Genomic DNA, 230,686 nt, shown 5'->3' with positions numbered 1-230,686 from the left:
TGTCCCACTGCCACACGTCGCCGTTGGGCTTGCGCAGCAGGTAGCCGCCCGCGACGCCCTCGGCGAACAGCGGGGACCGCTGCGCCACGTAGGGGTTGATCCACACCGAGACGCGCAGCCCTCGGGACTTGAGCCTGTTCAGCATCCCGACCGGGTCGGGGAACACGCGCGGATCCCACTCGAAGTCGCACCAGTGGAACTCGCGCATCCAGAAGCAGTCGAAGTGGAACACGCTCAGCGGCAGGTCGCGCTCGATCATCCCGTCGACGAACCCGGTCACCGTGGGCTCGTCGTAGGAGGTGGTGAAGGAGGTCGACAGCCACAGGCCGAACGACCACGCGGGCGGCAGGGCGGGGCGGCCGGTCAGCGCGGTGTACTTGCGCAGGACCTCCTTGGGCGTCGGGCCGTGGACGACGAAGTACTCCAGCGACTGGCCCTCGACGCTGAACTGCACCTTCGACACCGCCTCCGAACCGACCTCGAACGAGACCCGGCCGGGGTCGTTGACGAACACGCCGTAGCCCGCGTTGGTCAGGTAGAACGGGACGTTCTTGTACGCCTGCTCGCTGCTGGTGCCGCCGTCGGCGTTCCAGATGTCGACCACCTGGCCGTTCTTGACCAGCGGCCCGAACCGCTCGCCCAGCCCGTAGACCACCTCGCCGACGCCCAGGGCGAGCTGCTCGCGCACGTAGTGCCTGCCGTCGAGGGTCATGAACCCCATGCCCTTGGCACCGCTGGCGGTCAGCACCCGCCCGCCCGCGGTGAACTCCACCCGCCACTGGTCGCCGCGGTGCACGCGCGCCGACAGCGCGCCGGAGGTGAGCACGGCGGCCTTGTCCGCCAAGGTGATCTCGGGCTCGTGGGCGTCGTCGACGGTGAGCCCGAAGCCGGGCCCCTTGGCCACCTGCCCAGCGAAGTGGGTGATCCGCACCCGGATCACGTCCGGCATCGGCGCGGACAGCGACAGTGCGACCACCGGCCCCTTGAGCAGGTCGCCGCGGTGCCGGACGTGGTGGGTGGGCGCGTGCACCACCACCGCCCCGTCCTCCACCGAGACGTCGTGCACCTCGACCGGGTGGGCGGCGTGGACGCCGGGCCGCAGCAACCAGTACCCGTCGCTGAACTTCATTTGACCGCCCCTGCCGTGATGCCGCGGGTCAGCGCGCGCTGGAAGATCAGGAAGAAGGCGATGGCGGGGATGACCCCGAGCAACGCCGAGGCGCTGGTCATGGTGGCGTCCATCATCCGCTGGCCCTGCAGCACGCCCAGCGCGACCGGCACCGTCTGGTTGTCGTTGGAGATCAGCAGCACCAGCGGGAGGAAGAACTCGTTCCAGGTCCAGATGAAGAAGAACACGAACAGAACGCCCAGCGTCGGCCTGCTGACGGGCACCACCACCCGCACCAGGGTCTGCCACTTGTTGGCGCCGTCGACGCGGGCGGCCTCCAGCAGTTCGCGCGGGAAGCCGCCGAGGGTGGAGGTCAGCAGGTAGGTGCCGAACGCCGCCTGGATGACCGTGAAGATGACGACCACGGCCGTCTTGGTGTCGTACAGGCCGACCTCGTTGGTCAGGAAGTACAGCGGGTAGACCAACGCCTCCTGCGGCAAGGTGTTGGCGATCAGGAAGACCACCAGTATCCACAGCCTGCCGCGCACGCGTCCGATGCCCAGCGCGTAGGCGTTGAGCACCGAGACGACTACGGCGAGCACCGCCACCGAGCCGCTGATCACGAAGCTGTTGAACAGCTTCTCCCCGAAGTCGACCCGTTCCCAGAAGTCGACGATGCCCGTCACCGATACGCCGTCGGGCAGGCTGAGCGGCCCATCGGTGGCGTACTCCGCCGGCGTCTTCACCGCGTTGAGCGCCACCACGCCGAACGGCACCAGCATCAGCGCGGCCAGCGCCGCGAACGACCACAGCACCGCGTGCCGCCTCATCAGCGCTCACCCCGGTTCTGCACCCGCAGGAACACCGCGGTGAGCACCAGGATCAGCACGGTGAGCACGGTGGCGATCGCCGCGCCGTAGCCGACCCTGGTCTTCTCGAAGAAGTTCTGGAACGAGTAGTACGACGGCACGGTGGTCGCGCCGCCCGGTCCGCCCCTGGTCAGCACGTAGATCGGGGCGAACACCTTGAGCGCGGCGATGGTGCAGGTGAGCAGGACGACGAAGACCTCCGGCCGGATCTGCGGGAGGGTGACGTGCCAGAACCGGCCCCACCACGACGCGCCGTCGAGCTCGGCGGCCTCGTGCAGGGAGGGGTCGACCCGCTGCATCCCGGACATGAAGATCACCACCGGGTAGCCGACCTGGATCCACAGCATGACGCCCATGACGGTCCACAGCGCCAGGTCGGGGTCGCCGAGCCAGTTGTGCGCCAACGACCGCAGCCCGACCGCGCGCAGGACCTCGTTGAGCGCCCCGTCCTGCGGCGCCAGGATCCAGGTCCACACGATGCCCGCGACCGCGATGGGCAGCACCTGCGGCAGGTAGAAGCACGCGCGCAGCACGCTGGCCCGCCGCGGGCCGAACCGCTTGCCCACGTAGTCGAACAGCCCGGCGGCGATGACCAGGCCGATCGCGGTCGGCAGCACGGCCATCGCCACCACCAGGCCGACGTTGTGCCGGAAGGAGGCCCAGAAGGTGCCGTCCTCGACCAGCCGCCGGTAGTTGTCCAGGCCGATCCACTCCGGTTCGCCCACGCCGGACCACTCGGTGAAGCTGATGCCGACGTTCATCAGGAACGGCACCAGCACCACGGCGGTCAGCAGCAGCGCCCCCGGCAGCAGGAACCACAGGTACGACCCGCGGCCGCGGATCGCGGTGGGGACGCTCATCCGCCGATGCTCTCCAGGTTCTCCCGGTAGGGACCGGCCAGTTCGTCGAGCACCTCGTGCGGCCCGGCGCTGCCGGTGATCAGCTTCTGCACCGCCGAGACGTGCACGTCGTAGTAGCCGGGCGCGGGCCAGTCGGGGTAGTAGGCCAGCCGGTCGCCCTCGCTGAGCGCCTTGAAGGTGTCGGTGACCTCCTGCATCGCGGGATCGCTCGCGGGCGTGCCGCCGGGTGCCACGGGCACGCCGCCCGCCTCGCGCAACTTGTCCTGGATCGGCTGCGACATGGTGATGGCGATGAAGTCGTAGGCCAGCTCCTTGTTCTTGGCCCCCTTGGGCACCACCCAGATGTTGCCGCTGGAGCCCGAGGTCATCCCCGGCCACGGGAAGGTGCCCCACTGGAAGTCCTTGACGTTGGCCCGCACCCGGCCGTACCACCAGCTGCCGCTGATCATGATGGGGTGCTCGCCCTGCATGAAGGCCAGGCCCATGTCCTCGGCCTTGAGCCCGGCGGAGTCCTTGCTCAGGTAGCCCTTGCCGACCCAGTCGGCGAACGTCTCCGCGCCGAAGGTCCACGCCTCGTCGTGGAAGTCCACCTCACCGGTGTAGCGCTGGTAGCGGTCCACCCAGTCGCGGTCGGCCTTGGTCAGCGCCAGCTGGTACAGGATCTGGTGCGCCGGGTACTCCTGGCCCGCCGTGGCCAGCGGGGTGATGCCGGCCGCGACGAACTCGTCCATCGCGGCGGTCAGCTCGTCCAGCGTGGTGGGCACCTGGATGCCCCGCTGGGCGAACATGTCCTTGTTGTAGTAGACCATCACGTACTCGGCGTAGTTCGGGACGCCGTACCACTTGCCGGAGCCCATCACGCCGCGCCCGTCGTAGCGGGCGGTGGTGTCGATGCCGGGACCGAGCTGCTTGTCCCAGCCGCGCTCGGCCACCTCATCGCCGAGGTCGGTCAGCAGGCCCTGCTTGGCCAGCAGGCCTGCGGTGGCGTTGCCCTTGTTGTACTCGAGGATGTCGGGCGCGTCGCTGGAGTTGAGCACCATGGGCGCGGTCTTCTGGATCTGCTCGAAGCCCTTCTCCTCGAACCGCACCTTCACGCCGGGGTGGGTGGCCTCGAACTGCTTGATCGCCTCGGTCCAGGCCACGCCCATGGCGCTGTCCGGCCCCTCGAAGTGCCACAGCTTCAAGGTGTTGCCGTCGGCCGCGTCGTCCGAGCCGCCGCAGCCTGCCGCGGCCAGCGCGACGGCCACCGCGGCCGCCAGGAGTCGCTTGGGCGTCACTGTTCCTCCACGGTGAAGGTGTCGATCCGGGCCCTGCCCTCGAAGACCAGGTGGACGTCCTGGCGTCCGGCCGCCCCGCGCAGCGGCGCGGACACCGTGGTCCAGGCGTACTGGTCCCCCGTCGTCGGCACGTCGACCACGCCGACCCGCCTGCCGTCGGGACCGCCGAGGCGGATCTGCACGCGGGTCGGCTCGTCGGGGTTGGCCACCCGCAGCGAGATCGACCGCGCGCCCCGGCCCAGGTCGGCGTCGCGGAAGGCGATCCACTGGCCCGGTGCGGTGGCGGCGACCGCCGTGCCGCGCTCCCTGGTGGTGTCGACCAGCGTCACGCCGGAGTAGTCGTCGAAGTTCTGCGCCGGGGTGGACCTGCCGAGGTCGCGCGGCGGAATCCGCTCACCGCGCACGGCGAGTTCGCGGGTCAGCGGGCCGACGACCAGCTCGTGGGAGGCGGTCTCGACCACCGGCTTGTCCCGCGTCACGTCCCAGAACGCCAGGTCCGCCGCGCGCAGGGTGAACCGGACCGTCCTGGTCTCCCCCGGCCCGAGGCGCACCTTCTCGAACGCGCGCAGTTGCTTGACGGGCTGCCGCACCCGCGACCGCTCCTGGCGCGAGTACAGCTGCACCACCTCCACGCCCGCCCGGCCGCCGGTGTTGGTCACGTCCACCTCCACCCGGACCTCGCCGTCCGCGCCCACGGCGTGCCGGTCCAGGCGCAGCCGGGAGTAGCGGAACGAGGTGTAGCTCAGGCCGTGCCCGAACGGGTACAGCGGATCGCCCCGGAAGTACTGGTAGGTGTGCCCGGACTCGGCGATGTCGAACTGGAGCATGTCGGGCAGGTCGGCGTCGGAGCGGTACCAGGTCTGGGTGAGCCTGCCGCCGGGGTCGCGGTCGCCGAACAGCACGTCGGCCAACGCGCGCCCGGTTTCCTGCCCCGCGTGCGAGGTCCACAGGATCGCGGGCAGGTCGGCGGTGTCCCAGTCCCCCGAATAAGGGTAACCGCTTTCCAGGATCACGACCGTGCGCGGGTTCGCCGCGCGCACCGCGTCGATGACCGCGCGCTGGCCCGCGGGCAGCGCCGTGGTCTCCCGGTCGTCGTCCTCACGACCGTTGATGAACGGCATGCTGCCCGCCACGACCACGGCGACATCGGCCTCCTTGGCCGCCGCCACGGCGCTGTCCACGCCTGCGCGGACGACCTCGCGGACGAACTTCGACGCGGCCTGCGGCGTCGCGGCCCCGAGGGACAGCCCACCGTCCGCGCCCACCACGACGTACTTGTCCGGGCCGAACCACGGTTCGTCGACGTCGTTTCCCGCGTACTCCAGCACGTAGGCCCCGTCCGGCTGGGCGACCAGCTCGAACTGCTGCTGGACGAACCAGCCGTGGGGCTGGGCGGCGTCGTTGACCAGGTTCCGGTTCTGGTCCAGCGACACCGTCCGGCCGTTGGCCGCGGTCCTGAGCGTGACGGTGCCCTCGCCCCAGTCGAACACGTCCAGCCCGGTCCGCTCCCCCGGCGCCGGGGCGTCGGCGGTGAGCACGGCCCCGGTGTCCGATGTCGACGCGGCGACGTAGTTCCCGCTGGCCAACTCCTTCAGCGCGATGCGGTCCACGCCCTCGCTGGAGCTCACCGCGGCCCGTTCGGCGATGCCCTGCTTCGGCGTGACGCGGTAGGGCATCGTGCCGGAGTACCAGTCCTCGTAGAGGGTGTCGGCCAGTTGTCCGATGACCGCCACCTTCTTGGTGCTCTCGGCCGAGAGCGGGAGCGCGTTCCCGTCGTTGCGCAGCAGCACCACCTGCTCGGCCGCGGCCCTCCGGGCCAGCGCCCGGTGCTCCGGCGCGTTGATGACCTCCGGGGTGATCCCCGCGTACGGGTTGCGGCCGGGCGGGTCGAACTCGCCGAGCCGGAACCTCAGCGACAGCACGTGTCGCACCGCTTCGTCCACTTCGGACTGGTCCAGCAGCCCTCGCGCGAGGGCGGTGTTGAGCGCGGCGACCGTGGGAGCGGAGTCGGGGCCGTTCTCGGTGAAGCTGTCCAGCCCCGCCTCGACGGCCGCCGCGTTCGCCTCGGCCTGGGTGGCGAAGTACCGCTGCGCGCCGACGAGGTTGGCCGCGCCCGAGGCGTCGCCGACGATCAGCAGGTCCTGGTCGGTCCACCCGCGCACCACCTCGTCGAGGTCGGGGTTGACGTGCGCGGGGCGGCCGTTGACCAGGTTGTACGACGCCATCACGCCGGTGGCGGCGTTGGCGGCTATGGCGTGCTTGAACGCGGCCTCGTCGTAGTCGTGCAGGATGCGCGGCGGGACCACCGAGGAGACCGTGGCCCGGTCGCGCTCCACGTTGTAGGCCAGGTAGTGCTTCAGGGTCGGCGCGGCCTGCAGGTAGGTGGGGTGGTCGCCCCGGATGCCGTGCCCGTACGCGGTGGAGATCCGCCCGGTCAGCAGCGGGTCCTCGGAGTAGCCCTCCTCGTTGCGACCCCAGCGCGGGTCGCGCAGCGGGTTGACCACCGGAGCCCACAGGTTCAGCCCGTTGGCCGCGGGGTCGCGGGCGTGGAACCCGCGCGCCTCCCTGCCGGTGACCGCGCCGACGCGCTCGACCAGGTCGGGGTCCCAGGTGGTGGCCAGCCCGACGGCCTGCGGGAAGACCGTCGCCTCGCCCAGCCATGCCACGCCGTGCAGCGCCTCGGTGCCGGTTCTGAAGGCGCCGAGGCCCAGCCTCGGTATCGCGGGCTGGTACTGGTGGAGCAGGGAGATCTTCTCGTCCGGGGTGAGCCTGCCCGCCAGGTCGTCGATCCTGACCGCCAGGGGCAGGTCGGGATCGCGGAACGGCTCCCGCTGCGCGTGCGCCGGGGTCGGCGACAGCGCGAGCACCGCCACGAGGAGCAACACGGGCACACGACGGCCTTTAGGCACGGCAGTTCCCCTCCGCACACCGATGAACGGAATCGAACTCGCAGTCGAAGCGCTTCGACTCCGACCATAGGGGCAGAAGGTGACCGGCACAACCAACGGCTCCACCGAACGCGAGCGGGCCCCCTGGACCGGAGTCCAGGGGGCCCGCGCGGGTGTTCCCGGTCAGCAGTGGCGGTAGAAGTACCCCGGCTCGCCGACCGGCACCAGGTCGCGGTCCCGGATCAGCGTGGCGGCCGGGCGGTCGGCGGTGCGGCAGACCTGCTCGACGCCACCGGGCAGGTCGTCGGTGTACTCCACGTCGAAGACCCGCTGGCCGTAGACCGACGTGTAGGCCGAGCACTCGTCCCAGCGGACGCACTCCTCGGCCACGGCGAAGTCGAAGCCCGCCTGGTCGCGGCCCCGCGTCCCCAGTTCGGTGGTGTTCTTCTGGCCCGCCAGCAGGTCGTGGCGGTGCGCGATGGCGACCAGTTCGGTCGCCATCGCCAGGTTGTTCTCCAGGCTGAGCCTGCCGTTGGAGCGCGTGTAGGAGTCGAGGTTGTCGAACTCCACCGCGTCGAAGCCGGATTCGGCGCACACCCGCACCGTCTCGCCGATGATGGCGGCGATGCGGGCGCGCTTGTCCGCCTTGGAGGTGTCCAGGATCAGCTCGTCCGGCCAGCCGGGGTCGACCACGGGCCTGCCGCGCCCGTCGGTCAGCACCAGGTCGCGCCGCTGCTGCAACCACAGCTCCCGGTCCTGCGGCTGGGTCTGGAAACCGTTGACGTAGCAGACGTTGTACAGGCCGGGCTCGGGCTCGGCGGTGCTGTCGCGGACCACCAGGCCCACCCCGTTCGGCGGGTCGTAGGCGCCGCCGAGCTGGTAGTCGACCTTGACCCCCACGGGGAAGGCGGTCGCCGCGGCAGCGGCGGGCACTCCCGCTCCCGCGACCACCGCACCGAGCAGGACGACTCCGAGAACCGCTGGTTTCATCGCACCCCTCACATCGGATCGGTGAAGATCATCGTAGCGGCGCGCGATCTTCGCCCCGGTGCACCACTCGTAGCCCAGCAGCAGCCCGAAAAACGGGGGGCGGGCACCCCCTGGTGCAGCACGGAACCGTGACCACTGACCGCGTATCCCAGGTGCACCACGCGCCACACCGAGCAGGGACGCGGCAGCGCGGGCCAGCGTCCCCCCGGTCAGCAGCACCTCGTCGTCGGGATGGGCGTGGAAGGCCAGGACGGTTGCCATCGCACCATCCTGGCCCGCCACCGACCGGGCATCGGGCCCGGTCGGCGCTCACCCCTGCGCGCCGATCACCTCCACCGGGCGCGACCGCAGGGCGACCCTGGTCGGGATGCCGATCGCGAGCAGCCCCAGCACCGCCGTCACGCCCACGATCGCCAGGTAGACCAGCGGTGGCGCGGAGGGCATCGGCGAACCGGTGAGGCCCAGGCTGATCCCGACCAGGGTGGGCACCGCCGCGCCCGTGCCGACCACCACCGCGATGCCGATCACCAGCAGCGCCTCGATCCGCGTCATCCGCAGCACCTGCCGCCTGCCGGTGCCGACCAGGCGCAGCAGGGCGAACTCCCGCGACCGCTCGACCGTCGCCATCACCAGCGTGTTCACCACCGAGATGGCCAAGTACCCCAGGACCACCAGCAGGGCGAGCAGGTTGATCCAGGACTGGGCGTCGCGCTGGGTCTGCCCGGCGGCGCTGAGCGCGGCGCGGTCGAGCACCGACACGCCGGGGAACCGGTCGGCCAGCGCGCCGAGCTCCGCCGTGCCGTCCGTGCGCACCAGGACCGACTGGTCGAGCCGGGTGGTGGTGTGCGCGGCGAGCACGTCGCGGGACAGCGTCACGTCGCCGAACCCGAGGCCGCGGCCGTAGAGCGCGACGACCCTCGGCCGCAGCTGCGCGCCGTCGCCAAGGCGCAGGTCGATCCTCTCCCCGAGGCCGACGCCGATCGTCTCGGCGGCGAGCACGCTCAACGCGACCGCGTCGCCGTCCAGCTCGGCCAGGTCGCCCTGGCTGACGCGCAGGTCCAGCGTGCGGTCCAGGCCGTCGACGGCCAGCCCCTGCGCGGCGTAGGGGGAGATCTGCGGTTCCCCGGCCATCAGGTGGCGCACCAGCACCTGGCTGCGCACCACGGGCGTCGCGGCCCGCACGCCGGGGGTCGCCCGGACCGCGTCCACGACCGCCGGGGCCAGCCCCGCCTCACCGGAGACCACGACGTCGGCCACCACCCCGGCGTCGGCCTGCTCGGCCGCGGCGGCGCTCACCGTGGTCTGGGTGAAGATCTGCACCGAGGCCACGGCGACCGCCAGCACCAGCGGTGTCACCACGGTGGCCAGCCGCCGCGCGCTCGCGGTCACGCTCGCCACCGCGAGGTGCCCGCCCACCGGGGCCACCGCCCGCAGCGGCCGACCGGCCAGCCGCGCCGCCGCGACCACCAGCCGGGGACCGGACAGCGCCGCGGCGAGCACCAGCAGCAGCGCCGAGGCCGCCGCGCCCGCCACCGCCTGCTCGCCGGGCAGGAACAGCGGCACCGCGGCGGAGCCCAGGCCCAGCGCCGCGCACGTCCACCCCAGCGCCACCCGCACGCGCCCCAGCCGCGCCGGTTCCACGGCCGCCTCGCGCAGCGCCTCCACCGGCGCGGTCCGCGCGGCGCGGCGGGCCGCGACCCACCCGGCGATCCGCGCCGTGGCCACCACCAGCAGCACCGCCGCCATGGCGGGCAGCGGACCGATCGCCAGGCCGAAGTCGGCGGGCAGCAGTCCGGAGGCGGCGAACGCCGACCGCAGCAGGTGCGCCACGCCGTAGCCGGGCGCGACCCCCAGCAGCGCGGCGACCCCGGCCACGGCCAGCACCTCCGCGCCGACCAGGCGGTGGATCTGGCGGGGTGTCGCGGCCACCGCCCGCAGCAGCGCCAGTTCGCGCTTGCGCTGCTGGATCGACAGCCCCAGCGTGCCCGCCACCACCAGCACGGAGATCATCAGCGTGGTGCCCGCGAACGACAGCGAGACCAGCACCAGCTCCGACCGCGCCCGGCCCACGTCGAGGAACTCCGCGTCGCCGCGGTCGTCACCGGTGTGGGTGGCCACGTCGAGGTCGGGCAGCGCGGCCCTGATCCGCCCGGCCAGCTCGTCGGGGTCGACCCCCGGCCGGGCCAGCACGCCGATCACGTCCACCTGATCAGGCCGCCCGGCCAGCGCGCGGGCCCGCTCGTCGGTGAGGAACAGGGCGGGCTGCCGCCCGGTCCGCACGCCCTCGGGCGCGGCGGCGACACCGGTCACCGCGTACCGCTCCGGCACCCCGCCGACGGCCACCGGCAGCTCGTCGCCGACCCCCACGCCCAGCCGGTCGGCCAGGCCCGCGTCGAGCACCAGCTCCCGCGGCCCCTTCGGCTCGGCGCCCTCCCGCACCGCCAGCGGGGTCAGCGCGGCCGAGCTCCAGCCGTGCGCCCGCACCCCCTCCGCACCCGGCACCACCACCGGCACGGCCGTCTCGCCGATCGCGCGGTCCACGCCGGGCACCGCCGCCACGCGGCCCACCGCGTCGGCGGGCAGCGGGACCCGCTCGACCAGCGGCACCTCGATGCCCGCTTCGTCCGGCACGGCCTGCCTGCCGCCGACGACCACCGCCGCCCCCGCGTACCGCTGCGGGGCCACCCCGGCGCGCAGGCCGGACTCGAACAGCACGCCCAGCGCGGTGATCAGCGCCGAGGCGCACAGCACCGCGACGAACACCCCCGCGAAGCCACCCCAGCGGTGGCGGATCGAGGCCAGCGCCAGCAGCCGCACGCTCACCACTCCCCCAGCTGCGTCATCCGCTCGGCCACGGCTTCCGGCGACGGCCGGTCCAGCGCGCCCGCCAGCCGCCCGTCGGTCAGGAACACCACGCGGTCGGCGTAGGAGGCGGCGACCGGGTCGTGGGTCACCATCAGCACGGTCTGCCCGGTGCTGTCCACGACGTCGCGCAGCAGCTCCAGCACCTGCCTGCCGGTGCGGCTGTCCAGCGCGCCGGTCGGCTCGTCGGCCAGCACCGCGTCCGGCCGGGTGATCAGGGCGCGGGCGATGGCCACGCGCTGCTGCTGCCCGCCGGAGAGCTGGCTGGGCAGGTGGTGCAGGCGGTCGGCCAGCCCGACGCGCCGCACCACGTGCCCCAGCCACTCCCGGTCCGGCGCGCCCGCGCCCAGCAGCAGGGGCAGCACGATGTTCTGCTCCACGGTCAGCGACGGGACCAGGTTGTAGGCCTGGAAGACGAAGCCGACCCGCTCCCGCCGCACCTCGGTCAGCCGCTTCTCGTCCAGGGCGGCCAGGTCGGTCCCGCCCAGCAGCACCGATCCGGAGGTGGGCCGGTCCAGACCCGCGGCGCAGTGCAGGAAGGTGCTCTTGCCGGAGCCGGAGGGCCCCATCACCGCGGTGAAGGTGCCGCGCGGCAGGTCGATGGACACCGCGTCCAGGGCGGTCACCGCGCGGTCGCCCGAGCCGTGCACCTTGGACACCGCGGACAGCCTGATGGCGGGTTCTGCGCCGGTGACGCGCACCGGCTCGGTCGTCTCGATCACGCAAGTGACGCTATTGGCGTCGGTGCGGCCGAACGATCCCCCAGCCTGCCCGGTTCGGAGTACAGCCCGCTATACCTCCGGTCCGCGCGGAGCCACCGGTCAGACGACGGCGCCCTCGGTCGGGAACGGCAGGGCCGCCAGTTCGCCCCGGTAGCGGCGCAGCGGCTTGAAGGCGTTCCACGCCAGCGCGCCGGTCAGCCTGCCGCCCACCCGGTAGAGGGCCACGAACGCCGACCCCTCGGGGCTGCCGTCCACGACCTCAACCTCGGCGTCCGCGCCGAGCAGGCCGTACGCCTGGATCTTGACGTCGTACTGGTCGGTCCAGAAGTACGGCAGCGGGCTGAACGGCGTGGTGTCCCCGTGCAGCAGGTTGACCGCCGCCGCCTGGCCCTGCTCCCCGGCGTTGCCCCGGTGCTCCACCCGCATCCGCCTGCCGAACCGGGGGTTGGGCCAGCTGGCCACGTCACCCGCGGCGTAGACGCCGGGCGCGGCGCGGCAGAACCGGTCGCAGACCACCCCGTCGGCCAGGTCCAACCCGGAGGAGCGCAGCCAGTCCACGGCCGGGCGCGACCCGATCGCCACCAGCACGCACTCGGCCTCCAGCACCGTGCCGTCGGTCAGCGCCACCCCGCTCACCCGGCCGTCGGAGGCCACGAACCCGGACACGCCCACGCCCGTGCGCAGCTCGACACCCCGGTCGCGGTGCAGCTGGGCGACCCGCCCCGCCACGGTCTCGCCGAGCTGCGCCACCAGCGGCAGCGGCAGCAGGTCCACCACGGTGACCCGGTGGCCCAGCCCGGCTGCCGTGGCGGCCACCTCCGTGCCCAGGAACCCGGCGCCGACCACCACCAGGTGGCGCGCGGTCGCCAGGCTCTCGCGCAGCCCCGCCACGTCCTGCGCGCCGCGCAGCACGTGCACCCCGGCCAGGTCGTGGCCGAAGGGCAGCCGCAGGGGTGTGACGCCGGTCGCCACGACCAGGCCGTCGTAGGGCAGCGGGTCCGCGTCCTCCAGCAGCAGCCTGCGCCCGTCCGGGTCCAGCCCGGTCGCCCGGTCGCGGACCACCGCCACGTCCAGCGCCTCGAAGTCCGCGTCGGCGCGCAGCCGGGCCCGCTCCAGCGGCCACTGCCCCGACAGCACCTGCTTGGACAGCGGCGGCCGGTCCACCGGCGGCCCCGGCTCGCCCGCGACCAGCGCCAGCCGCCCGGTGAAGCCCTCGCGCCGCAGCGCTTCCACCGCGCTGATCCCGGCGGCGCCGCCGCCGACCACGACGATGTTGTCCGACACCCGGCAACCTCCCAGCGCGCGATCCCTGACGATCTTCATATCAGCACCCATGATCCCGTTCACAGGACCGTCGGGGCAGGACCGCGCCCACGCGTGTGGTGAGCGACACGGTCTGCGCCAATGGGGGCAGCACGCTGAGCCGTTCGCCGAAGCCACCGGGTCTGGAATCATGGCCGCCGAGGAACAGGAGGCCCATGGCGATCACCCGAGGGTTCACCCGGCGGGGCGGCGGCGAACGCGACCCGAGGCTGCCACCCGGCCAGCACGACGCGGGCGACGACTGGCCGGTGCTGCACGCCGAGGCCACGCCGTCCATCGACACCGACCGGTGGACCTTCACCATCGACGGCCTCGTCGACACGCCCACGACGTGGACCTGGGACGAGATCCGCGCGCTGCCCCCGGACCACTACGAGGGCGACATCCACTGCGTCACCACCTGGTCGAAGTTCGGCATGAGGTTCGACGGGGTCTCGGTGGACACGCTGCTGGAGGCGGCGGGCCCGCAGGACGACGCGGCGTTCGTGCTCGCCCGGTCGCACACCGGCTACACCACCAACCTGCCGATCGAGGACATCACCGACGGCCGGGCGTGGGTGGTGTGGGACGTCGACGGCGCGCCGCTGACCGACGTCCACGGTGGACCCGCGCGGCTGCTCGTGCCGCACCTGTACTTCTGGAAGAGCGCCAAGTGGGTCTCCGGGCTGACCCTGCTGGCCGAGGACGAGCAGGGGTTCTGGGAGCGCAACGGCTACCACGACCGGGGCGACCCCTGGCTCGAGCAGCGCTACCAGGGCGACTGATGGTCGCGCCCGCGCGCACGGGGCCGTGGCAGCAGGCCACCGTGCTGGAGGTGCGGTCGGAGACGCCGACCGCGAAGACGTTCCGGCTCGGGCTGTCCCGGCCCGCGCCGCACCTGCCCGGCCAGCACTACGTGCTGCGGCTGACCGCGCCCGACGGCTACCGCGCGCAGCGCTCCTACTCGGTCGCCAGCGCTCCCGGTCGGGCGGAGATCGACCTCACCGTCGAACTGCTGCCCGGCGGGGAGGTCTCGGAGTTCCTGCACGAGGTCGTGGAGCCGGGCGACGAGCTGGAGGTGCGCGGCCCGCTGGGCGGCTACTTCGCCTGGGACGGCGAGCGGCCCGCGCTGGGCGTGGCGGGTGGCTCCGGGGTCGTTCCGCTGATGTCCATGCTGCGCCACGCGCGGGAGATCGGCAGGCCCGAGCTGGTCCGCCTGGTGGTGTCGGTGCGCTCCCCCGCCGCGCTGTACTACCGCGACGAGCTGCCGGGGCCGCAGACCACGCTGGCCTACACGCGGACCGCCCCGCCGGGCTCCCCCCGGCCCGCCGGGCGGCTCACCGCGGACGACCTGGCGCCCGCAGTGGAGGACCGGGACGTGTTCGTCTGCGGGACGCCTGCGTTCTGCGACACCGCCACCGGACACCTGCTGGGCCTGGGAGTGCCCGCCGGGCGGATCAGGGTGGAGCGGTTCGGCCCGTCCGGCTGAGGCGCCCGGCGGACCGATTCCGCTTTGACACCCCTGACACAGTGGACCTCATGGATCATGAGGACGACGCCGCCGTCGCGCTGCGCCGCATGGCCGGGCTGGCCACGCCGATGGCGCTGCGGGTCGCGGCGACCCTGGGCCTGCCGGACCGCCTGCTCGGCGACGGCGCCTCCGTCGAGCAGCTCGCGGCCGAGCTCGACGCCGCCCCGATCGCGCTCGACCTCCTGCTGGCCCACCTGGCGACCCTCGGCGTCGTCGAGCGCACCCCCACCGGCTACCGGACCAGCGCGTACGGCGAGCACCTCCGCCTGGACGCGGGCAACGGCCTGACCGACCTGCTGCGCCTGGACACCGCAGGCGGCCGGGCGGAGCTGGCCTTCGTCGAGCTCGCCCACAGCGTCAGCACCGGTCGCGCGGCCTACCCGCGCCGCTACGGGCAGGACTTCTGGGCCGACCTGGCCGAGCACCCCCACCTGCGCGAGTCGTTTGACCGGCAGATGACGCACCGGTTCCGGGAGCAGCTGCCGCGGATCGTCGCCGGTGTCGACTGGTCCCGGTTCTCCAGCGTCGTCGACGTGGGGGGCGGCCAGGGCAGCCTGCTGGCCGCGATCCTGACCGCCCACCCCGGTGTGCGCGGCCACCTGGTCGACCTCGAGCCGACCGCCGCCGACGCCCGCCGCACCTTCACCGCGCAGGGGCTGGACGACCGGGCGCGGGTGACGGCGGGCAGCTTCTTCGACCCGCTCCCGGCGGGTGCGGACGCCTACCTGCTGTTCGACATCCTCCACGACTGGGACGACGAGCACGCCCACCGCATCATGAGCCGCTGCGCCGAGGCCGCGCACCCGGCGGGGCGCGTCCTGGTGGTCGAGGCGGTCGCGGGGCTGCGCGCCGACAGCGAGAGCGACCTGGCCATGCTGGTGATCTTCGGCGGTCGCGAGCGCGGGCTCGACGAGTTCCGGGCGCTCGGCTCGGCGCACGGCCTGCTCCTGGACGGCGTGACCGAGCTGACCGACCAGCGCTGCCTGCTGGAATTCCGGCTCTCCGCCGACGGATGACCTCCCGCCTGCCGCGAACCGAGCGTCCGGACACCGCGAACCGAGCGTCCGGGACGCCGGGCGGGCCGGCCGCCGTCAGGAGGGCAGCTTCTTGGCGGCCGCCGCCGCCAGGATCTTCGCCTCGAGGCAGTACTCCTCGCCCGACCGGTCGCCCTGCACTGTCAGCACCAGCACGTCGAGGTAAGCCCGCTTCGCCGGACTCGCGGGCAGGTGGGGGACGTGGATGGTGCAGCTCTTGCTCGAATCGGTGTCCAGCCAGACGTACACCACGCGACCGTCCTCCAGCCGGGTCAGCTCCCCCTTGGGCACCTCGTCCGCCGAGTGCTGGTCGTAGCGCAGGTTGATGCCGAGCCCACCGGTCGTGCTGCGCCACTTGCACGCCCAGTTGCCGAACACGTTCAGCGCCGAGCCGCCGTTCACCCCGGCCACCGCGGTGAGCACTTCGTCATCGAGCAGCGCGCAGGCGTCGACGCGGGCGAGCGAGTCTTCGGGGAACGGGGTGGCGCGCCGGGGAATCTGACCGCCGCGCAGCACCTCCAGCACGGTGGCCGCCGCGGCGTCGGCCAGGGGGCAGAGGTCCAGCGGCGGGTTGTCCAGCTTCGCGCTGACCCGGACGGCGTACCTCTCGTCGGCCACCACCGTGCGGTCGCACTCGTTGCTCCGCAGGGGTTCCTCGACCACCTCCAGGGGTTGTCCCTGCACGGTGCGGGACGCGCGGGTGATCAGCTGGATCTCGATGTCCACCGGCTCCTTCGCACCGACGTGGACCAGGGCGTCGCAGCGGTTGAAGTTGCCGTAATCGGTCACCACCCGCACGGTGCCGAACCGGCTCAGCTCCTCCTCGTCGATCAGCGCGCACGGGTCGGCGGTGCGCTCGTCGCCGATGAGCCCACCGGCGGACGCCTGCTGCTGCGCGGCGGGCACCTGGTGCTGCCTGATGACCACCGCGGTGCTGATCGCCACGACCAGCACGAACGCCGCGGCGATCCGCGCCAAGAGGCGGCGCCGCGGTGCCCTGGCGGGACGTTCCACCGCGGGCGGCTCCCAGTCGCCGACGATCTCCTTCAGGCGCGACCGGACCTCGTCGGCGGTCGGCCTCCCGGCGGGGCGCGCCCGCAGCATCTCCGCCAGCAGCGGGGCCAGCGGGCCCGCGCGTCGCGCGGGCGGGACCTCGCCTCGCCGGACGCGCTCCAGCACCTCGTGCGGCTCACCGCCGCCGAACGGCGGCGTGCCCTCGACCGCGGCGTACAGGGTGGCGCCGAGCGAGAAGACGTCCGAGGCCCGACTGGCCGGGTAGCCGTTCGCGACCTCGGGCGAGGCGTAGGCGGGGGTGCCGCTGACCCTGCCGTCGTCGGTGCGGGTCACCTCCCGCCAGATGGAGATGCCGAAGTCGGTGAGTTTGGCCAGGTCGTCGTCGGTGACCAGGATGTTGCCCGGCTTCACGTCCCGGTGCACGATGTCGCGAGCGTGCACCGCGGCCAGCGCGCCCGCGATCTGCACGCCGATCCGCGCCACCCGCTCCACCGGCAGCGGCCCGTCCTGCGCCAGCACCACGTCCAGGCTCCGCGCGGGCAGGTACTCCATCACCAGCCAGCAGCCGTCGGCGTCGACGGTGTCGAAGACCGCGACCGCGTTGGGGTGGTGCACCTGCGCGGCGGTCTGGGCCTCGCGGTGGAACCGCGCCCGGTCGGCTTGGTCGGCCGCCGCGTGCGGGCGCTTGAGCGCCACCCTCCGCTTCAGCTTCCGGTCGAACGCGGTCCACACCACGCCGCCGGACCCGGAGCCGCGGGCGTCCTCCAGCTCGTAGCGGCCGTCAACGACATCGCCCGTACGCACGGAAAGCAGCGTATGGACTACGCTCGGTGGCGTCACGGCGTTCTCCGGAATTCAGCACAACGGGTCAAGGGCAGCCAGGTCCGTGGGCACGAGGGTGGTGGACAGCACCAGCTCACGCAGCAGGTTGTCGTTGAGCGCGTTGCCGACGGGTTCGCCGACCTCCTCGCGGAGCAGACCGGGCACGCCGCCTGCCGACAACCGGGCGCGCACGTCGGCGATCATGTGCTCGACCCGCTTGACGCTCCAGGTGGCATCCGGTTGCAGCTCCGCCAGCACCTGCGCGGTCTGCTGGCGGGACACCGGCTGGGGGTTGGCCTCGTGCATCAGGTAGCGCTGCCCCAGCACGATGAGCATCAGTCGCTCGTCGGGGGTGAGCCGCCACCGCGTCGGCGGTTGGGTCACCCAGTCGTGCTGGGCGCGCGGCGCCGCGTCCCGGTCGTCGGCGACGTAGAGCTCCAGCAGGTGCTCGCGGTCGCGGGAGCCGCGCACGAACAGCGGCGTGTAGCCCCTGGGCAGCGGCACGGCGTCCTCACCGCGGAACAGCCACCGGGTCCTGGGCAGCCGGATCGGCAGCTGCCCGGTGTTGGTGACCCACCAGTGGCCGCCGCGGCGGGTGAGCAGGCCGTGCTGGCGGCTGACCCTCGGGTCGGTCTCGCCGACGCACAGGTCGACGTTCGGGCGGTTGCGCCCGAACCGGACCGTGCGCCCCTCGACCGGGTCGACGTGGAGACGGCCGGTCAGCGCACTGGCGACGATGGCTCCGGGCGCGGTGCGGGGCACGCCGCGAGCCAGGCTCTCGTGGTTCATCGGTCTCCTTCGGCTCGTCGACAGTGTGACGGCGTCGTCGGGGACCCGTCCCGGAAACGCTGCGGCACCGTCGCACGCGGCGAGTCCGATCAACCGGAAGAGGGACGATGAGACGCATCCTCAGCACCACCCTGGCAGGCGCGCTCGTGCTCGGATCAGCGGGCGCGGCCGACGCGGCGGCGCCGACCGCGGGCAGTCCACTGGCCGTCGTGGGCGTCAGCGCGAGCGACCACGACGGCAACGTCCCCGCCAACACCCTCGACGGTGAGCTGAGCACCCGGTGGTCCGCCGAGGGCGACGGCGTCTGGATCAGCTACGACCTCGGCTCGTCCCAGGTGGTCGGGTCGGTGTCGATCGCCTGGCACAAGGGCGACACCAGGCGGCACACCTTCGAGGTCGAGCTCTCCGCCGACGGGACGTCCTGGCGGGCGGCCGTGGCGCGCCGCAGCAGCAGCGGCACCACCACCCGGCCGGAAACCCACGACTTCGCCGACAGCTCGGCGCGCTACCTGCGCATCGTCGGCCACGGCAACACCTCCAACGACTGGACCAGCATCACCGAGGTGTCCGTCAACGGGGCCGACGGGGGCGGCGGCGGTGGCGGCGGGGACTGCCGGTACCCCGCCGACGTGCTGGACCTGACCAACTGGTACATCGGGCTGCCCATCGGCGAGGAGGAGGACCCGACCAACGTCGAGCAGCCCGAGCTGGCCACCTTCTCGATCGACCCGTGGTTCCGCACCACCCCGGAGTGCGACGGGGTGCGCTTCCGCGCCGCGGTCAACGGCGTCACCACCAGCGGCTCCAGCAACCCGCGCTCGGAGCTGCGCGAGATGAACGGGTCGAGCAAGGCGGCCTGGTCGTCCACCTCGGGCACGCACACGATGGTGATCGAGCAGGCCATCACCGCGCTGCCGCAGGACAAGCCGCACGTGGTGGCCGGGCAGATCCACGGCGGCAGCGACGACCTGGCGGTCTTCCGCCTGGAGGGCACCAAGCTCTACGTCACCAACGACGACGACACGCACCACAAGCTCGTGATCGACGACTACGTGCTCGGCACGAAGTTCCAGGCGAAGTTCGTGGTCAGCGACAAGAAGATCAAGGCCTACTACAACGGCGTCCTGCAGACCACGATCTCCAGGAGCTTCAGCGGCGCCTACTTCAAAGCGGGCGCCTACACCCAGGCCAACTGCTCCAACTCCTCGCCCTGCGACGAGGGCAACTACGGGGAGGTGGAGATCTACGACTTGAAGGTGACCCACAACTAGCCACCCGCGAGCACTACCCGAGGCCCGCCGCGAGGCCGGTGACCACCGCCATTCCCACGGCGATCCCAGATTCTCCCCATCCGACTGCGCCAGGCTCGCCGGACCGACGGCGGAAAGGGTGTGCGCATGATCAAGGGTGATCCGGTGAAGCTGCTGCTCGTAGCGGTGATCGGCGCGGGGGTCCTGGTGAGCGGGCAGGCGCGGGCAGACACGCGGACCGACGTGCTGTGCCAGAACAACACCGGCGACGACGAGCGGATCAACGCCGCCGTCGCCGCCAGCGCCCCCGGCGACGAGCTGGTGCTCAACGGGACGTGCCTGATCAACGGCACGGTCCGGCTGGTGGGCGAGCGCACCTACCGGGGGCTCTCGCGCACCGGCACGGTCATCCGGCAGGCCCCCGGCGCGAACCTGGACGCGATGCTGGCCAGCGACTCCTACCTCGACGACGTGCCGTGGACCGGGGCGCCGGTGACCATCCGGTCGCTGACGCTGGACGCCGACCGCGACAACAACCCCGCCGCGCACGACGCCCTCGTGCTGCGGTCGTGGCAGACGGTCGTGGAGGACGTGGTGGTGCGCGGGGCCACCCGGCACGGCATCCGGGTGACCAACCTGTCCGCCAACCGGGTCGCGCTGACCAACACCCAGGTCAACGGCCGCATCGTGGGCAGCCACGTCGCGGGTTCCGGGCAGCGCGGGGTGTTCGCGGAGGACGTGGCCGGGGCGGAGGGCACCGGCAACTCGGTCACCGACTGGCAGCTGCTGGACAACTGGATCGAGGACTCCGGCACCGAGGGCATCGGGCTGGACAACGCGGCGGGGTGGCTGGTGCGCGGCAACCACGTCTACGGCGTCGGCCGGGTCGCGCTGTGGGCGGAGCGGCTCTACGGCTCGTCGATCAGCGACAACTACCTGGAGGACTTCGGCGAGGCGGGCATCCGGGTCTCGGTGCAGGGCGAGGCGGCGTCCACGATCGGCGGCAACCGGGTGTTCGACTTCGGGGGCGGCACGGGCACCTTCCTCCAGGCCCGGACCAACTACGGCACGGGCAACCTCGTGGTGACCGGCAACACCGTGCGCGGCAACGGCTCCGGCGTCGGCCTGGACTACCAGCGGGGTCCGGGCACCGCGCTGGTGGTGGCCTCGACCGGCAACCTGGTCACCGGGGTGACCACGGCACGCCAGGTGGGCGCGGGCGTCACGGTGAGCACCGGGGTCTGAAGCACGCGGCGGTGCACCGCGCGCAGCGCCTCGCCGGGGTCGGCGCCCAGCTCCTCGGCGAGGCGGCGGCGCACCCGCTGGTAGACCGCCAACGCCTCGGCCGTGCGGCCGAGGCCGTGCAGGGCCAGCATGAGCTGGCCCGCCAAACGCTCGTCCAGCGGGTGGGCGGCGGTGCGCGCGGTCAGCACGGCCAGCACCTCCTGGTGCCTGCCCAGGCGCAGGGCGGCGTCCGTGCGGTCGGCCTCGGCGACGGACCGCTGCTGCTCCAGCGCCATCCGCACGGTGCTCAGCCACGGCGTGTCCAGGCCGGTGAACGCCTCCCCGCGCCACAGCGCGAGCGCCTCGTCGTACAGCGCGACGCGGCGCGCGTCGTCCTCGGCCCGGCGGGCCCGCGCCACCAAGCGCTCGAACCGGTGCAGGTCCACCGCGTCCGGGTCCACCACCATCCGGTAGCACCCCGGCACCCGCGCCAAGGCCACGTCAGGCACGTCGGACAGCACCTGCCGCAGCCGGTACAGGTAGCCGTACAGCGCGGCGCGCGGCTGCCGGGGCGGGGCGTCGCCCCACACCCTGGTCACCAGCTGGTCGTAGCTCACCGGCCGGTTCGCCTCGACCGCCAGCGCGACCAGCACGCACCGCTGGCGGGCGTGCCCCAACTCCACGGCGACGCCGTCCCCGAGCGCCTCCACCGCCCCCAGCAGCCGAACTTCGAACGCCATTCGCTCCCCCTCCGCCGAACCGTGCCACTGGTATAGCCCGGCTCGGGCGCTCACCGCCGTTCGGAGTTGTTCGAGCATGTTCGCGCTGGTCGCAGGCGTGTCGAACAGGTATGTCGAAGCGGTGCCGCCGGTCGGTGCATGCTGTCCTGGTGAAGGAGCGACACGCCGAACCGCCGCTGCCCGAGGAAGTCACCAGCGCCGCCGACTACGTCGCCGCCCTCAAGCGGTTACGCGTCTGGTCCGGGTTGACCTACCGCCAGGTGGAGGCCAAGGCCAGGGCGCGCGGGGAGGTGCTGCCCGCCAGCACGACCGCGACCATGCTCGGCAGGCGGACCCTGCCCAGGGAGCAGCTGGTGGTGGCCTTCACCAGGGCGTGCGGACTGGGCGAGGAGGACGTCGAGCGGTGGGTGGCCGCGCGCAGGCGGCTGGCGATGGACCCGGCCGAACCGGAGGACCCCCGGCCCGAGCCCGAGCCCGACGACCGGCCGACCGGTCGTCGGTGGCTGCGCTGGTGGCCGGTCGCCGCGGCGGTCTCGGCCGCGGCGGTCGGCGCGGTCGCCGCCTCGGCGGTGCTCACCGGGTCGGAACTGCCCGAGGACGGCTGGTACCGGCTGCGACCGGCGCACGTCGCCGACCGCGACCTGTGCCTGGGCGAGGGCCGCGAGCGCAACCAGCGGACCGACCGGCCGCTGGCGGTGCAGCGGCCGTGCCAAGGGCTCGTCCCGGACACCTACCTGGAGAGCTTGGGCTCCGGGGTGTACCTGATCAAGTGGCGCAGCGACCAGGAGGGCTGGGGCTGCCTGTCGGTGGACGACGCCTCGCTGGAGGACGAGACGCTGATCGCGCCGCGCACCTGCACCGGCGCGGCGCACGAGCGCTTCCTGCTGGAGCCGGTGGACACCCCGGTGCCGGGCGGATTCGTGCTGCGCCCGGTGCACAGCGGCAAGTGCGTCGGGGTGCTGGGCGGCCCTGCCGACGTGGACGCGGGCGCGGAGGCGACGCAGAGCTCCTGCTCGGGCAAGGCCGACCAGGAGTTCCTGCTGGAGCGCGTGGACCGGTAGCAGGCGCTGACCGGGCACGATCGGTCCGGCGGGCTTAGCGTGGGCGCAGGGATGAGCACCACGGAGGCTGTCATGATCGGATTCATCGTCGCGGGGCTGGTCATCGGCGCGCTGGCGCGGCTGATCAAACCGGGCAAGCAGCGGCTGGGCATCCTGTCCACCCTGCTGCTGGGGCTGGTCGGCTCGGTGATCGGGGGCACCATCGCCAACCTGCTCGGCACCGGGAACATCTTCGAGCTCAACGTGCTGGGGTTCGTCATCGCGGTGATCGCCTCGGTGCTGCTGATCGGCGTGGCCGAGGGGTTGGCGCAGAGCAGGCACCGCAGCGCCCGGTAGCCCGGTCCCGCCCGGCGGTGCCTCGGTCGGGGGTACTCACCACCCGACGGCGCGGGGGACCATGCTGCGATGGCGGGGGACAAACCGGACGTGCTGAAAGTGGACGGCACCACCGCGGTCGTGCTGCGCGAGGCGTACCACAAGATCGTGGCGTTACCGCCGGGCAACCACTACGCGCTGTACGACTACGTGCGCGCGGTCGCGGCCAAGATCGTCCCGTTCGACACCTTCTGGATCGGGTTCCTGCACGGCGCCAACCGGGTGCGCTACCCGTACGGCTACGAGGGCGGCAAGTACGACGACCCGGCGTCGCACACCTACGGGCCGAACGGGCAGACCGCGTGGCTGCTCAAGCACCGGGTGACCTACCGCTACGCCTACGACAACGGCGCGGCGCTGAACGCCGGGGTGATGACGGGCGACGTCACCCGGCGCTCCGAGGACGCGATCACCGTGCCGCTGTTCCGGTCGGACAAGGACGGCGGGCGGCGGCTGTTCGGCATGCTGGCGCTGCAGAGCTACCAACCCCGCGCGTTCGACGACAACGCCGTGCGCGCCGTCGAGTGGCTGTCGGACCTGCTGGCCCGCGTGCTCAACCGGGACCACGAGGACCGCGACGCGCTGCGGCGGCTGCCCGCGGGTGACGGCCGGGCCTACCCGATCACCTCCGACCTGCTACCCCGGACCGCCGCCGGTCGCGTGGCGGCACGACGACCTGCGGGCCGTGGCCGAGGACACGGTCAGCCAGGCGGTGCTGGACTTCCGCGACCGGGCGCTGGTCGGCGGTGGCTGGCGGCCCGACGGCGGGCCTGCCTGAAGACCTACTTCGTCGGGCGGTGCGTGCTGGCCTTCCCCAACGCCTACCGCAAGTGGCGGGTCGAGCAGTGGCACCGGCAGCACCTGGCCGCCGCGGAGTCGCCCGCGCTGGGCATCGTGGGGCTGTCCTCGTGCGAGCAGGACCCGGCGGACCTCGCGCTGCGGCGGCTGAGCCTGTGGCAGGGCTTCGACGACATCCCCGACGAGCGGACGAAGAAGGCGATCCTGCTGCAGGAGGCGGGCTACCGGGTGGAGGAGATCGCCAGGGCGCTGCGCGAGCCCACCGGCAACGTCATCCGCGGCGTGCTGGCTCGGCAGCGCAGGCGCGGCGGGCACGCGGGCGACCACCGCTGACCGGGTGCCCGGACGCTCGGCTCAGGGTGTCCGGGCGCTCGGTTCAGGGTGTCGGGGCGCGGGACTCGCGCTCGGGTGAGCGCGGGGTGTCCGCCGCGTCGTCGAGGAACCCGCCGGACTGGTGCTGCCACAACCTGGCGTAGCCGCCCTGGGCGCGCAGCAGCTCGTCGTGGGTGCCCTGCTCGACGATCCGGCCCTGGTCGAGCACCACCAGCCGGTCCATCCGCACCACCGTGCTCAGCCGGTGCGCCACCACGACCGCGGTGCGGTCCCGCATCAGCCGCCACAGCGCTTCCTGCACCAGGACCTCGCTCTCCGAGTCCAGCGCGCTGGTCGCCTCGTCCAGCAGCAGGACGGGCGCGTCGCGCAGGATGGCGCGGGCCAGCGCGACCCGCTGCCGCTGGCCGCCGGAGAGCTTGACGCCGCGCTCGCCCACCAACGTGTCGAAACCGCGGGGCAGCGCGTCGGCGAACTCGGTGACGTGCGCGGCCAGCGCCGCGCGGCGGATCTCGGCGTCGGTGGCGCCCGGCTTGGCGAAGGCGATGTTGTCGCGCAGCGTGCGGTGGAACATGGCCGGGTCCTGCGGCACGTAGGCGATCAGGCTGCGCAGGTCGGCCTGGCGCAGCCGGGAGATGTCCTGGCCGCCGATGAGGATGCGCCCGCCGTCGACGTCCATCAGCCGCAGCAGCAACCGGGTCAGCGTGCTCTTGCCGCCGCCGGAGCGGCCCACCAGGCCGACCCTGGCGCCGCTGGGGATGCTCAGGTCCAGACCGCTGAACAGGGCGGGCCCGCCGGGGTGGGCGAAGTCGACCCGCTCGAAGCGGATGTCGGCCCCGCGCGGGCTCAGCGGTTTCGGGACGGGCGGGTCGAGCACCGTCGGCGGGGTGAGCAGCAGCTCGGTGAACTGGGCGGCCTCGGTCAGCGCGCTCTCCAGCCTGCGGTAGATCTGGTTGAACTCGAACATGACCCTGGTGGCGTTGGAGTAGTAGGCGAAGGCCACCACGACCGCTTCCACGCCCAGCCGCCCGCCGCTCAGGCTGACCGCCAGCAGCAGGCCCAGGGCGTTGGCCAGCACGGACATCGGCGCGACCAGGCTGTCGATGCGCAGGTTGGCGTAGTCCCAGGACCGGATGGCCAGGCTGCGCTGCTCGGCCACGCGGGCCCGGTGCTCGGCGGCCTCGCGCTCCTCGGCGGCGAAGGCGCGCACCGTCTCCATGTTCGCCAGGGTGTCCGCGACGTGGCCGGACACCCTGGCGATGGCCGCCTCGCGCGCGTCGACCAGCGCTTGGCGGCGGCGCACCAGCGGCGCGACGCCCAGCCCGGTGACCGCGATCAGGCCGACCAGCACGGCGACCAGCAGCGGGTCGTAGCGCCAGAGCACCACCGAGGCGAACACCAGCGGCACGACGTTGGCCACGACCGAGAACGCCAGGGTGTCGACGAACTGCTCGAACCGCGCGGCGAAGCTGAGCACGCGCTTGGTCAGCGAGCCCGCGAAGTTGTCGTGGAAGAACGCCGCGTCCTTGGCCAGCAGCTCGTCCATGCCGACCACCGCCAGGTTCTCGATGCTGCGGCCGTCGGTGCGGTTGAGGCAGTGCACCCCGATCCGCCACAGGAGTTCGGACAGCAGCAGCAGTCCCGCGAAGCCCAGCACGTAGGGCAGCACCGCGGTCAGGTCGGTGTCGCCGCCCTCCGCCAGGTGGCCCGCGAGCGCGGCCACCACGAGCGGGGCGAGGTAGAACGCGCAGGTGTTGCCCAGGGCGGGCATGAGCAGGGCGGGCACCGCAAACTTGCGGTGGCGCAGCAGTTCTCGGGCGTAGTGGCGCAGTACCAGCAGCACCGCGGTCCTGCGGCTGGGCGAACTCCGGTCGGCGTTCTCGGTGTCACCACCCGGTCCGGGCGCGGCCATGGGGCCCCTTTCGGGAAACGGTGGGGACCCCATGCTGCCGCAGCACCCGCGCCACCGGCGATCGAATATGCGGGGCTCCCCCCGATGGTGAACCGCCTGCGTCGGCCGATCGGAGGACGACCATCCACACAGGACGGTCCGGTGACGCGTGGCGGATCAGCGCGACAGCACCCCCGGCAGCAAGCCGCGCAGCACCGCCCGCGGCAGCGGCTTCAGGTGGGTGATCGCGAACGACTGCTCGACCAGCTCGCCACCCGTCCGCGCCGCGTCCCGCGCCGCGGCGCGGGGGAAGCGGATGCGCTCGCACCCCTCGGCGGCGGCCAGCTCGGCGGCCAGCCCGCGCAGCCCGGCCTCCTCGACCACCCGCTCGTCCAGCGCGACCTGGACGGCGGTGGCGCCGGAGCCCGCGAACAGGCACAGCAGGTACGCCACCAGGCGGTCGTCCCGGAAGCAGGCGATCAACTTCCTGCGCAACCCGTCCACGGGCCGCAGCACGCGCAGGAATTCCTCGTCCAGCACGTCCACGACCCCGGCCGCCGCCCGGTGCAGGTCCGCGACCTGGGGCAGGAGCCGTTGGAAGTCGTCGAGCACCTCCACCCGCGTCCCCGGCGGCGCGGGCAGGCGGGGCGGGCGGAAGCGGCCGAGGCGGAGTTCGAGGTCGGGCGGGGCGGGCGCGAAGAAGAACCGCGAGCGCAGCAGCGACCGCCGCAGCGGCGCGAGGTCCGGTTCGGCGAAGTCCTTGAACACCACCACGTCGAACTCCCGCAGGCGCGCGTGCGCCAGCACCTCGCGGACCAGCCGGTCGGCCACCGGCTCGAGCAGCGGTCCGGCGGAGAGCACCCGGCCCCGGCCCAGCGGGTTGCCGCACAGCAGCACCGACATGGGCGGCAGCACCCGGTCCACCCGGCCAGGCAACCCGCCATCCCCCGCCCCGAGCACGGACGGTAATCGCAGTCCGCGGAAGCCGCTCATCGGCAGCACCGCGATGACGTCGCCCTGACGCCGGACCGCCGCGTAACCGTGGTGGTCCGGCCGGTTGCGCGCCCGCTCCGCGGCGGCGAAGACCGGCCAGGCCCACAGCGGGTCGTCCGGCGGCAGCAGTTGCCCCCACCGGTCCTGGAGCAGTTCCGCCCCGGACAGCACCCCGGCGGTGTAGCGCTTCGCCGCCACCGGGCGCTCGTCCGCGACGATCGCGCCCCGCAGCACCGCGGGCCGCTCAGCGGCCCCCCACCGAGCGGCCCGCGGTCGCCGCGAGGCGATTCGGCCGTCGAACCAGGACGGCCGGAGCAGGATCGGTTGCGGGTCCATCCATCCCCCTCGGCGTCAGTCGCCCCGACGCCGACGACACCGCCGGCTCCCCCCGGTGGGAACGATCCCGACGACCAGTAGACCCGCGGCGGGCCCGGTGGACCACGCGGAACCACCTGCGGAACGAGACCTGCCTGTTCTTCGGGTGGCGCGCGGGCGGCACCCGAACCGGGCGGCCGGTCCGCACCCACACCGGTCACGTAGCGGGCCGGATCCGCAGTCCACGCGACCGAGGTGACTGAGCCGCACGGGTGTTTGCTCTCACCCGACCGGGGTACGCATACGACCACCCGCACCGTCGAGAGGCTTCCCTTGGATCCCGGTCCCGCACTCTACGCAGGGGCGGGTTTCGTCACGCTGGCAGCGGCGGTGCTACCTCGCCTGCTGGCCAGGGCCCCGATCTCGATGCCGATGGTGTTCCTCGGCGCGGGGGCGCTGGCCTTCGGCCTGGTCGAGCCGCTGCCCGACGTGGACCCGCTCGCGCACGGCTCGGCGGTGCTGCACCTGACCGAGCTGTGCGTGATCATCTCGCTGATGGGCGCGGGACTGGCGCTCAACCGGCCGGTCGGCCGACGGCGCTGGGCGACCACGTGGCGGCTGCTGGGCATCACCATGCCGCTGTCGGTGCTGGCCGTCGGCGTGCTGGGCTGGGCCGTGCTCGGGCTGGGCGCGGCGGGCGCGGTGCTGCTGGCCGCGGTGCTGGCGCCCACCGACCCGGTGCTGGCCAGCGAGGTGCAGGTGGCCGAGCCCGCCGAGCACCCGGAGTCCGACGAGGACGAGGCGCGGTTCGCGCTGACCTCCGAGGCCGGGCTCAACGACGGGCTGGCCTTCCCGTTCACCCACGCCGCGGTGGCCATCGCCGCGCTGGGCGCCGCGCCCGCCCTGTGGCTGCCGCGCTGGCTGGCGGTGGACGTGCTGTGGCGGCTGGGCGCGGGCGTGGGTGTCGGCGTGCTGGTGGGGTGGCTGCTGGGCAAGCTGTTCTTCTCCGCGCCCTCGGAGAAGCTCCGGCTGGCCGAGCACGCGGAGGGGTTCGTGGCGCTGGCGGCAACCTTCCTGGCCTACGGGGTCACCGAACTGGTCGAGGGCTACGGGTTCGTCGCGGTGTTCGTCTGCGCGTGCGCCATCCGCGCCGCCGAGCGCCGTCACGACTACCACCACGTGCTGCACCAGTACGTGGAGCAGGTCGAGCGGATGCTGACCGTGCTGCTGGTGTTCCTGCTCGGCGGCGCGGCGGCCACCGGCCTGCTCTCGGGCACGCACTGGCGCGAGGTGCTGGTCGCCGCCGCGGTCCTGCTGGTGGTGCGGCCCGCGGCCGGTCTGCTGGGCCTGCGCGGCGGCCGGACCGGCCCGCGCGAGCGGGTCGTCATCGCGTTCTTCGGCGTGCGCGGCATCGGCTCGCTGTTCTACGTGTCCTACGCCTTGCACGCGGGCCACTTCGCCGAGGCGGAGGCGCTGTGGCGGGTCGTGGGCCTGGTGGTGATCGGGTCGATCGTCCTGCACGGCGTGTCGGCCTCACCCGCCATGCTGCTGCTGGACCGGGTGCGCGCCCGCGCGGCGCGCGAGCGCGGCGATTCCGGCGCGGCCCCGCACACCCCGGTCTGACCCGTCCCCGGCTCCGGCCACCGCGGCTCACCGGCGCGGCGGGCCGGTGCTCTCGCGCACGATCAGCTCGGTGGCGAGGTCTATCCGCTCGTTGACCGGCCGCTCGCCCCTGGCCAGGGTGAAGACCATCTGGGCCGCGGTGGCCGCCATCTCGCGCAGCGGCTGGCGCACGGTGGTCAGCGGCGGGCCGATCCACTCGGTGACCGACAGGTCGTCGTAGCCCACCACCGACAGGTCGTCCGGGACGGCCAGTCCCAGCTCGCGCGCCGCGCGCATGACGCCCAGCGCCTGGAAGTCCGACCCGGCGAAGATCGCGGTGGGCCGGTCGGGGCGGTCGAGCAGGGACAGCCCGTGCGAGTACCCGCCGTTGACGTAGAAGTCGCCGTACCGCACGAAGTCCGGCTCGACCGGCACGCCCGCGTCCTCCAGCGCGCTGCGGAAGCCGTCCACCCTGGCGCGGCTGCACAGCACGTCGGTGGGGCCGGAGACGACCGCGATCCGGCGGTGTCCCAGTGCCAGCAGGTGCCGGGTGGCGGCCAGGCCGCCCGCCCAGTTGGCCGAGCCGACGGTCGGCACTCCCGGCGGTGGCTCCCCCGCGGTGTCCACGACGACGAACGGGGTGCTGCGCGTGGTCAGCTGGTGGCGCTCGCCCGCGTCCAACTCGGCGAGCACGAGGATGACTCCCAGCGGACGGCGGGCCAGCAGGTCCTCGAACCACTCGCGGCGGGGGCGGTGGCCGTCGCGCAACTCGGAGAGCACCACGGCGGCGCGCTCGGCGGCGGCGGCCTGCTCGACGCCGCGGATGATCTCGGTCGCCCACGCCGAGTGCAGTTCGTGGAAGACGACCTCGACCAGCGCGGGTCGGGACGACCGGCGCGCCCGCCGCCGCTGGTAGCGGTGCTGCTCGATGACGTTCTCCACCCGCGCGCGGGTGTCGGGGGCCACGTCGGGCCTGCCGTTGAGCACCTTGGACACGGTCGGCACCGACACACCCGCCTCGGCGGCGATGGACGCGATGGACGAGGTCCCCCTGCTCGCGCCCGGTTCGAGCGATGTGCTCATGCTGACCCCTGTCCGCGCGTCCACCGCTTCTAAACTATCGGTCTTCGAGCCTATGACTTTCGATGACCAGTGACCACCAGTCACCGGGACACGTCGAAGGCCGCGGTTCGCCACGCAGTCATATCCCTCGCTGTTCACGTGCGTGAACAGCGAGCACTTCGAGCCTCCGATCGCCCCACCTCCGCCCCTAAGGCGGCCGTTGATGGACTCCGATGAGGCGATCACAGCCCCTTGGCACACCCTGCTGTCGAGTTCTGTTCCGATAGTTTCGAGGGTCGAGAGGACCCAGTGGACGTGGTCGGGGTAGCGTGACCGCACCGGGCAGCGCACTCGACCACGACCGTCCCGGTAGGACTGATCGGTGTCGGGATCTCGTCGCACCGTTCGCCGCACCAGCGGCGGGCGCGCGGCGGAGGAATCAGCGAGGTGGCGGCGTGGCGCTGTTCAGCCTGTCCGAGGCGCGCGAGGAGCTGGCTCGGCTGCGGCCGGTGCTGGCGGAGATCGTGGCCGTGCGGGCCGACGCCGCCGAACTGGCCGCGGCGCTGGGCTCCGGGACGCCCAGCCCGCTGGGCGGGCTGCCCGAGCTGAAGGCGGCGCAGGCCAGGCTGGACGACCTGATGACGGCGGTGCAGGCCACCGGCGCCGAGTTGAAGGGCTTCGCCCCGCTGCTGGTGGACTTCCCCTCGGAGCTGGACGGCGCGGACGTGCTGCTGTGCTGGCTGGAGGGCGACGCCGAGCTGAGCTGGTACCACCGCGCGGACGTGGGCTTCGCCGGACGCCGTCCGCTGCCGCGCTAGACCCGCCGGGAGCGCGGGCGCGCCGCGACCAGTCCGCTGTCCGATCGGGTCACCCGGCGGCACTTCGAGGCAGGATTCCTGTCGACATCGACAGTCCCCGTCCCGTTTCGCCGCGCCCTGGAAAAGTCGTCAGTGTTGGTCCTCCCCCGACTGAGGAAGCACGGATGACACGCAAACGACACCGGGCGCTCGTCCTGTTCAGCGCCTTGGCACTGCTGCCCGCCGCCGTCCCGGCCACGGCGACGCCGGACGAGAGCTCGGTCCTGTACGAGGTGCACGCCCCGCTCGGCAGCGAGCAGGCCCTGTTCGAGCAGGGCTTCGACGTGATGGAGCACCGCGACGGCGACAGCCTGTTCGTGCTGGGCGACGCCGGCACCCGGACCGCGCTCGAACGGGCGGGCTTCAAGGCCACCGTGGACCAGGTGCTGCCCGAGCCGCCGCAGGCCGCCCAAGCCGCCGCGGACACCTTCTACGGTGGCTACCACACCGTCAACGCCCACTACCAGCACCTGGACCAGGTCGCCCGCGAGCACCCGGACCTGGCGACCGTGGTCGACTACGGCGACTCGTGGCTGAAGACCCAGAACCGGGGCGGTCACGACCTGCGCGCCATCTGCATCACCGCCAAGCGGCCCGGTGACTGCGCGCTGTCCCCCGACGCGCCCAAGCCCCGCTTCTTCGTCATGGGCCAACTGCACGCCCGCGAGCTGACCACCGGCGAGACCGCCTGGCGCTGGATCGACCACCTCGTCCAGGGGCACGGCACCGACCCCGAGGTCACCGCGCTGCTCGAGAGCACCGAGTTCTGGGTGGTCCCCGTCGCCAACCCCGACGGCGTCGACTACGTCGAGGTGGGCGGTGACGCGCCGCACTCCCACCGCAAGAACGGCAGGGACGAGGGTTCCCGGTGCGAAGCCAGGTCCGACAGCCACTACGGGGTCGACCTCAACCGCAACACCAGTTCGAACTGGGAATCGGCCCAGAACATCTCGTACTACGAGTGCAGGCAGACCTACCGGGGCACCGCCCCGGACTCGGAGCCGGAGACCAGGGCGCTGCAGGGGCTGTGGCGGTCGCTGTACCCCGACCGCCGCGCACCGGAGCGGACCCAGGCCGCGCCCACCGACACCGCGGGCATGGTGCTGTCGCTGCACAGCTACGGCAACCTCGTGCTGTTCCCGTGGACCGGCGGGGTGATCGAGCAGCGGGCGGGCAACGACGCGGCGCTGCGGCAGCACGCCCAGGAGCTGGCCGAGATGGCCGGTGCGGACTGGCAGTACGGGCAGTCCGGCCAGGTGCTCTACTCCGCCTCGGGCACCACCGACGACTGGGTCTACGACGACCTCGGCGTGGCCTCCTACGTGTGGGAGATGGGCGGACAGCCCGACCAGGAGTGCGGCGGCTTCTTCCCCGCCTACTCCTGCCAGGAGACCTTCTTCTGGCCCAAGGCGCTGCCCATGCTGCTGCACTCGGCGCACAAGGCCGCCGCGCCCTACGCGCCGGTCCCCGAGCCGTCCACCGAGTGCGTCACGCGGGTCGACACCGACACCCCCCTGCCCGGCGGCACCGTGGTCACCCTGCCCGTCGAGGTCTCCGGCTGCGAGGACAACGCCCGGTCGACCTCGCGCGTCGACGTGACCCTCAAGAACCTGTCGATCTCCTACCTGCGCATGGACCTGATCGCGCCGGACGGCACGACCTACCGCCTGGAGACCCAGCGGCAGAGCACCGGGACCGACGACAGCGCCTCCTACACCGTCGACCTGTCCCGCGAGACCCGCGAAGGCACGTGGCAGCTGCGCGTGAACAGCCTCATCTGGCTGGCCAAGGGCGACGTGGACAGCTGGAGCCTGACGCTGTAGCCGGGAGCCGCCCGGCGCACGAGCACCCGCGCCGGGCAGTCCTCCCCAGGGCCCCGATGGGCGATCCCCCGGCCCATCGGGGCCCGCCGAGGCGAGTGGTCAGGCGCCGCGGACGATCGTGCAGGGCAGCGGCGCGATCGTGCTGGTCGGGCGCGGGCTCGGCAGGGTGAGCCGGGCCGTGACGCGGTTGTTGGCCTCGTCGGTCTCGGCGAACTCGTCGTCGGGGTCGACGACGATGGTGATCACGTGGAAGCGGCCGAAGTCGCCTGCCCGGAGCGTGAACTGGGCGGCGGTGTACCCCGATCCGCCCCAGCCGGACCTGAACTCGGTGAACAGGCCCGTGTCGCTGGTTCCCCGCACCTCGACCAGGCGCGGCGGAACGGTTCCGCTGGTCCTGATCCGGAACAGGACGTTGAGCAGGTCACCGCCGCCGAGGGCGCCGTTGGGAACGTACTGGCAGCCGCCACCCGCCGGGTCGGCGTCGTAGTCGCCGGGGGCGGCCACAGCCGCCGGTGCGGCGCAGACCGACACCAGCGCCACCAGGGGCAGGACTTCGAGGATTTTCCGGAACATCGCGATCCACACCTTTCGCCATCGTGGTCAGAACGGAACGCGACACCGTTCTAACCCGCGCTCGCGACCGCGGACCCGAATTTGAACAACCGGGGGCGTTCGGGATTGTTCAGCGCACTGTTCAGCACGTGGTTCAGCACGCGGTTCAGCGCAGGGTGGCCGCGAGGAGCGCCACGTTCCCGCCGCCGATGTCCTCGACCAGGACCAGCTCCACCGCGAGCCGCTGACCGTCGCGACCTGCCCGGTAGCGGAAGGAGCAGGTCGCGAAGCGGCCCGTGTTGAAGGTGCCGAACGTGTTCAGCGTGTCGTCCTCCACCGCGTCGGCGCTGCCGTCGCTCAGCGATCCGGCGCACTTCGCCTTCCCCTGGTAAACGGCGAGGTAGACGGTCAGCTCGCGCTCCGCGCGATCGGCCGGTGCGGTCAGCCGGAAACCGTTCCCGCGCATTCCCGCGTACTCCAGCGATTTCACGTCCGACGCGATTGGGGTGGGTTCGCCGTCACGCCAGGAGAAATCCGTCGCGGCGTCCCGGTGGCGCAACCGGAACGGCGCGGTGTTGCCGATGGGCGTGTAGTCGCCGATGTGGTTCGCCCCGCGTTTCCGGTTGACGCAGTGCAGGTTGTAGTGGCACTCCCGGTCGACGTAGTCACCGACGTACTCCTCGGTGCGGCCCTCGTCGGAGTCGAGGTGGCCCCAGTGCACCCAGTCGAGGACGCCCAGGGCGGTCAGGTCGACGTGCGCGGGCACCGTGTCGCGGTGCAGTCGCAAGGCGCCGTCCCCGCCGGTGCCCACGCTGGTGCCGACGAGGAACGCCGCCACCAGCGCGACGGCGGCGGCGACCGCCGTGACGACCGCCCTCCGCCGCCCGGCCCGCGGCTCGGCGCTGGCCGCTGCCTCGGCGCGCTCGGTGACTTCCGCGGCCAGCGCGGGCGGCAACCACCCGGAGGGGGCGTCGTCGCCGCGGCAGTGCCCGATGACCTGTGCGGGCGGTGGACGCCGGGCCGGGTCCTTGTCCAGGCACGCCTCGACGACCTCGCGCAGCCGCGACGGCAGGCCCTCCAGCGCGGGCGGCTCGTGGACCAGGCGGTAGAGCACCGACTCGGCGGGGCCGTCGCCGAACGGCGGGCGGCCGGTGGCGGCGTAGGCCAGCACGCCGCCGAGGGCGAACACGTCCGCCTCGGGGCCCGCGGGCAGACCGCGGACCTGCTCGGGCGCGATGAATCCCGGAGTGCCGACGCCCGTACCGGTGCGGGTCAGCTGGGTGCGGTCGAGCGCGCGGGCGATGCCGAAGTCGATGATCCGCGGTCCCCCTTCGGCCAGCAGCACGTTGGCGGGTTTGAGGTCGCGGTGCACCAGGCCCGCGGCGAAGATCGCTTCGAGGGCTTCGGCCATCCCGGCCGCCAGCGGCAGGAGGCTGTCCACGGGCAGCGGGCCGTGCTCCGCCACGGCCGCGCGGAGCGTGGGACCGGGGATGTAGGCGGTGGCCAGCCACGGCCGCGTCGCGTCGGGGTCGGCGTCCACCAGCGCGGCCACGTACAGCCCGTGCACCCGCCGCGCCGCTTCCACCTCGCGAGCGAACCGGCGGCGGAACAGCGGGTCGTCGGCCAGCTCGGGGTGGATGACCTTGACCGCGACGGGACGCCCGGCCGGTGTGCGGCCGAGGTAGACCCGGCCCGCCGCGCCCGCGCCCAGCCTGCCCTCCAGCCGGAAGGGACCGACCTTCGCCGGGTCGCCCTCGGCCAGCGGGTCGCTGCGGCGCACTCCCGCCAGCCGCGACTTCACCCGCAGCCAGCGCTGCTCCCACTCCCGCTCGTCGCCGCCGCACGCCCGCACGTAGGCCAGCGTGGTCGCCAGACCGGGCAGCTTCTTGCCGCCCGCCGCCTCGGACAGCGCTCCCGCGGACACGAACGCCTTCCGGGCCAGGTCCCGGTACGACGGTTCCCCCGCGCGGTAGCGCAGTTCCCGCAACCCGTGCGCGAACGCCTGAAGCGGCCCCGCGTCCGGATCGAGCCTGCTCTCCCGCCTCGCCATCCGCACACTGTCCACCGCACCCCTGGCGCGGGCCCGGCAACGAGGACCGCACCACTCGAATGGTTCACCCGGCAGCCGCAGGCGTGCGGTGCTCCTGAAGGGCGGGGTGCCGCAGGAGGGCCACCGCGATTCGGTATTATTATACCGATCAAGTGGAGGAGAAGTCGTGATCGAGTTGAAGTCACCCGCGGAGATCGAGCGGATGCACGTCACCGGGCAGTTCGTCGCCCACGTCCTGTCCGAGCTCAGCGATCTCGCGGACGTCGGGGTGAACCTGCTCGACCTGGAGCACCACGCCCGCCGCATGATCCGGGAGCGCGGGGCCGAGTCCTGCTACTGGGACTACGCCCCCGAGTTCGGCAACGGGCCGTTCCGCAACGTCATCTGCCTGTCGGTCAACGACGCGGTGCTGCACGGACTGCCCCACGACTACGTGCTGCGCGACGGCGACCTGCTCAGCATGGACATCGCGGTGGCCATCGACGGCTGGGTGGCGGACTCGGCGGTGAGCATCGTCGTGGGCACCCCGGCCGAGGAGGACCTGCACCTGATCCGGACCACCGAGGACGCGCTGCGGGCGGCCGTCGAGGCGGCCCAGCCGGGCAACCGGCTGGGTGACATCTCCGCGGCGATCGGGGCGGTCGCGCACGAGCGCGGCTACCGGGTCAACACCGAGTTCGGCGGGCACGGGCTGGGCCGGACCATGCACGAGCCGCCGCACGTGCCCAACAAGGGGCCCGCCGGACGCGGCCTGACGCTGCGGCCGGGACTGACCCTGGCCATCGAGCCCTGGCTGGCCCGCTCCACCGACCGGATCGTCTTCGACCCGGACGGCTGGACCATCCGGTCCGCCGACGGCTCGCGCACGGCACACTCCGAGCACACGGTGGCGATCACCGAGGACGGCCCCCTGGTGCTCACCCGCCGCTGACCCGCGCCCAGGCGCGAACCGAGCGTTCGGGTCGCCGGGTGGTGGTCAGCGGCCCCCTGCGGGGCTGCGGGTAGTACTTGCCGACGGGCATGGGGCAAGGGGAGGGGGGTCAGGCGCTGCGCGCATCGCGCTCGCGGCCGCGGAAGGCGGCGCGGTAGGCGCCCGGACTGGTGCCGACGACCCGCTTGAACCGGTCGCGGAAAGCGGTGGGCGAGCCGAAGCCCACCCGGCTCGCGATCCGGTCCACCGGCTGGCTGGTGGCCTCCAGCAGGTGCTGCGCCCGGCGGATGCGGGTGCGCAGCAGCCACTGCAGCGGCGTGGTGCCGGTCTGCTCGCGGAAGCGGCGGTTGAGGGTGCGGGTGCTCATGCCCGCGCGCGCGGCGATGTCCTCCAGCACGAGGTCCTCCGCGCAGTTGTCCTCCATCCAGCGCAGCACCGGCTCCAGCGCCGAGCCGCGCGGCGTGGGCGGCTGGTCGTGGACGACGAACTGCGCCTGCCCGCCCTCCCGCTCCAGGGGCATGACCGACAGGCGCGCGGCGTCCGCGGCGACCGCGGAGCCGTGGTCGCCGCGGATCAGGTGCAGGCACAGGTCCAGCCCCGCCGCGGCGCCCGCCGAGGTGAGGAACTGGCCGTTGTCGACGTAGAGCACGTCCGGGTCCACCTCCACCGCGGGGTAGCGCTGGGCGAACGCGGCCGCGGCCAGCCAGTGGGTGGTGGCGCGCAGGCCGTCGAGCAGGCCGGTGGCGGCCAGGACGAACGCGCCCGAGCAGATCGAGGCGATGCGGGTGCCTCGCGCCGCGGCCTGGCGCAGCGCGTCGACGACCTCGTCCGGAACCGGGGCGGTGACGTCGGAGCAGCCGGGCAGGATGATCGTGTCCGCGTCGGCCAGCGCCTCCAGACCCCACCGCGCCTGCAGCACGAACTGGCCCGCGTCGACGGTGCGGGTGGCGGCGCAGACCCGCAGGCGGTAGGCGGGGCGGCCGTCGGGCAACCTGGCGCGCGTGAACACCTCGATGGGGGTGGACAGGTCGAAGGGGATGACCCCGTCCAGGGCCAGGACCGCCACGGTGTGCATGGCTACACGGTAGGGGTGCGCCTGATTCCGGCCAAGGGCAGTGAGCGGGTTCTGGCTTTCTGCCACCCTGGTGGGGGCACTGGCGAGAATCAAGCGAAACATGGCAGTTCTGCCAATACCTGTGGGGTCTCGACGTGGCTAGCCTCCCGGTCCGTGACGAAGTTCCTGCTCTCGGTGCACGTGCTGGCCGCCATCCTCGCCATCGGACCGGTCGCGGTGGCGGCCAGCATGTTCCCCGCCCACGCCCGCCGCGTCCTGGCCTCCGACGGGTCGCGCGACCTGACCTCACTGCGCGTGCTGCACCGCATCTGCCGGGTCTACGCCGTGCTCGGCATCGTCGTCCCGGTGTTCGGGTTCGCCACCGCCAGCAGCCTGGGCGTGCTGGGCGACGCCTGGCTGATCGTGTCGATCGGGCTGACCGCCATCGCCGCGGGCGTGCTGGCGCTGCTGGTGCTGCCGCGCCAGGAAGCGGTGCTGGCCGACCTCGACGCCGCGGACGCCGAGCCCGACCCGCGGACACCCGCGCGGCTGGCCATGCACACCGGGGTGTTCAACCTGCTGTGGGCCGTGGTGACCGTGCTGATGATCGTCCGCCCCGGCTCCACGACGGGGGTGTGACGGTGAAGTCGCTGCGGATCGCGGCGGCCGTGGAACTGGCGTCCCTGGTCGTCCTGCTGGCCAACCTCGCCACGGTGCACTGGCCACCGCTGTCCTCCCTGATCGGACCGACGCACGGGTGCGCGTACCTGTTCGTCGTCCTCGCCACCCTGCGCCACAGCGGCGCGACGACGCCGATCAAGCTCACCGCGCTGGCCCCCGGCATCGGCGGGCTGCTAGTCCTGCGCCAACTCACCCGGCGGCAACTGTCCACAGCGGACTGACCCCGGTGTCACAGCGGGCGCAACGACAACCGCGGCCACTCACGCGTGTCGCGCAGGAGCCTGCGGTCGTGCGTGGTGAGCACGACCGCCGCCGCGGTGCCCGCCAGCGCCTCGGTCAGCTCGTCCACCAGTGCGGCGGACAGGTGGTTGGTCGGCTCGTCGAGCAGCAGCAGGTGCGGTCGGGCGGCGAGCACCAGCGCCAGGTCCAGCCGCCGCTGCGCGCCGACCGACAGCTCGGCGACCGGCCGCTCCACGTCGTGCCGGTCGAGCAGCCCCAGCTCGGGCAGCGTCACCGCCTCCGCCTCCGGGAGATCCCCGGAGGCCACCAGCCGGGCGATCGCGGTGTCGTAGACCTCGCGCGCGACCCGCAGGGACGGCGGCGGGGACTCCTGCCGCAACCACCCGACGCGCGCCCCGCGCGCCACCGCGACCTCCCCCGCGCTCGGCGCGACCTCCCCGGCCACGACGGCCAGCAGCGTGGACTTGCCCGCCCCGTTGGGGCCGGCGACCACCAGCCTGCCAGCGGTCCCCAGCACCACCCCGCACGGCCGCAGTCGGCCGGTCACGGCCACCCCGTCGGCCCGCAGGAGCCAGTCGCCCGCGTGCGCGGGCAGCACCGGCGGCGTGAACCGCAGCGGTGGCTCCGGCACCGACACCTCGTGCGCGTCGAGCTGGTCCTGGCGGCGGTGCACCGCCCGGACCAGCGCGGGCGCGCGGGTGGCGCGGGTGTGCTTGCCGTGCCCCTTGCCCGGCCGCCACGAGTCCTGGAGGCGGTCGCGCGCCGCGGCCAAGTCGTCGGCCAGGCGTTGGCGTTCGGCGACCTGCTCCAGGTGCAGCGCTTCCCAGCGGGCGCGTTCGGCCCGACGCGCGGCGAGGTGGCCCGCGTAGCCGCCGCCGTGCAGGCGGGGACGGCCGTCGTGCGTGGGATCGAGGTCGAGCACGGTCGTGGCCACGTCGGCCAGCAGCGCGCGGTCGTGGCTGACCAGCACCACCACGCCGGGGTGGCGCAGCAGGCGTTCGGTGAGGTGGTCCAGTCCACCCGAGTCCAGGTGGTTGGTCGGCTCGTCCAGCAGGAGCAGGTCGTGCCCCGCGCCGAGCAGGCACGCCAGCCGCACCCGGTGGCGCTGCCCGACCGACAGCGACCCCAGCGGGCGGGACCGGTCGGCCACCGCGCCCAGCGCGGCCAGGGACACCTCGACCCGCCGGTCGGCGTCCCAGGCGTCCAGGCGCTCCGCCACCGCCAGCGCCTCGGCGTAGGCGCTCTCGGCGCCGGGTCCGCCCCCGGCCAGCGCTTCGGCGGCGATGTCGAGTTCGCGCAGCGCCGCGCGCACCGCGGTGAGTTCGAGGTCGACCAGGTGGCCGACGGTGTGCTCGTCGCCCAGCGGCAACCGCTGGTCGGCGAAGCCGAGGCCGCCCACCCGGCGGACCCGCCCCCGGTCGGCGGGCAGGTGGCCCGCGAGGACCCGGAGCAGGGTGGTCTTGCCGCGGCCGTTCTCGCCGACGACGGCGAGCCGGTCCCCCGCGGACGCGGTGAGGTCGACCCCGGCGAGCACGGGGCGCCCGCCGAAGGAGAGGTGGACGTCGCTCGCGCTCAAGTGGGCAGCGCGCGCGGGAGCGATCGGGGAAAGGGACATGGGAAGTCCTCGGGACGTGATGAGCGGGGACGGCGAACCCGGCGCACGGCGGAGCGGCGCCGAAGGGGTTGTCGTCCTCAGAGGTAGAACAGCTGCTGCATCACGCGCCCAGGCTAACCGGCGGGGCGGGCGGACGCGATCGATTAACCGCCGCGACACCGCCGTCGGTCCTTCGAGGTCCCACCCCTCGCGGCGACCCCGCGGACAGCCCCGGCACCGCGCCGAGGTGGCGCATCGCCGCCACGGCTGTCGCGTCGGGCACCGGGATCACCAGGTCCACCACCGAGGCGTCGAACGCGGGCTCCCCCCTCGGCCTGCCGATCCCCTCGATCCGCGGCGGTCCGGCTCGGCACCACTGCGGTGAAGGACAGCCCCAGCAGCCGCGCGAAGTGCGCCTCGGCGACGGCCATGTTGCCGCTGGCCGCGTCGACCAGCGGGATGCCCTCGCCGATCAGGCCTCGCGACAGGGCGTCGAGGAGCGGCGCAGCGGGGTGGCCGCCTCGGCTGCCCGGTCCGCCTCCAGCAGTGCGATCACCTCGCGGACCCACAGGTCCACGTCTCCCGGTCCGGTCGCGATGATCGCGCCCATGGCAGCGCTCGGCTCAGGACCGGGCGAAGCGCTCCCAGGCCGATTGCCGGGTCGTGCCCAGCGCCTCACCGATCCGGGTCCACGTCACGCCGCGCCCGCGCAGCTCGGCGACCCGCTCGCGCAGCCCGTTCTCGACCCGCTCGGCGGTGGCGGCGATGCGCGGCAGGTGGTCCAGCAGCTCGTCGTCGGTCATGCCCGCCCACTCCGGCACGGTCGCCGCGTCGCCCGAGCCCAGGTCCTCGGCCAGCGCCTGGTCGCACAGCGCCACGCAACCGTCGCAGATGTACACGCCCGGTCCGGCGATGATCCGCCGCACCTCCGCGGCCCGCTTGCCGCAGAAGGAGCACCCCAGCGGGGACACCGCGTTCGCCATCGCACCCACCCCCAGCTTGTCAGGGTTTTCCTGACACATCGGGAACGGTACCGGGTGCGGCATCACCCGACAAGCACTTGCCGAAGCTTGTACCGTGGACTTGGTACAAGCTTCGGGAGGTGGCTGTGCGCCCGGACAACCTGCTGCTCCCCGGCTTCGCGCTGGGTCTGTTCGGCCTGGCCTTGCTGGTCGCGCTGTGGCCGGGCCCGCGTCAGGGGACACGCCTGCTGCGTCGGTGGGGTGTTGCCCGACCGGACGAGCCGGATGTCGCCGAAGCCGTGCGGTACCTGCGCCGACGACGCTTCTGGTACCCGTGGCTGTTCATGTTCCTGCCCCCGGTCGCCGACGCCGCCCGGCTCACCGAGAGCAGCTCCACCGGGACGTGGACGATCGTGGTCACCGTCCTGCTGGGCAGCCTCCTGGCGGAAGTGCTGGCACAGCGCCCGAGCGGGCGGGGGCGGCGCACCGCGGTGCTGGCCGAGCGGCGCGTGACCGACTTCGCGCCCCGGTGGGCAGTGGCGCTGTACTGGTTGGCCGCGGCGGGCGGCGTGGCGCAGCTGGCCTGGACGGGACAGTGGGTGCGGTTGGCGACGCTGGCCGGGGTCGTCCTCGTCACGTGGTCGACGGTGCTGCTGGCGGTGCGCAGACCCCCCTCTGGCAGCGCCGAGGTGGACAACGCGCTGCGCACCCGCAGCGCACGCGTGTCCACCGGGTTGGGCATCGCGGCGTCGGCTGTGCTGGCCGCACCGAACACCGGGTGGATCACGTGGCTGGCGGGCGCGATCGCCTGCGTCTGGATCGCCAATCCCGGCCCCACCACGAGGGCCGTCTCCGCGTGACACCGCCGAGGATCACCGTCGACCCGGACAGCGGGCTGGCGCCGTGGCGGCAGGTGCACGACCAGATCACCCGCGCGATCACCGCGGGCGCCCTGTCCCCCGGCACCCGGCTGCCACCCATCCGCCAACTGGCCCGTGACCTCGGGCTCGCCCCCGGCACCGTCGCGCGGGTGTACCGGCTGCTGGAGTCCGAGGGGCGGGTGACCACGGCGGGGACCAGGGGCACGGTCGTCTCCGACGCGGTGGTCCCGGCGGACCGCGGCGTCCTGCTGCGGGAGGCGGCCGACCGGTTCGCCCGCGCGGCCCGTGACCTGGGGGCGAGCGACGAGGAGGCGTTGGCCGCGGTGCGCGCCGCTTGGCCGACCTGCTGATCAGCCCAGCTTCCGCAGCAGCTCCAGGAAGATCCCCAGCTCGCCCGGTGTCAGCGGGACCTCGCCATGGCGGGCCGCCAGCGTGGCCAGCAACGTGCGCGCCTGTTCGCCCAGCGGGTCACCCGCGGCGGGCTCCTGGGTGGTGACCGCGGCGAACACCGCGTCGCGCGTGCGATCCGACAGCCCCTCGTTGCCCGGCGCCCCCGGATCGGAGATCAACAGCGAGGTCGTGCCGACGGCGGCGGCGTGGATGGTCCGCGCGGCCTGCTCCGGCAGCACGCGCAGGCGCCCCTGCTCCGCCAGTCGCGCCAGGATCGCCTGCAGGATCTCGTCGCCCTCCTTGGCCGCGGGGTGCCGCGTGGTGCGGCCGGCGCCGAACATCAGACCGTAGAACGCCGGGTGGGCGAGGCCGAACTCCACGTGGTTCTGCCAGCCGCGCCGCAGGTCCTCCATCGGGTCCTCGGACGGCCCGTGGCTGCGCTTGTTCGCCAGGTAGCGGTCGAACCCCTCGGTCGCCACCGCCTCGAACAGCCCCTTCTTGTCACCGAAGTGGTGGTAGACGGTCGGCGCGGTGACCTCCGCGGCCTGGCACACGTCGCGGATGGAGACCACCTCGGCCCCCAGGCGTTCCAACAGCTCGGCGGTGACGTCGAGGATCAGCTGCCGCGTCGACCTGCGGTTCGTGGAGCTCATGTAACAAGGCTATAAGACGGACCTTGCACTCACTACAGTGACGTTATATACATGAATCGTTAAGCCAGCGGGTCTAACAACGTTACAGTCGAATCGGAGCGACCGGTGACTGACGATCCCCACCCCACCCGGCGGGCCCACAAGCGCCGGACCGTGCTCAAGGGCAGCGCCGTGGCGGCAGGAGCCGCGGCGGTGCCACCACTGGCCGCGACCGCCTCGGCCGAGGCCGCGATTGCCTCCACTGTGGACATCACGCTGTCGGTCAACGGCCGGGACCACGACATCTCCCTGGAGCCGCGGGTCACCCTGCTCGACGCCCTGCGCGACCGGCTCGGGCTGACCGGCGCCAAGAAGGGCTGCGACCGCGGCGAGTGCGGCGCGTGCACGGTGCTGGTCGACGGTGAGCGCATCAAGTCCTGCACGACCCTCGCGGTGATGCGGCAGGGCAGCCGGATCACCACCGTGGAAGGCTTGGCCGACGGCGACCGGCTGCACCCGGTCCAGCAAGCCTTCATCCGCCACGACGCCTTCCAGTGCGGCGGCTGCACCTCCGGGCAGATCATGTCCGCGGTGGCCTGCATCCAGGAGGGGCACGCGGGTTCCGAAGCCGAGATCCGCGACTGGATGAGCGGCAACCTGTGCCGCTGCGCCTGCTACCAGAACATCGTCGCCGCGGTCGGCGACGCGGCGCGGGAGATGCGCCGATGAGGGCCTTCGGCTACACCGTCGCGAAGGACCCCGCCGACGCGGTCCGGCTGGTCACCACCACGCCGGGAGCCACCTTCATCGCGGGCGGGACCGACCTGCTCAACCTGATGAAGGACGGCGCCCAGGCGCACGACCACCTGGTGGACCTCAACCGGCTGGACATGGCCGAGGTGCGGGCGCAGGGCGCGGGCGTGCGCATCGGCGCGCTGGCCAGGATGCGGCACGTCGCCGAGCACCGCCGGGTCCGCGAGGGCTTCCCCGTGCTGGCGCAGGCGCTGCTGGCCTCGGCGTCGCCGCAGCTGCGCAACATGGCCGCGATCGGCGGGAACCTGCTGCAGCGCACCCGGTGCGGCTACTTCCGCGACAGCGGTTCGGCGTGCAACAAGCGGGAGCCCGGCAGCGGGTGCCCGGCGCTGGAGGGCTACAGCCGGGGCCACGCCATCCTCGGCGGCAGCGACCACTGCATCGCCACCCACCCCTCCGACCTCGCCGTGGCGCTGCTGGCCCTGGACGCCTCCGTGCACGTGCTCGGCCCGGACGGCGCGCGGCGCATCCCGATCGCCGACTTCCACCTGCTGCCGGGCAGCACCCCGGAGCGGGAGAACGCGCTGCGCCGGGGCGAGCTGATCACGCACGTCGAGGTGCCGGACAGCCACGCCGCCGCGCACTCGCGCTACCTGAAGCTGCGCGACCGGGCCACCTTCGAGTTCGCGGTGGTGTCCGTGGCGGCGGCGCTGGAGCTGCGCGGCGGCGTGGTGCGCGACGTGCGGTTGGCCTTCGGCGGCGTCGCCACCAAGCCGTGGCGCTCCGCCGAGGCCGAAGCGGCCCTGCGCGGCAAACCGCTGACCGCCGCCAACGTGGCCGAGGCGGGTCGGGCGCTGGTGCGCGGAGCCGCTCCCCGGCCCGACAACGCGTTCAAGGTGGAACTGGTCCAGCGCGCCATGGCCGGCGTGCTCGCCGAGCTGGGAGGCCCGCGATGAGCGAACTGGTCGGACGCGCCGTGGACCGGGTCGACGGCCGCGCCAAGGTCACCGGCGGGGCGCGCTACGCCGCGGACAACCCCGTCCCCGGCGCGCTGCAGGGGTTCCTGGTCGGCAGCACCATCGCCCGTGGGGAGATCACCGGGATCGACACGAGCGCGGCGCGGGCGCACCCCGGCGTGGTCGCCGTCTACACCCACCGCGACATGCCGCGGCTGACGGCGCCGCCGTTCCCCTACCTCAAGGGCTTCATCCCCCTGCAGGACACCAGGATCCACCACAGCGGGCAGCCGGTGGCCCTGGTGCTGGCCGAGACGGTGGAGCAGGCGCACGAGGCCGCCGCCCTGGTCGAGGTCAGCTACCGCGCCGAACAGCCGAAGGCGGTGATCGAAGATGCGCTCGACGAGGTCTACCTGCCCGCGCCGTTCCGCGACCGGCCCAACGAGATCGTGCGCGGCGCGGGCGAAGCCGCGCTGGCCGGGGCGGAGGTGCGCTTCGAGGCCGACTACTCCAGCCCCACCCACCACCACAACCCGATCGAACCACATGCCACCACGGCTGTCTGGGAGGGCGACCGGCTGACGCTGCACGAGACCGCCCAGGGCGTCAACCTCACCAGGGGCACGGTGGCCGCCGCCCTGGGGCTGCCGCCGCAGAACGTGCGGGTGATCTCCCCGTACCTGGGCGGCGGCTTCGGCGCGAAGGGCCCGCTGTGGCCGCACACCATCCTCACCGCGGCGGCCGCCCGGCTGGTGGGCAGGCCGGTGAAGCTGGTGCTCAGCCGGGCGCAGATGTTCACCTCCAACGGCCACCGCGCGCAGTTCCGCCAGAACCTGCGGCTGGGCGCGACCAGGCGCGGCGTGCTGACCGCGATCGTGGACACCAGCACCGCGCAGCTGTCCCGCACCGACGAGGCGATCTTCAACAGGAGCGACTCCGTCCACCTCCTCTACGCCTGCCCCAACGTCCACATCAGACATCGGGGTGTGCGGTTGGACGTGGCCACCTCCAGCTACATGCGCTCCCCCGAGACGACGGCGCACTTCGGCCTGGAGACCGCGCTGGACGAGCTGAGCTACGAACTCGGCCTGGACCCGCTGGAGCTGCGGCTGCGCAACTACACCGAGGTCAACCCGGAGACCGGGCAGCGCTACACCGGCAAGCACCTCGACGCCTGCTACCGGATGGCCGCGGAGGCGTTCGGCTGGGCACGCCGCAACCCCAGGCCGGGCAGCACCAAGGACGGCGAGGAGTACGTCGGCTGGGGCATGGCCACCGAGACCCACTCGCACGGCGCCATGCCCGCCACCGCGGCGGTGAGCGTCGACGCGGAGGGGCGGGTGCTGCTGCGCATCGCCACCCAGGACATCGGCACCGGCACCTACACCGTGATCAGCCAGGTCGCCGCGGACGCGCTCGGGATGCCGCTGGACCGCATCACCGCGCGGATCGGCGACACCGCGCTGCCCGAGGCGGGCCTTTCGGCGGCCTCGGCGACGGTCGCCAGCGTCACCGGCCCGGTGCACCGCGCGGCCACCGCGGTCCGCGACGCCGTGGTGGCCAAGGCCGTGGCGGACCGCCGCTCACCGCTGTTCGGCCTGTCCCCGGAGCGGGTCGTCACCGAGCACGGCCACCTGTTCGCCGCGGACGACCGCCGCCGCCGGGACAGCTACCGGGACGTGGTCGCGCGCGGCGGGCAACCCGTCGAGGCCACCGGCAGCGTGCCGAACACACCGGGCCACAGCTTCGGCGCGGTGTTCCTGGAGGTCCGCGTGCACGCCCGGTACGGCTCGGTGCGCGTGACCAGGGTGGTGACCGCGCACGACCTGGGCCGGGTGCTCAACCGCCGCACCGCGCGGGGGCAGGTGATCGGCGGGGTGAACTGGGGCATCGGGTACGCGCTGATGGAGCACACGGTGCTGGACCGCCGGACGGCGCGGGTGGTCAACCCCTCCCTGTCGTCCTACCTGGTGCCGGTGTGCGCGGACGCGCCGAGCGTGGAGACGCTGTTCGTGGACCGGCCGGACCCCGGCAGCACGGCGCTGGGGGCCAAGGGGTTCGGCGAGACCCCGATCACCGGTGTCCCGGCCGCCATCGGCAACGCCGTCTTCCACGCCACCGGCCGCCGCGTCCGCGATCTGCCCATCACCCAGGACAAGCTGCTCTGACGCCGCGGTTGTGCGCTTGACGACCGCCCCTGCGGGATCACCCGCGGGGGCGGCGCGGCGCGTGGTCGAGGAGGGTCTCGGCGGCCGCGCGGGCGTGGCGGCCGTAGTCGGGGTCGTTGAGGACCATCGCGCGGCTCACGGCGCCGTCGGCGAGGGTGACCGGGTCGCGCGTGGCTTCAGGGCTGGAGCTCGGCGACAGCGGCCAGGGTGGCGGCCAGGCGGGCGCGGTCGGCGGAGGTGAGCGGGATCGCGCGCAGCTCGGCGAGCACGGCCGTCGCGCGGGCCGGGTCCTCCAGGGTGAGGGCCAGTTCGGCGCGGTAGGCCAGTGCCTCCACCCGCTCCACCGCGCTCGCGTCGGCGACCCGCCGCAGGGCTCCGTCGAGGATCTTGGCGGCCTGCGCCGGGTCACCGCGGCTGTCGGCCAGCACGACGGCGTTCTCCAGCGCCTCGGCCAGCTTCCCGATCGCGGGAGGGGTGCCGGTCCCCGCCACCGGGAAGATCCGTATCCAGTTCCCGCCGGGGTCGACCACGCTGAAGCCGGACAGGCCGCCCACGTTCTTGCGTGGTCGCGGGCGGGTCATCCTCGGGATGCCCGACAGCGGAACGCGACCGTAGGCCGCGCGCAGCCCTTCGGCGAAAGCGCGGTGCAGCGCCGCGGTGTCGGGCACCTGCACGACGCAACTGCCGTAGGACTGCGCCGGGTCGAAGCCGGGCATCCCGAAGAAGTGCAGCTCCACGTCCTCGCGACGCATCGCGAGGTACGGGTTGGGCTTGGTCTGCCGGTAGGTGCGGGTGAACCCCAGCGCCGAGTAGAACTCCAGCACCTCGTCGATCGAGGCGCAGGGCAGCAGCGGGATGACGGCCATCAGCGCTCCAGCAGGTCGGCGAGGTCGCGCAGGGTGCCGCACGCCGCGCGCAGGTCGTCCAGCGGGACGCGGTCGGCGGTCTCGTTGGCCCACGCCGCTTGCGCGCGCTCGACCCGCCGCAGCGCGGAACGGCCGCGCGGGGTCAGCGCCAGCAGCCGGGCGCGGCGGTCGGCGGGGTTGTCCCGGAACTCCGCCATGCCCTCGCGGACCAGGCCCACCGCCGTCTGCCGCACGGCCTGCCGGGTCAGCCCCATGGTCCGGGCCACCGCGGCCACCGTGCACGGCCCGTGGTCGACCACGCCGAGCACCTGCCAGCGCGCGCTGGTCAGGCCGGCGGGCGCGGCCAGCCGGTCCCCCGCGGCCAACAGCAGACCGTTGACCCGGAAGACCTCGACCAGCAGCTCGGTGAACTCCGCTCCACGAGCGGTCAGCGCGACCACGTGGCGCATACTGCCCGCTTTGACAGGTACTTGTCAAAGCGGGCCGACTCCGATCAGCCGCGTCCGGGGCGGGGCAGCGCGGCCAGCGCGGCCGCCACGCCCGCCCGGTCGTAGGGCGCGTCGTGCAGCGCGCCGGACAGGTGCGCCTCGTAGGCCGACAGGTCGAAGTGGCCGAAGCCGGACAGCCCGAACAGGATCGTCTCCGCGCGACCTTCCTCCTTGCAGCGCAACGCCTCCCGGATGGCGGCCTCGACGGCGTGGGCGGACTCCGGGGCGGGCACCAGGCCCTCGGCGCGGGCGAACGCCACGCCCGCGGCGAAGCAGGCGGACTGCTCCAGCGCGACCGCCTCCACCAGCCCCGCCTCCACCGCGGCGCTGACCAGCGGTGCCATCCCGTGGTAGCGCAGGCCGCCCGCGTGCAGCGGTGGCGGCACGTAGGAGTGCCCCAGGGTGTGCATCCGCAGCAGCGGGGTCAGCCCGGCGGCGTCGCCGAAGTCCAGCGCCAGCCTGCCCCTGCTCAGGGTCGGGCACGCCGCGGGCTCGGCCGCGACCACGCGCACCCTCGGCCCGCCCGCGAACCCGGCGCCCAGGAACGGGAAAGCCAGCCCGCCCAGGTTGCTGCCGCCGCCCGCGCACCCGACCACCACGTCCGGGTAGTCGTCGGCCAGCGCCATCTGCGCGATGGCCTCCTGCCCGATCACCGTCTGGTGCAGCAGCACGTGGTTGAGCACGCTGCCCGGCGCGTAGTTGGTCAGCGGGTCGGCCATCGCCAGCTCCACCGCCTCGGAGACCGCGATGCCCAGGCTGCCCGCGCAGTCGGGGTCTTCGGCCAGCACCCGCCTGCCCGCCTCGGTCTCCTCGCTGGGGCTGGCCACGCACCGCCCGCCGTAGGTCTGCATCAGCAGCCTGCGGTGGGGCTTCTGGTGGTAGCTGACCTTGACCATGTAGACCTGCACCTGCAGGTCGAACAGCGCGCCCGCGAACGACAGCGACGAGCCCCACTGGCCCGCGCCGGTCTCGGTGGCCAGCCGCCGCGCCCCCGCCTCCTTGTTGTAGTGAGCCTGCGCGACGGCGGTGTTCGGCTTGTGGCTGCCGACCGGACTGACGCCCTCGTACTTGTAGTAGAGGCGGGCCGGGGTGTCCAGGGAGCGCTCCAGCCCGCGCGCCCGGAACAGCGGCGAGGGCCGCCACAGCGCGTACAGCCGCCGCACCGGTTCGGGGATCTCCACCTCGCGCTCACCGGTCAGCTCCTGCTCGGCCAGCGCGCGGGGCATGATCGGCACCAGGTCCTCGACGGTCACCGGCCGCCCGGTGCCGGGGTGCAGGTGCGACGGCGCGTCCGCCAGGTCGGCGCGCAGGTTGTACCAGGTGGTGGGGATGTCGTCCTCGGCGAGCAGGTACTTGGTGCGCTCGGTCATTCAGCCCTCCGGTGGTGGGTCGGACGCGCTACGCAGCGTCACAAGCGGTGCCCCGTTCCGGCTAGCCCGGTGAACGCACGGGTGGGCGGGCGTTGTCCGGAATGCGAAAGCGGTGCTGCCCGGTAGCTTGTGATCCACGCGCCACAGGTGGGGGGTGCCATGACCAGCACGCGGGCCGTGTCGGACTTCGAGACCACCGATCCCGAGGCCGGGCACGCCTTCCTCACCACCGCGTACGGGACGGGGATGCGCATCCGCTGGCGCAGCCGCGCGGGCTGGCGGTTGCGCCACCAGCGCGTGGACGCCGGGGCGTTCCGCCTGGAGTCGACGTCCCAGTCGACGCACCTGGTCCTCACCGTGGACCCGCAGCGCGCCCACGTCGTCTGCCGGAGCACCACCTCGCGGCTGGTCCGCCGCTGCGGCGCGGACGAGGGCAGGCACGGACCAGGGGAGGTGTTCCTGGCCAACCGCGCCGGGTCGCCGCACACCGCGCGGTGGCTGCCCGGCGGCCTGGAGGTGTGCGTGCTGGACCCGGACCTGCTGGCCGGGGTGGCCGCCACCGCTCCGGCACGCCACCCGGCGCCCCTGCGCTTCACGCGCTTCGAACCGGTCACCCCGGCCGGTGCGCGGTTGTGGTCCTCCGCCCGGCGCTACGTGGCCGGGCTGCTGGCCGACCCGGCCACGGCGGTCCAACCCCTGCTCGTGGCCAACGCCGCCCACCTGCTGGCCACGGTCACCCTGGCCGTCTTCCCCAACACCGCGCTCACCGACCCCACGGCCCAGGAGCGGCGGGACGCCACTCCCACTGCGTTGCGCCGCGCGGTGGCGTTCATCGAGGACAACGCCGCGCGGGACATCGACGTGGCCGCCATCGCCGCGGCGGCCAACGTCGGCATCCGGGCGGTGCAGCTGGCGTTCCGCAGGCACCTGGGCACCACGCCGACGGCCTACCTGAGGCGCGTGCGGCTCGACCTGGCGCACCGCGAGCTGCTGAGCACCGATCCGCGCGACGGCACGGTGTCCGCCATCGCCGCGCGGTGGGGGTTCGCCAGCCACAGCCGGTTCACCGCGCACTACCGCGCGGCGTACGGGGTGCCGCCCAGCCGCACCCTGGCCCTCAGGTGAGCCGACGCGCCCCGCTCAGCCCAGCTTGCCGCCGAGCAGGGCGCCGGTCAGCGACCGCCGCTCGTCGGTCATCGACCGCGTCAGCTCGAGCAGCTCGTCACCCACCACCGGCGTCCCGTCGCCACCCGCGCGCACCGCCTCCAGCACGGCCCGGCGCAGCAGCTCCTTGATGAACGACGCCGTCACGCCCTCGGTCGCCTCCACCACCGGGGCCAGGTCGGCGCGCAGGTCGACGCCGCGGCCGTAGAGCCGCAGCAGCCGCAGCCTGCCGTCGGCATCCGGGCGCGGCACCTCCACCGCCAGGTCCACCCGGCCCGGTCGGTCGGCCAACGCGCCCTCCAGCTCGTCGGCCCGGTTGGTGGTGAGCACGAAGGTCACGTCCGCGTCGGCGCCCACCCCGTCCATCGCGTCGAGCAGGGCGAACAGCAGGGGGTTGCCGCCGTGGGACCGCGCGCGGTCCATGGCTACCAGGTCGACGTCCTCGACCACCAGCATCGACGGCTGCAACCGCCGGGCCAGCGCCACGGCCTGGTTGATCAGCCGCATGGCGGGGCCGGTCAGCAGGATCACCGCGCACCCCGGCAGCCTGCTCATCAGGTACCGCACGGTGTGCGTCTTGCCGGTTCCGGGCGGACCGTGCAGCAGCAGGCCCCGCTTGAGGTGCTGCCCTGCCGCCCGCAGCCGCTCCGCGTGCTCGGCGACGCCCACCACGTGGTGCTCGATCGACTCCAGCACGCCCTCCGGCAGCACCACGTCGTCCGGCCCCAGCACGGGGCGCGGCAGGAAGGTGAGCAGCTCGTTGCCCCGGTGCTCGCTCACCCCGAAGGCCAGCACCTGGCCGCGGAACGCGTCGTGCAGGCGCATCAGCCGCTCGATCTCGGTGCCGACCGCGCGAGCGGTGGCCCGGTCCGCGGCGATGACCTCCAGCCTGCACGCGGGCGCCCCGTACTCGTTGTAGCCCTGCACACCGACCAGCACCGGTGTGCCGTCCGGCGCGCGGGTGGGCGCCATCCCGAGCTGGACCACCTCGACGCTCTCGTCCGGTCCGACCGCCGCGGTGGCGTAGTCGGCCGCGCCCAGGCCGTGCGTCCGCTGGTAGCGGGCGGCGACGATCATGCCCACCAGGTCCTCGCGACCGCGCTGCTGGCCGCTGAGCCCGAACCACTCCGCCTCGGGCGTGTGGGCGGCGAGGTAGGCGTTCACCCCGCGTTGCAGGTTGACGTGCTCCCAGACCTCGAACTTGCTGACCACCGACAGCACCTCGGTGATATCGCAGCCCAGGTGCCCGCACACCTTGGCGACCAGCGGCGCGGCGACGCCGTCCTGGTCGACGATGGCAGCGGCCTGTTCCACCAACCCGCGCAGGCTCGCGGCCAGCGCCCTGGCATCCGCCGCGGTGAGTCCCGCGGCGCCTTCCCCCGATTCAGTCATCCGGCCCATCCTCGCGCACCCTGCGGCACGCCGTCCGCAATACGGCGAAGGACGCCGGGAGCGGTGAGCCCAGCGCTACGAGGAACGCCTCGGCCGACCCGCGCCCACGCACTCCGGGCGCACCGCGCGGCCGTGCGCGCGTCGCCGCGCCTCGCTCACCTGGTCGGTCCGCTCCTCCTCCGCGACCAGCTGCTGGGCGAAGACCCGCAGCAGGTCGTGCATCGCGTAGCGGTCGCCTTCGGCGGCTTCCAGCAGGCAGGCGTCCACCAGCTCCTCCAGCGCGTCCGCCGCCGACCCGGTGTCCACGCCCGCCAGCGCGGCGGCCAGCTCGACGTCCACGTTCCGGGTGGGCGCGAGGCCGAGCCCGCGGAACACCAGCGCGGCGTCGGGGTCGAGCCGCCGGTAGGAGGACGCGAACTGCTCGGCCAACCGCAGATCGCCCGCGGTCAGCGCGGTCAGCCTGCGGCGGGGGTCGCGCAGCCGGTCCGCCAGGTGCGCGATCGACCAGCGCGGCCTGCTGACCAGGCGGTTGCCCGCGATGCGCACGGCCAGCGGCAGGTGGCCGCACAGCCGCACCACCTCGACGGCCGCCTCGGGTTCGGCGGCAACCCGCTCGCCGCCCGCGATCGACCGCAGCAGCTCCAGCGCGGCATCCTCGGGCAGTGCGCCCAACCCGATCCGGGTGACCCGCTCCAGCCCGGCCAGCGTCCGCCTGCTGGTGAGCAGCACCAGGCGACCGGCCCCGGCCGCCAGCACCGGGCGGACCTGCGCCTCGTCGGCCACGTCGTCCAGCACCAGCAGCAGCCGCCTGCCGCGCAACGCCGAGCGGACCAGGTCGACCCGGTCCTCCGGGTGCGCGGGCAGCTCCGCGCCCAGCACCCGCAGCACCCGGTCCAGCACCTCGTTCGGCGAGGTCGGGCGCTCGGTGGAGCCTGCCATGTCGACCAGCAGCCCGCCGTCGGGGAACCGGGTCTGGACCAGGTGCCCGGCCTGGACCGCGGTGCTGGTCTTGCCCGCGCCGGGCGGACCGTGCAGCACGGCCGTGTCGGCGGCGGTGCGGCCCAGCCCGGTCAGCACCGCCAGCTCCGCCTCGCGGCCCGCGAAGTCGGCGGTCGGCATCGGCAGGGACGGGGCCACGCCCCCCGCTCGCGGCCTGCTCCTGGCCGCCACCCGGCCCTCCCTGGTCGCGCGCAGGAACTCCGCGCGCTCGTCGCCGCGCAGGCCCAGCGCGCTGGCCAGCGCCTCCCCCGTGCGCCGCTGCGGCCAGCGCGCCCGACCGCCCTCCACGTCGCTGATCGCCCGGACGCTGACCCCGGACAGCTCGCTGAGCTGCTCCTGGGTCAGCCCGGCCCGCCTGCGGTAGGTGCTCAGCAGCGACCCCAGAGCGGGTCCGGGGGTGTCGGCGCGCGCCACGTCCATCCACACCAAGGCGTTCTCCCTCGCCATCCGGTACGAGTGGCCCGCGCGAACCCCCAGCGCCGCGCGGTCGGGCCCGACGCTAGGCAACCGAAGTGCGTGATTTGTGAACGACGCCTTCACCGCAGGTGGGCCAGCTTGGCCCGCAACCCCTCCACGCGCGGCAGCTCCAGCTCCTCGAACGTCACCAGCGCCGCCCGCCACCGCTCGGCGGCCCGTTCGGGCCTGCCCGCCGCCGCCTCGGCGTCGCCCAGCCGCTCCCCCGTGTCGGCCGCGGCGTAGCGCACGCCCAGCCGCAGGTACGCCTGGAGGGCCAGCTCGTAGCTGTGCACCGCCTCCTCCACCCGGCCCAGGTGGAACAGCGCGTGCCCGATGCTGTCGCGCAGATCGGCCAGACCGTACTCGTCACCGGTCCCCGTCATCAGCGCCAAGCCCTCCTGGCAGTGCTCCAACGCCTCGTCGTAGCGGCCGAGCAGGCTCAGGCACCAGCCCACGGCGTTGAGCGCGCGGGCGGTGCGCACCACGTCGGACCCCGAGCGCTGCGCCGCCAGCGTCTTGCGGGCGTGGGCCAGGGCGTGGTCGTAGTCGCCGGTGGACTCGTAGAGCCAGCTGGTGAACCGGTGCACGTCGGCCAGCAGCCGCTGCTCGGCGACCCCGTCGAGCACGGTCAGCGCCAGCTCGCCGTGCTCGCACGCCACCTCGACCCGACCCAGGTCGGCCTCGGCCCTGGCCAGACCGACCAGCCCGTGGCCCTCGCCGAGCCGGTCGCCCGCGCGGCGGGCCGCCTCGATGGCCACCTCGCTGGCCACCACCAGGTCGTGCCAGTGCCCGGCCCGGTCCAGGTGGTGCGCCAGCGCCCAGCCCAGCCGCCACGCGATGCCGTCCTCGCCCCGCTCGAACGCCAGCGCCTGGGCGGCCAGCAGCACCACCCGCTCGGCGGCCAGCCAGCCCACCGCGCGGTCGGCGTCGGCGAAGGCGGTCGGCCGCGCGGTCGGCGGGGGCGGGTCCAGCGGGATGGGCACCCGGTCCGGGGACATCGCCATGGCCGCCGCGACGGCGGTGTGCAGGTAGTGCCCGAGCACGCCGGTGATCGCGGCGTCGCGCTCGCCGGGGGTGTCGTGGGTGTGGGTCAGCTCGGTGGCGTAGACGCGCAGCAAGTCGTGCAGGGCGTAGCGGCCGGGGGTGTGCTCGTCGAGCAGGTGGACGCCGGTCAGCTCGGTCAGCAGCCGCCGGGCGCGGGCCGGGGACGCACCCAGCAGCGCGGCGGCCGCGGCGACGCCGATGTCAGCGCCGGGGGCCAGCGGCAGCAGCCGGAACAGCCGGGCCGCGTCGGTGCTGAGCGCGTCGTAGGACCAGGAGAACACCGCGCGCACGTCCAGCGTGACGTCCCCCGCCGACAGCGCGTCCAAGCCCTCGCGGGCGTCGGCCAGGTCCTCCGCCAGCGCGGCGAGGGCGAAGGTGGGCCGGGTGGCGGCGCGGGCGGCGACCACCGCCAGCGCCAGCGGCAGCCGGGCGCACGCCGCGATGATCGTGTCCACCGCGGCCTCCTCGGCCTCGACCCGCCGCGCACCCAGCCGCCGGGCCAGCAGCTGCCGGGCCGAGGCGGGGTCGAGCACGTCCAGCCGGACCGGACGGGCGTTGTGCGTGGCCACCAGACCCGCCAGGTCGTCGCGGCTGGTCACCACGGCCAGGCAGCCCGCGCCGGGCAGCAGCGGCCGCACCTGTTCGGCGTCGCGCGCGTTGTCCAGCAGCACCAGCACCCGGCGACCGTCGAGCAGGCTGCGCAGCAGCGCCGAGCGCCCCTGCTCGCCCTCGGGCACGTCCCCCGGCCGCACGCCCAGGGCGTGCAGGAACTCGCGCAGCTGCACGGCGGGCTTCACCGCGGGCTCGCCGGGGTGGTAGCCCCGCAGGTTGGCGTAGAGCAGGCCGTCGGGGAAGCGGTCCGCGACCCGGTGCGCCAAGCGCACCGCGAAGGTGGTCTTGCCGACGCCCGCCATCCCGGTGACGGCGATCAGCCGCTCGCCGTCGGCGATGGCCCGTTCCACCGCCTCCGACTGCTCCCGCCTGCCCACGAAGGCGTCGAGCGGGCGGGGCAGCTGGGCGGGCCGCACCGAGAGCGGGGCCGGTCCCAGCACGCTCCGGTGCGCCGCCCGCAGCACCTCCCCCGGATCGAGCCCCAGTTCCTCGGCCAGCCGGGCGCGCAGCGCCTCGTAGACCTCGATCGCCTCGGCCTGCGCCCCGGAGGCGGCCAGCGCCAGCATCAGGTCCGCGTGCAACGCCTCGTCCAGCGGGTGCTCGCGCGCGGCCGACCGCAGCGCGGGCAGCACGACCTGCGCCTCGCCGAGGTCCGCTGCCAGCGCGGCGGCCCGCCGCGCCGCGACCACCCGCTCGTGCTCGACGGCCACGAACTGCGGGCCCGAGCGGACTTCCCCGGTGATCCCCGCGGCCACCGGCCCCTGCCACAGCTCCAGCGCCTCGACCAGCAGCGCGAGCGCTTCGCGCGGCTCCCGCCCGCCCGCTCGGCGCACCAGTTCGCGAAACCGCAGCAGGTCCAGGCTGTCCGCGTCGACCACGGGCTGGTAGCCGCCCGCCACCGGCAGCAGCCAACGCCCCGTGGCGCGGCGCGGCAGGTCCGGCTCGATCAGCCTGCGCAGCGCGCCGACGTAGCGGTGCACCACGTTGGCCGCGCTGGTGGGCGGGTCGACCGGCCACAGCGCGTCGACGAGGTGGGACAGCGGCACCGGCCTGCCCCCGCCCGTCAGCAGGAGGGCGAGCACCGCCTGCTGCTGCGGCGGTCCCAGGGCCAGCTCCGCCCCGTCCGCCCAGCCCCGCAAGGGTCCGAGGACCGACCAGCGAACACCTCTCCGGATCAGGGCATCTCCCCATCAGCGCGTGCTCGGCCCGGCACGGCGGCGGGCTTGGCGTCTTGCTGCGGCAGGACTCGCACTCTACTGATACAGCGCGTCGCCGGTGAGGACCACGGGCGCGGAAGGGGAACGTGATCGGTTCCGCCCGGTCGGCCCCCCGGCGCGCGGCCGACGCGGTCAGTCCAACGGGTACTCCATCGACACGCCCGGCAGCACGACGCCGTCGGGCAGGGGCACACCGGTGCGGCGCACCTCGCGGAAGCCGAAGGCCCGGTAGAGCGGCTCGCCGGGCAGGGTCGCCATCAGCACCAGTGCGCGGAACCCCTCGGCCTTGGCCGCCCGCGCGCACGAGGACAGGGTCGCGCGTCCCAGGCCGAGGCGTGCCCAGTCGCCGCGCACGAACATCGCCCGCACGCGCGCGGGCTCGGTGGCGGGGTCGAGCAGGCGGTCGTCGGTCGGCTGGGCGCCGGAACCGGTGTAGAGCTTGTCCCGCCTGCTCCAGCCGCCGCACGCGACGATCTGCCCGTCGGCCTCGTGGACGAAGTACGTGCCGTCGTCGATGAGCACCACGTCGGGCACGGTCAGGTGCACCGCCGCGCTGGCCGTCTCCCGCTCGCCGTGGAAGGCCGGGAACAGCTCGAGCACCGACCTGCGCATCAGCGCCTCGATCTGCGGCACGTCGGATCGCAGCGCCTTGCGCTGCACGGCTGGCACGCTCACCGGGTCCTCCCCCACGTCCCGACGATCATCCCACTGATCCGGACCGCCGCCAGTGCTCGTCCGCCAGTGCTTGTCCGCCACCGCGGACCCGCCCTACCTTGCCGGTGTGGACCTCTTCTCGCGCTCATGGGCGGCGTTGCGGGCAGCGGTGGCCGACCTGCCCGACGAGCACTTCGCGCGACCGTCCGGCTGCGCGGGCTGGCTCGTCCGGGACCTGGTGTGCCACCTGGTCATCGACGCGCAGGACGTCCTGATCACCCTGGTGACCCCCGCCGAGGGGGAACCGACCAGGGACGCGATCACCTACTGGCAGGTCACCGCGACGCCGCCGAGCGGCGACGACCCGCTCGACGCGCTGGTCGTCCGGCTGGCCGCCGCCTACGAGCAGCCGTGGCTGCTGAAGTTCCACCTCGACGACGTCGGCTCCGCCGCAGGCCGGGCCGCCGGGCTGGCCGATCCCGAGGCCCGCGTCAGCACGCGCGGACAGGTCATCACCGCGGGTGACTACCTGTCCGCGTACGTCCTGGAGTGGACGCTGCACCACCTCGACCTCGTCGCGCACCTGCCCGACGCGGCGCGACCGCCCGCCGACGGCCTCGCCCGCTCGCGCGGGATGCTGGAGCGGATCGCCGCGGCCGCGTTCCCCCGGTCGTTCTCCGACGAGGACGCGCTGCTGATCGGCACCGGTCGCAAGGCCCCGACCCCCGCGCAGCGGGCCGGGCTGGGCGAGCTGGCCGCGAAGCTCCCGCTGGTCCTGGGCTGATCGCGGGCCCGCGCCGGGCTTCAGTGGCTGCCGCTGAGCTCCCCGCTCAGCGCGCCGTGGAGCTCGGCGCTGCGCCGGTTGAGGCCGGTGATCCGGACGGTCTTGCCGCGTGCGGCGTACTTGCCGGTGATCGCGTCCAGTGCCGCGACCGAGGACGCGTCCCAGATGTGCGCCGCGCCGAGGTCGACGATGACCTCTGCGGGGTCGTTGGCGTAGTCGAACCGGTGCACGATGTCGTTGCTGGAGGCGAAGAACAGCTCCCCCTTGACGACGTAGACGACCCTGGTGCCGTCCGGGTCGAGCACGGCTTCCACGGTGGCCGTGCCCGCGACGCGGCGGGCGAAGATGACCACGGCGGTCAGACTGCCGAGCACGACGCCGATGGCGAGGTTGTCGGTGGCCACGACCGCCGCCACGGTCACCACCATCACCGCGATCTCCCCGGCGGGCATCCGCTTGAGCGTCGACGGTGCCACGGAGTGCCAGTCGAAGGTGCCCACCGAGACCAGCACCATGACCGCGACCAGCGCGGCCATCGGGATGTCCGAGACCAGCGGGCCGAAGACCACGCACAGCACCATCAGGAACGCGCCCGCCAGGAACGTCGACAGGCGCGTGCGCGCCCCGTTCTTCACGTTGATCATCGTCTGGCCGATCATGGCGCAGCCGCCCATGCCGCCGAACAGGCCGGTCACCACGTTGGCCACGCCCTGGCCGATGGACTCCCGCGTCTTGTTGGAGCGGGTGTCGGTGAGGTCGTCGACCAGCTTCGCGGTCATGAGCGACTCCATCAGCCCCACCAGCGCCAGCGCCACCGCGTACGGCGCGATGGTCTTGAGCGTGTCGAGCGTGAACGGCACGTCGGGCAGCCCCGGCGTGGGCAGCGCCGACGGCAGCTCGCCCCGGTCGCCGACCGTGGGCACGGCGATGCCCGCCCCGATGGTCAGCGCGGTCAGCGCGACGATGGACACCAGCGGCGCGGGCACCGCCTTCGTCAGGCGCGGGAACAGCACCATCAGCGTCAACGCCCCCGCGACCAGCGGGTAGACCGGCCACGGCACGTCCACCAGCTCGGGCACCTGGGCCAGGAAGATCAGGATGGCCAGCGAGTTGACGAACCCCACCATCACCGAGCGCGGCACGAACCGCATCAGCCCGGCCACGCCCAGCGCGCCCAGCGCGATCTGGACCAGACCGCCCAGGATGACCGCGGCCACCAGGTGGCCCAGGCCGTGCTCGCGCACCAGCGGCGCCACGACCAGGGCGACCGCGCCGGTGGCGGCGGAGATCATCGCCGGGCGACCGCCGACGACCGAGATGACCACGGCCATGGTGAAGGAGGCGAACAGCCCGACGCTGGGGTCGACCCCGGCGATGACGGAGAACGAGATGGCCTCCGGGATCAGCGCCAGCGCCACCAGCAGCCCTGCCAGGACTTCGGTGCGCAGCACCTTCGGGGTGAGCCAGGCCGGTCGGGCCTTCGGTGCGGAGAGGTTCACAGCGACCTTGTCGTGCTCGGACGCGCCCCAGCGGCGGGACGCGCGGGAAGAAGCGGCGCCGGAGGCGCTCGCGGGGGCCACCGCCGAAGCGGCGCGAGGAGGGGGTTCCCGCTACGGCGGGCAGGACCGGGAGCGAGGCGGGCTCGTGCGCACGCGTCGTCTCCTGTCCGTGAAGGGGTTCGTGGTGGGGACGACGTCGTCCCGCCGACGGCGTGCAACTCTACCCCCATCCCGCCGCGGTGATCCCGTGGTGAGGTCGGGATGTGGCGAGCGCAACGACCGCGCAGGCGGCTCCGATCCGGCATCGCGGTGGCCCCGCCGACGGCGGTGCACCCGATCGGCGGGCATGCCGCCGTTGACGGGGCATTTACTCCGTGCGACCGCTGTTCGATACTGAACGCCGAGGGGAGTACTTCCGAAGCGTCCACCCGGTCAGTACGGGCATCCCGGCGGTGTCCCCGGGGGACCACCCCGGCGGGGTGAAGGAGACCTCGAACCACTCCGGTGTTCGAGGAGGCCCCGATGCTCGTACCGGCCGCGGCCGATGCCGCGGGATCGCTGGGATCGGCGCACTTGTGGCTGGTCAGCATCGCCGTGCTGGTGGCGCTGCTGATCGCCGACTTCGCGATCACCCATCGCCCGCACGAGGTCTCGGCACGCGAGGCGGTGGGGTGGTCGGTGTTCTACCTCGCGCTGCCGGTGGTGTTCGCGATCTGGTTGTGGAGCGCCTTCGGGAGCGGCCCGGCGGTGGAGTTCATGACCGGGTTCGTGGTGGAGAAGTCCCTGTCGGTGGACAACCTGTTCGTGTTCATGCTGCTGCTCGGCGCTTTCTCCGTGCCCACCGAGGTCCGGCAGCGCGTCCTGCTCTACGGCATCGTCGGCGCGTTGGTGCTGCGCGGCGTGTTCATCGCGGTGGGCGCGGCCATGCTGGCGGCCGGGACGTGGGCCTTCCTGGTGTTCGGCCTGGTGCTGTTCGTCTCCGCGGTGAAGCTCCTGCGCGACGCGTTCACCGGGGGCGAGGTCGAGCGGGACGTCTCCCGGATGCGGTCGGTCCGGCTGCTGCGCAAGCTGATGCCGGTCACCGGGGACTACCGGGGCGCCCGCCTGACCGTGCGCGAGCGCGGTCACCGCGCCCTCACGCCGCTGGCGGTCGTGGTGGTGGCCGTGTTCGCCACCGACGTGGTGTTCGCCATCGACTCGGTGCCCGCCGTCTACGGCATCACCGACGACCCCTACCTGGTGTTCGCCACGAACGCCTTCGCCCTGCTCGGCCTGCGCGCCCTGTACTTCGTGCTGCACTCCGCGTTGGCCAAGCTCGTCCACCTCAACCACGGGCTCGCGGTCATCCTCGCCTTCATCGGGGCGAAGCTGGCGCTGCACTGGGCGCACGGCATCTGGCCGGGGGTCCCGGAGATCCCCACCCCGGTCTCGCTGGCCGTGATCATCGGCACCCTCGCCGTCGTCACCGCGACCAGCCTGCGCTCCCGACGACGTTCCGGGACCTCCGCGGCCCGGAAGACCACCGCACCACAGGACTGACCATGCTCTTCGAATGGCTGCTCGACGCGCTGATCGACATCGTCACCACGGTCCTCGTCCTCGCCGCGCTGGTGATCACCTGCGCCTCGCTGCACCCGCCCCGGTCGCCGCGCTGAGCGCCACCGCCACCCGGCGATCAACGGCGATACCACCAACGTTGGCAACGGTGATAGCAACACCGCCCTTATCCTGAGCCGCGTGGTGGAGGCGAAGCCCGAGAGGCACCGGACGCGGACGAGCATCGTGGAGGTCGCCGCGCGGCTGCTGCGCGAGCGGGGCGCGCAGGCGGTCACCACGCGCGCGGTCGCGCAGGCGGCCGGGATGCAGGCGCCGACCATCTACCGGTTCTTCGAGGACAAGGACGCGCTGCTGGACGCCGTCGCCGAGCACGTCTTCGCCGCCTACGTCGCCGAGAAGGCGGTCGCCGAGGACGGCGACCCGGTGGCGGACCTGCGCGCCGGGTGGCGGGTCCACATCGACTTCGGCCTGGCCAACGCGGCGTTGTTCGGCCTGCTCACCGACCCCGCTCGCACAGGCCGCTCACCGGCTGCGACGGCCGGGCTGGAGGTGCTGCGCGCACGGGTGCGCCGCGTCGCGGCGGCCGGGCGGCTCCGGGTCGCCGAACAGCGCGCCGTCGAACTGCTCCACGCCGCGGGCACCGGCACCGTGCTCACCCTGCTCGCCCTGCCGCCGCAGGAGCGCGATCCCGGCCTCGCCGACGCGATGTACGAGGCGGTGACGCGCTCGATCCTCACCGACCCGCCCCCGCTGCCCCCTGGCGGCCCGGCCGCACCCGCCGCGTTGCGCGCCGCGGCGGCGGAGCTGCCGATGCTCACCGCGGCCGAGCGCGCCCTGCTGTCGGAGTGGCTGGACCGGGAGGGCGGAACTCCGGGCTGACCTCGGCCCTGTCCTCCGCGCTCGCGCGGCGCGTGCGACTTCCCGAAGTCCACCACCGGCCGCGCGGTCGCCCGCTACCGGCCCAGCGTCCCCAGCGGGTCGTCCAGGACCGGCTGCCAGGCCAGTTCGGCCGCGCCGACCAGGCTGCCGTCCTCCAACTCGGCGGCCACCAGCGGAACGCTGCCGCTGCGGCCCCACAGGCTCCAGTCGGCCACCACCGCGGGCAGCCGCCTCGGCGCGGCCCGCAGCAACCCGCCGTGCAGCCCGCCGAGCAGGACGCGGTCCGGGTTGAGCACGTTGACCAGCCCCGCCAGGCCGACGCCCAGCCGGTCCACCACCGCGCTCGTGGCGGCCCGCACCGCCAAGTCGGCGTTCTCCCGGTCCAGCAGCGCCAGCGCCTGCTCCAGCGGCGACCGGTCGGGGTCGGGCTCCCGGCCCGCCGCCGCCAGCAGCGTCAACGGGTCGGTCTCCACGTCCAGGCAGCCCCGGCCGCCGCAGTGGCAGGGCCGCCCGCGCGGGTTGACCGTCAGGTGGCCGACCTCCATCGCCAGCCCCGCCCCACCCCGGTAGAGCCGGCCGTCGACCACCAGCGCGCCGCCGACGCCGCGGTGGCCGGTGGCCACGACCAGCAGGTGCCGGGCACCGCGGCCGGCGCCGTGACGGTGCTCGGCCAGCGCGGTGAGGTTGATGTCGTTGGCCACCGCGGCCGCTCCCGGCAGGCCCGCGCGGGCGATCTCCGCGGCCATGGTCTCGCGCACCGGAGCGCCGGTCGGCCACGCCACGTGCAGTGGGTTGAGCGCGGTCCCGTCGGGCTCCGCGACCGCCGACGGGACGGCCAGGCCCGCGCCCGCGCAGCGGCGCCCGCTGTCGCGCAGCAGCGCCAGTCCCGCCTCCACGGCCGCCCGGATGACCCGGTCCGGTTCGGCGGGTACGACCACCCGGTCCGCCGTCCGGGCCACCACGCGCCCGCCCAGGCCCACCAGCGCCACCTGGTACCCGTCCACGTGCACCTGCGCGGCCAGCACCACCGGCCCACCGGGGTGCACCGCGATCCGGTGCGAGGGTCTGCCCGCCCCCTCCGAGGCCCCTGGCCGCGCGTCGACCTCGATCAGCCCCAGCGCCTCCAGCTCCGCCACCACCGCACCCGCCGTGGTGCGGGTGACGCCGAGTTCCGCGGTCAGCGCGGACCTGGTGCGCACCTGCCCGGTGTGCACCAGCGCCAGCGCGCGGCCGAGCACCGCGTGGCCGCGCTTCCCCTTCTGCCCGCTACCGGTCATCGCCCTACACTCGGTTTGTGACGCCGATGGACAAATTATCCACGACCACGAAATCCGAGGCTTCCCCGGCCCTGGTGCGGCTGCGCGTCGCCACCACCGTCTTCTTCGCCCTCGGGGGCTTCGTCTTCGCGGGCTGGGCGGTCCGCATCCCCGCGATCAAGGACCAGGTCGCCGCGACGCCGGGCACGCTGGGCCTGGCGCTGTTCGCGATGACCGGCTCCGCGGTGGCCACCATGGCCGTCACCGGCAGGCTCTGCGAGCGCTTCGGCAGCAGGCGGGTCGCGGTCGTGGCGAGCGCCCTGCTCGCGCTCAGCGCCGTGCCGCCCACGCTCACCCGCTCCGCCCTCGCCCTCGGTCTGGCGCTGCTGCTGTTCGGCGTCGCCTACGGCGCGATCGACGTGGCCATCAACAGCGTGGCGGTCGACCTGGTGGCCGCGCTGCGCAGGCCGGTCATGCCCAGCCTGCACGCCGCGAACAGCCTCGGCAGCCTGGCGGGCGCGGGGCTGGGCGGCGTGCTGGCCGGGCACCTGTCCCCCACCGGGCACATGCTGCTGATGGTGCCGGTGGTGCTGGCCGCCACCGCGGCGGGCGGGTGGTTCCTGCTGACCCGACCGCTGCCCGCCGCGCACCACGAGCAGGCCCCGGTCGACCGGCCCCGCCGCCTGCTGCCGCGCGCGGGCACGGCCCTGCCGCTGTTCGCGCTGATCGCCCTGTGCGCCGCGTACAGCCAGGGCGCGCTGGACAGCTGGGTGCCGCTGCACATCACCGACGACCTGGGTGGCGGCCAAGGCGTCGCGGCGGCGGGCTACGCGATCGTGCAGGGCACGATGACCATCGGCAGGCTCTCCGGCGTGGCGCTGCTGGAACGCCTCGGCCAGACCAGGGTGGTGGTCGTCGGCGGCGCCGTGGCGTCGGCGGGCGCCCTGGTGGCCGCGCTGGCGCCGGACCTGGGGGTGGTGTTGGTGGCGCTCGCCGCGACCGGCCTCGGCCTGGCCAACATCTTCCCGGTGGCCATCGCGCGGGCGGGCGCTCTTGGCGGGCCCAACGGGGTCGCCTTCGCCTCCACCCTCGGCTACGGGGGCATCCTGCTGGCACCTCCGACAATCGGTTTCCTGGCGAACGGCTTCGGTCTTCCGCTGGCCTTCACGCTCATCGCCGTGATGGTCGGCGCCGCGGCCGTGACCGGTTACGCGGTGCGGAATTCCGCAGCGGGCTGAACGCACTTCGCCGCACGGCCTGCGCTACCGCCCGTGCGGGTCGGCCGCGTTGAGCGTGGCCACGACCTGGTCGTAGTCGCCGCGGGCCTCGCCGTAGCGCAGGAACTTCACGTTCTCCACCTGGATCTCCTTGGCGTCCGGCTGCGCTTCGAAGAGCGAGATCACCTCGTCGGCGAACTCGTCGAGCGGCATGGCGAACTCGCTGTCCTGCTGGCCGGGCAGCAGCGCGGTGCGCACCGAGGGCGGCTCCAGCTCGATGACCTGGACCGAAGTGTCCGCCAGCTGCAGCCGCAGCGACTCGCTGAGCATGTGGATGGCCGCCTTGCTCGCGTTGTAGCTCGGCGTGGCCTTCAACGGCGCGAACGCCAGGCCCGAGGACACGGTCACGATGGTGGCCCGCGGGCGCGTCCGCAGGTGCTCGACGAACGCGGCCACCAACCGGATGGGGCCGAGCAGGTTCGTGGTCACGACCTCCTCGGCGGATGCCAGGAAGCCGTCGGCGTGGTGCCAGTCCTCGACGCGCATGATGCCCGCCATCGCGATGACCACGTTGAGGTCGGGGTGCGCCCGCAGCACCTCGGCGGCCGCGGCGCGGATGCTCTCCGCGTCGGCGGTGTCGATGGACACGGTGTCGAACCCGTGCTCGGCGGCGAGCCGCCGGAGCAGTTCGGTGCGGCGGCCGCCGATGATGACGGTGTTGCCCCTGGCCCGCAGCCGCTGGGCGAGCGCGAGGCCGATGCCGCTGGTGGCGCCGGGGATGAAGATGGTGTTTCCGCTGATGTCCATGCTCACAGCGTGGGCTCGCGGCGGGACCGGCGGGAGAGAGCGCTCATCGGGGGATCGGCGATCCCTGGTTCGCACGGCTCGGACCGGGATACTGGGGGCGTGGATCGCGTGGAGCTGGCGGCGTTCCTGCGCAGCCGCCGGGAGCAGTTGCGCCCAGAGGACGTGGGGCTGCCCGCCGGGGCGCGCCGACGCGCGAGCGGCCTGCGCCGGGAGGAGGTCGCGGCGCTGGCGGCGATGTCGACCGACTACTACACGCGGCTGGAGCAGCAGCGCGGCCCGCAGCCCAGCGAGCAGATGCTGGCCGCGCTGGCCCGCGCCCTGCGCCTGACCGACGCCGAGCGCGACTACCTGTTCCGGGTCGCGGGCCGCAACGCTCCCGCCGCCGTGGTCGCGGCGACGCACGTGGCGCCCGCGCTGCACCGCGTGCTCGACCGGCTGTCGGACACACCCGCGCTGATCCTGTCCAACCTGGGCGAGGTGCTGGTGCAGAACCGCATGGCGGAAGCCCTCTACGGCGACCGGTCCCACCTCACCGGCTGGGCGCGCAGCGACATCTACCGCTGGTTCACCGACCCGGCCGAGCGCCTGATCTACCCCGAGGGCGACCGCGACCGGCAGAGCCGCGCCATGGTGGCCAACCTCCGCGCCGCCCACGGTTCGATGGGCCCTCGGTCCCGCGCGGGCGAGCTGGTGCGGCTGCTGCGCGGGGCCAGCCCGGAGTTCGCGCGGCTGTGGGAACGCCACGAGGTCGCCAAGCGCTTCGAGGACCACAAGGTCCTCGTGCACCCCCAGCTGGGGGAGATCGAGGTGGACTGCCAGGTGCTGTTCACCGAGGACCAGGCGCAGATGCTGCTCGTGCTCACGGCCGCGCCCCGCACGGAGGCGGCCGAGAAGCTGCAACTGCTCGGCGTGCTGGGTCACCAGCGGTTCGACACCGTCCGGTAGGGCCCCTCACCGGCTCGGCTCCAGCTCGGCCAAGCCGGTGCGCGCGACGGCCAGCCGCTCCCCGGCCCCCACCACGGTCTCCCGCGCCACCACGCCGGCCACGACCACCGCGCCCGGCAGCACCACCGACCGCTCCACCACCGCTCCCGGTTCCACCACCGCGCCGGGGAACACCACGCTGGAGCGCACCCGCGCCCCGCGCGGCAGCTCGCCCACCACCAGGCTGTCGCTGTCCGCGTCGTACCGCGGCGACCGCCCCGCCAACGTCGTGGGCAAGGCGTTCAGCGGCAGCGGGTGCGGGCGCCGCAACAGCTTCAGCTGCTCGGCGTGGTACCGCTCCACGGTCCCGATGTCGGCCCAGTAGCCGCTGATCGGGTAGGCCAGCACCCGCCGCCCGGAGGAGATCATGAACGGCAGCACGTCCCGGCTGATGTCGTGCTGCCAGCCGTCCTCGCCCAGCGCGGCCAACTCGTCCAGCACCCGCCGCAGCACCTGCGCCCGGAACAAGCAGAAAGCGGTGAACACCAGGTCCGACGTCGGTTCGGCGGGCTTCTCCACCAACCGCCGCACCACCAGGTCGTCGTCGACCTCGACCATGCCGAACAGCCGCACGTACCGCCGCTCGATGCGCTGCACGCCGATCGTGACGTCCGCGCCGCTGGCCCGGTGCGCGGCGACCATCGGCCCGTAGTCGAAGGAGTAGACGTGATCGGCGTGCTGCACCAGCACGTCCCTCGCGCCGGGCGCGAACACGTACTCGGCGTTGGCCAGCAGCGCGTCCGCCGTGCCGCGCTCGGGTGGCCGCTCGGGCAGCGGGCCGGGGTCGCCGGAGCGGATCAGCTCGTCGTGCGGTCCGAAGTGGACTTTGACGCGCGGCCCGTCCCAGTGCCGCGCGAGGTGGTCGATCAGGTCGCGCTCGCGGTGCAGGGACATCAGCACCACCTCGGGGATGCCCGAGCGAGCCGCGTTGTCGACGCTGAAGTCCACCAGGCGGCACGAGGCCGCGTAGGGCACCAGCGGTTTGCAGGTGTCGTCGGTCAGCCTGCCCATGCGCTCGCCGAGGCCCCCGGCGAGCAGGGCGGCCCTCACGTCGTCCACGGCGTCACCACGTCCTCCCCTGCGGTTGGCTGTCGGGCAACAGCGCGCGCAGCAGCCGCACCGAGTTGGCCACGCTCTGCCGCCGGGGCAGCAGGGCGTCCTCGTGCTCGACGTAGAGCACACCGGTGAAGCCCTCGTCCAGCAGCGCGGCCACCAGCGCGGGCCACGGCAGGTCGCCGCTGCCCAGCGCGCGGAACCGGATCGCGGGCCCCGGTCCGTAGCGGGACCAGCCCGCCCCGGTCGGCAGGCCGGGGCCGGTCCAGCGCTGGAGGTCCTTGGCGTGCGCGGCGCCCAGGTCGAGGCCCCAGCCGCGCACGCACCCCAGCGGGTCGTGCCCGGTGGCGGCGATGTTGGCGACGTCCAGGCACACCCGCACCGACGCGCGGTGGTCCGCGACCGCGTCGAGCAGGGCGCGCGTGCTCGGCGGGTCGTGGGCGACCTGCTTGGGGTGCGGCTCCACGAGCAGCTCCACGCCGTGCTCGGCGGCCAGGTCGAGCACCGGCTCGGCCGCCTCGCGCCAGGCGGCGACGTTGTCGTCCCAGCCGACCTCGCTGTGCCACCAGGACAGCCAGCGCGCCAGGTCTGGCACGCCGAGCATCAGCCGGACCTGCGCGGCGCCGAGGTCGGCGGCGATCCGCACGGCGTTCAGGGCGTGCCGCAGCGCGTGCGCCCGCTTCTGGTCCGGACTGCCGCGCAGCACGGGATCGGTGTGCGGACCGTGCGGGCCGAGCAGGAGCTGGGTGTCGCGGCTGTTGCTGACGCAGGTGACGGCGACCGGGCGCAGCGCGGCCCGCAGCTGCGCCCGGTAGTCCGCGTCCCGCGCCCAGCGGTCGGCGTCGACCAGCCCGGAGGTGCTGTCGGTGGGCAGGTCCACGGCGTCCACACGGGCCTCGACGGCGGCGGCGACCGCGGCGTCCAGGCCCGCGCCGCCCCACGCGGCCAGGCACAGCCCCACCGCCACCGGAGCGGTGCTCGCCGGTCCGGCGGCCCTCGGCTCCGGCAGCACCGCCGCCCGCGCGTCGCCGTTCCCGGTCGCGGGCGGCTCCGGCGCGGGGACCGCCCGTTCGGGAGCGGTCGGGCCGGGAGCGGCCCGGTCCGGGGTGAGGTCCAGCAGCCAGGCGCAGGCGCCGTCGAGACCGGGCGGCAGGACGATGTCGCCGTCGCGGACGCAGGCGGTCAGCGCCGCCAGCACCGCTTCGTCCGGGTCCGGCACCGGCACCAGCCCGCTCACCGGCAGCGCGGCGCGCAGCGCCCAGTCCAGCTCGGTGAGCAGCTCGGGGTTGCCCCGCAGCACCCCGCCGCCCGCCGCGACCAGGTACTCGTCCTCCAGCCCCGCCGACCGCGCCGCCGCGGCGACGCCGACGACCAGCTCGTCCACCGCGCGCGCCACGATCGACGCGGCCACCTCGTCGCCCTCCAGCCACGCCCGGCACACCACCGGGGCCAGCGCCGCGACATCGGCCTTGGGGAACGCCCGTGCCGCGAGGTCGCGGGCCAGCAGCGCGGGTGTCGGCCGGAACGCCTCCGCCAGCGCGGTCTCCGGTCCCCGGCCGTCCCGCGCGCGCACCGCCGCGCGCAGCCCCGCGAGGCCGATGTCGAACGCGCTGCCCTCGTCGCTGCCCAGGTACTCGCAGCCGCCCACCCGCGTGGGCGCGTCCGCCCCGTCGCGGGCCAGGAAGCCCGACCCGGTCCCGCACACGACCACCGCGCCCCGGCCCGCCAGCGGCGGCGCCACCAGCCAGGGCAGCGCGTCGTTGGACACCACCGCCCGGCCGCGCAGCCCCGCGTCCGCGGCCAGCGCGCGCAACCGGTCCAGCTCGCGCTCGGGGTCCACCGGGTCGAGCGTGGCCGTGGCGATCCAGCCCAACCCGGCCCCGCCGGGCAGCCGCGCGGCCAGATCGGCGAACAGCGACCGCAGCGCGCCGTCCGCCCGCTGGGCGCCCACCGAGGCCGGGTTGACCGACCCGCGGCGCGACCTGCCGCCCGGTCCGGTGGCGGTGGTGGTGCTGCCCCCGGCGTCCACCGCCCACAGCGTGCTCACGGCGTGGCCGCCCGGTCGCGCACCAGCGCCCGGCGCACCTCGTCCTCGGTGACGTCCTCGGCGATGATCGTGGTGCCCAGCTCGACCGGCAGCACGAAGCGCAGGCTGCCGTCGCGGATCTGCCGGATCTTGCCCATCGCCGCCAGCACGTCGTCCACGGCGGGCTGCTGGGCCAGCTCGTGCAGCGCCACGGGCAGGCGCAGCCGCCGGATCAGCCCGATGACCCGGTCGGCCACCTCGGGCACGATCAGCCCGCGTCCGCGAGCCACGTCCACCGCCACCGCCATGCCGAACGCGACGGCCTCGCCGTGCAGCACGGGGCCGTAGCCGGTGACGGTCTCGACGGCGTGACCGGTGGTGTGCCCGAAGTTCAGCGGCCTGCGCAGGTCCACCTCGTAGGGGTCGCGGCCGACCAGCTGGGTCTTGATCGCGCCCGCCGCGTGCACCAGCACGTCGATGGCCGGGGAGGCGCAGGCGAGCAGCTCGTCCGCGCAGCGCTCGATGAAGTCGAACAGCGGCGGGGAGGCGATCACCGCCTTCTTGACCACCTCGGCCAGCCCGGAGCGGACCTGGCGCTCGTCCAGCGTGCGCAGGTGCGCCAAGCAGGAGATCACCGCCCTGGGCTGGTAGAAGGCGCCGACGAGGTTCTTGGCCTCGCTGTGGTCCACCGCCACCTTGCCGCCGATGCCCGCGTCGACCTGGGCCAGCAGCGTGGTCGGCACGTTCACGTACGGCACGCCGCGCATGTAGGCGCTGGCGACGAAGCCGACGGTGTCGACCACCACGCCGCCGCCCAGCGCCACCACCACGTCGCGGCGGGCGAAGTCGAGCTCGGCCAGCCAGTCGATCAGCTCGAAGGCGGTGGTCAGCGACTTGCTCTTCTCACCCGCCTGCACGGTGGTCGTGCCCAGCAGCAGGCCGCGCTCGGCCAAGGCGGTGGTGAAGCGCTCCGCGTGCAGGTCGGCCACCACGTGGTCGGTGACCACCGCGGCGCGGTGGCCGTCGAGTTCGTCCAGCAGCGCCGCCACGGCGCTGTCGACATCGGGCACCACGCGGATGTCGTAGGAGTCGTCCCTGGTGACGTCGACGCGCACCGGGCCCAGACTGGTCGGCAGAGGGATGTGGTCGCGGATCTGGTAGCCGTGACGGTCCATCGTTCTCCTCTCGGGGATCACCCGAAAAGGGCACGTGTTGTGTTTCCACCCGTACCAGAATAACTTAGAGTAGACACCTATGCACTTTAGGTGACAGGAGGTATCCGTGCCGGTCAGAGCAGCCACACGCTCCGCTTCCACGGGCCTGATCGCCGCCGCGGCGAGCTGGGGCCTGTTCTGGGGTGGCTGGGCCGCACTCCTGCCCGGCCTGATCGAGCAGGTGGGCGCGACCGAGGCCCAGTTCGGGCTCGCCCTGTTCGGCATCCCGGTGGGCGCCCTGCCCGCGATGGTGGCCACCGCACCGCTGGCCAGGGCGCTGCGCGCCTGGACGCTGCCCGTGGTGCTGGTGGCGTTCGCGGTGGCCTGCGCGCTGCCCGGCCTGGCGACCTCACCGCTGGCGCTGGCCGCCTCGCTGCTGCTGGTGGGCGCCACCTCCGGGGCGATCGAGGTCGCCCTCAACACCACCACCGCCGCGCACGAGGCGCGCGACGGCGTGCGGCTGTTCAACAAGGTCCACGCCGCCACCCCGCTGGCCATGGTGCTCGCCGCGCCCGCCGTGGGCCTGGCCAGGCAGAACGGGGTCGCACCGCTGCCGGTGCTGCTGGTGATCGCCGGACTGGTGCTGCTCAGCGCGCTGCTGGCGGTGGACCGCGACGGGTGGCGGGCGGCCCCGGCCGAACCCGGCCCGCGCCGCTCGGTGGCGCCCCTGCTGATCGCGTTCGGGGTGCTGGCCGCGGTGGTGCTGTTCGTGGAGAACGCCGTGGAGCAGTGGGGGGCGCTGCACCTGGAGCAGGGCATGGGCGCGGGCCCGCTGCTGGGCAGCGCCGCACCCGCCTGCTACATGGCGGGCCTGTTCGCCGGGCGGCTGCTGGCGCAGTGGCGCGGCGACCGGGTCTCCGGTCGCGCGCTGGTGCTGACCGGGGGCGCGCTGGGCGCGGTCGGCATCGGCACGGCCGCGCTGGCCGCGCGGGCCGGGCTGCCCCCGGCGCTCGCGCTGGCCGGGTTCGCTATCGCGGGCGTGGGACTGGCCCCGGCGCTGCCGACGCTGCTGGGCCTGGCGGGCGCGGCCGTCGACGACGCGCGCCGCCCCGGCGCCATCGCCGCCGTCACCACGCTGTCCTACCTCGGCTTCCTGGTCAGCCCGCCGGTGGTGGGCGTGATGGCGGGCGCCTGGGGGCTCACCCCGGCGCTGACCGCCGTGGCGTGCGGGGGCCTGCTCGTGGCCGCCGCGTCGATCGTGGTGCGCGCACCGGGAACGGCGTCATGAGGGCGCTCGTGGTCGGCAGCGGCTACCTCGGCGGCACGATCGCCGCGCACCTGCGCGAACGCGGCGACCACGCGGTGGTCTGCTCCCGACGGCGCCCCACCGCCGCCTCCGCCGCGGGCCTGCCGTGGCACCCGCTGGACGTTCGGGACCCCGAAGCCTGCCGGGCGGCGGTGCGCGAGCACTCCCCCGACGCGCTGGTGGCGGTGCACGGCCCGTCCGACATCACCTGGTGCGAGGCCAACCCCGAGGCCGCGCGGGCCGCGCACACCGGCGGCGCCCGGCACCTGGCCGACGCCGCGGACGGCCGCCCGGTGCTGCTGATCTCCACCGACAACGTCTTCGACGGCAGCAGGCCCAGCAGCGGCGAGTCCGCCCCGACCAGCCCCGCCAACGCCTACGGCGCGGCCAAGCTCGCCGCCGAGCGCACCCTGCTCGACACCGGTGCGGCGCTGGCGCTGCGGGTGAGCCTGGTGCACGGCTGGGACCCCGACGGGCTGCGCCCCAACTTCGCCACCACCTGCGCCCGGACCCTGCGTGCGGGCCAGGTCCTGCGGGTACCCGACGACCACTGGAACACCCCGGTGCACGTCGACGACGTGGCCGCCTGGACCGCGGCGCTGCTGGCCGCCGGGCGCACCGGGGTGCTGCACCTGGGCGGCCCGGACCGGCTGTCGCGCTACGAGTGGGCGCTGCGCATCGCCGCCGCGCTGGGAGCCGACGCGGACCTGGTGCGGCCCGCCAAGCGCGCCGACGGGCCGTACGCCTGCCGCCCGGAGAACGCCTGCCTGCACAGCGAGCGGGCGGACTCGCTGCCCGAGCTGGCGGGCCTGGAGCCGGAGGGGGTGGACGAGAGCGCGCGGAGGTTGTCCGAAGCACTGGGCAAGACGCACCGAGCAGTGGAGGACCGTTGACCGACAAGCACCTGTTCCTGGCGAGCAAGCGGGCCGTCGTCACCTACGCGCCGGACGAGGACACCGGCGAGCTGCGGGCGTGGCTGGCTCCCGGCGGCACCGGCAACGTGGTCGCCGAGCAGGCGGGCTACCTGGACGTGTCGTGGATCGTCAGCGCCGACACTGAGGACGACCACAAGGCCGCCGAGCAGCACCCCGACGGTTCGGTCGTGGAGCTGCCCTCGGGCCGCACCATCCGGGTCCACCAGCTGCGCCACGACCGCGAGATGTTCCGGGTGGTGCAGGACTTCTTCACCGCCGAGCTGATGTGGGCGGGCAACAACTACGGCTGGGACCGCTGGACCACGCCCACCTTCGGCGCGGAGACCCGGCGGGCGTGGGAGCGGTTCGCCGAGTTCACCGGCGACTTCGCCGACGAGATGATCAACCGCTCCGCCGACGACCCCGACCCGGTCTACCTGGTGCACGACTACCAGCTGGTGTGCGTGCCCGCGCGGATCAGGGCGCACCGGCCGGACGCGCCGATCCTGCTGTTCGTGCACATCCCGTGGCCGTCGGCGGACTACTGGCGCATCCTGCCCAGGCCGATCCGGGTCGAGGTGCTGGAGGGGATGCTGGCCGCCGACGTGATCGGCTTCTTCACCAGCCGGTGGACCGGGAACTTCCTGTCCTGCGTCGCCGACCTGCTGCCCGACGCCGAGGTCGACCACGCCGCCGCCGAGGTCCGCTGGCGCGGGCGCACCACGCGGGTGCGCACCCAGCCGCTGGGCTACAGCCCCGAGACGCTGGCCCGCCGCCGGTCCAAGCTGCCGGAGGGCATCGCCGAGTGGGCGGGTGAGCACCGGCTGGTCGTCCACTCCGGACGGACCGACCCCATCAAGAACGGTTGGCGCGCGGTGCGGGCGTTCGTCCAGGCGGTGCGGGACAACCCGGAGCTGCGCGGCACGCGGATGCTGGTGCGGATGAACCCCAACCGGCTCTACGTCCCGGCCAACGCCGACTACGTGCGGCGGGTCGAGGAGGAGGTCGCCGCGGCCAACGCCGAGCTCGGCGAGGACACCGTGCGCACGCACTGCGACAACGACGTGGACCACACCTTCGGCTGCTTCGAGCGAGCCGACCTGCTGGTGTTCAACTCCACAGTGGACGGCCAGAACCTCAGCGTGTTCGAGGCGCCGCTGGTCAACCGGCGCGACGCGGACGTGGTGCTGTCGGAGATGACGGGCGCGGCGGAGATCCTGGCCCCGGTGTGCCGCACGGTCAACCCGCAGGACGTCGTGGAGCAGGCCGAGGCCATCGCCGCCGGCCTGCTGTCCTCTCCGGAGGAACGCGCGCGGGCCGCCGAGGTGCGCCGCGACACCGCCCGGCCGTGGACGCTGGAGCGGTGGGTGGACACCCAGCTGGAAAGCCTGGGGCTGCGCTGATGAACCCGCTCACCGGCGTCGACCCCCGCGAGCACGCCTACTACGAGCTGGGCGACGCGCTGCTGGTGCGCGGCGAGGGCGTGCGCGTCTGGGACTCCACCGGCCGCGAGCACCTCGACTGCGTGTCCGGCACGTTCAACCTGGTGCTGGGGCACAACCACCCGGCCGTGGTCGCGGCGGTCAAGGAGCAGGCGGAGGAACTGGTGTTCGCCAGCTCCTCGTTCCAGACCGGCCCGACCAACGAGGTGATGCGGCAGCTGGTGGAGCTCAGCCCGGCCAACCTCACGCGGGTCAACCTGCGCAGCTCCGGCGGCTCCACGGCCAACGAGGGCGCGATCAAGATCGCCCAGTGGCACACCGGCAAGCGCGACGTGATCGTGCCCTTCCGCGGCCACCTCGGGCAGAGCATCGCCACCGCCAGCTACAACGGCACCTCGCGGATGCGCGCCCCGTTCCCCTACCACCTGCCCGGTGCGGTGCGGGTGCCCGACGCCTACTGCCACCGCTGCTTCTACCGGCAGACACCGGATTCGTGCGGGTTGTGGTGCGTCGACCGCATCGAGGACTTCATCACCTACGCCTCCTCCGGCAGCGTGGCGGCGATGGTCGTCGAACCGATCAGCGGTGTCGGCGGCAACGTGGTGCCGCCGCCGGGTTACCTCCAGCGGCTCAAGGAGTTCTGCGAGGCGCGGGAGATCGTGCTGATCTTCGACGAGAACCAGACCGGCATGGGTCGCACGGGACACCTGTTCGCGGCCGACCACTTCGGCGTCAGCCCGCACATCATCACCACCTCCAAGGGCCTGACCGGCAGCGGGCTGCCGCTGGCCGCGATCCTCACCGAGGAGCGCCTGACCGGGATGCCCAGGTCCATGCACGGCTTCACCTACGGCAGCCACACCCTCTCGGCCGCCGCCGCGACCGTGACGCTGGAGATCGTGCGGCAGCCGGAGTTCCTGGCCAACGTGCGCGCGACCGGCGCGGTGCTGCTGGAGCGGCTGACCGCGCTGCGGGCCGATCACCCCTGCGTGGACGACGTGCGCGGCGTCGGCCTGATGCTGGGCGTGGAGCTGGCCGAGCCGGACGGGTCGCGCTCGCCGCGGCTGGCCGCCGCGCTGAACCGGGCGCTGGCCCAGCGCGGTGTGATCACCAGGGTTTCCGAGCACGGCGAGGGCAACGTGATCGAGCTGCGCCCGCCCCTGGTGCTGACCGTCGAGGACGCCCACCTGATCGCCGACCGGTTCGGCGAGGCGTTGGAGATGCTGTAGGTGCGCGCGGTGGACCTGTCGACGGCGGGGCCGGTGCTCTCCGCCGGTCCACCCGTGCGACCGGAGGGCGCGCACGGGGTGCTCGTGCGCACCGAACTGATGGGCGTGTGCCGCTCCGACCTCAAGGAGGTCACGGGCACGCGCGGCGGTCCGGGGCAGTTCGGGCACGAGCTGGTGGGCGAGGTCGTGGACAGCACCACGGCGCGGCTGCCGCCGGGCACGCGGGTGTGCCTCGACCCCAACCCGCCCGTGCGGCGCGGCACCGGCTTCGCCGAACAGCTGTGGGTGTGCGGCGAGGAGGACGCCGTGGCGCGGGCGCTGCCGGTCGCCCCACCGGGGGTGGCCGCGCGGCGCCTGGTGTTCGCCGAGCCCGCGGCGTGCGCGGCGCACTGCCTGACCTCGGCTGTCCGCCATCGCGGCGCGGACCTGCGCGGCGCGGCGGTGTGCGTGCTGGGGGCGGGCGTGGCCGGGGTGCTGATCGCGGCGCTGGCCCGCCGGGCGGGGGCGGTGGCGTCGCTGCGCAACCGCACCCCTGACCGGCTGGACTTCCTGCGCGACAACGGGGTCCTGCCGGAGGAGGTGTCGCGCACGGTGGCCCCGGACAGCCAGGACGTCGTCGTCGTGGCGGCCAGTTTCGTCTTCCCGGACCTGCTGGAGGAGGCGCTGCGCCTGCTCCGCCCCGGCGGGCTGGTGCTGCTCTACGGCGGCACCCGCGCCGGGGACCGGTTGCCGGGGCTGGACTGCGACCTGGACGGCGTGCGGCGCGGCGAGCGGGCGGTTCCCGCGCGGTGGCGGGGCAAGCCGGTGGTCGTGGGCGGCAGCTACGGCACCAGCACGGCCGATTTCGCGCTGGCGCTGGAAGCCCTGGTGGACGACGGGCTGGGCGTGGAACGCCTGGTGACGCGGGCAGTCGACCTCGCCGACCTGCCGGACGTGCTGCGCGAACTGGCCGTGACGCGGCACCTGGGCAAGGTGCTGGTGACCCCCTGATCCGCGCTCACCCCGGCAGATCCGCGGCCAGGAAGGGGTCGAGTAGCGCGAGCAGCGCGTCGGGGCGGTCGAGCGGGATGATGTGGCCGCAGTCCTGGAGGTGGTGCCCGACCAGGTCGTCGGCGATGGGACGGAGTTGGCGTTCGAGCGCGGTGCCGACGGGGTGGGAGCCGACGGCCATGGTGGGCGTGGTCAACCGGGCCGTCGCGACCGCTCCCCGGATCTGCCGCGCGCTGGTGGGCAGGGCCCGGTAGTAGGAGAACGCGCAGCGCAGCGCCTCGCTCCCGGTGTACGCCTGGACGAAGGCCGCGCGGATGTCGTCGGGCACCCCTCGCCCGAGCGTCCCCGCGTCGAGGAACCAGTTGATGTACGGGGCCTCGTTGCCCGCCAGGACGGTCTCGGCGAGGCCGGGGACGGCGTGGAAGCCGAACCACCACGGGAGGCCGCGCCCGACGATGTTCTCCGCTCCGGGCAGGTCGCCGACCACGCCCTCCATCACGACCAGGCGACGGACGAGGTTCGGCCTGCGCAGCGCGAGCAGGACGGCCGGGGTGACGCCCGCGTCGATGCCGACCACCGCCGCCGAGGACTCGCCGAGCGCGTCGAGCAGCCCTTCGGCGTCGGCGGCGAGGGTGCCCGCGTCGTAGCCCTCGACGGCCCGCGCGCTGGCGCCGAAGCCGCGCAGGTCCGGGGCGATGACCCGGTAGCGCCCGGCCAACCGGCCCATGGTGTCGCTCCAGAGCCGCCAGGTGTGCGGGAAGCCGTGCAGCAGGAGGACTGCGGGTCCGTCCCCGGCGATCGCGACGTTGAGCTCGACGCCGTTGACCTCGACGCGGCGCAGGTGGTGTGCGGTGGTGACGGGCACGACGGCTCCTCCACGTGGTTACCATTGGTTACCACAAAACGATAGGTAACCGCTGTGCCGCTCGGTAGAAGGCACTTTCAGGGAAGGTGGTGAGCCGCAGGTGACCACCCCGGGAGCCGGGGTCGCCGGTCGCGGGGCGCGCGGCGACCTGTTCGACCCCCTTTGCCCGACGCGGCAGTTGCTGGACCGCATCGGTACGAAGTGGACGTCCATGGCCGTCAAGACCCTCGCCGACGCCGCGCCGGGAGAGGTGCGCTTCGCGGAGCTGAGACGCCGGATGCCCGGCGTCTCGCAGAAGATGCTGGCCGTGACGCTGCGCGCCCTGACCCGCGACGGGCTGGTGGCCCGCCGGGTCGAACCGACCGTGCCGCCGCAGGTCTTCTACCGGCTCACCGGCCTCGGGCTGTCCCTGGAAACCGCGCTCGCGGGACTGCGGACCTGGGCGGAGGAGCACATGGCCGAGATCAAGCACGCCAACGAAGCCGCCGACCGGCAGGCCGCTGAAGGGGTGTGATCGAGGACGGCGCACCCCGTTCCTCCCCGGAGCGCGCAGCGGGCCCGAAGCCGACCATCGTGGGCACGCATCCGCGATGGCACTCAGCCGTCCTTGGTGTCCTTCCGAGTGACCGCCTTCTTCAACGCCGCAACGTCCGTCAGATCGGGGAGCACGGCTTCAGCGCCGACCCGCTTCAGCTCGTCGACACCGCTTCCCCCGCTCGCCACCGCGATCACTCGCACTCCGGCCGTGCGCGCGGCCTCCACATCCCTGGGCGTGTCCCCGATGAGCACGGTGTCGGCGCCGTCGAAGCTGCCACCGGTCCGCTCGGCGGCCCGCCGCTGGGCGATGCGCACCAGCTCGGCCCGTACGTTGTGGTCGTCGCCGTAGGCACTCGAGTTGAGGTCCACGTACCGGTCGAGCCCGAAAGCCTCCAACTTCACGCGTGCCACCGACCGCAGGTTGCCGGTCAGCACAGCCTGGTGAACGGTCGGGTCATCAGCCAGCGCCACAAGTGCTTCCCGCGCGCCGGGAAGCACCCGCCCCCGCTCGGCCAGCTCGGTGCGAGCGGCTTCGTAGCAAGCAGTCAGCGCCTCGGCCAGTCGGGTCGCGTTGGCCCGCGTCGGCTCGACGCCGTGCAGGACGAGGGTGTCCGCGATGATGTCCAGTTCCGTCCGGCCGCTCACGTCGGCCAGATCCACGAACGGCCGATCGAACGCGGCGGGCACAGCCCGGACGTACATCTCACGCCCCACGCCGCGCGAGGCGAGCAGCGTGTGGTCGATGTCCCACAACACGAGCAACCGAGGCGTGATCACGACCATCAGTTTGTCACCCGGTGGTGGCGCTGGCCCGGCTCGTAGCATCGAGCCGATCCAACCTCGATGAACGGGAGCGACGGGTATGGACAAGGAGCTTGCGCGGCGCATCGGGGAGCGGGTCCGGTTCTACCGTGTCGCTGCGGGCAAGACGCAACCGGTCACCGCAGGCCTGGCCGGTATCACAGTAGATTACCTGTACCAGATCGAACGCGGCACGAAACTGCCGACGATCAGCGTGCTCGCTGATCTCGCCAACGTGCTGAAGCAACCCGTGGACGCACTACTCCACCACGTGCCCACTCCTCCTCGACGGACGGCGGAGGCCACAGGGGATGAACTGCACCGGGCTTTGACGTTTCCCGTCACCGAGACCTGCACCACCAGTCCGGATGAAGTGAATGCCGCCATTGCGGTTGCCTGGCACGAGTGGCAGACATCACCGCACCGCTACAGCCAACTCACGCGCACACTGCCCCGGCTCGTCACGATGGTCGAAGGTGCGCTTGCAGCGCACTGCAGCCCGAGTGAAGCGGCCAGCCGGCAACAGGTTCACCGGCACGCGGCCGACCTCTACGCTCTCGTTCGCACAGTTGCCAAGCGGCTTGGGCGCGCGGACTTGTCCCTCCTGGCCGCAGATCGCGCCATCCGGGCCGCCGAGGTAGCCGATGATTCATCACGACTTGCCGTTGCCCGGTGGAATCTGGCGCAAGTTTTGCTGGCGAGCGGAGAGTTGGCGGGTGCCGAAGCCCTCGCCATGCACGGAATCGAAGAACTGGCGAACACCACGGCGGATGACAGCGCCGATGTGCTCGCCCTGCGCGGCTCGCTCCTGCTGGTGGCGGCTATCGCCGCCGCGCGTCGCGGGGACCGGTGGGTAGCTCGCGACCGCCTGCACCTGGCGGAATTCCTCGCTCGGCGCACCGGCGAGCGCAATACCCTGTGGACCGCGTTCGGTCCGACCAACGTCAGAATGTTCGCCGTATCAGTGGAGGTCGAGACGGGCGACGGAGCCGAGGGCTTGTGTCTCGCGGAACAGATCGACCACGACCGCTCACCATCCATCGAGCGGCGCGTAGCGCTCCTGCTGGACCAAGCCAAGGGGTACGAACAGCGCCGTGACTTCATGGGCGCGCTGGTGATGCTTGCCGCCGCCGAACGCCAGGCACCAGAAGACGTGCGCCACCGCCCTGCCGCCCATGCCGTGCTGCGCCAGCTCGTGCAACGCGGTCGTCGGACCTTGGCAGGCGAAGCCGCTCGTATTGCTGTTCGGGCGGGAGTACCCCTCTAGCCCACTCCCCTGGCCAACTCGAGCCGACAGCTCGGGTTACTCCCAGGTAATTGCCATAGCATCATCTGCGGTTCGCCTGTCCAAGGCAGATCCGAAGCACGCGGGAACAGCGAAGGCGGGATGCGACGTGTCGACTCTTTCCGATCTTGCAGTGCCCTGCGCGCACTTCCTCCTGAAATCACCGCCCGATGCCCGAATCAGCCCCGACAGGAGGTCAAATAAATGTTAAGGATTGTCGACCCCGCCCCTTGCGGGCATCTTACCGGAAATCTGACTGCGCCGTGACACGCGATCAAGATGCCGAACAGATGCCGATGCGGCAGTACTTGTATCGCGCGAACCACAGCCGCGCCTGCGCGAACTGCCTCGCCCTGGCGCACACATTCCACGTTCCGACCGCCGAAGACGTCGAACTCCCCAGGGCCGGCGACCGCTTCAGACTGTGGCGATGGCGGTGCCAGTGCACGTATTGCACCTGCCCGGCCATTCTCGTGACCACCGAACCACCAGGTGGCAGCAGCACATACGAAAAGGACCGGCCGGACCCGTGAAAAATGATTTCGGCATACGCACTCGAACGAGCACGGAAATCGATGTCAACTGCGCGGTCGAGCACGAGATCAGCGGCGGACAGGTATTCCTCTCGTTCGCCGACGGTGCGTTCTGTCTCCACTTCACCGACGAGCACGCTTTCAGAAGGTTCATGAGTGAGGCCATCAAGGTGCTGTCCGCCCTCGGGCTGAGCACATAGAAGGCCGTTCCGGGCTCAAGCACCGGCCAGGCGCAGCACCGCACCCAGCCCGCGCTCGCGATTGACCGCGCGTTCGGTCGGCAGCAGGTACACCGGCAACCCCGCGCGCACCGCGGCGCCGTCCTTGACCGGGTCGTCGCCGACGTAGAGCGTGCGGCCGGGCGGCGTCCCCATCTCCTGGCACGCCAGCGCGAACAGGGCCGGGTCCGGCTTCTCCAGGCCGTGCTCGCAGGACAGCACCACGGCGTCGAGCAGGTCCAGCACACCGGCGTCGGCCAGCGCGGGCCGGATGTCCCAGCCGATGTTGCTCAGCACCCCGATCCGGACACCACGGTCGTGCAGGGCTTTCAGCACTACCGCAGTGTCCGGGTAGGGCGTCCACGCGGCCGGGTCGGTCAGCGCGGCGTAGACGGCGTCGACCACGTCCGGCGCGAAGGGGCCGGACTCGGCGATCAGCCGCGTCCACACCGCCCGGTGCGCCTCCTGTGACAGGTCGCAGCCACGGCGGGCTTCCAGGGAGGCGGGCGAGTCGACGTGCGCGAGCACCGAGCGGACCACCTCGGTGGCGGTCAGGCCGCCGAGGTCCGCACCGCTGGCGGCGATGGCGTCGGGGTCCAGGACGGAGGTGTCGTCGAACAGCGTGCCGGAGAAGTCGAACAGGACGGCGTCGAAAGTGCTGTCGTGATCCACCCCTCCGACGCTAGCGCTCGGCCCGGGACCGCGCGTTCGGATCACCGGGTGGTGTCGGCCTACGCCCGCGTGCGCGCCGGGTAGTCGGTGCAGCCCTTGTCGTCACCGCCGAACATGGTGGTCGGGTCCACCTCGTTCATCACTGCTGGCAGCTCTCGACGCCGCCGAGGCACGTCAGCTGCACGGCCTGCTCGAGCAGGTCGCGCGGACCGTCCAACGCGACGGCCTGGCCACCAACGACCGCTACCCCACGTCGGCAAGTACTACCCGTGGCACCCGATCGGGCCGATAACTGCTACCCGAAGCCGAACCGGGCAGTGGTTGATCGGGTAGTGGTTACCGGCCGTCCTGGGCGTGCCGGGTAGTACTTGCCGACGTGGTCAGGGCTGCCAGGCGCGGAGCAGGGTGGCCGCGTGGGTCGCGAGCAGGTCGCGCGGCAGCCCCTCGCCCGTGGCCAGGACCTGCGTCACGACCGGGCCGATGAGCTGCACCGCGGCCAGCGGGAGGTCCGGCATGGCGGGCGCGGAAGGGCGCACGCGCACGAGGACGTCCCGCGCGGCCAGCGCGAGCAGGTCGGCGTCGCGGACCAGGGCGCGCACGGCGGGGTCGTGCTGGGCCTCGCCCAGCAGCGCCCGGAAGGCCAGACCCGCGGGCGACTCCACCAGGAAGCGGTCCAGCACCACGAGGTAGCCGAGCAGATCCTCCCGCGCCTCGCCCACCCTGGGCGCCACCAGCTCCTCCCGCACGTCCTCCGCGCACGCCTCGAGCAGGATCTCGGCTTTGGTCGCCCACCACCGGTAGACCGTCTGCCGCCCCACGCCTGCCCGCTCGGCGATGCCCTTCATCGTCATCGCCGCGTAGCCCACGTCCACCAGCAGGTCGTCCACGGCTTCCAGCACGGCGCGCCGGGCCGCCTCGCTGCGGGGACGACCAGGGGCACCGGCTGAGCTGCGCTGCACCCCCGCAGTATACGAGTCACCGTGTCTCGTAATGTGCTAGCGTCCGCTTAACGAGGCACAGTGACTCGAAATCGCCTCCCGACCCCGCTGGAGACCCATCCGTGTGCGCCGCTTGCAACCCCACCGACGCCGCGCCCGTCCCACCCAGGCCCGCGCGGTTCGCGGCGCTGCGCAACCGGGACTGCCGCACGTACCTCGTCGGCACCGGCCTGGCGATGATGGCCGACAACATCGAGCACGTCATCACCTACTGGGTGCTGTGGGAGAAGTTCCACTCCCCCGCGCTGGCCGGGTTCCAGGTGATCAGCCACTGGGTGCCGTTCCTGCTGCTCTCGGTGTGGTTCGGCGCGCTGGCCGACCGCTACGACTGCCGCCGCCTCATCCAGGCCGCGCAAGGGCTGTTCATGTTCGTCTCCGCCGCGTGGGGCGTGCTGTTCCTGACCGGCGCGCTGGAGGTGTGGCACGCCTGCGTGCTGCTGGTCCTGCACGGCTGCGCGGGCGCGCTGTGGGGTCCGGCCGAGCAGATGATGCTGCACGACTTCGTCAGCCGCGAGGAGCTGCCCAGCGCGGTCCGGCTCAACGCCACCTTCCGCAGCCTCGGCGTCCTGTTCGGACCCGTGGTCGGCTCGGCCCTGCTGCTCGGCCTCGGGCCGGTTTCGGGGATCTTCGCCAACATCGCGTTCTACCTGCCGCTGACGCTGTTCCTGTTCCGCACCCGGTACACCGGCCACGTCCGCGACGCCGCCCCGCGATCGCGGATGGGGGTGCGCGACGCGCTGCGCGTCCTGCGCGACGTGCGGTCCAACCCGACGCTGGTCAGCATGATCGCGCTGGCCGGACTCGGCTCGTTCTTCATCGGCGCCTCGATGCAGTCCGCCATGCCGATCTTCGCCCACGACCTGGGCGCGGGCAGCGAGGGAACCGCCTACGGCGTGCTGCTGTTCGCCAACGGCGCGGGCGGCGTCATCGGCGGACTGGTGCTCGAAGCCACCGGGCGCGTCAAGCCCAACGTGGCCGCGGCCGTGGCCAGCACCGCCGTCTACGGCCTGACCAGCTTCATCTTCGCCATCACCGGCAGCTACCCGCTGGCACTGCTGATGCTCGTCGTGGGCGGGGTGGCGAACCTGGCCTCGATGTCGATCAGCCAGACCGTGGTGCAGCTGCTCGCGCCGCCGTCGGACCGGGGCCGCGTGATCGGCCTCTACAGCATGTCCTCCGGCGGTCTGCGGGCGGGCAGCGGCTTCACCGTGGGGCTGCTCGGGGCCGTCGTCGGTGTCCACTGGTCCATGGGGCTCAGCGCCGCCGCGCTGACCGTCGGCGCGCTGGTGATCGGCATCTACGCCCTGCGCGGACGGCGCGGGGCGGGACCGGCCTGACCGGTTCCGCCCCTGCAGCGCCCGCGACCGCCGACTGGTATCCCCGAACGCGCGGTTCGCACTACCCGAACGCTCGGTTCGCGGTGTCCGAACGCTCAGTTCGCGCAGGCGGGGGCGAGTTAACGCTGGTAGGAGGAGACCAGGCCGGCCCACTCCCACGGGCGGGCGGTGCCGCCGGGCCGCGAGGTGAAGTACTCCCAGCCCGCGACGCCGCCGAAGGTCGGGTACTTGGCCACCAGCGACCGCACGGTGTCGCGCAGGGTCGTGGTCACCTCGACGTAGCCGCTGCCGCACAGCGACGGGTCGGTCAGCGAACCCGCCACCACCTTGGCGGCGGGGATCAGGCCGCGGTTGACGATGGCGTCGTAGCCCCTGGTGTTGGCCAGCGAGCCCCAGCCGCAGTAGAACTGGGCGTTGAACCAGTCGATCTGGCTGCCGCGCTCCCGGTACAGGGTCTCGTAGTCGAAGCCGGAGAGGTTGCCGCCGCCGCTGAGCGCGGAGGCCACCGGCGCGAGGGTGATCACGAAGTCCTGGCCGAAGTCGGCGCGCAGCGCGTCGATCACCCGCTCGATGCCCGCCAGCGACATGTTCTCCTCGACGTCGAGGTCGACGCCGTCCAGGCCGTAGGTGGTGATGACGTTCTTCAGCCTCGGGTAGTAGGTGGCGAACTCGCGGTCCAGGCGCTGGAAGCTGCCCTGGGCGGCACCGCCGACCATGACCGAGACGCGCACGCCCCTGGCCCGCATGGCCGCCAAGTCCGTCCACATCTGGGCGTAGCGGGAGTGGCCGGGCGGGTGGTCGTTGAGGTGGACGGTGCCGTCGCCGTTGAGGTGCAGCGCGGCGACCAGCACGTCGGTGACGCCGGTGTTGTTGTCCAGCAGGGGTTTCGGCGAGACGTAGGTGCTGCCGCGGTACTGGGTCTGGTAGTAGACGACCGTGCGCTTGGGCTCCGTGGTGGCCGCCGAGACCTCGGCGACGGGCAGGGCCACGACGCCGAGCACGGCGAGCGCGACACCCGCCACGCCGCCCGCCAGCCGGAGAAAGGTCGGTTTCACAGGGTTTCTCCCGGTTCGAGTGCTCCGCTCGGGAGGTCCGCGCGGGCGGCGGGGCGGCGAGCTCCCGAGTCCAGGTGGTGCGGAACGCACGCTACGCCACTCCGGGCACGCGGAGCTTGATCCACGGGGCGGTCGGTGGCAAGGTCTGCCCGTGCGGGCACCCAGGGAGCTGGTCGACCTGCCGTACGCCTCGCACCTGGAGGCGCACGCGGGCGGCGGGCTGGAACGCGACGAGGACTACGACGTCGTCCACTTCCGCGAACGGGAGTTCGACGAACCCGACGCGGGCAACGCGCGCTTCACCGAATCGGCGTTCACCGCCGTGAAGCTCAGCGGGGGCGTGCTGCGTCGCGCGCGGTTCAACGACGTGTGGCTGCACGCGGTGCAGTTCATCGGCACCGACCTGGTCGAGACCCGGTGGCTGGACGCCGAGGTGGTCAACAGCGCCCTCGCCGGGACCGCGGTGTTCGGCGCGGAGCTGAACCGGGTGGCCTTCTTCGGCTGCAAGCTGGTCTCGGTCAACCTGCGCGACGCCCGGCTGCGCGAGGTCGCCTTCGTCGACTCGGTGCTGCGCGACGTGGACTTCGGCGGCGCGGAGCTGACCGGCGTCACCTTCCCCGGCTCGACGCTGGAGGACACCCGGTTCGACGGGGCCCGGCTGAAGAAGGTGGACTTCCGCGACGCCGCCGCGCTCGGCATCGCCACCGGGCACGACTGCCTGGGTGGGGCCACGATCGGCCTCGCCCAGGCGCTGGACCTCGCGCCCGCCTTCGCGCGGGCGCTCGGCGTCACCGTCAAGGACCGCTGACTGGCCCGACCGGGTTCACTTCGGCCGCCACGCCCGGTGGGCGACCTACGGTGGTCGGTATGCATGACGACCGGGCTCTGGTGGAACGGCGCCTCGACCGCGTCCTGACCGAGCGCGTCCGGCCCGCCGTCCACGCGCGGGCGGTGCCGCTGCAGGTCGAGGTGTGGCACGCGGGCCTGGAACCCGTGCCGGTGGACCGCGCCCTGGCCGCCACCTACGCGCCCGCCGCCGTCGGCGACCGCTGGGGGCCCGCGTGGGGCACCAGTTGGTTCCGGCTGACCGGGCGGGTCCCCGAGGCGTGGGCGGGCAGCACCGTGGAAGCGCTGGTGGACCTCGGTTTCACTCCCCCGATGCCGGGTTTCCAGTGCGAGGGCATGGCCTACCTGGCGGACGGGACGCCGCTCAAGGGCGTCAACCCGCGCAACACCTGGGTGCCGGTCGGCTCCCCGGTCGACGGCGGCGAGCGGGTGGACCTGCTGGTCGAGGCCGCCGCCAACCCGACCATCGCGTTCGGCGGCGGCCCGACCGCCCTCGGCGACGTGACCACCTCGGGCGACGCGCCCCTGTACGTGCTGACCCGCGTGGACCTGGCGGTGCGCGAGGTCGAGGTGTGGGAGCTGGTCCACGACCTGGAAGTGCTGCAGCAGCTGATGGCCGCGCTCGACGCGCGGCAGCCGCGGCGGTGGGAGGTGCTGCGCGCGGTCGAGCGGGCGCTGGACCGGCTGGACCCGGCCGACGTGCCGGGCACGGCGAAGGCGGCACGGGCCGAGCTGGGCGGCGTGCTCGCCTCCCCCGCGCACGCCAGCGCGCACCGGGTCGTCGCGGTGGGGCACGCGCACATCGACTCGGCGTGGCTGTGGCCGCTGCGCGAGACCGTGCGCAAGGTCGCCCGGACCGCAGCCAACGTCACCGCGCTCATGGACGAGCACCCGGAGCTGGTCTTCGCGATGTCGCAGGCGCAGCAGCTGGCCTGGCTCAAGCAGCACAGCCCGCTGGTCTACGAGCGGGTCCGCCACCACGTCGAGGCGGGCCGCTTCGTGCCGGTCGGCGGGATGTGGGTGGAGTCGGACACCAACATGCCCGGCGGTGAGGCGCTGGCCAGGCAGCTGGTGCACGGCAAGCGGTTCTTCCTGGAGGAGTTCGGCGTCGAGTGCCGGGAGGTGTGGCTGCCCGACTCCTTCGGCTACTCCGGCGCGCTGCCCCAGCTGGTGCGGCTGGCGGGCGCGCGGTGGTTCCTGACCCAGAAGATCTGCTGGAACCAGACCAACAGGTTCCCGCACCACACCTTCGACTGGGAGGGCATCGACGGCACGCGCGTGTTCACCCACTTCCCGCCGGTGGACACCTACAACTCCGAGCTGAGCGGGGCCGAGCTGGCGCACGCCTCGGCCAACTTCGCCGAGAAGGGCCGGGCGCGCACGTCGCTGGTGCCCTTCGGCCACGGCGACGGCGGTGGCGGCCCGACCCGCGAGATGCTGGCCCGCGCCCGCCGCACCGCCGACCTGGAGGGCTCGCCGAAGGTCCGCATCGGCACCCCGGCCGAGTTCTTCACCGCCGCCGAGGCCGAGTACCCCGATCGCCCGGTGTGGTCCGGCGAGCTGTACCTGGAGCTGCACCGCGGCACCTACACCAGCCAGGCGCGCACCAAGCGGGGCAACCGGCGCGGCGAACACCTGCTGCGCGAGGCGGAGCTGTGGTCGGCGACCGCCGCGGTCGCCGACCTGGCCGACTACCCGTACGAGCAGCTGGACCGGCTGTGGAAAGTCCTGCTGCTGCACCAGTTCCACGACATCCTGCCGGGCAGCTCCATCGCCTGGGTCTACCGCGAGGCCGACGCGGCCTACGCCGGGCTCGTCCGCGAGCTGACCGAGCTGATCGACGCCCGCCAGCGCGCCCTGGCGGGCGAGGGAACCGACGTGCTGTCGTTCAACGCCGCGCCGCACGCCCGTGACGGCGTGCCCGCGCTCGGCGCCGGTCCGGTGCGCGCCCCCGAGGGCCGGGCCGTCGTCTCCGCACAGCACAACGGATTCGTCCTGGACAACGGCCTGCTCAGGATCGTGGTCGACGAGCGGGGGCTGGTCACCTCGATCCTCGACCTCGACGCGGACCGGGAAGCGCTGCCGCCCGGCGCGGTGGCCAACCAGCTCCAGCTGCACCCGGACCTGCCGAACGACTGGGACGCCTGGGACGTGGACTCCTTCTACCGCAACACCCGCGTCGACCTGGTGGCGACGACGGCCGTGGAGGTCGAGCGGTGGGCGGGCGCGGAAGCGGTGGTGCGCGTCGACCGGGCCTTCGGCTCGTCGCGGGTCAGCCAGCGGCTGCGGCTGGGGGCCGGGCAGCGCAGGCTGGACGTGGACACCGAGGTGGACTGGCACGAGGCGGAGAAGCTGCTCAAGGTGGCCTTCCCATTGGACGTGCACGCCGACCGGTCCGCCGCGGAGATCCAGTTCGGGCACGTGCACCGGCCCGTGCACGCCAACACCAGCTGGGACGCGGCGAAGTTCGAGATCTGCGCCCACCGCTGGCTGCACGTCGGCGAGCCGGGCTACGGCTTCGCCGTGGTCAACGACTCCACGTACGGCCACGACGTCACCCGGCACCGGGACGCGCACGGCAGCGGCACCACCGTCCGGCTGTCGCTGCTGCGCGCGCCCCGCTTCCCCGACCCGCACGCCGATCAGGGCGTGCACCGGATGAGCTACGCCCTCGTGGTCGGCGCGGACATCGCCGACGCGGTCCGCGAGGGCTACCGCGCGAACCTGCCGCCGCGCGAGGTCACCGGCTCCGGGACGGTCGCGCCGCTGGTGTCGGTGGACGACCCGGCGGTGGTGGTCGAGGCGGTGAAGCTGGCCGACGACCGCTCCGGTGATGTCGTGGTGCGGCTGTACGAGTCGCTGGGTGGTCGCGCGACCACCCGGTTGACCACCTCCTTCCCGGTGGCCGCGGTGCGGGTGACCGATCTGCTGGAGCGCCCGCTCGACGACGCGGCAGCCGACCTCGCCGAACTGCGCCTGCGCCCGTTCCAGGTCCTGACGCTGCGGCTGGCACGGTCATAGCCGCCGGACGAGGACCCGCGGCTGGGCCAGCGAGTCGGAGAGCGTGACGCACTGCTCGGCGATCCGCGCGGCCAGCACGGGCAGGAAGGGCGTGAGCTGGACGGCCAGCGCGCGACAGGCCGTCAGCAGCGCGGCGAGGACCGCGTCGAGCCGCCTGCCCGCTGCCCGGTCGCCCGCGCGCTCGGCACGGGCCAGCTCCCAGGGCCGCTCGCGCTCGACGTGCCGGTTGGCCTCCTCGACGATCCGCCACACCGCCGAGGTCGCGCTCCGGAAGTCGAAGGCGGTCAACGCCTCGTGCACCAGCTCCGGCGCCTCCCGGCACGCGGCAGGCAGCTCCCCCGCCTGCTCGGGCGCCACGGCGGGAGGCCGGCCCTCGCGGTAGCGGTGGACCATCACGACCACCCGGTTGACCAGGTTCCCCAAGCCGTTGGCCAGTTCCTCGTTGGCGCGGGCGACCAGCCGGGCGGAGGTGAAGTCGGCGTCGCCGACGCGCGGCACCTCGCGCAGCAGCCACCACCGCACCGCGTCGGTGCCGTACCGGTGGGCCAGCTGCGCGGGGTCGTCGGCGTTGCCCGCGGACTTGCTGATCTTGTGGCCGTCGGTGGTCAGGTAGTCGTGGACGAGCACGTCGGTGGGCAGCGGCGCACCGGCGGACAGCAGCATCGCGGGCCAGTGCACCGCGTGGAACCGCGCCACGCCCTTGCCCACCACGTGCACGCGCCGGTCGCCCTCCACCCACCACCGCCGGTAGTGCGGGCCGTCGGTGCCGTAGCCCAGGCTGCTGATGTAGTTGGCCAGCGCGTCCCACCACACGTGGACGACCTGGTCGGGGTCGCCGGGCACGGGGATGCCCCAGCCTCGGGCCCGTGCCGTGGAGCGGGAGATGCTGAAGTCGTGCAGCCCGGCCCGGATGAAGGCCAGCACCTCGTCGCGCCGCGCGGTGGGCTCGACGCGCAGCTCGCCGCCGCTGATCAGCTCGTGCAGCCGCTCGGTGTACCGGGACAGTCGGAAGAACCAGTTCTCCTCGGCGACGGGGCGCGGCTCGACCCCGTGCTCGGGGCACTTGCCGCCGGGCAGCTCGGCAGGGCGGTAGAACTGCTCGCAGCCCACGCAGTACAGGCCCTCGTAGCGCTTGCGGTAGATGTCGCCGGACTGCTCGCAGTCGCGCCACAGCCGTTCGACGCCGACGCGGTGGCGGGTGTCCCGGCTGGTGCGGATGAAATCGGTGGACGACAGCGCCAGCGGCTCGCGCAGCGCGGCGAACGCCTCGGCGTTGCGGTCGACCAACTCCGCGGTCGACAGCCCCTCGGCCTGGGCGGCGAGCACGTTCTTGAGCGAGTTGTCGTCGGTGCCGGTCAGGAACCGCACCCGGTCACCGCGCAGCCGGTGGTGCCGGGCCAGCACGTCGGCCTGCACGGCTTCCAGCGCGAACCCCAGGTGCGGGCGGGCGTTGACGTAGGGGATGGCGGTGGTCACGTAGAACCGCGGCATCGGAACCTCCTGCGGTGACGGGGCTCCGGCGGTCCCGAGGCCCCTGGGCGGGGGCCTCGGACGGTGTTACCCGTCCAGCACCGGCAGCCCCGCGTGGCGGGGCGACATGACCGGCGTCGGGAAGGACACGACCGCGACGGTAGCGGCGCAACCGCGCGGACCCCGCCCGGTTTTCGGAACCGCACCGGGGCTGACCTCTAGGATGCGGTTCCAGCGGGCGGTGCTTGAGGGGGCGGGTGTGGCGAGCCGGTTCGGCGTACTGCTGCGGCAGTGGCGGCAGCGGGCCGGTCTGAGCCAGGAGGCGCTGGCCGAGCGCGCCGAACTGGGGGTGCGCACCATCCGCGGCCTGGAGACCGGCGAGCGCGGCGACCCGCGGGTGGGCACCCTGCGATTACTCGCCGACGCGCTGGAGCTGACCGGCGCCGAGCGCGCCGAGCTCTTCGCCGCCACCGGCCGGGCCGAGCCCCCAGCCGAGGAGAGGTCCGCGGACGAGGCGGGTCCACCTCCCCCCGATGCCGATCCGCTGCTCGACGCGCTCAAGGCGCTCGCGCACCTGATGCGCGCCCGCTGGCAGCGGGAAGAGGAGCACCGGCAGGTCCACGACCCCGTCCCGCTGCCGGTGCGCTGGCGAGCGGCGCCCGCCGCCCTGCAGGACGACTGGGCCAACATCGGCCGGGTCGAGGTCGGCGGGGCGGGGGCGGGCGGCACCGCGCCGGGGGTTGACCTGACCGGGCGGCTCGACCAGGTCGTGCCGGTCTACCGGCGGATTCCGTCCGGCAGGCTGGTGGTGCTCGGCCGCGCCGGGGCGGGCAAGACCATCCTGACCACCCGGTTCGTGCTGGACCTGCTGGCCGCTCGCGGTCCGGCCGACCCGGTGCCGGTGATCTTCGGGCTCGGCGCGTGGAACCCCCAACGCGCCGGGCTGCGGGACTGGTTGGCCGAGCAGCTGGTGCGCGACGCCCCGGACTTGGCCGCGCCCGGCCCCGGTGGCGCGACGCTGGCCGCCGCGCTGGTGGACGACCACCGCGTGCTGCCCGTGCTGGACGGGTTCGACGAGGTGGCGGGTGGTCTGCGCCGGGCGGCGCTGGCCGCGCTGAACGCCACCACCCTGCCGGTGCTGCTGACCAGCCGGGCGGAGGAGTACCGCGCGGCGGTCGACGCCACCGATGTGCTCACCGCCGCCGCGGCGGTGGAGCTGGTCGACCTCACCGCGGACGACCTGGCGGGTTACCTGCCGCGGACCACCCGCAGGACCGGCCCCGCGGGCAACGCCTGGCAACCGGTGCTGGACGAGGTGCGCCGAGACCCGGACGGCGCCCTCGCTGCCGTGCTGACCACGCCGCTGATGGTGTCGCTGGCGCGTCGGATCTACAGCGACACGCCCGACCACGACCCGGCGGAGCTGCTCGACGCGGACCGGTTCGGCACGCCGGAGGCGGTCGAGCGGCACCTGCTGGCCGAGTTCGTGCCGGCGGTCTACCGGGAGCCCGACGGCGGACCGGTCGACCTCGACCGCGCCCGGCGGGGCCTCGGCTACCTCGCCGACCACCTGAGCAGGCTCGGCACGCACGACCTGGCCTGGTGGCAGCTGGGCACCTCGGCGCGGCGCGGGGCCAGGGCGCTGGTGGTCGGGTGCGCGGTCTTCCTCGCCGTGGCGCTGACCGACGTGCTGGTCGAGGGCCCGTTCCTGGAGGTCCCCCCGGTGCTGCTGCCGCTGCTCGCGGCGATGATCGGGGTGAACGCGGGCGTCGGGTTCGCGGTGGCGCACTGGCACGTGGTCGGCGTCCAGCCGCTGGAGCCGGTCCGGTTCCGGCTGCGGTTGCGCGGCGGCCCCGGACCGGGGTGGCCGCGAGTGCGGTCCAGGGTCCGGCTCGGCCTGCTGGGCGGTGCGCTGGTCGGCTGCAGCTATGGCGTGCTGCACAAGCTGGCGCAGTGGTCGCTGCTCGGCCTGCCCGTGACACCGGCGACCACGCTGTTCGACGCGGTCCTGTTCACCGCGGTGTTCGGGGCCGCGGCGGCGCTGGTCCTGGGGCTGGTCACGGTGATGGAGGCGCCGCTGGACGTCCGGTCGGCGGGCAGTCCGACCGGGTTGCTGCGGGCCAACCGGACGGCCGTGCTGGTCCAGGTGGTGCTGTTCGTGCCGCTGTTCGCGGTGCTCATCGCGGGGGTGACCTGGCTGGTCGCGCTGGCGGTGGCGGGGCTGCCCGGCGGCAGGCTGTTCGGGGTCGCGGTGATCTGGACCCCGCTGACCGGTCTGCTGCTGGGGCTGGTGGGCGGTCTGGGCGGTGGCATCGGCTACGTGCTCGGCCTGACCGCGTGGGGTCAGTGGGTGGTGTTCGCCCGCCTGTGGCTGCCGCTGACCGGGCGGCTGCCGTGGGCCGTGCCCGCGTTCCTCGACGACGCCTACCGGCGGGGTGTGCTGCGCCGGGCGGGCGCGGTCTACCAGTTCCGGCACGCCCGTCTCCAGGAGCACCTGGCCCGGACCCACCGCCTGCCCACCTGACCGGGAGCTCCCCCTTTCCGCAGGTCAACGCCACCGGCCAGATATGGCCGCCGGTGACGGCCTGTTCCGCCGCGCCGCGCCGACCCCACCATCGGCCGGGCCGGTGACGAGAAGGGGGCGCGGTGTCGATCGAGGAGCCGACGGGCCGGGTGAACTGGGAGGCGTACAGCCACGAGGAGCTGTACCGGATGGTGTGGCAGGACGCGGATGTCGCCGACGTCGGCGCGATCGCGGCCGAGTGGGGCTGGCACCGCGACGCGCTGGAGGCGCACGCGGAGGTGCTGCGGGAGCAGCGGGCCGCGCTGCTGGACGGCTGGCGGGGGCGGGCCGCCGAGGAGGCGGCCGACCGGCTCGACGCGCTGGCCGCCGGGGTGGAGCGGATCGGCGAGCTGGCGCGCGCGGGTCAGCGGGCCGCGCAGGAGGCCGCCGAGGCCTTGGCCACGGCCAGAGCCATGATGCCGCCCCCGCCCGCGACGACCACCCCGTCCTTCACCACACCCCCCGCTCCGCCTGCCGCGCCGAACTACGCGGGGGTGTCCGCCCCGACGCTCAGCGCGTCCGGCCCCGGTGCCGCCTTCGGGGCCGCCTTCGGGGCCATCGGCACCGCTTTCGGCGCGGTCGGCGGCGCGGGCTTCAGCTTCTACTTCGGCGCGATCGCGGCGGACCAGGGGAAAGCCGAGGCGGTGCGGGCGATGCGGGCCTACGAGACCACCCTCACCGGCTGCGGCAGGCTGATCGACGCGGCGCGGACGGGAGCGCCCCCGCCCGCCCCGCTCCCCCGGACCGATCCCCCGCCCGTGGACGGGGTGCCGTGGACGCGCCTGCTCGGCAGCACCCCGGTCCGCCCAGCGGCAGCAGGCCGCGACCCGGTTGCCTGCCCGATCACGGGCGGGGCCACCGGTGCGGTCGTCTCCGGCCCCGCCGCATCCGACACCGGTCGCGCCGCGCCGCTCGGCGCGGGGTCGCACAGCGGGGTGCTCACCGGCGTGCTCACCGGCGCAGTCGGCGGCGCGGGCACGCCGACCGGGCACCCCGCCGGACCGAGCACGGCCCGCGCGGCGACCGGTCAGGTGGGGGCGCTGGCCCCGGCGGGCAGCAGGCCCGGCGACACCGAGGACGAACCGCACGAGAACCGGATGCCCACGATCGACCACGAGCTGTTCGACGTGGAGCAGGAGGCTTGCCCGGCGGTCATCGGCGAGACGACGGGAGCACGGCTGTGAGCGCGGAGCAGGGGTACCACGTCGAGCTGGATCTGGTGGACGCGCGGATCAGCGCGCTGACCCGACTGGGCGGGCTGACCGGTGACCTGGTCGCGCGCGTGCGCGAGCTGGCCGAGCGGCAGCCGATGCTGGGCACCGCGCCGCCCGCCGTGGAGCTGGCCGGGCGGCTGCGCGCCGCCGCGGGACAGAGCGGCCTGGCCGGTGCGCTGGGCGCGGCCGAGCGGGAGCTGGAGGCGTTCCTGCGGACCCTGGCCGAGGTCAGGGCGACCTACGCGGAGCGGGAGTCCGACACCGGGGCGGCGGTGCGCGCCATCGGTGAACCGGGCACGGCGCGATCCTCGACAGGAGGGGCGTGGTGATCCCCGCCGCGGCGCGCGGGACCGCCTTCACCCCCGTCGAGCTTGACCTGCTGGCCACCCACGCCGGCGTGCGCCCGCCGTTCCCGCTGCGGGTGCCCTCGTCCGGGCGCAGCGCCGACGAGCGGGACGCGCTGCTCGCCTCGGCCGCGCACGCGCTGTGCGCCCGCGGCCTGGCCACCGAACGCGGCCCCGTTGGTGTCGCGCGGGAACTGGTCGAGGCGTTGCGCGGCTACCGGGCCGCGGTCGACGTGGTGGTGGTAGGCCCCGCCGGTGAGGACTGCGCGGTGGCCGTGGTCCACGGCGACCGAGCGGTGGTGTGCCGCCAACCACGGCCAGGTGGGCGGGCGGGAGCGGTCCACGTGACCCCCGTCGGGGCCACCGCGCTGGGCGTCGAGCTGGCCGCCGTGGTCTCCGCGGTCCCGGCGGCGGCGATCCTGCCGATCACGCTGCCGCCCGGCGTGGTCGAGGACGCGCTGCGGCTGCTCGACGACGCGCCCGACACCGAAGCCACCCAGCGGTGCGTGCGCGACCTCGTCCGCACCCGCGGCGGTGACCCGAGCTCGGTCGACCGGCTGGTCGGGCTGTTCCCGGCGGTGACCGGCCGGGGCCAGCTCGGGCTCGTCCTGCGGTCCGGTGCCCGGCCGGTCGAGCTGTCCTGGTTGGACGGCCCGCGCGGGCGAGTCCGGGTGGACCGCGCGGACTCGGGCTGGATCAGCCTCAACCCGTTGCGGCACGACGAACTTCTCCGCGTCCTCGGTGAGGCCGCGGCGGTCGCCCGCGCTTGAGGCGACCGGAGAACACCACAGGAGAAGGGAAACGACATGGAACCAGCTCAGTGGCTGGCGGACTACCGGGAACGCCTCGAACGCGCGGCACGCGGTGCGCGCGCGGCGAGCGCGGGCTTGCGCGAGGTGGGGGCGACCGCGACGTCGCCGCGCGGGGAGGTCAGCGTCACGGTGACCGCCGGGGGCGTGCTCGACCGGGTCGGCCTGACCCCGGCGGCGCGCAGGCTGGAAGTGGACGCACTGGCCCTGCTGATCGTCTCCACCGCGCGCGAGGCCCAGCGGCTGGCGGGCGCGCGGGCGGCCGAGGTGGTGGCGGAGCACCTCGGCGAAGGTGAGGCGCTGACCCGGATCACCGCGCACCTGCCGGAGGCCGCGCGATGACCGGTGCCTTCTCCGCCGACCCCGAGCGGCTGCGCGCCCACGCGAGCGGCCTGGCGGGTTACGCCGACCGACTGGCCGCCACGGGTGCCCGACTGCCCGACGGGCTCGGCGAGCAATCGCTCGGTGCCTTCACCGGCTTCCTCACCGCCGGGTTGGGCGCCGCGATGGCCGCCACGCTCGACGCATTCACCCACGCGGCGTCCACTGTGGACGCGGTGGGCACCGGCCTGCGGCGCACGGCCGGGGACTACCAGCGCACCGACGACGACCAGGCAGCCGGGTTCGCCCGCCTCGACGAGAACGCGGCAGGGGGTGCCCGGTGACCACGGCGCTGGACCGGCCTGCCGCGCGGATCGGCGACCTGCTCACCGGGCTGCGCGCCACCGGCGAGGCCATCAGCGGCAAGCAGTGGCTCTCCGACGAGCTGGCGGGCGGACCGGCCGCCCCTCTCGACGCGCTCGGCTCGACCGAGCGACCGCTGTCGGCCCTGGACGAGGCCGGCTTCGGCTTCCTCACTCCGTTGATCTCGTTCCTGGAGGAGCCGCTGGACCGGTTGCGCGGCGACCCCGACGCCGTGGCGGGCGGCGCGGCCGAGTTCGACCGGGCCGCCGGGGAGGCCACGGCCGTGGCCGAGGAGTACCGCTCCTCGGCTGGCGACCAGACCGACCAGTGGTCCGGCAGTGCCGCCTCGGACTACCTCAGGACCGGCACCGAACTGGCCGACGGCGTCCTCTCCATCGCCGAGACCTCGCTCACCGCGGCCAAGGCCCTGATCGGCGCGGGCGAGGTGGTGGCACAGGTGGTCGCCACCACCACCGGGCTGATCGCCGAGGCGGTCGCCGAGATCGGGCCGATCATGGCCAAGGCGGTCGCCGAGGCCCCGGCGACCTTCGGGCAGAGCCTCGCGGTGGCGATCCCGCAGTGCGTGCGGATCGCCGTGGACTGCGGCGTGCGCATCGCCGCGCAGCTGGCCGCGCTGCTGACCAGCGGCGAGAACCTGATCAAACTCATCGAGGGCGCGCTCGGCGTGCTCGGCGTGGTCAAGGAGGTCCTGTCGTTCATCAGCGAGCGGAGCGAGAGCACCACGCCGGACACCGACCCCACTTCGGAGGAACCCGCATGACCAGGAGATCCCCAGCCCGGCTGATCGCGCTCGCCTGCGCGCTCGCCGCCTGCCTCACCACTCCGGCGGTCGCCACCGCCGCGCCGGACGACCACACCGCGACCCAAGCCCTGCTCGACCGGTACCGGTCGCAGGCCGGACCGGGCGCTGCCCTGCACGCCGGGGACCGCGCCGGGACGTGGACGCTGAGCAGCGGCACCGCGGTGGTGAACCGGAGCCGACCGATCACCTCCGACGACCACTTCCGCATCGGCAGCCAGACCAAGACCTTCACCGCGGCGGTGGTGTTACAGCTCGTCGACGAGGGCGCGGTCGAGCTGGACGCACCGATCAGCCGGTACCTGCCCGGCGTGGTCACCGGCAACTACGACGGCGACGCCATCACCGTCCGCCAACTCCTCCAGCACACCAGTGGCCTGGTCCGCGACGTCCGCGACGCCGCCGCGGGCTCGGACGGGACCTACGCGCTGGCCGAGCTGGTCCGCTCGGCGATGGACGAGCGGGCGCAGTTCCCGCCGGGCACCGCCCAGGGCTACTCCAACGTGGGATACCTGGTGCTGGGGATGCTCGTCGAGCGGATCACCGGCGAACCGGTCGGCACCGCGATCACCGAGCGCGTCATCACACCGCTCGGGCTGGACGAGACCTCATTCCCGGCACCGGGCGTGCGCGCCCTGGACACCCCCTACCTGCCCGGCTACGTCGGCGGCAGGCTGGGGCCGCTGTTCTTCTGGGTCGAGGCCACCACCGCGATCGAGCTGTCGTTCTGGAGCAGCGCCGGGGCGATGGCGTCCACCCCGGAGGACCTGGCGGCGTTCTACCGGGCGCTGCTCGACGGCCGGGTCGTCTCGGCGGCCGCGCTCGCCGAGATGCGGCGGACCTTCCAGCCCGCCGACGTCTACGGCCTCGCCCTGACGCGCGTGTCCCTGTCGTGCGGCGGCTCGGCGTGGGGGCACAACGGCATACTGCCGACCGGGCACAACTCGACCACGCTGGTCACCGACGACGGCCGGTTCGCGTCGGTGGTCACCAACACCAACATCATCAACGCCACGCCGTCCGCGGTCGACGTGCTGGACTCCGCGCTGTGCGAGGGGCAGTCGTGAAGAAGCTGACCGCACTGGCCGCCATCACCGCGCTCGGCCTGCCCGTGCCCACCGCCCGAGCGGACGGTGCGCCGCCCGCGTTCACCGACGGGCACGGGCTGACCGTGGTGGCACAGCCCAGGTGGGTGGACCACAACGAGCGCACGTTCGTGCTCACCGTGCGGACCGGGCAGGTGCCCGCGTACTCGGTGCTGCCGGGCCAGGTCTCCGGGGAGCACAGCGTCGTGGTGACGCTGCCGGAGGACTACGCCGTCTCCGGTGCCACCCGCTACCCGGTGCACTACCACCTGCACGGGCACCCCGACCGCCCGGACACCGCCGCGAACCAGCGGCTGTTCGAGGAGCCCACGGTCGGTGTCCCGCTGATCACGGTGGCGCCCAACGGTTCCGGCCGGGGCTGGTACTCGAACTGGGTCGCCCCGCCTGCCGGTCTGCGTCCGCAGAACTGGGAGAACTTCCACCTCGACCAGCTGATCCCGTTCATCGACGCGAACCTGCGCACCATCCCGACCCGCGACGGCCGGGCCGTCTCCGGGCACTCCATGGGCGGTTTCGGCGCGTTCCACTACGCCGAGCACCGACCGGAGCTGTTCGGCTACGTCGGCAGCTTCTCCGGCGGGCTGGACCTGCTCAGCCAGGAGCAGCGGGCGGCGGTCGTGGCGACCACGCAACTGCCCGGCAGCGGCACGCCGACCGTCCCGGTGGACGCCATCTTCGGTCCCCCGGTGTGGCCGCTGGACGGCGTGTGGAACGCGCAGAGCCCCGCCCAGCACGTCGGCGCGCTGCGCGGCACGGGAGTGGCGATGTACACCGGCGACGGCGGGGACCTCCTCGTGGACCCCGTGCGGGCGGTGACCGAGAACCGGGCGCGGGCGACCAACCTCGTCGCCCGTGACCACCTGCTCGCCGCGGGCATCCCGCACACCTTCGTCGACTACGGCGACGGCAGCGGCTGGGCCGAGGGGTGCACCGGCAAGCACGCGCAGCTGCCCTGCTTGCTGGCCGACATGGAGCACTTCGTGTCCCTGCTCATGGGGGCACTCACCCACCCGTGAGCCCCACCGCGCCGATCACCGGGTGTCGCGTTCCGGCCCCCGGTGATCGGCATGCCGCGCTCGCCTCGCCGGAGGCGCTGGAGCACGGCCGCCACGAGTGGAGAACCGCCGGACCGCGCGGAAGGTACACCTCGGTCGCCCGGTCCTCCAGTGCGGTCGGGACCGGCGGGCAGCCGGCCGGGTTCACCGGGGCAACATTGTGACGGACGACACTTCCGGCGGGGATTCGCGATACACCATGGCGAGATGACGGTTCCGAACGAACTAGGCGGAGCCCCGGTCGACCTCTTGCTGGAACGCATCCGACGAGGAGTCGTCGGCGAGGGGTGGACCCTCGACGGCCCGTACGGCAGGCGGCGGATCACCTACGCCGACTACACCGCCTCCGGCCGCGCGCTGGACTTCATCGAGGACTTCATCCGCCACCAGGTGCTGCCCCACTACGCCAACACCCACACCGAGAGCTCCGGCACCGGCTTGCGGACCGGACGACTGCGCGAGCAGGCCCGGCTGCTCATCCGCGACTCGGTCGGCGGTACCGAGGACGACCTGGTGATCTTCTGCGGTTCCGGGGCCACCGCGGCGATCACCAAGCTGATCGGCGTCCTGGAGCTGCGCATCCCGCGCGGGCTCGACCACCGGATTCCCACCGACCGGCGACCCGTGGTGTTCGTCGGACCGTACGAGCACCACTCCAACGAGCTGCCATGGCGGGAGTCCATCGCCGACGTCGTCGTCATCGGTGAGGACGGCGGGGGACGTGTGGACGCCGCGCAGCTGGCCGAGCAGCTCGCCCGGCACGCGGACCGCCCCTTGCGGATCGGGAGCTTCTCCGCGGCCTCCAACGTCACCGGGACGCTGACCGACACCGACCGGATCGCCGCCCTGCTGCACGAGCACGGCGCGCTGTCGTTCTGGGACTACGCCGCGGCCGGGCCGCACGTGCCGATCCGCGTGCGCGAGAGCGCACCGGGACGGCGGGACCACAAGGACGCGATCTTCCTGTCGCCGCACAAGTTCATCGGTGGGCCGCAGACCCCCGGCGTGCTGGTGGTCCGCCGCGGGCTGGTCGCCAACGCCGTGCCGACCGCGCCCGGCGGCGGCACCGTCGCGTTCGTCGGCCCCACCAGCCACCACTACCTGGACGACCCGGTCGCCAGGGAGGAGGGCGGCACACCGGCCATCGTCGAGTCGATCCGCGCGGCACTGGCGTTCGCCCTCAAGGACGCCGTCGGCGCCGAGCTGATCCAGGCGCGCGAGGAGCGGCTGTGGCACCACGCGCTGCGGCGGTGGCGGGCCGAACCGAACATCCAGGTCCTCGGTGACCAGCGCTCCGCCCGGCTGTCCATCGCGTCCTTCCTCATCCGGGCGGGTCGGGATCGGTACCTGCACCACAACTTCGTCGTGGCCGTGCTCAACGACCTGTTCGGCATCCAGGCGCGCGGCGGTTGCTCGTGCGCCGGTCCCTACGGGCACCGGCTGCTGGCCATCGACGCCGAGCGGTCCCGCGCCTACGAGGACCAGGTGCGGCGCGGGTGCCACGGAGTGAAACCGGGCTGGGTGCGGCTGAACTTCAACTACTTCATCTCCGACACCGTCCGCGACTACCTCGTCGAGGCCGTCGCGCTGATCGCCCGGTACGGCGGGCGCCTGCTCACCGATTACCTCTTCGAGCCCGAGACCGGCCTGTGGCGCCACCGCGCCGCGCTGGGAACACCGGTGCCACTGCCCGACCTGCGGCGGGCCGCGGTCGAAGGCGCGGTGCCCGACGAGGCGCGCCTGGGCGAGGACGCCCTCGCCCGCCACCTGGCGGACGCCCGGCGCCTGCTGGCGGCTCGCGCCGACCCGGCCGAGGAGGACCCCGCCGGGCCTGCCGCGGACTTCGAGGCGCTGCGCTGGTTCCCGCTCCCCCGCGCCTGCCTGGCCTGAGCGCTCTCCGCCCACCGCACGAGAGAGCACGAAGGTCGTCCGGGGAACAGCCCTTTGGGCCGTCATGGACCCGCCGGTCCGGGTCGGCGACCTGTCGGGGGGAACCGGTGGGCGAGACGTCCGAGGACGACGCGGTCGAGCTTTCCGTTGGCTGTCAGAGGGAAACAGTCCAACACTCGCACCACCGCGGGAACGAGGTAGGACGGAAGCGTCCGCGCCAGGTGCTCCTGCACACCCCGCGGGTCCGGCTCGTCGGTGGCGTTCCCCTCTTCGCAGAGGTAGAACAGGGCCAGTCCGGTGACCGTGCCGTCCTGGTCGTCGATCGGAACCACCACGCAGTTGTGGACGCCGGGCACGTCGAAGGCGGCGTTCTCCACCTCGCCCGGTTCCACCCGGTGGCCGCGGATCTTCAGTTGCCGATCGGCCCGGCCTCGGAAGTGGAGCGTGCCGTGCTCGTCGGTCAGTCCGAGATCACCGGTCCGGTAGGCGCGGACGAGCTGCCCGTCGACGCCGATCATCCTGAACTGCTGGCGGGTGTGCTCCGGGTCGTGCAGGTAGCCGGTGGCCAGCCCTTGGCCGGTGATCCAGATCTCGCCCACGGTGCCCGGCGGGCACCGGTTCCCGTCCCGTCCCAGGAGGACCACCTCGGTCCCCGGCACTGCCGTGCCCACCGGGATGCCTCCGGGGATCAGGCAGTCCTCGGGCCTGATGCGGTGGACAGTGGTGAACATCGTGTTCTCGGCTGGTCCGTACCCGTTGAACAACGGCGTGCGCGGGTGATGCCGCAGGAAGGTCGCGACGTGTCGCGGGGAGAGCTTCTCACCACCGATGTACACGTGCCCGAGCCCGGCGAAGCACCCCGGATCCTCGTCCACCATGAGGTTGAACAGCGATGTGGTCAGGAACAGGGTCGTCACGCCGAGTTCGCCCACCGCGCGACGCAGGTCGTCGGGCAGCAGGTAATCGCTGTCAGTGACAACGCTGGTCGCGCCGCTGGTCAGCGGTCCCCATACCTCGAAAGCGTACATGTCCCAGGCGGGCGAGGCCGCTTGGGGCATCACATGACCAGGGCCGAAACCGGGCAGCCCTCCGTGCCCGAAGAGCCTGGTCACCGCCGCGTGCGGAGCGACCACCCCCTTGGGCACGCCTGTGGTCCCGGAAGTGAAGAACACGGTGGCCGGGTCGTGCGGGGCCACCGGCACCGCGACCGACTTCCGCGCTCCCGCCGCCACCTCGTGCAGGTCTTCGTCCGGCACGGCGAACACGGGGCGGTTCCAGGCCTCCGCCTCAGCGGATCCGGCCGGGACGGCGGACAAACGCGGCCGGATCCAGCGCAGGAGCTTCTCGATCCTGTCGCGCGGCCACCGCCTGTCCAGCGATGTGTAGGCGGCACCGCACTTCAGGATGCCCAATTGGAGAGCCACGGTCTGGGGTGTCCGGAACATCAGCACCGGAATCAGGTCCCCGCGGGTCACCCCCTGAGCGGCCAGGCGTGTGGCGAAGGCGTCGGCGGCCGCGTCGAGGGTTCGGAAGCTGACCGGACGGCCGCGGTACACCAATGCCGGGGCGTACGGCCGCTCGACGGCATGCCGGGCCACGGCCTCGTGGATGACGCGATCAGACATGGCCCGTGTCCCCGCCTTGCACGGGTGCGCTCCCCGGCGCATCCGTCCCACCATGCGGCCAGACCGCCGGGCCCGCGATCAACTGCCCGGTGGGGCGGGTGGCCTCGCGATCGTCCAGGAAGCCCTCGGCGGTGGCAAGCGTGGGGTCTGCGGAGCCCCTGCGGGGGTGGTTCATGGTCTCTCCAGGTGGGTCAGGGGCGCATCAGGACCGGCAGAGCTGACGGAGCTCGTCGAGGTGGTTCAACCCGTTCAGCACGTCGACGGCAGGCAGTCCGAAATCGATCAGGCAGGCCACCTCGTCGACCCCGACGCCGCGCAGCCTGTCCACCAGCTTCCGCCCCTTCTCGACATCGCCCAGCAGGCCGTTCTCGGCGTAGTACCGGTCGAAGGCGTTCTGGACCAGGAAGTCGACGTCGGTCGGACGCATCGTGGCCGGATCGAACTGCTGCGCCCCCTTGTTCCCGGAACCCGCGAACAGGTTGAGCGAGCTGCGCAGGTACGCGCAGAGCGGGCCTCGCACCTGCTCCCGGACCTCGTCGTCGCTGTCACCCAGAAAGGTGTGAACCATCAGCGCCACGTGCCCGTGACCGCCACCGGTCGCCGCGCGGAACTCGGCGCGGTACTGCTGGATCTTGTGATCGAGCTCTTCGACGTCCTGCCAGAGCAGGTGGGTGAGCAGCCCCGCCCCGATGCGGCCCGCCCGCCGGAACGTCTCGACGTCACCACTGCTGGTGATCCAGACCGGCAACTCCGCTTGCACGGGAGGTGGGAAGACCCGGACGCGCTTGTGGGCTCCGGTTCCGTCGACGACGTCGAGGTCCTCCCCCCGCCACAGGCGGCGCACCGCCTGCGCGTGCTCGAAGACCAACTCGCGGCGCCGGGAGTAGTTCTCCGGGGTGAAGGAGAAATCGACCGCGCTCCAGCCGGAGGCGAACGAAACCCCCACCCGGCCATGGGAGAGGTTGTCGACGACAGCCCACTCCTCGGTCATCCGCGCGGGATGGTGCGCGGGAGCGACCACGCTGCCCGCGCGAATGGCGACTCGCTCGGTGACGGCCGCTATCGCCGCGCCGGTGACCGCGGGGTTGGGGTAGAGCCCACCGAACTGGTGGAAATGCCGTTCGGGGGTCCACACGGCGCTGAAACCGTGCGTGTCGGCGAACCGGGCCCCTGCCAACAACAACCCGTAGCGATCCCCCTCGTCCACTGTGGTGCTGTCGGCGGAGAAGTAGAACAGTCCGAAGTCCATCGTCAGGAACTCCTTTCGCACACGCCGGTCCGCATCGGCCAGTTGTCGCCGCTCACTCATCCGCCCGCACCGGCCCACCGGCGGGCAACCCGCGTTCCACCCCTTGCAGGTTTCTCACCTCCGCGGGCATGAGAGCCACGATCGTCATCACCGTTCCCGCGGCCGCCGCGGTGTAGAGCAGGGCATGGCTTCCGATCGCTCCGGCCAGGGGACCGGCCAGCGCCAAACCCAGCGGTCGCAAGGCAGTGGACCCGAACCAGTCGTACGACGACAAGCGGCCGACCAGGTTGGCGGGCACGTTGCCCTGCAGGGCCGTGTTCCACAATGTGTCCGCATAGGACAGGCCAGCGCCGAAGACGACCATGCTGGCCGCGAGCAGCGGCACCGGCGCCTCAGCCGCCAGGAGGACCAGCGGAGGCAGCGTCGGGAAGGTGAGCGCGTAGGCAGTGACCAGTATCCGCCCGGCGGTGTGCCGGTAGGCGGCCAGACCACCGACGACGTTGCCCAGACCCGAGCAAGTCAGCAGGAGGCCCCAGCTGCGCGAGCCGTCCTCGGTGCCCGCGAACAGGACGGGACCGATCACGAGCAGCGGGGCCAGGACCACCATCTGGTAGAGGGCGAAGTACGCCACACTGACGAGCACCCATCGGCGCGTGACGAACTCCCGCCAGCCCTGTCGGAAGTCCGCGCGGGCACGGGAGCCGCGACCGTCAGGGATGCGCCCGGCCGGTCGTCGGATCGTCAGCAGCAGCGCACCGCTCGCGAGGAAGGTGACGCTGTCGGCCATGAGCCCGAACGCCGGAGACGTGGCCGCGATCATCGCACCGCCCGCGGCGGGTCCGATCGCGACGCTGATTCCCCCCGAGACGCCCAGCAGGGCGTTCGCTTTGCGCAGCGAGTGATCCGGCACCACATCGCGGATCATGCCGCTGGACGCGGGTTGGAACAGCGCCGTTCCGAATCCGTGGAGAGCTTGCAGGCAGGCCGCGGCGACGACGGTCGCACTGTGCGTCAGGACGAGGACGGTCAGAGTCGCCTGGCCAGCCAGGCAGATCACGTCCGAGATCACCATCAACCTTCGCCGGCAGTACCGATCCGCCAGCACACCCGAGACGAGCGTGAAACCGACGATCGGGACGGCACGGGCCGCCATCACCACGCCCACCGCGACCGCCGACCGCGTGACCTCGAGGACGGCGAAGGTCACCGCCACCTGTGATATGCCGTCGCCGACGAAAGAGAGCGAACGAGCGCACAGCAGGCGGCGGAAGTCCCGTATGCGCAGCGGGGAACCACTGGCGCCAAGGCCGCTTCCCCCTCGGCTGGCAGTGCCGTCGGGTGATGGCAAGTGGATCCCCTTTCACAGAGTACCCGCGACCTGGGTAGGCGCAGGACCGCGCCGTCACCGGCAACGCACAGTCACACCGAGGTGATCGAGACGACTGCCGGAACGACCGATTCGATACCCCGGACGCGCAGGGAGTGGAGCAGACGTGCCCTGTCTTCGGGTCCGTCCGCCAGCAGGCACTTCGGGGACAAACGCCCGCTGGCCAGGTCGCGAGCGGAAACCGCCTGCGGTGAGCCGGGCACCTCGCGCACCCGTACCTCCTTCCAGCCACGCAGGTCGGCCAGCCACTCGTCAACGAGGTCCGGCAACGCGCGCCCCTGCGGTAGCTCGGCTATCACCAGGACGTCGGCCGTTCCGCCGGGTACCAGGACGGTGCCCATGGCTCGGACGACCGACCTCAGCGCCCCCTGGGCGGACGTCCAGCCCGTTTCGGGTGACCGCCGCGGGCCCGTCGGGCTGTTGAAGACCAAGCGATCGGCCCGCTCCGCGGGCAGCGGGTTGCGGTTCATGTCGGCGACGGTGAAGGCTGCGGGTATGGCGTTCACCGCTGCGTTGACACGGGAATAGGCGACAGCGCGGGGGTTGACGTCGATACCGATGACGCTTGCGCAGGAGGTCCACGACGCCAGCGCCAGGATGCCGCTACCGCAGCCGATGTCGAGGAGGGTCTCCGACGCCGTGGTGCGGATGGCGTCGAGGAGGGTGAAGCTCGACGCATGTGGTGGCATCACCAGCCCGGCCCCGGTGGCCATGGTGATCGCGACATCACCGGGCCCGGTGGTGAACAAGGCGTCCGACAACAGGTACAAGGACCGCACCGGTGAGATGGAGACCGTCGGCGACACCTGGCCTTCGTCGATCCGCACCAGCGCGAGCGCCTCAAGGACACGGGCGAGCGGAGCGGACACGACGTGTTCGTAGCGGTCCCGCGGCAGGGGGCCGTTCCGGACGAACAACTGGATCAGCGCACCGGCGGTGTCCGTGGTGAGCGACTCGACGTCGAGGGCGGAGTACACCGCGTACATCGCCGAGTGGCTCAGCAGGTCGATGGCGTCCGCCGCGCCGAGCCTGCGCGCGACGACGTCATCGCTGAAGCCCGCCTCCCGCAGGGCGGGCTTCAGCGAGCCGAACCGGTCCGCTGCGGCGTTCGGGAGGTCCTCGGGGGCCCATGGCAGCTTCATCCGCGGACCTTTCGACGAAGTCGGACGGTGAACCGGTCGAGCCCGAAGTTGATGATCGAGCGGTTGTGCACCGGAGAGCGCACCACCTCCACGGACTCCAACGTCGTGGCCAGCGCCGTGAACAACGCGCGCAACTCGATGCGCGCCAGCGGGGCACCGATGCAGTAGTGCGCTCCCCAGCCGAAGGCCACGTGCCGATTCGGACTGCGTCGCAGGTCCAGGTGGTGGGGCCGCTGGAAAACGGCCGGATCGCGGTTGGCCGCAGGTGTCCAGACCACCACGGCATCCCCCGCCCGGATGTGGCAACCCGCGAGTTCGACGTCACGGGTGGCGCTGCGCAGCACCTGCAGCCCGACGGATGTCCAGCGCAGCAGTTCCTCGACGGCAACACCCATGTCGGCGCCTGCGCGCAGGGTCTGCCAAGCGTCCGGGTGCTGTGTCAGTGCCAGCATCGCCATCGCGGCGGTGTGCCGCACCGTCTGGACGCCGCCGACGATGATGTTGTCGCAGTTGAGCACTGCTTCTTCCACGTCCAGGTCACCAGCCAGCGCGCTGGCGACATCTCGCCCCGGCTCCCGCCGCTTCCTGGTGACCAGCGAGAACAGGTACGGCAGGAGTTTCTGGTGGGCCTTCTGCCGCCGCAGCGCGGTGTCACCCAGGAAAGCCTCGTCGCACATGGCCACGACATCGTCGCGATCTTCGGCGGGGACACCCATCAGCTCGCACATGACCAGCAAGGGGACGACCGCACCGATCTCGTGCACGAAGTCGATGTCCTCGCCCTCGGGCAGCTCTCGCAACACACGCCGCGTCAAGCGAACCACGTGCTGCTCGAGCGCCGCGGCGCCACTCGTGGAGAAGAACGGGGCGACTGACTCGCGGTAGGCGCGATGTCGCGGCGGGTCGGTGAGGGCCATCATCTTCCCCGCCCCCGCCGGAGGCCGTCGGCCCGATCCCAGCAGCGACCCGCGTTGGGAGCTGAACGCGACCGGATCACCGAGGACCGCCAGTGCCTCACGATGGGCCAGCACCGACCAAACAGGGCCGTCGTCGGGTGTCTCATGGCGCTGGACGGTGCCTTCACGGCGTATTTCGTCCACGAGCGCGTGCGCATCCTGCCTCGCCCAGAACTCCGGACTGGTGATGTCATGCTGGTCCAGCAGCACCTGAGCTCCTTTCGGCCCGCTCGGCGACGGCCTCCGTCCCGAGGTCGATGCGCGTGGCGAACTCGCGCACTGTCGGATGGTCGAAAACCGCGCGTACGGGCAGCTCGACACCGAACTCGACGGCCACCTCGGCCACGATCCGCGGGGCCAGCAGGGAGTGACCGCCAGCGGTGAAGAAGTCGTCATCGGGCCGCGCCCTGGCACAGCCGATGACCTCCCGCCAAATGGCCTCGAGGCGTCGTTCCGTCTCGGTCGCGAAGTACGGCTCCGAGGGCGATTCGGCGGCGTTCGGGATCGGCAACCGACGGCGGTCGATCTTCCCGCTGGCCGCCAGGGGGAACTCGTCGAGCACGACGTAGGCGCCGGGCACCAGGTAGGTGGGCAGGGTGTTGATCAGTTGCCGGTGCACCGCCGCGATGTCCACACGGCGTCCCCGGCGCGGTTGCAGGTAGGCCGCCAGCCTCGGGTTCTCCGGGTCGTCCCCGTAGGTCCGAGCGGCCGTCCTGGCCACGTCCGCGGCTTTGCCCAGTGCGGCCTCCAGTTCGCCCAGTTCCACCCGGACTCCCCGGATCTTGACCTGGTCGTCGGCTCTGCCCGAGAACAGCAGCCTGCCGTCGGCCGTGCGACGGGCGAGGTCGCCGGTGCGGTAGACGTCGCCCGCCAGGAACGCGCTCGCCGTCTCCGCGGGGCGGTTCAGGTAGCCGTGCGCGAGGTGCGGACTGCGGATCCTGACCTCCCCGACCTCGCCGGTCGGCACAGGCAGGCCGGACTCGTCGGTGAGGTCGATCTCCCTGCCGGGGATGGGCGTCCCCAGCGGGATGGGGTCCTCGGCGGGATCGGCGACGACGTGGACGGTCGCCGAGATGCACTCGCTCGGACCGTAGAGGTTGCGGACCACTGCCCCTGGGAAGTTCCGCCTGACCTCGTGCACGAGGTCAGCCCGCAGCGCCTCACCGTGCAGGGAAACCGCGCGCACGTGCTGGAGCGGACCGCACTGGACGAGCGGACGGCACAGGCTGGGGACCGCCAGGAGGTGGGTAACCCGGTGCTCGGCCATCCAAGCATGGACCTTCGCGGGGTCCGCCTTGACCTCGGCGGGCGGCACGACAAGCGTCGCACCGGCGTGCACGGCCATCGCGATCTCCACGTAGGCACCGTCGTAGACCAGGCTGCCCCACTGCAGAACGCGGGCCCGCTCGTCGAGCGCCAGCTCGGCGGCGAGCCATTCGGCGAACTGCGCCAGGTTGCCCGCGCGTTGGACGATGCCCTTGGGCGTGCCGGTGGACCCGGACGTATAGACGAGGTACTCGGTGTCCGTAGGCACGCTCGGCCTGGCTAAGCCAGGGGCCTTGGGGCGCAGTACCTCGACCGCCGCTCCGTCCACCGACAACAGAGCCGCGCCCTCGGAAACGGACGTCATGCCGTTCGGGCGCGCGATCAGCCCGGACGGAGCGCAGTCGGCGACGGTCGCGGCTCGCCGCTCGCCGGGCTGGTTCTCGTCGAGCCAGACGAATGCGACGCCTGCTTGCCGCGCGGCCAACAGCGCGCACACGGCGTCCGCGCCGTCGGGGAGGGAGATGGCGACGACATCGCCAGGCCGCAGTCCGGCCTCGCTGAGGGCGGTGGCATACCGGGCCGTCCGGTCGTCGAGTTCGGCACGGGTCAGCACGCCCTCTGCCGACAGGACGGCCGGGCGATCGGTGGGCACTGCGGTCATGTCGAATCCTTGGGCAGAGGTCAGGAACCGGGAAACCAGCTCGGCCGCGGCCGCGGGAGCCTCACCGATCACCAGGTGGCCGCCGGGGAGCGTGGCCTGGGTGAACGATCCGCCGACGTGGTGGCGCCACTCGGCCATCTCGGGGGGACTCGCGGTGGGGTCGTCCTCACCCGACAGGACCAGTACCGGGCAGTCGAGCAGCGTCTGCTCGGGGTGGCGGTAGCCCGCGCACAGGTCGAGGTCGCCTGCCGTGACCGCCAGGGATCGTTCGAGGAGGCCTGCCTCGGCGAGCGCCGCGGCGTCAAACCCGCCGGTGGCCTCCAGGAACGGGAGCAGATCCTGCCCGGCGGCCGGGCCGGGGGGTTCCTGCCAGCACCGGGGCGGCAGGAGTGCGGCCAGCACGCAGGCGACCGGCGGGCGGTCGAGGCAGGCGGCGACGTTGAACGCGACCAGCGCGCCGAGGCTCTGACCGAGGATCGCGTAGGGGTGCTCGATGTGCGGGTGCATGGCTGTCCGGATCCGCTGGACCAGTTCGTCCAGCGTCGCGGGCATGGGTGTCCCCGTCCGGCCCCCTCGGCCGGGAAGCCGCACGGCCCACAACTCGATGTCGTCGGGCAACGCCCGACCGAACTCCCCGAATGCCGCCACATCGCCGCCTGCGTGGGGCAGGCAGAACAGGCGCAGCCTGCTCGCGGGCCGTGGAGCGGGGAGCCAGAACCACTCCCCTGCCAGGCGCGGGGCCGGGACGGTGGACGGATCGGCCGGATCGGCGGGGCTGCCGGTCACCACGCGCGGCTCCCCAGTTCGGACAGCGGGGCCCCCGGATCGGCCGCTGCTGCCCAGAGGACTCCTTCGTAGCCGTCGAGCAGCCGTCGAGCGGTACCGGGCAGCAACCGGTCGGTGCGGTAGCACAGCGCTTGATCCATTGCCCGTGGTGCTCGGTCCAGCACGTGCAGTTCCAGTGCGAATCGCGAGACCGCCTGGCGCGCGCCACCCCACTCGGCCACTTCGAGACCGCCCCAGCGCGTCCGGCCCGCTCCCGTGTGCAGCAGCTGGAACGCGATGTCCGCCAGTGGTGTGCTCCCCTCACCACGCCGATCGCGGCTTTCGCTCACCAGGACGTCGAAGGGGACCGACGAGTGCTCCATCGCGTCGAAGGTGGCCGCGCTCACCCGTTCGGCGATCCGGTCGAACGGCAGTCCACGGGGGATGTCCATGCGGAGGGGGACGGTGTTGACGAAGAACCCCACCGTGGACTGGAACTCGGCGCGGGATCGCCCGGAGACCGGGACGGTGAGGACGATGTCATCCGTTCCGGAGACATGGGACAGCAGCGCCGTCAACGCCGTCAACGCGGTGACGAACATCGTGCGCCGGTACCGGACAGCCAGTGATCGCACTTGTTCGACCAGATCCGGCGGGATGGGACGGAGCAGCTCCTCACCGGCCGCGGATGAATCCACCTGGTGTGGCCGGTCGGCGATGAGATCCAGCAGCGCGGGCGCACCGTCGAGCCGTTCCCGCCAGAAGGACAACTCCCGTTCGACGTGCTCCCGCGTGAGCGTGGCGCGCTGCCAGGCCGCGAAGTCCGAGTACTGCGCCTCGGGGGCCGGGAGCCGCACCGGAGTGCCACTCGAGTGAGCCGTGTACAGCACTTTGAGCTCCTCGGCCATGATTTCGATCGACCACGCGTCGATGAGGATGTGGTGCACGACGATGACCAGGACGTGCCTGTCGCGGTCGAGGCACAGCAACCAGATCCGGATCGGCGGCCCGGCGGCGAGCTCGAACGGCGTGCTGATCCGCTCCTCGACGAAGAGGGAGGCCTCGGCGTCCGAGATGTCCACCACCGGGATGTCGACGCCTCCACCGGGCGGAGCGATGTCCATCCTGGGCACCCCGCGCTGGGCCGGGAAACTCGTGCGCAGGGCTTCGTGCCGGTCCACCAGATCACTGACCGCGAGGCGCAGGGCACGCCGGTCGAGCGCACCGCGCAGTTCGTACGCGACGCACCCGTTGTATTCGGTCGCGCCCGGATCGAGTTGCTGCAGGAACCACAGCCGGTGCTGGGCAGGGGATACGTTCATGACCGGCGGTGGGGCTCGGCGCCGCCGGGTGCCGTCGCCCGGATGGGGTGGAGGACCATGGAACTCAACCTTCCCTGGGATCGGAGTGCGGCTGTTCTGCGAAGTCGCTCCCTTCGGCACCCACGTGCCTGATCAACGACTCCCAGCAGAGGTGGAGCTTCTCCACCGTCTCGGCGTCGAACGACGGCCGGTGCACGATGTCCACGAACCGGTTCTCGCCGATGCTGATGACGTCGAAGAACAACGGGTACTTGGCATGCCTGACCGGCGGGAGGTCGATCGAGACGTCGAGGCCGCTCATGCGCGGCTCGGGGACAGCGGGGTTGAGGTTGAAGACGGCGTCCGGTTCTCCGGCGGCCGCGGGGCGGTCGAGCAGGTTCACCAGGTGCGGTCGCGTCCGGGCCTCGAGATCGCGGAACGACTCTCCCCTGGACAGAGCTGTCCGCACCCCGGCGACCAGCACGTAGTGGCCCGCGAAGTCGTGCTCGTCGAGCGGCCGCTGGTCCACGTGGACACCCAGGCCCAGTTCGGCCTCACCGGTGACCTGGTGCAGGGCGTAGGCGAACGCGCTGAACGCCAGCGCGAAAGGGGTGCAACCGAGTTCAGCGGCCCCGGTGCGCAGAGCGGCCCAGAGATCCGGAGCCAGCGGGACGGTGTGCCGACGCGCCGGGTCGAAGGCGTCCGGCGTGCGGGGAAGCGGTTCCGCGACCGAGGTGACCTGCTGCCGCAGGCGTACGGGCACAGCAGGCCGACTCGGCGGAAGGGATTCCCCCGCCACGTGCCCGCTGTAGAACCCCGCCAGGTCGTCGAGCAGCAAGGACAAGCTCGTGCCGTCCATCACGAGGTGGTGCGCGGACACCAGCAGCGCGTGGTGCTGTGGCGAGTGTTCGAAAAGGGTCGCGCGGCACAACGAGCCGTCGAGGGGGGCGAACGGCGCGGCGGCGTCGTCGGCGATGGCCTCCGGCGTCGGCGGGACATCGGAAACCCGGATCGTCAGATCCGTGCTCCGGTCGCACCTCAACCACTCGCCATCAGCGGTCACCGCGGCGCGTAGCGCTGGGTGGTTGCGCCCGGCATCCCGCCAGGCCCTGCGGAGGGCGTCGCGGTCCAGATCACCGCGGAGGTCAACCAGCACGCTCTCGTGGTAGGCAGTCCACTGAGGACCGTGGTGGCGCTGCAGCTGCCACAGCTGCTTCTGCTGAGGCGTCATCGCCCACTCCAGCCGGGGAGCGGGTTGCGCGGCCGTCAGGAACCCCGGCTCGCGCAGGCGCCGCAGGCTCGCGTCGACCGCGTCGAGCAACCGTTCGGCGTCGGTGTCCTCGTGGACCGTCGACAGGAAGAACGTCCGCCCTTCCTGCACGTGGATTCCCTCCGACAACAGCGTGTGGTACAGCAGCTCCATCTCCAGCGGTTGGTGGAGGCTGGGGTTACCGCGGTACTCCAAACGCCACATCGACCCGAAGGACGCGACGGTGTAGGGGACGGCCGCTTCGCGGAAGATCTCGCGCAGCCCCTCGACGAGGCGGTCCGCACGCGCGTTCAGGTCCTCGTAGAGCCCCGGACCGGAATCGGCCAAGTGGTCGAGGACCGAAGTGGCCGCCGCGACGGCGAGCGGGTGCTTCTGGAAGGTGCCGCCGAACAACGTCGTGGTGTGCGTCGGCATGCTGCCGTCGCCCGGACGCCACACGCCGCCGTCCATCCCACCCATCAGGTCGCCCCTCCCGGCGATCACCGCGAGTGGCAGGCCACCACCGATGATCTTCCCGTAGGTGGCCAGATCGGGGGTGACGCCGAAGTGCGCGGCGGCACCACCCGGACCGATGCGGAACCCCGTGATCATCTCGTCGAAGACGAGAACCATGCCGCGCTCGCCGGTAAGCCTGCGCAGTGCCGCGAGGAAAGCGGCAGGCTGCAACGAGGGGTTGCGGCTCTGCACCGGCTCGACGACCACGGCCGCGACATCGTCGGCTGCCCGCAGGTACTCCAGCGCCGACTCCTGCCCGTACGGCAGGACAACCGCCTCACTCGCCGCCGCGGCGGACAGGCCGGGCGCGATCGGGGTCGCGCCACCGGCATCCGCTCTGGCCAGCACGAGATCGGTCAACCCGTGGTAGGACCGGTCGAAGTAGGCCACCTTGGGGCGTCCGGTGGCCAGCCGGGCAAGCCGGATCGCTCCCATGACGGCCTCGGACCCGGTGTTGCAGAACGTCACCCGCTCGTGGCCGGTGAGGTCGCCCAGCCGTTCGGCCAGTTCGTATGCCTGCTTGAGCTGGACGCCCAGCGAATACGTCCTGTCCAGCTGCCGTCGGATGGCACTGGTGACGAACGGCGGGTTGTGCCCGAACAGGTGAACACCGAAGCCCATGCCGTAGTCGATGTACTCGCGGCCGGAGTCGTCCCAGATCTTCGCGCCTGCCGTGCGCTCGGCGACCAGCGGGACGTGCAGGTCTTTCAGCTCCGGGCGGAAGTGGCTGAACGGCCTGCTCTCGGCCAGGCGAGGACGGTACCGCCGCACGAGCTGCCGGGCGTGGGAACTGGTCCGCGACGCGAGGTCGTTGACGAAGCGCTCCTGGGCGGGTGTCAACCTGCTCGGCCGCCACTTCGGCGGTTCGGGAGGCCGCCCTGCGGACGAACCGGTCCGCGTCCCGCCCGCTGGAACGCCCTCGGCGGGCTTGGCGACCGCACTCGGTGACGTGGCCGTGCTCGCCGGTGGATCGGCGGAGATCCGCGCTCGCGCACCGAGGAGGGTGAGTTGATCGCGCATGAGCTTCAACTGCTCGGCGACTACGGCGGGCAAGCCGTCGACCGGCCTCGCGTCAAGTGGCGCGACGTCCACGGCCGGCGCACTCGTCGTCGGAACCGCGATTTCCTCAGCGGTGGTAGGCGCGGTTTCCCCCTCCTGGGCGTCTGCACCGTCGAGCACCCGCACGCCGCTGAGCCCCCCAGCCAGCTCACGGATGGTCATGTACTCCTCCAGGAGCTGCCTGACCTCGATCTGCGTGCCGTAACGCGCGTTGAGCCGCGCCACGAGCTTGAGCATCACCAGGCTGTCCGCTCCCAGCTCCAGGAACCGGTCGTCGTCGGAGATCTCCCGGACGTCGAGGCCCAACTGCCCGGCGAGTTCGCCCTTCACCCACGTACCGAGGTCTTCGACCGCCGGGTGTGTCATTTCGCTCCCCTTCGGGGTCGGATCGAGGCCCCAGTACCGCTGCCGCTGCCAGGGATAGGTGGGCAGGCCCTGGACGAACCGGCCGTGCGGGTACACAGCCGTCCAGTCCAGGTCGGCCCCGACCGAGTAGAGGCGCGCGAGGGTTTCCGGGAGGTCGCCGCCCGCGTGGACGACCTCCACCGGCGTCGTGCCTGCCCACCGCGCGGTGACGGCGATGTCCACGGCGTGGGCGGAGGCCGGACCGATCTCGAGGAAGCTGGTGAAACCCCGGCGCAGCAGCGCCTCCACGGCTTGCCGCATCCGCACCGGCTGGACGACGCCGCGAGCCCAGTAATCCGGCCCGAGGGCCGCCGGGTCCAGGACGTCACCGGTGACGCTGGAGCAGAACAGGGCTGTGCCGGAACCGGTGGCCGCCCCCACCCCCATCGCCCGCATCCGGTCCGCGGCCGGACGCATGGCCGGGCTGTGGAAGGCGTAGTCCATGGTCAAGCGCGTGCAGCGGTAACCAGCCCCGGTCAGCACCCCGGCCGCGACGGCCAGTCGCTCCTCCGGCCCGGACAGGACGCAGCCGCGCGGGCTGTTCTCCGCCGCCAGCACCAGTCCGGCCTGCTCAGCGGCTCGCCTGATGTCCTGCGAGTCCGCGGACTGCCCGGTGACGGCCAGCATGCCACCGGACCCGCGCAGGTCAGCCATCGCCGTACCGCGTTCCGCCACCAACCGGGCCGCGGACTCCAGGTCGAACAAGCCCGCTGCGAAGGCCGCCGCGGCCTCTCCCGCGCTGTGGCCGATGACGGCCGCGGGCCGCACGCCGAACGATCGCCACACCGCGTAGAGCGCGGCTTGGTAGACGAACAGCGCGGCCTGGGCCACGGCCGTGTTCCGCAAACGCTCCGCCCCGCCGCGGTTCCACCCCGCCAGCAACCCGTGTACCGACACTCCCAGCGTCTCGGCGAAGATCGGCTCACACGCGTCGACCACCTGCCGGAACGCGGGCTGTGCGAGCAGTTCGCGCCCCATGGCGGCGTGCTGGCCGCCCTGTCCGGGGAACACCAGAACGCTCTCACGCCAGAACCGCTTCTCGCGCCGCTCGTTGTCCGCCGTGGCACGGCGCAGCTCGGCGACCAGTCCGTCCCGGTCAACGGCGACGAAACCCCGACGGTGGTCGAAGTGCGCGCGTCGGACCGCTGCCGTGTAGCACACGTCCGCCACCGACGGGCCGTCCCCGGCTTCCAGCGTGTCGGCGTAGCGGCCCGCCAGCGCACGCAGGGCCGCGGCGCTGCGAGCCGACAGGGGCAGGACGAGGGCGGGGTGGTCAGGGATCGTCGTGGTCGGTGCGGGCACGCCCTCGGAGACGACGGCGTGCGCGTTGGTGCCGCCGTACCCGAACGAGCTGACAGCTCCGACCAGCTCCTTGCCGGTGTCCCACGGGCGCGTGCTCGTGACGATCTCGACCGAGCCACCGGTCGCGGGCAGCCGGGGGTTGAGCCGTTCGGTGTGCAGCGAGGCGGGCAGCTTCCGGTTGCGGAGGCACAGGACCAGTTTGACCAGGCCGGCGAGGCCCGCCGCCGCCTCGGTGTGGCCGATGTTGGACTTGACCGAGCCCACGTAGCACGGCCCGTCCGCGGGCTGCCGCTTGCCGTACGTGCGCAGCAGCGCTCCGAACTCGATGGGATCCCCCAGCGGAGTGCCGGAGCCGTGCGCCTCGACGTAGGTCACCGCGGAGGAGGGCAATCCGGCATCCACCAGAGCGCGGTTGATGACCTCCTCCTGCGCGGGCCCGCTGGGGGCGGTGAGGCCGTTGCTCCTGCCGTCCTGGTTGACCGCTGTTCCACGGATCACCGCGAGGACCTCGCTGCCGCGCCGCTGCGCCGACGTCAAGAGCTCCAGCACGAGCACCGCGCAACCGTCCGAGCGCACATAACCGTCGCCGTCCGCGCCGAAGGGCCGGCAACGACCGTCCGACGCCATCATGCCGAATTCCGAGAGCGACACCCAGTTGTCCGGGGCCAGCACGAGGTTCACCGCGCCGACGAGCGCCCGGCCGCACGTGCCCCGCCGCAGGTGCTGCACGGCCAGGTCGAGGGCGACGAGGCCGGAGGAGCAGGCGGTGTCGACCGCCAGGCTGGGCCCTCGGAGGTCGAACGCGTACGACAACCGGTTGGCCGCGATGGCCGGGGACTGACCAGTGCTGAAGTACGGACCGACACGTGCGAGGTCGGCGCCCAGCAGCCGCCCGTAGTCGCTGCCGCTGATACCGACGAAAACACCGCAGTCACGGGCTTCGTCACCGCGAGCGGGCAGACCTGCCCGCTCCATCGCCTCGTGCGAGACCTCCAGCAGCATCCGCTGCTGGGGATCCACGCTCTCGGCCTCGGCGGGCGAGATCCCGAAGAACCCCGCGTCGAAGTCGGCCGCGCTGGGCACCCGACCGGCCCAACGGGTGCCGGTCGTGCCCGGTGCGGAGATCCCCGCTGGGACGTACTGGTCGAGCGGTCCCGTGGAGCCGGGCAGTTCGGTGATGGCGTCGGTCTCGTCCATCAGCACCCGCCACAGGTCCTCCGGTGCGAACACGTCACCGGGGAACCGGCACGACATGGCCGTGATCGCGATGGGCTCGGCGTTCATTCCAGCGCCTGCACGAGGTCGGCGATGGTGGGGTGGTCGTAGACGAGGGTTTCCGGCACGCTGATCCCGAGCACCTTCGCCAGCTCACCGGCCAGTTGCTCGGCACGCAGCGAATCCAGCCCGTACTCGGACAGCGGCGCGTGGTCGTCGATCTCCGCCGCCTGCACTCCAACGGTCCTGGCCACCAGCCACCTGACCATCGGGCGCAGTTCGGGGCCGCTCGCGCGGGGCCGGTCCTCGGCGAGCGGGTACCGGTGGCGCACCTCGATCGCCCCGCTCCGCAGCCTGCGGGCGCACTCGGCGCGCTGGACCTTCCCGCTGGAGGTCTTGGGCACGCTCCTCGGCCGGACCAGGGCGATCATCTGGGCCCTGAGCTCGAAGGTCTCACCGAGGCGGCGCTGCACGGCCGCGGCCACCGCGGGCAACTCCTCGTCGGAGCAGGAGTCCACCACTTCGCAGACCACACCGACCTCCTCCCCCAGCGCGCCCTCCTCGGGGAACGCGGCGGCTCCACCCGGCCGGATCGCCGGGTGCGCCCGCTCGGCGACGTGCTCCAGGTCGATCGCGTCGTAGTTCTGCCCTCGGACGATGATCACGTTCTTCAGACGGCCGCTGATGTAGATCTCGCCGCCGTGCCGGAACCCGAGATCCCCGGTTCGCAGGTACAGCCGCTCCGGGTCGCCCCTCAAGTGCCCGTAGAGCTTGCCCCGGACGTTGCCCTGGTCGCCGTGCACACCGGTGGTGACCGCCCACCCGGCGATCCAGATCTCCCCGACGGTGTCGTCCCCCAGTGCGTCGTACGTGTCGGGCGAGACGATGGCCACCTCCAGCCCCGGCACCGGGCGGCCGCACGACACGAGCAGCCTGGCGTCGTCCGCGGCGGGCCTGACCCAGCCCGCGGCGAGGCTTTCGCGGTCCGCGGCGAACGCCCGTGGGGACTCCCCGGAGCGGGGCGCCGTGGCGATGAGGGTGACCTCGGCGAGTCCGTAGCAGGGGCGCATCGCCTCCGGCTTGAAGCCCTGGGCGCCGAAAGCGGCCTGGAAGTCGGCGATCGTCTCGTGCCGGACCGGCTCGGCCGCGTTGGGCGCCACGCGCCACGTGTCGAGGCGGAGCTCGCGTCGCCGATCCGGGGCGATCTTGCGCACGCACAGGCTGTACGCGAAGTTGGGCGCGGGCGAGTGCGTGCCGCCGAAGTCGGAGATGGCGCGCAGCCAGCGTTCCGGATCGCGCACGAAGGCACGGGGGGTCATCAGCACCACCTGCCCGCCGTGCAGCAGCGGCATCTGAAGGCCCATCACCAGGCCGAAGTCGTGGAACAGCGGGAGCCAGTTGACGCAGACCGAGTCCGGGCCGAAGTCGAAGACCTCACCGACGATCTCGGCTTCGCGCAGGATGTTGTCGTGCGTCACGACCACGCCCCGCGGCAGATCTGTCGTACCGGAGGTGTACTGGACGTACGCGATGTCGTCCCGGGAGACCGGACCGGCCGGGGACACCTGCTCGCGGGTCACCGGCTCGGTGTCCGGTGAACGCAGTCCGAGAGCCTTCAGCGAGGTGGGCGTCACGTTCCCGATGCCGTACCTCGCCCCGGCGTCGTCGACCAGGCGGGACAGCCGCACGGCACTCCGGTCCTGCTCGGCCCGCAGTTCCGGCGCCGGTACCGGTACGACGCCTGCCATCATGCACCCGAGGAAGTCGACGACGAAGTCGGCTCCGCTGTCGCGCAGCAACACCACCGGTTCCCCCTCGCCGAGCACAGACCTGAGCCTGTTCGCGCGGTCGAGGGAGCGGTCGTGCAGCTGTGCGTAGGTGAGGACGGTCCTGCTGGGCCGGTCCCCGTCGGTGAAGTCGAGTTCCGTGATCGCGGGCTGGTCCGGCCTCGTCCGGGCGTGCCGTTCGAGGACCTGCGTGATGCTGTCCGCCTCGCCCAGAGCCGCTGTCATGGACGTACTCCCCTCTCCCTGATGCTCCGCGGCCGGATGTCGGTCCAGACCTCTCCGATGTGCGCCAGGCATTCCTCCTCTGAACCCCGGTAGCCCGTCGGCTGCCAGCCAGGCGGTAGTTCACGATCACCGCTCCACAGCGAGTACTGCTCCTCGTCGTTGACGACGACGAGGTAGTCCTGCCGAACGTCCACGGCTTCTCCGATCGTCAGCGGGAGGTGATGATGTGTTCGGGTCCGCTCGTCATCGCGCGCGCTGCTGCCAGGTAGGCGTCGGTGTAACCGACCGCCAGGGCGTGGGGAACACGGGCCGCGTGGCTGACGACGAGGAGCGCGCGGTCGGAGGCCGGGTCCTGGACGAACCCGACACTCAGCGGGAACGAGTTGGGTTCGTACCGGAGCGTCGGCGCCGATCCGATCCGGTCGTCCTCGATCCACGACTTCCTGACCGGCCCGTCGAGCGCGTGGAACCGGTTGTAGGTGAAGTTCACGTCCACCTCTCCACGCGCCAGCAACCGGATGAGCGAGGCGAAAGGCACCCTGCGATGGGGCATCACGGCGGTCTCGGCGTCATGCGCCTGTCCGATGAGGGCGCGCCACGTCGTGTTCTCGAAGGAGGCGACAAGGGGCACGATGTTCACGAACAACCCCAACGCCGTCGTTCCCGCCGCTTCCTCGGGCCGCCCGTTCACCGTGACGCCCGTGACGACCTGGCGCCGTCCTGTCACCTGGTGCAGTGCCGCGAAGTGAGCCGCGAGGAAAACGCTCTTGGCGCTCGTGCCCGCGGATCGGGCCAGCCGCACCATGTCGCGGCAGATGTCGCCGTCGACCTCCCGGTCGACGGTCCGCATGAGCCCCCGGGCGCTCGTCCCGCCGTCCGGCGGGATGGTCCCGGCCAGCATCACGCCGTCCACGCCGGTCAGTCGATCCGCCCAGAAGTCGAGCGAGTCCGCCGCTCGCACAGCACTGCGCTCCATGGCGACGAACCGGCGGAACACCGGACCGGAGGGCTGGGCCGGGGGCAGGTCGGGGCGCGCGCTGAACGCGGCGTGCCGGTCGAGCAGTTGGGCGAGCAAGGAGGTGAAGCTCCAGCCGTCCAGGATCGCGTGGTGCTCGGTGAGGGTGAGCTGGAAGGCGTCATCGCCGAGCCGCTGGGCGGTGACCCTCAGCAGCGGTGCCTGGTCCGGGGCGAACGGGGTCGCCCACTCGGCTTCGACGAGCGCCACCACGGCGGCCTCGCGCTCGGCGGGCGAGGCGTTGCTCAGGTCCCGCACGGTGAGCGGCAGCGGGACCGACCGGTGGACCAGCTGCATCGGTTCGCTGAACGACACGAGGTCGAAGCAGGTGCGCAGCACCGGGTGGCATGCGATCGCCTCGGCCAGTGCCCGTTCCAGAGCCCGCGCGTCCAGCCCGCAACGGATCCGGTAGCTGTTGACGTTGTGGTACGGCCTGAGCGCGGGTTCCACCTCCATGTGGTAGACCATCGCCAGCTGCATGGCCGTCATCGGGTAGGCGTCCTCGACATCATCCGGGAGCCGTTCCCGGTCGGCCGGGAGCAGCAACTCCTGCGCACTGGCCCCGGCCGCGCTCGGCCGCGTGCGCGGTGTCATCCGCCGCGCCCCCGCCGTGACGGTCGGACACGCGAAGAGCGCGTCGAGCGCGAGGTCGTATCCCATCTCCTGGAGCCTGCCGACGACCTGGACACCACGCACCGAGTCGCCGCCCAGGCCGAAGAAGTCGTCGTGCCTGCCGACGCGCGCCACGGACAGGACGTGGCCGAGCGCCTCCGCCAGCGCTGTCTCGGCATCTCCCTCGGGTGCTTCGAACGGAGCGTCCCCGCGGGCGATGGCCGGTGGGAGGGCACGCAGGTCGACCTTGCCGTTCGAGGTCCGCGGCAGGTCGTCCACGAAGGTCACCACAGCGGGAACCATGTAGTCGGGCAGTCGCAGGGCCAGTCGCTGCCGCAGGTCCGACGCCGTCGGGCAGTCCGGCCCCGGCACCGCGTAGGCCAGCAGGCGGCCATCCTCGCCCGCCACCACCACCGCTGCCAGGACACCGGGAAGATCGGTCAGTGCCTGGCGGACCTCCCCCGGTTCGACGCGGAAACCGCGGATCTTGACCTGGTCGTCGGCGCGTCCGAGGTATTCCAGGTCTCCATCGGGCAACCAGCGGGCCAGGTCGCCGCTGCGGTACACGCGAGCACCCGGCACGTTCGGATCGGGTACGAAGCGGCGAGCCGTCAGCTCCGGCCTGCCGATGTAGCCGATGGCGGTGCCACCGCCTCCGACGTGGATCTCGCCGGGGACGCCCACCGGGACGTGGCGGCCGTGCCGGTCGAGAACGGCGACCGACAGGTGCGGCAGCGGTCTGCCGATCACACTGCGGTCGAACCCGCTGTCAGCGGTGATGTCATGGGCAGTGACGTGAACGGTGGTCTCGGTGATGCCGTACATGTTGCACAACCGCGCCGACGGCGCCGCCCCGAGCGAGAACCACCGGCGCACCGGCTCGGCGGTCAGCGCCTCCCCGCCGAGGACGACCAGTCTCAGCTCCAGTCGCCGCGGCGAACCCCGCAACGCCCGCACCAACTGGTCGAACGCGGTGGGCGTCTGGCTGAGCACGGTGACCCGCTCTTGTCGCAGGAGATCGGCGAAGGCCGCCGGATTCCTGCGGACCTGCCTGGGGACGACGACCAGACGTCCGCCGTGCAGCAGCGCTCCCCAGAACTCCCAGACGGCGAAGTCGAAGGCGAACGAGTGGAACAGGGTCCACACATCGCCCCGGTCGAACCCGAACCGGTCCGAGGTCGAGGCGAACAACTCCATCACGTTCGCGTGGGCGACGGCCACGCCTTTGGGCCGGCCCGTGGAGCCGGAAGTGTAGATGACGTAAGCCGTCGCGCTCGGCGACACGGCCAGTCCGAGGTCGTCCACCGGCTGCGTGTCGATGGCTGCCGCGTCGGCGTCCAAGTGCACGACAGACCTGCCCCGCTCCGGCACGGCGGCGTCGGTGACCACGAGTCGCACGGCGGCGTCCGAGAGGACGAAGTCGACCCGCTCCTCCGGGCTGGAGACCTCCACGGGCACGTACGCGGCCCCGGTTTTGAGCACCGCCAGCACCGCGATCACCTGGCGCACCGAAGGGTCCATCACCAGACCGACGTGGTCGCCCGGCCGCACGCCTCTGGCGACCAGCAGCCTCGCGAGCTGATTGGCACGGGCGTTGAGGTCGGCGTAAGTCGTGTTCGTCACGCCGTCGGTCACCGCGGTGCTCGCCGGGTGCGCGGCGGCTTCCGCCTCGAACAGCATGTGCGGGCAGGCCGTCGGTTTGCTGCTGACCGGCTGGTGCGGCCGCACCACCAGCCAATCGTCATCGGTGAGCACAGGCAGGTCGGCCACGGTCGTCTCGGGGTGGTGGACAGCGGCGGCGAGCAGGATCCGCCAGTGCGCAGCCATCCGCTCGATCGTGGCGGCGTCGAAGAGGTCGGTGCAGTACTCGACCTCCGCCCTGAACCCGACCCCGTCGTCGAACACCGACCAGGTGAGGTCGAACTTCGCGGTACCGGTCGGCAGCACCGCTGTGCGCCCGGTGGCGGGACCGATTCGCAGCAGCCGGTTCTGCTCCCCGTGGAAACCGAACACGACCTGCACCAGTGGTTGGTGGTCCGCCCACTGACGGGGGCCGAGCGCTTCCACGATCTTCGCGAACGGTGCTCGGCGGTGCTCCAGGTCGTCGAGGAATCCGGTCAGCACACGTGCGATCAGATCCGCGAACCGCTCGTGCCCGCTGACCGCGGTCCGCACCGGCAGCATCGAGACGAAGTGCCCGATCGCCGATTCCTCGTCGACTCCCGCGCTCTCCCGGCCGTCGAGCGGGGATCCGATCACCAGGTCCTCCATGCCGGTGTACCGGTGCAGCAGTGCCGTGAACGCGCTGAGCATGACGATGAAAGGCGTGACGCCCTCCTGCTTAGCGAGGAGCCTCACCTGGTCGCAGACCTCCCGCGGCAGATCGAACGCGAACCTCGTCCCGGTGCCCCGCCAGACGGGTGGCCGGGGCCGGTCCGCGGGCAGGACCAGCCTTTCCGGAGCACCCGCGAGCCTTTCGCGCCAGTACCGGAGAGCGCGTCGCTCGGCTCCGTCCGACGCCTGTGTCCGCCACCGTTCGACGACGACGCGGTACTGCACGGGCAGCGGCAGCTCAGGTGGGCGGCCCACCAGAGCGGCTTCGTACAGCTCGGCCAGCTCCTTCTCGAGCACCGGCAGGGACAACTCGTCGAAGGCGATGTGGTGCAGCACCACCAGCAACTGCCATGCTTCCTGGCCGCTGCGCACCAGCCGGGCCCTGATCGGCGTCTCCCGCTCCAGGTCGAACGGGCGAGAGGCGTCCTGCGCTATCGTCGCGGCGTCCGCCGTGACGACCAAGTCGACAGCAGCGGTCTCCAGGACCGTCTGGCACGGACCGGCCGCGGAGACGCCGTACACGGTTCGCAGTACTTCGTGCCTGTCCACGATCGCATTCAGGCATTGCCTGAGGACCTCTTCGTCGACCGGGCCCTTCATGTCGAGCAGCCACGGCACGTTGTACGTGGCCGTCCCTGGTATCAGCCTGTCCAGGAACCACAGAGCACGCTGGTTGGGCGACAGCGGCGCGCCTCCGGATTGCGACAAGTCAGACCTCCTCGATCTGGAGGGCGGCGAGCTCGGCCAGCCACTCGGCGATCATCTCGGTCACCGTCGGGTTGGTGTACAGGTCCGTGTTGAACTCGACCACGCCGGAGATCCGGTCGCCGTGGTCGGTGATCTGCCAGGCGACTTCGAACTTGGCGGTGCCGGTCGGGATGAGCTCGCGGCTGCCGATGGCGTCGCCGAGCCGCAGGTGCTGCTCGGCGTGGCGGTGCATCTCCAGGGCCACCGGGGTCAGCGGCACGCGGTCCAGCGAGCGGGAACCCGCGACGTGCCGGACCACGAGATCGAACGGCACATCCCCGTGCGTGAGGTCGGCGAGCACGTCGCGACGCACCCGGTTCAGCAGCCCGCGCACGTCGGTGCGGTCCTGGCGCCGGTCCAGGCGGATGCGCAGGGGGACCACGTTGACGTAGCAGCCGATCAGATCGGCCGTCGCGGGACTGCGCCGGGACGAGGGCGTGCCGACGACCAGGTCGTCCTGCCCCGACCGGTTCCGCAGCACCAGGCACAGGCAGGTGAGCAGCACCATGAACGGGGTGACACCCGCGGAGCGCGCCAACACGCGCACCTTCTCGACCAACGGCGCCGGCAGGTCGAACGGCACGACGGCACCCCGGACGCCCAGTTCGGCCGGACGGGGCAGGTCGGTCGGGAGGTCGGTCCACAGGGGCGCGCCTGCGAGCCGGTCCCCCCAGTAGGCCAGGTCCCGCTTCGCATCCGGGTCACCCCCGCGTGCGGGCAGTGCGGGCAGGCGGGCAGGACGCCCGGTTGACGCCGCCTCGTACAGCTTGCTCAGCTCCGCCTCGAAGATCCGGCGCGACTCCTCGTCCCAGATCAAGTGATGAGCCACCACGACCAGGGCCGACACCGGTCCCGAGCGCAGCAGGCGGAAGCGGATCAGCGGAGCGCCGTGCAGCTCGATGGGCCGACGCGCCTCGGCGTCGATCACCGCGTCCAGATCAGCGGTCTCCTCGGGCTGCAGCTTGATCGGCACGTGCCTGAGGACACGGCAGAGCGGCTCGCCCAGATCGGACATGAAGACCGTCCGCAGCGCCTCGTGCCGTGCCATGATCGCGTTGACAGCGTGTTCGAGAGCCGCGTCGTCGATCCGACCGGTCAACCGGAAGACCCAGGGCACGTTGTAGATCGCCGACCCGGGGTGCCACTCCGCGTCCATCCAGATCCCGTGCAACCCGGCAGGCAACGGCTGCCACGCGGGCATCCCGTCGTCGTCGTGGGACACCGCCTCGTCATCCGCGTCCGCCGTGGTCGTCGCCGTCTGAGCACACCGCCGTCCGGCCTCCGCGTCGAGCCGGGCGGCCAGGTCCGCCAGCACTGGTGTCTCGAAGATCCCCTGCGGGGACACGTCGTCCCAGGTGCCGATCAGCCGGGTGGTGATCCGGATGGCGGTCAGCGAGTCGCCGCCCAGCTCGAAGAAGTCGCTGTCCCTGCTCACCGAGTCCACTCCGAGCACTTCGCGCCACACCTCGGCCAGCAGTTCCTCCGTGGCCGTGGCGAAGGGTCGTGGTACGACGTGCGTCAGCTCGGCGTGGTCCAGCTTCCCCGCTCTGGTCCGGGGAAGCCGGTCGTGCAGGCTCAGCTCGCGCGGCAGGAGGTGGGCGGGCAACCGGTCGGCCAGGAACCGCATCAGTGCGTGACTGGTCACGTCGCTCGAACCGGGGACGACGTAGGCGGCGAGGTAGTCACCCCTCGCGTCCGCCACCCCCACGACGGCGCACTCTCCGACGTCCGGGTGGCGCTCCAGCACGGCCTGCGTCTCCGCGGGCTCGACCCGGAAGCCGCGGATCTTGATCTGCGCGTCGGACCGCCCGACGTACTCCAGGGTTCCATCGGTGCGCCGGCGCACGAGATCACCGGTCCGGTACATGCGCGTTCCGGGGAGCGGGCTGAACGGGTCGGGGATGAAGACCCGTGCCGTCAACGCGGGCCTGCCGAGGTAACCAACGGCCAACGGCTCTCCACCGACGTACAACTCGCCGGAATCCACCGGGCGCAGCCTGCTGTCCAAGACGTACAGGCGGCGGTCGCCCACCGCGACACCGATCGGCGCGGTCGCCGAGTCCGGGGCGCCGACGTCGTGAGCGGTGGCGGTGACGACGCATTCGGTCGGTCCGTACGCGTTGAGCAGACCGACGTCCGGAGCGTGGCGCATCCACCGCTCGACGGTGCCCGCGGACAGCCGCTCTCCGCCGGAGATCATCAACCGCAGCCGGTGCCCGGCGGGCAGCGGGCGGTCGGCGAGGCTCCGGGTGACCTCTGCCAGGTAGGCCGCGGGAAGGTTGGCCACCGTCACTTCTTCCCTGGCGATCAGTCCGGTGATGCCTGCCGCCGAGTGCAAGCCCTCGGGGAGGACGACGAGCGTGCCGCCCGCCAGGATCGGCGCGAGCACCTGCTCAAGGGCGACGTCCACGAAGGGCGCGGCTGAGTACAGCACCCGGTCGTCCTCGCACAGCCCGAAGCGGGCGGTGATCGCACCCAGGTGACGGCCCAGTGCTTCGTAGGTGACGCACACGCCCTTGGGCGTGCCCGTCGTCCCGGAGGTGTAGACGATGTACGCGATGCCACCGTGCCCAGCCGGTTGGCAGGCGAACCCCGCAGCATCCTCTCCGGCAACGGCGATGGCATGCTCATCAAGCATCAGCGCAGCGCCACTGTCGTCCATCACCGTTCTGATGCGTTCCACGGGCGCGTCCGGGTCCAGCGCGACGTACGTCGCACCGGCGAGCAGGACACCGAACAAGCCGATGACGCCGTGCAGTCGGTTCCCCGTTCGGACAGCGAGCACATCACCCGGCCCCGTGCCGTTCGCCTGCAGGTACTTCGCCAGCCCTTTCGCCCGCCCGGCCAGCTCGGCGTACGTCACCTGGTCGGCCCCCGCCGAGATCGCCGGGTGGTCCGGGCGTCTCGCCGCCCAGTGCTCGACCACAGCCCTCCAACTACCACGAACGGCGAGATCCGCGATGTCCGGATCGAGATCATGCCGGGATTCGCGACCCCGCGGAGAAGTCATCGACATCTCTTGATCGGCTCCCAGTTAGTACGTTCACGCCTGGACTGACGGACAACTCAGTTGGGCCGGCCGCTCAGGGAGTGGTTTCGCCCGGAGAACGCTGAGGAGAAGTCGTGGAGAGATCGACCAGCAGATCTCCCGACACGTCTCGGGTGTGTCAGGACCGCGCTTTGCGCACCGATTCGGCTGGACTCATCATAAGAAGGCGGCCGGCGGCCTCCGTAGAACGATCCGATCAAGATCTTGCCCGATAGAGTCAACATCGGTTCGCCGCCGCGACCACGTAGCGGTGACGCCGTTGGTTCCCTATAGTGGGCGGCACCGGCCACGTGGAAACCGCGGCCGGAAGGCGTTCCACCTCCTGCTCCGACCTTGACCGGACACACCAGGGAAACCGAGCGGATCAGCTAGGCGAACTCGCTGCCGCGACTGCTTCCGCGATGCGAATCCTCGACGTCCGCTCGTCTCCGGCAGTTCACGACCGCACCTCCGCGGCAGTAAAAGAGGAGGGCTACTTCATTTGTCGCGCACACTACGTGGCCAAGTGATCTCGGCCGGCGGCGGTATCGAGTACCTACCTTCGCTCTCGCTGGAAGCGTACCTGCGGCACGTCGAGGTCGAACACCCGGAACTCCACCGACTGCTCGACCTCGACAAAGCCCGTTCCGAGGGCGTGCTGCTGCGGCTCGTCTCCGTGACGAACGAGTTCGACACCGACGACACCGGGCGCGGTGATTCCTACCGCCGCGCCCAGCGGGACGCGTTCGCGCGGTGGAAGGGCATCCGGGAACTGCTGCGTCTGGCGACCCGAACCACCAGCGCGGGAGAGAAGACCGTCCTGGACGTCCTGGGGGGCGACGGCACTGTCGCGAGGGCCGCCGCCCTGCGGCCGGGCAGCCGCGCGGAGCGGCTGTCGGTCATCACCGGTGACATCTCCGGCAAGATGGTGGCCTGCGCGCTGGACTACGGACTGCCCGCGGTGCGCCAATCAGCGGACTGCTTGCTGCTGCGCGACGCATCGGTCGATGCGACGCTGCTGGCTTACGGTACGCATCACATTGCCGTCGAAGACCGACCGGAAGCCGTTCGCGAGGCCGTTCGCGTGCTCAAACCGGGCGGCCGTCTCGTTCTGCACGATTTCGACGGGCGGAGTCCGATGGCGAGATTCTTCGCTGAAGTCGTGCACAAGCACTCGACCACCGGTCATGACTACGCGCACTTCTCACGGGACGAGCTGGCCGCGCTCCTGGAACCGCTGCCGGTGCGCACCCGGATCGTCGACATGTACGACCCCCTGGTCATCGAGGCGGACAGCCCGCGAAAGGCGCGGTCCCGCGTGTGCGACTACATCGGCGACATGTACGGCATCCAGGGCTTCTTCGCCGGGCAACTGGGCCCCGATGTCTCGTGGCAGTTCGTTCAGGAGTTGTTCGACCACACAGCCTATTTCAGCGACCTCGGCCGTCCACCCCTGGGGCACCCGGTGCGCCCGATCGTGCGGAAAACCGACAGCCGTTGGACAGCCGAAGTGCCCCGAATGGCCCTGGTGGCCGTGGCCGAAAAGGTGGTTTGACATGGATTCGCGGTATGTTCCCGATCTCCTGCACCGACCGGACGGTCCTTCCGGTGATCGGCCGGCGATCGTCAGCGCCGATGGTGAGATGTCCTACCGGGAGCTGTGGCACGAGGTCGCCGCGATCACCGCGCGACTGGCTTCGGCGGGTGTGGAGCCTGGCGACTACGTAGCACTGCACCTCCCGCGTTCGGCCACTTACGTCACCTCGCTCATCGCCGTGATGACGATGGGGGCCGCGGCGGTGCCGATGGATCCCGAGCTCCCAGTGGAGCGTCTGCTGCAGATGGCGGACGCCACCAAGCCCAAGGTGATCGTGCACGCAGCGGACGGTCGATTCGGCGCGCCGGATGAGGCGCGCTGGCTCCGGGTCGACACCGGTCACCGCGACGGCGTCCTCGACAGCGGTACCTTCGACGCCACGCCGCAGGCGGCATGGCGTGAGCGCCCCGCGGCCGAGCGGACCGCGATGGTCCTCTTCACCACCGGCTCGGCGGATCGGCCCAAGGGTGTGCTGCTCCACCACGCGGGTCTGTGCAACCGCCTGGAGTGGGGGCACCGGTACTTCGGCCTGACCTCCGACGACCGCGTGCTGCACAAGGCGTCCTCGTCCTTCGACGCGGCCATCCACGAGATCTTCGCCCCGCTGATCGCAGGGGGCACGCTGGTCATCGGCCCGCCGGGAATCCAGTTCGACAGCTTGGGCATCCTCCGGCTGATCCGGGACGCCTCGGTCACGACGGCGCACTTCGTTCCCTCGATGCTGCGATATGTAGTCGAAGAGGAGAGCTTGCCGGAGTGCACTTCGCTGCGCCGCGTGCTCTGCGGTGGCGAAGCACTGGACATGACACTCGTGCGACGGTTCCGTGAACGCCATCCAGCCGCGCTGTACAACGGGTACGGCCCCACCGAGACATCGGTGAACGTCACCTACTGGAACTGCGACGAGCCGTTCTCCGGCGACATCGCCCCCATCGGCCGCCCCATCGACGGAGTGACCTGTCACGTCCTCGACGAGGACATGGCGCCTGTTCCGGCAGGCCGGATCGGTGAGCTCTGGATCTCCGGAATCGCGGTGAGCGGCGGGTACCTCGACGACCCCGAGCTGACCCGGCAGCGCTTCCGGCCGAACACCCTGTCCGGCGACAGCCCGTTCGTCTACCGCACCGGCGACCTGAGCCGGTTGACCGAATCCGGCTGCCTGGAATTCCACGGACGCATCGACGACCAGGTGAAGGTGCGGGGTGAGCGCGTCGCGCCGGAAGAGGTCAGCACCGTCATCCGCAGTCATCCGCAGGTCCGGGACGCCGCTGTCATCGGCGTCCCGGACGCCGTTCACGGCACGCGGTTGGTCGCGTACGTGGTCGCGCAGCGCGCCCACTCCCCGTTGGTCGACGGACTCCCTCGGGTCCAGCTGCCGAACGGCATGATCGTCGCCACGCCCACACCCGACGAAGCCATGTTCCTCTACCGGCAGATCTTCGAGCAGGACGAGTACTCCAGGTTCGGTCATGGAATCGGCGCCGGAGCTGTCGTCGTCGACGTCGGGGCGAACATCGGGCTGTTCTCCCTCTGGGCGTCCCAGCAAGCCGAAGGCGTCCGTGTCCTGGCGGTGGAACCGAACCCCGACGTGCTGCCGTACCTGAGGATCAATCTGGAGATGAACCAGGTCGTCTCCGAGGTGGTCCCCCTCGCCGTCACCGACACCACCGGGACCGCCCTGCTGACGTCCTTCCACCGTCTCAGCTACCTGTCCGGCTTGGGCGAAGGACGGCAGCAGCAGGCCATCGACTTGGTCGATTCCCACTACCGCAGGGCCTCGGCGGGCCGGGGAGGCCGCGGTCCCAGCCTCGACGAGATCTCCGGGCTGCGCAGGGAGGCCGAGGAACGGCTGGAGGCCACGCGGCACGAAGTCCGGACGGCCGACCTGTCGACCATCTTCGACCGCAGCGGTCTGGACCGGGTCGACCTGCTGAAGATCAATGCGGAGGGGGCCGAGCTGGCCGTGATCCGGGGAGTGCGCCCCGAGCACTGGCAGATGGTGCGCCAGGTCTGCCTGGAGGTCGAACGCGCGAGCTCGGCGGGCCCCGAGATCAAGGGCATCCTCGCGAACGCCGGATTCACGGTCCACGAGATCGACGACTGGAACGTTGGTTCCGATGCGGACGTGACCTACGTGTACGGAACTCGCGCGTCTGGTCCCCCGGCTCCCGAGGCCAAGCAGGCTCCGCCCCGGCACCGCGGCGGGCTGCTGACCGTCCGCGACATCCGCGACCACGTCCGAACCCGACTCCGGCCCGCCATGCGGCCCAGTCACATCATCTTCCTGGAGGATCTACCCCGGTTCCCCAATGGCAAGGTCTCCCGGCGTGAGTTGCCGCTCCCCGCTCCCGTCCCGGTGCCCGCAGGGGACGCGGCGGCAGGGGTCGGCGAGGAGTTGCGCAGGATGTGGTGTGAGGCGCTTTCCGTTGACCACGTGTCCGACGACGACGACTTCATCGGCCTCGGTGGGCATTCCCTGATCGCCCTGCGGATCACCGCGCGGGTCCGCCGGTTGCTGAACACCGAGACTTCGCCGAGTTCGCTGCTACGACCGCAGACGTTCGCCGCGTGGCGCGCCGACGTGCTGCAGGAGGCCCAGCGGTGACTGGCCGACTTCCGCTGCCGCGGTGGTATCGCACAGGCGGACGCGTGCGCTGCTCATCGACCGGCCGCGAGTCCCCATCCGCCGCTCCTCGTCAGTAAGGGGAACCGCGGTCGCCCCCGTCCTACGCTCCCTCGCCGTACGAGTCGGCAGCGACGCGGAAGCGCGCGGCGTCCTGTCCAGGCGGCGCACCGAACAGCCGGCGGTATTCGCGGCTGAACTGCGATGGGCTGCCGTACCCGACGAGGTGGGCAACTCGGGCGATGTCACCGCCGTGGCCGGCGACCAGCAGCGCCCGCGCCTCCTGGAGACGGATCCGCTTCTGGAACTGCAGCGGGCTCATCGTGGTGATGACGCGGAAGTGACGGTGGAATGAAGCGGTGCTCATCCCGGCCAGGCGCGCGAGGTCTTCGATGCGCATCGGTGCGGCGTAGTTCGTCCGTATCCACTGGATCGCCTGATTGAGATGGCCCACGTCACGGTCCACGAGACCGATCTGACGGACCAGATCTCCGTGTGGTCCCCTGAGCAGCCGCCAGAGGATCTCCCGCTCTACCAGAGGAGCCAGCACAGGTATGTCATCGGGGTGCTCCAGCAGTTGCAGCATCCGCACCACCGCGTCCAGCAAGCGGACGTCCGCATCGCCCACCGCGACCGACAATGATCGACGACCGACGGCACCGGCTGTTCGGGTCGCGGGGAGTTCGAGCAGCAGCGCGGCTATCGCATGGGAGTCCAGCTTGAATGTGACATCGAGGAACGGTGCCTGCGGGGAGGCTCGCACGACTTGGCTCATGAGGGAGAGGTTGGTCCCCGTCAGGAGGAACCGGCCCGCGACCAGCTCGTGAACGTGGCCGTCCAGGAGCAGTCGGCTGCTGCCCTGCGCGAGGATGACCAGCATGGGTTCGGTGATCGAGTGCTCCGGCACGGACGTGCCGTCCGCCCTGGACACCCGGATTCGGCCCGCCAGCGCTCGAGAACCACCTCGGGCGTGCGCTGCGATCAGCTCGGTCAGCTTTCTGACGTTCTGCTCCCTTGTCCGTGTGCTCACCGAGCCACCTCACCAGCGGTTGGCGCACCAGCCGGATTGCGCCCTCCGGCCGCACGGCATCGGCGGTCGACACCTCCTGCGGTGAGCCCGTCGCGGTCTCGCCTCGACGCCGGGACGATGTGCGGATCAACACGGACCAGCGTGACTCCCTCGCGCACGTTCATGCCTCCCAAGGATCACTCGACAGTCGCTGTCCTGCACCGAAAACGGGTTTCACGACCAACTACGGCGACTCGCTGCGCCACCGAGACCCTTCGTGCTGTGCTCGGCGGCGCACATGGATCGAAACCTCCGCCCCGCGCGCCGGAGAGCCCGTGTGTGAGCACTGCGAAGAACGCGGCAGATCGGCCGCGTCACCACTCATCCACCGGTTCGACATCGCAACCAGGGAGTGCGCCGCCTCCCTTCCGCACGATCCCGCGCGGGCTCGGCCTGCGGTCAGCAGCCGAATCTCATGAGTTCTCCCCCGTTCCACCACTCACCCCTGCGGCGCGGGATCAGGAGGCGGTCGCGCCAGGACGAAGCGGCCCGCGGGCCGCTCCACCAGTGGGCCGCAGCCGCTGACGAGCAGGCACCACGGCTCGCGGTGCCGTCCGGGGACAGCCCGTCGCCAGACGGCACCGCGATGTACCCCCACCGCACCAACTGCTCCGCGTACGTGCCGTTGCCGCCGACGTTCACCACCTGCCGCACGCCGACGAGAGGCCGCAGCGAGCCGATCACCGCCGACATGCCATCGGCCTCGTACTCCACCCTCATGACCGCGGGCGGCAACCGGCGTCCGGCGCAGCGGTAGCCGTCGTGGTCGTCGCGCTCAGCACCATCCCGAGCGGGACAACCGGCGCGACGTAGCCCACCTCGTGCCTGAGCTTCCAAGGTGACCCGAATCCCATGCCCCCTGAACCGATGGGGTCGTTGCGCCAGTACGAGGCGAAGTCCACCACGGGAGTGCCGACCAGGCCGTGGCCGACGTGATCGACTCCGCGAGCCCGTCACAAAGGACGGCAGTGGTGCGAGCGGGAAGATCGGCGCCAGCCACCACTGCGCGAACAGGTTCAAGCCACTGACCGTGCGTGGCGGCGACACTCGGATGCGGTCGGTCAGCCGATGGGAACAACAGCGTCCGCCAGGCACCGTGCAGCCACGACGTCACTCGTAACGCGGCCGACAGGGTCATCCGACAACGGTCGGCCAGATGACGGTCGGCCAGATGACGGTCGGCCAGATGACGGTCGGCCAGATGACGGGACGCGGTGCCGGACGCGGGACCGCCGCGCCGCCCGTGGAGATCATATCGCGGTACCACTCGAACACCCGGCCGCTGCCGATCATCTCGAACAGGCCGATTTCGGCCGCGCGTAAGGGACCGGTGCCGCCTGCGCCGATCACGGTCATGCCGCGCTCCACCGTGCCAGTGACTTCCTTGTGCCGCAGACCAACTCGTGATGTCACAGGCCGTCCACGATGAACTCGGCGCCTCCGGCCCGGACGTCAGAGCCGAACAAGTCCCCCCGCTCGGTCGACGGACGCACCCGCACGCCTGGAAACGTTCACCGAGAACAGGAACCGGGCAGACGGATCCCGTGAAAACACGAACGGCCTCGCCCACCGCGACGCCTTGAGGCAGCATACCGCAGTTCTCCCAGCTTCCGATGGATGTCCGGAACGCCCACCGCGATTCTCCAAGACATGTGGTGGCGTTCCCCCGCGCACAGCCGGTGTCGCAGCGGCGAACCCGCGGCCGCGTACTGAGGTCCAGCGGTCAGGACTTCACCACGCGCAGGTAGTGGCGAAATCCCGCACAGCACGTTCCGCCGACCAGCGGCTCAGGGGAACGCATAAATGCGAACCACCCACCCGTCGATCGCCAGAAACGATTCCCCTTGCGGAGCGTTTAAGTTTCCTCAATGCTTCCGGAAGTACTTTCAACATGAAACTAGCTCCATGGCAGTGCTTGTGAAAGTCGGATTAGATGATCCCACGCATCACTTCCAGTGATGGCAAGGCAGGATCACCTGGTGGAGGTCGGCTCGGCGTTCGGTGCGACGCGGAGTCGGCACAGGCCGCTGATCAGGCGAAGAGATCGGGGTGACAGCCGAGGGGACACCGGTGGCGCCGGTGACCAGATGGTGTCGGGAACCGCGCTTGCGGCGGTCGGTCCAGCGGGTCCGCGGCGCGCGGCTCGGGCAACAGGCCTTCGGGCGACTGCCGCCGGACCTCGGCCTCGCACCACTCGGTCATCACCGGTCAGGACCTCCGCACCCGCACCGTGATCTCGGAGTACTTCGCGGCACCGGTGAAGTCGATACGCGCAACCATTCCGAACTGATCGCCGAGTGGAACTCGCCGAGCTACCGGTGGATCAGCAGAGCAGGGAGGCCACGGGTTCGTACCGCCTGCGCGCACTGAGATGCGAGGGCTGTGCCCGGACCGGCGACAGAAGTTCCGCGCTCCCGCGCAGGCATCGACCAGAATGCTCCGCCCGACCTCGACCCGCACTTGGTCGAGACAACCGCACTCCTGCAGGACCTCCGCAACCGAGCGTCGGCCGGCCAACGACCCTCATTCCACCCGAATTTTTACCACCGTCTCAGGAAGTCGGTCGGCCCGGTGGGCTCCGGTCCGCCGAGTCAGGACGACCCGAAACGCTTCGAGCGAGCGCGAGCTTTTATCCGAGAGCCGCAGCGGCATCGCCCAGTTCTTCGCGCAGCCAGGTGTGAGCCGGATCAGCGGTGAACTTCGGGTGCCAGTACATGGTTTCGGCGAACTGCCACCCTCCTTGGAGGGGCACGGCGCGCAGTCCGCACTGCGGACCGATCAACTCGTACAGCCGCGATTGGATCAGCGTCACCATCGGCGTGCCCATTATCAGGTTCAGCGCAGCGCTGAAGTTGACAGTGGCGATGGCCGCAACCGCGGGCGACTGCCCGTCCAGCAGTTTCACCCCCGCCATCGAGTCGACGAAGGGAAGCCGGACCAACTCGTCGATACTCACCCGATCACCGAGTGCGATGTTGTTCTTGTCGGCGACGGCGACGAGTCGGTCGGCGAACAGGTCACGACTCTGGTAACCCAGCATCCCGGGCGGCATCAGATGTGACGGAGCGATGAGCAGATCAAATTCCGCACGGCGCGCGAGCGTGGTGATCCGATCACTGGCGTTCACTATTCTGACGGCGACGTGCGGTCGCATCCTCAGCACGGATTGCAGGAACGGCTTTATCAATACGATTGTGACGTAATCGCTGGTAACGATCGTGAATCTGCGTCGAAGTCGACTCGGGTCAAAGGTGACGTGCTGGTCCATCACATCGTACATGGAGCCGAGGGCGCGGCTGACCGGTTCCAACAACGACTCCGCGAAGCGGGTCAATCTCATGTTCCGACCATCGCGCACCAGCAGTGGGTCGTTGAAATGCCGCCGCAGTTTGGCCAGCGAGGCGCTCATGGCCGGCTGGCCGACATTCGTGCGTTCCGCCGCACGGGTGACGTTCACCTCGACGAGCAGCGCCTGGAGCGGAACGAGCAGGTTGAGGTCGATCTTGTGCACGGACCGCGGCGCGAAGGCCCTGGAGTCCCCTGGTGGATCGGGTTCGGGATCGCCGCCGCAGAAACTCCCGACAGACTTCCGGTTCGGTCGCCGCCTCTTCATCGGACTTCAACCCTCTCCCGTTGCTGATGACCGAAATATTTCCTGGAGGAGGGGTGCTCGACATCCGTTCGCGACGAAATCCGAACACGCCTGTCCGATCGTGCTCCGCATCAATATCGACCACCACGTCGGCAGTGGCACCGGTCCCGGCCAGGAGCAGGACTCCCCCGAGGCGACAACGAGCTGCCGAGTCCTTCCAGCCCGGCCGTACGGGTTGCGGTCGTGGCGGAGGCATGGCGAAGCTCCTGACAGGTGACCAATCGGCCCGAGCAAGATCTCTCCGGGCAATTCCCGTCCGCCGGCGGAGGTCCACGGTGCCGAAATCTTCCGGCAGGCCGACCGCGGCCTCACCTCAGACCGACACCTGCCCGAAAATCCAGGTCTACAGGCAAGCTCGCCTGAACCACGTTCCGCCGACCGGTCCCGACTGCCGGGGAGGTGAGCGAGCACCGACCGGTCCTCTGAAGTCCCGCCGGCCGCGCAATGGCGAGAACACGCCCTGGGACCCGGACGCCCGCGCAGCCCGGCCATCGCCACACGTGCTCCCACAGCGTCGCCGAACACGCCGCCCAATAGGCCACCCGACCGGCATGGCGCTCCAGATCACGCCGATCACGAAGCGCGCGGGGACGCCGGCCGCGCAGAGAACGAGGCCGAGGACGAACACCCGGGGCATTCGTGCCGCACCACCCTGACGGGTGGTCCATTCCGCCACGATCCCGCCGAGCACACCGCAGGCACCCGCGGTGATCCCGCTGAAGGGCCTGCCCTGAGGAACGAGGGCAGGCCCCGGCTCGATGCCCCGACAGGCCGGTGCGGCGCCTGTCGTGCCCGCCGGTCCGGCGACCGCTCGGACCGCACCGAAGGTCGTGGCGCTGACCAGGAACGACGACGTGTCCACCATCCGCACTCCGACACCACCGATTGTCCCGACGAGGACGCCGCCCAGCGCGGGACCCGGCACCACCTCGGTCGACAGCGTCGTGCCCAGTTCGGCGTCCGCCTCGACTTGACCGGTCCTCGGCGACCGGGAAGGGCGCGACGTCGTGGCGGATCATGACCGCACGCTTTGGCGGTCGGTCGACCAGCACACCTGCCGGTAACGCGATCAGAACGCTCGCGGGCGTTCCCGACGCGATGAGGACAACAGCCTGGAACGCCGGGACGTGCAGCACGATCACAGCAACCATTGGCGACACCGGTACGTTAATAGCGGATCTCACGTCACCAGCGGCCTGTTGGAACCGCAGCAGCATGAAGCGACGATCGCGGGACAAGGGTGCAGAATACACTCGGTTCGCTCCCAGTCGGTTCTCGCAGCGGTGGGAGTCGCATGGCACCGACTGCCCGTCAGATCATCGCAAGACAAATCCATCCGCTATCAGTGGTAGTCGGCATGTCCGGTTGTGTCAACCCGATCTCCACAGCGTAGCCGGGGCGTTCGACCGACTGGGCTAATCGAGACTTTTCCCAGGGCAGTCGCTCGTGAAGATTGGCACATGAGGGCAGTTACGCTTCCTTGACGTCTCCACACCGCCGTGGTAGCGCCGAACAACTGGTCCACCGATTCAGGAAATGGAGTCAAATCAGATCGCACTGATAGCGCACGCTCATCCGCACGCCCCACTTCCAGGCGACCGAAGGGCAGTGCGTCGCGACTCCCCCGTTCCCCGATCATGAGGCATCGGCGCGCAAACTGGCTTCGACACGCGGACCGCCCCTCGTCGCGCCCTGCCCGAAATCAGCGGTCCGCTTGACCCGGAAATCCTCGACCGTCGCCCCTACGCGGAGAACGAATGCCCGCGGGTCCATTCACCTGCTCAATCCAGGGGGCTGAGGCGAGAGGACGGTCCGCCGGCGGTGGGATGGGAGTACGACCGCCCCAGCGCTGCGCACCGGCGGCCTGGGTGAAGAGTTCCTCCACGCCCGCACCCCGGTCAACGAACAACAACGCACCGACGCCCTGGCGGTTGTCCCCCACCACCGTGCGACCTGACTCCGGTCGTCCGACCGCCACGCCTCGCCGATCGCCGGAGTGCCCAGGCAACTTGTGCGGCGCGGAAGGAATGCGCACGCGCCGGTGGCGAAGCTGTGCGGGACGGACCGGCCCGGTTCATGGAGGATGGATGAGCACCTGGTTGCGGAAGCCCCTGGCGTTGGTCGCGGCAGCGGCGGCAGCGCTGCTCCTGGCACCCGCCGCGACCGCGCAGCGGCCGGTGGCGCGGGGGATCAACCCTGGCCTACCAGAACCTGATCAACAATCTCCACCACAAGTGCCTCGCCGTGAACTCGGCGGACAACCGCAACGGCAAGCCGTTGATCCACTACGACTGCTACACCGACGTCACCGACCAGTACTGGCGGTTCGAGCCCATCGACGCCGCCCCCGACTACTACCGCATCCGCAACCAGCGCACCGACCGGTGCGTCGCCGCGCCGGACGGCGGCAACGGGGCCAAGGTCGTGCAGTACGACTGCGTCGACGGCTACTGCGACCAGTGGTGGCAGGTCTGGCCGTGACCCCGCCCGCTGATCCCACCGGGCCGCAGGCGCGGCTGTCCGCGCCGCGCCTGAGGAGGTCCAGGACGTCGGCTTCGAAGTAGGTGCTGCCCGCTCGGCGCAGCAGGGTCCGGGAGCGCCCGCACCAGTCGACGGCCGCGGCGTGCCTGCCGGTGCGCTGGGCGGCGTAGCCGAGGATGCCCATCGCCAGCGCCTCGTCCTCGGTGCACCGGTGGCGGCGCGCCATCTCCGGCACGAGTTCGCAGTAGGCGCGGGCTCGCGCGTAGTCGCCCAGCTGGGCGTGGTACCAGGCGGTGACGGTGAGCTGGCGGGTTTCCCCGGCGGGCATCCGGGTGCGGCGGCACAGGCGTCGGGCTCGGGCCGCGTGGTCCAGCGCCCGCCGGGCATCACCTGGAAGGGACCAGAACCAGCCCAGGGTGTGGTGCGCGTACGCCTGCGCGGCCAGATCGCCGACCCGCTCGGCGTGGACCAGGTGCCGCAGCGCCTCGGCGGGCCTGCCCAGTTCGGCGGAGATAGCGCCGAGCAGCTGGTGGGCGCCCGCCCGGCTGATCGGGTGGTCGAGCTGCTCGGTGGCGGCGTGCCCGGCCGCCACGCGGCCAGCGCCGCGTGGAACCGGCCCTGCCGGTAGGAGAACGTGGTCAGCAGCCAGGCCAGCCGGTGACCGAGTCCGCCCAGCCCCGCGCGGCGGCCAGGTCCTGGGCGGTCAGCGGGTTGGCGTGCCCGGCGGTGAACCACTCGAGGGCGGCGGCGCGGTCGAGCAACCCGAGGGGGCGGCAGCCGTCGGCAGGCTCCCCGGCATCGACCGGCGGGAGCAGCGGTTGCAGCAGCTCATCAGCCGCGAACGCCGTGTGCAGGTAGAAGTCCGCGACGCGACGCACCGCGCTCGTGCGGACCGCTTCCGGGTGATCATGGTCGGCGCGGTCGACGGCGTACAGGCGGACCAGGTCGTGCATCCGGTAACGACCGGGGAGGTGCTGCCGCAGGAGGTGCCCGTCCTCGAGTTCGCGCAGCACGCAGCGGGTATCCGCGCCGGACAGCGCGAGCAGGCTCGCCGCGGCGGGCACGCCGATGTCCTCCCCCGGCGCCAGCCCCAGCAACCCGAACGCGGTCGCGGCCGCCTGCGACATCGCGTGGTGCGACCAGGACAGCACGGCCCGGGCAGTCCGCCCCGGTGTCGGCTGATGCCCAGCACCGCGCAGGTCGGGCTGCCCGGCAGCAGCGGGGTGACCTGGGCTCTGTCACGGGCGTTGTCCAGCACGACCAGCACTCGCCTGTCCGCGAGCAGGCTGCGGTACAGCGCCGCCTGCGCGTCCGGCTCCGGCGGGGTGGCGGCCGGCTGACGCCGAGGGTGGCCACCGGGGTCGAACCCGCGCAGGTCGACGTACAGCTGGCCGTCGGGGAAGCGGTCGAGGTGGTGGTGCGCCCAGCGCAGCGCCAGCCAGGTCTTGCCGATGCCGCCCGGCCCGGTGATCACCGAGATCGGCATCGCGCCGACCGCCCCGGAGTGCTCGTCCAAGGAGTGCTCGTCCAGGGCGGCGAGTTCGCGGGATCAACCGGTGAACAGCCGGGCGGGGAGCTGGCGCGGCGCGGGACGTGGACCGCCCGCTTCACGGCCGGGGGCGCGCCAGCGCCGGGTCAGTGGTGAGGATTTGCTGGTGCAGGCGTCGCAGCGGCTGTCCGGGGTCGCTGTCCAATTCCTCGGCCAGCCGCTGTCGGAGCCGCTGGTAGTGCGCCAGCGCGTCGGCTGGCCCCGCCACAACCCGAGGGCGCGCTCGAACAACGCGGCCGCGTGGTCGTCGTCCACGGCACGTGCCTGGCGGACGAGCTGGTCGAAGCGGTGCAAATCCACCGCTTCCGGTGGCGCCACCAGCCGGCACCCCAGATTCCGGCGTCTTATCACAACATTCTCGGAAAGCGCTTTCCGGAGCACTGCCACATTTTGCCGCACCGCAGCTCGGGGATTGTGCGACAAACGCCGGTGCGCCCACACCCGCGCCACCAACCGCTGCACCCCGACGACTCGGTCGGGTTCCATCAGCAGGACTGCCAGCACCCAACGTCGTTGCAGGTGACCGAGGTCAGCGGGCCGACCGTCGAGGTGCGCTTCGATATCGCCGAGCAGGCGGAACTCCATGATCCCCCGATCCCGATGAACGACCATTACGCACACATTCGCGAAATTATTCCACCACCGCAGGCTGCTGTTGCCGACACAGCGGAGGTGGACATCTTTCGAATCAACGGGTTCCGGCGTAAAGTTACTCCACAGAAAAATCCAATCATAAAGACCGCGGTCCGGACACCGGCGAGCCCCGACCACGGGCGAGCACGCGTCACCGTTGTGCCTGTAACAACTAGTATGTACAGTCGCCCCCATGGACACCCGACAGCGGTTGCTGGACGCCACCAGGGAGCTGCTGTGGCAGCGCGGGTACGCCGCGACCAGCCCGAACGCGATCATGAAGGCGGCGCGCGCCGGTCAGGGCAGCCTCTACCACCACTTCGCGGGCAAGGAGGACCTGGCGGCCGAAGCCCTGCGGGGCAGCGCCGAGCAGTTGCGCGAGGAGGCCGCCGCGATCCTCGACGGGGAGGGTTCGCCAGCGGAGCGGATCGAGCGGTACCTGACCAGGGAGCGCGACAGCCTGCGCGGATGCCGGATCGGCCGGATGACCGCCGACGCCGACGTGCTGACCTCGGACCGTCTGCGGCAACCCGTGAGCGAGACGCTGGCGTGGCTGGTGGACAGGCTCGCCGGGCTGATCGCCGACGCGCAGGCGGCGGGCGAGTTGCGCGCTGACCTGGACCCTCGCGCCACCGCGTCCTGCGTGGCCTCGACCGTCCAGGGCGGCTACGTGCTGGCCAGGGCGGCGGGCAGCACGGAGCCCTTCGACCAGGCGATCACCGGGGCGGTCCAGCTCCTGCGTGGCGCGATGGTCGGTTGACCGGCCTGCCGCACGACAGCTGAAGGGGAACACGCTCGTGTACGCGATGCAGTACCGGATAAACCTGCCCGCCGACTACGACATGGGGATCATCCGCGACCGGGTCGAGCGTCGCGGGTCGGCCATGGACCGGTTCCCCGGTCTGAGGTTCAAGGCCTACTTGATCAGGGAGCGGCGTCGGGGCGAGCCGACCAACGAGTACGCGCCCTTCTACGTCTGGGACGACATCGAGGGAATGCGGCGCTTCCTGTGGGGCGGCGCCGGGTTCGCCGGGATCGTCGCCTCCTTCGGACGGCCCGCCGTCCAGGACTGGACCGTGGCCGCGGTGCTGGACGGCCCGTCACGGCACCACGCACCGCGCTGGGCCAGCAGGACGACCACACCGCTGCCAGGGCGCGCGGTGCCCGAGGAAGCCGTCCCCGCGGCGATCTCCGAGCTGAGGGCGGGTCTGGGGCCGGAAGTCCACTCCGCGGTGCTCGCCGTGGACGTCACCACCTGGTCGCTGTGCGCGTTCACCCTCCTGACCCGATCACCGGAGGTCGGCGAGGCGGAGACTTACGAGCTCCTGCACCTGTCCACGGGACCGGCGGCGTGATCACCCGCATTCTCTTGATCATGGCGTGCATCCCTCTCGCTTCCAGTCGGCTTCATGTTGCAGGCAACGCGGCACAGAACCTCTGAGAAAATTTCTCTGCGGACAACGAACGTTGACCAGGTAGTCGCTAGCAGGACAGTATGTGAGCCGCAAGCGCTCGTCTGGGAGCGCTCCCGGTCCGCAACACTGTCGTTCTGGATCGAGAAGTTTTCGGCCAGGGTGGCATGATCCGAAGGAGGATCTGCCCGTGCGCACTCATCAGCGGCTCCCCCGGCGGGTGGCGGTCACGACGGCCTCGGTGCTGGTCGCCGCGGCCCTGACCCCGCCCGCCGTGCTGGCGGCCCCCGACACCGGTCCTGCGGTGAAGGTCAACCAGGTGGCCTACGTGCCGGGACTGCCGAAGCAGGCCACGGTGGTCAACGGCTCGGGGGTGCCCGTGGAATGGTCGTTACGCGACGCCTCGGGGACGAGCGTTGCCTCGGGGCGGACGAGCGTGCGCGGTCCGGACTCGTCGTCCGGTGACAGCGTGCACGTCGTGGACTTCTCGTCGTTCGACACGCCGGGCACGGGTTACGTGTTGTCGGTGGCCGGGGCGAACAGCAACCCGTTCGACATCTCCGCCGATCCGCTCAAGCGCCTGCGCTACGACGCCTTGGCGTTCTTCTACCACCAGCGCAGCGGCACACCGATCCAGGCCCAATACGTGGGCGACCGGTACGCGCGGCCTGCCGGACACCTCAACGTCGCCCCGAACAGGGGTGACAACGGGGTGCCGTGCCGGGTGTCGTGCGGTTACACCTCCGATGTGCGGGGTGGTTGGTACGACGCGGGCGACCACGGCAAGTACGGTGTGGACACCGGTATCGCCGCGTGGCAACTGGTCAACGAGTACGAGCGCACGCTGTACGTGAACGGCGCGGACCGGGCGGCCCTGGGCGACGGGAAGCTGGCGATCCCCGAGCGCGGCAACGGTGTGCCCGACATCCTCGACGAGGCCCGGTGGGGTGTCGAATTCCTGATGAGGATGCAGGTCCCCGAGGGCCGGGCGGACGCGGGGATGGTGCGGCACAAGGTCAGCGACGAGAACTGGACCGGCCTGCCGCTGCGCCCCGACCAGGACCCGCAACCGCGTCTGCTCTCGGCCGTGACCACCGCCTCGACGCTGAACCTGGCCGCCGCGGCCGCGCAGGCCGCACGGGTGTGGAAGACCATCGACCCGGACTTCGCCTCCCGCGCCCTGACCGCGGCGCGGCGCGCCTACACCGCGGCCAAGGCCAACCCGACGCGCTACGCCGATCCCAACGACGGCAACGGCGGCGGCACCTACGTCGACAACAACGTCACCGACGAGTTCTACTGGGCCGCAGCGGAACTGTTCACCACCACCGGTTCCGACAGCTACCGCGCCGACGTGGTCGGGTCGTCGATGTTCCGCGGCAGGGGTTTCGAGCAGGGCGGGTTCGACTGGTGGTGGACCGCGGGCCTGGGCGACACGACGTTGGCGCTGGTGCCCAACGGGTTGCCCGCCGCGGACGTGGCGGCCACCCGTGCCGCGTTCGCCGCCTACGGCGACCGGCTGCTCGGTCAGGCCGCGACGCAGGGCTACCCGGCTCCGGCGGGCGGCTACTACTGGGGCTCCAACGGCGTGGTCGCCAACGCGGCCAACGTGCTGGCGCTGGCGCACGACTTCACCGGCCAGGCGAAATACCGGACGGGCGTCTACCAGACGTTGGACTACCTGTTCGGTCGCAACCCGTTCAACCACTCCTACGTGACCGGTTACGGGGAGCGCGCCACCCGCAACTCGCACCACCGGTTCTGGGCCAACCAGCTCGACCCGTCGCTGCCGATCCCGCCCGCCGGCCTGCTCGCGGGCGGCCCGAACACCGACCTCCAGGACCCGGTCGCCCAGGAGCGGTTGGCGGGCTGCAAGCCCCAGAAGTGCTACCTGGACGACATCAACGCCTGGTCGGTCAACGAAGTGGCGCTGAACTGGAACGCCGCGCTGGCATGGCTGTCGGCGTGGGCCGCGGAGAAGTCCGGACCGAGCGCCCCCGCAGGCACGACCTCCCCCAGCACACCGTCGGACCCGACCTGACCGACTACGTCGGCCGACCGGTGCGGGTCGCCGACACCGGGGCGTCGGCGATCACGCGGGCGGCGGTGCGGTGCTGCCTCGGACGACGAGCTTCGTCGGCAACTCGACGCGGTCGTTGTCCGGCTCACCGCCCGCCGCCAGGGTCAGCAGCATCCCGGCGGCCTCCGCCCCCATCCGCCGCAACGGCTGCCGCACGGTGGTCAGCGGTGGATCGGACCACTGGGTGAACGCCAGGTCGTCGAAGCCGACCACGCTCAGGTCGTGCGGGACGCGCAGCCCCGCCTCGCGGGCGGCGTCGTAGACGCCCAGGGCTTGCAGGTCGTTGGCGGCGAACACGGCGGTGGGCCGGTTGGGCAGGCGCAGCAGCTCGCGGGCGGCGGCGCGGCCGCCGTCGTGGTAGAGGGGCGCGGTCCGCACGAGCTTGCGGTCCTGCGGCACGCCTGCCGCGTCGAGGGCCGCGCGGTAGCCGTCGAGGCGGGCCCGGCAGCACAGGAACTCCGGCGGACCGTTGACCATGGCGACGCGCCGGTGGCCGAGCCCGACCAGGTGCCGGGTGGCGACCAGGCCGCCGTTCCAGTTCGTCGCGCCCACCGACGGGATCGAGTGGGTCGGCTCACCGGTGGGGTCCAGCGCGACCAGCGGGATGGAGCGGCTGCCGAGCTGGGCCAACTGGGCCTCGCTGAACTCCGCGGAGACCGCGATCACCCCGACCGGCCTGCGGGCCAGCATCTGCCGCGCCCACGCGCTCTCCGGGGTGTGGCCGCCCTGCATCTCCGTCAGGGTCACCGCCAGCCCGCTGGGGCGGACCGCCTCCTCGACACCGCGGATGATCTCCAAGGCCCACAGGCTGTCCAACGACTGGAAGACCACCTCGACGATCGGGACCGCCTCGAACTTCTCGTTCTTCTGGAAGCCGTGCTCGCGGATCAACTCCTCGATGCGCCTGCGCGTGCCGTCGGAGACGCCCGGCCGCCCGTGGATCACCTTCGACACGGTCGAGGCGGACACCCCGGCCAGGTCCGCGATCCGGGAAACCCGCACCTCACCACCCGCGCGCCCACCCACAGCCACGACGGCAGCCTACGCGAACCAGCACGGTCGACCGATCATGTCCCGACGGTCCGTCCGATGCGGCCCGGAGGGCGGTGGTGACGTCGTGCGGACCCGGCCCACGTCCCTCGGGCCGCTTCCGGTATGACCGTGACCACGCGCCACCCGGCGTCGGGCCTGCGGTTCGCCCCTGGGAAGCCCCCGGGAAACCGCGCCTCGTCCGCTGCCCCCGATCCCGCGAACGGAGTGCCATGACCGCCGTGCTCGACCGGATCACCTCGGTGGCCCTGTCGTCGGTGACCCTGCCCCTGCCCACGGGCGTCAGCGACGCCAAGGTGCTCACCGGCAGGCAGCGGCCGATGACCGAGGTCGCCTTCCTGTTCGCCGAGATCCGCACCGAGGCGGGCCTGGAGGGGGTGGGCTTCAGCTACGCCAAGCGCGCGGGCGGCCCGGCCCAGTTCGCCCACGCCCGCGAGGTGGCCCCCGACCTGGTCGGCGAGGACCCCAGCGACATCGGCAGGCTGTGGACCAAGCTGGTGTGGGCGGGCGCGTCGGTGGGCCGCAGCGGCGCCTCCACCCAGGCGTTGGCCGCCATCGACGTGGCGCTGTGGGACCTCAAGGCCAAGCGGGCGGGCCTGCCGCTGGCCAAGCTGCTGGCCGCGCACCGCGATTCGGTGCGCTGCTACAACACCTCCGGCGGCTTCCTGCACGAGTCGGTCGAGCAGGTCAAGGACAACGCCACCCGCGCGCTGGAGTCCGGCGTGGGCGGCGTCAAGATCAAGGTGGGCAGGCCGGACTGGGCCGAGGACCTGCGCCGGGTGGCCGCCGTGCGCGAGCACATCGGCGACGCGGTGCCGCTGATGGTCGACGCCAACCAGCAGTGGGACCGGCCCACCGCGATGCGGCTCTGCCGGGCGCTGGAGGAGTTCGACCTGGTCTGGATCGAGGAGCCGCTGGACGCCTACGACACCGAGGGCCACGCGCGGTTGGCGCGGTCGCTGGACACCGCCGTCGCCACCGGCGAAATGCTGACCAGCGTCGCCGAGCACTACGAGCTGATCCGCCACGACGCGGTGGACGTCCTGCAGCCCGACGCGCCGCGCATCGGCGGCATCACCCAGTTCCTCAAGCTGGCCGCCCTGGCCGAGCACCGCCACCTGCCGATCGCACCGCACTTCGCCATGGAGATCCACGTGCACCTGGCCGCCGCCTACCCGCTGGAGCCGTGGGTGGAGCACTTCGACTGGCTGCACCCGCTGTTCAACGAGCGACTGGAGACCAGCGGCGGGCGGATGCACCTGTCGGACCGCCCCGGACTGGGCATCACCCTCAGCGAGCAGGCGCGCGCCTGGACCGTCGACCGGACCACCATCGACAGCACCCGCTGACGACCCGCGAACGCGGGAACCCCACCGCTGGTTCTCGTCGAACGTTCCTTCGGTTCAGGGCGGGTTCCAGCGTTGGTTGGCGCCGCCGTGGCAGGTCCAGACGATCAACCGCGTGCCATCTGCCGAACCGCCGCCATCGGCGTCCAGGCACTTGCCCGACTGCCCGTTGACCAACGACCCGTTCCCGCCCACGGCCCAGTTCTGCCCACCACCACCGGTGCAACTCCACAACCGCACCACACTGCCGTCAGCGGAACCAGCCGCGTCCAAGCACTTGCCCAACGACCGCAACGTGACCCCGTCAACCGCCCAACGCTGATTCGCACCACCGTTGCACGACCACAACTGCACCTTCGCCCCGTCTGCCGAACTACCTCCGTCGACATCGACGCACTTGCCCGCGACACCGACGATCGGCCCGGTGCGGGGAGTGGTGCCACTCAGTTCCCTGATCCTGATGTTGCGGAACGACACGTCGTCGCCATCGCCGTGGTTCTGGATGCCGATGTGCCCGGAGGCCAGGGATCGGACCGGGTCGGTGTTGGTGAAGTCGTTGATCTGCGCGCCGTTGAGGAACACGCGCAGGCGTTCGCCTTCCACCAGCAGCTCGAAGGTGTTCCACTCGCCGGGCGGGTTGAGCGCGGCGTCGCGGGCGGCCTGGTCTGCGGCCTTGAAGCCGTGGACCGCACCAGTGGTCCTGTCGGCGGTGTCGGTGGCGTCGATCTGCACCTCGTAACCGTTGTCCATCGCGGAGTTCGGGTCGGTGCTGGCCGGGAACCCGACGAAGACCCCGGAGTTGTCGTCGCCCGCCATCCGCCAGTCCAGCTTGAGCGAGTACGAGCGGTACTCCCGCGCGCTGTTCCACAGCAGCCCCAGTCCGCCGAACGAGGTCAGCGTGCCGTCGCTGTTGGTGAAGCCGCCCGGCCCGGCCTGCGACCAGCCGGTGGTGGAGCCGTTGTAGAGCGCGGTGTAGCCGTTCTCCGGCCGGCAGTCGGCTTTGGTCCGGCCTGCCGCGTAGCGGATGCCGCCGAGGACCATCGCGCGGAAACCCGCCTCGGCGTAGCCGGCTTTGGTGTGGCCGGCGCCGGTGTAGAAGGACCGTCCGCTTTGGACCGTCTTGCACCACGTGTGCGGGTGGTCGGCGCCCATCGAGCCGCCGGTGTAGGTCGACTCGTCGAGGGTGGCCAGGACTCGGGCCGTGGACCGGACGCTGCCGCGGAAGTCGTACCACTCGTCGGTCCGGGTCCACGCGGGGCCGAGGTGCGCGGTGGCCGCGTGAGCCCGGTCCTCCACCCGGACCGTGGCCTGCTGGATCGCCGGGTGGGAGGCGAAGTACGTGCCGACCAGTTCGCCGTAGAACGGCCAGTCGTACTCGGTGTCGGACGCCGAGTGGATGCCGACGTACCCGCCCCCGCCGCGGACGTAGGACTCGAACGCGGCCTGCTGGGCGGTGTTGAGCACGTCGCCGGTGGTGTTGAGGAACACCACCGCCTCGTACCCGGCGAGTTCGGCGGCGGTGAAGCGGGCCGAGTCCTCGGTGGCGGTCACCCTGAAGTTCCCCGCCGCGCCGAGATCCCGGATCAGCTGGATGCCGGTCGGGATCGCGTCGTGGCGGAAGCCCGCGGTTTTGGAGAAGACCAGCACGTCGTACGGCGCGTCGGCGGCCGTGGCCGGTGGACCGGAGGCGAGTGCGGCGGTCGTGCAGGCGACGACCGTCACGCCGATCGCGCGTCGTGCGAACGAGTTGCTCATCTCTCACGCTCCCAGGAGGCGATCACGGCAGGGTCCAGCGTTGGTTGGCGCCGCCGTGGCAGGTCCAGACGATCAACCGCGTGCCATCTGCCGAACCGCCGCCATCGGCGTCCAGGCACTTGCCCGACTGCCCGTTGACCAACGACCCGTTCCCGCCCACGGCCCAGTTCTGCCCACCACCACCGGTGCAACTCCACAACCGCACCACACTGCCGTCAGCGGAACCAGCCGCGTCCAAGCACTTGCCCAACGACCGCAACGTGACCCCGTCAACCGCCCAACGCTGATTCGCACCACCGTTGCACGACCACAACTGCACCTTCGCCCCGTCTGCCGAACTACCTCCGTCGACATCGACGCACTTGCCCGCGACACCGACGATCGGCCCCGCCCCGGTTCCGGTCGCCGTGTCGAGCGTGTACGCGTCGACGTCGAACAGCGTCCCCGTGCCGCCTGCGAAGGTGAGGTACAGCGTGATGGTCCCGGTGGGCACGGTAGCCAGAGTGGTGGACACCTCGGTGAAGGTCTCCCACCCGCCGGTCACCGGCACGGTCACCGTGCCGAGCACCGGCCCGGCAGGCGAGCCTGCCCGCACCGACAGCGTGCCGCCGGAACCCGCGGAGGACACCCTGGCGGTGAACCGGTTGGCCCCGCCGAGCGCGTACGGCTCGAACGCGATCCAGTCGCCGTTCTGGATGTCGCCGACGGTGCGCCCGCCCTCCGCCGCCGCCTTGTCGTAGAGGGCGGTGCCGGATTGCGTCGAGTAGTGCTCGGCCTGGCGGTGCCGCAATTGCAGGACGTGCTGCGTGTGCGTGGTCACCGGCGGCTGGCCGTTGGCCCCGAGGTCGGTGTACTCGGCGTCGAACACCGCGAACAGGTTCGCCGCCGTGTCGTGCTCGCCGTCCACCGGGATCCGCATCGTCCCCGAGCAACCGGTCCGCGTGGTGATCGGGTGCCCGTGGCTGTCGTGACCCAGCACGTAGCTCAACTTCACCCGGCCGCAGTCGATCGCGCCGTCCTCCCGGTCCGACGCGGTGATCGTGTACGGCACGGTGTCGCCGAAGCTGAACAGCGCCCCGTTGGCCGGGGCGTCCAACCTGACCTCCGGGGCCGTGTTCCCGACCGAGATCGACACGCCTGCCGAGCCCGTGCGCCCGCCGGGATCGGTCACGGTGAGCGTCACCGAGTACTGACCGTTGGCGGTGTAGGTGTGGCTCGGGTTGGCCGCGGTCGACGTGGTGCCGTCACCGAAGTCCCACGAGTAGGTCAGCGCGCCGCCCTCGGGGTCCGAGGAGCCCGCCGACGAGAAGGCCACCGCCAGCGGTGCGCTGCCGGACGTGCGGTCCGCGCTCGCCCGCGCGGTCGGCGCGCGGTTCCCGGCCGGGTTGTACTCGATGCGGTAGAGCGCGGAGCTGGCGTCGCCGCTGCCCCAGCCGGTCCCGTAGTCCAGGACGTACAGAGCGCCGTCCGGACCGAAGGCGGCGTCCATGACCTGCGTGCCGCGCCACGGGAAGTCGCTGACCTGCCCGGCCGAGCCATCGGCGTTGACGTCGATGGTCTTGATCCAGCGCCGCCCGAACTCGGTGGCGAACACGTGCCCGTCCAGCGAGGCCGGGAACTTGACCGACGAGGGGTTGGCCGCGTCGTACCGGTACACCGGCGCGCTCATCGGGGACTCCGACCCGCAGCCGAACGCGGCGAAGGAGCAGTTGTCGTACTTGATCCACGCCGACCGCGCGGCGGGCAGGGTGGTCAACCCGGTGTTGCGCGGCGAGTTGTTCACCGGGGCGGCGCAGTCGAACCGGCTGCCGGAGGGCCCGGACGGGAACGCGTAGTCCACGTACGCCTCCGAGGTCGTGTTCGTGCCGACGCAGTAGGGCCAGCCGAAGTTGCCCGCCGAGGTGATCCGGTTGAACTCCACCAGGCCCGCCGGACCGCGGGCGGAGGTGGCGGTGCCCGCGTCCGGTCCGTACTCGCCGAGGTAGATCGCCCCCGTCGGCTTGTCCACGTTGAAGCGGAAGGGGTTGCGCAGCCCCATCGCGTAGATCTCCGGCCGGGTCCCGGCGGTGCCGACCGGGAACAGGTTGCCCGCCGGGATCGAGTACGACCCGTCGGGGTTCACCTTGATCCGCAGCACCTTGCCGCGCAGGTCGTTGGTGTTGCCCGCGCTGCGCTGCGCGTCGTAGGCGGGGTTGCGGTTGGTCCGCTCGTCGATCGGGGTGTAGCCGCCGGAGTCGAACGGGTTCGAGTCGTCACCGGTGGACAGGTAGAGGTTGCCCGCCGCGTCGAAGTCGATGTCGCCACCGACGTGGCAGCACATGCCGCGGTCGGTCTGGACCTCCAGCACGGTCACCTGGCTGGCGGTGTTGAGCGTGAAGTCGGCGTTCAGGGCGAACCGGGACAGCCGGTTGACGCCCTTCCAGGCCGAGAAGTCCGTTCCGGTGGCAGGCGCGTCGCCCGCCGGGGTGGACAGGGGCGGGGCGTAGAAGAGGTAGACGAACCGGTTGGCGGCGAAGCCGGGATCCACCCCGATGCCCTGCAACCCCTCCTCGTCGTGGCTGTAGACCGGCACCGAGCCGATCACGGCGGTGACCCCGTCGGCGGTGGTGCGGCGCACCGTCCCGTTGCGGGAGGTGTGCAGCACCGAGCGGTCCGGCAGGACGGCGAGCGTCATCGGCTCGCCGACCTCCGCCACCCCGCGGGCCAGCTCGACCTGCTGGAAGTCGGCGGGGTCGACCGCGTGCGCGGAGGCCGGTGGCGGGGAGCCGAGCACCGTCGCCACTGCGGCGGCGGCCACCAGGAGGAGGGTGGCCGCCGCGGCTGTGGCACGGCGCCCTGTCGCGGACCCACGCCCGTCCCTCCCGGCGAGGAGGTTGCGGGCGCGCCATCTGTCCCTCGTGGACTTCCCGCTTGCTGTCCGCCCGATGGCGAATGGATGTCGTCGCACAGAAGAGTCTCCCTCGTCATCGTCGACGGGCGGACCGGGAACAACACGGGAGAACCGCGCCCGTTTCGCACGGTAACCACCGGGAAACCGGGCGTCAACGCTCAAGGTTGCTAAAATTGTTAGCGCTAACGGAGCACTGACCAGGCAGGATGACTCGCCCGAAGCCAATTTTCAGCTGTCGAACACGGTTCGATGAGGTCAGAGCGCAACTTCTGCTGTTAGCGCTCACAATATGCCGCTCCGGGTGATTGACGGCCAGGATCGGGCACGGCTACTTTGCCCGCAGGCCCGGTTGGGAGGTCCCGTCGATCGCCACCGGCGCAGCGACCACTGTCCTTTTCGGAGGTTCCAGGATGACGGGCTTACCACGGAGGCGGCTGGTGCAGCTCGGCGCCGCGAGCGCCGGTGCCGCGCTGGCCTCGGGCGGCTGGACGCCGACGGCGCGCGCGGACTCGGCCGCGCCAACGGAGGTGCGCGCGGTCGACGACCTGGCGCTGTGGTACGACGGGCAGGCCGGGACGGACTGGCTGCGCGCGCTGCCGGTCGGCAACGGCCGCCTCGGCGCGATGGTCTTCGGCAACGTCGACGCGGAGCGGTTGCAGCTCAACGAGGACACCGTGTGGGCGGGCGGTCCGCACGACTACACCAACACGCGGGGCGCCGCCGCCCTGCCGGAGATCAGGCGACTGGTGTTCGCCGACCAGTGGGCGCAGGCGCAGGGCCTCGTCGACCAGGCCATGCTGGGCAACCCGGCGGGCCAGCTGGCGTACCAGACCGTCGGCGACCTCAGGCTGGTCTTCCCCTCCCCCGGCGCGGTCTCCGGGTACCAGCGGTGGCTCGACCTGACCACCGCCACGTCCGTGGTGACCTACCTGGCGAACGGCGTGCGGCACCGGCGCGAGGTCATCGCCAGCGCGCCGGACCAGGTGATCGCCGTGCGCCTGACGGCCGGGACGCCGGGGGCGGTCTCGTTCACCGCCACGTTCAGCACTCCGCAGCGGGCGGCGGCGTCGAGCCCGGACGGCACGACGATCGCGTTGGACGGCCGCTCCGGCGACCACCGGGGCATCGCCGGAGCGGTCCGCTTCCTCGTGCTGGCCAAGGCGGTGGCCGAGGGCGGGAGCACCAGCAGCTCCGGCGGCGCGCTGCGGGTGTCCGACGCCACCAGCGTGACGCTGCTGATCTCGATCGGCACCAGCTACGTGGACTACCGGAACACCGGGGGCGACTACCAGGGCATCGCCAGGGGGCGGCTCGGTGGCGCGGCGGGCACGGCCTACGACGTGCTGCGCGCCCGGCACGTCGCCGACTACCAGCGGTTGTTCGGGCGCGTCACGCTGGATCTCGGGCGCACGGCGGCGGCCGACCAGCCGACCGACGTCCGCATCGCCCGGCACGCGGGCACCGCCGACCCGCAGTTCTCCGCGCTGCTGTTCCAGTACGGCCGGTACCTGTTGATCTCGTCGTCGCGTCCGGGCACCCAACCGGCCAACCTGCAAGGCATCTGGAACGACCAGCTGACCCCGTCGTGGGACTCGAAGTACACGCTCAACGCCAACCTGCCGATGAACTACTGGCCGTCCGACACGACGAACCTGCCCGAGTGCTACGAGCCGGTGTTCCGCATGATCAGCGACCTGGCGGTCACCGGTGCTCGCACCGCGAAGGCCCAGTACGGCGCGGGTGGCTGGGTCACCCACCACAACACCGATGCCTGGCGGGGTTCCTCGGTGGTCGACGGGGCGCTGTGGGGCATGTGGCAGACCGGCGGCGCGTGGCTGGCCACCATGGTCTGGGACCACTACCTGTTCACCGGCGACATCGGCTTCCTGCGCTCCTACTACCCCGCGGTGAAGGGCGCCGCCCAGTTCTTCCTCGACACGCTGGTGGAGGAACCCGCCCTGAAGTGGTTGGTCACCAACCCGTCGAACTCCCCCGAGCTGCCCCACCACGCGAACGCGAGCATCTGCGCGGGACCGACGATGGACATGCAGATCCTGCGGGACCTGTTCGAGGGCTGCGCCCGCGCCTCGGAAGCGCTGGGCGTGGACGAGGACTTCAGGGCACGGGTCCGCGCGACGGCCCGGCGGCTGGCCCCCACCAGGGTCGGCTCCAGGGGCAACGTCATGGAGTGGCTGCACGACTGGGTGGAGACCGAGCCGAACCACCGGCACGTCTCGCACCTGTACGGCCTGCACCCGAGCAACCAGATCACCAAGCGCCGCACACCCGCGCTGTTCGAGGCCGCCCGCCGGACCTTGCAGCTGCGCGGTGACGCGGGCACCGGCTGGTCGCTCGCCTGGAAGATCAACTTCTGGGCGCGGCTGGAGGAGGGCGGCCGGGCCCACGACCTGATCCGCTCCCTGGTCACCCCCGAGCGGCTCGCGTCCAACATGTTCGACCTGCACCCGCCGTTCCAGATCGACGGCAACTTCGGGGCCACCTCGGGGATCGCGGAGATGCTGCTGCACAGCCACGACGGTGAGCTGCACCTGCTGCCCGCGCTGCCCCCCGCCTGGCCCGCCGGGCGGGTGACGGGCCTGCGCGGCCGAGGCGGACACACCGTCGGGGCGGCGTGGAGCGGCGGCCGGACCACGGAGCTGTCCGTCACCCCGGACCGCGACGGCGTGGTCGAGGTGCGCAGTCGGCTGTTCACCGGGACTTACGAACTGCACGACACGACCAGCGGCACCCCGGTGCGGCCGGACCAGGTCGAACCCGACCTGGTCCGGTTCACCGGTCAGGCGGGCCACACCTACCGCGCGACCTCCTCGGGACAGCCGCCGCTGGTCGAGCCCGGCGTGCACTACCACCTCGTGGCGCAGCACAGCGGCAAGCGGGCCGACATCAGCGGCGCGTCGACCGCCGCGGGCGCCACCCTGGTCCAGTGGTCGGGCACGGGCGGGCTCAACCAGCAGTTCGACTTCCTGCCCTCCGGGGACCACTACCGCGTCCGGGCCCGGCACAGCGGCCTGGTGCTCCAGATCGCGGGCACCGACACCGGTGCTGACATCACCCAGCAGCGCGACACCGGGACGCCGGAGCAGCTGTGGCGGCTGGTCGATCACGGCGGCGGGGTGGTGAGCCTGGTCAATCAGCGCAGCGGCCTCGCGGTGGACGTGTGGTCCGCCTCCACCGCCGACGGCGCCCGCATCTCGCAGTGGACCTCCACCGGCGGCTTCAACCAGCGCTTCCAGCTCCAGCGCGGTTGACCACCGCCGCCCACCGAGGAGGTGCCCGCCGGGATCACGGTGTCCGAGCAACTGGTCGACCAGCACGAGCGAGAGCTGCCCAGGAGCGGGGACTCGTCGGTCTTCAACGAGGCGACGCCGGTGTTGAGGAGCTGATCGGTCGCCGCGCCCCAACTGGACGTCATCAGCATCGCCGCGGGCAAGGGGCACGTCCGACTGCCGTCCGGAGCGGTTGCCTGCGCGATTCCGGCCGACCCCGAGCCGGACGTCGGCGGGTGAGCACACCCCCACCGAGGATGAGGAAAGCGTTCTCCGAAGTAAAGATATTCGCGCTAACTTCAGCCCGGCATGAAGATTGGCGGCCTTGACCTGGCGACCGTCATCGTCCACAGTCGGGAAACCACAAGGTATGTCCGCTGGCACTGCTACCAAACACCCATGATCACCTCAACTGAGCCGAGCACCATCACACGCAAAATTGTTAGCGCTAACAAGAAGTTGGGCAGATGCGAACCAATCCCTGTCACCGCAGGAACGAAACACGCGGTGTTCTGATCCGTGAGGACACGTGATGAACCATTCGACACGAGCGGTCATTCGTCCGACGCTTCCGCGCCGGCCGAGAACAACGGCGTTGCTGCTCGTCGCGGGACTCGTCGCCGCCCTGATGGTGGCGCTGTTCGACGGGCTGGCCCTGGCAGGCACGACCTTGGGCGCCTCCGCGGCGGAGAAGGGCCGCTACTTCGGGGCCGCGGTCGCCGCGGGGAAGCTGGGTGACTCGACTTACGTGGGCATCCTCAACCGCGAGTTCACCTCGATCACCGCCGAGAACGAGATGAAGATGGACGCCACCGAGCCCAACCAGGGCCAGTTCACCTTCGGCAACGGCGACCGGATCGTCAACCACGCCCTCGGCCGCGGCATGAAGGTCCGCGGTCACACCCTGACCTGGCACCAGCAACAGCCCGGCTGGATGCAGCGCATGGAGGGCTCGGCGCTGCGCCAGGCGATGCTCAACCACGTCACCCGCGTCGCCTCCTACTACCGGGGCAAGATCTACGCCTGGGACGTGGTCAACGAGGCTTTCGCCGACGGCAACTCCGGTGCGCGCCGGGACTCCAACCTGCAGCGCACGGGCAACGACTGGATCGAGGCCGCCTTCCGCGCCGCGCGGGCCGCCGACCCCGGCGCGAAGCTGTGCTACAACGACTACAACACCGACGGCGTCAACGCCAAGTCCACCGGCATCTACACGATGGTGCGCGACTTCAAAGCCCGCGGCGTGCCCATCGACTGCGTGGGCTTCCAGTCCCACCTGACCAACTCCGCCCCCGGTGACTACCAGGCCAACCTCCAGCGCTTCGCCGACCTCGGCGTCGACGTGCAGATCACCGAGTTGGACATCTCCGGCTCCAACCAGGCCAACGCCTACGCCGCCGTCACCCGCGCCTGCCTGGCCGTGGCCCGCTGCACCGGCATCACGGTCTGGGGTATCCGCGACAGCGACTCCTGGCGCACCGGCCAGAACCCCCTGCTGTTCGACAACTCCGGCAACAAGAAAGCCGCCTACACCTCCGTCCTCAACGCCCTCAACGCCGGTTCCGGGCAGCCCGGCGGGATCGTGGACACGAGCGCGTGGTACACGCTGGTCAACCGCAACAGCGGCAAGGCGCTGGACGTCTACAACCTGGCCACCAGTGACGGCGCGCGGATCACCCAGTGGACCCGCAACGGCGGCAACCAGCAGCAGTGGCAGTTCGTCGACTCCGGAGACGGCTACTACCGCCTCAAGTCCCGCCACTCGGGCAAGGTGCTGGACGTCTACAACTTCTCCACCGCCGACGGCGCCAACGTCGTGCAGTGGACCGACGGCAACGGCACCAACCAGCAGTTCCGCGTGATCGACGCGAGCGGCTACGTCCGATTGGTCAACCGCAACAGCGGCAAGGCCGTCGAAGTCCAGAACGCCGCCACCGACGACGGAGCGAACATCGTCCAGTACAGCGATTGGGGCGGCGCAAACCAGCAGTGGCAACTCGTCCGCGTCGGTTGACTCGGCACCGCTTCCACAGCATCCACCTCGACGAAGAGGAGCCCCCCATGCCCGTGTCACCACCCACCACCGTTGCGCGGGCCCGCAGGCGCCGCCTGGCCTGCGCCGCCGCCGCTGTTGTCACCGTGCTGCTGGGCGGCCTGGTGACCGCGCTCGGCGCGACCACCGCGTCGGCGGCGACCGTGGACACGGCGGCGTGGTACGCGCTGGTCAACCGCAACAGCGGCAAGGCGCTGGACGTCTACAACCTGGCCACCAGCGACGGCGCGCGGATCACCCAGTGGACCCGCAACGGCGGCAACCAGCAGCAGTGGCAGTTCGTCGACTCCGGAGACGGCTACTACCGCCTCAAGTCCCGCCACTCGGGCAAGGTGCTGGACGTCCACAACTTCTCCACCGCCGACGGCGGCGCCGTCGTGCAGTGGACCGACAACAACACCAGCAACCAGCAGTTCCGCCTGGCCGACTCCGACGGCGGCCACGTCCGGCTGATCAACCGCAACAGCGGCAAGGCCGTCGAAGTCCAGAACGCCGCCACCGACGACGGAGCGAACATCGTCCAGTACAGCGACTGGGGCGGCGCAAACCAGCAGTGGCAACTCGTCCGCGTCGGTGGCGGGACCGACCCCACCACCACGACTCCGCAAACGCCCGCTGACCAGTACACCAACCCGGTGGTATGGCAGGACTTCGCCGACGTCGAAGTCATCCGCGTCGGGGACGTGTACTACATGACCGCCTCGACGATGCACTACTCCCCCGGTGCGCCGATCCTGCGCTCCTACGACCTGGTCAACTGGGAGTTCGCCGGTCATTCCGTGCCGTCACTGGACTTCGGCACCAAGTACGACCTGACCAACGGGCAGCGCGCGTACGTCAACGGCATCTGGGCTTCGACGCTGCAGTACCGGCCGAACAACCGCACCTACTACTGGGCCGGGTGCATCGACTTCAACGACACCTACGTGTACACGGCTTCCAGCGTCGAAGGACCGTGGAACCGGCACGCCCGGATCGACAACTGCTACTACGACGCGGGCATGCTCATCGACGACAACGACACGATGTACGTCGCCTACGGCAACGGCACCATCAGCGTCGCCCAGCTCTCAGCCGACGGCCGCAGCCAGGTGCGTGCGCAGCAGGTGTTCCAGACCCCGTCGAACATCGGGACGCTGGAGGGAGCGCGGTTCTACAAGCGCAACGGCAGCTACTACATCTGGCTGACCCGCCCCGCGAACGGCCAGTACGTCCTCAAGGCGGACAACCCGTTCGGCCCGTACACCCTGCGGCAGGTGCTGCTCGACCTGCCCGGCCCGATCACCGGCGGCGGCGTGCCTCACCAAGGCGGCCTGGTGCAGACCCAGAACGGCTCCTGGCACTACATGTCCTTCGTCGACGCCTACCCCGGTGGCCGGGTTCCCGCGCTCGCTCCGATCACCTGGACAGCGGACGGCTGGCCGACCCTCCAGACGGTCGGCGGCCGGTGGGGCGTGAACTACCCCTCGCCGCTGCCGGCCCGCCCGGTCAAACCCCTCACCGGGGCCGACACCTTCACCGGTCCCGCCCTGGGGCCGCAGTGGGAGTGGAACCACGACCCCGACACCTCCCGGTACTCGGTGGACAACGGGCTGAGGTTGCAGACCGCCACGGTCACCGACGACCTCTATGCCGCCCGCAACACCCTGACCCACCGCATCCAGGGACCGACGTCCACCGCCACCGTCGAACTGGACCACAGCGCGATGCGCGACGGCGACCGGTCCGGCCTGGCCATGCTGCGCCAGTCCTCGGCCTGGATCGGCGTCAGGCGCGACAGCGGTCGCACCCGCGTGTCCATGACCACCGGGTTGGCCATGGACGGCAACTGGCGCACCACCAGCACCGGCACCGAGGCCGCGAGCGCCACGATCAGCGGCGACCGGATCTGGCTGCGGGTCAACGCCGACATCCGCCCCGGCTCCAACCGCGTCGCCCGCTTCTCCTACAGCACCGACGGCGTCACCTTCAACCCGCTCGGCCCCGCCTTCACCCTGAACAACACCTGGCAGTTCTTCATGGGCTACCGCTTCGGCATCTTCAACCACGCCACGCAGGCCCTGGGCGGCTCGGTCACCGTGCGCAGGTTCGACCTGACCACTCCCTGATCGACAGCGCCGTCCCGGAGGTGCACGGGTTCCCTCGTGGACCGGGAGCCCGTGCACCGGGGTCGTTCGGCGACTGCGACACCCCGGCCGCCGCCCTGCGATCCAGGGTCGGGGCGGGCACGACGGTCGTGCACGCCGACTTCCTGTGCTTCCCGCTGCCGCGCGCACCGCACGTGCCGGCGGGCAACCTGCCGTTCCACCTGACCACGTCCCTGCTCCGCCGGATCCTCCACTCCGGGCACTGGACGGACGCGGTCCTGCTGGTGCGGTGGGAGGTCGCCCGCCGTCGCGCGGGCGTGGGCGGGGCGACCCTGATGGCCGCCCAGTGGTGGCCCTGCTACGACTTCGCGCTGCACCGGCGGTGCCCGCGGCGGAGTGGTCGCGGCGGAGTGGTCGCGGCGGAGTGGTCGCGGCGGAGTGGTCGCGGCGGAGTGGTCGCGGCGGCACGGCATCACCGAGCGCGCCCTGCCCCGCGACCTGACCGCCGAGCAGTGGGCGGAGCTTTTTGTCGTACCCCACCGCTAGGTTCCCCGGCATGATCGACTCCACCTGGTCCCGCCCCGCCCCCTGCACCGCCGCGCCCGCGCCGCGAACCCGCCGCCCCGGCGGCACCGGTAGCGGACGCCCGCCCGCCGGGCCGCGTCGTGGCAGGCGGGACGGCCGGGTGGGGCCGCGCCGAGGCGCGGCGGGGTGACGCCGTTCGGCCCTCCCCGGCAGGCTCAGCGGGTCGTTGAACCGGCGTCGACCTGCGGACGCCTCCGGCGATTCGTGCTTTCGCCGGAGGCGCCGCGGCCGTTCGGTCAGCGTCGTTGGTGGGCCATCCACTGCCAGACGCGGGTTCCGCGGATGCTCGGGTCATTGCGGGCCACGTAGATCCACGACCAGTGCCCTGGGAACTGGTAGCCGTTCCACACGACGTTGTCGTAGAGCGTCATCAGCGAACCGGGGATGAGGTCGTGCGCGTGGACGGTGTTGGCCTGCGGGTCGATCGTCGTGTCGTCACGGGAGGTCACCAGCCAGGTGGGAGTGCTGATGCCCGTCAGCTCGGCGTCGGGGATCAGCGGCGGGTCGCCCGCCTGCCGGGGAGCCACGACGCCGCAGATGGGCACGGACGCGGCGAACACGGCGGGGTAGACCGTGGTCATCTTCAAGGCCATGTAGCCACCGTTGCTGCAACCGACCACGTAGATGCGCCGGGGGTCGACCGAGCGCTTCCGGACGACCTCGCGGATGATCTCGTGGATGAGCGGGGCGAAGCGGGGACCGTCCTGCATCCAGGCGGAGGTGCTCTGCGGAGCGACCACGTGGGCGCCGTCGAAGATCCGCTGCGCCTCGTCGGTGGCGAAGCCCAACGCGCCGCGGTTGGCGCGCAGCGTCGTCTCGTTGTCGTAGTAGTCGTCCGGCAGGGACGCGCCCTCGCCCCCGCCGTGCAGCCAGACGATCAGGGGGCGCCTGCCGCGCCGGGCGGAGGGGCCGGGTGAGTACAGCCGGTACTTCATACCCGAGCCGGAGACGTGGTGGCTGAACGCGTCGACCTCGGGGTTGACCAGCTCGCCCTGGCTGAAGCGCGAGATGGTGACCGGCGCGCCGCGGCGCAGGGCGATCGGGGCGTTCTGCGTGATGGTGTAGGCGAGGTCGAGCCGGACGTTGCGGCCCTTGCTGCCGATGTAGCCGAGGGTGCCGCCGCCGGGTTGGCCCTCGCCGTGGCTCAGCGAGAGCACGACGTTGCCGTGGCGGTCGAGCCGGGCGGCGGTCACCGGCCGGTCGAGGTCGTAGCCCACGGCCTGCCCGTCGGTGTCGATCGGACTGGTTGCCTTGGCGCGCACGCTGAACGTGCCCGTCGTCAGGCTCGCCGGGTCGATCGGTCCGATCCGGGACGTCTCGAGGGTGACGGAGGTGACCTGCTCGCCGCCGTCGAGGGTCACCGCGTTCAGGATGAACCTCACCTTGCCGGTCGGGCGGGTGTCGGCGTTGGCGGTGATGGCGGGCAGCGCCAGACCGGCGGCCGCACCCGCGCCTGCTGCCAGGACGGTACGACGGTTGACAAACACGGCCATGCGGGCTCCTTCGTCGTTGAATGGAGGCGGAGCGCTTGCTTCACCCGGTTTCGCGACGGTCCCGAGAGGAGCGCGGGACCGGGCGACGCCGACGGGACCGAGCATGGCAGATTTACTTCGGACAGTGAAGTATTTCGGGGTCGCCTTCCCGTTCGCCGAGATCCGCACCGAGGCGGGCCTGGAGGGGGGGTGGGCTTCAGCTACGCCAAGCGCGCGGGCGGATGCACCTGTCGGACCGCCCCGGACTGGGCATCACCCTCAGCGAGCAGGCGCGCGCCTGGACCGTCGACCGGACCACCATCGACAGCACCCGCTGACGACCGCTTGGGCGCGACACCCGTGCCCGACGTGGCGAGGGCCGGGTGTTCCGCCCGGCCGGGTGCGGCCGACTGCGCGGTGGACGTCTCCCGCGATCGACGCCGCCGAGCGGTCGGCCACCTCGTCGCGCTTCCGGCGGGCGTCCCTGGCGGAACACCGTCTCCACCTCGGTCGGGACGCTGGGCTTCTCCCCGATCCCACGGGACCAGCGCCCGGTGACCGAGGCTCGCTCCCACTCCGTGGTGCCGAAGGCGGTACGCCACCGTGAGCTCCGACACGCCCACTCCCCTCGCCCCCGGTCCGCGCCCGCCGTGGCGACAGCACTGGGCCGAACCGGTTGTCAAGTCACGGTTCGTGCGACTTTCCCGGTCGCGGTGCTCCGGAGTGCACTCATCCCAGTGCCCCAGCGCCTCGCGCCAGTCCGCATGAGACGCCCGGAAACGAACACGAGTCAGGAGTGGTGATGGGTTCCAACGATGAGCAGGGTTCGCGCCGGATCTCGATCTTCGACACCACGCTGCGCGACGGCGAGCAGGCACCGGGCAACGCCATGTCCGCTCACACCAAGCTGGAGCTGGCGCTGGCCATCGAGGCGCTGGGCGTCGACGTGATCGAGGTCGGGTTCCCCAACTCCAGCCCCAGCGACTTCGCCGCGCTGCAGATGGTGTCCCAGGCGCTGACCACCGCCCGGTTCTGCTCGCTGACCCGCGCCAACCGCGCGGACATCGAGGCGGCCGTGGCGGGCGGCGGCACCGAGCGCCACCAGGTGGAGATCCTGGTGACCGGCAGCGAGCTGCACATGGAGCACAAGCGGGGTATCACGCGTGAGCAGAACCTCGCGGAGACCAGGGACGCCATCAGGTTCGCGCGTTCACTGGGGCTGCGGGACATCTCGCTCGGTGTCGAGGACGCCAGCCGCGGTTCGGACGACCTGCTGCACGCCCTGGTGGACACCGGTCTGGCCGAAGGCGCCACGACCGTGCTGCTCGCCGACACGACCGGCCACATGGTGCCGTCGGAGTTCGGGGAGATGATCGCGAAGGTCCGCTCCTGGATCCCCGACGAGATCGTGCTGGCCACGCACTGCCACGACGACATGGGCCTGTCGCTGGCCAACGCGCTGGCCGGGATCGAGGCGGGCGCCGACGAGGTGCAGGCGACGGTCGCCGGGATCGGTGAGCGGGCGGGCAACACCCCGCTGGAGGAGCTGGCGGCGGTCCTGACCTACAAGGGCCACCGGTTCGGGGCGCACACCACGCTGGAGACCTCCCGCCTGTACGAGGTGTTCCAACTGCTGTCCGACAGGATCGGCATGGCTCCGCCGCGCAACAAGCCGATCTTCGGCGACAACGTCTTCAGCACGCTCGCGGGCATCCACCAGGCGGGCATGCTGCGCAACCCGATCACCTACGAGTACGTCGAGCCGGAGCGGTTCGGCCGAGAGCGGCGAATCCTGGTCGGCAGGCATTCCGGCAGGGCGGTGCTGCGCCACGTGTTCGACGAGCTGGGCATGCCGTGGGACCCCGAGCTGGGCCAGAAGTTCTACGAGGAGCACATCGCGGGCCAGGCCGACGGCGAGTACATCTCCACCACCGAACTGGCCCGAGTCCTCAGCTCCACCCTCCTGGCGACGGCGGACTCCTGATGTCCGCGCCCCGCACCATCATCGACAAGGTCTGGGACGACCACGTGGTGCGCTCCGGCGATGCGAGCGACCTGCTCTACATCGACCTGCACCTGGTGCACGAGGTGACGTCACCGCAGGCGTTCGACGGCATCGAGCACCAGGGCAGGGCGGTGCGCAGACCGGACCTCACCCTGGCGGTGGAGGACCACAACGTCCCGACCGACAGCCTGCTGATCCGCGACGCGATGAGCAAGGCCCAGGTGCAGCAGCTGCGCGCGAACTGCGAGCGGCACGGCATCGAGCACCTCGCGCACGGTGACGGCAGGCAGGGCGTCGTGCACGTCGTCGCGCCGGAGCTGGGTCTCGTGCAACCGGGGATGACCGTGGTGTGCGGCGACAGCCACACCTCGACCCACGGCGCGCTGGGGGCGTTGGCGTTCGGCGTCGGCACCAGCGACGTCGAGCACGTGCTGGCCACCCAGACGCTGTCACTGGCCCGGCCGCGGACCATGGCCGTGGAGTTCACCGGCGCGCTGCCGCCGGACGTCTCCCCCAAGGACCTCGTCATGGCGCTGATCGCGCAGATCGGGGCGAACGGCGCGCACGGCCACGTCCTGGAGTACCGCGGCCCGGTCATCCGGCAGATCTCCATGGAGGGCCGGATGTCCATCTGCAACATGACCGTGGAGGCCGGTGCCCGCGCCGGACTGGTCGCGCCCGACGAGATCACCGAGGACTACCTGGCCGGACGCCCGGCCGCGCCCACCGGGGCGCAGTGGGACGACGCCGTGGCCGCGTGGCGGGAGCTGCGCACCGACGAAGGCGCGAGGTTCGACCGGACCGTCGTGGTCGACACGTCCGAGCTGACACCCTTCGTCACGTGGGGCACCAACCCCGGTCAGGCAGCGCCGCTCGGCGACGGTGTGGTGCCCGACCCGGACTCGTTCAGCGAGCCCGGCGAGCAGGCCGCCGCCCGGCGCGCGCTGGCCTACATGGGTCTCGAGCCCGGCACGAGGATGCGCGACATCCCGATCGACACGGTGTTCCTGGGGTCCTGCACCAACGGCCGGATCGAGGACCTGCGGGCGGCGGCGGCCGTGCTCGACGGCCGCAAGGTCGCCCCCGGTGTGCGGATGATCGTCGTTCCGGGCTCCATGCAGGTCCGCGCCCAGGCCGAGCGGGAGGGCCTGGACGAGGTGTTCACCGCGGCGGGCGCGCAGTGGCGGCTGGCCGGGTGCTCGATGTGCCTCGGCATGAACAACGACCGGCTCGGCGGCCCCGCCCGCGTGGCGTCCACGTCCAACCGCAACTACGAGCGCAGGCAGGGCGACCACGCCCGGACCCACTTGGTGTCGCCGTCGACCGCGGCGGCCACGGCGGTGGCCGGGCACCTCGCCTCGCCGCGGGACCTGATCGGAGGCGACCGGTGACACCCCCGCCGTTGACCGTCCACACCGGACGAGCCGTCGTGCTCGCGCGGGACGACGTGGACACCGATCAGATCACCCCGGCGCAGTTCTGCAAGCGGCTAACCAAGCACGGCTACGAGGACGCGCTGTTCGCGGGGTGGCGGGGCCAGCCGGGGTTCCCGCTGGACCAACCGCACCTGCGGGACGCCAGCGTGCTGGTGGCCGGGAACAACTTCGGCACGGGCAGTTCCAGGGAGCACGCCGTGTGGGCGTTGCGCGACTGGGGGTTCGTGGCCGTCATCGCCATCAGCTTCGGTGACATCTTCCGCCGCAACGCCTTGAAGAACGGCCTGCTGGCGATCAGCCTGCCGGAGGCGGACGTGGCCGCGCTGTCGAAGGCAGCGGAGACCGACCCGGACCTGCCGGTCACCGTCGACCTGGAGGAGTGCGAGGTGCGCGCCGGGGAGCTGCGGCGCCGGTTCGACGTTGACAGCCACGCCCGGTACCTGCTGCTCAACGGCCTGGACGACATCGCGCTGACCGAGCAGCAGGACGAGGACATCAGCCGGTACGAGCGCGGGCGCAAGCCGTGGCTGCCGTCGCTGCGGCCGGGGTGCCTGTCCGGGCGGGGCGCGTCATGACCACCGAGGTGCGGGCAGCCCCCGGAGCGGGCCGCGTCCGCATGGACGGCGTGGCGGGCCACACCGCGCAGCGCGCCCGCGGACTGCGCGACAGCGAACTGGCCAAGTTGCTGCGGTCGAGCCGGAGTGACGTCGTCAACCTCGCCGTGGGCACCCCGCAGTTCCCCGAAACGCCCGGCACAGCGGTGGGCGCGGCGATCACCGCCTTGAAGACCGGGCGCAACCAGTACGAGCTTCCGCTGGGCGAGCAGGCCCTGCGGGAGCGGATCGCCTCATCGCTGAACTCCCCGGCGGACCCGTCGACCGAGATCACCGTGACCGCGGGCGCCACCGAGGGGTTGTGCGTGGCGCTGCAGTCGCTGGTCGACCCCGGTGACGAGGTCGTCGTGTTCGAGCCGTTCTACGAGAACTTCCTCGGCACGATCGCGTTGGCCGGGGGTGTGCCGCGGTTCGTGCCCCTGCACGAACCGGACTGGCACTACGACCCGGCCGACCTGCGCGCCGCCTTCGGCCCCCGCACCAGGGCGGTGCTGCTGAACTCGCCGAGCAACCCGACGGGCCGGGCACTGCGGTACGAGGAGCTGGCCGAGATCGCCGAACTGTGCGAGCGGTGGAACGCCGTGGCGGTGTCCGACGAGGCGTACGCGGGGCTCGTCTTCGGAGCGCGGCGGCACCTGTCGGCCGCGGACGTGCCCGGTCTGCGGCAGCGCAGCATCGTCGTGGGCTCGCTGTCCAAGAGCCACGCGATCAGCGGCTGGCGGCTGGGATACCTGCGGGCCGAGGCGGAGCGGACGAGCATCCTGCGCCGGATCCACGAGGTCACCACCAACGGCACGGCCGCGCCGCTGCAAGCCGCGATCGGCAGCGTCGGGCTGCAACCCGACTGGGCGGCGCGGCAGGCGGAAGCACTGGCCTGCCTGAAGGACACCGCGGTGGCGCTGTTCGAGCGCTTCGGCGTCGGCTTCGAGACGATCGAGGGCGGTTGCTTCGCGTTCGGCCGCATCGACGCGCTCACCACAGAGGACAGCACCGCGTTCTGCGAACGGCTGCTGCGGGACTTCGGCATCCTGCTGGCCCCTGGCAGGCCGTTCTTCCACAACCGCGCGCGCGGTGACCGCTACGTCCGCATCGCGTTCAACCGTCCACCTGCCGTTTGGCGGGAAGTCGAAGCGCGGCTGTTCGGCCGGACTTGAGAGGGGAATCATGACTGTCATCGCCGTGCTCCCTGGCGACGGCATCGGGCCGGAGGTCATCCAGGAGGCCGTCCGCACGCTCGACGAACTCGACCTGGGGTTGACGTTCGACGTCCTCGAGCACGTCAACGCCGACACCTTCCTCGCGTCAGGCACCGCGTTGACCGCCGACGACGTCGCGCGCATCCAGCGCAGCGACGCGGCGCTGCTCGGCGCTGTCGGCGATCCGCGCGTCACGACCCCCGACTACGTGCGAGGAGTGCTGCTGCGCCTGCGCTTCGAGCTGGACCTGTACGTCAACCACCGCGCGGTGAGCCTCCTGGCCGACCACCTCAGCCCGCTCAAGGACACCAAGCGCGGCGCCATCGACTGCGTCGTGGTGCGGGAGAACAGCGAGGGCCTCTACGCGGGTATCGGCGGCTCCCTGCGCCAGTCCACGCCGCAGGAAGTCGCCCTCGACGTCGAGGTCAACACCTACACCGGCGTCTCCCGCCTGCTCGACTACGCGTTCGACATCGCCCGGTCCGAAGTCTGCATGGTCGACAAGTCCAACGCGGTGCCCAACGGCGGCCGACTCTGGCAACGCTGCTGGGCGGAGCACCGCGGTCGTCATCCTGGGACTCCCACCCGGCACCTGTACGTCGACGCGGCCGCGATGCTCCTGGTGGCCGACCCCGCCAGTTTCGACGTGATCGTCACCAACAACTCCTACGGCGACATCCTCAGCGACCTCGCGGCGGAACTCGGCGGCGGCATCGGCACAGCCGCATCGGGCAACCTCAACCCCACCACCGGCTTCGGCCTGTACGAACCCGTCCACGGCAGTGCTCCCGACATCGCCGGGCTCAACCGCGCCAACCCCGTCGCCGCCATCCTCTCGGCGGCGCTGATGGTCGAACGGCTCGGCCACGGGGACGCGGCGGCCGCGGTGCGCTCCGCGGTGGCGCGGGCGGTGATCCAGCGACGGTGCACCCCGGACCTCGGCGGCTCGCTGACCACCACCGAAGCCGGCGCCGCCATTCGGGCGGAGCTTGGCTGAGAGGTGTCGCGCGCGGTGATCGCCTCCCCCGGAACCAGCCGGGGGAGGCGATCACCGCTGCTCCGCCGCGCGGACCCGCTGCGTTCAGGTGCCGATCCCCAAGCACGGCTCCACGGTGCTCGTCGCGGCGGGTCGAGGTGGTGTGGCGGGCCGAGTGCCGCCCGGCACTCCTGCCAGGTTCGGCTGCCGTCACCTCGCCGTGGGCGGGCGCGGGACAGTCGAGGGGTCCTCATCGGACGGCGCGAGGCGGAGGTACGCGCCACCGGGCGAGGCCGGACAAGGGCGCAGGCGGTGAGACGCGCACGGGATGTCGGCTCGATCGGTCGACGGCGACGAAGCAAGTGCGGATCGACCGCCACCACGCCGACGGCAGTGCCGTCGGCGTGGCCCGGACAGCGGATCGGTCCGACGGCTCCAGCCGACCGGGCTGATCCTCACGCGGGGGTCCGGCCTGCGCGGGTCAGGCCCCCGCGACCGGCGAGGTAGCCGAACTGGAAGCGGCTCTGGGCGTCCATCTGGCGCATCAGCTGGGCGATGTGCTTGCGGCAGGTCCGCACCGAGAGGCCGAGACGGCGGGCGATGATGTCGTCCTTGACGCCTTCGGTGAGCATGTTCAGGATCGTCTGCTTGATCTCATCGGTCACCGCCTGATCGTCCAGGTGGTGGGGGACGAACGGCTTCGCGGTCGTCCAGATGTGTTCGAACACGCCGCGCAGGAAGCCGATCATCGCGGAGCCGCGGATCACCGCCGCGCCGCCGGAACCGGTGGCCGCGGGGATGAACGCCACTTCGTCGTCGAAGACGACCAGATGGCTGAACAGCACCTCGCATGTGCGGATGTCCGCGCCCGCCTCGCGCAAGGTGCGGATGTGCTCCCTGATGGGCAGGTCGAAGCGGGCCGAGTGCTGGTAGAGGGTGCGCATGCGGATACCGCGTTCCAGCATCTGCAGGTCCCGCTCGTGGGCTTCGCGCAACTGGTCGGCGCTGCGGCCGCCACCGGGTTGCACCATGAGCACCTCGGCACGGCAGCGCACGGCCCACTCGTTGAGCAGGCACCGCACCGACTGGGCGTCCGGCACGACGTCGACCACCTCCTCCACCGAGGCGCCGCTCCTGCTCGCCTGGTACAGCGGTGACAGCCGGGTCAGCGCGTCCCTCAGTCGCGTCACGCTCCGCTGCCGGGACAGGATGTCGATCTCGATGGGGGCGAGCACCCCGGCCGCGGCCAGGTCGGGGTTGGCGGGCACGAGCCGGTCCGGTTCCCCCGGCAGCGACTGGACCAGCTGCAGCGCGCGCAGCTCGTCAACGACCCGCCGGGCCTCCGGCAGTGGGACCCGCAGCATCGCGGCCGCTTCGCGCACGGTGAAGCCGTCGCCGTTCAAGCCCCACTTGTAGACCCGCATGCCCTCTTCGCTCAGCGGCGGGACGCCGCATCCCCACGACATCCCGCCGGATCGCTCCTCGCCTGTCGTCTGCTCGTTCACGTGCCCAGCGTGCGTGCCGCGCTTCCTGATCCGTTCCCGCAGCCGTACCGCGGTCGCGTCAGCGGCAGTCCCACCCGCGTCCCCTGGCCGCGGCGAGCACGGCCTCGCGGCGTCTGCGCCCCTCCGCCTTGGCGCCCGTCGCGTCCGCCATGTCGAACTCGGCCCGGATCGTGAGGGAGGTGCGGCCGTGGCCGATCCGCTCACCCTGGTAGACGTCCCGCACCCGCACCAGGTCCCGCCGAGTCATGCCCGCCTCGGCGACCAGGTCCAGCACCTCCCGCGCCTGCTGGCCGGGCGCGAGGTCCACCGTCACGTTGAACGCGGGCAACGGGACCTGCGGCACCGGCCGCACAGACCGCCGCACCAGCGGCAGCGCTTGCAGCGCCCCCAGATCGAGGTCGACGCAGAACAGCTGCGGACCGAACACCCCCGCCCGGCCCACCCGCTCACCGCCGACCAGCACGGTGAAGGACGGATCGAACACCGAGCGCTCCGCGGGCACCAGCTCCGGTTCTCCGCGCCCCGCGCCCAGCATGCCCACCAACCCGACCAGGTCGGCGAAGGTGACGGCCCGTGGCTCCGGGTCGACCAGGGACGGCGGCAGCAGCGCCCCGCCCAGCACGGCGGTCATGCGCCACTGCTCGTCCCCTGGTCGGGCCGAGCGCGGGACCGGGCCGATCTCGAAGTGGTGAGCCGCCCCGGTGTGCTCCAACGACCGGGTGGCCACGTCCAGCACGGCGGGCAGCAGGGAATCACGGACCCGCAGGTTCCTCAACCCGGTGCGGCCGCGCACTTCCATCGGGTCGACGCCGGTGGGGTCGATGGACGGCAGGTCCGACGACGACGGCCACAGCACCGGGGTGGTGACCTGCTGCAAGCCCCACCGGACGGCCACGTCGCGCAACGTCCGGCGCAGCTGCCTCGCCGGGTCGACCGACGGCACGCGGTCCCACGCGGGCAAGCGGACCGGGATCGACCGGTACCCGCGCAGCCGCGCGACCTCCCCGGCGACCATCCGGGCGCAGGTGAGGTCCTCGCGCCAGAACGGCGGGCTGACCCGCAGCGCGCCGTGCTCCACCACGGCGGGCACGCCCGCGGCGCTGAGCAGGGTCGCGGCCGCTCGGACGTCGACGTCCGGGGCGATGATGGCGCGCAGCTCAGCTTCGCCGATCGTGAACACCGGCCGGGGCGCGGGCGTGACGCCTCCCGCCGCGGTCGCCTTGACCTCACCCCGCGCCCATGCCGTCACCAGTTCGACGACCCTGGCCACCGCCAAGTCGCACCCCGCCGACGGCAGCCCGCACGCCAGCCGCTGCCCCGTGCCGTCCAACCGGCCCGCGGTGCGCAGCACCTGCCGCATGGCCTCCGGCGGCAACCACCACGAGTAGACGACCACCTCCCGGCAGTTCCGCGGCAGCTCGGCCGCACCCTTGCCGGGGACCGCCAGCACCTGGTCCCCGGCGGCGACCACGACCTCGCCCTCGGCGTTCGTCCGCAGAGCGAGGCCGTCCAGCGTGCCCTCGGCCGCGTGCACGGGCTGCCCGGTCTCCAGCTGAACGAAGGCCAGCACGTCGGCCACGGTGCCGGTGAGCCGCACACCCGCCGCCGTCAGCCACTCCGCCTGCGGACCGGGAACCTCGACCGGTCCGGGCAGGACGACCGCCGCTGCGGCGAGCCTCGCCGGGGCGGGCTCGACCAGGAGGGCGAAGTCGGCGCGCAGAACCGGGGGGTCGACGGGCAGTGCCCCCGCGGCACGCTCGTCCGCCGCCTGCCCGAGGCGACCGCGGATCTCCGCGGCCAGTCCCAGGACGGACGTCAAGTGCCCCAGGCCAGGGGGCGCCAGCACCTCCACCGCCGCCCCGCGGGCGTCGTCGATCTCGCCGACCTGTGCGCCCGCCGCGCGCAGCCAGCCCGCCAGGTGCGAGCGGTCGACACGGCGGCCGCACAGGTCGTCCAGCCATGCCAGTGGGACCCGCACGACCATCACCTCCTCGGTGCGCTCAGTCGAACTGCTCCAGCACGCGCGTGTCGTTGATCAGCAGCTCGCGGATGTCGGTCAGGCCGTAGTCGAGTCTGAGCAGCCGCTCCAGGGAGCAGCCGAAGCTCAGCGCGGTGGTCCGACCGGGCGGGTAACCGCAGGCGGTGAGCACCTCGTCGCGCAGCACTCCCCCGGCACCGATCTCCACCCGGCCGCGCTGCCTGCACTCGGGGCAGCCGTCCTCGCACACCGGGCACTCGATGTCCAGGGCGAACCCCGGCGCTGTGAAGGGGTAGTCGCTGCGCTTGAGCCACCACCGGTGACCCGCGCCGAACAAGCCGGTCACCAACCGGTCGAACAGCCCCGCGAGGTCGGGCAGGCCCAGCCCCGGCTGCACGACCACGCCCTCGGCCTGGGTGAACTGGGAGTTGGAGTACGCCGACCCGGTCTCATTGCGGAAGCAGCTGCCCACCAGCAGGGCGCGCAGCGGGCCGGGCGCCGCGCGGCGCAGCAGCGCGGGCACGCCCGCCGAGCTGTGCGTGGTGAGCACCACCCCGTCCGCGGGGCTGAAGGTCAGCCGCGTGCGGGTGGGGTGGTCGGCCGGGTAGCCCAGCACGTCGAAGTTGTCCGCCGCGGTGGCCAGCAGCGGCAGGTCGACGACCTCGAAGCCCAGCGGTGTGAACGCCTCCGCGATGCGGTCGGCCAGCGATACCACGGGGTGCACCCGCCCCACTCGGGGTCCGGCCGGGGGGAGCCCCGGATCGCGCAGCCGGGTGGCGACGGGTGCACCTGTCCGCAGGCTCATCAGGCCGGCTTCTCGTAGACGGCGATGTGGTTCTCCGACGACGCGTCGAACGGCACGTTCGCCCAGTCGCCCCAGCGCTCCCGCAGCCGCAGTCCGGCGATCCGCGCCATCAGGTCCATCTCGGACGGCCAGGTGTAGCGCAGGAACGCCGGGTACAGCTTGATCCCGTCCTCGCGGACCTCGATGTGGTTCTCGAGGATCTGCTGGGTGGCCCGGTCGAAGGTGTCCGCCTCGATCCGCACGTGGTCCAGTCCGACCTCGTAGACGTGCGCGCGGCCGCCGAACCGGAACCGGGTCGGGTCCGGCATGAACGTCTCCACCACGAACAACCCGCCGGGCTCCAGGTGCGCGGCCACCGACTCGAAGCAGCGGATCTGATCCTCCTGCGTCTGCAAAGCGTACAGGGAGTTCAGCAGCAGGAGGATCAGCGAGTACTTGCGCTCGAGCTTGAAGTCGGCCATGTCGCCGATGGTGACCTCGATCGCCTCGCCGCCGGGCTTGGTGCGCATGACCTCCACGATCTCCGGCGACGCGTCCAGGCCGTCCAGCGGCACACCGCGTGCCACGAGCGGGATCGCCACCCGTCCGGTGCCGATGCCGAGCTCCAGGCACCGGCCGCTGCCCCGGCGCGCGCTGAGGAACTCCACCGCCGCGTCCGGGCGCGGCCAGCCGACCTCGTCGTAGACGTTCTTCCACCGCGGGCCGTAGGTCTCGGGGCTCCAGTCGACCATGCGTCTCTGCCTCTCTGTGTGTGCGGTCCTCAAGCGCGTTCAGACCAGGGGACCGAGGACTTCCAGTTCGTGGGTGGCCAGCGCCAGCCGGTCGGCGACCTCGTCGGCGTCGGGTCCGGTAGCCATCACGTAGCCGACGCGCCCGTACAGGTCCTCCGGCGGCGGTGCGACGATGTCGCCGCGCGGGCGCAGCTCGCCGACCTCGTAGACCCACGGCCGCGACCGCAGTTCCGGTGCTGGGGCCAGGCCGTCGAACCGTTGCCGCCCCCGCGGGTAGAGGAAGCGGCAACCGGCCGCGTGGTCCCGGACCTCCCGCCGCTCCGGCTCGCGGCCCAGCGCGGCGGCGGCGAGCAGGCCGCCCATCCGCACGCCGCGGGCCACCTCCACGATCAGCGACGAGATGTCCCCGGGCGGACGGCCGTTGAGCTCGATCACGCGCGGACCCCGGGAGCTGAGCTTGATCTCGACGTGCGCCACGGTCCGGTCCATCCCGGCGGCGAGCACGGCCCGGCGGGCCAGCTCGAACCCGTCGGTGGTGGCGGGCTCGGTGAGCGCGCCGTTGCCCGCGATGTACCCGATCTGGATGGGGTGCTGGTCGTACCCCATCACGTAGCGGTACCAGGACACGGGCGTGGCCACGCCGTCGACCACCCAGAAGTCCACGGCGAACTCCTCGCCGTCGATGTACTCCTCGATGAGGGTGCCTTCGCTGGCCATGCCCTTCTTGTCGATGTGCACCGATGCCAGGAACGCGGCGTCGAAGTCCGCCGGGTCGTCCACCCGGCACACCCCGGCACTGCCGGACAGCCCGCGCGGCTTGACCACCAGCGGGAAGCCGATCTGCGCGGCGGCGGCCCGCGCCGCGTCCAGGTCGTGCACCAGCACCGACCGCGTCGGCGACAGCCCGGTGGCCGCCAGCATCTGCCGCTGCCGGTGCTTGTCGCGAGCCAGCTCGGCCGCGGCCACCGGCAGTCCGGGCAGGCTCAGCGCCTCGGCGAGCCGAGCGGCCAGCAGCACCGAGCCCTCGGTGTGCGTGCACACCGCGTCGATCCGGTTGCGCCCGGCCAGCACCTTGGCCAGCCGCAGCGCGTCCCCCTCGTCGTTGGGGTCGAACACCTCGTGGTCGCGCACCCAGCGGTGCTGCCAGGTCAGCGGCGCCGAGTCGAGCAGCACCAGGTCCGCCTCGGTGGCGAGCTGGTTGAACATCGGCTCGTTGCTGAGCTGGTAACCCGACCCGACGACGAGCAGGGTCTCCCGCCGTCGCGTCCCGCCTTGACCGGACATCGTCACACCACTCCTCTCGCCGACCGCTGACCGGCCGCATTCGTCTCGCTCTGTCTGTTGTCGCGACGCTGTCCCGCCGCGATCACCGCGATCGCGACACCTCCGACCACGTAGCCGGCCAGTTGCAGGCCGAGGTAACCGCCGAAGCCCAGCGCGGTGAACAGCGGCAGGCACAGCGCCGGGGCCGCCAGGTTGCCCATTCCGTAGACCAGCGAGGTGGACGACGAGTAGACCGCGACCCGATGGGGTGGCGCGTTGGCCACCACCACCGGTTGCAGGCTCGGTGCGATCAGGCACTGACCGATGGCGAACACCAGCGAGTACCCGGCCGCCAGCAGCAGCCGCGCCCAGCCCGCGGACACCACGCCCGCTCCAGCCAGCAGCACCAGGCTCGCGCACCAGCAGATGATCGCCGCGCGCAGCGCCGGTATGTACCCGATCCGCTCCACCGCGCGAACCACCAGTCCCTGCAAGGCGATCACCGAAATCGAGTTGACCGCCAGCACGACGCTGATGCCCGAGACCGTCAGCTGTGCGCTGTCGCGCAGCACGATCGGCAGCACGGACTCGACCTGGCCGAGCCCGAAGACCACGAGCATCCCTTGGAGCAGCAGGACCCAGAGGAACACGCGGTCGGTGAACGGCGCGACGACCTCGGCCAGCGACGCCCCCGTCGTCTCGCCGGGTGTCCCGACGCGGTCCCGTCGGCGGGCCCGCGCGATCCCGATCAGCACCAGGCCGTAGCCCAGGTACGTCAACCCATTGACCGCGAAGCTCAACTGGTAGCCCGTGGTGCCCAGTGAACTGGCCAACGCGCCGCCCGCGATCGACCCCGCGCCGACCGCGCCCGCGCTGACCCGGTACTTGGCGGCCAGCACGCGCCCGAGGTTGTCCGCCCCGAACACCGACAGCAGCATCGGTGTCTGCACGGCGTAGAAGATCCCAGTGCCCGCGCCCGACAGCAGCGCCGCGAGCAGGTTCAGGTCGGCGGGTTGCCTGGCCACCAGGAAGAAGGGTCCGACGGCCTGGCAGGCGGTGGCCAACACCGCGATCCGCCCCGGCCCGACCCGGTCGCACAACGCGCCCGCGACCGGATTGACCACCAGGCCCGCCACGGCGAACAGCATGAAGTACAGCGATACGCCGAACACCGACAGGCCCATCTGCTCGCGCAGGTAGACCGCGGTGAGCGGGAACACCAGGCCGGTGCCCGCCGTGGTGAGCGCCCAGCCTGCGAGGTAGCGCCTGCCGAACGGCAACCGCGTGACCCTTGTGCTCATCGGTTCCGTCGTCCCACTCCGGTCACGGTCAGCCCGTGGCCACGCAACTGGTTCTCGTCGAGCAGGTTGCGGGCGTCGATCACGATGTCGCCCGCCATCAGGTGCGCCAGCAGCGCCCAGTCCAGCTCGCGGAACTCCGGCCACTCGGTCAGCAGCACGACGGCCGCGGCGCCCTTCACCGCCAGGCCGGGGTCGTCCACCACATTCCAGTCCTCCGCCAGGCCGGGAGCACCCGGCCGCACCGTCGGGTCGTACAGGCTCAGCTCGGCGCCCTCGTCGCGCAGGATCTCGGCCACCGCCAGGGCGGGCGAGTCCCGCAAGTCCGCGGTGCCCGCCTTGAACGTCAGGCCGAACACGCCGATGCGGGCGCCGCGGACCGAACCGCCGAGGCTGGCCCGCACCTTGTCGGCTACGCGTTGGTGCTGACGGGTGTTGATCTCCAGCGCGCCCTCGATCAGCGGCAGCGCCACCCCCTGCTCGCGGCCGAAGGTGAGCAGCGCCCAGGTGTCCTTCGGCAGGCACGGACCGCCCCAGCCGGGGCCGGGTTCCAGGTGCGAACGGCCGATCCGGGCGTCGTAGCCCAGTCCGGCGGTGACACTCACGATGTCCGCGCCGACTGACTCGCACAGCTCGGCGAGCATGTTCACGTAGGACAGCTTGGTGGCCAGGAACCCGTTGGCGGCGTACTTGATCATCTCGGCGCTGGCGTTGTCGGTCAGCACGACGGGCGCGTCGGTGGTCCGGTACAGCCCTGCGACCACCTCGGCCGCGGCCGGGTCGTCCGCACCGATGACGACCCGGTCCGGCTCGCGGAAACCGGCGATGGCGCTGCCCTCCCGGAGGAACTCCGGGTTGGATACCACGGCGACGTCCGGGCGCGCGATCAGCCCGCGCACCCGCGCCGCGGTGCCCACCGGCACCGTCGACTTGAGCACCAGCACCGCGCCCCGCGGCAGCAGCCGTTCCAGGTCCGCCGCCACACCGTCCACGACGGACATGTTCGCCGCGCCACCGTCGCCCATCGGCGTCGGAACGCAGATGAATACGACCTCCGCGGGCACCTGGCCGGTGACGGCGGCCGCCAGGTCCGTGGTGAACCTCAGCCGCCCGGTGCGCAGGCCGGTGGCGACCAGGTCGGGCAGGCCCGGTTCGAGGATGCCGACCTGGCCGCTGCGCAGCCGGTCGACCTTGGCCGCGTCCACGTCGACGCAGGTCACCTGGTGCCCTTCGGCGGCCAGGCAGGCGGCCGTGGTCAGGCCGACGTAGCCCGCGCCGACGACGGCGACGGCCCTCGGGTGTGAGTTCGGCTGTGACATGGCGGTCCTCTCATCCCACGCTGTTCACGGCGACAGCCGGGGCCAGCAGCGACTCCACCGCGTCCAGCGCCTCCTCCGCGGAGCCCACGACGTGGAAGAGGTCGTGCCGCCGGGCGAAACCGCGGCCGAGCAGGTCGCGGACGAGGTCGCGCAGGGTGGCCCAGTCGTTGGCGACGTCGACCAGCACCAGCGGCCCCACGTCGAGGCCGAGCGCGGTCATCGAGACCACTTCCAGCACCTCGTCCAGAGTCCCGTAGCCGCCGGGCAGGGCGATGAACGCGTCCGCGCGCTCGATCATGATCCGCTTGCGGTCCAGCAGGTCATCGGTGAGCACGACCGTCTGCGGCGGCAGGTGGTGGCCTGCCTCCCTGGAGCGCAGGAAGTGCGGGATCACGCCGAGGATCTCCCCGCCGCGGTCGGCCGCGCCGCGCGCCACCGCGCCCATCAGCCCGACTCCGCCCGCGCCGTACACCAGCTGGTGGCGCCGGTCGGCGAGCAGCTGGCCCAGCTCGGTGGCGACCTGCTGGTAGCGGGGCGAGTTGCCGGTCGAGAAGCCGCAGAAGACGCAGAGCGCGTACCTGGGGCTAGAGGTATCCATAGCTGAGCCACCCTCCGTCCACCACGATGGTCTGGCCGTTGACGTAGTCCGCGTCCGCGGAGGCCAGGAACAGCACCGGTCCGGTGATGTCGGCGGGCGCCCCGCGCCTGCCCGCCGGGATGCGCGCGACGATGTCGTCCTCCGCCAACGCGGCCGGGTGCGGGGTCTCGATCCGGATCATCCCCGGGGCCACGCCGTTGACGTTGACCCCGGCTGCCGCCCACTCCACGCCCAGCACCCTGGTCAGCTGGACCACCCCGGCTTTGCTCGCGGCGTACGCGGCGCGCTCGGGGAACGCGGTGAACGACAGCAGCGAGCCGAAGTTCACGATCTTCCCCGCGCCCGCGGCGAGCATATGCCTGCCGAAGACCTGGCAGCACCGCAGCGTGCCCGCGACGTTCGTCGTCAGCAGTTCGTTCACCTGGTCGGCCGGGAAATCCGCGGACGGGCCCATGGTGAACACGCCTGCGGCGTTGACCAGGACGTCGACCCCGCCGAACGCCTCGGTCACCTGCCGATCCGCGGCGGCCACCTGCTCGGCGTCGCCGACGTCGCAGCTCACCGCGACGTAACGACCGCCCAACGGCGCCATCTCCGCGGCCACGGCGTCGACTTGCTCCTTGGTCCTCGCCAGCACGGCGACGTCCGCGCCCTCGGCGGCGAAGGCGAGGGCGACCGCTCGGCCGATCCCGCGCCCGCCGCCGGTGACCACCACCCGCCTGCCCGCGAACCTGCCTGCCATCACCGCGCCCGGAACTGGCCGATCCAGTGCACCTGGTTCGGCTTGGTCGCGGTCGGCAGGTTGCGGTACAGCCGCAGTTCGACGCACTCGAACCGGTTGGAGTCGAACGTGGCGAGGATCTCCGCGCTGGTGACCCGGCGCGGGCCGGTGCCCTCCACCATGTGGTCGGAGAACGAGTTCAGCACGAACAACCCGCCGGGCCGCAGCAGCCGGTGCACCTCGGCGGCGTAGACGGGCCGGGCCTCGTCGCGCATGTTGTGGAACACGAAGGAGTCCGTGACGACGTCAGCCTGGTGCGAGGGCAGCGGCACATCCAGCGCGTCGCCCTGGATGAACCGCGCGGACACGCCTGCCAGATCTGCCCAGGCCCTGGCCCGCTCCACGGCTTGCTCGGACAGGTCCACGCCGGTGACGTCCATGCCCTGGGCGGCCAGGAAGACGGCGTCGACGCCGGGGCCCGAGCCCAGGTCGACCACCCGGTCACCGCGCCGGATCACGCCGTCGATGACCAGCTTGATCAGCTCGATGCCGGGTGACGCGGTGAACCAGGACAGCTCGGCCAGCGGGCTGTCGGCGTACACGGTCGCGAACTTGTCCACCCAGCTGTCGGTAAACGCCTTCACCTGATCTCCTCCGATGCGTTGGCAGTGGTCAACAAGAGCTCTCCGAGGTCGGCGGGCACGTCCAGGTGCACGTAGTCCGGCACCTGGAGGTCCACCGAGCCGGGCAGTTCGAACACCACGAGGTCGTCCTGCGTCGCCACCGGGGTGAAGCCGAGGAACCGGTACGTCATCCGCATCTGGCGGTTGCGGTCGGTGGGCCGGAAGTGCGCGCGCACACCGGCGCCCCTGGCCCGTGCCAGGCCCACGACCACCCCGACGAACGCGGTGCCGATGTTGCGGCCCATCACCCGGCAGGACATCAGCAGCAGCCGGATGGTCCACATCGGACCACTGGTGGCCACCACGGCGAGCCCGATCGTGCCGTAGCCGCCGAACCGGTCCGTCAGCGTGGCCACCAGTACGCGGTGGCCGGGGTCCTCGGCCAGTTCGGCCAGCTCCCGCTCGCCGAACGTCAGACCGGTGGTGTTGAGCTGGTGCGTGCGCTGGGTCAGCTCGGCTGCCCTGGCCAGGTCCTGCGCGGTGGCGTCCCGCACGGTCAGCCGCATGCGCAGCGAGCGCAGGAACTCCTCGGCAGGGCCGGTGAAGTTCGCCTGCTCCACGCCGCGGCGCTGCTCGGCGAGGTAGAGCTGCCTGCGCTGGGCGGCCTCGGGCGTGACCGCGGCGGGCAGCACGTCACCACCTTCCAGCAACTCCGCGAACCGCGCCGGGGACACGCACCGGACCTCGGGCAGCGCGCTGGCGACCTCGGCCCGCTCGAAGTCGGAGTCGTCGACGAACAGCAGGCTCGCGGTGGCGATGTTGAGTTGCTTGGCGATCAGCCGCAGCGACTCGGACTTGGCCTGCCAGCCCACCTGCGGGTGCAGGAAGTACTCGGCGAGGCCCTGCCTGGCCAGCTCGGCCAGCGTCGGCTCCGGATCGTTGCGGCTGGCCACGGACTGCAGCACGCCGCGCTGGTCCAGCAGCCGGACGAACTCGCGGTGCCGGTCGGGGACCACGACCCGGTCGCCCTCGACGAGGGTGCCCTCCCACAGGGTGTCGTCCAGGTCCCAGACCACGCACTTCACCGGCTCGCTCACCGGTCACCTCCTTGTCGGGTGGCCGCCTCGCGGCGCAGCAGGTCCGCGCCGACGAGGTCGAGCAGCACCTCGTTCGGACCTTCGATCACCTGGTAGGTGCGGGCCGCCTGGCTGAGTCGGGTCAGCCGGTGTCCCTCGGCCAGTCCCGCGGCGCCGAGCACGCGGGAGGCGTGATCGGTGGCGACCGAGACGGCGCGAGCGGCCAGCACCTTGGCCCGGCCCGCGGCGGTGGCCGCCTCCGGGTCGCGCTCCTCGACGCGCTCGGCGGCGGCGCGGACCATCGCCCACGCCGCTTCGGCGAGGATCGACGCCTCGGCCAGCAGGCCGCGCACCAGCTGGCGGTCGCCGAGGGCGACGCCACCGACCTGGCGCTGCGCGGCGTGCGCGGTGGCCAGCTCCACGGCCGCCTGGGCGACTCCGACCGCCGCCGCGGCCACCAGCACGCGACCCAGCGTCAAGCACGAGGTGGCCACGTGCGGCACTCCGAACCCCGGACGACCCACGGCGAGGTTCGCGGAGGTCGGTGTGGCGTCGAACTCGATATCGGCCAGCCGGGAGGCGCGCAGCCCGGTCGTCGGCGGCTCCGGGCTGACCCGCTGGCCCGCGCCCGCCGGGACCAGCGCGCAGCTCCCGCCGCCGTCGCTCATGCCGAAGACCAGGAAGACGTCTGCCAGCTCGCCGAAGCTGATCCACCTCTTGCGGCCGGTGACGAGGATCTCGCCGTCACGTTCGGCCAGGGTGGTGCGCAGCGATCGGATGTCGCTGCCGGACTCGGCTTCGGTGAGCGCGAACGCGGCGATCTTGGTCCCGGCAGCCAGTTCCGGCAGCACCAGCTCGCGCAGATCGGACCGCCCCCAGCGCAGCACCGCCTGGCACACCATGCTGTGCACCACGAGCAGGCTCTGCAGGCTGGGCGAGAAGCCCGCCATCGTGCGGTGCACCTCGACCACCTCCGGCAGGGACCACCCGTCACCGCCGTAGCGCCGGGGCACGGTCAGGCCCAGCAGCCCGGCGTCCGCGGCCTCCCGGACGCCCTGGGCGTCTACCGCGCCCGCCTGTTCCCAGTGGTCGGCGCGGTCGGGGAAGTCTCCGTGCCGCAACCACTTCAGCACGTCGACGACCGAGGCGCTCATGACAGCCGGAGCTTCTCTGCGACCAGGCGGGTCAAGCCGTTGACGGTGTTGAAGTTGGCCAGCTCCAGGTCCTCGTCCTCGACCTCGATGCCGAAGGTCCGCTCCACGAAGTCGACCATCTGGATGGCGGCGACCGAGTCGACCACGTGCTCGGTGATCAGCTCGCGGTCACCGTCCAGCTCTGACACCCCCACCAGGCCGAGCACGTATTCGCGTACCTGCTGGTGCACCTCGTCGTAGCTGACAACCTGCTTCGTGCCGGACACCGCTCAACTCCTTCCGTACGAGAAGAAACCTCGGCCGCTCTTGCACCCGAGCTCGCCACGGGCCACTCGCTCGCGCAGCGCGGGGTGTGCGACGTACTCCGCGGTCGCGTAGTGGTGGTGCAACACGTCGAGGGTGTGGACGACCGTGTCGAGCCCGATCAGGTCGGCGGTGCGCAGCGGACCAGTGGCGTGCCCGAGGCAGCCGGTGAACAGCGCGTCGACCTGGTTGGGCGTGGCCACGCCCTCGGCCACGACCGCGGCGGCCAGGTTCACCGCGACCATCAGCACGCGGTTGATGACGAACCCGGCGGCGTCGTTGATCTCGACCCACGACTTGCCCATCAGCCGCAGCAGGTCGGTCACGGCGCGCATCGCCTCGTCCGAGCTGCGCTGCGCCCGGACCACTTCCACGGTCGCGATCTGCGAGACCGGGTTCATGAAGTGCACGCCGACCACCCGGCTGGGATCGGTCAGCGGCTCGGCCAGCACGGCGATCGGGATCGCCGATGTGTTCGCCGCGATCGGCACTCCCGGCCGCAGCACCCGATCCAGGTCCTTGTACAGCCGGGATTTCGCCACCTGCGACTCGGTGATGTTCTCCACCACCACGTCCACATCGGACAGCTCGTCGACGTTCGTGGTCGACTTCAGGTCCAGTGCCGCGGCGCGGCTCCCCTTGCCGGTCAGCAGCGAGAGCCGCTGCTGGCGGCGCACGCTGTCGGCAGCCGTGCGCAGAGCATCCGGATCGCTGTCCACCAGGACCACCGGCAACCCCGTGCTCTGCGCGACGGCGTGCGCGACGCTGGCGCCGATCACACCGGCACCGACGACGCCGACCGACCGGATCGGCGTCCGCCCGTCGTGGTCAGACATCGGTTTCCACTCCCTCCTCCTCGGTCAGCCACCGGTGGACGTGCTCGACCATCTCGCCGAAGCGGGCCGACGCGAACACCACCGACGACGGCACCTCCTTGCCGCTCAGCCGCCGGATTCCCGCGATCAGGTGCACTCCCATCAGCGAGTCCCCACCGAGGTGGAAGAAGTGGTCGTCGGGGTGCAGCTCGCGGAGCCCCAGCAACGCCCGCCACTGGGCCCCCAGGTGGTCGGCCAGCACCTCGGCGCCCGGCACCCGCCCGATCCACTCCTCAGCCGCTCCCGGTGGCGGCTGGGTCGACGTCGCGGGAGCCGCGGCCACCGCCTGCTCCGCCGGGTCGATCGCGGCGGGAGCGACGGCACCGGTCAGGCCCTGCGGGACGGAGGTCGGGCCGGGTGGGGGCGGTGCGTCGGGCAGGAAGCGCCGGGGTGCCGTGCGCGGCCGGGGCAGCCGGACGCGGGCGGGGCGCGGCTCGTGCAGCTTCGCCCAGTCCGCTTCCACGCCGTGCAGCCACAGCTGGCCCAGCGCCTCCATCAGGATCTGCTCGTCGGGCACCTGCTCGTAGGATTGCCGCACCGTCTTGACGCAGGCCACGTCCGGGTCCGCCTGCACCACCCACGGGCGGGTGGTGCCGGGGCCGATCTCCACCAGCACCCGCACGTGCTCCAGGGCCAGCCGGACGGCCGAGCGGAAGCGCACCCTGCTGGTCATGTGGTGACGCCAGTACTCCGGGGCCGGCACGCGGTCCAGCCACTGCCCCAGCACGCTGGACGCCAGCGGAATCCGCGGCGGTCCCAGCGGGACGTCCCGCAGGTCGTCGCCGAGGCGCTCGGCCGCGCCGTCCAGCTGCGGGGTGTGAAACGGGTGGGAGGTGCCCAGGTCGAGCACGGTCAGGCCCTCGCGCCGCAGCACCTGCTCGATCCTGGCCACGCCCTCGGGGCGGCCGGAGAGCACGCAGTGCATGGGCCCGTTGTCCGCGGCCACCCAGACGTCGTCGCCGACGAACCGCTCGACCTCGTCCACCGGGGCCAGCACGGCGAGCATCCGACCGGGCCCGGCGAGCGTGATCAGCTCCGCGCGACGGGCCACCGCCGCCATGGCATCCTCGACGCCGAGCACGCCGGACAGCACCGAGGCGACCCACTCCCCCAGGCTGTGCCCGACCAGCACAGCGGGTCGCACGCCCAGCTCCATCACGGTACTGGCCAGCGCGTGCTCGAAGCAGAACAGGCCGAGGTGCAGCTCTCGCAGCCGCTGGCCGGGGTCCACCGGCGCGTCCCGCTTGCGCAGCAACGCCCGCATGTCGATCCGGTCGGCGCCGGTGGTGGCGGGCGCGGGTTCGGTGAACTGCGCGCGGACCGTTCCCCCGGTCAGCCGGTCGGCGATGTCGAGCACCGCGTCCAGGTGCTTGGCGAACACCGGCATGTTCGCGGCCAGTCCCGCGCCCATGCCTCGGTAGTGGCTGCCGATCCCCGGCAGCAGGAACCCGACTCGCGGGGTGGCGCCGGTGGTCGTCGCCGTCTGCACGCGCAACCGCTCGGCCGCGAACGCCTCGCCCTCCCCCACGACGACGAAGCGGCGGTGGCGCAGCCTGCGCCTGCCCGTCTGGGTGGTGAACGCGATGTCACCGACCCGATCAGGCTGGTCCTCGACCGCCTGCCGCAGCGCCTCGGTGTCCTGCTCCAGCGTCTCCTGGCTGTGGCTGGACACCAGCAGCAGCCCGGAACGCCCCCCGCCCCCCGGCGCGGGTGGCGGCGCCGACTGGACGACCAGGTGGCAGTTGGTGCCACCGAGCCCGAAAGAACTGACGCCCGCCAGCCGCACGCCGTCCGGACGGGCGTCCCACTCCCGCTCGTCCGCGCTCGGCGTCAGCACGCCGGAGTGCCGGGCCAGGTCGGCGGGCAGCGCTTGGAAGTTCGGGGTGGGCACGAACCGCCCGTGGCGCAGGCACAGGATCACCTTGGCGAGCGCGGCCATGCCCGCCGCCTCCCGCAGGTGGCCCACGTTCGCCTTGACCGCGCCGACCCGGACCGGGTGTCCGGCGTCGGCGAACACCTCCGCCAGCGAGGCCCACTCGGCCGCGTCACCCAGCCGGGTGCCGCTGCCGTGCGCCTCGACGAAGTCGATCTCCTCCGGGGTGACGCCCGCGACGTCCAAGGCGGCGCGCACGACGTCCCGCTGGGCACGGGAGTTGACGCCTGCGAAGCCGGACTTGGCGCTGCCGTCGTTGTTCACCGCCGAGCCGCGGATGACCGCCAGGATCTCGTCGCCGTCGGCCGTCGCGTCCGCGAGCCGCTTGAGCACCACGGCACCGGCTCCGTCACCGGGCACGGTCCCGTTGGCCCCGGCGTCGAACGGCCTGCAGACGCCGTCCGGCGAACCGATCCCGCCGCTGGGTGCGGCGTAGCCGCGAGGCGAGGGCACGCGCACCGCGGCCGTCGCCGCGACTGCGACGTCGGAGGCGTACCCGAGCAGGTCCTGGCACGCCAGGTGCACCGCGACCAACGCCGACGAGCACGCCGACTGGACGTTGACGGCGGCGCCGGTCATGCCCAGCCGGTAGGAGATGCGGGTCGCCGCGTAGTCCCGCCCGTTGGCCACCTCCAGCGCCATCTCGTCGACGCCGGGACGCCCGGCCAGCGCGGTGCCCACCCAGCGCTCGTAGTCGTTGCGCCCGGCCCCCGCGTAGACGCTCACCGAGCGGCCCTGGCCGGGATCGACGTTGGCCATGGCCAGCGCTTCGTCCGTGAGCTGGAGCAGGATGCGCTGCTGGGGGTCGACCAGCAGGGCTTCGGCCTCGGACATGCCGAACCGCGTCGGGTCGAACCGCCCCGCGCCTGCCAGTGCGCCGTAGGCCGGGACGAACTCGCCCTCGACCCGGCCTCGCCGGGTGATCCAGCTGCGGCCCGCCACCAGGCCGTCCCAGTACTGGTCCAGGTCGTCGCAGCCGGGCAGGCGCACCGCCATGCCGACGATCGCGACGGCCAGCTCGTCGGAGCTCACCTGTCCCCCTCTCCACCGGAGGTGACCCCCGTGCGCCGCCTGCCCAGCTCGGTGCGGCGGCGCAGCAGCGCGGACCGCCGGTCCGGGCTGTGCTCCGGGCGGACGTCAGCGGCGGTGGGGTCACCGTGCACCAGCTGCACCAGGCCGCGCGGAGTGGCCGCGGCGAGCACCTCGGCGAGGTCGATCTCGGCGCCGGTCGCGGACTCCACGGCTCCGCGCAGCAACATCAGCCGCAGCGAGTCGCCGCCGAGCGCGAAGAAGTCGTCGTCCATGCCCACCTCGTCGAGCCCGAGCACGCCTGCCACCAGTCCGGCCAGCCGCTGCTCGGCGGGCGTGGCCGGTGGCTCGAAGGGCACGCCGGTGTCCGGGCGGGTCCTGGCCGGGGCGTTGAGCTTGGCGCGGTCGACCTTCCCGCTGGGTTGCAACGGCAGCGCCGGGACGAACGCGATGTAGCTGGGCACCATGAACTCGGGCAGCCGCTGCCGCACGAACTCGCGCAGTTCACCCGCCGACGGCTCGCTGCCGCGCGGGACGACGTACGCGACCAGCAGAGCGCCCTGGTCCGGATCGGCGACGCCGGTCACCGCGGCGTTGGCCACGGCTGGGTGGGTGCGCAGCACGATCTCCACCTCGGCGGGCTCGACCCGCTGGCCGCGCACCTTCACCTGGGCGTCGGCGCGCCCCACGTACTCCAGCTGACCGTCGGCCCGGTGCCGGGCCAGGTCCCCCGTGCGGAACAGCACGGGCGGCCCGTCCGGGTCGACCGTGTTGGGCACGAAGCGCTCCGCGGTGAGATCCGGCCTGCCGAGGTAGCCGTCCGCGAGGCCGGGTCCGCCCGTGCGGATCTCGCCGACAGCCCCCGGCGGCACCAGGTGCCCCGCCGGGTCGCACAAGTACACGTGCATGTCCAGGGCTCGGCCCACCACCGTGCGCACGTCGCTGCCCACCGGTCCCTCGACCGGTCCCCGCCGGTGGCAGACGTAGTCCGCTTCGGTGAGCGTGTAGGTGTTGTGGACCTGGTAGCCGCACTCGCGGATGCGGGCCTCCAGGTCCGCCGCCAGCGGCTCGCCACCGACGAAGACGTGGCGCAGCGCCGAAGCGCTCCGGAACGCGGGCTGCTCGACCAGCAGCCGCAACATGGACGGCACGAAGCTGACGGTGGTGATGCCCTCCCGGTCGATCAGGTCCGCCAGGTAGCGGTCGTCCCGGTCGAGGCCGGGCTGGGCGATCACCGCCGTGCCACCGCTGGCCAGCGGCCACAGGAACTCCCGGAAGCTGATCGGCGACTTCAGCAGGTGCCGATCAGCCTGCCCCATGCCGTACATCCGCTGTTCCAGGTGTATCCGCGAGGTGTGCAGGCGGTGCGGGCGCACCACTCCCTTGGGCTCACCGGTCGTGCCGGAGGTGAAGATGACGTACGCGGTGCTGCCGTCGTGCGCGATCTCGTCGAGCGGCGGCACCGGACCGGTCGCCTCGGCGATGATCCGCTCGACGGCGATCGCGTCCGGGCGGTCGGTGAGCGGGTGACCGGACGACGTGCGCAGCGTGGCATCGGGGGCGGTGAGCCGCAGCAGCGCCTCGGCTCGGGGTGCGGGCAGGGCTGGGTCGAGGTAGACGAAGCCCGCGCCTGCCTTGAGCACCCCGAGAATCGAGGTGAACAGCTCGAGGCTGCGCTCACCGGACAGCACGACCAGGCCGCCCGTGCCGGTCAGCGACGGCCGCACCCGGTGGGCGACCACCTCGGACAGCTCGTCCAGCTCGCGGTAGGTCAGCTCGGTGTCGCCGAACCGCAGCGCCGGGCGTTCCGGGCTGCGCGCCGCCTGCTCGCGGAACAACTGGTGCAACGTCGCTTTCGGGTAGTCCGGCTTGGGCGGGTTCCAGCTGCGGAGGAGGTCGCGTTCAGCCGCGGTGAGCAGCTCGCAGGACTGCACGGCGGCATCCGGCGTCTCGGCCGCGATCCCCAGCAGCAGGGCCAGGTGCTCGGCCATCCGCCGTGCGGTGGGTTCCGCGAGCGTGGCCTGGTCGTACCAGACGCGCAGCTCCGCTCCGCAGTGGGACACCGCCCACATCGTGCCGCCGAGGGCCGCGGGTACCGACTCGGACCGCTCGGGCAGCACCGCGATCCACGGTCGTGGATCATCTCCCGGTGCGCCCGGCCACGTCCGGGGCGGCTGCTGCGCCAGCGCGGCGAAAGTCGCGCCGGGCAGGCTCGGGTCGGTCTCGTACCGGACGGTCCTGCCGTCCTCGACGCCCCAGGTCTCCCACGAGGTGCCGTACCGGCTCTGGACCACCGCCATCAGGGCGACCAGCAGGCCGGTGCCGCTGCCGGGCGCGGCGGGCAGCTCGAACCCGGTGAGCCGGACCGGCTGGGCGCGGCGATCACGAGGCAGGTCGAGGGTCACCGCCCGCCTCCCGTCAGCGCGGGGGCGAGCCGGGCGGCCACCGAGCGCGCCGCGGCGATGCCGGTCGCGGCGCCGTAGGTGATCCCGATGATCTTGGACGACGAGTCGCCCACGAAGTACAGGCCCGGCACGGAGGACTCCATGTCACCGGACAGCTCGAGGTCCGGGAAGAGCCGCTCCACCACGGGTGCCGCCACAGTGGCGGTGCCGGGGACCAGACCGGGGTGCAGCGCGTTGAGCCGGTCCACCATCTCCAGCACGTCCCGGACCACCGACTCGGGCAGGCAGTCGCGCAGGTTCCCGTGCCGGTAGTCGATCAGGCTGGTGGAAGGCTCCCCGGCGGCAGCGGCGCCCCGCAGCTCGTCCACCGTGCACACCACGGGCCGCCCGCCGCCGTACTCGGCCACCCTGGTGGCGAACCGGCGGGCGTAGTCGGTGCCGTCCTCGCCCTCCGGGACGTCCACCGTGGTCAGGATGCCCATGTTGGAGCGGCTGGTCGGCTGGTTGAGGCAGTGCTGCCCGTCGAGCGCGACCGCGCCGAGGAACGAGTACTGCATCACCCGGCCGCCGCCGCACACGCAGAAGGTGCGGACCGCCTCGCCGCGGTCGTTGAGGAAAGACAGCTTCGGGTTGTGGCAGCTGTCCAGCAGCGGCGCCATGTCCTGCTGGGAGGTCTCCAGGCGCACCCCGACGTCCACCCGCCGGGCGGGCCGGTGCCGGACGCCGTTGGCCCGGATGACCTCCTGCACCCAGGGCAGGCCCAGCTTGCCGGTGGCGACCACCACGGCCGGTGCGTGCAGTTCGACCAACCCGTCCGCGCTCTGCGCCCGGACCAGGAAGGTCCCGTCCTCCTGGCGGAGCACCTCGGTCGCGCGGTGCCGCAACAGCACCTGGCTGCCCGCGTCCGCCAACTCGGCGCACAGGTTGGCGATGACGTCCAGCGCGACGTCCACCGTCACGCTCTGCGACTGCGCGGTGTCGACGTGCTCGAAAACGCCGCACTCGAGCTGCAGTTCGGAACCGTCCTGCTGGTGCGCGGCACCCGCCTCGGGCAGCCCCAGGGCGAACATGGTCCGGTAGACCTCGGCGATCAGGTCCTGAGCGCGGTCGAACGAGCCGAGCGCGCGTTCCAGGCCGCTGTAGGACCGCGTGGTGCCGTCCCCGGCCGCCTCGATCTTCGAGCGGGTCAGCGCGGCGATGTAGCCGAGGTTGGTGTCGAAGTGGAACGCAGCGCCGCCCAGCCCGGTCAGGCAGTCGCACCGCGGGCACTGGAGCCGGAACTTCTCCGCCTCCCGCACGGTCCGGCCCTTCAGACGCGCGACGACCCGCGGGCACAAGCTCTGCCCCATGTCCCCGCCCGCCTCCAGCACGGTGGCCCGAAGGCCCGCCCGCGCCGCGGTCAGCGCGGCGAACAACCCGGCAGGCCCCCCGCCGATCACCACGAGGTCGGTCGCGGGAGGCCCGGCCGCCGGGGCGGTGGCATCCGCGGAGGTGACCGGAGCCGTGGACCGGCTCCGTCCACTGCGGTCGCTGTTGACGTGCCGCTTGTCGTTCTCAGTCATCGAGGCTCCCCACCCAGGTCGGCCGGCTGCTGAGGTACCGGTCGGCGAAGGTTCGGTAGAACATGCCGGTGGTGTCCCGCCCCTCGGCGGTGATCCGCTCGATCAACCACTGGCACATCAGCGGTGTGAGGTCGCAGACGGCCGCCGCGCTCTGCCCGGTGGCGGCCGCGTAGTGCCTGATCCCGGTGGCCAGCGCGGCCGGGAACCAGTGGTCGCCGTTGAAGACCTGCTCGTAGAGCCAGTCGAAGCCGCGCTCGCGGTAGTCCGGGAACACCACCAGCGCGCACGTCACCAGCAGGTTCAGCACGTCCATGCCGGTCACGCCCACTGGGCGGTAGTCCTCGAAGTCCAGTATCCGCACGGCTGCGTGCTCCGGGTCGTAGCGGACGTTCCACGGGCCGAGGTCGCCGTGCGTCGGACCGAGCCGCGCCCGCCGCAGGGCGCGGTCGGCGTGCTCCACGCCGAACAAGGGCCTGCGGACGTACTGGGCCGCGGCCTGCTCGGGGCTCATGGCCGTGCCCGCCTCGTCCTGGGCCAGGTGCAGCGCGGCGACGGTGTCCACGACCGGGCGCAGCACCCGCCAGAACTCCTGCGGTCCGGACGCGAGGCCCGGCACCGCGGGCAGGTCCAGCCCGGCGAGGTGGGTCATGCAGAACCCGGCGCCGACGCGCTCCAGGGGTTGCGGGTGCGCCAGCGGGAAGCCGGGGGCCAGCCGGCGGAGCACATCGAACTCGAAGGCCAGCTTGGGGTCGTGCTCGGACAGCGGTACCTTGGCCACGCCGACCGGCACGCCGTGCACGTCCACCTGGATGAACATCCGGCGTCGGACTTTGCGGGCACCCGCCGGGATCCAGGTGTGCACGTTCACAGCCGCCTCGTCGGGTGCCAGGGCCCCGGTGCTGCGCAGGTGTGCGCGCAGCACGCGCCAGGCGATGTCCTCGACGTCGACGGCCTCCGGCGCCAGGGTGTCCACCGTGGGCGACGTAGTCCTGTTCACCGGTCACCTGCCGAGGCCAGCGCGACGGTGTCCACATCGGCGAGCAGTTCGGTCAGCGGCGGCCCGTCCAGCAACGGCACCAGCTCGTCCACCGCGGCCGCGCGCCGCTCCGGGTCCAGTGCGCGGTAGGCGGCCAGGCTGTCGTCCAGGTGGGAGCGCAGCCCCTGGTAGGCCTTCTCGTCCCCGGCCAGCAGGCGGGTCAGCCGGTCCAGCTCCCTGGTGCCGTCGAAGTCGTCCTCCGGCACCTGGAACTGCGGGCCCAGCCGCCGCATGCTCGCCGCGTGCCGGGCGACCGCGGTGCCCGCCAGCATGCGGCGGTTGACGATGTGGCCGTAGTGCTGTTCCGGCAGTAGCCACGGCATCCGCCGCACCAGGACGGCTTCGTGCAGCGAGGTGAGGCTCGGCGGCACGGCGTACAGCGGGGCGAACGCCATCTGCCGCAGGAACTCCTGGTGGGGCAGACAGGTGAAGTCGACCCTGGTGCGGCCCACCCGCACGGTCTCCGGCCTGCTGAACCCGCCGCAGCAGACGATCACGTGCTCGAGGTCCCCGGTGCTCCCGGCGAGGTCGAGCACCCAGCGCCGCAGCACGTCCAAGTAGGCGTTGTGCGAGTCGTAGTCGAGGTAGAAGTTCTTGAAGCCGCCCAGGTTCACCAACAGGTCCGCCGGGTCCTCCGGCGGTGCGGCGGCGAGCGCGGACCGCACGGCGGCGTTGTCGATGATCGGACCGGTCAGCTGGATGTGGTCGGCGCCCACCTCGGCCAGTTCGGCGATCCGCGCGGGCACGCCGGGGAAGTTCTGGGCGAACGACCTGTCCGCCAGCAGGTGCGCCACCAGGATCCGCTCGTGCGGGCTCAGCCCGTCGAACGCGGACCGGGCGGCGGCGGGGTCGCGGTCGCGCACCACCTCGGCCACCTCCGCCAGCTGGGCCGGGGTGCGGGACGTGGCCCAGAAGCCGAGCAGGCTGTCGAAGAACAGCACCGGGCGGCCTGCTCGGACGGCCCAGAACACCAGTTCGGCGTCCATCACGCTGATCACCAGGTCGGTCGTGGCGAGGTGCGGGGCGACCGACCGCTCGTCGGCGGTGTCGCCGGGCCGCACCTGGTTGAAGTGCCCCTGGTGGCGTCGGGCGAAGTCCAGTGAGACACCGGTGCCGACGAAGTCGAGGCGACCGGGGCCGAGCGCGGCCGCGACGGCGACCAGTTTGGACACAGGCCCGTAGCCGCATGGCTGGGCGCTGGACAAGATCCTCATGATCACCCTTCCACAAGCAACGTGGCGACCGCGGCCGCGATCGCGGTGCGGTCGAGGCCGTAGAACCCGAGCAGCTCCTCGTGCGCCGCCACCGGCGGGTGGCGGTGGTCGACCGCGAGCTGGACCAGCCGGACCGGGTGGTCGGCGACCGCGGCGGCCACCCTGGCTCCCAACCCGCCGAACCGGAGCGCCTCCGCCGCGGTGACGATCAGCGGCCAGCGCTGGGCCAGCGCGGCCACCTGCGCGTCGGGGAACGGCCGCAGGCACGTCACCACGCCCACGGCGACGTCCACCCCCCGGTCGGCGCACTCGTCCGCGGCCGCGAGCGCTTCGGCGGCACAGCGTCCGGTGGCCAGCACGAGCACGTCCCGGCCGTCGCGCAGCAGTCGGACCTCGCGCGGGTCGCCGACGGTGTCGGCGCTGAACACCTGCGGGTCCTGACGCGCGGTGAGCCGGACGTACGTCGGCGCGGCAGGCGGCAGGCAGTGCCGCAGCACCGCCGCCGCGTCGGCCGCGTCAGCCGGGCAGTAGATGTCCATCGACGGCAGCGCCGACATCAGGGCGACATCGTCGACGGTGTGGTGGGTCGGGCCGAGCGCGCCGTAGCTCAGCCCACCACCGACGCCCAGCAGCACGACGGGCAGGCGTGGGATCGAGACGTCCACCCGCAGCTGCTCGTAGGCACGCCGGACCAGGAACGGCGCCATGGCGCCGACCACCGGGCGCCAGCCGGTGCGGGCCAGTCCCGCGGCGATCCCGACCAGGTTCGCCTCGGCGATGCCGACTTCCACGAACCGGTCCGGCCGGGTCCGCAGCACCGGTGCGAACAGCGCGTGGCCGTCCGCGCCCAGCGTCATCACGTCCGCGCAGCGGCGAACCGACTCCTCGATCAGTGGCGCGCATGCCGCGCGCATCGTCGTCCCGCTCATGACAGGGACGCCTCCTGCCCGGCGAACAACTCGGCCAGCGCGGCGTCCAGCTGCTCCTCGGTGAGCTGCCCCATGTGCCAGGACGGCTGGCCCTCCATGAAGGACACGCCCTTGCCCTTGACCGTGTCGGCGATCAGCACCCCCGGTCCCCGGCGGTCGATCAGACCGGTGACGGCGGTGCGCACGGCAGCGGGGTCGTGCCCGTTCACAACGGACACCGCCCAGCCGAACGCGCGCCACTTGTCGGCCAGCGGCTCCAGGCCGAGCACCTGCTCGGTGCGCCCCTCCTGCTGCAGGCCGTTGCGGTCCACGACGGCCACCAGGTTGTCCAACTGGTGGTGCGCGGCGAACTGCGCGGCCTCCCAGTTGCTGCCCTCGTCGAGCTCACCGTCGCCGGTGACCACGAAGACCCGCTGGTCGCGGCCCGCGCGGCGCAGACCCAGCGCCATCCCGCAGCCGATCGACAGCCCGTGGCCGAGGGCGCCGGTGGCGGCCTCTACCCCGGGGATGCCGTCCGAGGGGTGGCCCGGCAGACCGTCCAGGCAGTCGTCCAGCACACCCAGCTCGGCGAGCACGGCGTACAAGCCGTACGCTCCGTGCCCCTTGCTGAGCACCAGGCGGTCACGCCCGGACCACCACGGGTCGTCCGGACGCCTCCGCAGCACCGTCGTGTACAGCACGGCGAGCAGGTCGATGACCGACAGCGCCGATCCGACGTGCAGCGGTTTGCGGGCGGCCAGTCGCAGCACGCGCGCCCTGGCACTCGCCGCGAACGACGCCACATCGGCGTCGACGTGATCTGCGGATTCATTGTCCACGGCCGGGGACACCGGGCACTCCCTTCGCCATCGGCGGGCGGATGTGGTCATTCTGGAATCGCCGGAACGAGACCGACAAGTATGTACTTCGAAGTACGTGGCACGTACCTGCAAGTACCTCGGTGCCCTTTCCGGCGAATGACACTAAGCTCGGCCTGGCCAACCACAGCCCGGACCGAAAACCATGTGGGGACGGAATCATGGCGCGAAACACCACCCACGCCATCATCGGCTGCGGCCGCGTCGCACCGAATCACCTGGACGCTTTCTCAGTGATTCCGGGGGTAACTGTTAAATGGGCGTGCGACCGCACCCCGGAACACGCCGCCGAACTGGCGGGAGTCGGTGGAGCCGTCAAGGTGACCGACGATTACCGCGAAGTGCTGGCCGACGACTCGGTGGACAGCGTGTCCATCACCGTCGACCACGCCCAGCACGCCGAACTGGCCGCGGCCGCGCTGCGGGCGGGCAAGCACGTGCTGGTGGAGAAGCCGCTGGCGATGACCGCGGCGGAGGGTCAGGAGCTGGTCGCGCTCGCCGAGAGCGCAGGCCTGGTGCTGTCCGTGGTCTCCCAGCACCGGTACGACCCGCTGGTCGTGGCCGCTCGCCGGTGGCTGCGCGACGGGCTGCTCGGCAGGCTGGTGTCGGTGAACACCGTGCTGCAGTGCGGCCGCACCCCGGCCTACTACCAGGACAGCTACTGGCGGGGCAGCTGGGCGGGCGAGGGCGGCTCCGCGCTGGTCAACCAGGGCTACCACGGCTTGGACGTGACGCGCTGGTTGTGCGACGGGCTGGACGTCGTCAGCGCCGCGGCGGGCACGACGTGCCTGCGGGAGGCGATGGAGACCGAGGACACCTTCGCCGCACTGCTGCGCAGTCCCTCGGGCGCGCTGGTGACCTTCTCCGTGACGGTCGCGAGCGTGGTGGCGTGGCGCAGCCGGATCACCCTCGTCGGCACCGGGGGCACGGTCGTGTTCGACCTCGACCACCCCGGCACGCTGCACTTCGCCGAGGGCGGCGAGCAGCTGCTGCGCGAGGTCGAGCTCCAGCGGGCCCGCGCCGTGCGGGAGGAGCCGTCCGGGATCGATTACTACGGCATCTCCCACCGCGCCCAGGCAGTCGACTTCTGCGAGTCGATCCGCACCGGGAAGCCGATGGCCGCCAGCGGCCGGGCCGGTCTGGAGACCCTGCTGCTGCTGGACGAGCTGTACCGGGTGGGCGCGGGGCAGGCGCGGCCTGCGGCCGTGGCCGTGGGCTGAGGGGGCGCGGTGGCCGAACTGGTAGCGGCCGCGGGCGTGCCGCACACCCCGGTCTTCCCGGCGCTGGCCCGCGGCGACAGCGAGCAAGGCCGCGACATCGCCGCGCGCTACGCAGCGGTGTCCGGGGTGCTCGCCGAAGCCGACGCCGACGTGGTCCTGGTGCTGACGTGCGACCACATCAACACGTTCTTCCTCGACGCGTGGCCCACCTTCGCGGTGGTGGCCGCCGACAGCGTGACCGGTCCCAGCGATGAGGTGCCGGGGGTGGAGCGGACCGAGCTGGCCGCGGCAGGCGCGGTCGGCAAGCACCTGCACGAGCGGTTGCTGCGCCAGCAGTTCGACCCGGTGCTGTCGCAGCACTGCACCGTGGACCACTCCATCTCGGTGCCGCTGCACTTCCTCAACCCCGCGGGCCTGCCGGTGGTGCCGGTGTTCGTCAACGGGATGGTCGGGCCGCTGCCGTCCGCCGCCCGCTGCCGGGCGTTCGGCGACGCCATCCGCAACGCCGTCGCCGACCTGCCGCCGATGCGGGTCGCGGTGGTGGCCAGCGGCAGCTTCTCCCTCGAGGTGGGCGGCCCGCGGATGGACCGGGGAAAGCTCTACGGCATCCCGGATCCCGGCTGGGCCGCGCGGGTGTCCGAGCACCTGGCGGCGGGCAGGCTGGACCAGCTGGCCGACGAGGCCACCACCGCGCAGATCGAGCGGGCGGGCAGCGTCTCCGGCGAGCTCCTGCCCTGGATCGCGATGGCCGAGGCCGCCCGCGACCTGCCGCTGTCCGTCCTGGACCACCGCCCCGGAGAGGGCCACGCGTTCGCCGCCTGGAGCTGATCGATGTCCGTCTACGAGATCAACCGGATCTGCTACCTCGTCGCGCACGACGATGAATTCCGCGGTCGCCTGCGCACCGACCCGCGGCGGCAGCTCGACGAGTTCGCGCTGACGGAGCCGGAACGCGCGGCGCTGCTCGCCGGTGACGTCCGCGCGCTCTACGACCGCGGCGCGCACCCGGTCCTGCTGGTCCGGCTCGGCACGCACCGCGTGCTCGGCCTCACACCCGAGCTGTATGCCGAGCGAATCCGCACAGCGCGTCCCGGAAATGGCGAACAGAAGTGATGGCGGAAAACGTCTACGACCACATAATCGTCGGCGCCGGGGCGCTGGGCAGCGCCACCGCGTACTGGCTGAGCCGGACCACCGGTGGCCGTGTCCTGGTCTGCGAGCAGTTCTCCCCCGGCCACCCCCGGGGCTCCTCCGACGACCACTCCCGGATAATCCGGCACGCCTACCACTCCCCGATCTACACCGCGTTGACGCCTGCCGCCTACCAGACGTGGGAGGAGGTCGAGCAGGACAGCGGCCGGACGCTCCTGGTCCGCACCGGCGGCCTCGACTTCGCCGTCGAGGGCACACCCGGTTTCACCGTGTTGCGGAGCTACCAGGACGCCTTGGACGCGGGCGGCATCCCGTACGACGTGCTGGACGCCGCCGCGGTGCGCGCCCAGTGGCCGCAGTGGAACATCGACGACGGCACAACCGCGTTGTACCAACGCGACGGAGGGTTCATCGACATCCGGCGCGCCACCCGCACGCACCTCGACCTGGCCGTCGACCGGGGTGTCACCGTCATGAGCGAGTGCGTCGTGCGGGACGTCGAGGCGACCGACACCGGGGTCGACATCCGCACCAGCAAGGGGGATTTCAGCGCCGGGTCGCTGGTGCTGTGCGCGGGCAGCTGGTTGTCCGGGGTGCTCGACCGCCTCGGCAGCCCATTCACCATCACCCTGTCGCAGGAGCAGGTCCAGTACTTCGCCGCAGACGACCTCGACCAGTTCGCCCCGACGAGGTTCCCGATCTGGATCTGGCACGGTGACGAGGAGTTCTACGGCATCCCGGTCTACGGCGAGCGGGCGGTGAAAGCCGCACGGGACATGGCCGGGAAGTTCGTCACGGTCGATACCCGCGGCTACGAACCGGACCCGGCGGAGACCGCGCTGGTGCGGGCGTTCCTCCGGGAGCGGCTGCCCGCCTGCGACGGGCGGGCTGTGCTGGCCAAGACGTGCGTCTACGACCTGTCCCGCGACCGGGACCTGATCGTCGACGCGATGCCGGGTCATCCGCGGGTGTTCGTGGCCGTGGGGGCGGGCCACGCGGGCAAGTTCGCGAGCCTGATCGGTCGGGTGCTCACCGACCTCGTGCTGGACGGCCGCACCCGCTACCCGGTCGAGGCCTTCCGGGCCGACCGGCCGTCGCTGGCGCCGACCGCGCCGGTCCGGTTCCACCTGGGCGCGCAGGCCGCCGGGGGCGCAGCTAGTGGAACGACAGGTTCCTGAACGGCGAGCGGGGTGGACTTCACCACCGGACGGCAAGATCCTGTAAACGGCCGTCCGTTGATGGTGAGAAGAACCAGGCTCCATTCCTGTCTGCCGGGAGGCTTCTGTGTCCTCTGTGCGATTCTCCAGCAAGGAATTCGCCAGCAAGCAGTTGTCCAGCGCACAACACCGATCCACCGTTCCACGCGGATGCGGCGACACCGGCTGGAACGCCTCGGCCGCGGGCCGCGCCACCTGGCGCGGTCACGAGGGGTGAGCGCCGTGCGGGGTTCCCGGAGGCCTGCGGCGCCCGCCCTCGCGAGGATCGCCGGACAGCCGATGACGCAGGTGCTCGACACGCTGTCCAGGCGGTGGTCGGTGCTGGTGGTCAACGCCGTCTCGGCCGGGTACTGCCGGTTCAACGAGCTGCACCGCCACCTGGAGGGGATCAACCACAAGGTGCTCATCGAGACGCTCTACCGGCTCCAGCGCGACGGCTACCTGACCGGGCCGCTGACCGCACCCCCGCGCCGGGGCAACCGGACCGACGCCGTGCCGTACGAGCTGACCAGCCTCGGCCGCAACTTCCGCGACCTGGTGCACGCCCTCGACGAGTGGAGCGAGCGCCACGAGGAGCACCTGACCCGTGCCCGTGAGGACTTCGACCGGCTGCGGGCGACGGCCTGAGCAGCGCTGTGACCGGACTTCGAGGAGAGGTGGAGATCCCGTGACGATGCCTGCCGACCGGCCCGACCGCGTGATCTGGCGCAACGGCGAGTTCATCCCGTGGAACGAGGCGGTCGTGCACGTCAATGCCGTTGGCCACGCCTCGGTGTCCGCGGCCTTCGAAGGCGTGCACTCCTACTGGAGCCCGCAGCGCGGTCAGCTGCTGGGATTCCGGTTCCGCGATCACATGCAGCGGATGCTCGACTCGCTGCGGCTGAGCTGGCTGGCGCCGCCGTTCGACGCCGACGAGCTCGTCGCCGCCGCGGTGGAGCTGCTGCGGCGGGTCAGCGAGCCCGGCCGCGACGTCTACGTCCGGCCGTGGGGATTCGCCGCGGGGCTGCACCGCGAGCAGATGGTGCCCGCGGGCACACCGGCCGAGATCGTGATCGACAGCTGGGACTTCGAGAGCAAGCTGGGCCGGGGGCGCACCTGCACGCTCGCGGTCAGCTCGTGGCCGCGGTTCAACACCAACGCGTCCCCGGCCACGATGAAGGTGTTCGCGAATTACCACAACGGCAGGCTCGGCACCATAGACGCCCGCCGACGTGGTGCGGATTGGCCGATCTTCACCAACGGCAACGGCGAGGTGACCGAGAGCTCGGGGGCCTGCATCGCGGTGATCAAGGACGGCGTGGTGGCCACCCCGGACCTGTCCAGCGGCGTGCTCGACAGCATCACCAGGCGCACCGTGCTGCAACTGGCCGAGGAAGCGGGCATCCCCACGCAGACGCGCCGGATCGACCGCACGGAGCTGTACCTCGCCGACGAGATCTTCCTGGTCGGAACGGCCGCGGAGATCCTGCCCGCGGTCGAGGTGGACGGTTTCCCGATCGGCACCGGCCAGGCCGGACCGGTGACCCGGCAGCTGGAGGCGGCCTACCACGACGTGGTTCGCGGCGTGGTCGACTCGCACGAGGAGTGGTTGGTCCCGGTGGAGCGCGCGCGCGTCGCCGGGTGACCCGATCTCCGCGATCCGCGCAGCGGGCGGTCGTCCGCTGCGCGGATCGAATGCGGGTACCGATCCCGCCGTCGCGCAGTGAGCGCGATCAGGCGACCGGGTGGTGTCGGGTTGTCCGGCAGGCGGCCGGGCTGAGGCGGCCGGGCTGAGGCGGCCGGGCTGAGGCAGCAGGCGCTGGAGTGGCCGCGGGAGTGGCCGCGGCGGGTGTCGCACCAGCCCTCGACGCAGCGCGGTGGCGAAGAACAACCCCGCGATGGCGTTGTGGTTCCACACCGGCCCTCACGGCCACCGGACAGCCGCACATCCGGCTCGTCGGCGAGGACCGCGGGTAGGGCGGTGCGGCAGAAGCGCCGGAGCGGGAATCACCCTTGGCGTGATGCCCTCGTCGACGCCTCGCGCGCGTCCAGGGGCGCGAACGAGGCGTTCATCGCTCCTGGACGCGCGCGAACACCGTGAGGGGGCATCCACGCGGAGACCGATTCCGCTGGTCCCAGGTGGTGGGCCGGCGGGGATCAAGCCCCTACTTGTTCCCCGCTCTGCTGAGAACGCCACCGCACCCGTGGGGTGTTCGGCCTGGAGACGTAACCGAACTCCATCGCGTTGATCACCATCTCGACCTTGGTGGCAGCGTTCAGCTTCTCCCGGATCCGGCGGGCGTACGTACCGACCGTGGCCTCGGACAACCCCATTCGGCGGGCGACCTGCCGGTAGGTCAGCCCGTCCCCGATGTGCCGCATGGTCTCGATCTCGCGGCGGCTGAGCGAAGCGCGCAGGCCGGGGGGCGTGTAGCGGGGCTCGCGGCCTGCCCTGACCTCCGCGGCGAGCTGGCGCATGGCGGTGATGAGCTGCGAGATCTCCGCGTCGTGCTCGACCACTCGGTGGACGCCCGCGTCGGCCGCGAGCGCGCGTGTCGCGGGATTGTCCGAGGAGGCCAGCAGCACTACCCTGCTGACGTCGGTCAACGCGCGGACCTTCGCCGCGCACGGCGGCTCACCCAGTGAGTCGATCCCGACGACGGTCAGGTCGGCGGGCTCGGCAGCGGTCAGCGAGTCCAATGACTCGACCGACTCGACCACCCGGAACCGGTCCTCCGTGGTCGCGGCCCAGACCGCACCGGCTCGCGCCAACGGGTGTCGTACGACGAAGGCCACGGTACACCATCGGTGATCCCCGTCCTGCGGTCCGGATGCGAGCGGACTGATCGGCTTCGTCACCGGTGAACCTCCTCTGCGGTGCCGAGGGTGGGTACACCGCAGCAGTCTTCACACGCGCGTTCCCTATCCGATCCCGATCCGTGCCCGCCGCGCGCGACCAACCCGCGCACTCCGCGCCCGGTGTTGTCAAGTCATGATTCGTGCGACTTCCCCGGTCCCGGCAGGCGCGGTGCACTGCTCCTGTGGCTCAGCGCGAGCAACAGCCCGTGGACTCGCGCCGGGTGCGCCCGGCACTTGGCGTCGAGTTCAACGGTGTCTCCGCCCGCTGCCGCGAAACCCACGTCAACGATGGGGTACACGAGTCAGGAGTGGTGATGCTTCCCAACGCAGAGCAGCGGGCGGGCAACGTGTTGACCGCGCACCGGTTCCACTCGCCCGCCCGGGCCGACGCCGCAGGCGGAACCGACCGGAACTAGGGCGAAATCGGGATCACCGGCGGCGAGCCGCACACGGCGCGCGAACGGTGCACCACCCCGGCGGTGGGTCCGGTTCGCGCGAACCGGTGCACGCCGGAGCACCCGGCACCAGACCGCGACGCGGCCGGTCCGGTCGCGGCCGCCCTCTCGTCCGCCCCGGTGATCGAACGGCCCAACCACGTGACACGACCAGGGCGACTCGTGCCGCAGCGCTGCGGGCGACCGAGCGTCGTTGCGCGGAGGCCCGGCGATCAGCGCCGGACGCCACCGGCGAAGCACCCGTTGCGACCACGTCCACCAGCTCTGATGGGAACGAATGCGTTGTTGCAGGAAGATCGGCGAGCTCTCCGCCTGTTCGTCGCGCTCGTCGGCGGTTACTCAGTCTCCGCGTACGGCACCTACCTCAACCTGGTCGCGTTGAGCCTGTTCACGTGGCACCTCACCGGCAGCGCGTTCACCACCGGTGTGATCATGGCGCTGCGGCTGACCTGCGGATTCCTCGGCGGACTGGTCGCAGGCCGAATCGCGGTGGCCGGTCGGACCGCCATGATCGGATCGGACATCGCCCAGGCCGCGGCCATGGTGGCCCTGGTGATCTGGCCGAGCCTGGCCGTCCTGTGCGCGGTGGCGGTGGTCATGGGCGTCGGCAACACGTTCTTCGCGGTCGCCCTGCGCAGCAGCGTCCCGCGGATGGTCGGCCAGCACCAGCGCACGAAGGCCAACGGTTACCTGGTCACGGGGCGTTCGATCGGCACGGTGCTCGGTTTCGTCTCCGCCGGAGTCCTGATACCCGCAGCCGGGTACGACGCGGCCTTCCTGGTGAACGCCGCGTCATTCGTCGTCTGCGCCGCGACTCTGGCCGCGCTTCCGCTGGGCACCACGACACCTGAACCGTCGCGGCCGAGCGCCCCGATCGGCACGTTGAAGCTGCTGCGGACGCTTCCCGCCTGCTTCCTGGGCATGTTCGCGGTCCGCGGCGCCGACGCGCTGGGATCGGCGTCCCACAACGTCGCGCTGCCGATCTTCGCCCCCGCACCGGCGTTCATGAGCCAGTTCTGGACGGCGTGGGCGATAGGCGCGTTCTCGGCGCACCACGTCGTGTCCAGGTGGGTCGAGCGACGTGGCAGCCCTCCTGGCGAGCGGGCCTTCGCGATCGGCACGTGCGTGATGTCCTTGGCGTTCTTCACCGCTTTCACCGGCCTGCCCGCGGTCGGGCTCGTCGTGGTGGTGTTCGCGGCGGGCCTGGCGGACGGACTCACCGAGATCAGCTACGTGTCCAGGCTGCAGACGTTGCCGGAGGAGCTCCGCGGCCGGGCCTTCGGCGTGTCCGCCAGCGTCGAGGCGGGCGGCTTCGCGATCGGCATGCTCATCGCCGCCGGTCTGCTGGAGGCGCTTCCTCCTCCGGCGGTCGTCGGTCTGCTCCACGGCGCCGCGCTAGTCACGGCTGGAACTCTCCTGCTGATATCGACCACTCTGAGGAGAACATGACCATGGGAGAATCCTCGTTCACCTGCGGTGGCGATCTCCACCTGAGCGACGACGACCCCCGCGACGCGGTTGCCGCCCTCCTGCGCGCCGCCCGAGAGTTCCCGCACTCGGGTGTGGGCACATCCCATGGCCTGCAGACCTATCCGGATCTCCTGGCCTTGGCTCGCCGCATGACCACCCGCCTCCGGCGGTCGGGGGTGACCAGCGGTGACCATGCCATCATCGCAGGTCTGCCGCTGACCGCCTTCTTCCCGGCGTTCTGGGCGTGCCTGCTCGGCGGGATCAAACCGGTGGTCATCGCCGATCCGCCCGCCCGCGGCCCGGCCCACGACCGGCTGATCCACACCTGGAACCTGCTCGGCAGGCCACCGGTGATCACCGACACCACCGGCGCCGCGGCCCTGGACATCGCGACCATCGACATCTCCGGGTGCGAGGACGAACCGGAAGCCGAGCAGGTCCACCACCCGCAGGAGGACGACGTCGCGCTGTTGGTGCTGTCATCCGGCAGCACTGGCGCCCCCAAGGCCGCGCAGTTGACGCACCGCGCGCTGGCCGAGATGGCCGCGGGGAGCGGACGTGTCCTGGGCATCGATCCGCCTGCCGTCTCGCTGAACTGGTTGCCCATCGACCACAGTGGCGCGCTGCTGCTCTACCACGTGGCCGAAGTGTTCGCGGGCTGCACGAACGTCCACCTGCCGACCGGGGATGTGCTGGCCGATCCGCTCACCTGGCTCGACGCGCTGGCCGAGTGGCGGGCCAGCCACACCTGGGCGCCCAGCTTCGGCTACCAGCTCGTCGCCCGCGCCGTCGAGGCCGCGGGCGACCGGAGCTGGGACCTGAGCGCGGTCCGCTCACTGGTGTGCGGCGGTGAGCAGATCACGCTGTCGATGGTGGACCGGTTCTTCACGGCCACGGCACCCTTCGGGCTGACCCGCGACATGTTCGTGCCGACCTGGGGCATGGCCGAGACGACGACCGGGATCACGCATGGCGGGTTGCACGTGCGGCACGTGCTCAAGTCCAGTCTCGGCGCAACCCTGCGGTGGGCGGAGGGACCGGGCCCGGACAGCTCGACATTCGTCACCGCCGGCTCGCCCGCCCCCGGAGCGGCCATCCGGATCGTCGACAGCGACGGCAACCCGCTGCCCGAGAGGCGGATCGGCAGCCTGCAGGTGTCCGGCAACCGGATCACCACCGGCTACGCCAATAATCCCGAAGCCACGCGGGCCGCGCTCTCCAGTGACGGGAAGTGGCTGCACACCGGCGACCTCGCGTTCATCGACGAGGGCGTGTTGGTGATCACGGGCCGGGAGAAGGACGTGATCATCCTCAACGGGCACAACGTGTCGTGCCACGAGGTCGAGGAGGTCGCCGGTTCCGTCGCAGGCGTCCCGGCCGGTGGCGTCGGCGCGTGCGGCATCTCGAACCCGGCGACGGGCAGCGACGAGCTGGCGGTCTTCTTCGAGGACAACGGCGTTGATACCGCCAGGATCCAGCGTGACATCAGGGCGGCCGTGTTCACGCGCCTGCGGCTGACCGCCGCGCGCGTCATCCCCGTGCCCGCTCGCGACTTCCCCCGCACGAGCAGCGGCAAGGTGAAGCGCGGCGCGCTGCGGGAGCTGGTCGAGCCGGACGTGCGCGCGACCGTGAGCGACATCCTGGGCCAGGAGATCGACGAGCACACGCCGTTCTACGAGCTGGGCCTGACCTCCGTGACGCTGATGCAGCTCAAGGCCCGCCTCGAAGAGCGACTGGGCGTGAGCATCGAGAGCACCGCCATGTTCGAGCACCCGACCGTGGCCGCGCTGACCGCCCACGTGATGGGCAGGCCACGAACCGGGCCCGCCACGGCAGAGGCGCGCCAGGAGGACACCAGGATAGCGATCATCGGGATGTCGGCGAGGTTCCCCGGCGCGTCGACGATCGACGAGTTCTGGCGGAACCTGCGCGAGGGCGTGGACAGCGTCGACAGGTTCACCGACGCCGACCCCGATGTGGTGCCAGTCGGCGGCACGTTGGCCGATGTGGACGTGTTCGACGCGGAGTTCTTCGGGATGTCCCCGGCTGAGGCCGAGCTCACCGAGCCCGACCACCGGCTGTTCCTGGAGTGCGCTTACCAGGCGCTGGAGCACGGCGGATACGCCGCCACCGGACCAGACCTCCGGGTGGGCGTCTACGCGGGTTCGGGCATGCACCTCTACGGTCACCAGGACCTGCTCCGGCCCGCCCGCGACGTCCCGACCGCGATGCAGGCGACCATCGGCACCCAGCCGGACTTCCTCGCGTCCCGAGTGGCCTACCGGCTCGGCCTCACCGGACCCGCGATCGGCGTGCAGACAGCGTGCTCGACGGCTCTGGTCGCCGTGCACCTGGCCGTGCAGGGACTGCTGAGCGGCGACGCGGACATGGCGCTGGCGGGCGCCGCGGCCGTCCGCGTGCCGCAGGAGGCGGGTTACCGGCACTTCCCCGGCTCGATCCTCTCCGCCACGGGGCGCTGTCGGACGTTCGACGCCGAGGCCGACGGGACGGTCGGCGGCAACGGGGTCGCCGCCGTGCTGCTGAAGCGGCTCGACCGGGCCATCGCCGACGGTGACACCGTGCACGCCGTGATCCTGGGGACCGCGGTGAACAACGACGGCGCCACCAAGGTCGGCTTCACCGCGCCGAGCGTGTCCGGCCAGGTCGCCGTGGTCCGCGAGGCCCTGCGCAGGGCAGGGGTGTCCGGGGAGACGATCTCGTACGTCGAAGCGCACGGAACGGGCACCGCGCTCGGTGACCCGATCGAGGTCGAGGCCCTGTCCAGGGCGCTGCGCGCGGACACCGACCGCACCGGGTTCTGCACGCTCGGCTCGGTCAAGCCGAACATCGGCCACCTCGACACCTGCGCCGGGATGGCCGGTCTGATCAAGACCGTGCTGATGCTCCGGCACCGGGAGTTGGTGCCTACCATCAACCTGCGCGAGCCCAACCCCGAACTGCGCCTCTCGGACGGTCCCTTCGTCCTGGGCACTCGGCACCAGCCGTGGACCACGAGCGGCGGGCCGAGGCGGGCCGGGGTCAGCGCGCTGGGAGTCGGCGGGACCAACGCGCACGTGGTCCTGGAGGAGGCGCCTGCGGTGATTCCCGCGACCGCCACCGGTCCGGTGGTCCTGCCGCTGTCCGCGCACACTCCGGCCGCGCTCGGCCGACTGGCCGGGGAACTGCGCGACCACCTGGTGGAGCACCCCGAGCTGTCCGCAGCCGACGTCGCGAGCACCCTGGCTCTCGGTCGTCGGCACCTGGCTCACCGGACGGCCGTCGTCGGCAGGACGGTCGCCGAACTGGCCGACGCCTTGACCGAACTGCCGGAGCCCGCCGGTCGCGGCCCGATCGTGTTCGCGTTCTCCGGTCAGGACACCCTCCCGACCAGCGCCGACTTCACCGGTTTTCCGCGCTCGCAGGAAGTGCTCGCCGCTTGCGACAGCCCGCAGGCCCAGCCGAGGCTGTTCGCCTTCCAGGTCGCTCTGGTGGAGATGTGGCGTTCGCTGGGCGTCGAGCCGGACATCGTCACCGGGCACAGCGTCGGTGAGTACGCGGCGCTGTATGCCGCCGGAGCGCTGACGTTCGAGGACGGGCTGCGGCTGACCACGATTCGCGGCGAGCTGATGTCCGCCACCGAGCCCGGCGGCATGGTCGCCGTCGTCGGTGATCCGCCCGAGGTGGATCGGATCGCCACGAGGACCGGCACCGAGATCGCCGCTGTGAACGGACCGGGGGCGTGCGTGCTGTCCGGATCTGCCCGCGCCCTCGAAGCGGCGATCGAGCTGCTCGACGAGCAACGCATGGTCTGGCGGAGGCTCGACGTGGACCGCGCGTTCCACTCGGCCCTGATGGAGCCGATCATCGAGGACTTGCGCGCGAGCGCGTCGGGTGTCGTTCTCGGGCCGTTGCGGAAGACCGTGATCAGCGGCTTGGACGGCACGCCGTTGGCCGCGGTGGACGCGGATTACCTGTGCGACCACGCCCGGCGAACGGTGCGGTTCGACCGGGTCCTGTCCACGCTCGCTGACGCTGGGTTGTTCGTCGAGATCGGTCCCGGTCGCGTGCTCACGGGCATCGCCCGCAGGGCGCTTCCCGGAAGCCGCTGGGTACCGAGCTGGGGCACCGAGCTCGCCCTGCCCACCGCCCTCGCCGAGGTCTACCGGACAGGTGTGACGCCGGACTGGAGCGGAGTCGTCAACGGTCGTCGTGTCCCGCTGCCAGGTTGTCCGCTGCAGCGCACGCCGGTAGCTCAGCCCACGGCCCCGGAGCAGGCTGACGAGTCCAGCCTCGACGTGGTCGGCTCGCTGCTGGCCAAGCAGCTGGGTCTGCCGGAGGTGGATCCCGACCGGTCGTTCGTCGAGCTGGGGGCCGACTCGCTGACGCTGATGAGCGTGGTTCGCGAGCTGGACGTGAGGCACGACGTCCGGGTTCCGGTGCGGGAGCTGTTCGGCGAGACCGACACACCCCGGAAACTCGCCGCCAAGGTCGGGCGGGCGCTTCCCCGCACGGCGACCGAGCCCGCTCCCGAGCCACTCCGACCCCAGCCACCCCGGACCGAGCTGCCAGGGCCCCAGCCGCCCCGGACCGAGCTGCCGCCAACCGGACCTGCCCGAACCGAGCTGCCCCTGGCCGAGGCGGCGGACACCGACGTGTACGCGGTCATCGAGCGACAGCTGCGCATCACCGAGCGGCTGACCACCGAGATCTCCCAGCTCATGGCCCGTCAACTGGATCTCCTCGGGACGAGGGGAACCCCGCGGCCGCCTGCCGAACCGGATGCGAAGCCGGTCGCGAAGCCGGATGCGAACCCGGTCGTGAAGCCGGTCGTGAAGCCGGTCGTGAAGCCGCTGCCACAGGTCGACGTGCGCCCGCTCGCCACGACGCCGTGGCCGTCGCGAACCGCGTGCGACTTCAGCCTGTACTTCTTCGGCGACTACCCCGACGAGACCGCGCAGGACAAGTACCGGTTGATCACCGAGGCGGCCAGGTTCGCCGACGAGCACGACTTCCACGCCCTGTGGCTGCCCGAGCGGCACTTCCACTCCTTCGGCGCCCTGTTCCCGAACCCGTCCGTGCTCGCCGCCGCGCTGGCCGCGCAGACCAGCCGCGTCAGGTTGCACGCGGGCTCGGTCGTGCTCCCGCTGCACCACCCGCTCCGGGTGGCCGAGGAGTGGTCCGTCGTGGACAACCTCTCCGGTGGTCGGGCGGGCCTGTGCGTGGCGAGCGGCTGGCACGCCCAGGACTTCGTGCTCGCACCGGAGAACTACGGCAGGCACCGGGAGGAGCTCTACACGCGCCTGGACACCGTGCGCAGGCTGTGGTCCGGTGAGGCCATCACGGCCACCGCGGGCAACGGCGAGGTGGTCCAAGTGCGATCCCACCCTCGGCCCGTGCAGCAGCAGCCGCCCATGTACGTGGCGGTGGTCGGCAACCCGGAGAGCTACCGCAAGGCAGCGGCCGCGAACGTCGGTGTCGTCACGAACCTGATGTCCCAGACGGTCGAGGAGCTCGCGGCGAACATCGCGCTGTACCGGCGGACGAGGGAGGAGCACGGTCTGGACCCGGCCGCGGGTCGTGTCGTGGTGCTGGTCCACACCTACGTCGGTGATGACCCGGACGTGGCACGCGCCGAGGCTTTCGAGCCGTTCTGCGCGTACCTCCGCTCGTCGCTGTCGCTGTTCAACCAGGTGACGAACAGTCTCGGCGTGGACATCGACCTGGAGAGCGCCGCCGAGGACGACGTGACCTTCCTGCTCGAACAGGCGTACCAGCGCTACTGCGACTCCCGCGCCCTGATCGGGAGCCCGATCAGCTGCGGCAAGGTGATGGACGACCTGCTCGCGGCCGGGGTGGACGAGATCGCGTGCTTCGTCGACTTCGGCGTCGCGACCGAGAAGGTGCTCGCCGGTCTGCCCGCGGTGGACGAACTCCGGCGGGTGTACTCGCAGAAGACGCAGGAGACCAGGGTCGCCACTCCGGCCGAGCGCCGGATCTGGTTCCTCGAGCGGTTGCACCCGGCGCAGCGGGTCTACCACGAGCCGAAGGCCATCCGGTTCGTCGGCCCGCTGGAGGAGCAGGCACTGCTGGGCGCGCTGGCCAAGGTGATCGCCCGGCAGCCGGCGCTGCGCAGCGTCTTCCACGAGATCAACGGGGAACCGCACCGGGTCACCCGTCCCGATGTGACCATCGACTGCCCGGTCATCGACTGCGCGGGGCGTTCCGAGGAGGAGTGCCTGCGGGAGGTGATGGGCACCGCCGGGCGCGAGGTGTTCGACCTGACCACCGGTCCGCTGCTGTCCGCCCGACTGCTGCGGCTCTCCGCCGAGCACCACGTGCTGTTCCTGCTGGCGCACCACATCGTGTTCGACTCGGCCTCCACCGTGGTGTTCCTCAGGGATCTCGCGGCGTTCTACAAGTCCTGGCCCTCGGACGCGGCCCTCCCCGCGATCAAGGAGATCGCCGTCCCCGAGCAGGACCGCGAACAGGACGTCGAATTCTGGCGGGCCCACCTGGCCGACGCCCCCGAGCTGCGACTCCCGACCGACCGCCCCCGGCCCGCTGTGCGAACCGGCGAAGGCGCGTTCCTCACCCGCGAACTGGCCGGTGACCTGCGCGAGTGGATCCGCGAGTTCTCCGTCGAGCAGCGGGTGACGCCGTTCACCACCCTGCTGACCGCCTTCGCCACCGTGCTGTCCAAGTTCAGCGGCCAGGACGACCTGGTCATCGGCACCGGCCTGTCAAGCCGCCCGAACGACGACGTGATCGGCATGTTCGTCGACACGATCCCGCTCAGGATGGACCTGTCGGGTGACCTGCCGTTCGCCGCGCTCGCCCAGCGGCTCAACGCGTCCACCATGGACAGCTACGAGCACAGCGGCGCTTCGTTCGACCGCTTGGTCAAAGAGCTCAACCCGGACCGCGATCCGGGGCGCAACCCGCTGTTCCAAGTCCTGGTCGAGTACGAGAACGCCGGTGCCGTCGACTTCGACCCGCCCCGGCTGACCGCGACCCCGCTGGACGTGCCCAGCGACCGAGCGCCGATGGACCTGGTGCTGTACCTCACCAACGCGGCCGACGGCGTGCGGTGCGTGGTCGAGTACGACACCGCCCTGTTCGACGAGAGCACGATCCAGCGGATGCTCACCTACTTCGAGCACGTGCTGCGGTCGGCCAGAGCAGGTGTCCCGGCGGAGATCACCGCCGAGGACCGGCACCTGCTCGCGCGCTGGGAGGGGGCTGATGCCGACAGTTCCACGGCTTGCCTGCACGAACTGGTCGACCGACGGGACCCCGACGCGGTGGCCATCACCGGCCCGTTGGGTGAGATGACCTACCGAGAGCTCGACGAGCGCTCGAACGGGATCGCTCACGTCCTGATCGACCACGGCGTGTCACCGGGCACGTTGGTCGGCGTCCACCTGCCACGCGGTCCCGAGCAGATCGTGGCCGTGCTCGGGGTCCTCAAGAGCGGAGCCGCTTTTCTGCCACTCGATCCGTCGCTCCCGCTGGAACGCCTGCGGTTGTTGATGGACGACTCCCGTGCCGCGGTTCTGCTCACCGATCGAGCGCGGCAGTCCATCGCCGAGGTGCCGACGTTCTTCGTGGAGGACTTGGGATCGTCCGCGGTGCCACCGCCGAACAGCACCAGCCCCGACGATCTCGCCTACTGCATCTACACCTCCGGTTCCACGGGACGCCCCAAGGGCGTGCTCGTACCGCATCGTGGCCCGGTGAACCTCGTCCGCCAGCACGGCAGGCACCACCCGCCGACGCGCACGCTGCAGTGGGTCTCCCCCTCGTTCGACGTCAGCGTGTACGACATCTTCACGACACTCGCGTCCGGTGCGGCGCTCGTGCTGACCGAGGACGAGATCCGCTACGACCCGGCCGCGGTCGCGGAGGTGATCCGCACCTACTCGGTCGAGCGCGTCTGCATGCCGTTCACCCCACTGCTGCACCTGCTGGAGCCGGTGCCTTCGCTGCCGTCGCTGCGGGAGATCGTCTCCGTGGGCGAGGAGACGGTTCCGACGCCAGCCGTGCACGAGTTCCTGGCGGCGCACCCGGAGTGCGTGCTCTACAACGCGTACGGGCCCACTGAGGCGTCCATCCTGGCCACCGTCCACCGGGTCGAGCTCGGTGACAGCAGGCCGCCGATCGGCCGACCGTTCGACGGCGTCCGGGTGCAGGTGGTCGACCCCGCTGGGCGACGCGTCCCGATCGGCGCGGTCGGCGAGATCCAGCTCGAAGGCGTGTGCGTCGCCGACGGGTACCTCGACAGGCCCGCCGAGACCGCCGCGGCGTTCGTGGCACCGCGCCGGTACCGCACCGGAGACCTCGGACGATGGCGTGCCGACGGCGTGCTGGAGTTCCACGGCCGCACCGACGACCAGGTCAAAATCCGGGGCAACCGGATCGAGCCCGGTGAGACCCGGCACGCCCTGCTGCAGCTCCCCGGAGTCCGGGACGCCGCGGTCGTGGTGCGGGACGGCGAACTCGTGGGCTACGTGGTCACCGACGACGATCCGGCCGACATCGCGTCGTCGCTGTCCCTGGTGCTGCCGTCCGCCCAGGTCCCGCGCCGCTGGGTCAGGATGGAACGACTGCCGCTGACCTCCAACGGCAAGCTCGCCACCTCCCAGCTGCCCGCACCGTCACCGGCGGAGGTCGCGCCACCCGCGACCGCGTTGGAGAAGACCCTGCACGCCCTGTGGCGAGCCGAGCTCGGCAGCGCCGACATCGGTGTCGACCAGTCGTTCTTCGAACTCGGCGGGCACTCCCTGACGATGGTCAGGTTGCTCAACCGGATCACCGCCGAGACCGGCACCGAGGTCTCGATGACCGAGTTCCTGCTCAACCCGACGATCCGCGGCCTGGCCGCCAAGCTCGTCGACCGGGTGCCGCTGAGCTGCGCCCAGCGCAGGCTGTGGCAACGCCACCACGCCCGCGTCGACTCGTCCGTCTACAACGTGGTGTTCCGGGTGGACGTCAACGGGCCGCTGGACGTGGACGCGCTGCGCCGAGCGCTCTCCGAGCTGGTTCAGCGGCACGCGGCACTGCGCACCCGGTTCTTCAGAACGCACCAGGAGGTCCTGCCGCACGTGCCGGTCACCGTGCCGGTGGAGGACCTGCCCGATGACCAGGCTCGGGTGCGCGACTGGTTCGTGTCCCAGGCCAGCGCGGAGTTCGACCTCTCCACCGCCCCCCTGTTCCGCGTCCGCGTCGGCCGTGTCACCGACGACAACTGGGTGCTGGCCGCCGTCTTCCACCACATGATCTTCGACGGCTGGTCGGCCGGGATCTTCTGGCGCGAGCTGTCGGCCCTGTACAGCGGAACGCCCCTGCCGCCGCCGTCCGCGCAGTACCCGGACCACGTCCGGTTCGAACGAGCCGCGGTGGCAGGCGGCGAGGAGCTGAGGTCCTTCTGGTCCAGGGAGCTCGCCGGGGCGACGCTCCACCCGAGCCTGCCTTACGACAAACCGCGTCCGAAGGCGCTCTCCGGCGCGGGCGCGCTCGTCCACCGCAGTGCTCCGGTGGCCTCGGTGCGGGCAGCGGCATCGGCTTCGGACACCACACCGAACGTGATCATCGCCCAGGTGTTCGCCCAGTGGCTGTCGGAGGTGAGCGGCCAGGACGACGTGGTGCTCGCCACGTCCAGTTCACGCCGGACCAGGCCGGAACACGAGACCATGATCGGTTACGTCGGGGAGGCCGTGCTGGTCCGGGTGCGCAGGGGCGATGATGTCGCCACCCGCCTGTACGCGGCGCTCGACCACCAGGAGCTGCCGCTCAGCGAGGTCGTGCGCACCGCCATCCCGGACGAGGCGGACACCCCCTACCCCGCGGTGCTGTTCACCGTCATCACGACCCCCGCGCCCACCGTGACCCTGGGGTCCGCGGCGACCGAGATCAGCGGTCACGGCGTTCCGGGGCAGGCTCGCACCGATCTGTACTTCGTGTTCACCCTTGGTGAGGGGGAGATCGTCCTCGACGTCGAGTACTCGACGGAGCTGTTCCACTCGACCACGGTGGAGAACTGGGCGGACCAGCTGATCAGCCGGCTGTCCTGAGCACCGCGCGGGCGCGCTCCGGGAGCACGCGACCTCGACCGCCCGGAGCAGGCGGTTCGCCCGGCGGGGGTTCCACGCGGCGAGGGCACGTCCTGGCCGGAAGGGCTGGACGTGCCCTCGCCGCCGGTCAGAAGGCGTAGCGGACGCGGAGGTAGGGGGCGTGCGTGGCGATCAGGGACAGGAGCTGGTCCAGGAGGGCGCGCTTGAGCCCGGAGCGGTAGCGGACGTTCACGCCGCCGCCCTCGCTGCGCTTGCTCTCCTGCAGGTCGGGCCGCCACAGCAGCTCCTCCGCGCGCGGGTGCCAGCCCAGGTTGACCTCGTGCAGCGCCCGGTTGTGCGTCAGCATGATCACCTCGGCGGCCAACTGGTCCCGCGTGGCCGCCGAGGTGGCGTCGCCCAGCGCCACCAGCAGCTCGGCCCAGTCCTCCAGCCACCCGTCGTGCACCACGACCGGGCTCAGGTTGACGTGCACCTCGTACCCGGCGGTCACGAAGTCGTCCAGCGCGGCCAGCCGCCGCGCCACCGGGCTGGTGCGGATGTCGAGCAGCTTCGCGGTGCGCTCGGGCATCAGGGAGAACCGGACGCGGGTGCGCCCCTGCGGATCCCAGTCGAGCAGATCGCGGTTGACGTACTTGGTCGCGAACGACGCCTTGGCGGTGGGCAGCCCGCGGAACAGCTCCACCAGGTCCCGCACGTTGTCGCTGACGAGCGCGTCCACCGCGCCGTCCGAGTTCTCGCCGATGTCGTAGACCCACGCCCGGTCGTCGACCTGGTCGGGCGTGGTCATCGGACCTTGGCGCGCCACGTGCCGCGCCAGGTAGCCGGTGATCTGCTCGATGTTGGCGAACACCGTGATCGGGTTGGAGTAGCCCTTGCGCCGGGGCACGTAGCAGTAGGCGCACGCCATCGCGCACCCGTTGGCCGTGGAGGGGGCGATGAAGTGCGCGGAGCGGCCGTTGGGCCGGGCGCTGAGCGACTTCTTCACGCCCAGCACCAGGGCTTCGCGCTTGATCCGCACCCAGCGCCGGGCGTTGGCCTCGTCGCCGTGCAGCTCGGGGATGCGCCAGTGGCTGGCCACCTCGACCCGCTCGGCGTCGGGGAACCGGTCGAGCACGGCGCGGCCGCGCGGCAGCTCGGCGGCGGCGGGCTCCACGTAGATGCGGGTGGGTGAGATCAGGGGCGGTGCGGTCACCAGTCCAGTGTCCGAACGGGACCGACAGTTCCGGCACAGGAACGGCGCGAGGTGCCTGGGCTCACCCGGACGTGGCGGCCGGAGCGGAGCGGCGCGCACGGCGGGAAGCGCGTGCGACCGCTCGGCGCGGCGCGTTGCGGGCCAATTGCCTACCACCGCGCGACCAGCGCGAGAAGAAATCGACAGCTCGCCGACAGCAATTGAGTCCATTCGGAGCACGACTTATCGGCGATCATTTGTTTTCGATACCCCAATTGTACGTGACGCAGATCACAGGAGGTGTATCTAGCTACCTCATTTAAGAATCAACTAACGTCCCGAATCGCCAGCACGACGACGGGAGAACGCTATGCCGAGCGCGGTGGAAGTAGACTACCTGGTGATCGGCGCGGGCCCGGCGGGCCTGCAGGCGGGGTATTTCCTCGCCCGCGCCGGGCGGAGCTACCTGGTAGTCGAATCGGGCGAGGCGCCCGGCACCTTCTTCACCCGCTTCCCCCGACACCGCAAGCTCATCTCGATCAACAAGGTGCACACCGGGTGGGACGACCCCGAGCTGCGGCTGCGCAACGACTGGAACTCGCTGCTGTCCGACGAGCACGCCCCGCTGTTCACCGCCCGCACGCCGCGCTACTTCCCCCACGCCGACGAGATGGTCGGCTACCTGGCCGACTTCGCCGCCACCCACGGCATCGACGTGCGGTACCGCACCCGGCTGGTCCGGATCAGCAGGCCGGACCAGTTCGAGGCCGTCGACCAGCACGGGAACACCTTCCGCGCCAAGCGGGTGATCGTCGCCACCGGCGTCTCGCTGCCCAACCTGCCCACCTTCGAGGGCGTCGAGCTGGCCGAGCGCTACGACGCGGTCAGCACCGACCCGGACGACTTCACCGGTCAGCGGGTGCTGATCGTGGGACGCGGCAACTCCGCCTTCGAGACCGCCGACAACCTGATCGAGACCGCCGCGGTCATCCACGTGGTGGGCGCGGGCTCGCTGCGCCTGGCGTGGCGCACGCACTTCGTCGGCCACCTGCGGGCGGTGAACAACAACTTCCTCGACACCTACCAGCTCAAATCTCAGAACGCGGTGCTCGACGGCCGGGTGGTGGCCATTCGCCGGGATGAGTCGGGATACTACGTGAAAGTCGCGTTCGAGCGGGTCGACGAGGTGGTCAAGGAAATTCGCTACGACCGCGTGATCCTGGCCACCGGATTCCGCTTCGACGCCTCGCTCTTCGCCCCGGAATGCCGCCCCGAGCTGACCATCAACGACCGGTTCCCGGCCCAGACCGAGACCTGGGAGTCGACGAACGTGCCCGATGTCCACTTCGCGGGCACGATCACCCAGGTACGCGACTTCAAGAAGTCGACCAGCGGTTTCATCCACGGTTTCCGGTATGGCGTGCGGGCCTTGCACCGCATTCTCGAACACCGCCACCACGGCGTGGGCTGGCCCACCGCCGACCTCGGCCACGAGGTGGAAGCCGCGGTCGACGAGGTCATCCGCCGCGTCAACACCAGTTCCGCGCTGTGGCAGCAGTTCGCCTTCCTCGGCGACGTGCTGCTGGTCGCCCCCGACGGCAACCTGCGCTACGCCGAGGAGGTGCCCGTGGACCACGCGCGGGTCGCCGTGCCTCGGGGGGACTTCGGGCCGGTCGCCGCGCACGCCGTGATCACCCTGGAGTACGGCGCCGACCACGACGCGGTGGACCCGTTCGAGGTGACCGCCGGCCGCAAGTCCCAGGACGACGTGCAGGGCCTGGACGGCCGCTACCTGCACCCGGTGGTGCGGCTGCACCGGGACGGGGAGCTCGTCGGCGAGCACCACATCACCGAGAACCTGGAGAACGAGTGGGACAGCGAGGCGGTGCACCGCGCCCCGCTGCGGGAGTTCCTGCGCGTCCACCTGGCCGCGCCCGTCCCGGCCCTGCCGTGACCGGCGTGCTCACCGCGCTGCACGACCGGGCCCGCGAGGTGCTCGACCCGGTGTTCTACGACTACGTGGCCGGTGGCGCGGGCGGCGAGCGCGCGCTGGCCGACAACGAGCGCGCCTTCGACCGGCTCGCGCTGCTGCCCAGGGTGCTGCGGGGCAGCGCGGTCCGGGACACCGCGGTGCGCCTGCCCGGCGCGCCCGCCACCGCGCCGGTGCTGGTCGCCCCCACCGCGTTCCACCGGCTGGCGCACCCCGACGGGGAGCTGGCCACCGCGCGGGCCGCCGCGGCGGCGGGCGTCGTGCTGGTCACCGGCCTGGCCGCCACCACGGCGGTCGCCGAGGTCGTCCGCGCGGCCCGCGCGGTGGACCCGGATGCCGCCGTGTGGTTCCAGCTCTACCTCCAGCCCGACCCGGAGGTGACCGAGTGCCTGGTGCGCCGGGCCGAGCGGGCCGGGTGCACCGCGCTCGTGGTCACCGCGGACTCACCGGTGTTCGGGCGGCGCGAGCGGGACCTGCGCAACGGCTTCACCGACCTGCCGCCCGGCTACGCCGCGGAGAACATGCGCGACCTGCCCGGCGGACCACCGGGAGGCACCCGCCCCATCGCCATGTCGCCGGAGCTGTCCTGGGACGACCTGGCCCGGCTGCGCGCCATGACAGCGCTGCCGGTGCTGCTCAAAGGCGTGCTGCACCCGGCCGACGCGCGGCTGGCGGTGGCGGGCGGCGTCGACGGCGTCGTGGTGTCCAACCACGGTGGACGCCAGTTCGACGCGGTGCCCGCCGCGGTCGACGCGCTGCCCGCGGTGGTCGAGGCGGTGGCCGGGCGCGTGCCGGTGCTGCTCGACGGCGGAGTGCGGCGCGGCGCCGACGTGGCGATCGCGCTGGCGCTGGGCGCCACCGCCGTCGGCGTCGGCCGCCCCGTGCTGTGGGGCCTGGCCGCCGAGGGCGAGCGGGGGGTGCGGCGCGTGTTGGACACCCTGCTCGACGAGTACGACCACGCGCTGGCCCTGTGCGGTGCGCGCGGCAACGCCGACCTCACCGGCGACCTGGTCGTGCGCCGAGGGGCAGGCGTGCGGTGAAGGTCCTGCCCCTGCTGGCGGCCGCCGCGGTGCTCACCGCGCCGCGCTGGCTGCCCGGTCGAGTCGTCGACCTGCGCGTCCGGGTGTTCCAGCTGGTCAACGGCGACCGGGTGGTGACGCTGCCCAACGCCGAGCACGGTCCCGAGGTCTTCGAGCGGGTCTACGCCGATCCCGCCGTCAACGGCCGCAGCCGCGGCGCGGGTCTGTCCGACCTGTTCTGGTACTGGCTCTCCCCCGGTCCCGAGGTGCACCAGGAGCACCTGGAGGACGGCCCCCGCTACGACGAGGTGGCCCGCGCCACCCGGCGGATCCTCGCGGGCTCGTCCGCCGCGCTGGCCGAGGCCGCCGCCCGCGCCACGGCCGCCGCGCTGGACGCGCTGCCCGCCGACCGCACCAGCCTGGTGCGGCTGCGCGACCTGATGATGCCGGTGTGGGCGGAGTTCTTCTACGAACTGGTGTTCCGCTCCCCCTGCCCGCGGCGGGCGCGCGAGCTGATCGTCGAGCACGCCGACGACGTCGTCACCTCGCTCAAGTGCACCGGCTTGCGCCACCCGCGCCGCCGCGCCCGGCTCACCCGCTACCTGCGGGCCCGCGTCGAGGCGGGGGACGTGCCGCACGAGCTGCCCCCGTCGTTGAGCACCGCCGAGCGGGTGCACTACCTCCAGGGCACCTTCTTCAACACCGCCGTGGTGCAGATGTCCGAGGCGTCGGCGCACCTGCTGCTGGCCATCGCCCAGCACCCGGACGTGGGGCGGCGGCTGACCGCCGACCCCGACGACGACCGCTACCTCGGCCACGTCATGGACGAGACCATGCGGCTCTACCCGCTGTTCGGCATCGCCCACCGCATCACCACCGGCGAGGTGCGGCTGGACGACCGGACGGTGCTGCCCACCGGGTCGGTGGTGTGCTTCAGCTACCCCGACTACCACGCCACCGGCTACGACCGGCCCGACGAGTTCGACCCGGACCGATGGGAGCGGCTGTCGCTCCGGGAGGCCCACCACATCCCCTTCGGGGTGGCCGCCAACCGGCCGTGCCCGGCGTGGCGGCTGGCGCCGCTGGCCCTGCGCGCCGCGACGCGGGAGGTGCTGCGGCGGTTCCGGCTGGAGTCCACCGCCTCGCACACCCGCTCGATCCCGCACCGGGCGCCGTGCCTGCTCGTGCCGCACGACGCGCCGCCGCGACCGGGGAGGCTGCGGGCGCTGCGGGCCTTCGTGCGGCTGCGCGACCGCTGGGAGGACGTGACGCGCAGCGTCGTCCAGCTCGTGCTGGGCACCGCCATGGTGCTCGACGCCCGCCGCCTGCGGCTCGCGGGCCGGTACTTCGACGCCCAGGACACCGCCGCCGCTCCCCCCGCCGGGCGCTGCCCGGTGGTTCACAGCTGACACGGGAGGCACGTTGACCCCTACCGAATTGGCACCCGCGTTCTTCCTCGCGGTCGTGGTCGTCCTGTTCACCTGCCGGGTCGTCGGCAGGCTGCTGCGCGCCGTGGGGCAACCTCCCGTGGTCGGCGAGATGGTGGCGGGCGTGGTGCTCGGCCCGTCCCTGCTGGGCGCGCTGCTTCCCGGTGTCGAGGCCGAGCTGTTCCCCCGCGAGCTGCGGCCGGTGCTCTACGTCGTGGGCCAGATCGGGCTCGTGGCGTTCATGTTCCGCGCGGGTTGGGAGTTCCGCCTCGACCGGGTGCGCGGCGTGGCGCGCTCGGCGGGCCTGGTCTCCGCGGTGGGCATGGCGGCGCCGCTGCTGCTGGGCATCGGCCTGACCTGGTTGGCCGACGGGCGGGTGGACGTGTTCCCCGACGACGTGCCGCTGCTGGTCTCGATGCTGTTCGTCGGCGTGTCCCTGGCGATCACCGCGTTCCCGATGCTGGCCCGCATCATCACCGAGCGCGGCCTGACCAGCAGCCGCTTCGGCGCCCTGTCGCTGGGCGCGGGCGCGGTGGACGACGCCGCGGCCTGGGTGCTGCTGGCCGGGGTGCTCAGCATCGCGGGCGGCAGCATCGGACCGGTGGCGTTCACCCTCGGCGGCTCGGTGGTGCTGCTCGCCCTGCTGGCGCTGGTGCTGCGGGCACACGGCAGGGCCATCCCGCTGGCCGACCGGATCACCTCGGAGAACCTGCTGCTGGTGGTGCTGGCGGTGCTGTTCCTGGCCGCCTGGTACACCGACGTCATCGGCTTGTACGCGGTGTTCGGGGCGTTCAGCCTGGGTGTGGTGTTCCCGCGCTCCGAGCGGCTGGACCGGGCGGTGGAGGCATTGCAGCCGGTGGGGGCGCTGTTCCTGCCCCTGTTCTTCACCTACTCCGGGCTCAACACCGACTTCGCGCTGCTGGGCAGCGGCTCGGTGCTGCTGTTCACCGTGGGGTGCGTGGTGGTGGCGGTGGTGGGCAAGTTCGGCGCCTGCTGGTTGGCCGCGCGGGTGGCCGGGGAGCCGCAGCCGGTGGCGCTGCGGGTGGGCGCGCTGATGAACGCGCGGGGCCTGATGCAGCTCATCGCGATCAACATCGGCCTGGCGGCGGGCATCGTCACCCAGGCGCTGTTCAGCGCGCTGGTGGTGGTCGCGCTGGTCACGACGGTGATGGCGACGCCGCTGCTGTCCTGGTTCGACCGGCGCGACCGCGCTCGCGGGACGACCGGGGCCGTGCTGCCGCCCGCCGTGGGGGTGACCTCTCCGCCCGCGTGAGCCCCGCCGGTGGGCAGCGCGCCGCACCCCCGTGCGGCGCGCTGCCCACCGGTCAGTACCGGTGGTGGTAGAGCGACCGGATGACGTGGCGCTCCAGCGCCGGGTCCTCGGCGACCGAGGGCTGCCCGCCCTCCAGGTCGTCCTCGAACACCAGCGCGTTGGCCGCGACGACGTAGGCGTCCGGCATCTCGTTGGACGCCAGCGTGTAGGCGCCGCCCGCCCGGTCCACCACCAGGTTGGTCATCACGGTGGCCAGCTTCACCTCGGAGACCGCCCGGAACACCACGTCGACCCGCGTCGGCGCGTCGGCGCCCTTGTCGCTGCGCAGCACGAGGACGCCGTGCGGGGCCCGGTAGGACCACACCTCGAACCGCCGCGGGAGGGCCAGCGGGAAATCGATCTTCGGCATCGCTCGCCGCACCTCCTCGCTCCAACGGGTTGCCTCGGTACACAACTACCGCGTGACCGGCACGTCCGCCATCGCCGCATCGAGTTCATCCGCCTCCAGCACAACCGAGGAGTTGTGCTCCCGGACGATCTTCCAGTGCTCCCCGGTCCGGCGCCACACCAGCGATGTCGTGGTGCGGATGCCGGTCACCGTCCCGCTGAGGTCCTCCAGCCGGGCGACGAACACCAGCCACGACGCGGCGAGATCGCCCGAGACCACCACGTCAGGCCCCGCAGCGACGCGGTGGTGGGCCAGGCGCAGGTCGCGGAAGGCCGGTTCCCAGATCTCGGCGTACTCCCCGGCACCGCGCGCGACGCGGTGCGCGGGGTCGAAGTCGTCGTACAGGACGACCCCGTCGAAGTCCCAGTCGTAGCGCGCGCCCTGGACGTCCCGGAAGTCGAACGGCGCGTCGCCGGGGTTGCGCTCCCAGCCGAACACCCAGTCGCGGTGCAGGGCACCGACCACCTCCACGTCGGAAGCGTTCGTCACCGGCTTTCCCTTCTGCTGAGCGGAATCCTGTCGACCACGACGCTAGGAAGCCGCTCGGCGGCCTACCAGGGTGCGCCGCTCCCACCCTCGCGCCCCGACCAGGGGTCCGATCCTCGCCCCGTCCGGCCGGCCACCCCCGAACGGCCGATGACCTACCCCCACGGAGGTAGGCGGGATCATTTCCACGGGCGATGACGACCCCCCGGCACTCCGCATAGCGTCGGCACCATGAGACCACCGGAGGACCGGAGGACACCGCCGGACCGCCGCGCGAACAGCCCAGGAGACTTCCGCAATACCGCCTCACAAAGCCGGTAAGCAGCAGTTCCGCAACCGCTGTACCACATCGGCCGGAGCATGCCCGCAGAACCCGCCCCAGAAAGCGCGACAAATCGATCGACAGGAAACGGACAGCTTCGCAACCGGTTAAAACCGCAGCTCAACGCGCCAAGATCGGTATCGTGATAACCTCGGAGCAAAGCAGGGGACATGCCCCACCCACTCGGACGAACCAGGCCTTTAACGCGGTTGAGCACAGCACCGGACAACGACCCCGGCCACCGGGTGCCGCGTGGTCGGAATGCCGAGCACGACCTCCGGGAACGGCCGTGAGCACCGCCTCGCCGCTCTCCGTGGCGCTGCTCGGGCCGGTGCGCGCCTGGCGGGACGGGCAGGGCGTGGACATCGGCGCGGCGCGACGCCGGGCGGTGTTCGCGATGCTCGCCGTGCGGGTGGGCCAGGCCGTCTCCCGCGACGAGCTGATCGACGGCGTGTGGGGCGAGTCGCCGCCCGCGACGGCCGCGGCGAGCCTCTACACCTACGTGTCCGGACTGCGCGGCGTCCTCGAACCCCACCGCTCCAAGCGGTCGGCGGCGGAGGTCGTCGTGTCCACGGGCGCGGGCTACTCGCTCCAGATCGACCCGTCCGCATTGGACGTGCACCGGTTCGAGCAGCACCGCAAGCGCGCCCAGGTCCTCGCCGAGACCAACCCGGAGGCGGCGCTCGGGGAACTCGACGACGCCTTGGCGCTGTGGCGCGGTGACGCGCTCCTCGGCGTCCCCGGCCCCTTCGCCGAGTCGCAGCGCGCGCGCCTGGCGGAGCTGCGGCTGGCCACCGTGGAGCGGCGCGCCGAGCTGGCGCTGGCGCTGGGCAGGCACGCCGACGTGATCGCGGAGCTGTCCGGGCTGACCACCAAGCACCCGCTGCGGGAAGGGCTGCTCGCGCTGCTGGTGACCGCGCTGCACCGGGGCGGCAGGCAGGCCGAGGCGCTGCGGGTCTACCGCGAGGCGCGCCGCGCGCTGGTGGTGGAGCTGGGCATCGAACCCGGCCCGGCGCTGCGCCGGGCGCACCGCGAGGCGCTCGGTGGCGCCCCCGCGCCCGCGCCGGGTGGCCCCGCCCGGTGGACCCCCGACGTGGCCGGGAACGGGCTCGTCGGCCGCGACCGCGAGCTGGACCTGCTGCGCCGGGCCGTCACCGACGTGGCGGCGGGCCGGGGGCGCGCGGTGTGGCTGGCGGGCGAGCCGGGTGTCGGCAAGACCGCGCTGCTGACCGCCGGGCTGGCCGGGGCCGCCGAGTTCGGGTGCCAGGTGGCCTCGGTGGCGGTGGACGAGCTGGCCGGGCGGTTCCCGCTGCGCGTGCTGCTGGACGGCCTGGAAGTGACCGGCCGCTCCCCCGACCCCCGGCGCGCGGCACTGGCGCGGGCGCTGGCCGACCCGGCGGAAGCCGCGCCGCCGTGGGCCGCGAGCGACCCGGTCGCACTGGCCGCCGAGCGCGTGCTCGCCTTCGTGGCCGAGCTGTGCGCGCGGGCGCCGCTGGTGCTGGTGGTCGACGGACTGCAGTGGGCCGACGAGGTCAGCGTCCTGGTCTGGCGGCAGCTGCTGCGGCTGGTGGACGAGCTGCCGCTGCTGCTGGTGGCCGCCGCGCGCCCGGTGCCGCGGCGCGACGACGTCGACCGGGCCTGCCGCGCGGTGGTCGACGCGGGTGGCGACGTGGTCGAGCTGGACCCGCTGACCGCCCCGGAGGTCGACGCCCTGCTGACCGGCCTGCTGGGCGCCCCGGCGGGCGCGGGCCTGAGGCGGCTGGTCGGCTGCGCGGGCGGCAACCCGCGCTACACCAGGGGCGTGGTCGACGCGCTGCTGCGGGAGGGCTCGGTCGAGTTCCACGACGGCGTGGCCGAGGTGGACGAGTTCGCCGAGGAGGAGGTCTCGCCTGCCCTGGTGGCCGCGCTGAACCAGCAGCTGGCCTTCCTGTCGCCGCAGGCGATCGAGGTGCTGCGCTGGGGCGCGCTGCTGGGCGTGGAGTTCTCGCCCGCCGACGCCGCGACGGCGGGTGGGCGCCCGGTTTCGGACCTGGTGGCCGCGGTGGACGAGGCGACGGCCGCGGGCGTGCTGGTGGAGTCGGGCGCGAAGCTCGCCTTCCGGCACCCGCTGGTGCGGCACGCCCTGCACCGCGGCCTGCCGGGGCCGGTGCGCACCGCGCTGCACCGCCAGGCCGCCCAGTCGCTGGCCGACGCGGGAGCCCCGGTCGAGGTGGTCGCCACGCAGCTGGCCGCCGCCCCGTCCGCCATCGACGCCTGGGTGGTGGACTGGCTGCTGGCCAACGCGGACCGGCTGGCCGAACGCGCGCCCGAGGTGGCGGCCGGGTTGTTGCGGACCGCGATCGACCAGCCCGCGGTGGACCCCGCGCACCGGGAGCGGTTGGCCGCCCGGCTGACCCGCCTGCTGCTGCGGCTGGGCAGGCGGCCCGACGCCGAGGTCCGGTACGTGCTGGCCCGCACCGAGGACCAGGACCTGACCGCCGAGATGCGCTGGGTGCTGGCCCGCCTGCGCCACCTCGACGGCGCGGCGGCCGAGGCGGCGGCGGTGCTGCGGGACGCCATCGCCGACGACGGGGTGCCGCCGGTGTGGCGGGCGCGACTGGCGGCGCTGCTGGCGCTGGTGCAGTGCGACGGGCTGGGCGAGCCGGAGGCGGCCGAGGAGACGGCTTGGCAGGCGCTGCGCGAAGCCGACGACGGCTTCGCGCAGGCACACGCCCACCAGGCGCTGGGGCGGATCGGGTCGGCCCGGCGCGACCACGAGGAGGCGTTGCTGCAGGCCGAGCTCGCCTTGGCGGTGGTCGGGACGCGGCAGGTGCGGGACGCCGGGCTGCGCACCGCGCTGTCCCTGGACCGGGCGGCGGCGTTACGCGAGCTGGACCGGCTCGACGAGGCCGACGCGGTGCTGCGGGAGAGCCGGGAGGTGGCCGCGGGCACCCCTTCGGCGGCCGAGGCACACGTCGCCCGTGCGGTGCAGGACTACTGGATGGGCCGGTGGGACGGGGCGGTGCGCGAGGTCGCCTGCGCGGACGCGAGTTCGCACGCGTTGCTGGACAGCGGTTCCGCCCTGTTGGCGCAGGGTGTCGCGGCCGTGGTGGCGGCCCGGCGGGGCCACCTGGGCATGGCGCGGGAGCACCTGCGCGCCGCCGACTACCCGCTGACCACCGCGGTCGAGCACGAGAGCGTCGACTTCCTGCTGGCCGCGCGCGCGTTCACCGCGCGAGCCGCCGGTCGCCCCGACGAAGCCGTCGCCGCGCTGCGCCCCCTGCTGCGGCCTCCTCGGGGGGTTGTGCGGCACCAGTGGTTACCCACCCTCGCCCGGTTCGCGCTGTCCGCCGGTGAGCCGGGGGTCGCCGAGCGCGTCGCGGAGGTGGCCGCGGAGGAAGCCGCCGTGGAGCGGAAACCCGCGGGCGCGTTCTACGCCGCCGAGCACTGCCGGGGCCTGGTCGAGCACGACCCGGCGCCCGTGCTGGCCGCGGCGGCGCGGTACCGGGAGGTGGGCAGACCGGTCGAACTGGCCGAGGCGCTGGAGGACGCCGCGACGCTGCTGGCCGCACGCGGTGAGCGGACGCGGGCGCTGGCGGCGTCGGCCGAGGCCGCGGCGCTCTACCGCGGCATGGGCGCGGAACTGGACGCGCGACGGGTCGAAGTGGGGTCGCACGGGCGTCCATGAGGTGGAGGAGGGGGAAGGCATGACGGCTCCAACGGCGCAGCCGCTGCGCGTCGCCCTGCTGGGTCCGGTGCGGGCGTGGTCGGGCGAGCGGGAGGTGGCGCTGGGCTCGTCGCGGCAACGCGGCGTGTTCGCGGTGCTGGCGCTGCGCCCCGGCGTGCCGGTGCGGCGGGACGAGCTGATCAGGGGCGTGTGGGGCGATGACGCGCCCGCGACCGCGGAGGGCAGCGTCCACACCTACGTCTCGGTGCTGCGCAAGGCGTTGGAGCCGGAGCGGGCGCGCGGCACGGCTTCCCGGCTGCTGGAGTCGGTCGGCTCGGGCTACCGGCTGGTGCTGGCCCCCGACGCCTCCGACGTGGCCGAGTTCACGGCGCTGCGGGAACGCGCGCGGGAACGGCTCGACAGCGGTGACCCGGAAGGGGCGGTGCGCGCGCTGGACGCGGCGCTGGCGCTGTGGCGGGGCGCTCCGCTGGCGGGGCTGGACGGTCCGGTCGCGCGGGCGCACCGGGTGCGGCTGGCCGAGCTGCGCGCCTCCGCGCGGGAACTGCGCGCCGAAGCGGCGCTGGTCGCGGGGATCCACCTGGACGTGATCGGTGAACTGGGCGCCTTGGTCACCGAGGAGCCGCTGCGCGAGCGCGCGCGGGAGCTGCTGATGACGGCGCTGCACCGGACCGGGCGCAACGCGGAGGCGTTGGAGGTCTTCCGCGAGGCCAGGCGGGTGCTGCGGGCCGAGCTGGGCGTCGAGCCGGGACCGGGGCTGCGCGCCGCCCACGAGCGGGTGCTGCGCAACGAGCAGCCCGTGCTGGGGGGTGTGCCGGTGCCCGACCGCCCCCGCCCACCGGTCGACACCGCCCGCGCGCGGGCCGAGGTGGTGGGCCCGGCCCCGTCGAGCAGGCCGAGCCGGTCCGACACGCGGGCGCCGCTGCTGCTCGGCCGGGACGCCGAGCTGGCCGTCGCGCACGGCCTGGTCGAGGACGTCTCGGCCGGACGCGGCCGGACCCTGTGGATCGAGGGCGAGGTGGGTATCGGCAAGTCCGCCCTGCTCGCCGCCGTGCTGGCCGCGGCGGGTGCGGCTGGGCACCAGGTGGCCCACGCCGCGGGCGACGAGCTGGGCGCCCGGTTCCCGCTGCGGCTGGCCCTGGACTGCCTCGGCGTCGACCCGCGTGCGCCGGACCCGCGTCGCGCGGCCACCGCGCGGGCGCTGCGCGACGACCGGCCCGCCGACGGCTCCCTGCTCACCGCCACCGACCCGATCGCGGTGGCCGTCGACCGGCTGGTGGAGCTGGTGGAGCGGTTGGCCGCGCACCACCCGCTGGTGGTGGCGCTGGACGACTTGCAGTGGTCCGACGAGAGCAGCGCGCGGCTGTGGCACCGGCTGGTCGTCCTCACCCGCAGACTGCCGTTGCTGCTGGTGGGCGTCGCCCGGCCGGTGCCGCACCGCGCCGACGTGGCCCGGCTGCGGCAAGCGGTGAGCACGGCGGGCGGCGCGGTGCTCGACCTGGCCCCGCTGCCCGAGGACACCGTCGCGGACCTGGTGGGCGAACTGGTCGGCGCGCCGCCCGGTCCGGCGCTGCGCCGCATCGCCGCGATGGCGGGCGGCAACCCGCTCTACGCGCGGGAAGTGGCCGACGCGCTGGTGCACGAGCACGCGGTGCGGATCGACACCGGGGTGGCCGAGGTGCCACCCGACGCGCTGGACCGCGCGCCGCGGTCGCTGGTGTCCGCGGTGACCGGCAGGCTGGACTTCCTGTCCGCGCCCACCAGGGAGGTGCTGCGGTGGGCGGCGGTGCTGGGCGGGGAGTTCTCCGTCGGCGCGCTGGCGGTGGTGCTCGGCAAACCGGTGCCCGAACTGCTGCCCGCCTTCACCGAGGCGGTGGCGGCGGGCGTGCTGCGCGACGCGGGCCCGCGCATGGGGTTCCGGCACCCGTTGCTGCGGCAGGTGCTGTACGAGGCGACGCCTGCGCCGCTGCGCACCGCACTGCACCAGCAGGCCGCGCAGGCGCTGGCGGCGTCCGGCGCGGCGGAGGAGGAGGTGGCCGGGCAGTTGTCCGCCTCCTCGGAGGAGATCGGCTCGTGGGCGGTGCCGTGGCTGATGGACCGGGCGCCCGCGCTGGTGCGCTGGGCACCGCTGGTGGCCGTGGAACTGCTCCAGCGCGGTCTGCGCTCGCCCGCCGCGCGCGGTGAGCACGCCGCGACGCTGACCGTCCACCTCAGCAGCGCGCTGTTCCGCGTCGGCCGTGACGCCGAGGCCGCCGAGCACGCCAGGCGGGCGCTGCCCCGGCTGCGCGCGCCGGACCGGATCGGCGAGGCGCGCTGGACGCTGGCCTACGTGCCCTACCGGGCCTCCCGCCCGCACGAGGCGCTGGAGGCGCTGCGCGAGGCGCTGGCCGACCCGGCGCTGACCGACACCTGGCGGGCGCGGCTGCTGTCGCTGCTCGCCCTGGTGCAGCGGGCGGGCGTGGGCGAGCTGGACGCGGCGGCGGCCAGCGCCCGGCAGGCCGTGGCGGCCGGTGAGCGCGCGAACGACCCGTTCGCCACCGGCCAGGCGCTGGGGGTGCTGTGGCAGGTCGACGCGGTGCGGCGGAACTACCCGCGCGCGATCGGGCACCTGGACCGGGCGCTGGAGGTGGTCGGCACCGCTCCCGGCCTGGCCGACCTGCGCTTGGTGCTGCTGGACAACCGGGTCTTCACCCTCCAGTGCCTGGACCGGCTGGACGAGGCCACCGAGTCGCTGGAGCGGGCCTTCGCCACGGCGGGCGCGGGCGCCCCGGTGGCGGGGTTGCAGGTGACCGCCGCCGTGCACCGGTTCTGGCTGGGCGACTGGGACGACGCGGCGGCACGGCTGGACGCGATCGTCGCGGACGATCCGGAGTTCACCGGTTTCGGGCTGCGTGAAGGCGGACCGGTGCTGCTGCTGCACGGGGTCGCCGCGCTGATCGCCGCGCACCGCGACGACGACTCCCGGCTGCGCGACCACCTCGCCGCCGGAGCGGACCTGCCCCTGGTCAGCGTCGCGGATCAGGAGAACTGCGACTTCCTGGTGGCGGCGCGGGCGGCGGAGGCGGCCCGCCGGGGCGAGGACGCGCGGGCGGTGGAGCTGCTCGGCGCGATCCTGGATCCCCGCCACGCGCAGATGATGCTGCGCCACCAGTGGCTGCCCGAGCTGGTGCGGTTGGCGCTGGCCCGCGATGACCTGGCCACCGCGCGGGCCGCCGCGGCGGCTTGCCAGGCCGAGTCGGCCGCGGAGGGCGCCTCGGCGCGGGCGGCGGCCGCGGCCAGGCGCTGCCGGTGCCTGCTCGACGGGGACGCGGACGGGCTGCTGGCGGTGGCGGCGCACTACCGGTCGGTCGGCCGGGTGTTCGAGCTGGCGCAGACGCTGGAGGACCGAGCGGCCCTGCTGTCCCGCCAGGCGCGCACGCCGCAGGCCGAGGAGGCGCTGCGCGAGGCGGTCGGGCTGTACCGCGGGATGGGCGCGACCTGGGACATCCGCCGCGCGACCGCCCGCGTCACCTGAGGCGGTGCCTGCCGCCACCCGCCGAGTCCGGTTCACCGCCGCGGGGCGCGGGCGGGGCGCCGATCACGCCGTCGGCGGACATCGCCCAGTCCGCCTCCGCCGCCCGCGCGGGCCGGGTGACCGGGATGCCCGCGCGGATGCTGCGCAGCGCCACGTCCACGCCGTCGCGCAACCTGGCCAGTTCCTCCACCCCCTGCTCCCCCCGAGCGGTCATCTCAGATCATCCCCTTGCGCAAGGCGTAGGCGACGGCGTGCGGGCGGTTGCGCAGGTTCAGCCGGGTCGTGATGCCGTAGAAGACGTTCTTGATCGTCCGCTCCGAGTAGCACAGCGTGGTGGCGATCTCCGCGGTGTCCAGCCCCTCGGCCATCAGCCGCAGCACGTCGGCCTCGCGGGCGGTGAGCTTGCCCGCGTCGGACGCGGGCGTCACCAGTTCCCGCTGCAACCGCCGCACGTGGTCGAGCAGCTCGGCCACCATGGTCGGCGGCATGACGCCCCCGCCCGAGGAGGCGGCCAGCACGGCGCGCAGCACCCGGTCCCCGGTCGCCGCCGCGCGCGGCAGGATCGCCACCACCCGGCACTCCACGGCGGTGAGCACGTCGGCCTCGCCCACCTCGTCCAGCACCAGCACCACCGGGGTGCGGGACTCCGCAGCCGCCCGGCGCAGGCGCGCGGTCACCTCCCCGGTCAACCTGCTCACCGCCACCACGGTGACGTCGGCCTGGGCCCGCTGGTCTCCCCCCACCAGCACGATCTCGGGACGCGCCCCGAGGTAGCTGGTCAGCCCGGCCATGCTGAGGTGATCCACTGCCTGAACGACGACCCGAACTTGCTGCTCCACCACTGCCTCCCACAGTCCCGGCTTGCACAACCGAGTTTGGGAGGACCGGCTTCACGCGTTCTCAAACACGTCTACAGACCTTCTGCACACCACTCGGGACGTGCGGATTCGCCGGTCGGAAGCCGGTGTCACTCAACACCGGCGCCGATCCCCCGGTCAAGGACTACCTTCGGGACCCCGCTCCAGTACCGGTGCGCCGCCGCCAGCAGGTCGGTCAGACCGCGCGTGGGCCGCCAGAGCGGGTAGTCGCGGCGGAAGCGCCCGGTGTCGGTGAGCCACCACCGCACGTCGGCGTAGCCCGGTTCGGGGTCGTAGTCGAACCGCACCTCCCGACCGGTCAGGTGCTCGTACTCGGCGATGATCTCCAGGACCGAGCCCGCCCGGTCCCGCCCGCCGCCCGCGTGGTAGACCGCGCCCGGCCGGGGGTTGCGGTAGAAGTGCCAGAACATCTCGACCAGATCGGCCGCGTCCAGCACGTCGCGCACCTGCTTGCCGCCGTGGCCGCGGATGGTGAACGGCACGCCGCGCACGGCGTCGCGGACCAGGGTGGGCAGCAGGCCGAGCCGCCCTTCGGCCCCGACCACGGTGCCCGCGCGGAAGACGCCGACGTTCATGCCCAGCCGCCGGGCGTGGTCCTGCGCGGTGAGGTCGGCGGCGAGCACCGGCACGGCGGGGAACGCGCGGTCGGCCCGGTCCAGGCCCATGGACTCGTCCACGCCGTGCTCGTGCCACGGGTGACCGGGGTCCAGCTCCCACCTCGTCGGCGTCTCCACCAGCGGCAAGGCGTTGGGCACGTCGCCGTAGACCTCGACCGTGGACTCCAGAGCGAACACCGCGTCCGGGGCGTGCTGGCGGACCGCTTCCAGCAGGTTGACCGTGCCTAACGCGGCGGTTTCGAAGGACGGCAGCTCCTCGCCGCGATCGCCCCCGGGGTGCGCGGCGGTGTGCACGACCAGCCGCACGTCCGAGCCGTAGTCGCGCAGCACCCCGGTGACCGCGGCGAGGTCGCGCAGGTCCACCGGGTGGGAGCGGAAGTTCGGCGGCTGCTGCCGCCGTGGCCGGTCGCCGAGTCCGACGACGAGGTCGAACCGGGTCGCGAACACCCGAACCGCCTCCCCGCCGACGAGACCGGCCGGTCCGGTGACCACTGCGATGTCCATGTCTCTCCTCACGTTCAGCAGCCACTTCTGTCCATGGAGGGCCGACGACCAAGGGGCCCGAGGAGGTGGTGCGCTCTCCCGGACCGGATCGCGGCTCCCGAGCCCACCGCTGCCCGATCTCCCCGGTGGGACTGCCCGAATGCCGCGGTCAAGGACGGCGGAAGAACTCCACCTCGCCCAGCGCGATGTGCCCGCCCGGCGCCAGACCGGTGGCGGAGCGCACCACGACCCGGACGCGCACCACGTCGCTGATGCCGGTGTCCGTGCGCTGCGGGCCCGGCTGGTCGGCGAGGGTCACCGGCAGCGTGCGCGTGCCGCCGTCCGCGGTGGTCACCACCAGCTCCAGCGACGACGGCCGGGCCTGCGCGACGAAGCCCTCCTCTTCCGCGGACGCGCCCGCGTGCACCACCACCGACAGCAGCCGGAACGGCTCGTCGAAGCCGAAGTCGACCGAGTCGCCCACGGCGGGCGCGCCCCAGTAGCGGTTGGACAACCCGTCGGCGGCGGCAGCGGCCGGGTGGTCGGGCACGGCCGCGCTGGCCGTGGTGCTCGTCGGCGCGACCGGCGCGGGATTCGCGATTCGGTCGCGCAGGTCCTCCCACAGCGCGAGCAGCCGGGGGTGGAACACCCACAGCGCGGCCACCAGGGCGGCCACCACCAGCAGCGCGGCCAGCCTGCGCAACCAGCGGGAGCGGTCGCCGCGCCACCGCCAGCGGCGGCGGCGCGGGCCGCCGGCCGGGCGTTGCCCCTGGTGCAGCGGGGCGGCGCAGCGGCGGCAGAAGCGCCGTCCCGGCGGGTTGGCGGTGCCGCAGTTCGGGCACGGCGGACCGTGCACCGCCGCCTCGGCCGCCGCGGTGGGCAGCGGGCGCTTGGCCTCCGGCCTGCCGGGCAGGACCGGTCCCAGCCGGGCGGCGGGCGGGGGCTCCCCCGGCGACGTCCGGACCGGCGGCATCGGGGCGGGGGGCACGGGGGTTGAGCGGGCCTGGTGCGCGGCGTCGTCCGCTTCGCGCGGCACCGCGTCCACCCGCCCCGCCGTCCGTTCGGGCGGTACCGCCGCCCCATCCCGCGTCGCGGAGCCGCTCCCGGCCGTCCGCCCCGGATCGGCGGCCCAGCCCAGGTAGTTGCCGCAGTTGCCGCAGAAGTCGTCGGTGGGGTCGACCGGGGCGCCGCACTGCGGGCACGACCGCGCGCTCACGGCAGCACCTCGACCACACAGGTGACGTGCACCGGGCACACCGAGGCGACCAGCGCCTCGACCCGCTCCCGGTCCACCGGGCCCGACCGGCCCGGCCGCACCCGCACCACCACCGGCTGCCCCGCCCCGCCGGGCAGCTCGGTGTCCGGCACAGCCGACCAGCGCGCGCCGGGGCCGTCCAGCACCTCGGCGCGCACCCCCAGCGACAGCTCCAGCCGCTCCACCAGACCGCGCGCGGTACCCCGGTTGCGGTGCAGCGCCACGGCGCGCCGCACCACCTCGCGACGCCGCTCCAGCGGCCACCCCGGATCGGTCTCGGCCGCCACCCAGGACGCCAACCACGCCACGAAGTCCTCCGGCGCCAGCGCCGGGTCGAGGTAGGCGGACAGGTTGTCCAAAGTGGACAATATGGCGGACAGCACCGCGTCCAGCCCGGCGGTGAACCGCTGGGTGAACCCGTCCGCGGCGTACAGCGCGGGCAGCATCGCGCCCAGCGGGTGCCTGCTGGGCACCTCCGGGAGCGCCGCCCTGCTCACGGTGCGCCGACCGCGACCTGGTGCTGGTAGGAGAACACCAGCGCGTTGGGCGCGATCTCCAGCCGCTCCACCGGCGCGCCGCGCGCCCCGGTGATGGGGTTGGCGGGGAACAGCCGGACCTCCTGCACCAGCGACACGCCCGCGACCCGCTGCAGCACCGCGAAGACCTCGCCGAACTGGACCGACCTGCCGAACTCCCAACCGGTGCCGTCCTGGCCGCCGCGCAACGGGTTGAGGTAGCGGTGCAGGGCCCGCAGGGCGTCCTCCCGCACCAGGTTGGCGTCGGCCCGCGCCGCGACGAGCCGCGCGACCACCGTGACGCCCTGGTAGCGCGGGGGTTCCACGACCAGGCGCGTGCCCAGCAGTCGCCGCTCGTCCAGCTGCCGCGCCACCGAGGCCAGCACCTCGTCGGAGGGCACCAGCTGCTCGAAGCGCAGCCGGTCGCCCTCGTCGGCGACCGCGTCGGGCACCAGCAGCACCCGCGCGCCGCCCGCGTCGTGCGCCGGCAGGCAGCGCACCCTGGCCAGCGACGGCACCGCCTGCCGGGCGATCAGCTCGTAGTCGGCGGCGGTCACCGCGCGCTCCTGCACCCGCATCTGGTGCGGCACCCGCAGCTTGGCCTCCTCCACGGTCTCGGCGTCCACCCCGCCGGTGGCCGCCTCGCGGTTCTCCACCTGCGCCACGTACGGCTCGGAGCTGCGCAGCACCGAGATCGCGCCGCGCGCCACGTTGCCGGACCGGCCGCCCCCGGTGCGGTAGCGCGGCACCCGCAGGACCGCGCCCTTGGGCGGCACCGCCCCGTAGCGGCGCAGCGTTCCGTCGGCCTCGCGCACCGCGGGCGGGAACAGCACCTCGCCCAGTGCGGCGTCCAGGACCACGTGCCGGTCATCGGGACCGGAGGTGCCGAAGTCGGGCACCGCGGTCCAGTCCTGCCAGCCATCGCCCTCCGCTACCTGCACCACCACCGGCTCGCCGTCCAGCAGCACCGGCGCGTCGGGCAGGGCGAACCGCTGGCCCGGCACGCCCGCCGACTCCCCCAGCGGCACGTCGACCTCGGTGCCCGCGTGCTCGGCGATGGTGGTGCCGCCGATGGTGAACGCCTCGGCCTCGCGCACGGTCGGGGACTCGGCGTAGAAGGGCTGACCGGGCAGGGGCTCGGTGACCCGGCAGCGCAGCCAGCCCGCGCGGTGCCCGGCGACCACCGAGGCGGTGTGCCCGGCGGGGACGTGCAGCACCACGTCGCCGGGCCGGTTGAGGCCACCGGTGCTGTCCTCGTCGACCTCGCACGCCACCCACCCCTGGCCGTCCCAGGCCTCCCACACCAGCGGCGGCTGGCGGGGGTCCACGCCGATGCCCTCGACCTGGCTGTCCAGCCGCACCACCACCGCGCACCGGGGCACGGCGGCGGACAGGCCGAACAGGGTGGCGTCGCCGACCGCCGGAGCGGCCTGGAAGCAGGGCACGTCCTTGCCCGACTCCAGATCCCTGGTGCGGTCGACGTGATCACCGTCGGCGGACCTGGTGACCAGCCGGTCCAGCGCGCAGGGCACGATCGCCAGCTCGTCGGTGGTGGCGAACACGACCTCGTCGGCGGTGTCGCCGCCCGCCGTGGCCACCTCGGTGCCCGCGGCCAGCAGCACGGTCTCCGGCTGCGGCGCGGACAGCCAGAAGGTGACCGCCGCCCTGGCCGCGGTGGGCGGGAACAGCCGAACCCCCAGCAGGTCCAAAAACGCCAGGTAGTTCTTGTCCGGCACCCGGTTGAGCCGGTAGACCAGCTGGTCCACCATGTGCGCGAAGGTCTCGATCAGCGTCACGCCGGGGTCGGAGACGTTGTGGTCGGTCCACTCCGGACTGCTCTGCTGGACGTACCGCTTGGCCTCGTCCACCAGCTGCTGGAAGCGCCGGTCGTCCAGATTGGGCGCGGGCAGTGCCATCAGCCTGCCTCCACTTCCTCGGAGGGGATGGTGTAGAAGGGGAAGACCAGGTTGCGCTGGTCGTTGGTGGAGCGGATGGTGTAGCGCACGTCGATGTAGAGGGTGCCGATCTCGACCGAGTCGAACGCCACGACCACGTCGGTGGTCTCGATGCGCGGCTCCCAGCGGTCCAGCGCGGCGCGCACCTCGCGGGCGATGTCGCCCGCGGTGGCGTGGTCGGCCGGGGCGAACACGTGCTCGTGGATGCCGCAGCCGAACTCCGGCCGCATCGGCCGCTCGCCGGGCGCGGTGCCCAGGATGAGCCGGATCGCCTCCTGGATCTCCTGCTCCCCCTCCACCATGCCGATGCCGCCGGTGGGTCCTACCCGCAGCGGGAAACCCCAGCCCCGGCCGATGAAGTCGGTGTTCACAGCGGTCCTCCGATGAACACGGTCTTCGCGCCCATGACGATGCTGGCCTGGCAGGTGGAGCGGTCGCCGACGACCGCGGCGGGCACGCCGCCGATGAGGACGGTCCTGGGCGGTCCCGGTCGCGGGATGACCACGTTGGACGGCCCCAGCAGGGGGTCGGGCGGTTTGACGCAGGCGTGCACGCTGCCGACCACGGCGGCGGGCACGCCCTCGATCAGCACGGTCGACACCCGCACCGCCAGCGGGGGCGGCG

General features: G+C 72.4%; 173 protein-coding genes and 4 pseudogenes (2 of these 177 cut by a window edge). 80 read left to right on the top strand and 97 right to left on the bottom strand.

The genetic code is table 11. From position 1 onward, the window contains the following. The 10 genes and pseudogenes from yicI to JOF41_RS11490 form a co-directional block, all read right to left on the bottom strand. Positions 1 to 1,129, bottom strand: the start of a protein-coding gene (gene yicI / locus JOF41_RS11530; RefSeq protein ID WP_209618479.1) for an alpha-xylosidase. It extends 1,169 nt beyond the left edge of the window; 1,129 of the gene's 2,298 nt are visible here — the first part of the coding sequence; the start codon lies at positions 1,127 to 1,129; the stop codon falls past the left edge of the window. After that, complete coding sequence (locus JOF41_RS11525) at positions 1,126 to 1,938, bottom strand: carbohydrate ABC transporter permease (RefSeq protein ID WP_209618474.1); 813 nt, start codon at positions 1,936 to 1,938, stop codon at positions 1,126 to 1,128. Before JOF41_RS11525 ends, yicI begins: the two co-directional genes overlap by 4 nt. Then, positions 1,938 to 2,837: a carbohydrate ABC transporter permease gene (locus JOF41_RS11520; protein WP_189223773.1), complete on the bottom strand. Its 900-nt coding sequence runs from the start codon at positions 2,835 to 2,837 to the stop codon at positions 1,938 to 1,940. Before JOF41_RS11520 ends, JOF41_RS11525 begins: the two co-directional genes overlap by 1 nt. Beyond that, positions 2,834 to 4,114, bottom strand: coding sequence for an ABC transporter substrate-binding protein (locus JOF41_RS11515; RefSeq protein ID WP_209618472.1), 1,281 nt, complete (start codon positions 4,112 to 4,114; stop codon positions 2,834 to 2,836). The genes JOF41_RS11520 and JOF41_RS11515 overlap by 4 nt, the downstream gene beginning before the upstream one ends. Further along, positions 4,111 to 7,005 (bottom strand): glycoside hydrolase family 3 protein, encoded by a 2,895-nt coding sequence (locus JOF41_RS11510; protein WP_307867378.1) that lies wholly within the window; start codon positions 7,003 to 7,005, stop codon positions 4,111 to 4,113. Before JOF41_RS11510 ends, JOF41_RS11515 begins: the two co-directional genes overlap by 4 nt. Before the next feature lie 180 nt (positions 7,006 to 7,185). Beyond that, on the bottom strand, positions 7,186 to 7,992 hold the full coding sequence (locus tag JOF41_RS11505; RefSeq protein WP_209618466.1) for an endo alpha-1,4 polygalactosaminidase: 807 nt from the start codon (positions 7,990 to 7,992) through the stop codon (positions 7,186 to 7,188). A 101-nt stretch (positions 7,993 to 8,093) separates the two neighbouring features. After that, positions 8,094 to 8,253 (bottom strand): annotated as a pseudogene (locus tag JOF41_RS36950) (PIG-L family deacetylase); the annotation flags it as partial. 48 nt (positions 8,254 to 8,301) lie between these two features. After that, positions 8,302 to 10,815, bottom strand: a complete 2,514-nt coding sequence (locus tag JOF41_RS11500) for an FtsX-like permease family protein (protein ID WP_209618461.1) — start codon at positions 10,813 to 10,815, stop codon at positions 8,302 to 8,304. Continuing rightward, positions 10,812 to 11,528, bottom strand: a complete 717-nt coding sequence (locus tag JOF41_RS11495; protein WP_189223924.1) for an ABC transporter ATP-binding protein — start codon at positions 11,526 to 11,528, stop codon at positions 10,812 to 10,814. The genes JOF41_RS11500 and JOF41_RS11495 overlap by 4 nt, the downstream gene beginning before the upstream one ends. 147 nt (positions 11,529 to 11,675) lie before the next feature. Next, entirely contained in the window at positions 11,676 to 12,860 is a 1,185-nt protein-coding gene (locus tag JOF41_RS11490; RefSeq protein ID WP_307867377.1) for an NAD(P)/FAD-dependent oxidoreductase, read from the bottom strand. Between the two features lie 194 nt (positions 12,861 to 13,054). On the opposite strand from JOF41_RS11490, the gene JOF41_RS11485 reads away from it, so the two are divergent. The 3 genes from JOF41_RS11485 to JOF41_RS11475 are packed head-to-tail and all read left to right on the top strand — an operon-like array spanning position 13,055 to position 15,425. Then, positions 13,055 to 13,663: a sulfite oxidase-like oxidoreductase gene (locus JOF41_RS11485; RefSeq protein WP_189223779.1), complete on the top strand. Its 609-nt coding sequence runs from the start codon at positions 13,055 to 13,057 to the stop codon at positions 13,661 to 13,663. Next, complete coding sequence (locus JOF41_RS11480; protein WP_209618456.1) at positions 13,663 to 14,367, top strand: ferredoxin reductase; 705 nt, start codon at positions 13,663 to 13,665, stop codon at positions 14,365 to 14,367. The genes JOF41_RS11485 and JOF41_RS11480 overlap by 1 nt, the downstream gene beginning before the upstream one ends. 50 nt (positions 14,368 to 14,417) lie before the next feature. Continuing rightward, complete coding sequence (locus JOF41_RS11475) at positions 14,418 to 15,425, top strand: methyltransferase (RefSeq protein ID WP_209618455.1); 1,008 nt, start codon at positions 14,418 to 14,420, stop codon at positions 15,423 to 15,425. A 75-nt stretch (positions 15,426 to 15,500) separates the two neighbouring features. Here JOF41_RS11475 and JOF41_RS11470 read toward each other — a convergent pair whose 3' ends face one another. Then, a complete protein-coding gene (locus JOF41_RS11470) occupies positions 15,501 to 17,261 on the bottom strand; it encodes a serine/threonine-protein kinase (RefSeq protein WP_209618453.1) in 1,761 nt (586 codons plus the stop codon). Between the two features lie 51 nt (positions 17,262 to 17,312). Further along, positions 17,313 to 18,068, bottom strand: coding sequence for an FHA domain-containing protein (locus JOF41_RS11465; protein WP_189223783.1), 756 nt, complete (start codon positions 18,066 to 18,068; stop codon positions 17,313 to 17,315). Positions 18,069 to 18,175: 107 nt separating this feature from the next. Between JOF41_RS11465 and JOF41_RS11460 the strand changes: the two genes are divergently transcribed. After that, positions 18,176 to 19,339: a polysaccharide lyase family 7 protein gene (locus tag JOF41_RS11460; RefSeq protein ID WP_189223784.1), complete on the top strand. Its 1,164-nt coding sequence runs from the start codon at positions 18,176 to 18,178 to the stop codon at positions 19,337 to 19,339. Positions 19,340 to 19,465: 126 nt separating this feature from the next. Beyond that, positions 19,466 to 20,563 (top strand): right-handed parallel beta-helix repeat-containing protein, encoded by a 1,098-nt coding sequence (locus tag JOF41_RS11455; protein WP_189223785.1) that lies wholly within the window; start codon positions 19,466 to 19,468, stop codon positions 20,561 to 20,563. On the opposite strand, the gene JOF41_RS11450 is transcribed toward JOF41_RS11455, so the two are convergent. Next, the gene (locus JOF41_RS11450; protein WP_189223786.1) at positions 20,449 to 21,282 is read right to left on the bottom strand and encodes an AfsR/SARP family transcriptional regulator; all 834 of its coding nucleotides are present in this window, start codon (positions 21,280 to 21,282) and stop codon (positions 20,449 to 20,451) included. The two genes, JOF41_RS11455 and JOF41_RS11450, sit on opposite strands and share 115 nt — an antisense overlap. Before the next feature lie 149 nt (positions 21,283 to 21,431). Here JOF41_RS11450 and JOF41_RS11445 point away from each other — a divergent pair, with 149 nt between their 5' ends. The 3 genes from JOF41_RS11445 to JOF41_RS11435 all read left to right on the top strand — a co-directional run bounded on the left by JOF41_RS11445 (position 21,432) and on the right by JOF41_RS11435 (position 23,849). Then, positions 21,432 to 22,343, top strand: a complete 912-nt coding sequence (locus JOF41_RS11445; RefSeq protein WP_209618451.1) for an XRE family transcriptional regulator — start codon at positions 21,432 to 21,434, stop codon at positions 22,341 to 22,343. Positions 22,344 to 22,415: 72 nt separating this feature from the next. Continuing rightward, on the top strand, positions 22,416 to 22,679 hold the full coding sequence (locus tag JOF41_RS11440) for a GlsB/YeaQ/YmgE family stress response membrane protein (RefSeq protein WP_189223788.1): 264 nt from the start codon (positions 22,416 to 22,418) through the stop codon (positions 22,677 to 22,679). Positions 22,680 to 22,748: 69 nt separating this feature from the next. Continuing rightward, positions 22,749 to 23,849: a GAF domain-containing protein gene (locus JOF41_RS11435; RefSeq protein ID WP_209618449.1), complete on the top strand. Its 1,101-nt coding sequence runs from the start codon at positions 22,749 to 22,751 to the stop codon at positions 23,847 to 23,849. Between the two features lie 43 nt (positions 23,850 to 23,892). Here the strand turns inward: JOF41_RS11435 and JOF41_RS11430 are convergent, their stop codons facing one another. Beyond that, entirely contained in the window at positions 23,893 to 25,758 is a 1,866-nt protein-coding gene (locus tag JOF41_RS11430) for an ABC transporter ATP-binding protein (protein WP_209618447.1), read from the bottom strand. Positions 25,759 to 25,914: 156 nt separating this feature from the next. Continuing rightward, positions 25,915 to 27,066 (bottom strand): hypothetical protein, encoded by a 1,152-nt coding sequence (locus JOF41_RS11425; protein WP_209618446.1) that lies wholly within the window; start codon positions 27,064 to 27,066, stop codon positions 25,915 to 25,917. Positions 27,067 to 27,435: 369 nt separating this feature from the next. Between JOF41_RS11425 and JOF41_RS11420 the strand changes: the two genes are divergently transcribed. Then, the gene (locus JOF41_RS11420; protein WP_229795663.1) at positions 27,436 to 28,668 is read left to right on the top strand and encodes a cation:proton antiporter; all 1,233 of its coding nucleotides are present in this window, start codon (positions 27,436 to 27,438) and stop codon (positions 28,666 to 28,668) included. 27 nt (positions 28,669 to 28,695) lie between these two features. Here the strand turns inward: JOF41_RS11420 and JOF41_RS11415 are convergent, their stop codons facing one another. Continuing rightward, positions 28,696 to 29,730: a LacI family DNA-binding transcriptional regulator gene (locus tag JOF41_RS11415; RefSeq protein WP_189223793.1), complete on the bottom strand. Its 1,035-nt coding sequence runs from the start codon at positions 29,728 to 29,730 to the stop codon at positions 28,696 to 28,698. Between the two features lie 434 nt (positions 29,731 to 30,164). On the opposite strand from JOF41_RS11415, the gene JOF41_RS11410 reads away from it, so the two are divergent. Together JOF41_RS11410 and JOF41_RS11405 are read left to right on the top strand one after the other, a co-directional pair. Next, entirely contained in the window at positions 30,165 to 30,527 is a 363-nt protein-coding gene (locus tag JOF41_RS11410; protein WP_189223794.1) for a DUF2203 domain-containing protein, read from the top strand. 164 nt (positions 30,528 to 30,691) lie between these two features. Then, positions 30,692 to 32,389: a M14 family zinc carboxypeptidase gene (locus JOF41_RS11405; RefSeq protein WP_209618444.1), complete on the top strand. Its 1,698-nt coding sequence runs from the start codon at positions 30,692 to 30,694 to the stop codon at positions 32,387 to 32,389. Between the two features lie 99 nt (positions 32,390 to 32,488). Here the strand turns inward: JOF41_RS11405 and JOF41_RS11400 are convergent, their stop codons facing one another. Both JOF41_RS11400 and JOF41_RS11395 read right to left on the bottom strand, forming a co-directional pair. Beyond that, the gene (locus tag JOF41_RS11400; RefSeq protein ID WP_189223796.1) at positions 32,489 to 32,962 is read right to left on the bottom strand and encodes a hypothetical protein; all 474 of its coding nucleotides are present in this window, start codon (positions 32,960 to 32,962) and stop codon (positions 32,489 to 32,491) included. 145 nt (positions 32,963 to 33,107) lie between these two features. Further along, positions 33,108 to 34,991 (bottom strand): serine/threonine-protein kinase, encoded by a 1,884-nt coding sequence (locus JOF41_RS11395; protein WP_209618441.1) that lies wholly within the window; start codon positions 34,989 to 34,991, stop codon positions 33,108 to 33,110. Between the two features lie 166 nt (positions 34,992 to 35,157). Between JOF41_RS11395 and map the strand changes: the two genes are divergently transcribed. Next, positions 35,158 to 35,922, top strand: coding sequence for a type I methionyl aminopeptidase (gene map / locus JOF41_RS11390; RefSeq protein ID WP_189223797.1), 765 nt, complete (start codon positions 35,158 to 35,160; stop codon positions 35,920 to 35,922). 109 nt (positions 35,923 to 36,031) lie between these two features. On the opposite strand, the gene JOF41_RS11385 is transcribed toward map, so the two are convergent. Continuing rightward, positions 36,032 to 36,997: a GlxA family transcriptional regulator gene (locus JOF41_RS11385; RefSeq protein WP_209618438.1), complete on the bottom strand. Its 966-nt coding sequence runs from the start codon at positions 36,995 to 36,997 to the stop codon at positions 36,032 to 36,034. A 153-nt stretch (positions 36,998 to 37,150) separates the two neighbouring features. On the opposite strand from JOF41_RS11385, the gene JOF41_RS11380 reads away from it, so the two are divergent. Beyond that, on the top strand, positions 37,151 to 37,615 hold the full coding sequence (locus tag JOF41_RS11380) for a DUF2269 family protein (protein ID WP_189223799.1): 465 nt from the start codon (positions 37,151 to 37,153) through the stop codon (positions 37,613 to 37,615). A gap of 2 nt (positions 37,616 to 37,617) precedes the next feature. Continuing rightward, positions 37,618 to 37,878, top strand: coding sequence for a DUF3817 domain-containing protein (locus JOF41_RS11375; protein WP_229795667.1), 261 nt, complete (start codon positions 37,618 to 37,620; stop codon positions 37,876 to 37,878). An 8-nt stretch (positions 37,879 to 37,886) separates the two neighbouring features. Here JOF41_RS11375 and JOF41_RS11370 read toward each other — a convergent pair whose 3' ends face one another. The 3 genes from JOF41_RS11370 to JOF41_RS37730 all read right to left on the bottom strand — a co-directional run bounded on the left by JOF41_RS11370 (position 37,887) and on the right by JOF41_RS37730 (position 40,474). Next, on the bottom strand, positions 37,887 to 39,512 hold the full coding sequence (locus JOF41_RS11370; RefSeq protein WP_209618436.1) for an ABC-F family ATP-binding cassette domain-containing protein: 1,626 nt from the start codon (positions 39,510 to 39,512) through the stop codon (positions 37,887 to 37,889). Between the two features lie 451 nt (positions 39,513 to 39,963). Further along, a complete protein-coding gene (locus JOF41_RS11365) occupies positions 39,964 to 40,101 on the bottom strand; it encodes a hypothetical protein (RefSeq protein ID WP_209618433.1) in 138 nt (45 codons plus the stop codon). A 13-nt stretch (positions 40,102 to 40,114) separates the two neighbouring features. Continuing rightward, a complete protein-coding gene (locus tag JOF41_RS37730) occupies positions 40,115 to 40,474 on the bottom strand; it encodes a ClpX C4-type zinc finger protein (RefSeq protein WP_209618430.1) in 360 nt (119 codons plus the stop codon). 119 nt (positions 40,475 to 40,593) lie between these two features. Between JOF41_RS37730 and JOF41_RS11355 the strand changes: the two genes are divergently transcribed. Together JOF41_RS11355 and JOF41_RS11350 are read left to right on the top strand one after the other, a co-directional pair. Continuing rightward, entirely contained in the window at positions 40,594 to 41,313 is a 720-nt protein-coding gene (locus tag JOF41_RS11355; protein WP_189223803.1) for a hypothetical protein, read from the top strand. After that, positions 41,310 to 41,684 (top strand): GntR family transcriptional regulator, encoded by a 375-nt coding sequence (locus JOF41_RS11350; protein ID WP_209618428.1) that lies wholly within the window; start codon positions 41,310 to 41,312, stop codon positions 41,682 to 41,684. The genes JOF41_RS11355 and JOF41_RS11350 overlap by 4 nt, the downstream gene beginning before the upstream one ends. Here the strand turns inward: JOF41_RS11350 and JOF41_RS11345 are convergent, their stop codons facing one another. Next, the gene (locus JOF41_RS11345) at positions 41,685 to 42,377 is read right to left on the bottom strand and encodes a TetR/AcrR family transcriptional regulator (protein WP_209618426.1); all 693 of its coding nucleotides are present in this window, start codon (positions 42,375 to 42,377) and stop codon (positions 41,685 to 41,687) included. It lies immediately after the preceding gene. Between the two features lie 105 nt (positions 42,378 to 42,482). Between JOF41_RS11345 and JOF41_RS11340 the strand changes: the two genes are divergently transcribed. Genes JOF41_RS11340 through JOF41_RS11330 form a run of 3 tightly spaced genes read left to right on the top strand, consistent with a single transcriptional unit; the run spans position 42,483 to position 46,233 of the window. Next, positions 42,483 to 43,085 (top strand): (2Fe-2S)-binding protein, encoded by a 603-nt coding sequence (locus JOF41_RS11340; RefSeq protein WP_189223806.1) that lies wholly within the window; start codon positions 42,483 to 42,485, stop codon positions 43,083 to 43,085. Further along, positions 43,082 to 44,065: an FAD binding domain-containing protein gene (locus JOF41_RS11335; RefSeq protein WP_189223807.1), complete on the top strand. Its 984-nt coding sequence runs from the start codon at positions 43,082 to 43,084 to the stop codon at positions 44,063 to 44,065. The genes JOF41_RS11340 and JOF41_RS11335 overlap by 4 nt, the downstream gene beginning before the upstream one ends. Next, entirely contained in the window at positions 44,062 to 46,233 is a 2,172-nt protein-coding gene (locus tag JOF41_RS11330) for a xanthine dehydrogenase family protein molybdopterin-binding subunit (protein ID WP_209618423.1), read from the top strand. Before JOF41_RS11335 ends, JOF41_RS11330 begins: the two co-directional genes overlap by 4 nt. A gap of 176 nt (positions 46,234 to 46,409) precedes the next feature. Here JOF41_RS11330 and JOF41_RS11320 read toward each other — a convergent pair whose 3' ends face one another. The 3 genes from JOF41_RS11320 to JOF41_RS11310 are packed head-to-tail and all read right to left on the bottom strand — an operon-like array spanning position 46,410 to position 48,957. Beyond that, positions 46,410 to 47,099 (bottom strand): bleomycin resistance protein, encoded by a 690-nt coding sequence (locus JOF41_RS11320; RefSeq protein WP_209618420.1) that lies wholly within the window; start codon positions 47,097 to 47,099, stop codon positions 46,410 to 46,412. Next, positions 47,099 to 47,548 (bottom strand): MarR family winged helix-turn-helix transcriptional regulator, encoded by a 450-nt coding sequence (locus JOF41_RS11315; protein ID WP_209618417.1) that lies wholly within the window; start codon positions 47,546 to 47,548, stop codon positions 47,099 to 47,101. The genes JOF41_RS11320 and JOF41_RS11315 overlap by 1 nt, the downstream gene beginning before the upstream one ends. A 44-nt stretch (positions 47,549 to 47,592) precedes the next feature. Further along, positions 47,593 to 48,957, bottom strand: a complete 1,365-nt coding sequence (locus tag JOF41_RS11310; protein WP_189223810.1) for a TrpB-like pyridoxal phosphate-dependent enzyme — start codon at positions 48,955 to 48,957, stop codon at positions 47,593 to 47,595. 159 nt (positions 48,958 to 49,116) lie between these two features. On the opposite strand from JOF41_RS11310, the gene JOF41_RS11305 reads away from it, so the two are divergent. Further along, a complete protein-coding gene (locus JOF41_RS11305; RefSeq protein WP_209618414.1) occupies positions 49,117 to 50,082 on the top strand; it encodes an AraC family transcriptional regulator in 966 nt (321 codons plus the stop codon). Between the two features lie 15 nt (positions 50,083 to 50,097). Here JOF41_RS11305 and JOF41_RS11300 read toward each other — a convergent pair whose 3' ends face one another. The 4 genes from JOF41_RS11300 to JOF41_RS11285 form a co-directional block, all read right to left on the bottom strand. After that, positions 50,098 to 51,513 (bottom strand): AAA family ATPase, encoded by a 1,416-nt coding sequence (locus JOF41_RS11300; protein ID WP_189223812.1) that lies wholly within the window; start codon positions 51,511 to 51,513, stop codon positions 50,098 to 50,100. A gap of 75 nt (positions 51,514 to 51,588) precedes the next feature. Continuing rightward, the gene (locus tag JOF41_RS11295) at positions 51,589 to 52,959 is read right to left on the bottom strand and encodes an XRE family transcriptional regulator (RefSeq protein ID WP_209618411.1); all 1,371 of its coding nucleotides are present in this window, start codon (positions 52,957 to 52,959) and stop codon (positions 51,589 to 51,591) included. 89 nt (positions 52,960 to 53,048) lie between these two features. Then, on the bottom strand, positions 53,049 to 55,763 hold the full coding sequence (locus JOF41_RS11290) for an AfsR/SARP family transcriptional regulator (protein ID WP_189223814.1): 2,715 nt from the start codon (positions 55,761 to 55,763) through the stop codon (positions 53,049 to 53,051). A 210-nt stretch (positions 55,764 to 55,973) separates the two neighbouring features. Beyond that, positions 55,974 to 56,516 (bottom strand): GNAT family N-acetyltransferase, encoded by a 543-nt coding sequence (locus JOF41_RS11285; protein ID WP_307867376.1) that lies wholly within the window; start codon positions 56,514 to 56,516, stop codon positions 55,974 to 55,976. A gap of 106 nt (positions 56,517 to 56,622) precedes the next feature. Between JOF41_RS11285 and JOF41_RS11280 the strand changes: the two genes are divergently transcribed. Further along, positions 56,623 to 57,279 (top strand): maleylpyruvate isomerase N-terminal domain-containing protein, encoded by a 657-nt coding sequence (locus JOF41_RS11280; protein ID WP_189223815.1) that lies wholly within the window; start codon positions 56,623 to 56,625, stop codon positions 57,277 to 57,279. A 20-nt stretch (positions 57,280 to 57,299) separates the two neighbouring features. Here the strand turns inward: JOF41_RS11280 and JOF41_RS11275 are convergent, their stop codons facing one another. Then, positions 57,300 to 58,778 carry a SulP family inorganic anion transporter gene (locus tag JOF41_RS11275; RefSeq protein ID WP_189223816.1) on the bottom strand — a complete coding sequence of 493 codons (1,479 nt, stop codon included), beginning with the start codon at positions 58,776 to 58,778 and terminating at the stop codon, positions 57,300 to 57,302. 522 nt (positions 58,779 to 59,300) lie between these two features. On the opposite strand from JOF41_RS11275, the gene JOF41_RS11270 reads away from it, so the two are divergent. Both JOF41_RS11270 and JOF41_RS11265 read left to right on the top strand, forming a co-directional pair. Next, positions 59,301 to 60,317 (top strand): TerC/Alx family metal homeostasis membrane protein, encoded by a 1,017-nt coding sequence (locus JOF41_RS11270; protein WP_189223817.1) that lies wholly within the window; start codon positions 59,301 to 59,303, stop codon positions 60,315 to 60,317. Positions 60,318 to 60,515: 198 nt separating this feature from the next. Beyond that, a complete protein-coding gene (locus JOF41_RS11265; RefSeq protein WP_307867375.1) occupies positions 60,516 to 61,214 on the top strand; it encodes a TetR/AcrR family transcriptional regulator in 699 nt (232 codons plus the stop codon). Positions 61,215 to 61,288: 74 nt separating this feature from the next. Here the strand turns inward: JOF41_RS11265 and JOF41_RS11260 are convergent, their stop codons facing one another. Next, positions 61,289 to 62,491: an ROK family protein gene (locus tag JOF41_RS11260; RefSeq protein WP_209618408.1), complete on the bottom strand. Its 1,203-nt coding sequence runs from the start codon at positions 62,489 to 62,491 to the stop codon at positions 61,289 to 61,291. Between the two features lie 26 nt (positions 62,492 to 62,517). Between JOF41_RS11260 and JOF41_RS11255 the strand changes: the two genes are divergently transcribed. After that, complete coding sequence (locus JOF41_RS11255; RefSeq protein WP_209618405.1) at positions 62,518 to 63,708, top strand: MFS transporter; 1,191 nt, start codon at positions 62,518 to 62,520, stop codon at positions 63,706 to 63,708. Positions 63,709 to 63,732: 24 nt separating this feature from the next. Here the strand turns inward: JOF41_RS11255 and JOF41_RS11250 are convergent, their stop codons facing one another. Then, entirely contained in the window at positions 63,733 to 64,494 is a 762-nt protein-coding gene (locus JOF41_RS11250; RefSeq protein WP_189223820.1) for an SDR family oxidoreductase, read from the bottom strand. Positions 64,495 to 64,593: 99 nt separating this feature from the next. Here JOF41_RS11250 and JOF41_RS11245 point away from each other — a divergent pair, with 99 nt between their 5' ends. Next, on the top strand, positions 64,594 to 65,439 hold the full coding sequence (locus tag JOF41_RS11245; RefSeq protein WP_189223821.1) for a helix-turn-helix transcriptional regulator: 846 nt from the start codon (positions 64,594 to 64,596) through the stop codon (positions 65,437 to 65,439). Between the two features lie 6 nt (positions 65,440 to 65,445). Here JOF41_RS11245 and JOF41_RS11240 read toward each other — a convergent pair whose 3' ends face one another. Genes JOF41_RS11240 through aroB form a run of 3 tightly spaced genes read right to left on the bottom strand, consistent with a single transcriptional unit; the run spans position 65,446 to position 69,732 of the window. Then, on the bottom strand, positions 65,446 to 66,537 hold the full coding sequence (locus JOF41_RS11240; RefSeq protein ID WP_229795673.1) for a sugar phosphate nucleotidyltransferase: 1,092 nt from the start codon (positions 66,535 to 66,537) through the stop codon (positions 65,446 to 65,448). Positions 66,538 to 66,541: 4 nt separating this feature from the next. Then, a complete protein-coding gene (locus tag JOF41_RS11235; protein ID WP_209618403.1) occupies positions 66,542 to 68,578 on the bottom strand; it encodes a TIM barrel protein in 2,037 nt (678 codons plus the stop codon). After that, the gene (gene aroB, locus JOF41_RS11230) at positions 68,575 to 69,732 is read right to left on the bottom strand and encodes a 3-dehydroquinate synthase (RefSeq protein ID WP_189223823.1); all 1,158 of its coding nucleotides are present in this window, start codon (positions 69,730 to 69,732) and stop codon (positions 68,575 to 68,577) included. Before aroB ends, JOF41_RS11235 begins: the two co-directional genes overlap by 4 nt. Positions 69,733 to 69,838: 106 nt before the next feature. On the opposite strand from aroB, the gene JOF41_RS11225 reads away from it, so the two are divergent. From JOF41_RS11225 to JOF41_RS11205, 5 genes are read left to right on the top strand one after another with little or no spacing between them, the layout of a single operon-like run. Further along, a complete protein-coding gene (locus JOF41_RS11225; protein ID WP_189223824.1) occupies positions 69,839 to 70,999 on the top strand; it encodes an MFS transporter in 1,161 nt (386 codons plus the stop codon). After that, positions 70,996 to 71,910: an SDR family oxidoreductase gene (locus JOF41_RS11220; RefSeq protein ID WP_189223825.1), complete on the top strand. Its 915-nt coding sequence runs from the start codon at positions 70,996 to 70,998 to the stop codon at positions 71,908 to 71,910. The genes JOF41_RS11225 and JOF41_RS11220 overlap by 4 nt, the downstream gene beginning before the upstream one ends. After that, positions 71,907 to 73,334: a trehalose-6-phosphate synthase gene (locus JOF41_RS11215; protein WP_209618401.1), complete on the top strand. Its 1,428-nt coding sequence runs from the start codon at positions 71,907 to 71,909 to the stop codon at positions 73,332 to 73,334. The genes JOF41_RS11220 and JOF41_RS11215 overlap by 4 nt, the downstream gene beginning before the upstream one ends. After that, entirely contained in the window at positions 73,334 to 74,602 is a 1,269-nt protein-coding gene (locus JOF41_RS11210) for an aspartate aminotransferase family protein (RefSeq protein WP_189223827.1), read from the top strand. Before JOF41_RS11215 ends, JOF41_RS11210 begins: the two co-directional genes overlap by 1 nt. Positions 74,603 to 74,611: 9 nt before the next feature. Then, entirely contained in the window at positions 74,612 to 75,592 is a 981-nt protein-coding gene (locus JOF41_RS11205; protein ID WP_209618397.1) for an alcohol dehydrogenase catalytic domain-containing protein, read from the top strand. Between the two features lie 7 nt (positions 75,593 to 75,599). Here the strand turns inward: JOF41_RS11205 and JOF41_RS11200 are convergent, their stop codons facing one another. Then, positions 75,600 to 76,457 carry an alpha/beta fold hydrolase gene (locus JOF41_RS11200; protein WP_307867373.1) on the bottom strand — a complete coding sequence of 286 codons (858 nt, stop codon included), beginning with the start codon at positions 76,455 to 76,457 and terminating at the stop codon, positions 75,600 to 75,602. 100 nt (positions 76,458 to 76,557) lie between these two features. Here JOF41_RS11200 and JOF41_RS11195 point away from each other — a divergent pair, with 100 nt between their 5' ends. Continuing rightward, the gene (locus tag JOF41_RS11195) at positions 76,558 to 76,971 is read left to right on the top strand and encodes a winged helix-turn-helix transcriptional regulator (RefSeq protein ID WP_209618394.1); all 414 of its coding nucleotides are present in this window, start codon (positions 76,558 to 76,560) and stop codon (positions 76,969 to 76,971) included. An 83-nt stretch (positions 76,972 to 77,054) separates the two neighbouring features. Here JOF41_RS11195 and JOF41_RS11190 read toward each other — a convergent pair whose 3' ends face one another. Then, positions 77,055 to 77,777, bottom strand: a complete 723-nt coding sequence (locus JOF41_RS11190) for a haloacid dehalogenase-like hydrolase (RefSeq protein ID WP_209618391.1) — start codon at positions 77,775 to 77,777, stop codon at positions 77,055 to 77,057. 79 nt (positions 77,778 to 77,856) lie between these two features. Here JOF41_RS11190 and JOF41_RS11185 point away from each other — a divergent pair, with 79 nt between their 5' ends. After that, on the top strand, positions 77,857 to 79,062 hold the full coding sequence (locus JOF41_RS11185; RefSeq protein ID WP_209618388.1) for a helix-turn-helix domain-containing protein: 1,206 nt from the start codon (positions 77,857 to 77,859) through the stop codon (positions 79,060 to 79,062). Positions 79,063 to 79,354: 292 nt separating this feature from the next. Here JOF41_RS11185 and JOF41_RS11180 read toward each other — a convergent pair whose 3' ends face one another. From JOF41_RS11180 to JOF41_RS11170, 3 genes are all read right to left on the bottom strand, one after another. Further along, entirely contained in the window at positions 79,355 to 79,750 is a 396-nt protein-coding gene (locus JOF41_RS11180; RefSeq protein WP_209618385.1) for a hypothetical protein, read from the bottom strand. A 78-nt stretch (positions 79,751 to 79,828) separates the two neighbouring features. Beyond that, positions 79,829 to 80,503, bottom strand: a complete 675-nt coding sequence (locus JOF41_RS11175; RefSeq protein ID WP_209618382.1) for an HAD family hydrolase — start codon at positions 80,501 to 80,503, stop codon at positions 79,829 to 79,831. A gap of 380 nt (positions 80,504 to 80,883) precedes the next feature. Continuing rightward, positions 80,884 to 81,462 (bottom strand): TetR/AcrR family transcriptional regulator, encoded by a 579-nt coding sequence (locus JOF41_RS11170; protein WP_229795675.1) that lies wholly within the window; start codon positions 81,460 to 81,462, stop codon positions 80,884 to 80,886. A gap of 101 nt (positions 81,463 to 81,563) precedes the next feature. Between JOF41_RS11170 and JOF41_RS11165 the strand changes: the two genes are divergently transcribed. Then, on the top strand, positions 81,564 to 82,838 hold the full coding sequence (locus tag JOF41_RS11165; protein WP_209618379.1) for an MFS transporter: 1,275 nt from the start codon (positions 81,564 to 81,566) through the stop codon (positions 82,836 to 82,838). A gap of 119 nt (positions 82,839 to 82,957) precedes the next feature. Here the strand turns inward: JOF41_RS11165 and JOF41_RS11160 are convergent, their stop codons facing one another. Beyond that, positions 82,958 to 83,893 (bottom strand): glycosyl hydrolase family 18 protein, encoded by a 936-nt coding sequence (locus JOF41_RS11160; protein WP_307867372.1) that lies wholly within the window; start codon positions 83,891 to 83,893, stop codon positions 82,958 to 82,960. 151 nt (positions 83,894 to 84,044) lie between these two features. Between JOF41_RS11160 and JOF41_RS11155 the strand changes: the two genes are divergently transcribed. Further along, positions 84,045 to 84,701, top strand: coding sequence for a pentapeptide repeat-containing protein (locus JOF41_RS11155; protein WP_209618375.1), 657 nt, complete (start codon positions 84,045 to 84,047; stop codon positions 84,699 to 84,701). Between the two features lie 59 nt (positions 84,702 to 84,760). After that, a complete protein-coding gene (locus tag JOF41_RS11150) occupies positions 84,761 to 87,760 on the top strand; it encodes an alpha-mannosidase (RefSeq protein ID WP_209618372.1) in 3,000 nt (999 codons plus the stop codon). Here JOF41_RS11150 and metG read toward each other — a convergent pair. Next, complete coding sequence (metG, locus tag JOF41_RS11145; protein WP_209618369.1) at positions 87,755 to 89,251, bottom strand: methionine--tRNA ligase; 1,497 nt, start codon at positions 89,249 to 89,251, stop codon at positions 87,755 to 87,757. The two genes, JOF41_RS11150 and metG, sit on opposite strands and share 6 nt — an antisense overlap. Positions 89,252 to 89,489: 238 nt before the next feature. Here metG and JOF41_RS11140 point away from each other — a divergent pair, with 238 nt between their 5' ends. The 10 genes from JOF41_RS11140 to JOF41_RS11095 all read left to right on the top strand — a co-directional run bounded on the left by JOF41_RS11140 (position 89,490) and on the right by JOF41_RS11095 (position 99,715). After that, the gene (locus tag JOF41_RS11140) at positions 89,490 to 91,754 is read left to right on the top strand and encodes a helix-turn-helix domain-containing protein (RefSeq protein ID WP_307867371.1); all 2,265 of its coding nucleotides are present in this window, start codon (positions 89,490 to 89,492) and stop codon (positions 91,752 to 91,754) included. A 122-nt stretch (positions 91,755 to 91,876) separates the two neighbouring features. Further along, positions 91,877 to 92,977, top strand: coding sequence for a hypothetical protein (locus JOF41_RS11135; RefSeq protein ID WP_209618363.1), 1,101 nt, complete (start codon positions 91,877 to 91,879; stop codon positions 92,975 to 92,977). Then, on the top strand, positions 92,974 to 93,336 hold the full coding sequence (locus JOF41_RS11130) for a hypothetical protein (RefSeq protein ID WP_209618360.1): 363 nt from the start codon (positions 92,974 to 92,976) through the stop codon (positions 93,334 to 93,336). The genes JOF41_RS11135 and JOF41_RS11130 overlap by 4 nt, the downstream gene beginning before the upstream one ends. After that, positions 93,330 to 94,121 carry an ESX secretion-associated protein EspG gene (locus tag JOF41_RS11125; protein WP_229795679.1) on the top strand — a complete coding sequence of 264 codons (792 nt, stop codon included), beginning with the start codon at positions 93,330 to 93,332 and terminating at the stop codon, positions 94,119 to 94,121. The genes JOF41_RS11130 and JOF41_RS11125 overlap by 7 nt, the downstream gene beginning before the upstream one ends. Before the next feature lie 36 nt (positions 94,122 to 94,157). Beyond that, on the top strand, positions 94,158 to 94,502 hold the full coding sequence (locus tag JOF41_RS11120; RefSeq protein WP_189223841.1) for a YbaB/EbfC family nucleoid-associated protein: 345 nt from the start codon (positions 94,158 to 94,160) through the stop codon (positions 94,500 to 94,502). Continuing rightward, positions 94,499 to 94,825 carry a type VII secretion target gene (locus JOF41_RS11115; protein ID WP_209618357.1) on the top strand — a complete coding sequence of 109 codons (327 nt, stop codon included), beginning with the start codon at positions 94,499 to 94,501 and terminating at the stop codon, positions 94,823 to 94,825. The genes JOF41_RS11120 and JOF41_RS11115 overlap by 4 nt, the downstream gene beginning before the upstream one ends. Further along, positions 94,822 to 95,625: a WXG100 family type VII secretion target gene (locus JOF41_RS11110; RefSeq protein WP_307867370.1), complete on the top strand. Its 804-nt coding sequence runs from the start codon at positions 94,822 to 94,824 to the stop codon at positions 95,623 to 95,625. Before JOF41_RS11115 ends, JOF41_RS11110 begins: the two co-directional genes overlap by 4 nt. After that, positions 95,622 to 96,731 (top strand): serine hydrolase domain-containing protein, encoded by a 1,110-nt coding sequence (locus tag JOF41_RS11105; protein ID WP_209618353.1) that lies wholly within the window; start codon positions 95,622 to 95,624, stop codon positions 96,729 to 96,731. The genes JOF41_RS11110 and JOF41_RS11105 overlap by 4 nt, the downstream gene beginning before the upstream one ends. Further along, positions 96,728 to 97,786 (top strand): alpha/beta hydrolase, encoded by a 1,059-nt coding sequence (locus JOF41_RS11100; RefSeq protein ID WP_209618351.1) that lies wholly within the window; start codon positions 96,728 to 96,730, stop codon positions 97,784 to 97,786. Before JOF41_RS11105 ends, JOF41_RS11100 begins: the two co-directional genes overlap by 4 nt. 246 nt (positions 97,787 to 98,032) lie before the next feature. After that, a complete protein-coding gene (locus tag JOF41_RS11095) occupies positions 98,033 to 99,715 on the top strand; it encodes an aminotransferase class V-fold PLP-dependent enzyme (protein ID WP_189223845.1) in 1,683 nt (560 codons plus the stop codon). Between the two features lie 62 nt (positions 99,716 to 99,777). Here JOF41_RS11095 and JOF41_RS11090 read toward each other — a convergent pair whose 3' ends face one another. From JOF41_RS11090 to JOF41_RS11035, 12 genes are all read right to left on the bottom strand, one after another. Next, complete coding sequence (locus tag JOF41_RS11090) at positions 99,778 to 101,382, bottom strand: amino acid adenylation domain-containing protein (protein ID WP_209618348.1); 1,605 nt, start codon at positions 101,380 to 101,382, stop codon at positions 99,778 to 99,780. Positions 101,383 to 101,542: 160 nt separating this feature from the next. Further along, positions 101,543 to 102,649, bottom strand: a complete 1,107-nt coding sequence (locus tag JOF41_RS11085) for a MupA/Atu3671 family FMN-dependent luciferase-like monooxygenase (RefSeq protein WP_229795685.1) — start codon at positions 102,647 to 102,649, stop codon at positions 101,543 to 101,545. After that, positions 102,642 to 103,937, bottom strand: a complete 1,296-nt coding sequence (locus tag JOF41_RS11080) for an MFS transporter (protein ID WP_189223847.1) — start codon at positions 103,935 to 103,937, stop codon at positions 102,642 to 102,644. Before JOF41_RS11080 ends, JOF41_RS11085 begins: the two co-directional genes overlap by 8 nt. 71 nt (positions 103,938 to 104,008) lie before the next feature. Then, positions 104,009 to 105,118: a 50S ribosomal protein L11 methyltransferase gene (locus tag JOF41_RS11075; RefSeq protein ID WP_209618346.1), complete on the bottom strand. Its 1,110-nt coding sequence runs from the start codon at positions 105,116 to 105,118 to the stop codon at positions 104,009 to 104,011. After that, the gene (locus JOF41_RS11070) at positions 105,115 to 106,284 is read right to left on the bottom strand and encodes a cytochrome P450 (protein ID WP_209618343.1); all 1,170 of its coding nucleotides are present in this window, start codon (positions 106,282 to 106,284) and stop codon (positions 105,115 to 105,117) included. The genes JOF41_RS11075 and JOF41_RS11070 overlap by 4 nt, the downstream gene beginning before the upstream one ends. Next, positions 106,265 to 108,790, bottom strand: a complete 2,526-nt coding sequence (locus JOF41_RS11065) for an amino acid adenylation domain-containing protein (protein ID WP_189223850.1) — start codon at positions 108,788 to 108,790, stop codon at positions 106,265 to 106,267. The genes JOF41_RS11070 and JOF41_RS11065 overlap by 20 nt, the downstream gene beginning before the upstream one ends. Next, positions 108,784 to 110,208 carry a condensation domain-containing protein gene (locus tag JOF41_RS11060; protein WP_209618340.1) on the bottom strand — a complete coding sequence of 475 codons (1,425 nt, stop codon included), beginning with the start codon at positions 110,206 to 110,208 and terminating at the stop codon, positions 108,784 to 108,786. Before JOF41_RS11060 ends, JOF41_RS11065 begins: the two co-directional genes overlap by 7 nt. After that, positions 110,153 to 115,882 (bottom strand): type I polyketide synthase, encoded by a 5,730-nt coding sequence (locus tag JOF41_RS11055; RefSeq protein ID WP_209618337.1) that lies wholly within the window; start codon positions 115,880 to 115,882, stop codon positions 110,153 to 110,155. Before JOF41_RS11055 ends, JOF41_RS11060 begins: the two co-directional genes overlap by 56 nt. Continuing rightward, complete coding sequence (locus JOF41_RS11050) at positions 115,879 to 117,825, bottom strand: AMP-binding protein (RefSeq protein ID WP_209618335.1); 1,947 nt, start codon at positions 117,823 to 117,825, stop codon at positions 115,879 to 115,881. Before JOF41_RS11050 ends, JOF41_RS11055 begins: the two co-directional genes overlap by 4 nt. Beyond that, positions 117,822 to 118,019: an MbtH family protein gene (locus JOF41_RS11045; protein WP_209618332.1), complete on the bottom strand. Its 198-nt coding sequence runs from the start codon at positions 118,017 to 118,019 to the stop codon at positions 117,822 to 117,824. Before JOF41_RS11045 ends, JOF41_RS11050 begins: the two co-directional genes overlap by 4 nt. 14 nt (positions 118,020 to 118,033) lie before the next feature. Beyond that, positions 118,034 to 122,494, bottom strand: a complete 4,461-nt coding sequence (locus JOF41_RS11040) for a non-ribosomal peptide synthetase (RefSeq protein ID WP_209618313.1) — start codon at positions 122,492 to 122,494, stop codon at positions 118,034 to 118,036. A 1-nt stretch (position 122,495) separates the two neighbouring features. Then, positions 122,496 to 125,459, bottom strand: a complete 2,964-nt coding sequence (locus tag JOF41_RS11035) for a non-ribosomal peptide synthetase (protein WP_209618310.1) — start codon at positions 125,457 to 125,459, stop codon at positions 122,496 to 122,498. A gap of 628 nt (positions 125,460 to 126,087) precedes the next feature. On the opposite strand from JOF41_RS11035, the gene JOF41_RS38230 reads away from it, so the two are divergent. Continuing rightward, entirely contained in the window at positions 126,088 to 127,116 is a 1,029-nt protein-coding gene (locus JOF41_RS38230; RefSeq protein WP_307867369.1) for a class I SAM-dependent methyltransferase, read from the top strand. A 1-nt stretch (position 127,117) separates the two neighbouring features. After that, positions 127,118 to 129,763 carry an amino acid adenylation domain-containing protein gene (locus tag JOF41_RS11030; protein WP_307867705.1) on the top strand — a complete coding sequence of 882 codons (2,646 nt, stop codon included), beginning with the start codon at positions 127,118 to 127,120 and terminating at the stop codon, positions 129,761 to 129,763. 121 nt (positions 129,764 to 129,884) lie between these two features. On the opposite strand, the gene JOF41_RS11025 is transcribed toward JOF41_RS11030, so the two are convergent. Further along, positions 129,885 to 130,811: an AraC family transcriptional regulator gene (locus JOF41_RS11025; RefSeq protein WP_209618305.1), complete on the bottom strand. Its 927-nt coding sequence runs from the start codon at positions 130,809 to 130,811 to the stop codon at positions 129,885 to 129,887. Positions 130,812 to 131,265: 454 nt separating this feature from the next. Here JOF41_RS11025 and JOF41_RS11020 point away from each other — a divergent pair, with 454 nt between their 5' ends. Further along, positions 131,266 to 131,607 carry a hypothetical protein gene (locus tag JOF41_RS11020; RefSeq protein ID WP_209618302.1) on the top strand — a complete coding sequence of 114 codons (342 nt, stop codon included), beginning with the start codon at positions 131,266 to 131,268 and terminating at the stop codon, positions 131,605 to 131,607. Between the two features lie 377 nt (positions 131,608 to 131,984). On the opposite strand, the gene JOF41_RS11015 is transcribed toward JOF41_RS11020, so the two are convergent. Next, the gene (locus JOF41_RS11015; protein WP_307867368.1) at positions 131,985 to 132,263 is read right to left on the bottom strand and encodes a TfuA-like protein; all 279 of its coding nucleotides are present in this window, start codon (positions 132,261 to 132,263) and stop codon (positions 131,985 to 131,987) included. Between the two features lie 1,216 nt (positions 132,264 to 133,479). After that, entirely contained in the window at positions 133,480 to 134,361 is an 882-nt protein-coding gene (locus tag JOF41_RS11010; RefSeq protein WP_209618296.1) for a LysR family transcriptional regulator, read from the bottom strand. Between the two features lie 2,337 nt (positions 134,362 to 136,698). Between JOF41_RS11010 and JOF41_RS11005 the strand changes: the two genes are divergently transcribed. Together JOF41_RS11005 and JOF41_RS11000 are read left to right on the top strand one after the other, a co-directional pair. Next, positions 136,699 to 136,983, top strand: a complete 285-nt coding sequence (locus tag JOF41_RS11005; protein ID WP_307867703.1) for an RICIN domain-containing protein — start codon at positions 136,699 to 136,701, stop codon at positions 136,981 to 136,983. A 421-nt stretch (positions 136,984 to 137,404) separates the two neighbouring features. After that, on the top strand, positions 137,405 to 137,611 hold the full coding sequence (locus JOF41_RS11000) for a hypothetical protein (RefSeq protein ID WP_209618290.1): 207 nt from the start codon (positions 137,405 to 137,407) through the stop codon (positions 137,609 to 137,611). Between the two features lie 10 nt (positions 137,612 to 137,621). Here the strand turns inward: JOF41_RS11000 and JOF41_RS10995 are convergent, their stop codons facing one another. Continuing rightward, complete coding sequence (locus JOF41_RS10995; protein ID WP_209618287.1) at positions 137,622 to 138,134, bottom strand: hypothetical protein; 513 nt, start codon at positions 138,132 to 138,134, stop codon at positions 137,622 to 137,624. A gap of 30 nt (positions 138,135 to 138,164) precedes the next feature. Between JOF41_RS10995 and JOF41_RS10990 the strand changes: the two genes are divergently transcribed. Further along, positions 138,165 to 138,323, top strand: coding sequence for a hypothetical protein (locus JOF41_RS10990; RefSeq protein WP_209618284.1), 159 nt, complete (start codon positions 138,165 to 138,167; stop codon positions 138,321 to 138,323). 267 nt (positions 138,324 to 138,590) lie between these two features. On the opposite strand, the gene JOF41_RS38595 is transcribed toward JOF41_RS10990, so the two are convergent. Continuing rightward, the gene (locus JOF41_RS38595; RefSeq protein ID WP_209618281.1) at positions 138,591 to 138,740 is read right to left on the bottom strand and encodes a BTAD domain-containing putative transcriptional regulator; all 150 of its coding nucleotides are present in this window, start codon (positions 138,738 to 138,740) and stop codon (positions 138,591 to 138,593) included. Between the two features lie 618 nt (positions 138,741 to 139,358). On the opposite strand from JOF41_RS38595, the gene JOF41_RS10980 reads away from it, so the two are divergent. The 3 genes from JOF41_RS10980 to JOF41_RS10970 all read left to right on the top strand — a co-directional run bounded on the left by JOF41_RS10980 (position 139,359) and on the right by JOF41_RS10970 (position 142,618). Next, entirely contained in the window at positions 139,359 to 139,925 is a 567-nt protein-coding gene (locus tag JOF41_RS10980; RefSeq protein WP_189223866.1) for a TetR/AcrR family transcriptional regulator, read from the top strand. 46 nt (positions 139,926 to 139,971) lie between these two features. Beyond that, positions 139,972 to 140,520, top strand: coding sequence for a DUF4865 family protein (locus tag JOF41_RS10975; protein WP_244989559.1), 549 nt, complete (start codon positions 139,972 to 139,974; stop codon positions 140,518 to 140,520). A 247-nt stretch (positions 140,521 to 140,767) separates the two neighbouring features. Next, complete coding sequence (locus JOF41_RS10970; protein WP_307867367.1) at positions 140,768 to 142,618, top strand: glycoside hydrolase family 9 protein; 1,851 nt, start codon at positions 140,768 to 140,770, stop codon at positions 142,616 to 142,618. Positions 142,619 to 142,669: 51 nt separating this feature from the next. Here the strand turns inward: JOF41_RS10970 and JOF41_RS10965 are convergent, their stop codons facing one another. Continuing rightward, on the bottom strand, positions 142,670 to 143,689 hold the full coding sequence (locus tag JOF41_RS10965; protein ID WP_229795700.1) for a LacI family DNA-binding transcriptional regulator: 1,020 nt from the start codon (positions 143,687 to 143,689) through the stop codon (positions 142,670 to 142,672). 230 nt (positions 143,690 to 143,919) lie between these two features. On the opposite strand from JOF41_RS10965, the gene JOF41_RS10960 reads away from it, so the two are divergent. Further along, positions 143,920 to 145,056 (top strand): L-talarate/galactarate dehydratase, encoded by a 1,137-nt coding sequence (locus JOF41_RS10960; RefSeq protein ID WP_209618274.1) that lies wholly within the window; start codon positions 143,920 to 143,922, stop codon positions 145,054 to 145,056. A 54-nt stretch (positions 145,057 to 145,110) separates the two neighbouring features. Here JOF41_RS10960 and JOF41_RS10955 read toward each other — a convergent pair whose 3' ends face one another. Both JOF41_RS10955 and JOF41_RS37725 read right to left on the bottom strand, forming a co-directional pair. Continuing rightward, complete coding sequence (locus tag JOF41_RS10955; protein ID WP_209618271.1) at positions 145,111 to 146,808, bottom strand: ThuA domain-containing protein; 1,698 nt, start codon at positions 146,806 to 146,808, stop codon at positions 145,111 to 145,113. A 22-nt stretch (positions 146,809 to 146,830) separates the two neighbouring features. After that, complete coding sequence (locus tag JOF41_RS37725) at positions 146,831 to 149,605, bottom strand: PQQ-dependent sugar dehydrogenase (protein ID WP_209618269.1); 2,775 nt, start codon at positions 149,603 to 149,605, stop codon at positions 146,831 to 146,833. A gap of 503 nt (positions 149,606 to 150,108) precedes the next feature. Here JOF41_RS37725 and JOF41_RS10945 point away from each other — a divergent pair. The 6 genes and pseudogenes from JOF41_RS10945 (at position 150,109) to JOF41_RS10930 (ending at position 157,840) form a co-directional block, all read left to right on the top strand. Next, positions 150,109 to 152,967 (top strand): glycosyl hydrolase family 95 catalytic domain-containing protein, encoded by a 2,859-nt coding sequence (locus JOF41_RS10945; RefSeq protein WP_209618266.1) that lies wholly within the window; start codon positions 150,109 to 150,111, stop codon positions 152,965 to 152,967. A gap of 550 nt (positions 152,968 to 153,517) precedes the next feature. Next, positions 153,518 to 154,471 (top strand): annotated as a pseudogene (locus JOF41_RS38590) (glycoside hydrolase family 10 protein); the annotation flags it as partial. A 93-nt stretch (positions 154,472 to 154,564) separates the two neighbouring features. Then, a pseudogene (locus JOF41_RS38585) lies at positions 154,565 to 154,996 on the top strand (RICIN domain-containing protein); the annotation flags it as partial. A 50-nt stretch (positions 154,997 to 155,046) separates the two neighbouring features. Beyond that, positions 155,047 to 157,146: a family 43 glycosylhydrolase gene (locus tag JOF41_RS38225; RefSeq protein WP_209618264.1), complete on the top strand. Its 2,100-nt coding sequence runs from the start codon at positions 155,047 to 155,049 to the stop codon at positions 157,144 to 157,146. A gap of 125 nt (positions 157,147 to 157,271) precedes the next feature. After that, positions 157,272 to 157,671 (top strand): annotated as a pseudogene (locus tag JOF41_RS38580) (class I SAM-dependent methyltransferase); the annotation flags it as partial. 10 nt (positions 157,672 to 157,681) lie between these two features. Next, positions 157,682 to 157,840: a hypothetical protein gene (locus JOF41_RS10930; RefSeq protein ID WP_189226408.1), complete on the top strand. Its 159-nt coding sequence runs from the start codon at positions 157,682 to 157,684 to the stop codon at positions 157,838 to 157,840. Between the two features lie 106 nt (positions 157,841 to 157,946). On the opposite strand, the gene JOF41_RS10925 is transcribed toward JOF41_RS10930, so the two are convergent. Then, complete coding sequence (locus tag JOF41_RS10925) at positions 157,947 to 159,203, bottom strand: PHB depolymerase family esterase (protein ID WP_209618261.1); 1,257 nt, start codon at positions 159,201 to 159,203, stop codon at positions 157,947 to 157,949. A 781-nt stretch (positions 159,204 to 159,984) separates the two neighbouring features. Between JOF41_RS10925 and JOF41_RS10920 the strand changes: the two genes are divergently transcribed. Genes JOF41_RS10920 through JOF41_RS10900 form a run of 5 tightly spaced genes read left to right on the top strand, consistent with a single transcriptional unit; the run spans position 159,985 to position 165,430 of the window. Beyond that, entirely contained in the window at positions 159,985 to 161,166 is a 1,182-nt protein-coding gene (locus JOF41_RS10920) for a LeuA family protein (RefSeq protein WP_189226410.1), read from the top strand. Then, positions 161,166 to 162,578 (top strand): 3-isopropylmalate dehydratase large subunit, encoded by a 1,413-nt coding sequence (gene leuC / locus JOF41_RS10915; RefSeq protein WP_189226411.1) that lies wholly within the window; start codon positions 161,166 to 161,168, stop codon positions 162,576 to 162,578. Before JOF41_RS10920 ends, leuC begins: the two co-directional genes overlap by 1 nt. An 11-nt stretch (positions 162,579 to 162,589) precedes the next feature. Then, complete coding sequence (gene leuD / locus JOF41_RS10910) at positions 162,590 to 163,198, top strand: 3-isopropylmalate dehydratase small subunit (protein WP_209618258.1); 609 nt, start codon at positions 162,590 to 162,592, stop codon at positions 163,196 to 163,198. Further along, positions 163,195 to 164,391, top strand: coding sequence for a pyridoxal phosphate-dependent aminotransferase (locus JOF41_RS10905; RefSeq protein ID WP_209618255.1), 1,197 nt, complete (start codon positions 163,195 to 163,197; stop codon positions 164,389 to 164,391). The genes leuD and JOF41_RS10905 overlap by 4 nt, the downstream gene beginning before the upstream one ends. A gap of 10 nt (positions 164,392 to 164,401) precedes the next feature. Then, positions 164,402 to 165,430 (top strand): isocitrate/isopropylmalate dehydrogenase family protein, encoded by a 1,029-nt coding sequence (locus JOF41_RS10900; protein WP_189226413.1) that lies wholly within the window; start codon positions 164,402 to 164,404, stop codon positions 165,428 to 165,430. A gap of 434 nt (positions 165,431 to 165,864) precedes the next feature. On the opposite strand, the gene JOF41_RS38220 is transcribed toward JOF41_RS10900, so the two are convergent. Genes JOF41_RS38220 through JOF41_RS10795 form a run of 21 tightly spaced genes read right to left on the bottom strand, consistent with a single transcriptional unit; the run spans position 165,865 to position 190,596 of the window. Next, the gene (locus JOF41_RS38220; protein WP_209618253.1) at positions 165,865 to 166,914 is read right to left on the bottom strand and encodes a helix-turn-helix transcriptional regulator; all 1,050 of its coding nucleotides are present in this window, start codon (positions 166,912 to 166,914) and stop codon (positions 165,865 to 165,867) included. A 58-nt stretch (positions 166,915 to 166,972) separates the two neighbouring features. Beyond that, positions 166,973 to 168,892 carry a phenylalanine--tRNA ligase subunit beta gene (locus JOF41_RS38215; protein WP_189226415.1) on the bottom strand — a complete coding sequence of 640 codons (1,920 nt, stop codon included), beginning with the start codon at positions 168,890 to 168,892 and terminating at the stop codon, positions 166,973 to 166,975. A 22-nt stretch (positions 168,893 to 168,914) separates the two neighbouring features. After that, positions 168,915 to 169,697, bottom strand: coding sequence for a tRNA ligase subunit PheS family protein (locus JOF41_RS10885; RefSeq protein WP_189226416.1), 783 nt, complete (start codon positions 169,695 to 169,697; stop codon positions 168,915 to 168,917). Further along, positions 169,697 to 170,428 (bottom strand): methyltransferase domain-containing protein, encoded by a 732-nt coding sequence (locus JOF41_RS10880; RefSeq protein ID WP_189226417.1) that lies wholly within the window; start codon positions 170,426 to 170,428, stop codon positions 169,697 to 169,699. Before JOF41_RS10880 ends, JOF41_RS10885 begins: the two co-directional genes overlap by 1 nt. A 39-nt stretch (positions 170,429 to 170,467) precedes the next feature. Continuing rightward, positions 170,468 to 171,712, bottom strand: coding sequence for an ATP-grasp domain-containing protein (locus JOF41_RS10875; protein ID WP_189226418.1), 1,245 nt, complete (start codon positions 171,710 to 171,712; stop codon positions 170,468 to 170,470). Positions 171,713 to 171,714: 2 nt separating this feature from the next. After that, positions 171,715 to 172,992 carry an MFS transporter gene (locus tag JOF41_RS10870; protein ID WP_189226419.1) on the bottom strand — a complete coding sequence of 426 codons (1,278 nt, stop codon included), beginning with the start codon at positions 172,990 to 172,992 and terminating at the stop codon, positions 171,715 to 171,717. Continuing rightward, a complete protein-coding gene (locus JOF41_RS10865) occupies positions 172,989 to 174,308 on the bottom strand; it encodes a UDP-glucose dehydrogenase family protein (protein ID WP_189226420.1) in 1,320 nt (439 codons plus the stop codon). Before JOF41_RS10865 ends, JOF41_RS10870 begins: the two co-directional genes overlap by 4 nt. 10 nt (positions 174,309 to 174,318) lie before the next feature. Continuing rightward, complete coding sequence (locus tag JOF41_RS10860) at positions 174,319 to 174,906, bottom strand: LOG family protein (protein ID WP_189226421.1); 588 nt, start codon at positions 174,904 to 174,906, stop codon at positions 174,319 to 174,321. Beyond that, on the bottom strand, positions 174,893 to 175,648 hold the full coding sequence (locus JOF41_RS10855) for an SDR family NAD(P)-dependent oxidoreductase (RefSeq protein ID WP_189226422.1): 756 nt from the start codon (positions 175,646 to 175,648) through the stop codon (positions 174,893 to 174,895). The genes JOF41_RS10860 and JOF41_RS10855 overlap by 14 nt, the downstream gene beginning before the upstream one ends. Next, positions 175,648 to 176,271, bottom strand: a complete 624-nt coding sequence (locus tag JOF41_RS10850) for a class I SAM-dependent methyltransferase (protein ID WP_189226423.1) — start codon at positions 176,269 to 176,271, stop codon at positions 175,648 to 175,650. Before JOF41_RS10850 ends, JOF41_RS10855 begins: the two co-directional genes overlap by 1 nt. Further along, positions 176,268 to 177,347, bottom strand: a complete 1,080-nt coding sequence (locus JOF41_RS10845; RefSeq protein WP_209618247.1) for an HAD-IIIC family phosphatase — start codon at positions 177,345 to 177,347, stop codon at positions 176,268 to 176,270. Before JOF41_RS10845 ends, JOF41_RS10850 begins: the two co-directional genes overlap by 4 nt. Beyond that, positions 177,344 to 178,480: an acyl-CoA dehydrogenase family protein gene (locus JOF41_RS10840; protein WP_189226425.1), complete on the bottom strand. Its 1,137-nt coding sequence runs from the start codon at positions 178,478 to 178,480 to the stop codon at positions 177,344 to 177,346. The genes JOF41_RS10845 and JOF41_RS10840 overlap by 4 nt, the downstream gene beginning before the upstream one ends. Next, positions 178,477 to 178,746 (bottom strand): acyl carrier protein, encoded by a 270-nt coding sequence (locus tag JOF41_RS10835; RefSeq protein ID WP_189226426.1) that lies wholly within the window; start codon positions 178,744 to 178,746, stop codon positions 178,477 to 178,479. Before JOF41_RS10835 ends, JOF41_RS10840 begins: the two co-directional genes overlap by 4 nt. Before the next feature lie 3 nt (positions 178,747 to 178,749). Further along, positions 178,750 to 179,619, bottom strand: a complete 870-nt coding sequence (locus JOF41_RS10830) for a 3-hydroxyacyl-CoA dehydrogenase family protein (protein ID WP_209618243.1) — start codon at positions 179,617 to 179,619, stop codon at positions 178,750 to 178,752. Next, entirely contained in the window at positions 179,612 to 182,623 is a 3,012-nt protein-coding gene (locus tag JOF41_RS10825) for a type I polyketide synthase (protein WP_209618240.1), read from the bottom strand. The genes JOF41_RS10830 and JOF41_RS10825 overlap by 8 nt, the downstream gene beginning before the upstream one ends. Beyond that, the gene (locus JOF41_RS10820) at positions 182,620 to 185,025 is read right to left on the bottom strand and encodes an amino acid adenylation domain-containing protein (RefSeq protein WP_209618236.1); all 2,406 of its coding nucleotides are present in this window, start codon (positions 185,023 to 185,025) and stop codon (positions 182,620 to 182,622) included. The genes JOF41_RS10825 and JOF41_RS10820 overlap by 4 nt, the downstream gene beginning before the upstream one ends. Continuing rightward, a complete protein-coding gene (locus tag JOF41_RS10815; RefSeq protein ID WP_189226430.1) occupies positions 185,022 to 186,587 on the bottom strand; it encodes an FAD-dependent oxidoreductase in 1,566 nt (521 codons plus the stop codon). Before JOF41_RS10815 ends, JOF41_RS10820 begins: the two co-directional genes overlap by 4 nt. Continuing rightward, the gene (locus JOF41_RS10810) at positions 186,580 to 187,584 is read right to left on the bottom strand and encodes a phosphotransferase family protein (protein WP_189226431.1); all 1,005 of its coding nucleotides are present in this window, start codon (positions 187,582 to 187,584) and stop codon (positions 186,580 to 186,582) included. Before JOF41_RS10810 ends, JOF41_RS10815 begins: the two co-directional genes overlap by 8 nt. After that, positions 187,581 to 188,837, bottom strand: coding sequence for a hypothetical protein (locus JOF41_RS10805; protein WP_189226432.1), 1,257 nt, complete (start codon positions 188,835 to 188,837; stop codon positions 187,581 to 187,583). The genes JOF41_RS10810 and JOF41_RS10805 overlap by 4 nt, the downstream gene beginning before the upstream one ends. A 2-nt stretch (positions 188,838 to 188,839) precedes the next feature. Further along, a complete protein-coding gene (locus tag JOF41_RS10800) occupies positions 188,840 to 189,766 on the bottom strand; it encodes a transketolase family protein (RefSeq protein WP_189226433.1) in 927 nt (308 codons plus the stop codon). After that, the gene (locus JOF41_RS10795; protein WP_209618233.1) at positions 189,763 to 190,596 is read right to left on the bottom strand and encodes a transketolase; all 834 of its coding nucleotides are present in this window, start codon (positions 190,594 to 190,596) and stop codon (positions 189,763 to 189,765) included. Before JOF41_RS10795 ends, JOF41_RS10800 begins: the two co-directional genes overlap by 4 nt. A 29-nt stretch (positions 190,597 to 190,625) precedes the next feature. Between JOF41_RS10795 and JOF41_RS10790 the strand changes: the two genes are divergently transcribed. From JOF41_RS10790 to JOF41_RS10765, 6 genes are all read left to right on the top strand, one after another. Then, entirely contained in the window at positions 190,626 to 191,843 is a 1,218-nt protein-coding gene (locus JOF41_RS10790) for a Gfo/Idh/MocA family protein (RefSeq protein WP_307867366.1), read from the top strand. 9 nt (positions 191,844 to 191,852) lie between these two features. After that, entirely contained in the window at positions 191,853 to 192,671 is an 819-nt protein-coding gene (locus JOF41_RS10785; RefSeq protein ID WP_189226436.1) for a DODA-type extradiol aromatic ring-opening family dioxygenase, read from the top strand. A 3-nt stretch (positions 192,672 to 192,674) separates the two neighbouring features. After that, positions 192,675 to 192,956: a hypothetical protein gene (locus JOF41_RS10780; protein WP_189226437.1), complete on the top strand. Its 282-nt coding sequence runs from the start codon at positions 192,675 to 192,677 to the stop codon at positions 192,954 to 192,956. After that, positions 192,956 to 194,173 (top strand): N-methyl-L-tryptophan oxidase, encoded by a 1,218-nt coding sequence (gene solA, locus JOF41_RS10775; protein WP_189226438.1) that lies wholly within the window; start codon positions 192,956 to 192,958, stop codon positions 194,171 to 194,173. Before JOF41_RS10780 ends, solA begins: the two co-directional genes overlap by 1 nt. Before the next feature lie 318 nt (positions 194,174 to 194,491). Then, positions 194,492 to 194,839, top strand: a complete 348-nt coding sequence (locus JOF41_RS10770) for a winged helix-turn-helix transcriptional regulator (protein ID WP_189226439.1) — start codon at positions 194,492 to 194,494, stop codon at positions 194,837 to 194,839. 46 nt (positions 194,840 to 194,885) lie between these two features. After that, a complete protein-coding gene (locus JOF41_RS10765; RefSeq protein ID WP_229796185.1) occupies positions 194,886 to 195,836 on the top strand; it encodes an aminotransferase class IV in 951 nt (316 codons plus the stop codon). A gap of 512 nt (positions 195,837 to 196,348) precedes the next feature. Here the strand turns inward: JOF41_RS10765 and JOF41_RS38210 are convergent. Continuing rightward, positions 196,349 to 196,987 carry a response regulator transcription factor gene (locus JOF41_RS38210; RefSeq protein WP_189226441.1) on the bottom strand — a complete coding sequence of 213 codons (639 nt, stop codon included), beginning with the start codon at positions 196,985 to 196,987 and terminating at the stop codon, positions 196,349 to 196,351. Positions 196,988 to 197,667: 680 nt separating this feature from the next. Here JOF41_RS38210 and JOF41_RS10755 point away from each other — a divergent pair. Next, entirely contained in the window at positions 197,668 to 198,954 is a 1,287-nt protein-coding gene (locus JOF41_RS10755) for an MFS transporter (protein ID WP_209618232.1), read from the top strand. Beyond that, positions 198,951 to 209,045, top strand: a complete 10,095-nt coding sequence (locus JOF41_RS10750) for a non-ribosomal peptide synthetase/type I polyketide synthase (RefSeq protein ID WP_307867365.1) — start codon at positions 198,951 to 198,953, stop codon at positions 209,043 to 209,045. The genes JOF41_RS10755 and JOF41_RS10750 overlap by 4 nt, the downstream gene beginning before the upstream one ends. Positions 209,046 to 209,172: 127 nt before the next feature. Here JOF41_RS10750 and JOF41_RS10745 read toward each other — a convergent pair whose 3' ends face one another. After that, positions 209,173 to 210,237, bottom strand: a complete 1,065-nt coding sequence (locus tag JOF41_RS10745) for a spore photoproduct lyase family protein (protein ID WP_209618226.1) — start codon at positions 210,235 to 210,237, stop codon at positions 209,173 to 209,175. Between the two features lie 361 nt (positions 210,238 to 210,598). Here JOF41_RS10745 and JOF41_RS10740 point away from each other — a divergent pair, with 361 nt between their 5' ends. Genes JOF41_RS10740 through JOF41_RS10725 form a run of 4 tightly spaced genes read left to right on the top strand, consistent with a single transcriptional unit; the run spans position 210,599 to position 215,925 of the window. Beyond that, a complete protein-coding gene (locus JOF41_RS10740) occupies positions 210,599 to 212,170 on the top strand; it encodes an NAD(P)-binding domain-containing protein (RefSeq protein WP_189226443.1) in 1,572 nt (523 codons plus the stop codon). Beyond that, positions 212,167 to 213,246, top strand: coding sequence for an alpha-hydroxy acid oxidase (locus JOF41_RS10735; RefSeq protein WP_189226444.1), 1,080 nt, complete (start codon positions 212,167 to 212,169; stop codon positions 213,244 to 213,246). Before JOF41_RS10740 ends, JOF41_RS10735 begins: the two co-directional genes overlap by 4 nt. Beyond that, positions 213,243 to 214,634: a cytochrome P450 gene (locus JOF41_RS10730; protein WP_307867364.1), complete on the top strand. Its 1,392-nt coding sequence runs from the start codon at positions 213,243 to 213,245 to the stop codon at positions 214,632 to 214,634. Before JOF41_RS10735 ends, JOF41_RS10730 begins: the two co-directional genes overlap by 4 nt. Positions 214,635 to 214,647: 13 nt before the next feature. Then, on the top strand, positions 214,648 to 215,925 hold the full coding sequence (locus tag JOF41_RS10725) for a cation:proton antiporter (RefSeq protein ID WP_189226445.1): 1,278 nt from the start codon (positions 214,648 to 214,650) through the stop codon (positions 215,923 to 215,925). Between the two features lie 52 nt (positions 215,926 to 215,977). On the opposite strand, the gene JOF41_RS10720 is transcribed toward JOF41_RS10725, so the two are convergent. Both JOF41_RS10720 and JOF41_RS10715 read right to left on the bottom strand, forming a co-directional pair. After that, on the bottom strand, positions 215,978 to 216,334 hold the full coding sequence (locus JOF41_RS10720; protein WP_189226446.1) for a hypothetical protein: 357 nt from the start codon (positions 216,332 to 216,334) through the stop codon (positions 215,978 to 215,980). 45 nt (positions 216,335 to 216,379) lie between these two features. Then, positions 216,380 to 216,862 carry a YybH family protein gene (locus tag JOF41_RS10715; RefSeq protein ID WP_229796170.1) on the bottom strand — a complete coding sequence of 161 codons (483 nt, stop codon included), beginning with the start codon at positions 216,860 to 216,862 and terminating at the stop codon, positions 216,380 to 216,382. A 608-nt stretch (positions 216,863 to 217,470) separates the two neighbouring features. Here JOF41_RS10715 and JOF41_RS37720 point away from each other — a divergent pair. Further along, complete coding sequence (locus tag JOF41_RS37720) at positions 217,471 to 220,848, top strand: ATP-binding protein (RefSeq protein WP_209618220.1); 3,378 nt, start codon at positions 217,471 to 217,473, stop codon at positions 220,846 to 220,848. 19 nt (positions 220,849 to 220,867) lie between these two features. After that, on the top strand, positions 220,868 to 224,359 hold the full coding sequence (locus JOF41_RS10705) for an ATP-binding protein (RefSeq protein WP_209618218.1): 3,492 nt from the start codon (positions 220,868 to 220,870) through the stop codon (positions 224,357 to 224,359). Here JOF41_RS10705 and JOF41_RS10700 read toward each other — a convergent pair. The 8 genes from JOF41_RS10700 to JOF41_RS10665 form a co-directional block, all read right to left on the bottom strand. After that, positions 224,352 to 224,573, bottom strand: coding sequence for a hypothetical protein (locus JOF41_RS10700; protein ID WP_189226449.1), 222 nt, complete (start codon positions 224,571 to 224,573; stop codon positions 224,352 to 224,354). The genes JOF41_RS10705 and JOF41_RS10700 overlap by 8 nt on opposite strands. Before the next feature lies 1 nt (position 224,574). Then, positions 224,575 to 225,198: a helix-turn-helix transcriptional regulator gene (locus JOF41_RS10695; protein ID WP_229796171.1), complete on the bottom strand. Its 624-nt coding sequence runs from the start codon at positions 225,196 to 225,198 to the stop codon at positions 224,575 to 224,577. A gap of 128 nt (positions 225,199 to 225,326) precedes the next feature. After that, a complete protein-coding gene (locus JOF41_RS10690; protein ID WP_209618215.1) occupies positions 225,327 to 226,358 on the bottom strand; it encodes an NAD-dependent epimerase/dehydratase family protein in 1,032 nt (343 codons plus the stop codon). Positions 226,359 to 226,506: 148 nt separating this feature from the next. After that, complete coding sequence (locus JOF41_RS10685; protein WP_209618212.1) at positions 226,507 to 227,553, bottom strand: zinc-ribbon domain-containing protein; 1,047 nt, start codon at positions 227,551 to 227,553, stop codon at positions 226,507 to 226,509. Continuing rightward, the gene (locus JOF41_RS10680; RefSeq protein WP_189226452.1) at positions 227,550 to 228,089 is read right to left on the bottom strand and encodes a phage tail protein; all 540 of its coding nucleotides are present in this window, start codon (positions 228,087 to 228,089) and stop codon (positions 227,550 to 227,552) included. The genes JOF41_RS10685 and JOF41_RS10680 overlap by 4 nt, the downstream gene beginning before the upstream one ends. Continuing rightward, positions 228,086 to 230,023, bottom strand: coding sequence for a putative baseplate assembly protein (locus JOF41_RS10675; protein ID WP_209618209.1), 1,938 nt, complete (start codon positions 230,021 to 230,023; stop codon positions 228,086 to 228,088). The genes JOF41_RS10680 and JOF41_RS10675 overlap by 4 nt, the downstream gene beginning before the upstream one ends. Then, the gene (locus tag JOF41_RS10670; protein WP_209618206.1) at positions 230,023 to 230,433 is read right to left on the bottom strand and encodes a GPW/gp25 family protein; all 411 of its coding nucleotides are present in this window, start codon (positions 230,431 to 230,433) and stop codon (positions 230,023 to 230,025) included. Before JOF41_RS10670 ends, JOF41_RS10675 begins: the two co-directional genes overlap by 1 nt. Continuing rightward, positions 230,430 to 230,686, bottom strand: the 3' portion of a protein-coding gene (locus JOF41_RS10665) for a PAAR domain-containing protein (RefSeq protein WP_189226455.1). 58 nt of this gene lie beyond the right edge of the window; only the last 257 of its 315 coding nucleotides appear in the window; its start codon lies beyond the right edge, outside the window; the stop codon is at positions 230,430 to 230,432. Before JOF41_RS10665 ends, JOF41_RS10670 begins: the two co-directional genes overlap by 4 nt.

It is taken from the genome of Saccharothrix coeruleofusca (assembly GCF_017876325.1).
Lineage (GTDB): Bacteria > Actinomycetota > Actinomycetes > Mycobacteriales > Pseudonocardiaceae > Actinosynnema > Actinosynnema coeruleofuscum.
This window is presented reverse-complemented; position numbering and strand designations above follow the sequence as displayed.

What these genes read in the sequence shown, in the direction of transcription:
- JOF41_RS11525 (WP_209618474.1), bottom strand. Translation starts at nt 1,938, where the DNA reads ATGAGGCGGCACGCGGTGCTGTGGTCGTTCGCGGCGCTGGCCGCGCTG.
- JOF41_RS11520 (WP_189223773.1), bottom strand. Translation starts at nt 2,837, where the DNA reads ATGAGCGTCCCCACCGCGATCCGCGGCCGCGGGTCGTACCTGTGGTTC.
- JOF41_RS11505 (WP_209618466.1), bottom strand. Translation starts at nt 7,992, where the DNA reads ATGAAACCAGCGGTTCTCGGAGTCGTCCTGCTCGGTGCGGTGGTCGCG.
- JOF41_RS11485 (WP_189223779.1), top strand. Translation starts at nt 13,055, where the DNA reads ATGGCGATCACCCGAGGGTTCACCCGGCGGGGCGGCGGCGAACGCGAC.
- JOF41_RS11480 (WP_209618456.1), top strand. Translation starts at nt 13,663, where the DNA reads ATGGTCGCGCCCGCGCGCACGGGGCCGTGGCAGCAGGCCACCGTGCTG.
- JOF41_RS11475 (WP_209618455.1), top strand. Translation starts at nt 14,418, where the DNA reads ATGGATCATGAGGACGACGCCGCCGTCGCGCTGCGCCGCATGGCCGGG.
- JOF41_RS11465 (WP_189223783.1), bottom strand. Translation starts at nt 18,068, where the DNA reads ATGAACCACGAGAGCCTGGCTCGCGGCGTGCCCCGCACCGCGCCCGGA.
- JOF41_RS11460 (WP_189223784.1), top strand. Translation starts at nt 18,176, where the DNA reads ATGAGACGCATCCTCAGCACCACCCTGGCAGGCGCGCTCGTGCTCGGA.
- JOF41_RS11455 (WP_189223785.1), top strand. Translation starts at nt 19,466, where the DNA reads ATGATCAAGGGTGATCCGGTGAAGCTGCTGCTCGTAGCGGTGATCGGC.
- JOF41_RS11450 (WP_189223786.1), bottom strand. Translation starts at nt 21,282, where the DNA reads ATGGCGTTCGAAGTTCGGCTGCTGGGGGCGGTGGAGGCGCTCGGGGAC.
- JOF41_RS11440 (WP_189223788.1), top strand. Translation starts at nt 22,416, where the DNA reads ATGATCGGATTCATCGTCGCGGGGCTGGTCATCGGCGCGCTGGCGCGG.
- JOF41_RS11435 (WP_209618449.1), top strand. Translation starts at nt 22,749, where the DNA reads ATGGCGGGGGACAAACCGGACGTGCTGAAAGTGGACGGCACCACCGCG.
- JOF41_RS11430 (WP_209618447.1), bottom strand. Translation starts at nt 25,758, where the DNA reads ATGGCCGCGCCCGGACCGGGTGGTGACACCGAGAACGCCGACCGGAGT.
- JOF41_RS11425 (WP_209618446.1), bottom strand. Translation starts at nt 27,066, where the DNA reads ATGGACCCGCAACCGATCCTGCTCCGGCCGTCCTGGTTCGACGGCCGA.
- JOF41_RS11415 (WP_189223793.1), bottom strand. Translation starts at nt 29,730, where the DNA reads ATGAGCACATCGCTCGAACCGGGCGCGAGCAGGGGGACCTCGTCCATC.
- JOF41_RS11405 (WP_209618444.1), top strand. Translation starts at nt 30,692, where the DNA reads ATGACACGCAAACGACACCGGGCGCTCGTCCTGTTCAGCGCCTTGGCA.
- JOF41_RS11400 (WP_189223796.1), bottom strand. Translation starts at nt 32,962, where the DNA reads ATGTTCCGGAAAATCCTCGAAGTCCTGCCCCTGGTGGCGCTGGTGTCG.
- JOF41_RS11395 (WP_209618441.1), bottom strand. Translation starts at nt 34,991, where the DNA reads ATGGCGAGGCGGGAGAGCAGGCTCGATCCGGACGCGGGGCCGCTTCAG.
- JOF41_RS11385 (WP_209618438.1), bottom strand. Translation starts at nt 36,997, where the DNA reads ATGCACACCGTGGCGGTCCTGGCCCTGGACGGGGTCATCCCCTTCGAC.
- JOF41_RS11370 (WP_209618436.1), bottom strand. Translation starts at nt 39,512, where the DNA reads ATGTCCCTTTCCCCGATCGCTCCCGCGCGCGCTGCCCACTTGAGCGCG.
- JOF41_RS11365 (WP_209618433.1), bottom strand. Translation starts at nt 40,101, where the DNA reads ATGGGCGCGATCATCGCGACCGGACCGGGAGACGTGGACCTGTGGGTC.
- JOF41_RS37730 (WP_209618430.1), bottom strand. Translation starts at nt 40,474, where the DNA reads ATGGCGAACGCGGTGTCCCCGCTGGGGTGCTCCTTCTGCGGCAAGCGG.
- JOF41_RS11345 (WP_209618426.1), bottom strand. Translation starts at nt 42,377, where the DNA reads ATGAGCTCCACGAACCGCAGGTCGACGCGGCAGCTGATCCTCGACGTC.
- JOF41_RS11335 (WP_189223807.1), top strand. Translation starts at nt 43,082, where the DNA reads ATGAGGGCCTTCGGCTACACCGTCGCGAAGGACCCCGCCGACGCGGTC.
- JOF41_RS11330 (WP_209618423.1), top strand. Translation starts at nt 44,062, where the DNA reads ATGAGCGAACTGGTCGGACGCGCCGTGGACCGGGTCGACGGCCGCGCC.
- JOF41_RS11320 (WP_209618420.1), bottom strand. Translation starts at nt 47,099, where the DNA reads ATGGCCGTCATCCCGCTGCTGCCCTGCGCCTCGATCGACGAGGTGCTG.
- JOF41_RS11315 (WP_209618417.1), bottom strand. Translation starts at nt 47,548, where the DNA reads ATGCGCCACGTGGTCGCGCTGACCGCTCGTGGAGCGGAGTTCACCGAG.
- JOF41_RS11310 (WP_189223810.1), bottom strand. Translation starts at nt 48,957, where the DNA reads ATGACCGAGCGCACCAAGTACCTGCTCGCCGAGGACGACATCCCCACC.
- JOF41_RS11305 (WP_209618414.1), top strand. Translation starts at nt 49,117, where the DNA reads ATGACCAGCACGCGGGCCGTGTCGGACTTCGAGACCACCGATCCCGAG.
- JOF41_RS11300 (WP_189223812.1), bottom strand. Translation starts at nt 51,513, where the DNA reads ATGACTGAATCGGGGGAAGGCGCCGCGGGACTCACCGCGGCGGATGCC.
- JOF41_RS11295 (WP_209618411.1), bottom strand. Translation starts at nt 52,959, where the DNA reads ATGGCGAGGGAGAACGCCTTGGTGTGGATGGACGTGGCGCGCGCCGAC.
- JOF41_RS11270 (WP_189223817.1), top strand. Translation starts at nt 59,301, where the DNA reads ATGCTCGTACCGGCCGCGGCCGATGCCGCGGGATCGCTGGGATCGGCG.
- JOF41_RS11260 (WP_209618408.1), bottom strand. Translation starts at nt 62,491, where the DNA reads ATGACCGGTAGCGGGCAGAAGGGGAAGCGCGGCCACGCGGTGCTCGGC.
- JOF41_RS11255 (WP_209618405.1), top strand. Translation starts at nt 62,518, where the DNA reads ATGGACAAATTATCCACGACCACGAAATCCGAGGCTTCCCCGGCCCTG.
- JOF41_RS11250 (WP_189223820.1), bottom strand. Translation starts at nt 64,494, where the DNA reads ATGGACATCAGCGGAAACACCATCTTCATCCCCGGCGCCACCAGCGGC.
- aroB (WP_189223823.1), bottom strand. Translation starts at nt 69,732, where the DNA reads ATGGACCGTCACGGCTACCAGATCCGCGACCACATCCCTCTGCCGACC.
- JOF41_RS11220 (WP_189223825.1), top strand. Translation starts at nt 70,996, where the DNA reads ATGAGGGCGCTCGTGGTCGGCAGCGGCTACCTCGGCGGCACGATCGCC.
- JOF41_RS11210 (WP_189223827.1), top strand. Translation starts at nt 73,334, where the DNA reads ATGAACCCGCTCACCGGCGTCGACCCCCGCGAGCACGCCTACTACGAG.
- JOF41_RS11190 (WP_209618391.1), bottom strand. Translation starts at nt 77,777, where the DNA reads ATGGTCGTGATCACGCCTCGGTTGCTCGTGTTGTGGGACATCGACCAC.
- JOF41_RS11185 (WP_209618388.1), top strand. Translation starts at nt 77,857, where the DNA reads ATGGACAAGGAGCTTGCGCGGCGCATCGGGGAGCGGGTCCGGTTCTAC.
- JOF41_RS11150 (WP_209618372.1), top strand. Translation starts at nt 84,761, where the DNA reads ATGCATGACGACCGGGCTCTGGTGGAACGGCGCCTCGACCGCGTCCTG.
- metG (WP_209618369.1), bottom strand. Translation starts at nt 89,251, where the DNA reads ATGCCGCGGTTCTACGTGACCACCGCCATCCCCTACGTCAACGCCCGC.
- JOF41_RS11120 (WP_189223841.1), top strand. Translation starts at nt 94,158, where the DNA reads ATGGAACCAGCTCAGTGGCTGGCGGACTACCGGGAACGCCTCGAACGC.
- JOF41_RS11115 (WP_209618357.1), top strand. Translation starts at nt 94,499, where the DNA reads ATGACCGGTGCCTTCTCCGCCGACCCCGAGCGGCTGCGCGCCCACGCG.
- JOF41_RS11105 (WP_209618353.1), top strand. Translation starts at nt 95,622, where the DNA reads ATGACCAGGAGATCCCCAGCCCGGCTGATCGCGCTCGCCTGCGCGCTC.
- JOF41_RS11095 (WP_189223845.1), top strand. Translation starts at nt 98,033, where the DNA reads ATGACGGTTCCGAACGAACTAGGCGGAGCCCCGGTCGACCTCTTGCTG.
- JOF41_RS11090 (WP_209618348.1), bottom strand. Translation starts at nt 101,382, where the DNA reads ATGCGCCGGGGAGCGCACCCGTGCAAGGCGGGGACACGGGCCATGTCT.
- JOF41_RS11085 (WP_229795685.1), bottom strand. Translation starts at nt 102,649, where the DNA reads ATGAGTGAGCGGCGACAACTGGCCGATGCGGACCGGCGTGTGCGAAAG.
- JOF41_RS11075 (WP_209618346.1), bottom strand. Translation starts at nt 105,118, where the DNA reads ATGAAGCTGCCATGGGCCCCCGAGGACCTCCCGAACGCCGCAGCGGAC.
- JOF41_RS11055 (WP_209618337.1), bottom strand. Translation starts at nt 115,882, where the DNA reads ATGAACGCCGAGCCCATCGCGATCACGGCCATGTCGTGCCGGTTCCCC.
- JOF41_RS11050 (WP_209618335.1), bottom strand. Translation starts at nt 117,825, where the DNA reads ATGACAGCGGCTCTGGGCGAGGCGGACAGCATCACGCAGGTCCTCGAA.
- JOF41_RS11030 (WP_307867705.1), top strand. Translation starts at nt 127,118, where the DNA reads ATGGATTCGCGGTATGTTCCCGATCTCCTGCACCGACCGGACGGTCCT.
- JOF41_RS11020 (WP_209618302.1), top strand. Translation starts at nt 131,266, where the DNA reads ATGAGTTCTCCCCCGTTCCACCACTCACCCCTGCGGCGCGGGATCAGG.
- JOF41_RS10990 (WP_209618284.1), top strand. Translation starts at nt 138,165, where the DNA reads ATGCCCAGCACCGCGCAGGTCGGGCTGCCCGGCAGCAGCGGGGTGACC.
- JOF41_RS10980 (WP_189223866.1), top strand. Translation starts at nt 139,359, where the DNA reads ATGGACACCCGACAGCGGTTGCTGGACGCCACCAGGGAGCTGCTGTGG.
- JOF41_RS10975 (WP_244989559.1), top strand. Translation starts at nt 139,972, where the DNA reads ATGCAGTACCGGATAAACCTGCCCGCCGACTACGACATGGGGATCATC.
- JOF41_RS10960 (WP_209618274.1), top strand. Translation starts at nt 143,920, where the DNA reads ATGACCGCCGTGCTCGACCGGATCACCTCGGTGGCCCTGTCGTCGGTG.
- JOF41_RS10955 (WP_209618271.1), bottom strand. Translation starts at nt 146,808, where the DNA reads ATGAGCAACTCGTTCGCACGACGCGCGATCGGCGTGACGGTCGTCGCC.
- JOF41_RS10945 (WP_209618266.1), top strand. Translation starts at nt 150,109, where the DNA reads ATGACGGGCTTACCACGGAGGCGGCTGGTGCAGCTCGGCGCCGCGAGC.
- JOF41_RS38225 (WP_209618264.1), top strand. Translation starts at nt 155,047, where the DNA reads ATGCCCGTGTCACCACCCACCACCGTTGCGCGGGCCCGCAGGCGCCGC.
- JOF41_RS10930 (WP_189226408.1), top strand. Translation starts at nt 157,682, where the DNA reads ATGATCGACTCCACCTGGTCCCGCCCCGCCCCCTGCACCGCCGCGCCC.
- JOF41_RS10925 (WP_209618261.1), bottom strand. Translation starts at nt 159,203, where the DNA reads ATGGCCGTGTTTGTCAACCGTCGTACCGTCCTGGCAGCAGGCGCGGGT.
- JOF41_RS10920 (WP_189226410.1), top strand. Translation starts at nt 159,985, where the DNA reads ATGGGTTCCAACGATGAGCAGGGTTCGCGCCGGATCTCGATCTTCGAC.
- leuC (WP_189226411.1), top strand. Translation starts at nt 161,166, where the DNA reads ATGTCCGCGCCCCGCACCATCATCGACAAGGTCTGGGACGACCACGTG.
- JOF41_RS10905 (WP_209618255.1), top strand. Translation starts at nt 163,195, where the DNA reads ATGACCACCGAGGTGCGGGCAGCCCCCGGAGCGGGCCGCGTCCGCATG.
- JOF41_RS10900 (WP_189226413.1), top strand. Translation starts at nt 164,402, where the DNA reads ATGACTGTCATCGCCGTGCTCCCTGGCGACGGCATCGGGCCGGAGGTC.
- JOF41_RS10885 (WP_189226416.1), bottom strand. Translation starts at nt 169,697, where the DNA reads ATGAGCCTGCGGACAGGTGCACCCGTCGCCACCCGGCTGCGCGATCCG.
- JOF41_RS10880 (WP_189226417.1), bottom strand. Translation starts at nt 170,428, where the DNA reads ATGGTCGACTGGAGCCCCGAGACCTACGGCCCGCGGTGGAAGAACGTC.
- JOF41_RS10875 (WP_189226418.1), bottom strand. Translation starts at nt 171,712, where the DNA reads ATGTCCGGTCAAGGCGGGACGCGACGGCGGGAGACCCTGCTCGTCGTC.
- JOF41_RS10870 (WP_189226419.1), bottom strand. Translation starts at nt 172,992, where the DNA reads ATGAGCACAAGGGTCACGCGGTTGCCGTTCGGCAGGCGCTACCTCGCA.
- JOF41_RS10865 (WP_189226420.1), bottom strand. Translation starts at nt 174,308, where the DNA reads ATGTCACAGCCGAACTCACACCCGAGGGCCGTCGCCGTCGTCGGCGCG.
- JOF41_RS10860 (WP_189226421.1), bottom strand. Translation starts at nt 174,906, where the DNA reads ATGGATACCTCTAGCCCCAGGTACGCGCTCTGCGTCTTCTGCGGCTTC.
- JOF41_RS10855 (WP_189226422.1), bottom strand. Translation starts at nt 175,648, where the DNA reads ATGGCAGGCAGGTTCGCGGGCAGGCGGGTGGTGGTCACCGGCGGCGGG.
- JOF41_RS10840 (WP_189226425.1), bottom strand. Translation starts at nt 178,480, where the DNA reads ATGAGCGCCTCGGTCGTCGACGTGCTGAAGTGGTTGCGGCACGGAGAC.
- JOF41_RS10830 (WP_209618243.1), bottom strand. Translation starts at nt 179,619, where the DNA reads ATGTCTGACCACGACGGGCGGACGCCGATCCGGTCGGTCGGCGTCGTC.
- JOF41_RS10815 (WP_189226430.1), bottom strand. Translation starts at nt 186,587, where the DNA reads ATGACTGAGAACGACAAGCGGCACGTCAACAGCGACCGCAGTGGACGG.
- JOF41_RS10805 (WP_189226432.1), bottom strand. Translation starts at nt 188,837, where the DNA reads ATGAGGATCTTGTCCAGCGCCCAGCCATGCGGCTACGGGCCTGTGTCC.
- JOF41_RS10800 (WP_189226433.1), bottom strand. Translation starts at nt 189,766, where the DNA reads ATGAGCGGGACGACGATGCGCGCGGCATGCGCGCCACTGATCGAGGAG.
- JOF41_RS10790 (WP_307867366.1), top strand. Translation starts at nt 190,626, where the DNA reads ATGTGGTCATTCTGGAATCGCCGGAACGAGACCGACAAGTATGTACTT.
- JOF41_RS10780 (WP_189226437.1), top strand. Translation starts at nt 192,675, where the DNA reads ATGTCCGTCTACGAGATCAACCGGATCTGCTACCTCGTCGCGCACGAC.
- solA (WP_189226438.1), top strand. Translation starts at nt 192,956, where the DNA reads ATGGCGGAAAACGTCTACGACCACATAATCGTCGGCGCCGGGGCGCTG.
- JOF41_RS10770 (WP_189226439.1), top strand. Translation starts at nt 194,492, where the DNA reads ATGACGCAGGTGCTCGACACGCTGTCCAGGCGGTGGTCGGTGCTGGTG.
- JOF41_RS10765 (WP_229796185.1), top strand. Translation starts at nt 194,886, where the DNA reads ATGCCTGCCGACCGGCCCGACCGCGTGATCTGGCGCAACGGCGAGTTC.
- JOF41_RS10750 (WP_307867365.1), top strand. Translation starts at nt 198,951, where the DNA reads ATGACCATGGGAGAATCCTCGTTCACCTGCGGTGGCGATCTCCACCTG.
- JOF41_RS10720 (WP_189226446.1), bottom strand. Translation starts at nt 216,334, where the DNA reads ATGCCGAAGATCGATTTCCCGCTGGCCCTCCCGCGGCGGTTCGAGGTG.
- JOF41_RS10705 (WP_209618218.1), top strand. Translation starts at nt 220,868, where the DNA reads ATGACGGCTCCAACGGCGCAGCCGCTGCGCGTCGCCCTGCTGGGTCCG.
- JOF41_RS10700 (WP_189226449.1), bottom strand. Translation starts at nt 224,573, where the DNA reads ATGACCGCTCGGGGGGAGCAGGGGGTGGAGGAACTGGCCAGGTTGCGC.
- JOF41_RS10690 (WP_209618215.1), bottom strand. Translation starts at nt 226,358, where the DNA reads ATGGACATCGCAGTGGTCACCGGACCGGCCGGTCTCGTCGGCGGGGAG.
- JOF41_RS10675 (WP_209618209.1), bottom strand. Translation starts at nt 230,023, where the DNA reads ATGGCACTGCCCGCGCCCAATCTGGACGACCGGCGCTTCCAGCAGCTG.